The following is a 230,686-nucleotide window of genomic DNA, read 5'->3' on the forward strand; positions in this document are numbered from 1 at the left end:
AAGCGGTAATGAATCAGCACGGCTTTTCCCCCTCCCGCTCTGCGCGCGCCATGCGTGGTCAGAGTGACAAAGTGGTTGCCATTATGGTCACCCGCCTTGACTCGCTGTCCGAAAATCTTGCCGTTCAGACCATGCTGCCCGTGTTTTATGAACAGGGCTACGATCCCATTATGATGGAAAGCCAGTTCTCCACAGCGAAAGTAGAAGAACACCTCGGCATGCTGAAGCGCCGCAATATTGACGGCGTCGTGTTATTTGGCTTTACCGGCATTACCGACGCGATGATTGCGCCGTGGCAGGCTTCGCTGGTGCTGCTGGCGCGCGACGCACAGGGCTTTGCTTCCGTCTGTTATGACGACGAAGGGGCGATAAAAATGTTGATGCAGCGCCTGTACGATCAGGGTCACCGCAACATCAGTTTTCTCGGCGTCCCCCACAGCGACGTCACCACCGGTAAGCGCCGCCATGAGGCGTACCTGGCGTTTTGCAAACAGCGCAAGCTGCATCCCGTCGCCGCGCTGCCGGGTCTGGCAATGAAGCAAGGTTACGATCATGCCGCCAGCGTGATCACGCCTGAAACCACGGCGCTGGTCTGCGCCACTGACACCCTCGCCCTCGGGGCCAGCAAATATTTGCAGGAACAGCGGATCGACGCGCTGCAACTGGCGAGCGTTGGCAATACGCCGTTGATGAAATTCCTCCATCCCGAGATCGTCACCGTCGATCCGGGCTACGCCGAAGCCGGACGCCAGGCGGCTTCCCAACTGATCGATCAGATCACCGGGCGCGGCGAACTGCGCCAGATCGTCATTCCTTCCATGCTTTCCTGATCCGCAACTGACCGCTTTCTGTACGCGAATTTGTGATCTTCGCTGCGTTTCGGGAACGTTCCCATTTTTAAATATTCATCGCGGATATATTCTGTCGCCAGTCCAGCAACACCCATTTTCACAGTCATCGCCATGAGGCTTCATGATGAGTAAAATCAAACAAACGGATATCGACCAGCTTATTGCGCTGGTTGGCGGGCGGGAAAACATCGCGACGGTGAGCCACTGCCTGACACGTCTGCGCTTTGTACTGAATCAACCAGCCATTGCCCGTCCGAAAGAGATCGAACAACTGCCGATGGTCAAAGGCTGCTTTACCAACGCCGGACAATTTCAGGTAGTGATTGGCACCAATGTCGGTGATTACTATAAGGCGCTGCTGGCCACCACCGGCCAGGCCCACGCCGACAAAGAGCAGGCGAAAAAAGCCGCGCGCCAGAATATGAAATGGCATGAGCAGTTGATCTCCCATTTCGCCGAAATCTTCTTCCCGCTACTGCCGGCGCTGATCAGCGGCGGCTTAATCCTTGGCTTTCGCAACGTGATTGGCGATGTGCCGATGAGCAACGGCCAGACGCTGGCGCAGATGTATCCGGCACTGAAAACCGTCTATGACTTTTTATGGCTGATTGGCGAAGCGATTTTCTTCTACCTGCCGGTCGGGATCTGCTGGTCGGCGGTCAAAAAAATGGGCGGCACGCCGATCCTGGGTATTGTGTTGGGCGTCACGCTGGTTTCACCGCAGCTAATGAACGCGTATCTCCTCGGGCAACAACTGCCGGAAGTCTGGGACTTTGGCCTGTTCAGCATCGCTAAAGTTGGTTACCAGGCGCAGGTAATCCCGGCACTGCTGGCGGGTCTGACGCTCGGTTTTATTGAAACGCGCCTGAAGCGCATCGTGCCGGACTACCTGTACCTGGTGATCGTACCGGTTTGTTCGTTAATCCTCGCGGTCTTCCTCGCCCACGCGCTGATCGGTCCGTTTGGTCGGATGATCGGCGACGGCGTCGCGTTCGCGGTGCGCCATCTGATGACCGGCAGCTTCGCCCCCATTGGCGCCGCCCTGTTTGGCTTCCTGTACGCCCCGCTGGTGATCACCGGAGTACACCAGACAACGCTCGCCATCGATATGCAGATGATCCAGAGCATGAACGGCACGCCGGTCTGGCCGCTGATCGCGCTGTCTAACATCGCCCAGGCGTCCGCCGTGGTAGGAATTATTATTTCCAGCCGTAAACATAACGAACGCGAAATCTCCGTGCCCGCCGCCATTTCCGCCTACCTGGGCGTTACGGAACCGGCGATGTACGGCATCAACCTGAAATACCGCTTCCCGATGCTCTGCGCAATGATTGGCTCCGGGATTGCCGGCCTGCTGTGCGGCCTGAACGGCGTGATGGCAAACGGGATTGGCGTCGGCGGCCTGCCGGGCATTCTCTCGATTCAGCCCACCTACTGGCAGGTGTACGCCGCCGCTATGGCGATCGCGATTGTTATTCCGATGGTGCTGACTTCGTTTGTGTATCAGCGTAAACACCGTCAGGGCACCTTACAGATTGTCTGACTTCATTTGGGGCGCAGTTGCGCCCCCTCGCATAACCAGGAATTTGCTATGACTACCCTTCCCCATTGGTGGCAAAACGGCGTGATCTACCAGATCTATCCAAAGAGTTTTCAGGATACCACCGGAAGCGGCACCGGCGATTTGCGCGGCGTGACCCGACGTCTCGACTACCTGCAAAAGCTGGGCGTGGATGCCCTCTGGCTGACGCCGTTCTATATCTCCCCACAGGTAGATAATGGTTACGACGTTGCCAACTACACCGCCATCGATCCGGCCTATGGCACGCTTGACGATTTCGACGAACTGGTGGCCCAGGCCAAAGCGCGCGGCATCCGTATCATCCTTGATATGGTGTTTAACCATACTTCCACCCAGCACCCGTGGTTTAACGCCGCACAGGACAAAAACAGTCCGTATCGCGAATTTTATCTCTGGCGCGACGGCTCGCCTGACGCGCCTCCGAATAACTGGCGCTCCAAATTTGGCGGCAACGCCTGGCGCTGGCACGCGCAAAGTGAACAGTATTACCTGCACCTGTTCGCGCCGGAACAGGCGGACCTGAACTGGGAGAACCCGGCGGTGCGCGCCGAACTGAAAAAGGTGTGCGAGTTCTGGGCGGATCGCGGCGTAGACGGCCTGCGTCTGGACGTCGTTAACCTGATCTCCAAAGACCCGCGCTTTCCTGACGACCTGGACGGAGACGGTCGACGATTCTACACCGACGGTCCGCGCGCCCATGAATTTCTGCATGAGATGAACCGCGACGTGTTCACCCCGCGCGGTCTGATGACCGTCGGCGAGATGTCCTCCACCACCCTGGAACATTGCCAGCGCTACGCGTCACTCAGCGGCAGCGAACTGTCGATGACCTTTAACTTTCATCATCTGAAGGTGGATTATCCCGGCGGCGAAAAATGGACGCTGGCGAAGCCGGACATGGTGGCGCTAAAAGCCCTGTTCCGCCACTGGCAGCAGGGAATGCACAACGTGGCATGGAACGCGCTGTTCTGGTGTAACCACGATCAGCCGCGCATCGTTTCGCGTTTTGGCGATGAAGGCGAATACCGCGTTCCGGCGGCGAAAATGCTCGCGATGGTACTGCACGGTATGCAGGGCACGCCGTACATTTACCAGGGCGAGGAGATCGGCATGACCAATCCGCACTTCTCGCAGATCACCGACTACCGCGATGTGGAAAGTCACAATATGTTTGCAGCGCTGCGCGCGCAAGGGCGCGAAGCGGATGAGTTATTGGCTATCCTGGCGAGTAAATCCCGCGACAACAGCCGCACGCCGATGCAGTGGGACGATAGCCCAAATGCCGGGTTTACCACCGGCGAACCGTGGATTGCGCCCTGCGATAATTACGCCGACATCAACGTGGCGGCGGCAGTGGGCGATCCGAATTCTGTGTTCTACACCTACCAGCGGCTGATCGCGCTGCGTAAAGCAGAGCCAGTATTGACCTGGGGCGACTATCAGGATCTGCTGCCCGACAGCCCGCATCTCTGGTGCTATCGTCGTGAATGGCAGGGCCAGACGCTGTTGGCGATCGCTAACCTGAGCGCTGAATGCCAGCCCTGGCAGCCAGAACGCTGGCACGGTAAGTGGCAATGCCTGATGCATAACTACGAGGAAGTCTCGCCGCAGCCGACAACCATGACGCTACGCCCGTTTGAAGCAGTCTGGTGGTTGCGGAAGTAAATCCATACCTCTGTCCTGCCCGGCGAAAGGATTCCCGGGCTGAATGTGCCTCCCGCCTTACCTTCCTGTTTTCGTTGAATAATTAATCAGATTTTTCTCGCAATAATTTACAAACCGCGTAGTGCCCGTCATCTGTACGCTCTGGTTTTTACTTTGCGCTACATCAAGAAAAGTTCAAACACTTTTGATGCAAATCACTACATATAGAATTTAAAATGCACGCCGACCCAATATGTTGTATTAATCGACTACAATTGCTACAACGACAAAACACCGCCTGAGGGCAAAATTGTGGATAACATGGGTCTGGATTGCGGGAAGTCATTGGATAAAGAGATGAATAAGCCCAACACGGCTTCCCCAGCCTCTGTGGATAACCTGTTCTTATAAATATGGAGTGATCATGACACCGCATGTGATGAAACGAGATGGCTGTAAAGTGCCGTTTAAATCAGAGCGCATCAAAGAAGCCATTCTGCGTGCAGCTAAAGCAGCGGGAGTCGATGACGCAGATTACTGCGCCACCGTCGCAGAAGTCGTTAGCAGCCAGATGAATGGACGTAGCCAGGTCGATATCAATGAGATCCAGACTGCGGTTGAAAACCAGCTGATGTCCGGTCCGTATAAGCAGCTGGCGCGCGCCTACATTGAGTATCGCCACGATCGCGATATCCAGCGCGAGAAGCGCGGCCGCCTGAACCAGGAAATTCGCGGCCTGGTGGAGCAAACCAACTCCGCGCTGCTTAACGAAAACGCCAACAAAGACAGCAAAGTGATCCCGACTCAGCGCGATCTGCTGGCCGGTATCGTGGCGAAACACTACGCCCGTCAGCACCTGCTGCCGCGAGATGTCGTACAGGCGCACGAGCGGGGTGATATCCACTACCACGATCTGGACTACTCGCCGTTCTTCCCGATGTTCAACTGTATGCTGATCGACCTGAAAGGCATGCTGACTCAGGGCTTCAAAATGGGGAACGCGGAGATTGAACCGCCGAAGTCCATCTCCACCGCCACGGCGGTGACCGCGCAAATTATCGCTCAGGTCGCCAGCCATATTTACGGCGGCACGACCATTAACCGTATTGATGAAGTGCTGGCGCCGTTTGTCACCGCCAGCTTCAATAAGCACCGTAAAACTGCCGATGAGTGGCAGATTCCGGATGCCGACGGCTACGCGCATTCGCGTACCGAAAAAGAGTGCTACGACGCATTCCAGTCTCTGGAATACGAAGTAAACACGCTGCACACCGCTAACGGTCAGACGCCGTTCGTGACCTTTGGCTTTGGGCTGGGCACCAGTTGGGAGTCGCGACTGATTCAGCAGTCGATTCTGCGCAACCGCATCGCGGGTCTCGGCAAAAACCGCAAGACTGCCGTGTTCCCGAAACTGGTGTTTGCCATTCGCGACGGCCTGAACCACAAGTTTGGCGATCCGAACTACGACATTAAGCAGTTGGCGCTGGAGTGCGCGAGTAAGCGCATGTACCCGGATATCCTGAATTACGATCAGGTCGTGAAAGTGACCGGTTCGTTCAAAACGCCGATGGGCTGCCGCAGCTTCCTCGGCGTCTGGGAAAACGAGAACGGCGAACAGGTACACGATGGGCGCAACAACCTGGGCGTAATCAGCCTGAACCTGCCGCGCATCGCGCTGGAAGCGAAAGGCGACGAAGCGACGTTCTGGAAACTGCTGGATGACCGTCTGGTGCTGGCGCGTAAAGCGCTGATGACCCGTATCGCCCGTCTGGAAGGCGTGAAAGCGCGCGTGGCGCCCATTCTGTATATGGAAGGCGCCTGTGGTGTGCGTCTGAAAGCCGACGACGATGTCGCAGAGATCTTCAAAAATGGTCGCGCGTCGATTTCGCTGGGGTATATCGGTATTCATGAAACCATCAACGCCCTGTTCGGCAGCGAGCACATGTACGACAACGACACACTGCGCGCCAAAGGCATCGCGATTGTCGAACGTCTGCGCCAGGCGGTTGATCAGTGGAAAGACGAAACCGGCTACGGCTTTAGCCTGTACAGCACGCCGAGTGAAAACCTCTGCGACCGCTTCTGCCGTCTGGATACCGCCGAGTTTGGCGTGGTGCCGGGCGTAACCGATAAAGGCTATTACACCAACAGCTTCCACCTCGACGTGGAGAAGAAGGTGAACCCGTACGACAAGATCGACTTCGAAGCGCCTTACCCGCCGCTGGCGAGCGGTGGCTTCATTTGCTATGGCGAGTACCCGAACATTCAGCACAACCTGAAAGCGCTGGAAGACGTGTGGGATTACAGCTATCAGCACGTGCCGTACTACGGTACCAACACGCCGATCGACGAGTGCTATGAATGCGGCTTTACCGGTGAGTTCGAGTGTACCAGCAAAGGCTTTACCTGCCCGAAATGCGGTAACCACGACGCCGCCCGCGTCTCCGTCACCCGCCGCGTCTGCGGCTACCTGGGCAGTCCGGACGCACGTCCGTTTAACGCCGGTAAGCAGGAAGAAGTGAAGCGCCGCGTTAAGCATTTAGGTAACGGGCAGATCGGTTAAGCAGGCAGTATTATTGCCCGGCAGAGCGACGCTTTTCGCAAAGCAACTGGCGCCAGGACAAGGCGGAAAGTCAGTGAATCCCGGGGAGCTTACAGTTGTAAGTGACCCGGGTGAGCGAGCGCGGCCAACGCAGTAATGGCGTCAATTGAGAAGCGAAAATGAATTATCACCAGTACTACCCTGTCGACATCGTCAACGGCCCCGGTACCCGTTGCACATTGTTTGTTTCAGGTTGTGTGCACGAGTGCCCCGGCTGCTACAACAAAAGCACCTGGCGGCTGAATTCCGGTAAACCGTTTACCAAACAGATGGAAGACCAGATCGTTAACGATCTGAACGACACGCGTATTCGCCGTCAGGGAATTTCGCTTTCCGGCGGCGATCCGCTGCATCCTCAAAACGTACCGGATATCCTGAAACTGGTGCAGCGCATTCGTGCTGAATGTCCGGGAAAAGATATCTGGGTGTGGACCGGCTACAAGCTCGATGAGCTCAACGCCGCGCAAATGCAGGTAGTGGAACTGATCAACGTGCTGGTTGATGGCAAATTTGTGCAGGATCTGAAAGACCCGGCGCTTATCTGGCGCGGCAGCAGCAATCAGGTTGTGCATCACCTGCGTTAACAGGCTTGTTTATTTCTGCAACGTACTGAAACTGCGGACAAACACCTCTCAAAAACGGCTCACGCACTCCATCGCCACCGCTTTAAAGTCGGCGAAATTCTGGCAGGCGCACAGGCGCGTCATGGCGCGCTCGCGCAGGAAGGTCACGAAAATATCGTAGATCGCCATCGCTTCTTCGTATTCACTTTTGCTGATGGCGAGTAAAAAGATGACGTGCGCGGTTTCATCTCCCCAGGCAATACCCTGCGGCGCCAGCACCGTATAGACCACCGTTTTTTTCGCCAGCAATCCGAGGGCGTGGGGCAGCGCGATGCTGTCGCCGAGCATGGTACTGACAATGGCTTCACGCTCGACCACCGAATCAAGAAATTCGGCATCGACAAAGCCTTCACGGTGCAACTGATCGCACAGCGTTTTAAACAGCGTCTGCCTTTCCATCTCACCGTCAATAATGCGGAAATGGGCGGCGTCGAAGTATTTGTTCAACATCCACGGACGGGTACGGTCGACCAACACCAGCTTGCCGATCTGCTCCAGTTGATAGTCGGTGGGAAACGGCGCAATCTGCACGACCGGTTTGTCTTTTTCACCGACCCGCGCGGTGGCAATCACAAAATCCTCGGCGATGCTTTCGCGCTGCTCGTAGTCGCGCAGCGTCAGCGTACGGACAATTTCAATCTGCGGATATTTGCGTGCCAGTACCGCTTCAATCATCCGCACCATCGCGTTACCCGCATCGCAGACCAGCAGAACCTTCGGCTGCCGCTGGTAACCAATGTTGTAACTACGTTCAAGCCCTACGCCAATATGCAGCACCAAAAAACCGATCTCATTTTCGCTGATGCTATAGGGAGTGTATTTCCCCCAACTGGAGACGGCCGCCAACGTCATGTCCCACGCCATTGGATAATGCTGTTTGATGTTTTCCAGCAGCGGATTCGGCAGCATGATCTGGTAGCGCACCCGGGTGATCATCGTTTTGATATGGGTCAGCAGATCCGCATGTAATTGCTTGTCATTCAACAAGTTGTAGTTGTACTGGTTATTGATAAAACGCAGGATGTAATTCACCAGCGCTTCTTCGTCGTCGGCGTTGATCGCGCTCGGCGCAATCTCCTGAACCTGGCGGGCGGCAATATGCACCTTTAGCCAGTTTTCTTCCGACACCGAAAGCGGGTGATTCGCCAGATGCTGGATCACACCGGCAATCTCACGCGCCGCCAGGCAGACATTTTCTTCCACTTCTTCGGTGGCAAATTCCGACAGCGGATAGCCTTCGCTGATGCGGCGCACCGCCACCGCACAGTAAAGGCGTAAAAACAGCTCGCCTTCGTCGGTCAGGCGAATGTGAAAACGGTTAAAAATATCCTCAAGGACAGGCTGCAACTGCGACGGCACGCCTGCGTACAGCGCCTCTTCCATCACCAGCGGATTCGCCGGATCCTGCTGTACCAGCGTCCATAACAGATCGGTCAGACAGGCGCGGATCGCCATCTCGCTGCCAAACAGCTTCATGCCATGACGCGGGCGGGTTTCCAGCGTCAAATGGTAACGCTGCAGCCATTCGCGCACGTCCGCCATGTCGTTTTGCAAGGTCGCCCGACTGACAAACCATTCATCAGCTAAATCTTCCAGCTTGATGGAAAAGGCGGAAGTCAGAAAGCGCACCATCAGATGATACACGCGTTCCTGGCTGGTGCGCGGAATGCGTAGCGCGCTGGGCTGCTGCGCCTGTAAGGTCTGAAAACTGGCCGGGTCATCGATCCTGAGCTGATAACCGTTTCCCCGGCTGAGGATAAACTGCGCGCCGTGCTGGGTCAGCAGAGCGTTAAGCGCCGTGATATCGGCACGAACAGTACGCGTGGAGACCGACAACCGCTGCGCCAGCTCATCCTGCGGCAGCGTCTCGTTTTGCAACATCGCAAACAGTTGCGCTAAACGTTGGTTGGGGAATCGCACGTCACTCTCCTCGTTTTTTTAGCCTAAGCACGTCCGGGTGAGCGCCAGCAGCTGGCGCACATCGTCCGGACGGGTATTACCGCTCACCTTATCAATAATTGAACTATAAATGTGAGGAATGATTTTGCTCACACCCGCGTCCAGCGCAATCTGCAAAATCTCGGCATAGTTATCGAGATCAATGCCGCCCGTCGGCTCCAGCCAGAAGTCATAACGCGCACAGGCTTCGGCTACCGCTTTAAATTCATCGCGGCATTTCAGGCCACCCATCGGGAAGTATTTGATGGAACTGCCGCCCATATCCTTGAGCAGGGCAATGGCCGTTTCGACCGGAACTATGCCGTCTGCGGCGCGGCTGCTTAGCGGCCCGGTAGAAATCTTCACCTTTCCCGGCGTGCCGGTAGGCGACACCAGTCCATTCACCACCGTTTCGCCCTGCCCCAGCAGCGCACGGCTGGTCCCCACGCCGGTGAAAACCTGATTGACATGCTGCGGCTGCACCTGACGCGAGATCTCACTCACCATCGCCGACTGGTTCGGGTCGCCCGCGCCAAGCCCTACCGACAGCGCGTTATCGATCAGTTGGGCATACTCGCGCATATCAGCCACGGCGCTGTCGACATCCGGGTAATGTTTAGAGAGCACGCCGACCAGCACATGTCCTTCCGCCGCCGCGTAGATCTCACGGGCGTTATCCTTCGAGCCTGCCAACACGTTCAGGCAAACGCGATCGCGGTAAAAATTAGGGGTCAGTTTCATGCTGTTTTCTCCTGGTTAATCACCTCGCCAATACGGCGCGCCACAATCTCCAGTTGCGCGCGGTCTACGCTGCGCACATCTGCTTCAATAATCCCTTCGTTGGCTTTGTACCCGCGGAAATAAATGGCGTATTCGCCCTGTTTGAGCGCCTCTACCAGTTCGCCGGTCGCGATGCCGGTCACCGCTTCATCGAATTTAATCTCAGCGCGCGCGATGTCGCGTCCGGCGCTGTCCCACACCACGCGGGCGCTTACGCCGTTCAGGGTGTTCAGCGTGTCGATAAACGGCGTCATTTTTTCCACCATTTCCGCCCCGCTCTCTTTTTGCGCGTTCAGGTAAAGCTCAATGGCGCAGGTCAGGCCGAGGATGCCCTCTTTACCGACCTTCATCGCCCGGCCAATGCCCGCCGTCTGACGTTTCACCCATTCCACATACTGGGTTTTGCCTATCACCAGACCGCTGGTCGGACCCTCAATGGCCTTCGCGCCGCTATAGATCACCAGAGAAGCGCCGGCGCGGTAGTAGCACTGCAAATCTTCTTCCGCTGCGGCATCGACGATCAGCGGCAGATTGTGTTTGCGCGCCACCACCACCGCCTGCTCGACGCTGAGCATACTTTTCTGTACGCAGTGGTGAGACTTGATATAGAGGATAGCCGCAGTACGCGGCGTAATCGCCGCCGCCAGTTGGGCTGCGGAGCATTCGTTGGCGTAGCCAGCCTCCACCAGCTTACCGCCGCCGAGCGCCACCATTGTGCCGACCGGCGCGCCGAAATTGACGTTATGGCCTTTCGGCAACACGATTTCGTTCTTTTCTATGGGCGTAACGTGGAGGTTTTCCAGCAACCAGTCGCTGTCCTGCACCAGAACAGCAGCCACCGACTGGGCAATGCCCGCTGACGCGCAGGAGACCACCGTCGCGCCTTCCACCTCCAGCAGTTTCGCAATGTACTCGCCGGTTTTATTCACCAGATCCTTCATTTCAAAGTACTGATTCATCCCGGCCATCGCCGCGTCTACAACTTCCGGGCGCGGCGTGGAAACGCCCAGCGCCGTCATGCGACCCGAAGTATTAATGACTTGTTTTAGATTGTATTTCTCAAAAATTGAAGGCATGTTCCGCGCTCCCTTGTTCGGTCATATAGCCCTTGCCCGCGCGAATCGCGGCAAGCGGCACTAACAGCATTTCAGCCTGTAAGCTGTCGTTTTCAGCATCCACCAGCACGGTGGGCTGGCGTTGAAGCGTAAAGAGGGTGAGATCGGCGTCCAGGCCCGGCAGGAGGCGACCTTTATTTTTCAGACGCAGCCCTTCGGCGGCATTAACGGTCACACAGTCGATGACCTGCGGCAGCGACATGCCGATAGCAAGAAATTTCGACATCACGTTGGCAAGCGAATGCACCGGACCGCTGATGCGGTTGCGGCAATAAATGTCCGAACTGATGGTGTGCGGCAGAATGCCTAAGCTGATGGCGCGCTTCGCCACCGCAAAGCTCAGGCTGGCGGTACCGTGACCGACATCAAGCCGCACGCCGCGCTGAATCGCCCGGGTGACCGAGGCGCGCAACGCCCCTTCCGGCGTCAGAATGCGGTTAGGTTTGCCGTTGTAGCAATGGGTGATGATGTCGCCGGCACTCAGTAGCCCGGCAATGTCATCCAGATTCGGCGGGTTATTGCCGATATGCACCATCAGCGGCAGTTCGCCGTTCTCTTTCTGAATGGCTTTTGCGCGCGCCAGCGGGGTGATGCCGTTTTCACCGACCACACTGCTGCTCATGCGCGCTTTCAGGCCGACGATAAAGTCCGGGTGACGCTTCACCGCCTGCTTTACCGCGTCGGCGTCAATATTCGCCATGTTCGCCAGTTCATTTTGCGCAATCAGCCCGACGCGGGAGACATTAAGCAGCGCATACACCTCCGTCGCCGCGTCGCGGGTAAGGGTGTAGAAATCATCAATATCGTCAGCACCGGTACTGCCTGCATCCACGACGGTGGTCACGCCGGTTGCAATGCCGACGCTGTCTGGCTCGTCATAATAAATGGGGGATTTCGGATAGCAGTGAACGTGAGAGTCAATCCACCCGGCGCTGGCGTAGCATTCGCCGCGTAAGTCGACGGTTTTCACCGCCGGATCGTTTATCTCGCCCAGCGCGGCAATTTTGCCGTCCTTTATCGCGATATCGCATACCGTGTCGTCGACCAGACGTGCACGGCGCAGGAGTAAATCAAACATGTCACTCTCCTGTTTGCGCGGGCGATTCTACGCCCGCCGGGATGATGTGCCGGATAGCGGCGTCACTGCCTTATCCGGCCTGGAGGCGGTCATCAGCTGATCGCGATCGGGAAGATGGAGCCTAAAATCATGGCGCCGAGGATCGCGCCGCCGGTGATCGGTTTTTGCCAGATATAGAACAACAGCGCGCCCAGCAGCGACCCCACGCCAATCGGAATAGAGGCGGTCATCGCGCTCAGAATAATCAACGGTCCCAGGAAACGGCCAGAGGCGTTACCGGCCCCCATCATGACGTCCGCCCCGTAGGTCGAATCGCTCTGGTTGATGGTGAATTTACGCGCCAGAATGATGACGTAACCAATCGCCAGGCCAATCGCCAGACCGGTTACCAGAGAGGCGATAAAGTTCTCGACCGGGAAAATAATGCCAGCGCCGAGCAGCAGCGCCGGAACGCCCAGGCCAACGCCAGTCTGAATGGCCCCGCCGATATCCAGAATCCCTACCAGCGAACCTTCAATAATGCGGGCGAACAGGAAGCTGGCGCCAAACGCCGCAACCGCGCCGTAGGAGCCGGTATCCATCCCCGCCTTCAGCATCGCCACAAAAGCCACTTCGTTAAACGCGCCGATACCGTACAGGTAGTACATGTGCGTCCCGGCAAACACGCCGGAAGAGAGCAGGCCAACGAAGATCGGAAACGACCAGTCGGCAAACCAAAAACCTTTATTCTGTTCCATTGTGGCCTCCGTTATTTGCCGCTAAGCGAGTTGTGGATCAGTTCGAGCCAGTTCGGCACGGTCATATGGAAAGATTCGATCAGCTTCATATCGAAGCCGCGGAAGAAGCCGCTCAGGACAAACAGCAGCACAATGGCGGCCATCATGACTTTGGTGACGTGGTTCCAGCCGCTCTCTTCGACGCCCTTGCCGATCAGAATACCAAGCACCAGCCCCGGAACGGCGTTGCCCATAATCAGCTGCGCCGCGCCGCCGAAAACGGTCGCCCAGAAACCGGATTTCTTACCGGCGTCGATCGCCGCCAACCAGAAGATCACCGGCATCACGGTGTTGACCAGCAGGTTTGCCGCAGGCACCAGCACTTTCACAGCGGTGACCTGCAAGGCTTCCGGCACCGAGGAGGCGGTAAGGTTCAGGAAGGTCACCACGATCATGCCGATGATGCCGCAGGCAATCGCCATCTTTTTCGGATCGTGCAGCGTTTCACCCACGTTGCGGTTTTTGAGCATCAGCGCCGCCGCGCCCCAGTTCGGTATGATGCGGTGATCGACGTCCTGAGTGAACGCCCCCGCCGCCACGGAGGACGCCCAGGCGTTGAAGAAGAAGCCCAGGCCGAAGGAGAAGTGAGAAGCCGGATCCCCTTCGCAGGAGTTCAGTTCCCCCAACGTACGAAATGCGCCCATCCCCTGTGTGGTAGGCGCATGAAACATGCGTGCAGCCCCGGCACCCACACCTACGCCGACCAGGCCGCCGATGATGAGCGATTTTATTAAAATTATCAGGAACATAGTTATGCCTTTTTAACAAGAATCAGCGTTGCGAGACAAAATCCACCTTGTCCAGATTGATGGCTGTCACGTTGACGGTCACGTCCAGCTCCACGCTGTACGTCCGCCTTTCACGGCGCAAAAAGAAGAACAGAAACGCTTCTTTTCGTACCGATTCACGCGCCTGAACAACCTGCACATCCTGTGGCTCAATACGCAGTAAAATATGCGGCGATGCCTTCATGACCGCAGCCTGAACGTGGTTCAGGGCATCGGCAAAGGCGCGCGCTTTGGCTTCGCCTTTCCCGGAGACTCTCACCGTGGTGGTGAATTGTTCTTTCATACTCAGGCGCCGTACTTTTTCTGCCAGGCCTGCACCAGACGTTCGCCAAGCTCTTCTTTATCCATAAAGCCGAAACCCAGCACATTGCAGCCTTCGTTAATCGCCGTTACGCCTTCATCCACTGAGCGCATCCCGTATTTGGCTTTATAGCCATGTTTGTTTTGCGCGGTGATCGCACCTGCGCCGCCACTGCCGCAGAAAGAGATGCCGAAGGTGGCATTTTCCGCTTTCATAACGTCCCCCAGCTTCATATCCGCCGCCACGCCCGGCACCACTACCGCACGGCCGCCCGCTTTCTCGACGCCTGCCGCCACTTTCTGGCCTTTTCCCAGACGATCGCCAATCACAACGGTAATTTGTTCCATTATTTGCTCCTTAAAGATTGTCTTTCGCGACTTCGAAGTGGACCGACAGCAGCCAGGCTTCTTCCTCGGGAAGATTGCCAAACGCCGCCACCACGTCGCGGGCAAGCGCCATTGATTCGGCGGATATTTCATCAAATAAACTGGCTTCCACTTCCGGCAAAGGCTCACCGGTCACTGACCGGTGCGCCATGGCGCGAACATGAGACGTCAGCATTTGTTCCTGTACGGCGTTGGGAATGATGTGATGTTCACGCAGTAATGCGTACACCTGCGCCAGCATGCGATCGGCCAGTGCCGCCGTCTGCGCCACCTGTTCCCCCATGTCGTTCATTACTGCTCCGTTATTCACTCGTCTTACCCCGTTAATGGCTCTGGGTTAAAACTAACGGCGGAGGTAAAAAGTTTGTAGCGAGTTGTTTTCCACTTCGAAGTGGAAAGGTGAGTGGCGATAGTGATCTGTTCCACAGAAAAGGCGGTTTTGCTGATTTATCGCTGGAAAAGTGTGATTTGTATCGAGAAATGAAGCGGAAACGAAAGGAGGAAAACGAACAATGCTATTGATGGAATAAGTTGAGAAGTGTGATGGGTATTACGTTTACTTATGGGTGCGAAGCAATGCCGGATGACGCCGCAAAGCGTCTTATCCGGCCTGTCGCGCGTTTGCCGCCTGAGGCGGATTATTGTCCGGCAATCTTCATTTCCGGCAGCAGGACGGAGCCGCACTGAATATTGCTGCGGGTTTCGATATCGTTACCGACAGTCACGATATTGCGCCACATCTCTTTTAAATTCCCGGCGATGGTGATTTCACTTACCGGATACTGGATTTCGCCGTTCTCCACCCAGAAGCCGGCCGCGCCGCGCGAGTAATCACCGGTGATGCCGCTTACCCCCTGGCCCATCAGTTCTGTCACCACCAGCCCGGTGCCCATCTCTTTCAGCATCTGCTCAAAGCTCAGCCCTTGTCCGGCAATACGCCAGTTGTGAATGCCGCCCGCATGGCCGGTGCTTTTCAGTCCCAGCTTGCGCGCGGAATAGTTGGTCAACAGCCATTGGGTCAGAATGCCGTCTTTAACGATGTCACGGCGTTCCGTACGCACGCCTTCGCTGTCGAACGGTGACGACGCCAACCCTTTACGCAGGTGCGGATGTTCTTCAATTGTCAGCCAGTCGGGAAGAATTTGTTTACCCAGCGAATCCAACAGGAAGGTGGATTTACGGTACACCGAGCCGCCGGCAATCGCGCCAACCAGGTGGCCGAACAGTCCGGTCGCCACTTCATTAGCGAAAATCACCGGCGCTTTCATGGTCGAAAGTTTACGCGGCGCCAGGCGGGACAGCGTACGACGCGCGCACTCGGCCCCAACCCACTCCGGCGTTTGCAGGTCGCCCAACGCGCGGCCAATCGTGTAGGCGTAGTCACGCTCCATATCGCCGTTCTCTTCGGCGATCACGCAACTGGACAGCGAATGACGGGTAGAGCAATAGCCCTGCAGCATACCGTGGCTGTTCCCGAACACTTTAATGCCATAGTGGCTGTTAAAGCTGCCGCCCTCGGTGTTGGTGATGCGCTTGTCCGCCTGTAAGGACGCCTGCTCGGCGCGCGCCGCCATCTCAATAGCTTCGTCCGGGGACACGTCCGCCGGATGGAACAGATCGAGATCCGGCGCATCGAAGGCCAGCAGTTCTTTATCCGCCACGCCTGCGCACGGATCCGGCGAGGTGTAGCGCGCAATGTCCAGCGCCGCCTGTACGGTACGGGCAATCGCCTGCGGACTGAGGTCGGTGGATGACGCGCTGCCTTTACGGTTCTGGTGATAAACGGTAATCCCCAACGCGCCATCGCTGTTGAATTCAACATTCTCCACTTCACCGTAACGTGTGCTCACGCTAATGCCGGTGGTTTTGCTGACGGCGACTTCCGCGCCGTCGGATTTGCCTGACGCTAACGACAGCGCTGTCGAGACCGCTTCTTCCAGAATCTTACGCTGCGCTTCAACTTGTGAGATTACTTTCATCGCAAATGCCATACTGTAGAGAGAGTTTCTCTGAAGTCTAACAGAGAACCGTTTTTCAGTGCGCATCTTAACTGGTAATATTAGCCTCTTTTTTTAAGGAGCCTGAGATGACAAAGCAGCCCGAAGACTGGCTCGACGACGTTCCCGGTGATGACATCGAAGACGAAGACGATGAAATTATCTGGGTCAGCAAAAGTGAAATTAAACGCGATGCCGAGGAGTTAAAACGCCTGGGCGCAGAAATTGTGGATCTGGGGAAAAACGCGCTGGATAAGATCCCGCTGGATGCGGATCTGCGGGCCGCCATTGAGCTGGCTCAGCGTATCAAGATGGAAGGCCGTCGCCGCCAGTTGCAGTTGATTGGTAAAATGCTGCGAAGCCGTGACGTGGAGCCAATTCGTCAGGCGCTGGACAAGCTGAAAAACCGCCACAACCAGCAGGTGGTGCTGTTCCACAAGCTCGAAAACCTGCGCGATCGTTTGATCGTCGAAGGGGATGACGCGGTCGCGGAAGTCCTGAACCTGTGGCCCAATGCCGACCGTCAGCAATTACGATCGCTGATCCGTAACGCGAAGAAAGAGAAAGAAGGAAATAAACCGCCGAAATCCGCGCGCCAAATCTTCCAGTATCTGCGCGAACTGGCGGAAAACGACGCGTAATAGCGTATGGCAATCTGCCGGATAGCGGCGCGTGCGCCTTGTCCGGCTACCGAGATTGCGCATTGTCCAGGCCCGGTAGGCGCCAGCGCCACCGGGTACTGTTTTACTCTGCGGCTGCCGCTTTCTTCGCCAGCCCATCCAGCAACTTCTGGTGGATACCGCCAAACCCGCCGTTGCTCATCACCAGAATGTGATCGCCCGGCTGCGCGGTTTTCACGACCATCTCCGCCAGCGCGTCAACGTCTCCGCTCCAGTGCGCAGGCTGTACGCAGGCCTCCGCCACTTCAGCCACCTGCCACGGAATATGCGGCGGCTGTAGCAGATACACTTCATCGGCGCGGCCTAATGACGGTGCCAGATCGTCCTTACACAGTCCCATTTTCATGGTATTGGAACGCGGTTCCAGCACGGCGATAATGCGCGCGGTGCCGCCCACTTTGCCGCGCAGCGCGGCAAGGGTCGCCAGGATCGCGGTCGGGTGATGGGCAAAATCATCATAGACGGTCACGCCGTTCGCTTCGCCACGCAGTTCCAGACGACGGCGGGCGTTAATAAACGACCCCAGCGCCGTTGCGGCATCCGCAGGCTGAACGCCGACATGACGCGCAGCGGCAATCGCCATCAGGCCGTTGTGCATGTTGTGCTCGCCCACCAGCGACCACTTCACTTCGCCCACTTTTTCACCATCCAGCCACACTTCCCACTCAGAGGCATCGACGTTCAGCTTCTTCGCCTGCCAGTGGCCCTGCTCGCCCACCAGCTCCTGCTCGCTCCAGCAGCCCATCGCCAGCGTCTGCTTGAGGTTAATATCGTGTTCCGGCCAGATAATCCGTCCCTGGCCCGGTACGATGCGCACCAGGTGGTGGAACTGTTTCTGGATCGCTTTCAGATCGTCAAAAATATCCGCGTGATCGAACTCGAGGTTATTGAGGATTAGCGTGCGCGGGCAGTAATGAACAAACTTGGAGCGCTTGTCGAAAAAGGCGCAGTCGTATTCGTCGGCTTCAATCACGAAGAAATCGCTTTCGCCCAGACGCGCTGAAACCTCGAAGTTGCCCGGAACGCCGCCGATCACAAAGCCAGGCTTGTAGCCACAGGCTTCCAGGATCCAGGTCGCCATGCCAGCAGTGGTGGTTTTACCGTGGGTGCCCGCCACGGCCAGCACCCAGCGGTCACGCAGGACAAAATCATGCAGCCACTGCGGGCCGGACATGTACGGGATGTTTTTTTCCAGCACCGCTTCAACGCACGGGTTCCCACGCGTCATGGCGTTGCCAATGATCACCAGATCAGGCTGTGGGTCGAGCTGACTGGCGTCATAACCCTGAATCAGATCAATACCTTGATTTTCAAGTAACGTGCTCATCGGCGGATACACATTGGCGTCCGAACCTGTTACTTCATGACCGAGTGAGCGCGCCAGCATCGCCAGGCCGCCCATGAAGGTGCCACAAATTCCCAAAATATGAATGCGCATACGTCACTATCCTTTTTTAATCTGCGGGCCATTTTACGCATATGTCAGGCAAGTGAGAAACGCATTTCAGGATAATCCGTACTTTGCTGGCGCGATTCACCTGAGCGCAGCCCCTGAAATATTTGTTAAGATTGTTACGGTCGCTTTACTCCATATCAATTGCAGGGAAAGTGTTATGAAAACGTTAGGTGAATTTATTGTCGAAAAGCAGCACGAGTTCTCTCATGCTACCGGTGAGCTCACTGCTTTGCTGTCGGCAATAAAGCTGGGCGCCAAGATCATCCACCGCGATATCAACAAGGCCGGTCTGGTCGATATCCTGGGTGCCAGCGGTGCTGAGAACGTGCAGGGCGAGGTTCAGCAGAAACTCGATCTGTTCGCGAACGAGAAACTGAAAGCTGCACTCAAGGCGCGCGATATCGTCGCGGGCATCGCCTCTGAAGAAGAAGACGAAATCGTCGTTTTTGAAGGCTGTGAACACGCGAAGTATGTCGTACTGATGGACCCTCTGGATGGCTCGTCCAACATCGATGTTAACGTCTCTGTCGGAACCATTTTCTCTATTTATCGTCGCGTGACCCCGGTTGGTACACCGGTGACGGAAGAAGACTTCCTGCAGCCAGGCAACAAGCAGGTTGCCGCGGGCTACGTGGTGTACGGTTCTTCCACCATGCTGGTGTACACCACCGGCTGCGGCGTACATGCCTTTACTTACGATCCGTCGCTGGGCGTGTTCTGTCTGAGCCAGGAACGCATGCGCTTCCCGCAGAAAGGCAAAACCTACTCCATCAACGAAGGCAATTACATCAAGTTTCCGAATGGTGTTAAGAAGTACATCAAATTCTGTCAGGAAGAAGATAAGCCGACCAATCGTCCTTACACTTCGCGCTACATTGGCTCACTGGTGGCGGACTTCCACCGCAACCTGCTGAAAGGCGGGATCTACCTCTACCCAAGCACCGCCAGCCATCCGGAAGGGAAGTTGCGCCTGCTGTATGAGTGCAACCCGATGGCGTTCCTCGCCGAGCAGGCGGGCGGTAAAGCCAGCGACGGGAAAGAGCGTATTCTGGATATCATTCCGGAAAGCCTGCACCAGCGTCGTTCGTTCTTCGTCGGTAACGATCATATGGTTGACGACGTTGAGCGCTTTATTCGTGAGTACCCGGACGCATAAAGATGACAGACGGCATGCGCAGGCCGGATAAGGCGAAACCGCTATCCGACCTGCGTTTTGCCGTTACGCCGTCTGCAGTTTAAAGGTCGCCATCGCGTCGATTAAGGCATGAGACTGCGCTTCCAGCGAGCGGGTGGCCGCAGAGGACTGCTGCACCAACGCCGCGTTTTGTTGCGCGGTTTCATCCATCTGGCTAACCGCGATATTAACCTGCTCAATGCCGCGGCTCTGCTCCTGTGACGCGCTGGCGATTTCCCGCATTAGCGTCGTCATGCGCATCACTTCGCTGGCGATCTCATCCATCGTTTCGCCCGCCTGCATGGCCAGATCGCTGCCTTCGTTCACCTGCGCCTGAGAATCGCCGATAAGCATACGGATCTCTTTCGCCGCCTCGGCGCTGCGGCTCGCCAGGTTACGCACCTCGCCTGCCACCACGGCAAAACCGCGCCCCTGCTCCCCGGCCCGCGCCGCTTCCACGGAGGCGTTCAGCGCCAGGATATTGGTCTGGAAAGCAATGCCGTCGATCACGCCAAGAATATCGGCGATCCGGTGTGAACTGCCGGAAATATCGCGCATTTTCTCAATGACATAACAGACCATTTCGCTACCGCGGTCGGCGGTGTCAGAAACAGACTTTGCCAGCCGGTGCGCCTGGTCGGCGTTTTCCGCATTCTGCTTCACCGTCGCGGTAAGCTCTTCCATGCTGGCGGCAGTTTGCTCCAGCGATGTCGCCGTCGATTCAGTACGCGAAGCGAGATGCAGATTGCCGGCGGTCAGCTCACGACTGCCGGTGTCAATTTGCGCGCTGGCGTCACGGACGCGCCTGACGGATTCACTCAGCGCCACGCGCATCCCGGCAAGCGCCGACTGTAGACGATTGAACTCGGCGCTGGCATAACGACTTTCAACAGACGATAAATCCCCCGTTGCCAGACGCTCCAGTTGCTCAACCGCGTTATCAAGCGGCTTCAGGAGCTGGTTACGCAGCAGCAACCAAACCACCATCAGCAGCGCAATGGCAGTCAGCGTCGCGCCGGTCATGATCCCATAATAGAACCAGGAAGTGATGATGCGGGTGGAGGCGTACATCCCCATACTGCCCGTCAGCAGCAACAGCAGGGTAATCAGCGACAATAAAACCAGCAGGGAAAGTCGTAGGGAGAGGGATTTTGGCATCGTTATTTTCCGGTTGAAGTCTGTACAGAAACTATCGACAACAACCGGAAAAAGTTTAGGTGATTACGCGATGCCCGCGTTTCACTTTGGTAAGACCGAGGGGGATATTCTGCGTACCGGCGCGTTTTGCCGGTTCTCCCACAGCACCGTCAGGCCGCGCTGTAACGCGATGAAGATAAATAACAGGATCCCGATGGCGATTTTCGTCCACCACGAACTGAGCGTGCCGTCGAAATTAATATAGGTCTGAATCAGCCCCTGAATAGCCACGCCGAACAGCGTACCGAGCACTGTGCCGACGCCGCCGCTCAGCAGCGTGCCGCCAATGACCACCGAAGCGATCGCGTCCAGCTCCACGCCAACGCCCGCCAGCGCGTAACCGGCCTGGGTATAGACAGAAAAAACGATTCCGGCGAGCGTCGCCAACCCGGTGGACAGCATATAAATGCGAATAGTGGTGCTGCGCGTTGAAATGCCCATCAGGTTTGCCGAGGTCGCGTTGCCGCCAATGGCGTACACCTGATTCCCAAACCGCGTGCGGTGAGCCAGAAAAATGCCTGTCACCACCACCGCCAACATCAGCAGACCCATTGCGCTCAAACGCCCGCCGCCGGGGATCTTCCACGCCAGGCTGGAAAGGGTATCGTAAACAGGATGGTCAATCGGAATCGACTCTTCAGACACCAGATAGCTGACTCCGCGCAGAAAGAACATCCCGGCAAGGGTGATGATAAACGCCGGGATCTTCAGCGCGTCAATCAGTAATCCCATAAACGCGCCGAAGGCGCAGCCCATCGCCAGCACCAGTGGAAACGCCAGCAACGGCGACACGCCCCAATAACCAATGGCTTTCGCCAGAAATACGCCAGTGAAGGCGATCACCGAACCGACAGAAAGATCGATACCGCCGGAGAGGATCACAAAGGTCATCCCTACGGCGATGATGCCGAGAAAGGCGTTGTCAGTGAGAATATTGCAGATCACCCGCGTGGAGGCGAAGCCGGGAAACTGGGTCAGGCAGTACAAATAGCCCAGCACAAAAACCCCGAGGGTGATCATCAGCGGTAGGTTACGTTTTATCACGACCACGCACTCCTTTTAGCAAACTGATAAAGCGCTGCGACTGGACAATCAGCACGCACAGCACCACGACGGCTTTGACGACCTGATTCATTTCCGGCGGGAATCCGGACAGTAAAATGCCGGTGTTCATGCCCTGAATGATCAGCGCCCCCACCACCGACAAAAACAGGTTGAAGCGTCCGCCCATCAGCGAGCCGCCGCCGATAACCACCGCCAGAATGGCGTCCAGCTCCAGCCATAGCCCGGCGTTGTTGGCGTCGGCGCCGCGTATATCCGCCGCAACGATGATCCCGGCAATCGCCGCGCACAGCCCGCTGAGCACATAGGTGAGCATGACGATGATCCGTGTATTCACGCCGGCGTTTTTGGCCGCGCGAATGTTAATGCCTACCGCTTCAATAAACATACCAAGTGCGGTTTTACGGGTCAGCAACCAGAACAGCAGCAGAGTGATCAACGCCACGATCACCGGCGTCGGAAACAGCAGCAGGGATCCGCTGCCAAACCAGGAGAGCGCAGGCGAGCTAAAGGTGACGATCTGTCCGGAGGTGATCAACTGCGCGACGCCGCGCCCGGCCACCATCAGGATCAGGGTGGCGACAAACGGCTGGATTTTCAGGATCGCCACCAGAACACCGTTCCATAACCCGGCGAGGATCCCCGAGCCAAGCGCGGCGAGCAACACCACCGGCAGGCTGTGTCCGGCGACGGTCATGGCCGCGGTGGTGGCCCCCGCAATGGCCATCACCGCGCCGACAGAGAGATCGATGCCGCCGGTAGCGATCACCAGCGTCATACCGATCGCCAGCAGCGCCACAGGCGCGGCGCGATTGAGAATATCGACAGGGCTACCGAACAGACGGCCATCCTGCAGGACAATCTGGTAAAAATGCGGCGCAACCAGACTGTCCACTAGCAGCACCAGCAGGAGCGCTATCAGCTGCGGCGTCCCGGTCGGCCAGCGAAAGCGTCGCTTTGGCGAGGTGCTTTGCGGGAGAGATTGAGGCATCACAAAAGTCTCCTTACGCCGCGATGGCGTTCATGATCGCCGGAACAGAGAGTTCAGCCAGGGGGATCTCCGCCACCTGTTTTCGGTCGCGCATAATGATGACCCGATCCGCATAACCGACCAGTTCCTCCAGCTCCGAAGAAATCACCAGCAGCGCCAGACCGTCGGCGCAAAGGGTTTCGATCAGCCGGATGATCTCGGCATGCGCGCCGACGTCAATCCCGCGGGTGGGTTCGTCGAGGATCAGGAACTGCGGTTTGGTCAGCAGCCAGCGCGACAGCAGCACCTTCTGCTGATTGCCGCCGGAAAGAAACTCAATCGGCTGTTCCGCGCTGGGCGTGCGTATACCAAGCTGGCGAATAAAACGCGCCGCAATGTCGTTTTGCTCCTTGCGCGGGATCGGCCTCAGCCAGCCGCGCTGAGCCTGGAGCGCCAGAATGATATTTTCCCGTACCGATGCGGCGGCAATGATACCGTCGGTTTTCCGATCCTCCGGACAAAACCCGATCCCCAGGCAGGATGCCTGATGCGGCGATCGCAGAGCGTGCGGTTTGCCTTTGATCTGCGCGCTGCCGCTGTCTGCCGGCTTGATGCCAAAGATCACTTCCGCGGTTTCCGTCCGCCCGGAGCCTAACAGCCCCGCCAGACCGACGATCTCACCGGGGCGCACTTCCAGATCGAACGGGGCGATCGTCCCTTTCCTGCCATACCCTTTGAACGCAGCGATCGGTTTGTCTCTCAGCAAGGTGCGCCCCGCGCGCTGGAGCGCGTTGGTTTCCAGCTCGCGTCCCAGCATCATTTTCACCAGTTCGATCTGCGGCAGCTCGCGCGTTTCACGACAGCCAACAACGCTACCGTTACGTAAGACGGTGATCCTGTCGCTCACGTCGTAGACCTGATCGAGGAAATGGGTCACGAAGATCAGGCTGACGCCGTTGTCGCGCAAGCGGCGCATCAGACCAAACAACATCTCCACTTCCTGGGTGTCAAGGCTGGCGGTCGGCTCGTCGAGGATCAGCACTTTTGCAGAGAGATCGATAGCCCGGCAAATGGCGACGATCTGCTGCATTGCCACTGAAAAGCGGTTTAGCGGCTCGCGCACGTCGAGCGAGAAGCCGTAAGACGCCATTAGCGCCGAGGCGCGTGCTTCCATCTCCTTGCGCCGCAACAGGCCAAAACGCCGGGGCTCACGGCCAATAAACAGATTATCCGCCACCGACATGTTTGGCAGCAGGTTAACTTCCTGATACACCGTACCAATGCCCAATTGCTGTGCATGGGCGGTATTCCGGGGTGAGATCGCACGGCCTTCCAGAAATATCGTACCGCGATCGGCGTGATATACCCCGGTCAGCGCTTTGATCAGCGTCGATTTCCCCGCGCCGTTTTCCCCCAGCAGCGCCATGATTTCGCCGCGCCGTAGCGTGAAGTCGACGTTATCCAGCGCTTTGACGCCCGGGAAGAATTTACTCAAGCCCTCGGTACGGAGGATCGCCTGGTGTTGAGCAGTGGTCATGGTTCCTCCGGTACATTCTGAACCCGCTTTACCGTAGGCCGGGTCAGCGTCGCGCCACCCGGCCTTGTCAAACAATCAGTAGCCCATATTTTTCTTCTTCTCTAACTCTTCTTTCGCGGTGTCCGGCAGATAAAGCGTCGATTTGGTGATGGTCACTTTTTCCGGCATCGTGCCGTCTTTCTTGAACTTCTCGAGCGCGTCGAAAGCCGGACCCGCCATGTTTGGCGTCAGTTCAACGCTGGCGTTGGCATCACCGTCAATCATCGCTTTGAAGATGTCGGGCACGCCGTCGATGGAACCGGTGAGAATGTCTTTCCCTGGCTTCAGTCCCGCCTCTTTTATCGCCTGAATGGCGCCAATTGCCATATCATCGTTGTGGGCGTAAACCATGCAGATGTTCTTGCCGTTGTTTTCCGCTTTGATAAAGCTTTCCATCACCTCTTTACCTTTACTGCGGGTAAAGTCGCCAGACTGGGAACGGATAATTTTGATGTTTGGCGCATTGGCGATGGCTTCTGCAAAGCCTTTCTTACGGTCGATAGCCACGCTGGCGCCGACTGTTCCCTGCAACTCAACCACGTTACACGGCTTACCGTTCACCTCTTTGATCAGCCAGTCGCCTATCAGTTTGCCTTCAAGGACGTTGTCGGCGGTCACCGTCGTCATATAGAGAGATTTGTCTTTGACATCGATGGAGCGGTCGAGCAGAAAGACCGGAATTTCCGCATCCTTCGCTTCCTTCAGCACCGGTTCCCACCCTGTCGCAACCACCGGCGCAATGAAGATAGCGTCAACCCCTTGCGCCACGAACGAGCGCACTGCTTTAATCTGGTTTTCCTGCTTCTGCTGGCCGTCGGCGATCTTCAGCGTAATCCCCCGCTTTTCGGCCTCGCTTTTCGCCACGTTGGTCTCGGCGGCGCGCCAGCCGGACTCTGAGCCGACCTGCGAAAATCCTACGGTTAAGGGGGCGGCCATCGCCATAGACGACATGGCTGCCGAAACTGCTGTGACTAAAAGTAAGCGCTTCCACATAACTGTGTCCTCGTAGGGTGAGTTTTTGTTGGTTAAGAAACAGTCGCGAAAAAACTATAGACAATCGAATATGTAACGAATTGCGTTACATCACACTTCAAAAAAGTAAATAGAACGTTAATCACAAGTTTGTAATCGCTTTCATTTACCTATGAAAAAAGCGGCTGAAGATATGGATTTTCCTGTCATGCGAGCGCGCTAAAAAGGCCATGCGGGAGGGAGGTAAAAACAAAATCAGGCGAAGACATTCGGCGCGAGATAGCTATAATACTTGCCACTTGTTTACGACACAGTTAAAGGAAACAGACATGAGCTTACTCAACGTACCTGCGGGTAAAGAGCTGCCGGAAGATATCTATGTAGTGATTGAGATCCCGGCTAACGCAGATCCGATCAAATACGAAGTCGACAAAGAGAGCGGCGCGCTGTTCGTTGACCGCTTCATGTCCACCGCGATGTTCTATCCGTGCAACTACGGCTACATCAACCACACCCTGTCTCTGGACGGTGACCCGGTTGACGTACTGGTCCCAACGCCGTACCCGCTGCAGCCGGGCTCTGTGATCCGCTGCCGTCCGGTTGGCGTGCTGAAAATGACCGACGAATCCGGTGAAGATGCGAAACTGGTTGCCGTGCCGCACACCAAGCTGAGCAAAGAGTACGATCACATTAAAGACGTGAACGACCTGCCGGAACTGCTGAAAGCGCAGATCACTCACTTCTTCGAGCACTACAAAGACCTCGAAAAAGGCAAATGGGTGAAAGTTGACGGCTGGGACAACGCCGAAGCCGCTAAAGCGGAAATCGTTGCTTCCTTCGAGCGCGCCGCGAAGAAATAAGTTCGTTACGCGATAAAAACCCTGAACGTCAGGCATCGGCGGATCAGGGTTTTTTTATGCCTGACGAAACGCCTTAACCGGCCTAACTTCCCCTCTTTCACGATAGCCTGCGTCTTAATAACGCAACGTCGACCACCTCATCCCCAGCCATGCCTGTGCGACGGAGCTGTTTGGCGCAGAGAGCCCGCGTCCGTAAATGGTTGTTCAGTATCCTCCCTGGATTTCTCCCTCTGCACAGTGAAGCGGAACGGAGAGAAAAGAAATGGCGTGATGGGATGACAAATAATGATGCGTAGCGCCTCGCAAAAAACAACGCCACCCGAAGGTGGCGTGCTCAATTCAGTACTGGTCTCTGTCTAACCAGTTACCGCTTTCGATCAGCGTTAATCCCGTCACCGGACGTTGGTACACATACATCCATGCACTTCCGTACGGCGTCTGGATCAACTGGCGTGCGTATTCGCCGCCCCGGGTGCGCAGGGCATCCAGTTCGGCCAGCGTGGCGTTATCAATACGATAAACTTCACCCTGTACTGTTCCGTTCCCGGGAACTGCGCCTGGATAGTGGCCCAGGCTGTACAACTGGTAGTTATCAATACTGTATTCGCCCAGCAACTGGGCGTTGGTCATCCAGTGGCTGTTGCCTTGTTTGGTTCGTAAACTGCCGTAGACAAATATTCGCATTGCTAAAACTCAAACTGATAGAGCAAATCCAGTGCCTGATCTACGCCAGACACGGCTTCCAGATATAGCTTAGGCATCAGGCGATAACGTAGCGTGAGCGTGGCTAAAGAGTCAAATATGCCCACACCGTATTTCACCTGTAGACCAGGCAATACATATCCGCTGACCACCACCTGGGATGAGTCCCCTACCCCCTGGGTGTCCAGCGCCAAATTGCTTACGCCAAATGTCTCCCCGATTTTACCCACAACCTGACCACTTTGTGCAACCCCCAGGCCAATGAGCATGGAGGTCATCGCTGCGCTGTCGCTTTGATCGCTGTCCAGTCCCTGTCCGCGCAGCAGATAAGAGAGCGCCATTTGCTGTGACATGGCCGGATCAGAGAAGATCTCCGCCTTCGGTTCGTCCGCCGATCCGGTGACGCGAACGCCAGCGATCACATCATCTTCGGTCGCTTCCGGGTTACGAATCGCTTCGATATTGAGTAAAGGCTGATCCGGCGGGCCAGAGAAGAGCAGTTCGCCCTTACGCACTATCAGATCCTGCCCGTAGGCGTGGAAGCGGCCTTCCGGAATATTAATCTGTCCGTTAAGCCCCAGCCCCTGTTTATCCTGCGCCACTTTCAAATCGCCCGTCAGACGGGCTTTCAGGCCAAACGCGTCCATCCGCACGTTGTTGCCGACGTGAACGATCAGGTTGCTGTTGATCGGGATCCCGGCGGTCTGCGGTTCTTCAGGCTGTAACTGATCGTTGAGCATGACTTCGTCGCTGGAGACGCCCACTGCGCTTTCCGGCAGCTCATGCACCACAATGCGCGCCCACGGCACGTCGACACGACCGTCGAGGGTGAACAAGCTCGGCGTCGCTTCAAACACCACGTCCGGCGAGACGTCCAGCCGTACCATTGGCGGTACGGTAATGCGCACCCGGCTGCCTTTCGCCGCAACCCGCGCGCGCCAGTTGTCGATCTGGCTCCAGTCTGCGTCACCGCTGAGGTTTATCTGCCCCTGCTGAGTACGTACTTCCCCGGTCAGGGTCGAGCGCGTACCGTTAAAATTCATCGCCAGCTGACTTGGCTGCATGTCAAACGGCATAAAGTTGCCGTCGATATCCAGACCGCTTAGCTGGAGCTGACCAAACATCTGCGGCCCCTGGACATCGCCGCCGAGACGCAGGTTCGCGTTCAGCATCCCCGCCGCTTTTTCACCGCGGGCAAAGATCGGGTTCACCATCGCCAGATTGAGGTTGCGGATGTTCACATTGCCGCCGAGATTACGTCGCCCCTGCGGATCGGTCACCTGCACCTGACCGTCAAGCTGTCCGTTATTGGTCAGGCGAATCAGCCAGCCCAGTTCCGCGCGATTGTTATGCAGATCGGCGCTGACGTTCAGCGTGTCAAACGCCAGCGGCAGCGGCCCGTCGTTAACCGTCTGCGTCACCTTCACGTTACGTCCGGAAAGCGTCACGTTGCCCTGCGGCAGCCCCTCTTTGGTGGTGTCCCACGCCACGTCAGCCTTCCCGGTAAAAACGCCACTGGCCTGAGTGGTCTCTGGCATAAACGGCTTCAGCATCGCCAGATCGAAGCGGTTGAGATTCACCACCGCCCGGCCTTCCGCCCCGGCGTCAATGGTTTGCGGCACACACAGTTCAGCGTTCGGGTTCGTCCAGCAATGTGGCCCAATGCTGATTTTCTGCTCCTGGTTGCGGTAATCCAGTGCGATGGCGCGGGTCAGCGACCACGGCCCCACCGGCGTCTGGAAGCGGGTATTGCTGAGGGTACCTTTCCAGCGCATCTCTTTTCGGTCAAAGCTACCGGCCAGATCGAGCTGTCCGGAAACCGGCTCGCCCTGAACCCGCAGCTGCAACTGGTGCTGCTTCTCGCTGCCTTTCGCGTTCAGCGTGACAAGATTGATATTCACATCCGGCTGCGAGATTCGTTCAACCCTGACATCAAGCTGTCCGGCAATCTGGTCGGTGGATTTGATATCTCCTTCTACCCGCACCTGGGCCACGGAGAGTTCCTGCCAGCGCAGGCCGTGGGCGGTGATATCCGCCAGCAGTTGCGGCGCATCGACCGTGCCGCGCACCTTTAACAGGCCTTTCGCCGTACCGCCTAATCCCGGCAGTGCGTTATCCAGCCCCGGCGCGTCAATGGTGGCGTCCAGATTCAGCTCTTTGACGCCCAGCTCACCTTTCACATCCGCGCTGTTCGCCCCCAGTTCCAGATGCAGTCCTGGAATGATCCACTGCATGTAACTGTTGCCCTTCAGCGAGCCGTTAACGTTAACCTTGTTCTGCTTAACGTTGCCTGTCAGCTTCAGCTCCGGCACCTCCATCTGCCACGTGCCGCCATACAGGCTGCCGCGGGTTTTGACCAGACCATTGAGCCTCGAGGGCCAGTCCGGCACCTCTTTGGCGGTGTTAATGCCGTCCAGCGTCAGTTCACCGCGCCAGCTGATCGCCTGCTGCCAGTCCACCAGCGCTTTCAGCTCGGTTTTCCCTTCCAGCGCGGCGACGGTCAGCTTGTCGAGGTTAATCTGCTGTTCGTTGCCTTTCGCATCCAGGGTGATGGTCGCCGGGGGAATATCCTGACCTTTCACCGCCGTGCGCATCGACAGCGTGTAGTCGGTCATTTTGCCGGTGAGTTTGAGCCGGATATCATCGGCCTGGAACTGCTTATCGCCGGTAAACGGCCAGTAAACCTGCTTACTGACCACGTCCAGATTGAGCGGCAACCCGGCCTCCGCCAGCCGCGTCTGCGCCCGCAGATCCACATCCACCGGGCCGGAGAGATTCACGCCGACTTCCAGCTGTTCGCGCAGCGCGCCGCCCACCTTTAGCGTGATCTTCTCGCCCTTCAGCGGCTCCACGTTCAGCGTGCTGTTGAGGGTCATATCCACTGGCCAGTTATGGCTTAACTGTGCCGTACCAGTCGCATTTATCGTCCCCTGACTGGAATCGATATCCAGCGCGTCCAGCTTCATATTGCCGTCAATGCTACTGACCTTCAGCAGCAGGCTAAAGACCGTCAGATCGGTATCGCCCGTAAGACGCAACTGCTCGCCTTTAAACGCTTCAATATTAAGATTCAGCGGCAGGTGAACGTCGGTCATTTCCGGCAGCACCGGCCTGGAGAACAGATCCTTGAGCGTTTCGCCGAGCGGTTTTTCGTCCGGCTGCGGATTCTGGATCTTCGGTTCCACGACCTCTTCTTGCGCCACGTCCGCCACTTTCGGCAGCGCGATCAACAGCCCCTGTAATGAGGTGGGCTTCAGGGTCAGATTTTTTTCCTGCCAGTTCAGGCCTGAGGTGAAATCCATTACCGAAACGGTGGTGTCGTCAATTTTAATATTGACGTTTTCCAGCGCGACGCGAGAAAGGGTGATGGGATAGGGCGTGGAGAGATTCAGCGGGCCGCTGTCTTCCTCTGCCTCTACCTGTTCCGCGGGCGGCATCTTTTTGCTGTCAATGACGACGTTGATGTCCTTGAGCGACAGATCGTTGACGCACAGACTGCTGTTCCACAGGCAGTCCAGCCCCACGGCCAGATGCACTTCGCCGGCATTCACCGCCACGCCCGGCTGGTCGTAACGGATATTTTTCAATGACAGGTCACGCCAGCCGCCGGTCACCTGGCCGATTTCCAGCCCCGGTACCCAGCGGTTCGCCGCGTTGAACACCAGATGCAGACCGGTGGTGGTGCCCACCAGAAACCCGACGGTTGCCAGCAGCAGCAGGATAAAAATCAGTACGCCGAGGCTTATCTTCTTCCATAAACTCATAATTCAGGCCCCAGACCGATGTAAAACTGTAAACCATGCTCGTCTTTGTCGCCGATCGGCGCGGCGATATCGAGCTTGATCGGCCCGACCGGCGACTGCCAGCGCACGCCAACCCCGGCGCCGGTTTTGAAGTCGCTTCTGCGGATATCGCTGACCGCTTCGCCGCTGTCGACAAACATCGCGCCCCACCATTTTCCGCTGACGTTATACTGATATTCCAGCGAGCCGGTTGCCAGCTTCGACGCCCCTTTCAGGTCGCCATTGCTGTCTTTCGGCGAGATTGATTTATATTTGTAGCCGCGAATACTGCGGTCGCCCCCGGCGAAGAAGCGGAGATCCGGCGGCACTTTGTCAAAGTCGCCGGTCTCAATCCAGCCGAGATTGCCGCGCATCACGAAACGGTGGCGATCGTACAAGGTGCGGATCCAGACGTTTTGCGCCTGGATCACCGAAAAATCGACATCTGATCCCCAGGCGGTGTTGGAGTAGTCAATCGAATAGCGCTGCGAGTCGCCCCACGTCGGCATCAGGCCGCCGCGCGAGCGGGTACGGCTTATCATCACCCCCGGATACAGCAGCATGGTGGTATTGGTCACTTCGCCCTGGGTAAAGTGGTCGAGACTCCAGCGCAGGTTTATCGCCCGCTGCCAGCCGCTGGAAAGATCCCAGTAGCGCGAAAGCGCAAGCGTGGTGGAGTCCTGTTCGGTATCGTTGAGATCGGTACGCTTAAAGCCGCCCTGCACCAGGTAATACTGCTCCAGCGGATTCTTTAAGAGCGGGATTTTGTAGCTGAAATCCAGCACCTGTTCGGGGGCGGAGATGCTGGCGCTGGTGGTCAGGCTGTGCCCGTACGAGTTCATCCACGGTTTTTTCCACGTCGCCTTTACCCGCGGGCCGACGTCAGTGGAATAGCCCACCCCGGTTTCGATGGTGTTTTCGGTGCGCGGCGAAACCACGCCCTTTAGCGGCAGCACTTTGGTCTGGCGCGCTTTGTCGAATTCCGGCGCGACGACCACCGAGTTGAACCATCCGGTCGCCGAGAGACGACGGTTTAACTCGCCGAGATCTTTTGATTCATACTGGTCCCCCTCTTTAAACGGCACCAGATTTTGCAGATACTCATCGCGGATCTGCGAACCTTCGAAAGTGACATGACCAAAGCGGTAGCGCTCGCCGCTGTTGTAGTCGATATCCCAGAAAGCCTGATGGCGGTCAAGCGCGACGCCCAACTGGCTCTTATTAAATTCGCTGTCGAAATACCCTTTACGTAGCGCCACGCTGGTGAGGGACTTTTTAAAACTGTCGTAATCCCCGTGATTCAGCACCGTCCCGACTGCCGGACGCGTTTTCAGCAGCTCCAGATAATCTCTGTCGGTACGCGCGCCGCCGCGTAAAATGACTTCGGTCCCGCCAATGCGCACCGGTTCACCCGGCGTGACCCTGGCGATCAGCACCTGACGCCCCTTTGCCGGCGGCGGACGCAGGTCAAAGTCGATCGTCGGCTCGTAGTAACCGAGCGCCTTTAGCCCCTCACGGATAGCATCATCCACGCGCGCGCGAAAACGCCGGTCCGGCGTCACTTCGTCGCTTTGAATTGTGGAGAGCTGCGCACGGACGTTTTTCTCCAGTTCTCCTGATAGCCCCTCGACCTGTAATCGGACGTTCGCGGCCCAGGCGGAACTGCTTAAGCACAGCAGGCTCACCCAGCATAACTGACGGATATGTGGCACTTTTTCTCCTGAATATCCCTTATTTCCACCCCTGGAAAACAACCATAATGCCGATCCACGGCTTAACAAAAACCCAACAACTGGGATTGAAAAACAGACGACAACCCAAATATTTCTTATGTTTAAGATAGACGTATTCGTAATGGATATTGTGTGCAAATACGCGTCTTGTTACAACCTTAACCCCAATTACTGATTATCGGGAGAACGGCACCATGAGTTTATTCGACAAAAAGCATCTGATTTCACCGTCAGAGGCGCTACCTGGACGCAATACCCCGATGCCGGTGGCGACGCTTCACGCCGTCAATGAACATTCAATGACGAACGTGCCCGAGGGGATGGAAGTCGCCTTTTTCGCCATGGGCTGTTTCTGGGGCGTTGAGCGCCTGTTCTGGCAGCTCCCTGGCGTTTACAGCACCGCGGCGGGGTATACCGGCGGCTATACGCCTAACCCGACCTACCGGGAAGTGTGTTCCGGCGAGACCGGCCACGCCGAAGCGGTACGCGTGGTGTATGACCCGAACGTTATCAGCTACGAGCAGCTGTTACAGGTGTTCTGGGAAAACCACGATCCGGCGCAAGGTATGCGTCAGGGCAACGACCACGGCACCCAGTACCGTTCGGCCATTTATCCGCTGACGCCGGAGCAGGACGCCGCCGCGCGCGCCAGCCTTGCGCGTTTTCAGTCGGCGATGACCGCCTCCGGCGACGATCGCCACATCACAACGGAAATCAGCAACGCCACGCCGTTTTACTACGCCGAGGACGATCACCAGCAGTATCTGCACAAAAATCCGTACGGATACTGCGGCATCGGCGGGATTGGCATTTGTCTGCCGCCACAAGGGTAATCTATCGTGACACGGCCACGCGGGCGGCGTGGCGCGTGGCGCTAACCACCGTGCCCTTATCCAACACCTTGCCTTTCAGGCATAAATTGAATACCGGCGCGGATGGCCGGTTGAGCCGGTTTTGCAATAAATGCACGGCTTCCACCCCCAGCGCCCGACAGGGGATGGTGATGCAACTTACCGTTGCAATAACCTCCGCGTCCAGTCCCTCCACGCCGGTGGTCATGAGCGAGATCCCCTCCGGCATGCGAACGCCCGCTTTTTCCAGCACGCGCTGGATGCCCACCGACATCGGCGCACCCGCGCAAAAAATCACTTCCGGCCACGCCTCGCGCGGCGTAATGCGCAGCCAGTCGTCTATCGCCTGTTCCGCCTCCCCGGCGGTAAACCCTTCGGTGACCAGCAGATCCCGCTGTGAATCAAACGGGATCTGATACTGGCGATAGACCTCTTTAATGCCTTCCAGCCGCCAGTACATGGTTTCGCGCCGCAGGCTGGTGATGTGAAGTATGCGGCGGTGCCCCTGATCGAACAGATATTGCGCCGCAAGGTTGCCAATCGCCCGGTGATCCGGTGATACCGCGTCGAGTAGCCCCTCCCGATCCTGCGAATTCACCAGCACGCAGGGTTTATCCAGCGACTGCGCCAGTTTGTGGATGGTTGGATCGTCAATGCCGATCAGAATGATGGCGTTGATATTCTTATTGTTGGCTTTTTCCAGAAAGATTTTGATATCGGCGCGTTGCTCGTCAAGCCCACACCAGGTGAGATACACATCGTGCGGCGCAACCGCGTCAGCGATGCCCCGCGTCACCTCCAGGTAAAAAGCGTCGCCCTGGGCGGTGAATGTTCGCTGGGGGGCAAAAACCACGATCCCGTTAATCAGCAGGCGACCGCTGGCGAGGGAGTCGAGCACGCCCAACTGGCGCGCGCAGTTCACTATCGCTTCACGCGCCTTGTTGCTGGTGTAAGACTTTCCGCTGAGTACCCGGGAAACGGTACTGACCGAGAAGCCGGTCAAGGCCGCAATTTCGTCCATTTTTAGCTTGCCTGACATTCTGTGACCCCGCTCGCAATGTATCTTTGCAAATTTTTGCAGATGTACCCCATTGATTCTAAAACGCCTTTTTGCTTCGCGGGCTAACTTCTTTTGCATCCTGCAAGCCCTCTCACAAAATCCCGTTGTCGACGTTTCAGCCGTTTTCTATGTTCCGGTTATCCCCCCATCGCACTGAGTAAGGCCTGACATGAAAAAAGTACGTTTTGGCATTATTGGCGTCGGCAATATCGGCACCGTCCACGCCCGTTATCTGCTGGCAGGTAAGGTTGAAGAAGCCTGCCTGACCGCCGTTTGCGATAACAATCCCGACAAACATGCCGCCATCCGCCGTCTGACGGGCGAGTCGGTCGCTCTGTTCAGCGACGCGCGCGAGATGCTGGAAAGCGGTCTGATCGACGCGGTGATTGTCGCCACGCCGCATTACGATCATCCGGCGCTATCGATAATGGCAATGCGCCGGGGCATACACACCCTCTGCGAAAAGCCCGCTGGCGTCTACACCGCGCAGGTTGAGGAAATGAACGCCTGCGCTCGCGAATGCGACGTGGTGTTTAGCATGATGTATAACCAGCGTCCCAATCCGCTGTACCAGAAAGTGAAAGATCTCATCGACAGCGGCGAACTGGGCGAACTGCGCCGCTCCAACTGGATCATCACCAACTGGTATCGCTCGCAGAGCTATTACAACTCCGGCGGCTGGCGCGCCACCTGGAAAGGCGAAGGCGGCGGCGTGCTGCTCAACCAGGATCCTCATCAGCTCGATCTCTGGCAGTGGCTGGTGGGAATGCCGGTGCGGATGCGCGCCTTTTGCCAGTTTGGTAAGCATCGCCAGATTGAGGTCGAAAACGAGGTCACCGCGTATGCGGAATACGCCAACGGCGCAACGGGGGTGTTTATTACCACCACCGCAGAAGCGCCGGGGACCAACCGGCTGGAGATCGCAGGCGATCGCGGCAAAGTGGTGGTGGAAGAAGGCCGCCTGCGCTTCTGGCGTTTGCGCGAATCAGAAACCGAGTTCAATGCCCGCTGGCAAAACGGCTTCGGCGAGCCGGAGTGCTGGGAAGTGACGATTCCCACCGCGGCGGAATGCAGCGAGCATGATGTGATTACCCGTAATTTCACCGCCGCTATCCTGCACGGCGAGCCGCTGATCGCCCCCGGTCTGGAGGGGATTCGCGGTCTCACGCTTTCTAACGCCATGCACCTGTCCACCTGGATCGACGACTGGGTCGCGTTTCCCTTTGACGAACAGCGCTACTACCAGTTGTTGCAAGAACGCATTGCGTCATCGGTAGAAAAACATGTCGCCAGCCGCACGCTGGACGCTTCCGGCACCTGGTAACGACGAGGAGGAAGGATGCTGAACGTTGCGATTGTTGGAACGGGGAACATTTCCCATAACCATATTCAGGGCTATCTGGCCTTTCCTGAACGCTGCCGGATCGTCGCGCTGGTGGATATCTATCCGGAGAAAGCCGAAGAGAAGAAAACCCGCTACGGGCTGGCTGAAGCGCAGGTGTTCGCCACCCACGCCGCGCTGCTGGCGGCGGATCTGCATGTCGATCTGGTGGACGTCTGTACGCCGCCTTACGTCCACGCGGAAATCGCCATTGATGCGCTGAATAACGGAAAGCATGTGCTGTGCGAAAAACCAATGGCGGCGTCGCTGGAGGAGTGCGACGCGATGATCGCCGCCCAACGGGCCAGCGGGAAAACCCTGTCGGTGATTGCGCAAAACCGCTTTACTGACGCGTTCTGGCGCTTAAAGGCGGCGGTGGACTCCGGCCTGGCAGGCAATATTTGCCACGCGCAGGTGGACTCCTTCTGGTGGCGCGGGCACTGCTATTACGACCTCTGGTGGCGCGGCACCTGGGAAAAAGAGGGCGGCGGCTGCACGCTGAATCACGCGGTGCACCACATCGACGCCATCCAGTGGCTGCTCGGCTTTCCCAGCGAGGTGGTGGCGATGATGACCAACGTCGCCCACGATAACGCCGAAGTCGAAGACCTCAGCGCGGCGATTTTCAGATACCCCGGCGGCGCGCTGACGCAGTTGACCGCCTCGGTCGTTCATCACGGCGAAGATCAGAAGATTGTCATCCAGGGCGAAAAGGCGCGGATCTCCGCGCCGTGGAAAGTGTTCGCCAGTCAGTCCGCCGACAACGGCTTTCCGCAGCCGGAAAACAATCTTGCGCTGGAAGCGCGCCTGACCGCGCTGTTTCACGCCACACCCGCCCTCACATGGACCCTGCATACCGGGCAAATCGAAAACGTGTTAACCGCCATTGAACAACAAACCGCGCCGCTGGTGGACGGTGAGCAGGGGAAACGCTCACTGGAACTGATCGCCGCGATTTACAAATCGGCCATCACCCGTTCCGTGGTCACGCTGCCGGTTGCCCGCGACGATGCGTTTTATCGCACCGGCGGCCTGCTGGAGAAAGCCCCGCATTTTTATGAGAAATCCGCTTCCGTGAGCAATTTTGCCGAAGTGGGCGCAATCCCTCTGGGTAAAGACTTAGATTCAGGAGTAGAAGCATGAGCTTAAACGATGGAATGAACTATGCCCCCACCGGCAAACCGCAGCCGGTGGTCCAGCCTGGCGAGTTTATGATTGCCGCCGCCGCGCTCGATCACGGCCATATCTATGGCATGTGCAACGGGTTGATTGAGGCTGGCGCGACGCTGAAATGGGTATATGACCCCGATCCGCAGAAGGTGGCGGCGTTCGTGAAGCAGTACCCTCAGGCGCAGGTGGCTGACTCGCTGGACACGCTGCTCAATGACCCGGACATACAGCTGATCGCTGGCGCGGCGGTGCCCTCAGAGCGCTGTCCGCTGGGGCTGAAGGTGATGGCGGCCGGAAAAGATTACTTCACGGACAAAGCGCCGCTGACTACGCTCGGGCAACTGGAAGACGCCAAAGCGATGGTAGCCAAAACCGGACGAAAATACGCGGTGTACTACAGCGAACGCCTGCACGTCGAAAGCGCGGTCTTCGCCGGCGAGTTAGTGAAAAAAGGGGCGATAGGCCGGGTGGTGCAAACGCTCGGTACCGGCCCGCATCGCGAGGGCAGCGGGCGTCCGGACTGGTTCTACGACCGTCGCTATTTCGGCGGCATTCTCTGCGATATTGGCAGCCATCAGATCGAGCAGTTTCTGTTTTACACCGGCAACAGTAACGCTCAGGTTGTCGCCAGTCAGGTGCGTAACGTGAATCACCCACAGTATCCGTTGTTTGAAGATTTCGGCGACGCGATGCTGGCGGGCGATAACGGCGCCACAGGCTACTTTCGCTGCGACTGGTTCACCCCGGACGGCCTCTCTTCCTGGGGCGACGGACGCTTAACCCTGCTCGGTACTGAGGGCTATATCGAAATCCGTAAATATGTCGATATCACTCGCGGCGAGCAGGATGTGGTCTATCTGGTCAACAAAGAGGGCGAGTTCCGCTATCCCGTGGCGGGGAAAGTCGGCTTCCCCTACTTTGGCGAACTGATCCTCGACTGTCTGCATCGCAGCGAAAACGCCATGACCCAGGCGCATGCCTTTAAGGCCGCCGAGTTGTGCGTTAAAGCACAGATGCTGGCAAATGCGCGTGGATGACGGAGCGCCCATGAAAACACTGAACGCCGCCATCATTGGCTGTGGAGCCATCCACACCACCCACGTAGAGGCACTGCGTCAGTTGCCCGCCGTGACGCTACGGGCCATTGCGGAATGCAATATCAACCGGGGGCGACAACTGGCCGCAGAATATGACTGCCAGCTCTACCATGACTATCGTGAAATGCTGTGGGATGACGCCATCGACGTGGTGCATATTTGTACGCCGCATTATCTGCATAAGCCGATGATCCTCGCCGCGCTGGCGGCGGGGAAACAGGTCTTTTGCGAAAAGCCTGCGGTGATAAACGCGCTGGACGTGGCGGAAATCGACGCCGCCCTTCTGCACGCCAAAGGAACGCTGGGCATTTGTTATCAGAACCGGCTTAACCCCACCAGTATCGCTATTCAGCAGCAGCTGCAGGACGGGACAATCGGCAACATGCTCGCCATTAAAGCTGTGCTGACCTGGTCGCGCGGCGGCGGTTATTACACGGACAGTCCCTGGCGCGGGAAACATGCCACCGAAGGCGGCTGTCTGCTGATCAACCAGGCGATTCACACCCTTGATTTGATGCAATGGTTTGGCAAGGGCGTCACCCGCGTGAAAGGCGTGGTCGACAGCAGTTGGCTGGCTGACATTATTGACGGCGAGGATAGCGCGATGGCTACCTTCGCCTTTGCTAACGGCGCGCGCGGGCTGTTCTACGCCAGCAACTGTTACACCACCAACTCACCCCTGCAAATGGAAATTCACGGTGAACATGGCTTGCTGCAGCTTGAGGGCAGTGAGCTGTGGTTACTGCGTGACGGCGCGCGGCACAAGCTGGCGAGTGATTCCGCCCCGGAGGGCAACGGCAAAAGCTACTGGGGCGTCGGCCACCGGGAAGCGATTCGCCAGTTCTACAATGCGGTGCGCGATCCCGCCGCCGCAAAAGTGTGCGGCATTGATGAAGCCGCGAAATCCTTGCAGATCGTCGATGCCATTTATCGTTCGTCGCAATTACGGCACTGGATAACCCTGGAGAAATAAACCCGCAATGCGTTAAACCCAGGCCGGAGCTGGCGACGCCGCCCTCCGGCAATAAAAAGTCCCCTACAGGAATAATGATATGGCGAAACCTACTGAACGGAGAGTGGGTTACGGCGTAGCGATAGGCTATGGCGTAACCGATTTATTTGGAGGCGGTGCATTCGCGGTTATTGGCACCTGGCTTTTATTTTTTTATACCACCTATTGTGGATTATCGGTGCTGGAAGCGGGCTCGATATTTGCAATCGCCCGAATTATTGACGCCATTTTAAGCCCGGTGATGGGCTATATTACCGATAATTTCGGTAATACCTGGCTTGGCCGGAAATTTGGCCGACGACGTTTCTTTCTGTTAATCAGCGCCCCGCTCATGTTTCTCTACGCGCTGGTGTGGGTCACCGACATGAGCTACTGGTATTATCTGGGCACCTATCTGTCTATTGAGCTGCTGTCAGCGATGGTGCTGGTGCCATGGGAGACGCTGGCCGCAGAGATGACTAACCGCTTTAGCGAACGTACGCGTCTGGCTGGCGTCCGTATGATGTGCTCGTCGCTGGGCGGATTTTTAGCGGTGTCGGTGCCGGGTATTATCATGCAGTTCACCGGTAAAGATAATTCTTTTACCTATACGCTAACCGGGATTGTTTTTGCGATCATTTATTTTGTCGCGGTGTTTACCACCTGGGCGACAACGTGGGAAGCGAAAGACGTACGCGAAGAATATGAATTCACGCCGGAAACGCAGCGCAGCAGTGGGTTATTCAACCATCTTAAGTATCTGGTTATTGATCTCTTTTCATCCTTTAAAATACGTATTTTCCGTCAACATATTCTTATTTATATTTGCTCGTTTACCGCCATGGATGTGTTTGGCTCGGTATTTACCTATTACGTGGTTTACGGCTTAAAGCAGGATGCGGCGACGGTGTCTGGATTACTCAGTATCGCGGCGTTTGTTTCTATTCCGGGTACGTTTGGCTTTATGATGCTGATGAACAAGCTAAATATGACGCCATCCAGCGCGCTACGGCTTTCTTACGGCTGTATTTTTATCGTTCTCGCCAGCCTGCTGGCGATTTACGTCGTCGACGTACCGATCCCCGCCCTGCTCTTTTCCGCCCTTTTTGTGCTGTTCGGTCTGGCAAAAGCGGGGTTGTATTACATTCCGTGGAACATCTATAGCTTTATTCCGGATGTCGATGAGATTGTCACCCGCCAGCGTCGGGAAGGGATTTTTGCCGGGGTGATGGTATTAACCCGTAAAAGCACCGTCGCGCTGGCGATTATGCTAATAGGCGTGGTACTGGAAGAGAGCGGCTTTGTCAAAGGCGGCGGTGCGCAACCCATCAGCGCCCTGCACGCCATTATCGGTCTGATGATCTTCGCCACCGCGGCGTTGCTGGCCGTCAGCTTCTATACCACATTCAGGTTTACGTTGACCCAGAAGACGCACAAGATCCTGATTAAAGAGGTGGCGCGGCGCAAGCTGGGCGGCAACTGCGCCGACTGTGACGAAGAGACCCGCCAGGTCATTAAAGCCCTGACCGGCTATGAATATGACGAAGTCTGGGATGCGAAGCCTGGCGCGAAAAACCCTGCCGTTATTGCTGAAAATTAACCCTCTGGCGACTTTACAGTCGCTTACGCTATACTAGCCCCTGAACTTACCGGCTCACCGCTACGAGCCGGTTTTCAATTTCTGTATCGCACGAATTATAAACTTCCCTTCCGAGGATCTGACCTGAACGGTCGGATAAGATATGTTAAACAGTATTTTTATCATTCTTTGCCTGATCGCTGTGAGTGCGTTCTTCTCGATATCCGAGATCTCGCTTGCCGCCTCACGTAAAATCAAACTGAAGCTGCTGGCCGATGAAGGCAATCTTAATGCGCAGCGCGTTCTGAAGATGCAGGAAAATCCCGGCATGTTCTTTACCGTGGTGCAAATTGGCCTGAACGCAGTCGCCATTTTGGGCGGTATCGTCGGCGACGCCGCCTTTTCTCCGGCATTTCACTCGCTGTTTTCCCGGTACATGTCAGCGGAACTCTCCGAGCAGTTGAGCTTTATTCTCTCTTTCTCGCTGGTAACCGGCATGTTTATTCTCTTCGCGGACTTAACCCCGAAACGCATCGGTATGATTGCGCCAGAAGCTGTGGCTTTGCGTATCATCAACCCGATGCGCTTCTGTCTGTTTGTGTTCACCCCGCTGGTGTGGTTCTTCAACGGGCTGGCGAACGTGATCTTCCGCATCTTCAAACTGCCGATGGTGCGCAAAGATGACATCACCTCTGACGATATCTACGCCGTGGTGGAAGCCGGGGCGCTCGCGGGTGTGCTGCGTAAGCAGGAACATGAGCTGATTGAAAATGTCTTTGAGCTGGAGTCGCGTACCGTGCCGTCTTCCATGACCTCACGTGAAAACGTAATCTGGTTTGATCTGCACGAAGATGAGCAAAGCCTGAAAACCAAAGTCGCGGAGCATCCGCACTCTAAGTTTCTGGTATGTAATGAAGATATCGACCATATCATTGGCTACGTGGACTCAAAAGATCTGCTGAACCGGGTGCTGGCGAATCAAAGCATGGCGCTGAACAGCGGCGTGCAGATCCGCAATACGCTCATTGTTCCCGATACTCTGACCCTCTCCGAAGCGCTGGAAAGTTTCAAAACTGCCGGGGAAGACTTCGCGGTGATCATGAACGAATACGCGCTGGTGGTGGGTATTATCACTCTGAATGACGTGATGACCACGTTGATGGGCGATCTGGTCGGCCAGGGGCTGGAAGAGCAGATTGTGGCGCGCGACGAGAACTCATGGTTGATCGACGGCGGTACGCCAATCGACGACGTGATGCGCGTGCTGGATATTGACGAGTTCCCGCAGTCGGGCAACTACGAGACCATCGGCGGCTTTATGATGTTTATGCTGCGGAAGATCCCAAAACGTACCGATTCGGTGAAGTTTTCCGGCTACAAATTCGAAGTGGTGGATATCGACAACTACCGTATCGACCAGCTGCTGGTGACCCGTCTGGACAGCAAACCCAACGTCCTGACGCCGAAACTGCCCGATGCGAAGGACGAGACCCACGCCTCCTGATCCCACAAACATCAACGGCTCCCATCGGGAGCCGTTCATTTACTACGTAACACAACTGCATAGCACTTTGGTTAAGCCATCTCAGTTTGCAGACGCAGAACCTGACGGTTAACTTCGGACATCACAGAAAGATGCTGTTTGTCCTTCACTTTTGGGATAAGAATCTTACCCTTATCGAACTCAAAAGCGCCAACGTCCTTGATATATAACCGTCCGCGGAACAGGATCTTCACGTACTTCGCCACCTGCAGTGGGTTGTACCGTTGGAAAATTTTCATTGTTGTCTCCTGCGTAAGTCTTACGCCCTTGCGGTGCCACAATCGGCCCAACAGTTCTAAGGCGCAAATTTTAATGCCATTTGACTATAGACTATCTGTACGATGTTTCCAGCGTGTATAAGTTTATTTACCTTTTTATTACAGTTAATCAGAATCATCTTTGATTGCTGCCGATGCCTTCAGTATAAGACGTCGTTTTTCGCAGGATTTGTGCGCCCGTCCGCAAACTGACGCCGCGTTTACGGGAAAAAGCATCATTCGCACATATGATTAAACAGCGGCCCAAAGTGGTCGGATCACCTGCAAACAAGAAAAAGGAAACACCATGACCCTACGTAAGATTCTGGCGCTGGCATGCCTGTTAGCGCCGATGATGGCTTCCGCCCATAGCTTCGAAATCAACCAACGCGTACCGGCGGTGGGAATAGCCGATCGCGGCGAGCTGGTGCTGGAAAACGATACGTTCAGCTACAAAAAGTGGAACAGCGCGCAACTGCCGGGCAAAGTGCGCATCCTCCAGCACATCGCGGGACGCACCTCGGCTAAAGAGAAGAACGCCACGCTGATAGAAGCGATTAAATCGGCAAAACTGCCCCACGATACCTATCAGACCACCACTATCGTGAACACCGACGACGCCATTCCCGGCTCCGGCATGTTTGTGCGTAGCAGCCTGGAGAGCAATAAGAAGCTCTACCCGTGGTCGCAATTTATTGTCGACAGCAACGGCGTAGCGCGTAAGGCCTGGCAACTGGAGGAAGAAAGCTCCGCCATTGTGGTGCTGGATAAAGAGGGTCGTGTGCAGTGGGCCAAAGACGGTGCGTTAAGCCAACAAGATGTGCAGCAGGTGATCGCCCTGCTGCATAAATTACTCAGTAAATAGACACCCGGAAGCCGGGGTTGAGGAACGATTCACGCGGGGTGTAGTCCAGCGGTTTGCCCTGCCAGTCGTGAACGTGCGCCCCGGCGGCGGCGGCAACCGCATGGCCAGCGGCGGTATCCCAGATGCAGGTCGGTCCGAAGCGCGGGTACAACTGCGCCTGTCCTTCTGCCACCAGACAGAATTTTAACGACGAACCGATCGACGTGGTCTGGTGTTCGCCCAACTGCTGAAGATACTCTTTCAGTTCGTTATCCGTGTGCGAGCGACTAATGACTACCAGCGGCGGACGCGCATCGCGTACCTGGATCGGTTTGCGTACGCTGCATTCCTCTTTCCAGGCCTTGCCCTCAGCGGCGCTATACATCACCTTCATCACCGGCGCATAAACCACGCCCAGCACCGGTTTACCGTTATCGATCAGCGCGATGTTAACGGTGAATTCGCCATTGCGTTTGATAAACTCTTTGGTGCCGTCCAGCGGGTCCACCAGCCAGTAGCGCTGCCAGTGCTGACGCACTTCCCAGGCGGGGGGATCTTCTTCCGACAGAACCGGGATGTCCGGCGTTAACGTCTTTAACCCTTCAACGATGACGGCGTGCGCGGCGATGTCCGCTGCGGTGACGGGAGAATCGTCCTGCTTGCTAACGATCTCCATCGGTTTGATTCCATCATAAACCTGCATAATGGCATCGCCCGCGTTCCGTGCAAGCTGACAGACTTGTTCTAACATTCTCCACCTCGTTTTCGTACAGTGGTGTTAACTCGTTGTTTTACTTATACCCCATTGCAGGAGGATCCGCCAACTGTGATAGCGTCTGCGTTTTTGCCGCCGCTTTTCATGTCATGATTCACAGTTCTGTAAGAAAGAAAATTTATATACATTTTCTTTTGTGGCCTCGATCTAAAAAAGGATGCCCCTGATGATTAAGTTTAGTGTAACGCTTTTGGCCACGCTGATCGCGGCCAGCGTGAACGCCGCGACGGTCAATCTGCGGATAATGGAAACCACCGATCTGCATAGCAATATGATGGATTTCGATTATTACAAGGATACGCCGACCGAAAAATTCGGACTGGTACGCACCGCAAGCCTGATCAACGCAGCGCGTGGCGAAGTGCAAAACAGCGTACTGGTCGACAACGGCGATCTGATTCAGGGAAGTCCCTTAGGTGACTACATGGCGGCGAAAGGGCTAAAGGACGGCGATATTCACCCGGTCTATAAAGCGATGAACACGCTGGACTACGCGGTCGGTAATCTTGGCAACCACGAGTTTAACTACGGGCTGGATTACCTGCACAAGGCGCTGGCTGGCGCCACGTTCCCCTACGTCAACGCCAATATCATCGACGTGAAAACACAAAAGCCGCTGTTTACGCCGTATCTGATTAAAGAAACGGACGTGGTGGATAACGAAGGCCATACGCAAACCCTGAAAATTGGCTATATCGGCTTTGTGCCGCCGCAAATCATGACCTGGGATAAAGCCAACCTGAGCGGCAAAGTGACGGTGAATGATATTACCGAAACCGCGCGGAAATACGTGCCGGAAATGCGCGAGAAAGGGGCGGATATCGTCGTGGCGATTGCTCACTCCGGCCTTTCCGCCGACCCGTACCAGAGCATGGCGGAAAACTCCGTTTATTATCTCAGCGACGTGCCGGGCATTAACGCCATTATGTTTGGTCACGCGCACGCGGTCTTTCCGGGCAAAGACTTTGCCGGTATCAAAGGCGCAGATATCGCTAAGGGCACGCTAAACGGCATACCAGCGGTGATGCCGGGCATGTGGGGCGATCATCTTGGGGTTGTGGATCTGGTGCTTAACAATGACAGCGGAAAGTGGCAGGTAACCGGAGCGAAAGCTGAAGCGCGCCCGATTTACGACCCCGCGGCGAAAAAGTCGCTGGCCGCCGAAGATGAAAAGCTGGTGCGGATTCTGAAAAGCGATCATGACGCCACCCGCGATTTCGTCAGCAAACCGATCGGCAAATCCGCCGACAACATGTACAGCTTTCTGGCGCTGGTGCAGGACGATCCGACCGTACAAGTAGTGAACAACGCGCAGAAAGCCTATGTGGAACACTTTATTCAGGGCGATCCGGATCTGGCGAAACTGCCGGTATTGTCTGCCGCCGCGCCGTTTAAAGTGGGCGGACGTAAGAACGATCCGGCCAGCTTTGTCGAAGTCGAAAAAGGTCAGCTTACCTTCCGTAATGCCGCGGATCTGTACCTGTATCCGAACACCCTGGTGGTGGTGAAAGCCAGCGGTAAAGAGGTGAAAGAGTGGCTGGAGTGCGCCGCCGGGCAGTTTAATCAGATTGATATCAACAGCAGCAAACCGCAGTCGCTGATCAACTGGGACGGTTTCCGCACGTATAACTTCGACGTGATCGATGGCGTGAACTATCAGATTGACGTCTCCCAGCCCGCCCGTTACGACGGCGAATGCCAGACGGTAAATCCAAAAGCCGAGCGCATCAAAAACCTGACCTTTAACGGCAAGCCGATCGACCCGAATGCGCTTTTCCTGGTCGCCACCAATAACTATCGCGCATACGGCGGTAAGTTCGCCGGAACCGGCGACAGCCATATCGCGTTTGCCTCACCGGATGAAAACCATTCAGTGCTGGCGGCGTGGATCGGCGCGGAGTCGAAGCGTACAGGCGAGATCCACCCGGCAGCAGATAATAACTGGCGTCTGGCGCCGATTCACAGCGACCGCAAACTGGATATTCGCTTTGAAACCTCACCCACCGCGAAAGCGGCGGCATTTATTAAAGAGAAAGGGCAGTATCCGATGCAAAAAGTCGCCACCGATGACGTTGGGTTTGCGATTTATCAGGTGGATTTGAGCAAGTAAACGTTGTGCGGCGTGCCGGATTGCGCTGTTCATGCGCTTATCCGGCAAGACGTCACGCCGCACGCGCTTCCCGCAGCGCCAGCACCTGCGGTAAATTCAGCTCAATCCAGTCCGCCAGCGCGGCGACCTTTTCACTTACCTGCTCGCCAAGCGGCGTCAGGCTATACTCGACATGCGGCGGTACCACCGGATAGGACACCCGGTTGATAAACCCATCCCGTTCCAGCGCCTGCAATGACTGCGCCAGCATCTTTTCACTCACGCCCCCCATTTTGCGCCGCAGATCGCTAAACCGGTGCGTGCCGTCACGCAGCGCAACCAGAATTAACACGCCCCAACGGCTGGTGACATGCTTAAGCACGTCGCGGGAAGGGCACTGCTCGGCGAACAGGTTGCCGTCGCGAAGCTGCTGAGAAAGAGTGGATTTACGCATTACACTTACCTTTTTGTACGTACTTACTAAAAGTAAGTTTAGGTGATAGCGTAATGGAACACAACAGACACGTAAAGGAGTCACCCCATGATTGCCATCACCGGCGCTACCGGCCAACTCGGCCACCATGTTATCGAAAGCCTGCTAAAAACTGTTCCCGCCAGCCAGGTCGTGGCGATTGTGCGTCACCCGGCGAAGGCCGCGACGCTAAGCCAGCGGGGAATCACCGTCCGCCAGGCAGACTATAGCGATGAGGCCGCCTTCACCACCGCGCTACAGGGCGTCGAAAAGCTGTTGTTGATCTCGTCAAGCGAGGTCGGGCAGCGCGCTGTGCAACACCGTAATGTGATTAACGCGGCGAAAACGGCAGGCGTAAAATTTATCGCTTACACCAGTCTGCTTCATGCAGATCGTTCCCCGCTCGGCCTGCACCTTGAGCATGTCGAGACTGAGAAGATGCTGGCGGGATCCGGCATCCCGTATACGCTGCTGCGCAACGGCTGGTATAGCGAAAACTACCTGGCGAGCGCGCCCGCCGCGCTGGAGCACGGCGTGTTTATCGGCGCCGCTGGCGAGGGCAAAATCGCCTCTGCGACGCGTGCTGACTATGCCGCCGCCGCTGCGCGCGTCCTCAGCACCGACGGCCATGCCGGAAAAGTGTATGAACTGGCGGGGGACGACGCCTGGACGCTGAGCCAACTGGCTGACGAACTGAGTCAACAGAGCGGCAAACTCATTGTCTATCAGAACCTGAGTGAAGCGGACTTCGCCGCGGCGCTGCAGGGGGCAGGTCTGCCCGCTGGCCTGGCTGATATGCTGGCGGATTCGGATATTGGCGCTTCTGAAGGCGGTCTGTTCGATAACAGCCGTACATTGAGCCAACTGATTGGTCGTCCCACCACCACGCTTGCCGACAGCGTTCGCACCATGCTGCAAGTGTTAAAAATTAGTTAAATTAGGTGACATCCTCACGTATCCTCTTTGATAATGGCAGGATGATGCGTGGGGAGAGATGACATGCAAGGTGTACCTGAGCAATTCAACGATGAGAAAGACAGCGCCCGTTTTCGCCATCTGGCGGAAGTGCCGGGCGTGGAACTGTATCATGCGCATATTTCTCGCTACGCCTTCGAACCCCACACCCACGAAGCCTTCGGCATTGGGGCTATTGAGGCGGGAGCCGAGCGCTTTCGCTATCGCGGCACCCAGTATCTGGCGCCCGCCCATTCCGTTATCACCATGAATCCGGACGAACTGCACACCGGCGAAGCTGAAACCGCCGATGGCTGGCGCTACCGGATGATCTATCTTGACCCCACCCTGCTGGAAGAGATCACGGGGATCCGCCACTGGGGGTTTCGCGAAGTGACAAGACACGATCCCTTGCGTTCACGCCAGATTTGCTCGCTGATCCACGGTTTGTGGCACACCGACGATCCGCTGGCGCAGAAAGGACTGTTGCTGGATTTAATCGATACCTTCCGGCCGCTGGCGCAGCCGATGCGGGCGCCGCGTGAAGGCGCGCACCGCTTTGCGCGGGTGCGCGATTATCTCCACGACAACTACATGCGTCCGGTCACCTTAGACGAACTGGCCGCTGTCGCGGCGCTCAGTCCCTGGCATTTTCAGCGCCAGTTCAAAGCGCATTTTCACGTCACGCCGCATCAGATGCTGATGGCGATCCGCCTGTGGAGGGCGAAAGCCTTTCTCACTCTCGGGATGCCCGCCGCCGAAGTGGCCGCCGCCGCTGGCCTTACCGACCAGTCGCATCTGACTCGCGCCTTTACCCATCGCTACGGCATCACTCCCGTGCGCTACCAGAGACAGGTTTTCCTCCGCTAATGCGCAATCTCATACAATACGCCCGCGTTTTCCCTGCCTACACTCGGCGCTGGGTTAAAGCAAAGGGAGAAACATAATGATTAGCGGCGTGATATATGCCCTGCTGGCAGGGTTAATGTGGGGACTGATTTTTGTCGGGCCGTTGATCGTACCGGAATACCCGGCGATGCTGCAGTCGATGGGGCGTTACCTGGCGCTGGGCCTGATCGCTCTGCCGCTCGCCTGGCTTGGTCGCGCCCGTCTTCGCCAATTGACCTCAAAGGACTGGTTCACCGCGCTGGCGCTGACCATGATGGGCAACCTGATTTACTATCTCTGCCTCGCCAGCGCCATTCAGCGCACCGGCGCGCCGGTATCGACGATGATTATCGGCACGCTGCCGGTCGTCATTCCGGTATTTGCTAACCTGCTGTACAGTCATCGCGACGGCAGACTCGCCTGGCGACGCCTTGCCCCTTCACTGGCGTTGACAGGCATCGGTCTGCTGTGTGTGAATATCGCGGAGCTGGGTCAAGGGCTGCCGAATTTCAGCGGCTGGCGCTATGGCTCTGGCATCGCGCTGGCGGTGGTTTCGGTGGCCTGCTGGGCGTGGTATGCGCTGCGTAATGCGCGCTGGCTGCGCGAAAATCCGGACAAGCATCCAATGATGTGGGCGACAGCGCAGGCGCTGGTCACCCTGCCCGTCTCTTTCGCAGGCTACATCGCCGCCTGCTTGTGGCTACACAACCAAACCCCAGGCTTTGCGCTCCCCTTTGGTCCGCGACCTGCGGTCTTTATCGGCCTGATGGTGGCAATTGCGGTGCTGTGCTCGTGGGTAGGGGCTCTGTGCTGGAATATCGCCAGCCAACGGTTGCCGACGGTGATCCTTGGGCCATTAATTGTATTTGAGACGCTGGCGGGCCTGCTGTACACCTTTATTCTGCGTCAGGACATTCCCCCGCTGCTGACATTAAGCGGCATAGCGCTGCTCGTTGTCGGCGTGGTGCTCGCCGTGAAAGCCAAACCGGAAAAACCCGGCGTGGCGCCCGTCCCGGAGATGTAAATGGGCCGGACAGCGCTGCGCGTGTCCGGCCTGCAGTTAATGCTGCTGCTTATACTTTAAATACCGCTACCGTCTGATTCAGACGCGCAGCCTGTTCTTCCAGCGCGGCGGCGGCAGACGCTGACTCCTCCACCAGCGATGCGTTCTGCTGAGTCACGCGATCCATCTCCGCCACCGCCTGTCCCACCTGATCGATTCCCCGGCTTTGCTCATCCGACGCGGAGGCGATTTCGCCCATGATGTCGGTCACACGGGTGACCGCGCTGACAATCTCATTCATCGTTTCACCGGCTTCATGCACCAGCGCGGAACCGGCATTCACCCGATCGCCAGAGTCTTCAATCAGCGCCTTGATCTCTTTCGCGGCCTGGGCGCTGCGGCTCGCCAGCGTACGAACTTCACCAGCGACCACGGCGAATCCACGTCCCTGCTCGCCTGCGCGCGCCGCTTCCACCGCGGCGTTAAGCGCCAGGATGTTCGTCTGGAAGGCAATGCCGTCAATCACGCTAGTAATCTGGGCTATCTTGCTGGAACTGGCGGCGATCTCATCCATGGTGCGCACGACGCCTTCCACGACCTCGCCGCCCTTTTTCGCCGTACCCGAGGCGTTCTTCGCCAGTTGCGTCGCCTGGCGGGCGTTGTCCGCATTCTGCCGGACGGTGGCGGTCAACTGCTCCATGCTGGCTGCGGTTTCTTCCAGCGAAGCGGCCTGCTGTTCAGTACGTGAGGAGAGATCGTTACTGCCCGCCGTAATCTCACCGGCACCGGTGTAGATCGTATCGGCGCCATCGCGCACCACGCGGACGGTATTCGCCAGCGACTGCTGCATATCGCGTACGTTACGCGCCAGCAGCGCCATTTCGTTGTTGCCTTCCGCGTCAATGCTGTGCGTGAGATCGCCGGACGCGATATGGCGAATATGGGACATCACTTCATGCAGCGGCTTCAACAGCACGCGCTGCATCGCTATCCAACTGATCAGGATGACGACCACGACCGCCAGCAGAATAAAGGACAGAATCCACAGGATGCGCTGATAGTCGCTTTCGTTATCCTTGATCCCCGCGCTGGTGAGCTTCGCCTGCGCGGTGCGCCATTCGTGATAGACGCTCTGCATTGCCGTTTGTTTCTGTTCGGCGTTCTGCTTAAACATCTCTTCCAGTTTGCCTTGCGCCAGCAAGGCGTTCATTTTTGCCAGCGTCGCTGAGTAAATGCCGTACTGTTCTTCCAGCCTGTCCGCCAGGCGCTCGTCCATCCCTGGCGTTTCCGGTAGCGCATAATAGGTGTCGTAATGTTTTTTCGCGTTCGCCAGCAGAGCATCTGCGGTTTTCACCAGTTCGCTGAGCTGGCCGCCGTTGATCTGCCCTGCCATGCTGCTTTGCAAACGCAGCATCCCCCGGTTCAGCGTTACCCGCGCCTGATTGAGGCTGATCCACGCATCGGTAAATTCCGCCACGTTCTGGCTTGCAAGTTGCGACACCGTGAAATTTTGTTTGTCATTTTTCAGCGCGTTAATAAACACGCCAGCCGAAAGAAGCTGCATCGCCCCGAGCGCAAGTAGCACCACGATCAATAAAGTGATCACGTTGATTCGTTTAAACATCTTTTGCCTTTTATGTTGCAGGTGTTGTCTGAGGACTTGGTATCGGCAGCGATCGCGGGTTGTTTAATTCGCCAGGACTCCGTTTATGGGAGAATGGCGCGCTTTCTGATAAGTATCAGTACGTTAAAAACGAAAGAATTTTTCGTGACAGACATCACAAAATCCTCTGACCCGAAAGGGTTATAGCGCCCACATAAAGATGTATTTAAGATACATCTTATATTATTCAAAATGAGGTAACGGCTATGGCTTATCGCGATCAACCTTTAGGTGAACTGGCGCTTTCTATTCCTCGCGCGTCGGCGCTGTTTCGTAAGTATGATATGGACTACTGCTGCGGCGGTAAGCAGACGCTGGCGCGGGCGGCCGCTCGCAAAGAGCTGGACGTTGACGCCATTGAGGCGCAGCTTGCCCAACTGGCTGAACAGCCCATTGAAAAAGACTGGCGTACCGCGCCGTTAGCCGAAATCATCAACCACATCATCGTGCGCTACCACGACAGACACCGTGAGCAATTGCCGGAACTGATCCTGCAGGCGACCAAAGTTGAACGCGTACATGCTGATAAGCCAAACGTGCCGAAAGGTCTGGCGAAGTACCTGACTATGCTGCATCAGGAGCTGTCGAGCCACATGATGAAAGAAGAGCAGATCCTGTTTCCAATGATCAAACAGGGAATGGGCAGCCAGGCGATGGGGCCAATCAGCGTGATGGAAAGCGAGCATGATGAGGCGGGTGAACTGCTGGAAGTGATTAAGCATACCACGCAGAATGTGACCATTCCGCCGGAAGCCTGCACCACCTGGAAAGCGATGTACAACGGGATTAACGAGATGATTGATGACCTGATGGAGCACATCAGTCTGGAGAATAATGTCCTGTTCCCGCGTGCCTTAGCCGGGGAATAAGCGATTTGCCGGATGGCGGATACGCCTAATCCGGCCTACAACCTGTACCAGTAAGCGAGCCCGGTAAGCGTTGCCGCCACCGGGCGATACGATTTAACGCATTCCTGCCATACGTCTCTTACCGATAAACAGCCAGCCCAGTCCCAGGGCGATAAACCACAGCGGCGTGACGAGCAGCGCCTGACGGGTATCGTCTTCCAGGGTCAGCAGCACGATCACAAACACGAAGAACGCCATGCACACCCAGCACATCAGCTTGCCAAGCGGCATTTTATAGATCGATTTCTCATGCAGGTGCGGACGCTGTTTGCGATACACAAGGTATGAACACAGGATAATGGTCCACACGAACATAAACAGGATTGCCGACACCGTGGTGATCATGGTGAACGCGCCAATCACGCTCGGGTTGACGTACAACATCACCACGCCGCCCAGCAGACAGATGCAAGAGAAGGTCAGCCCTTTGGCTGGAACCGCGCGTTTAGACAGCTTCGCGAACGCTTTCGGCGCCACCCCTTCCTGCGCCAGGCCGAACAGCATGCGGCTAGTCGAGAACACACCGCTGTTTGCCGAAGAGGCCGCAGAGGTCAGCACCACGAAGTTGATCACGCTTGCCGCGGCAGGCAGACCAACCAGTACAAACAGCTCTACGAACGGGCTCTTATCCGGTACCACGGAGCTCCACGGCGTGACGGACATAATGACGATCAGCGCGAACACGTAGAACATAATGATACGAACAGGAATGGAGTTGATGGCGCGCGGCAGGGATTTCTCGGGATCTTTCGTTTCAGCCGCCGTTGTCCCTACCAGTTCGATACCAACAAACGCAAACACTGCAATCTGGAAGCCAGCAAAGAAGCCGCTGATGCCTTTCGGGAACCAGCCGCCATCATTCCACAGGTGCGCAAAAGACGCTTCGACGCCGGTCGGTGATGTAAAGTGCATGGCGATCATCACCAGCCCCACGATAATCAGCGCGACGATGGCGACGATTTTAATCATCGCGAACCAGAACTCCATCTCACCGAACATTTTCACAGTGGCGAGGTTAAGGCTCAGCAGCAAGACCACGACAGCCAGCGAGGCCACCCAGTCGGAAAGCCCCGGGAACCAGAACTGGGCATAAGCGGTAATCGCCACGACGTCCGCCATCCCGGTCACCACCCAGCAGAACCAGTAGGTCCAGCCGGTAAAATAGCCTGCCCACGGTCCCAGCAGATCCGAAGCAAAGTCACTAAAAGATTTATATTCCAGATTTGAGAGCAGCAGCTCGCCCATCGCCCGCATGACGAAGAAGAGCATAAAGCCGATGATCATATAAACAAAAATGATCGACGGTCCGGCGAGGCTGATGGTTTTGCCGGACCCCATAAACAGGCCCGTACCGATCGCCCCGCCAATGGCGATAAGCTGAATATGTCGGTTTGTGAGATTGCGCCGTAGCGACTGTTCAGCCGGTGCCTGTTCATCGGCGGCGACTTTTACCTGATCTACCATGTTTTATTCTTCCTGTACCTGTCTGTGTTGTGCAGGCTCTGCGGCCTTTAATGCGTCTGTTGTGCTTCTGTATGATACGACGATCCTGTTGTCAGGACTCATCGATATTAGGTAAGAATCGGCGGGATGAATACTAAGATTTAAATATTATGTTAACTATATGTTTAAAGTGAGTGTCATATCACTCTGATAACGCGAATTAGCTCACAAAAATACACGCAACGGAACCATTTGCAAGATAAAATGCCGATGTTCGGCGAATACGCGGTTTTATTGCATATTTTCTGTTCCCCTCTTTTCCGAAGGGAACAGAAGACTCTGCTTACAGGATTTCCAGCAGCTCGACGTCAAACACCAGCGTGCTGAACGGCGGAATGGAGGCACCCGCGCCGCGTTCACCGTAGGCGAGTTCATGAGGAATAGTCAGTTCCCACTTCGAGCCGACCGGCATTAAGGTCAGCGCTTCAATCCAGCCGGCGATCACTCCATTAACCGGGAATTCAGCCGGTTCGCCGCGCGCTACGGAGCTGTCGAATACGGTGCCGTCAATCAGCTTGCCGGTATAATGCACGCGAACGCGGTCAGTACGGGCCGGAATCGGACCTTCACCCTGGGTCAGTACGCGGAATTGCAGACCGGATTCGGTGCTGCTCACCCCCTCTTTCTCACGGTTTTCTTCCAGATACTTCACGCCTTCCGCGGCCATCGCCTGGAAACGTTCGCGACGTACGGCATCAGCACGCTCATGAATTTCACGCAGCGCGCGGTGTACCACGTCAACCGGAACAGCCGGTTGTTTACCTTCCAGCGCATCGGCAATACCTGCAACCAGCGCTTCAGGCAACAGCCCCTGCAGGCCGGATTCGCTCAGTTGCTGTCCTACCTGCAAACCAATGCCGTAGCTTGCTTGCGCTTCGATAGTGTCAAAAGTCGGGGTTGCCATCGTATTTCCTTTCATCGGATTTAAAGTAGCGGGCAGCATAACAGCCGCGCCCTCTGCGGTAAAATGTTGTCATGGGGTGGATGACAAATCCTGGGGAAAAAGAAACAATAGGGGTATCCCGTATGAATATATCAAAAGCGGGTAATATCACGAACATCATAGCGTTAGCTGTCTATACTCTATGATTGAGGAACGAGACGCGGAGCAGGAGGAAAGCCATGCCCGGGCGCTTTGAACTAAAACCTACCCTGGCGAAAATCTGGCATGCACCGGACAATTTTCGCCTTATGGACCCGCTTCCGCCGATGCACCGCCGCGGCATTATTATTGCGGCAGTGGTGCTGGTCATCGGTTTCCTGCTTCCCTCCGACGACAATAGCGTTGCGCCTACGGTAACCCGTGACGCGCAGCTGGATATTCAGTCACCGTCTCAGCCACCGACCGAAGCACAGCTGCAGGCGCAGCTCGTCACGCCGCAAAACGATCCCGGACAGGTCGCTCCGGTGGCGCCGGAACCCATTCAGGAAGGCCAGCCGGAAACGCAGCCGCAGACACAACAGTCGCAGCCGCAAACGCAGCCTTTCCAGCCGGACAGCGGGATCGATCAGCAATGGCGTTCTTACCGCGTTGGTTCTGGTAAAACGATGGCGCAGTTGTTCCGCGACCACGGGCTGCCGCCGACAGACGTGTATGCCATGGCAAAAGTGGAAGGCGCAGGCAAGCCGTTGAGCACCCTTAAAGAAGGGCAGTTAGTGCAGATTCGCCAGAATGCGAACGGCGTAGTGACAGGCTTAACCATCGATACCGGCAATGACCAGCAGGTACTGTTCACCCGTCAGCCGGACGGCAGTTTCCTGCGGGCGCGATAATCACCTATGCCCGGCGACAGTATGCCACCGGGCCTGATTTACGCTTTACGCACCTTATTGACCCACCAGATCCCCGAACACACCAGCACCAGCGCAATCGCGTATTTCCATTCAAGAATATTCTCGCCAAGAAACACTGCCGACAGCACCGCTCCGGAAACGGGAATCAAGAAGTTAAACGGTGCAATCATTCCCACCCGGTTGTATTTGAGCAAAATGCTCCACAGTGCAAACGCTACCGACGAGAGTAATGTCAGATAACCGAGAATCGCGACAGATGAAAACCCGTGGACGGTGAGCGTGCCGCCAAACGCGTAACCGCCAGCGATCAGCGCCAGGCCGCCAATCCCCAACTGGTAACCGGTCATTACCGTAGGGTCAACCGTCTGCGAGATGCGCTTGCCGTAAAGCGTGGCGGCGGAAAGGATAAACGCCGCCAGGACGACAGACCCGTCGCCCAGCAGGCTAAAACTGAAGTCCAGCCCGCTGCTGAAATTCACCACCATCACTCCCGCGAAGCCGAGGATACAACCCAGTGTTTTGTTATAGCTCAGCTTGTCATTCTGGTAGATGAAGTGCGCCAGCAGTACGCTAAAGAAGGTGCCTGTCGCATTCATGATCGAGCCTTTCACCCCAGTGGTGAAGGCCAGACCAATATAAAAGAAGATGTACTGTAAAGAGGTCTGCGTCAGCCCCAGTAACGTGAGCTGGCCGAACTGGCGAGAACGTAATCTGCCGATGGGCTTACGCTGCGCCATGGCCAGCAGCAGAAGCAGCAGACCGGCAAACAGGAAGCGGTAACCGGCAAAAACAATTTTTGAAGGAATATCATCGGTTGCGATCTGGAAGATCTCATAGCCGCTTTTAATCGCCGGGTAGGCGCTCCCCCATAACAGGCAGCAAAACGCGGCGCTCAGGTAGACAATATTTTTACGCGCAAACAGAGGTTGCGGGTGCGGGGTATCCATTCTTCACCACATTGAAATTATGTTTTATTTTTAATGATTATCCCGAAAAGGGCAAAGAATAGCCAGTGTGAAAAAGCGCAGAGGAAGAAAAGCAAAACGCCGACACAAGGTCGGCGTTTTTCACGAAGCTGTCAGAATAAAAACTTATTCTGCAACAACGTTAATGGTCAGCTTAGCGAAGACTTCGCTGTGAACCTGGAAGTTCACTTCGTGCTCACCAGTGGTACGCAGAACGCCGTTCGGCAGACGAACTTCGCTCTTAGCCACTTCAACGCCAGCTGCAGTAACAGCGTCAGCGATGTCGCGAGTACCGATGGAACCGAACAGTTTACCTTCGTCGCCTGCTTTAGACGCGATAGTAACGGTTTCCAGTGCGTTGATTTTCTCTGCGCGTGCATTTGCAGCAGCCAGAACGTCAGCCAGTTTAGCTTCCAGTTCAGCGCGACGTGCTTCGAAGTATTCAACGTTTTTCTTGGTAGCAGGAACAGCTTTACCCTGTGGTACCAGGAAGTTACGAGCGTAGCCCGCTTTAACGTTAACCTGATCACCCAGGCTACCCAGGTTTGCTACTTTATCAAGCAGAATAACTTGCATTACCTTATCCTCTCAAAGTCGTATTAATGGACCGTGACCGATTACTGATGGCGATCAGTGTACGGCAGCAGGGACAGGTAGCGAGCGCGTTTGATAGCGCGAGCCAGCTGACGCTGGTATTTTGCACGGGTACCGGTGATACGGCTTGGGACAATCTTACCGCTTTCGGTGATGTAGTTTTTCAGCGTAGCGATATCTTTATAGTCGATCTCTTGAACGCCTTCCGCGGTGAAACGGCAGAACTTGCGACGACGGAAATAACGTGCCATATGGCTAGTCTCCAGAATCTATCAATTCAATCTGCTCGGCATGCAGAACCATTTTGCTCAGGCCGTTCTTTGCTTTGTGGCAAGAGATAAATCCCTGAATGGTTATGCGACTACCGACCGTTATACTGTGAGTAATGGCCTGGTTTTCATGTCCGCTAACAATAACGGGCATTTGGCACCACGCCTGCCGGTGAAACCCGGCTTCCTCTTGCACAGAACGATGCTCAAGCACGAACTGGCAATGCGGAATTCCTGATGGACTGACCTTTCGAAGGGGAGCCCTGCACACGGTGCCGGACAACACCAGACGGTTGGTCATCAGAAATTACTCTTCAGAATCCCCAGCTTCAGCATCATCTGCGGTTTCGTTTGCGAAATCATCGCGACGCTCACGGCGCTCGTCTTTCGCTTTAACCATCGGAGATGCTTCGGTAACAGCGTGCTTGGTACGCATTACCATGCTACGGATAACGGCATCGTTGAAGCGGAAGGTAGTTTCCAGCTCATCGATCACTTCCTGCGGCGCTTCAACGTTCATCAGAACGTAGTGCGCTTTGTGCAGTTTGTTGATCGGGTAAGCCAGCTGACGGCGGCCCCAGTCTTCCAGACGGTGGATCTTGCCTTCTGCGCCAGTGATGGCAGCAGAGTAACGCTCGATCATGCCCGGAACCTGTTCGCTCTGGTCAGGATGGACCATAAAAACGATTTCGTAATGACGCATCGAATTGCTCCTTACGGATTATTCAGCCTCCTGTCTGGGTCAGCCGAGGCCCGGGGAGGCAAGGAACGTGTTAAAGGTCGGCTGAAAAATGACGCGTCATAATACTGGGGTCAGACGGGAAACTCAAGGCGATTTGCAAACAATCGCCTGCTCGCTGTCGCTGCTCATCCCCCGGCGAGAAGAGAGAAGTTCATCTTGTGGTTGTTATTAGATGGTTTTTGCCGGGATGACCACTTAGTATGCAGGGAGATAAAATGGAATATTTGACCTGGAGCAAAGGATGCTTAGCAAAAAATGTGGGCTGGCGTTTATTTTCACAGGCCTGATGGCCTGGTATGTCATTCAGACGGGCACAGAGAGCCCGCCGCACCCTGAAAGCTGTTTACCATCACCCTATGCTGACTATAATCCTGCGCCGGTTTTTACCCGGTGGCAGTGGGAATCGCCCGCAGAGCGGGGCCTGGCAAATTCGCCGAGAGCGTCCCTGGACGATACCAACATTCTGGTCTGGCTGGATGGCAAAAAACGTATTGAAGCGGATAAAATGACGCTGGCGATCGCCGCCGACTGGAATACGCTGGCGCCGAAGCTGTCGGACTTACTTAAACAAGAAAATTTTAGCCTTCAGTCAGCGTCAATGCCTGTCGCTTACCTGGAAGAGGACTGGGGGCAGACCCTGCTATCACACAGACCGGAAGTGGCCACCAGCCTGGCTGAAAAATTTATCACGCCGAAATTATGGCAAGCACAGCAGGCAGGCTATATCACGGCCAAAGAAGTTGAGCACAAAACAAATCTGGCGATTTCACAGCATTGGTTATGGCGGGCGCCGCAGGAATTAATTAAACAGCCTGAACTACAAGAAGAAATATCGTTTACAGAGGCACGAAAAACCTACTCTGTAGGTGACACTAAACGAACCACTTATCTGAAAATAATGGACGCCAGCGCTGTTTTTGGCGAGCCAAAAGTTGCGTTGATCCTAACAACATGTGTCGTATCGCCTAATCCTAATTATTCGTATCTAAAGGCAATAGCGAACAGAATCGACTACTGGAAAAACTTCACTCTCCTCGGGCCGGGCCTCAGGCCATTACAGAGCTATCTCTCTGACAAGCTCGTACTGGAAGAGAGTATCAAACCCATTACCACCTACCTGAAGAAAAATAATCTGCAAAGCGAACTGGCTTCAGAGGTCACGGCATGGGTTAAAAAAGTACCGTTAGCGGAAACTGCGCCTGAACGTCAGTCTGGTGAAACAACGTCATCCGACGCCATGAGCATGGTAACAATCACACTCAAAGATCTCCTTTCTGATACGGATGACTCCCGGGAAATTAAGGAATACAAGGAACTTCCTGACGGTAATTCATTATTCGCCACGAAACGCTACGATCGCCAACAGCAAAATTACGTTTCGGAACTCTATATCACCGAGCCCGGAAATCCGCAGCATGCCACCCAACTTTGGCAAGGGGAAAGTCTGTCCGGTTTAACGTTGGTTCATAAAGGACAGAAGGCCTGGTTCAAAACGTCTCCAGGCCAGTGGTTTGAACTGAATATCCCCACCAGAAAAATAGCTACGCTGGCTTTAAATGAAGAAACTGGCGTGACATCATGGTTCAGTGATGCGAACGGGAATCCCATTACCTTTTCGAGCGACTATAGCGACGAGGGGAAAGGATGTTTAATTTTTCGCCGTATCGATCCGCGTATGTCTCCGCCAGAAAATAGCCTGTTCAAAACTTGCCGTAACCATTTCGCCAGCGGAAACTCCATTCAACCGGTCCTGATTTCAACCCCTGGCTATTTTTGGCTTGAAGACAGCAATGGATTAGTCAAACTTAATTCAGAAACCGGAAGAGCTGAACTCTCGTATACGGTTCCTTTCCGATCGCCAGCCGATATCAGAAGCCGCCGCATCGATTTATCTGCCGATGACATTACCCGACATACGCCATATCCGCTGGGCTCCAGTGAGGCCCACTGGATAGCGCTGCATTATCAATATCAATCACCGCTTCAACATCACATGAATGCCTGGCGAATGGGGACCTATTTTATTGATAGTCTCAGCGGCAAATGGCGCTTTAGCGCAGAGCTTAAAAATGCTGACAGTATCACTGCAACCGCCCGTTCCGCTCATGGACGCTTTTTTGCTCAGGCAGGTTGTGAAAAACCGGCGGGTTCAGGAATAACCGCTGATATCTGGGATGTCGCCAGCGCGACAAAAATTGCATCATTGCACCGGCTTCGCTACTGCGGGTTAAAAAACATGGCTTTTAACTGGCAGGGAAATACGCTGATCCTGGTTTTTCATGACAGGTTGATACGCGTCAGACTGCCTGATAACAGACAAGATGCCGCCACTGCAGAGGCGATTCCCACTGAGTCGAAGAATTAATTCTGCTATACCTGATGCGGTAATTTTTTGAACAACTGCATCAGAAAAGGTCGCCATCGACATTGCGGGTAGCGATTAAAATAAGATCAACAGGGGTTACCCTAAAAACGGTCTCGCTCATCCGAGTTAGCAGTCGAGGAGGTTGGTATGCGAACCCGTATGATAGCCCTTCTGGCTGGGCTTTTGCTGGGCGCCAATGCGCTTGCCGCCATTGAGATTGATAACCAGCAGGCCAGAAATATGGATGATGTTCAGAGCTTAGGCGTCATTTACATCAACCATAACGTCGCCACGGAAAGCGACGCTAAAGATGCGCTGAACGACGAAGCCGATGCGCAAGGCGCGACGTATTACCATGTCATTTTGATCCGCGAACCCGGCAGCAATGGCAACATCCACCCCAGCGCAGAGATTTTTCGCTAGCACCAGGTAAACCAACGAAAAATAATGCCATACTCTGATTCGCCCCCTTTGCAGGGGGCTTTTTTTGCAAAAACCGCCAGAACCTGACCGATTACCTCCCCGCCAGGGAGTGAGTTCCGGCGCTATTTACTTCTTCACTTCTTGCAGCTTCACTTCTGCCCATAGTAAGCGTTCGGACCGTGTTTACGCATGAAGTGTTTGTTCATCAGATAATCGTCGATGGGGCTGAGGTCTGGGTTAATCCCCCGCGCAATCCATGCCATCCGCGCTACCTCCTCCATGACCACGGCATTATGCACCGCATCGTGAGCATCTTTGCCCCACGCAAATGGGCCGTGCTGATACACCACAACTCCCGGCGTATGCAGCGGTTCAATGTCGCTCAGCGTTTCGATGATTACCATGCCCGTATTGAGCTCGTACTCACCCTGCACTTCTGCTTCGCTCAGTGCCCGGGTACAAGGGATGTCGCCAAAAAAGTAATCTGCGTGGGTGGTGCCGAGCGCCGGTATCGCCAGCCCCGCCTGCGCCCAGGCGGTGGCGTGGGTGGAGTGGGTATGCACGACGCCCCCGAGTGACGGATAATGGCGGTACAGCGCAAGATGCGTAGCGGTATCGGATGAAGGACGATACCGCCCCTCCATGACATGACCGTCCATGTCGACCACCACCATGTCATTAACCGTCATGGTCTCGTAAGGGACCCCGCTCGGTTTTATCACGACCAGGCCGCGTTCCCGGTCGATGGCGCTGACGTTGCCCCAGGTAAAGGTCACCAGGCCATAGCGAGGAAGATCCATGTTGGCGTTAAACACCTGCTGCTTTAACATCTGCATCATGCTGCCTCCACCAGACCTGCGCTGACCATGCGCGCTTTCACCCAGTCGCGCGCTTTCGCCACCTCACGCGCCGGATCGTCCGCCGTTTCGCTCCACATCTCAATCAGGTATGGCCCGCAATACCCACTCTGCTTGAGCGTCGCAAAACAACGTTCAAAATCGACAACGCCTTCGCCAAACGGCACGTTCTTGAATACGCCCGGCTTCGTGTCTTTTACATGAACCGCCACGATATGACCTATCCCGGCCTGCAGCTCCATCTGAACATCGTTATCCCATGCCGACAGGTTGCCGATATCGGGATACAACTGGAACCACGGGTTATTCAGATAGTGCGCGTAGCCTAACGCCTTACTGATGGAGTTCATCAGAGGGTAATCCATGATCTCCATCGCCAGCGTCACCTGCGCCCGGCTAGCCATCTCTACGCTCTCTTTCAGACCGTCACGAAAACGACGGCGCGTCTCGTTATTGGCTTCCTGATAATAGACGTCGTAGCCGGCTAACTGGATCACGCGGATCCCGATATCCTGCGCCAACTGAATCGCCTTGCGCATGATCTCCAGGCCCTGCGCACGCACCGCGTCATCTTCGCTTCCTAACGGAAAACGACGATGGGCGCTCAGACACATGGATGGAATACGCACGCCAGTCTCCGCAATGGCGCTCACCAGCGTCAGCCGCTGTTCGCGGCTCCAGTCGAGTCGCGCAAGACGCGCATCGGTCTCATCCACCGACATTTCAACGAAGTCAAAACCCAGCGTGTTCGCCATCCGCAGGCGCTCCAGCCAGCACTCCCCGGCAGGGAGCGCTTTTTCATAGATGCCCAACGGGTTCTGTTTCGACAGCATATCCGCTCCTTATCCCCACAGTTGGGCGATGGAACGTTTAAACTGGCGCGCCGCTTCAACCGGAGAGTCGGCATCGCGAATGCTGCGCCCGGCAATAAAGACGTGAACAGGAATCCCTTTGAACAGCGGCAGATCTTCCAGCGCCAGGCCACCGGTCACGGTCACTTTAAAGCCCATATCGGCAAGGCGCTTGATGGCGCTGATATCCGCCTCGCCCCATGCAACGCCCGCCGCCTGCGCGTCACGGCTACGGTGATAAACCACCTGCTGGATGCCCGCATCACGCCACTGCTGCGCCTGCTCCCAGGTCCAGTATCCGGTCAGCTCAATCTGTACGTCGCCGTTAAACTCTTTCGCCACATCCAGCGCGCCTTTCGCAGTGTTGATATCTGCGCAACAGATGACGGTCACCCAGTCGGCGTTGGCTTCAAAGCACATCCGGGACAGGATCTTGCCCGCGTCGGCAATTTTGGCGTCCGCCAGTACGATTTTGTGTGGATAGAGCGCTTTCAGGTCACGCACCGCGCGTACCCCTTCCCCAACGCAGAGAATGGTGCCCACCTCAATAATGTCTACTTCTTCCGCAATCAGGCGGGTGGTCTCGTAGGCGTGAGACAGCGTTTGATTATCCAGCGCAACCTGTAACATGGGTAACTGAGACATATGAAATTCCTCTTAAACAGCCGCCGCGGTGGCGTTATCTATTAAATCAAGCACGTCCTGCTCGTTACGGCAGGCGCGTAAACGGTCAAAATTGGCCTCGTCTTCAAACAGATTCACGATCTGCATGATGCCCACTTCCTGATGGGTATTCGCATCAACGGCGGCCATGGTGATCAGGATATCGACCGGATCGTTATCTTCGTGGTTAAACGCCAGCGGCGTCTTCAGCGTTACCAACGAGAAACCGGTTTTCTTAACGCCCTCTTCCGGTCGGCCATGCGGCATCGCCAGCCCAGGGGCAATCACGAAGTACGGGCCAAACTGCGCTACGCCATCAAGAATGGCCTGGTAGTAGCGCGGCTCGACGACATCAGCGGCCACCAGCAGGTCAACGCCAATCTTCACTGCGTCTTGCCAGGTGCTGGCTTCAGCCTGCAAACGGACAGAATGGTTTTGCGCCAGCGAATCACGTAGTTTCATGACGCCCCCTTACTTCACATCCTGCGGAAAATGTTGTTTGATCACTTCCAGCAGCTTTGGGCCAAAGTCAGCGGGCGATAACATATTGCGAACGCCCACCACATACTTGTTACCTGTCACGCTAATCTCACCGGCGATATGGGTTGAGGCGATGATGATGTCGGCGCCGCCCAGCTCGCTTTTGTACTCGCCGACAGCACAGCTGTTTACCGTGTGGTCGATATTGGATTGGGTTAAAAACTGATCCACTTTCATTTTCATGATCATGGAACTCCCTTGCCCGTTGCCACATACAGCCAGAATACGTACGGTCATAATCCACACTCCTCATTAAGCAGAATGTTCTGCCAGTTGTTTTTCTGCGTCTTCTTCCGCACGTAGCGCGCGTCCGGCGAAGACCATATAAACCAATGCGATAATCAGAATGACGGCCATAAACGCGATGCCGAGGGAGAAGAAGCCCTGCATCATCGGCGGCGCCAGAATCGACCAGTCGGCCATCCCCATCCAGGCGCTCATACCCGTGAGTTTCACGGCCCAGACGCAACCAAAGATTTCGATCATCCCCATCACCAGACAGATCTTCAGCGCCGCGCGCCAGCCGCCAAAGTGGTTGGCAAAGACGCCAATGGTGGCGTTGGAAAAGAACATCGGGATGAAGCCCGGAATGATCAGAATGGACGAACCGCAACCCACCAGAATACCGACCGCGATCAGTTGGCCGATGGTGCCCCACATAAAGCCCCAGACCACCGCGTTAGGCGCAAAGCTGTAAATCGCGGCGCAGTCGATAGCCAGCACGGCGCCGGGAATCAGGCGTTGAGAAATACCGTTGAACGCTTCGGACAGTTCGGCGACGAACATACGCACGCCCTGGGTGATGATGAAAATCGCCACGGCAAATGAGAAGCCGGTTTGCAGGATATACACCGTCCAGTGTGTTTTACCCGCCATCGCCTGCACCGTGTCGATGCCGAAGGAAAGGAGGATCGCGCCAAAGAAAATCGTCATCACGATGGCCGTTGAAACGATGTTGTCGTGGAAGATATTCAGCCAGCCCGGAAGCTTGAGATCTTCAACGCTTTCTTCTTTTTTACCCAGATATGGCGCGACCTTATAAGCGATCCAGGAGGCGAACTGCTGCTGGTGACCGATGGAGAAACCGCAGCCGTCAGTCACTTCCTGAGTCGGCTTGTACATCATGTTGGACGTAATGCCCCAGTACAGGGAGACCAGGATGGCGGTGCAGATAATAGTGGTCCACATCGAATAGCCGAAGATGTAGAGCGACACCGCGATCAGCCCCGCCTGTTGGAACATGATGTGTCCGGTCAGCATGATGGTGCGGATGCCGGTAATACGTCGGAGCAGGACGTAACAAATATTCAGCGCCAGCGCCAGAAGCACGGCATACCCTACCCAACTGTATGCATCGCCCATCCGGTCAATGGTTGCCATCATGGAGGCGTAGGTATCGGAGATCGCGCCGTTGATGCCGTACACTTCAGACATTTTGGCAACAACCGGCTTAAAGGTGCTGGTCAAAATGCCAGACCCCGCCTGCAACAGCATAAAACCAATAATGGTTTTAATGGTGCCTTTAATAATCACGCTGACGCTTTTACGCAGCAGGATATAACCGAGGCACGTCACGATGCCGAGCAGAAGCGGCGCGTTTGTCATTACCTGATTAAAGAAAACGGTAAAGACGTCGTAGAGGATCTCCATAACTCTCTCCAGTAAAAAGGAACACGAGGGGTAATCCCGGTGTGGTTGGTGCCATCACTCTAGTAATCACAAATAATCACCACAAGATTAAATTTGATTATTTGTGACGCATCACGCAAATTATTTCCCCTCTTTTCATAATGGATTTCATGATATAACCAGAAAACAGAATTAATCTTTATTTTTCATGGAATTAATTAAATACACACGCTCAATTACCGGCGTAATCCGTTATTGACCGTGTGATCAATAAGGTAAAACCCCACGTTCCCCCCATTGCAAACCGCTCAAAATGGTGACAACATGAATCACATCAAATCATAAAATGATTACTTTTGATTGAACCCAGGAGTCAAACAATGAGTAAAGTGAATACCATCACCCGTGAATCATGGATCCTGAACACTTTTCCGGAATGGGGAAGCTGGCTGAACGAAGAGATTGAACAAGAACGCGTGGCGCCAGGCACATTTGCAATGTGGTGGCTGGGGTGTACCGGCATCTGGCTGAAATCCGAAGGCGGCACCAATGTGTGCGTGGATTTCTGGTGCGGTACCGGAAAACAAAGCCACGGTAACCCGCTGATGAAGACCGGCCACCAGATGCAGCGTATGGCGGGCGTAAAAAAATTGCAGCCAAACCTGCGCACCACGCCATTTGTGCTGGATCCTTTCGCGATTCGCCAGATCGACGCGGTGCTGGCAACACACGATCATAACGATCACATTGATGTCAATGTGGCGGCAGCGGTGATGCAAAACTGCGCGGACGATGTGCCGTTCATTGGGCCGCAGACCTGCGTGGACCTTTGGATAGGTTGGGGTGTGCCGAAATCGCGCTGTATCGTGGTAAAACCAGGCGATGTGGTTAAAGTAAAAGATATTGAAATACATGCCCTTGACGCGTTTGACCGCACCGCGCTGATCACCCTTCCGGCGGACCAGAAAGCCGCAGGCGTTCTGCCTGACGGCATGGATGCGCGCGCCGTAAACTATCTGTTCAAAACGCCGGGGGGGACGCTGTACCACAGCGGAGATTCCCACTACTCCAACTACTATGCGAAGCACGGCAACGAGCATCAGATCGACGTGGCGCTGGGCTCCTATGGCGAAAACCCACGCGGTATCACCGATAAAATGACCAGCGCAGACATTCTGCGCATGGCGGAATCCCTGAACACGAAAGTCGTGATCCCGTTCCACCATGATATCTGGTCAAATTTCCAGGCCGATCCGCAGGAGATCCGCGTCTTGTGGGAAATGAAAAAAGATCGCCTTAAATACGGTTTTAAGCCGTTCATCTGGCAGGTTGGCGGGAAATTCACCTGGCCTTTGGATAAGGATAACTTTGAATATCACTATCCGCGCGGCTTTGACGACTGCTTCACTATTGAGCCCGATCTGCCGTTTAAATCGTTCCTGTAATCGCGATAATGCCGGGTTTTCCCGGCATTTTTTTCACATTTACTTTAGTATTTTCAGGCTATTTCAAATATCATCTTTTAAAATCATTTTGTATCGGAATAGCTCATGACTGAAGCGCAAAGACATCAAATTTTGCTGGATATGCTGGCACAACTGGGCTTTGTCACCGTGGAAAATGTCGTTGAACGTTTGGGTATCTCCCCTGCAACGGCACGCCGGGATATCAATAAACTTGATGAGAGCGGCAAGCTAAAAAAAGTGCGAAACGGAGCCGAAGCCATCGCCCAGCAGCGCCCACGCTGGACGCCAATGAACCTGCATCAGGCCCAAAACCACGATGAAAAAGTTCGTATCGCGAAAGCCGCCTCCCAGTTGGTCAATCCGGGGGAAAGCGTTGTGATTAACTGCGGCTCCACTGCCTTTTTGTTGGGGCGCGAGATGTGTGGTAAACCTGTGCAGATCATCACCAACTATCTTCCGCTGGCCAATTACCTGATCGATCAGGAGCATGACAGCGTGATCATCATGGGCGGCCAGTACAATAAAACCCAGTCGATCACCCTGAGCCCCCAGGGCAGTGAAAACAGCCTCTATGCCGGACACTGGATGTTCACCAGCGGTAAAGGGCTGACCACGGATGGCCTGTACAAAACGGACATGCTCACCGCTATGGCCGAGCAAAAAATGCTGAGTGTGGTCGGCAAGCTGGTCGTATTGGTCGACAGCAGCAAAGTGGGCGAACGGGCGGGGATGCTGTTCAGTCGCGCAGATCAGATCGATATGCTTATCACCGGCAAACATGCTAACCCTGAAATCCTGAAACAGCTTGAGGCTCAGGGCGTAAGCATTATACGCGTTTAAAGGTGCTGACGAAAAAAAGAGACCGTCGCCGCCAGGGCTTCGGGCGTGATGCGATGGCGCACGCCCGTCTGCCACTCACAGGTCAGATTCCGGTCTCGACCAGCCTGCGCCAGCGCCCGCTGCAAGCGAAACGACTCTTCTGCTGGCACGACATCATCCTCCACTCCATGCCATAACAGCAGCGGCCTGTCGGACACGTGTTCCAGCTGTTGCGAGACATCCCACTTCGCCAGTGGCGCGATAACGCTGTCGAACGTCGCCTGCTGCGCTGGCGTATCCAACGCCGAAGGGGGAAACAGCGTTTTTGCCAGACGGGTGAAGTAACCCGAGCCCATCAGGCTGGCCACGCAGCTGACTTCAGGATGCTGCGTCATGATCCCGAGTGCGGTCATACCGCCCATTGACGCTCCCGCCACGGCAAGCCTGTCATCCTGCAGCCAGTTCTCCTGGAGAATAGCCGCACGTAACGCAGTAAATTCCTGCATGTTTTGCTGCAAAATCTGCCAGAAGCGCGTCATTCGCAACGGTGCGTTACCGCTGAAACGCGCGCCGTGTTCTGCGGCGTCTGGCATAATAACCCTAAAACCGGCCTGAGCCAGCGCGACGGCAAAGTAGCTGTAAACCAGCGCTGACGACGTGAACCCGTGATAGAAAATGATACTCGGTAAAGGTGTATTGATTTTACCGGTTGGGAAAGCGTGCAGCAGGTGATGCTCCGCCAACTGACATGTTTCTATTTCAATCATTTGCGGGTCCTTTTTTGTCCGGTACGCCACAGGGCGATCCATTAAGCAGTGTTAAGTGTTCAACAACGATTCATAATGTTGAGAACTGGATTACGCTTTCACGACATTTTCATTCGAAAATCGCGCGGAAGTTAACATTTCGGGAACATTCCCCCAAAGGGAAATTAAATAGGCACTACACTATGACTATCAGTAAACGAGATAGAGTTATGCGTCGGCTTGTCCCTTTGATGCTGGTTATGTTGTTAACGGGATGCAGCGTACTTGAAGGTAAGCCGCAGCCAGCGCCTCCCGTCGCCGATCATCCGCAGGAAATACGCCGCAATCAAACGCAAGGGTTGCAGCGAATGGGCACCGTCACCTCAATGGTGAGGGGGTCTCCGGATGACGCAATTGATGAGGTTAAAGCCAAAGCCGCCGCCGCGAAAGCCGATTATTACGTTATCGTCATGATCGATGAGACGATCGTGACGGGTCAGTGGTATTCACAGGCCATTTTATATCGTAAATAAAAGATGCTGAAATTTAAGTCAGTTTCACGTTGCTTTACGCCTCTATACGTTTATCTGTGCACAATAAACCGACAGCAGGAAGCTCGAGGTTTATTACGGCGATGGAATGCCCTGCGTCTTGCGGGGAAACGTAAAATGGAGCTGACGATGAACCAATCTCTTGCCTTATCCTCACTGCTGCTTACTGCCGGGCTGATAAGCACGACGGCGCAATCTGCCGAATTTGCCAGCGCGGACTGCGTGACGGGCCTCAATGAAATTGGCCTGATTTCAGTCAGTAATATTTCAGGAAATCCACAGGACGTGGAGCGTATCGTGGCGCTTAAAGCCGATGAACAAGGCGCTTCGTGGTATCGCATTGTGCAGATGTATGAAGAACAGCAGCCTGATAACTGGCGCGTCCAGGCCATCCTTTACGCCTGATTCTGCCCTTCCTGAGCCGGGTCAGCGTTGCGCCACCCGGCTAAGAGATTACCGTACTCCTCCCGTCGCCCTCAGCAGTACTTCATCCTGAACCTGTTCCGATAAGCGTCTTCCTCCACGCGTATCCAGCATCATCTGACACCATGCCTGCGCAACCGGCGGCGACGCGTATCGCAGCATTTGCGAACCGCAGCCGAGCAGATAAATCAGTTGGGTGATGTCACGCCCCTGCGCTTCCACAGGTTTACGTAGCCGCTGTTGCAGTTGGCGAACCGCACGATCAAAATGGCGGTCCTGCCCCCTCACATCAGAAAAGGTTTCGCTCAGTATTTCATCCGCGCCGGTTTGTTTACTGATGACCCGCAGAACGTCGAGACACATTACGTTTCCTGAACCTTCCCAGATGCTGTTAACCGGCATTTCGCGGTATAGCCGCGGCAGTTCGCTATCTTCGCAATACCCTACGCCACCGAGGACTTCCATCGCTTCGGCCACAAACGGGATACCGCTTTTACAAACCGCGAATTTAGCGGCAGGGGTAAACAGACGGGCCAGCAGTTGCTCTTTTGCTTCGCTCCGGCGTTCCCACGCGCGAGCCAGACGGAACAACAGCGCGGTTTGCCCCTCAAGCTGTAGCGCCATCCGGCTGAGTACCTGACGCATCATAGGCTGTTCAATCAGCGGCTTGCCAAAAACCTGACGCTGGTGCGCGTGGTAAATCGCCACTGAGAAAGCGCGGCGCATCAACCCATGGCTACCGAGCGCGCAATCAAAGCGCGTCATGCCGCCCATCTTCAGGATATGGCGAACGCCTTCGCCCTCTTCACCCAGCAGCCAGCCAAGGGCATCCTGAAACTCCACTTCGCAACTGGCATTGGAGCGATTACCCAGTTTGTCTTTGAGACGTTCGAGCCGCACAGCATTGCGCTTTCCGTCGGGCAAAAAACGCGGTACGAAGAAACAGGATAGCCCCCCAACCGTCTGGGCCAGCACCAGATGGGCATCGCTTTGCGGGACGGAGAAAAACCATTTGTGCCCCACCAGCCGGTACGATCCGTCTTCCAGTCGCTCCGCGCGGGTGGTATTGCTCAGCACATCGCTCCCGCCCTGTTTCTCCGTCATTCCCATACCAATGAGCAGGCCGCGTTTTTGCCCGCCAGGCAAAAGATGTGAGTCGTAGCGATCGCTCACTAACGGTGTCAACCAGTCAGAAAAGGGGGGCGGGAGCATCTGCTGTATAAGTGGCGTGGCGGCAAAGGTCATGGTTATCGGGCATAGCGTCCCGGCTTCCACCTGCGCATGCAGGACAAAGCGCGCAGCGCGGGCGACAAACGATCCGGCGCGCGCCTCCTCCTCCCAGGGCAGGTTGTGCACGCGGTTGGTACATAGCCCCTGCATCAGCAGATGCCAGGCGGGATGAAAACGCACATCGTCCAGACGCTGCCCCTGCGGGTCATAGCGCAATAATTCCGGCGGCCAGCTGTTCGCCAGCCGTCCCAGCTCCAGAGACTCGGCGGTGCCAAGCTGTTGTCCGATGCTGGCGAGCAGTTCACCGTCCCAGCCAGCCCCTTCCCGGACAACTGCTTCGCACAGCGCGCCGTCAGACAAGAAAAGATTGCTGTTATTCAACGGTATCGGTTGGTTAAAAACGGTATGCGTTTGCCAGTGCATTGTGTCTCCCTCCTTCAATGGCCGGACAATAAGTATGGTCGCTGCCGGTTGAATGACGACGGAGAGAGATCACAAAAGTGGGATCACCCCGAGATGTAGTGAGGTATGAATCGTGACGTATCTTTGGTGATCAGGGTGTTATCTTCACGGATCCCCATACCGCAGGCTTCATCATCTACGATCCAACTACCGACCAGCGTATAGCTGTCGCCGAAGCGTGGTAGCGGCTGAAACGCCTGATAGATCATGGGTTCGTCGGCATAATCACCATCGGCATGCTCCATTACCTGCTGATGGCCGTCAAAGATCGTCACGTTCCCCCCCTCACGGGAGAAAATCGGCTTGCGCACACAGCTTGCCCCCGCCTGGATACAGGGCTTTTCCCCGTCAAACCAGGCCGGAAGCAAATTGGGATGCTGCGGGAAGAGGCGCCACAGCAGTGGCATTAACCCCTTGTTGCTGAGGATACTTTTCCATAAAGGTTCAATCCATTGTTCTCGTCGCTTGCGTAACAACGGCCCGTTATCGTCCCGCATCATCCATTCCAGCGGATAGAGCTTAAAGGCGCGCTGAATCACGTTATCGTTGAGATCGGTTAACACGCCGCCAACACCAAGCCCCAGCTCTTCGAGATAAAGAAACCGCGTCTCCTGGCCCGCCTGCTCCGCACAGTCCTGTAAATAAAGCACCGTGGTGCGATCTTCATCGCTGTCTTCACAGCAGCAAAAATAAAATGGTTCCGGACGATAAAGCTCCGCAAACCGCGAAATCAAGCGCTCCTGTATCGCGTTGTACTGATCGGCATCACGGGGAATCGCGCCGCTTCGGCGGGCATCCTCCAGCCACAGCCACTGGAAATACGCCGCCTCGTATAATGACGTTGGCGTGTCTGCGTTGTATTCAAGCAGCTTAATCGGCGCATTACCGCACCAGACAAAATCCATACGTCCGTATAGCGTAGGATCCTTGCTGCGCCAGCTTTCAGCAATCGCATCCCAGTAAAGCGGCGGGATCGCCAGTTGCTCAAGAATATGCTCATCTTTTATCGCGCGATCGACGATTTCCAGGCACATCTGATGCAATTCTGCCGTCGGCTTTTCGATCTGTTCTTCAATTTGCCGAAGCGTGAAGCGGTAAGCCCGGCTTTCATCCCAGTAGATTTCGTCATCAATGATATGAAAATCGAAACCGTGATCGCAGGCGATCTGATTCAGATCCCGGCGAACCGGCACATCATGTCGCAGCATGGTTAGCCCCCCCAGCTGCCACGGGCGCTGGACGAGCGTCCGTAACCTCCACGAGACACCGTTGATACCTTTTTCGTGCTGTAGCTATGGCTGGTCGCAGAGTCTGTTTTTCGTGAGCCTGTACGCCAGGCGTAGTCGCCAGACGTCGTACGCCAGACGGGACGAGAAACGTAGGATGACCCATTGCTGCTATAAACATACGCCTCATCACGATCTTTACGGAGCGCACGGCTGAGCAAAAAGCCAGAAATGACAGGCACCCAGCTCTGGTCGATAATATCCTGATAACAGTTGCCGAACTGGGTTTCGCAGTCGCTCTTGCTCATCCTTTTTGGCAAGGTGTTATAAAATTCGGTTTTCGCGTTATTCCAGGCATCAACGCAAACGCTAATATTATTGCCATCATCAATGCAGTTCTGCACCGTTTCGTAAAAAACGCCGTCACCATCGTTGTCGACATCGTCACTGTCACTGCACCCTTTCAAGGCGAAAAAAGCCGCGCCGCCCATGATCGCCAGCGTCAGCACTTTGCCACTGTACCGGCTGCGTTTAGGCTCGAAAGTGTTTACCGGACGGTCGATCCGGGTAATCGCTGCATGACCTAAGCCTGTTTTACGTTTTTTGTTTCCTGTTTTTTTAGCCATGATCGTCCATTACCACGTCATGCAAGCCGCATTGAAAATACCGCCCGCCAGTGCGGAGGTGCCCATAAATAGTCCCGCCGCCGTATTATGCTGAATGATTTTCTCGCTCAGCGTCGGCATATACAGCCTGACGCTAGCGTAGATGATGAGCTGAATGACCAGCGCAATGCCTCCCCAGGCAAAATAATCCGGAATGCTAACGGCGTTTATTGCCGCGCTGGATAACGGAATAACATATCCCAGCAGCGTACCGCTGAAGGCCAGCGAGGCTGCGGTGTTATTAGTTTTTATCAATCGCCATTCATTGTGTGGCGTAATTTTGGAGTAGATAAAAAGGAAAAGGATAACCATCGCCGCGCCAATAAAAAAATAGGCGCAGAAGGCCAATAATGAATCCAGAATGTGCATCACATGCTTCCCTGTAATTAACCAATAATATTCAATGAAGTCAGGGGAATATCAACGCCCAGCGCGCGTGAAAAGACCCACTCGGGCTCTCCGCGCTCGTCAAATGTCTCCTCCCCGTTCAGCAGCAAGTATTCCCAGGTGTCGTCAGTGATCTGACGCTGGTAGCCCATCGAGAAATTGTGGATATCCCATTTTGCCTGCTGTTGATTCTCCACTTTTTCCAGCATAAAGATCGGCGCGATGTTTCCCGGCTCCTCGCGGTTAAAAAATCGCTGCCAGCGCTGCGCCTGCCAGGTCAACGTCGGCGTACCAATGGCCACTGGACTGATGGCCGCACGCCAGTGCGCTTCCTGGCTTATGCCGTCACAGGTCTGGTAAACGAACAGTTTGATGTCGTCGATATCCTCGACGCCCGTGCCTCCGGTGGTGTTTATCTGTAAGAATTCATCTCCGGAGGTGTAATAACGGAAAATTTGACTGCCTCCCCCCAGATCGATATGGCTGACAGCCGCAACGGTATATTCTTCACCGGGCAGTTCCACCAAGAGCGACGCCTCCAGTAGGCGGAACGCCAGCGTATCCAGCGTAAACCCGGCATTGAGGTGCAGTCCTAACGGTCCACGAACCGGCGCCTGTGGGGCAGACCTTCTCCACAGCCGTTGAAAGAACGACGTCATCTCGCTTCTCCTATCTCTTGCCAGGCGACATCGTCCGCCAGGATGCGGCTGTTGCCGACCAGGTGTAACCACATGCCACCGCGGACTTCGGTTGAAATCACCGGGTTTAGCTCCATGCCGCGACCGTTCTTGCAATGGCTGATACCGAGCACCGTCGCGTCATGATGAAGTTTCATATAGCGCATCAGCGCGCCATAGCGGAAAGGCGTAACCGCTTGCGGCACAGGCAGGGCAAAGCCGGTGTCGCCGAGCATGGGATTCATAATGGAAGCCACCGACTGTGAGGAACCAGGATCCTGGATCGAACGGGACAGCTGCTCCGCGGAGAGATTGCGCACAATTTCTATTTGCGGACAGTGTGTTTCAAGCAGTCCGGCGTAACGTTCATCTTCCAGATACACCACGATATGGCTGTGCGGCGGAACAAAGCCCGCCAGCGATAGCGCAGCGGTAAAGGTCTGCTCGTCTGTTCTGGCATAAATGATTACGCTCTGGCAGTGGCTCAGCCCCATCCGCTGATGTTCCTGTGGGTCGTTAATATTACTGACGCGCAGAAAATCCACCCAGCGGTTGCCTGACAGCGGGTGTTGCATCTCGTCCCACTCGCACAGCAAAACCCGTTCAAAGGCGCGTCGGGTATCGTAAAGCAGAAGCGAGATCATCTTCTCCGTCTGATGGCCCCGCCAACCAATCACCAGCATATGTTTACGCAGATGTCGAAAATCGCCCATCCCGGTTAATCCTTTCGCTAACGTTCCTTGTACCTGCGCAATGACCTTTCCCATCAGCGCACCAAATAAGCCAACGCTTACCGGGATTTGCCAGAGGCCGGTAAACAAACGTCCTCCGGCGGTCTGCGGGCTTAAGTCACCAAAACCCAGCGTAGACCCCACCACCGAACAGTAGTAGATGAAGTCGCTCAGGCGACCGACCAGCGCCGTTTCACCCAGCAGGGTCAGAACCAGATAACAAATCAGGTACTGACTGATAAACAAACCCAATAACGCAGGCCAGGTCACCCGGGAAAGGTGCCGCTGGCAGGCCCTGACAAGCCAGGTGAACAGCATTACTCACCTTTTTGCTGTTGCAGGCGCGCTAACACATCCTGAGCTGAACTTTTATTGCTGCCGCCGATGCCCACTTCAGCCAGCCGCTCGTCCAGATCGCGCCCATCCGCCACTTTTTCCAACTGCGCCGCCGCGTCCAGCCGTGCCTGACGTTCTGCCTGGCGCGTCTGGATGCGCTTGAGTGATTCTGCCGCTGTAGAGACGTTGGAGGAGGCGCCTACAGTAGAGGTGGTGACCGCCTGCTGCGCGCGCTGCATCGCCTCCGTCGCCTTTACGACTTCCAACTGCTGCTCAAATTGTGAAATGCGCTGACCGGTGGCTGTTACGGCTCTCTCTACGCCGTCCCGCGACGCTTCAAGGTTAGCAAGTACTTGCTCTTCTGCCGTAATGAGGTTTTCCAGGCGCGCTATTTCTTCTGCGACCTCATTGATTAACGCGGCGTCGACCTTTTTATTCAGCGCTTCCAGCGCCCGCTTCTCGAGGCTGGCTTTACGCTCGCGCAAATCATAAAGTTTGTCGTTGCTGAGTTTCACCCGGGCGAGCAGTTCGACACGCGACTGATTCGCTTTATTAAGTTCAGTTTTAGCGTCGCGAATATGCTGCTCCAGCATTCTTACGCCCTGCGCTTCTTCAATTGAAGCTTCCGCCTGGGAGATCATTGATTTACCCAGCGTAAATAAACTTTTTAAAATACCCATCATTTTCTCCCTGATGATTACTGCGCGTACTCTTCCGTGACTTCTGCGAGATCTAACGCATTTTCGACCAGCGTGGTAATTTCAAGAACAACATCGCTCAACGAGGAATATAGCGATAGCGCGCCAAACACCACGTAGTACTCTTCATTTTGAATGCCCGAAATGCCAACCGATGAGAGCGGCAACATTTTCTGGTGACGGAGCAGGAAAAGATTAAATTCAGGCTGATTATGAATCGCCGTCACCGGACACACACGTGTTTCAATAATTATCTGCCGTGAGGTAAATAATACCGAGAGCAGCAGGTCGCCATAATCATTCATTTTAATGATTAAGGCATTTTCATTATTTGTGATTTCTATATTTAAAGCGGCATTATTCTGTAGCGCATCAGCAAGCGCCAGCGGAGTCCATGGCATATAACATTTCCCATTGAGTCATAATCCATTTTAGTCGGTTATAGTAATCGCAATAAATAAAAAAAAGCCATCCGAAAACGGATGGCTTTTACTTAAAAAGAGATTTAGCTGCGCTGACGCACAGCTTCGAAAAGGCAAATCCCAGTCGCCACGGAGACGTTCAGCGATGACACGCTGCCTGCCATTGGAATGCTGATAAGTTCGTCGCAGTGCTCACGGGTCAGACGGCGCATACCTTCACCTTCCGCGCCCATCACCAACGCCATGCGGCCGGTCATTTTGCTCTGGTAAAGCGTATGGTCGGCCTCACCTGCCGTTCCCACAATCCAGATGTTCTCTTCCTGCAGCATACGCATGGTACGCGCCAGGTTAGTGACGCGGATTAACGGAACGCTTTCGGCAGCGCCACAGGCGACTTTTTTCGCCGTCGCGTTCAGTTGCGCCGAGCGATCCTTCGGCACAATCACCGCATGTACGCCAGCGGCGTCTGCGCTACGCAGACAGGCGCCGAGGTTGTGCGGATCGGTGACGCCGTCAAGGATCAGCAGGAACGGTTGATCGTGTGAAGCGATCAAATCCGGCAGATCGTTCTCCTGATACTGACGCCCCGGCTTCACCCGGGCGATGATCCCCTGATGTACCGCACCCTCGCTTTTTTCATCCAGAAACTGGCGGTTCGCCACCTGGATGACCACGCCCTGCGCTTCCAGCGCGTGGATCAGCGGCAACAGACGCTTATCTTCACGACCTTTAAGAATAAAGACATCCTGAAAACGCTCAGGAGCACGCTCAAGCAGGGCCTGCACCGCATGGATGCCGTAAATCATTTCACTCATGAAAGTACTCATTAAGGTTGTTTTCGCCGGGTCAGGTTAGCGGCCCGGCGGCAGTTTTTCGCAATTATTCGGCGGCGTTTTTCTTCGCCGCGCGTTTAGCTTTAGTAGCGGCGGCGATTTTCAGCGTTTTTGCCGAAGGCTTTTTCGCTTTTTTATCGCCTTTTTTCGCCGTTGACGGCCTGGCCTTCGTCTTCTTCTCACCGCGGAATGCGCTGTCTGGCTCAAAGTTCACTTTTTTGCCGACCTGCCGACGACGGCTGGTTTTTTTCCCGGCATCGCCTTTCTTCGCTTTCTCACGCGCTGTCTTGCCAACGTTGCGCGGCGCGCGTTCGCTGGAGATCAGGCTAAAGTCGATCTTACGCTCATCCATATTGACCGCTTCGACGCGCACTTCCACGCGATCGCCCAGACGGTAAGTCTGGCCGCTGGATTCGCCGGTCAGACGCTGCCCGACCTGATCGTAACGATAGTAGTCGTTTTCAAGCGAGGAGACGTGTACCAGACCATCAATAAACAGTTCATCCAGACGCACAAAGAAGCCAAAGCCGGTGACGCTGGCAATCACGCCTTTAAAGACGTTACCCACCTGATCGAGCATAAAGTCGCATTTCAGCCAGTCGGCCACGTCGCGCGTCGCTTCGTCGGCGCGGCGTTCAGCCATCGAACAATGCTGGCCCAACTGGAGCATCTCTTCCATCGAATAATGGTAGCCGCCGGTTTCGGTGGTGTTACCTTTATGCCCCTGCTCTTTCGCCAACAGATATTTAATGGCGCGGTGCAGCGAGAGATCCGGATAACGGCGGATCGGCGAGGTAAAGTGGGCATAAGATTGCAGCGCCAGACCAAAGTGACCACGGTTTTCCGGATCGTAGATCGCCTGTTTCATTGAACGCAGCAGCATGGTTTGCAGCATTTCCGCGTCCGGACGATCGGCAACGGATTCCAGCAGTTCCGCATAGTCGCGCGGTTCAGGTTTGTTTCCGCCCGGCAGTTCGAGTCCCAACTCCGCCAACACGGAACGGAAAGAGGTGATCGCCTCTGTGGTTGGCTTGTCGTGGATGCGGAACAGCGCAGGCTCTTTGGCTTTCTCAACGAACCGCGCCGCAGAGATGTTCGCCAGAATCATGCACTCTTCAATCAGCTTATGGGCGTCGTTACGCTGGGTTTGCTCGATTCGTTCAATACGACGTTCAGCGTTAAAAATAAACTTCGCTTCTTCGCTTTCAAACGAGATACCGCCACGTTCTTCACGCGCTTTCTCCAACACCTTGTACAGATTGTGCAGTTCTTCGATATGCTTCACCAACGGTGCGTACTGCTCGCGAAGGTCCTGATCGCCTTGCAGCATATGCCAGACCTTGGTGTAGGTCAGACGCGCATGAGAGCTCATCACCGCTTCGTAGAATTTGTAACCGGTCAGACGGCCTTTATTCGAGATGGTCATTTCGCAGACCATGCACAGGCGGTCCACCTGCGGGTTCAAAGAACACAGGCCGTTGGAAAGCACTTCCGGCAGCATTGGCACAACCTGCGACGGGAAGTAAACGGAGGTGCCGCGGTTGCGCGCTTCCTGGTCGAGCGGCGTTGGCGGACGCACGTAATAGCTCACGTCGGCAATCGCCACCCACAAACGCCAGCCGCCGCCGCGCTTCTTCTCGCAATAAACCGCATCATCAAAATCGCGGGCATCTTCGCCATCAATGGTCACCAGCGGCAGAGAACGCAGGTCAACGCGCCCTGCTTTCGCCGCTTCCGGAACCTCTTCTTTCAGCCCGGCAACCTGCTTTTCGACTGCCTGTGGCCAGATATAGGGGATTTCATGGGTGCGCAGCGCCATATCAACCGCCATGCCGGTGCCCATGTTGTCGCCCAGCACTTCGACGATTTTACCCACCGCTTTGGTGCGACGCGTCGGACGCTGAGTGAGTTCAACCACCACCACAAAGCCCATGCGCGCGCCCATGATCTCTTCCGGCGGAATAAGGATGTCAAAACTCAGGCGGCTGTCGTCAGGGACGACAAAACCCACGCCCGCTTCGGTAAAGTAGCGGCCCACAATTTGGCTGGTTTTCGGCACCAGCACGCGCACGATACGCGCTTCACGGCGGCCTTTACGATCCGCGCCCAGCGGCTGCGCCAGCACCTGATCGCCATGAATGCAGGTTTTCATCTGCTCGCTGGAGAGGTACAGATCGTCTTTACGCCCTTCGACGCGCAGAAAGCCGTAACCATCACGGTGGCCGATAACGGTACCTTTCAACAGGTCAAGACGTTCCGGCAGCGCATAGCACTGGCGGCGGGTGAAGACCAACTGGCCGTCACGCTCCATTGCGCGAAGGCGACGACGCAGGGCTTCCTGCTGCTCTTCGCCTTCAATATTCAGTTCTGCGGCCAGCTCGTCACGGTTGGCCGGTTTTTCACGTTTTGTTAAGTGTTCGAGGATAAATTCCCGGCTCGGGATAGGGTTCGCGTACTTTTCAGCTTCGCGTTCCTGGAAAGGATCTTGTGACATTGAGGTTCCTCCATTGTCAGCTCCGGTGGAGATTTTCGTCACTCCACCAGCAATAATTTATAAAGCGGTTGATTTTCTTCAACCAAATCGGCAAGCGTGTAGTTGTCCAGTTCCGTCAGAAAACATTGCACGGCCTTAGAAAGCGCCTGTTTGAGTCGACAGGCAGGGGTGATATGGCAAAACTCGCTGCTACAGTTCACCAGCGACAACGGTTCGAGTTCACGCACGACGTCGCCGATACGGATAGTATTCGCGGCTTTGCCCAGGCGTATCCCGCCGTTTTTTCCCCGGATAGCAGTAATGAAGCCCGCCCGGCTAAGTTGATTGATTATTTTGACCATATGATTACGGGACACGCCGTAGACTTCTGTCACCTCAGAAATACTGGTCATGCGTCCTTCCGGTAGCGACGCCATATAGATTAGCGCACGTAATCCGTAATCGGTGAAACTCGTTAACTGCACATCAACCTCAAGGAAAAGGGGAAAACGGGATACAACTCATTTATTGATGATAAACCAGCCACTCGCCAGGTCGCTAATTTATTTCAGTTTGGGAAGGAAAAAAGCGAGGATATTGCAATGTACATAGCCGGATGGCGGCGAAAATGCCTTATCCGGCTTACAAGGCCCGGTCAGCAAAGCGCTACCGGGCATTATACCTTAATTATGCGTCGTACGGGTCACGCAGAATCATGGTCTCAGTACGGTCCGGGCCGGTAGAGATGATATCAATCGGCACACCGGTCAGTTCTTCAATACGCTTAATGTAATTGAGCGCCGCCTGCGGCAGACCGCTACGTTCTTTCACGCCAAAGGTGGATTCAGACCAACCCGGCATGGTTTCGTAGATCGGCTCGATACCTTCCCAGTCGTCAGCCGCCAGCGGCGTCGTCGTCACTTCACGGCCATCCGGCATACGGTAAGCAACGCAGATTTTCACTTCTTTCAAACCGTCCAGTACGTCCAGTTTGGTCAGGCAGAAGCCGGACAGTGAGTTGATCTGCACCGCACGGCGCACGGCGACGGAGTCCAGCCAGCCGGTACGACGGCGACGTCCGGTGGTGGCGCCATATTCGTTACCCTGCTTGCAGAGGAACTCGCCGGTTTCATCAAACAGCTCAGTCGGGAACGGACCCGCCCCCACGCGCGTGGAGTAAGCTTTGATGATACCCAGAACGTAATCCACATAACGTGGGCCCAGGCCAGAGCCGGTCGCCACGCCACCCGCGGTGGTGTTAGAGGACGTTACGTACGGATAAGTACCGTGGTCGATATCCAGCAGCGTACCCTGCGCGCCTTCGAACATGACGAAATCGCCACGCTTGCGCGCCTGGTCCAGCAGATCGGAAACATCGACAACCATAGAGGTCAGGATGTCGGCAATCGCCATCACATCATCCAGCACTTTCTGGTAGTCAACGGCTTCGACTTTGTAGAAGTTCACCAGCTGGAAGTTGTGATATTCCATCACTTCTTTCAGTTTTTCAGCGAAGGTAGCTTTGTCGAACAGGTCGCCGACGCGCAGACCGCGACGAGCCACTTTGTCTTCATAAGCCGGTCCGATACCACGACCGGTCGTCCCGATCGCTTTCGCGCCACGCGCTTTCTCACGCGCAATATCCAGCGCTACGTGGTAATCGAGGATCAGCGGACACGCTTCAGACAGGAGCAGACGCTCACGGACAGGGATGCCACGGTCTTCCAGACCTTTCATCTCTTTCATCAGCGCAGCAGGAGACAGAACAACACCGTTACCGATGATGCTGGTTACGTTCTCACGAAGAATGCCTGATGGAATAAGATGGAGGACGGTTTTTTCACCGTTGATTACGAGAGTATGGCCTGCGTTGTGTCCACCCTGGTAGCGCACAACATATTTAGCCCGTTCAGTCAGAAGATCGACGATCTTTCCTTTACCTTCGTCACCCCATTGGGTGCCCAGTACGACGACGTTGTTACCCATTTTTCAAAATCACCGTTTGCTTAAAAATGGATTCTACCATCGCTTTTTCAGATATACAGCACTTTTTGCATGCAAAAATCAGCTAAATTCGCCGCTTTTTTGATCAGCCAATCGTTTTCCTCAACATGTAGTAGACCACAACGCCCGCAACCACAAGTCCGCCGCCAAAACGACGTAACGTATTTTCCGGCAGTTGCGTCATTGCGGAAATCATCTTCTTCCACGCGCGCGGATAGAGCATCGGGCCTAAACCTTCCAGCACCAACACCAGGGCAAGCGCCAGCCAGATTGTTTCGTTCATTTCTGCTCCTTATAAAAGAAAACCACCGCTTCCGGAGAGAGCGGTGGTTTGAAAACTCAAACGCGTTGAGTTTATCGCGTTGCGGTATTCGGTGTCTTCATGTAGCGGAAGAAATCGCTGTCCGGGCTCATGACCATGACGTCCTGATTTCCTTCGAAGCTCTTCTCGTAAGCGCGCAGGCTACGAATAAAGGCATAGAAGTCAGGATCCTGGCTGAACGCGTCGGCAAACAATTTCGCCGCTTCGGCGTCGCCTTCACCGCGCAGGATACGCCCCTGACGCTCAGCTTCCGCCAGCGTTTTGGTCACTTCGTAGTCGGCAGCCGCGCGCAATTTTTCCGCTTCTTCCTGACCCTGTGAACGATGACGACGGGCGACCGCTTCACGCTCAGCGCGCATACGGTTGTAGATCGCTTCGGACACTTCGGTCGGCAGGTTGATCTGCTTGATACGCACGTCCACCACTTCGATACCTAACGCAGCCATACTGTTCGGGTTGATCACCGGCACATTGCCGTTGGTTTCAGCCTGAACGCGCTCTGCGGCTTCAGCAATGGCGTTATCCGCCGCTGGCGTCGCCACTTCGTCTTCCGTTCCCGCAGAACCGGAGTTCAGCGCGTCACGGACTTCCAGAGTCAGACGACCACGGGAATCGGTCACGATGTCTTTCACATCCAGACGACCAATCTCAGAACGCAGACGGTCAGAGAACTTACGTTTCAACAGCACTTCCGCCTGCGACACATCGCCGCCGCCCGTTGCCAGGAAGTAACGGCTGAAGTCGCTGATACGCCATTTGATGTATGAGTCGACGATCAGGTCTTTTTTCTCTTTCGTGACGAAACGATCGGCCTGGTTATCCATCGTCTGGATACGCGCATCCAGCATTTTCACCGACTGAATAAACGGCACCTTGAAGTGCAGCCCCGGTTCATAGATCAACGGTTTCTTATCGTCATCACGCACGACGCTGCTGAACTGGAACTTAATGCCACGCTCGCCTTCTTTCACTACAAAGACTGAGGTATAGAGCACTACCAGCACGATGATGACAATCGCAATAACTGACTTACGCATCGTTATTCCCCCTGACGCTGGTAGTCGTTACGCTGCGCGTTAGCGCGGCGTTGGTCCATAATATCGCCCTGACTGGTGGACGAGGTGTTGCTTGCTCCGCTACTGCTGGAAGATGACGTAGTCGGCAAGCGCAGCAGGTCGGAACCGCTGTCGCGTTTTGTTGCCGGCGCGTTGCCGCCTTTCAGCATCTGATCCAACGGCAGTACCATCAGGTTACCGCCCTTGTCGTTGACCAGCACTTTACGGGTATGGCTCAACACTTTTTCCATCGTCTCGATATACAGACGCTCGCGAGTGATCTCAGGGGCGGCTTTATATTCCGGCAGGATTTTCGCGAAGCGCGCCACTTCACCCTGGGCTTCCAGAATGGTTTGCGTTTTGTAAGCGCGCGCTTCTTCAAGAATACGCTGTGCCTGACCGTTCGCACGCGGCTGAACTTCGTTGGTGTACGCTTCCGCTTCACGGATGTATTGCTGTTCGTTTTCACGTGCGGCAATGGCGTCATCAAACGCGGCTTTCACCTCTTCCGGCGGACGAGCAGCCTGGAAGTTGACGTCCAGCAGGGTAATCCCCATGTTGTACGGACGGATCGTCTCTTCCAGTTCACGCTGGGTGTCGCTACGAATAACGGTACGCCCTTCGGTCAGAATACGGTCCATGGTGTATTTACCGATAACGCCGCGCAGGGCGCTGTCGGTCGCCTGACGCAGACTGTCGTCGGCGCTGGTCACGCTAAACAGGTATTTTTGCGGATCGGTGATGCGGTACTGAACGTTCATCTCGACGCGCACGACGTTTTCGTCAGAGGTCAGCATCACACCGGACGCCGCCAGTTCGCGAACCGCTTCCACGTTCACCGGCGTCACCTCATCGATAAACGTCGGTTTCCAGTTCAGACCCGGCTCAACCAGATGACTGAATTTACCGAAGCGCGTAACAACGCCGCGTTCAGCTTCTTTAATGGTGTAGAAACCGCTTGCCGCCCAGATAATGACGATAGCTGCCGCCGCGATGGTGACGACACGTCCGCCCAGATGCGGGCGCGGGCCTTGCGATGAGCTTCCGCCGCCGGAGCCGGTACCTTTACCGCCACCCAGTCCACCGAGCTTTTTGCTCAGCTTACGGAAGATATCATCAAGATCAGGTGGCCCCTGCTCGCGACCACCTTTGTTTCCATTTCCCTCAGAGTTGCCGCCTGGTTTGCTGCTTCCCCACGGGTCGCGGTCTTGTCCGTTATTACCGGGCTGATTCCACGCCATGTTTGTGCTCCATATTTGTTATGCGGTGATATACCCACTGTGTTCCAGGTGATGACAACGTCGCACCAGGTGGCTTGTCGTATAACCCGAAATGCTCAGAGTATTGGGCAAAAATCCTCAGGCCCTTTCCTCCCGGTCAGACAACGTAGTCGGCCAGGGAAGGTTCTTGTTTACAGAGGCGACGCCAGTCCACGATCGGCAGGCGAACCTGCAAGCTCATGCTGCCGTCATCCTCCATCCACTCTTTTTCTATTGCCTGAAGCTGATAAAAACGACTTCTCAGACGCCCTTCCTGCGGCGGCAAACGCAGCGTATGTTGCGCTACCTCGCCGGAAAGCCGTTCCGTCAAAGCCTGAAAAAGCTGTGGTATTCCGATCCCTGTCTGCGCGGAAAGCCAGACACGAATCGGTTTGTTCTCTTCGTCCCTGTCGATACGCGGCTCGAAGTCGTCCAGCATATCGATTTTATTCATCACCATCAGGGTTGGGATCTCGTGAGCATCGATCTCCTCGAGAACCGTATCCACTGCGTCGATGTTCTCCTGCACACGCACATCAGCAGCATCTACAACGTGCAGCAACAGCGTGGCCTGACGCGTTTCCTGGAGGGTGGCTTTGAACGCCGCCACCAGGTCATGCGGAAGATGGCGGATAAACCCTACGGTATCCGCCAGCACGGTTTCACCTACGTCCGCGACGTCAATACGGCGCAACGTGGGGTCCAGGGTTGCGAACAGTTGGTCTGCCGCATAGACCCGGGCTTCTGTAATTTGGTTGAAAAGGGTGGATTTTCCGGCGTTGGTATATCCCACCAGCGAGACGGTCGGGACATCCGCTTTAATGCGCGACTGTCGCCCCTGCTCACGTTGCTTTTCAACTTTTTCCAGGCGCGACTGGATCTGCAAAATACGATTACGCAATAAACGGCGGTCGGTTTCGAGCTGGGTTTCACCCGGACCGCGCAAACCAATCCCGCCTTTCTGTCTTTCAAGGTGGGTCCAGCCACGGACAAGGCGCGTAGCCAGATGGCGCAGCTGCGCCAGCTCAACCTGCAGTTTCCCCTCATGGGTACGCGCACGTTGAGCAAAAATATCCAAGATAAGACCGGTACGGTCGATAACACGACACTCGCACAAACGTTCCAGGTTACGCTCCTGGGCCGGGCTTAATGCATGGTCAAATAGCACGACGGCAGCGCCAGTCGCTTTTACGGCTTCCGCAATCTCAACAGCCTTACCTTCACCTACAAAGTACTTCGGGTGCGGTGCTTTACGGCTACCGGTAATCACCTGCATTGCTTCGACACCGGCGGAAGACACCAGAGATTCAAACTCCTGGAGGTCTTCCATATCTTTGTCTTGCGAAAAATAGATGTGTACCAGTACCGCCTGCTCACCGGCGTCATAACGGTCAAACAAGCGTCAACCCCTCGATATAAATCAGCGGGGAACGCAGATAACCTGGCTCCCCGTGTGTAAAACAGCCAGAAACGTTATTCAGTTTCTTCGCTGTCCTGCGGCGCAGAAGAACCCTGCGCGTTGCTACCGTGATGATAGTTGCTGCTGGTACCGCCACCGGTATTGTTGCTGTGATGAGAAACCGGACGAGACGGGACAACAGTAGAAATCGCGTGCTTATAAACCATCTGGCTGACCGTGTTTTTCAACAGGATCACGAATTGATCAAAAGACTCGATTTGACCTTGCAGTTTAATACCATTCACCAAATAAATAGAAACTGGAACACGTTCCCGACGCAGTGCGTTCAGGAACGGATCTTGTAAAGATTGCCCCTTAGCCATTCTCTCTTTTCCTTATATGCTTTGTACTTTGAACCTTTTGGTTCTGAAAAATTGCGCACGATACGTCTCAATTGTACACATTCAGTTCGCGATAGCACCAACAACCTGTAATACTTCGTTGAGCGCCTGTTCAGGTTTTTCACTGTCAAGCCAGCGCACCCCATCCCAGCCGCGCAACCAGGTCATTTGACGCTTCGCCAACTGTCTCGTGGCGCAAACACCTCTATAAACCATTTCATCGTATGAAATTTCGCCTTCAAGGTACGACCACATCTGGCGATATCCCACACAACGAATGGAAGGCAAATCCGTATGCAAATCTCCACGGGCAAATAGCGCCCGGACTTCTGCTTCAAAACCTGAAGCCAACATCTGATGAAAACGCTGCTCGATGCGTTGATGCAGCAATTCACGACTCGCCGGGGCGATGGCGAACTGATACACCTGGTACGGTAAAGCATCACCTGACGTTTGCGTCAGTTCCGTTAAAGTTTTACCCGAAATGAAAAAAACTTCCAGTGCCCGGGAAAGCCTTTGCGGATCATTCGGATGAATACGCGCAGCGGCGACAGGATCAATCGCCTGAAGCTGCTGATGCATCGCATCCCATCCCTGCTCTACCGCCTGCTGCTCTATTCTGGCCCTGACCTCCGGGTCCGCCGACGGCAGCGGCGAAAGCCCTTCCAGCAACGCCTTGAAATACAGCATTGTTCCGCCCACCAGCAGCGGAATTCGTCCGGCTGCGGTGATATCTGCCATCTCCGCCAGCGCATCGCGGCGGAAATCTGCGGCTGAATATGCCTGCAACGGATCGAGAATGTCTAACAATCGGTGCGGCGCCGCCTGTAACTCTTTCGCGTCCGGCTTCGCCGTACCGATATCCATCCCCTTGTAGATAAGGGCGGAGTCAACGCTAATCAACTCTATTGGCAAAACTTTACGCAGTTCAATCGCTAACGCCGTTTTGCCCGAGGCCGTCGGCCCCATCAAAAAAATTGCCTTTGGCAGGCTCGCCTTAGGGGTATCACTCATGTTTCAGGGCATTCATCGCCGTATGTAAATCAACAGGTTGTAACAGACCACCCGGCGGCGCCTTCACAAGCTGCGGACAAAGCCGCTCCACGTCAGCCAGCAGCGTAATGGCCTGGGCCATGGTCCACTGCGCGTGTTCGCTCATTAAATTGCGTGCAATCCACTGCGCCATATTGTCAGGTTCGAGCGCTGACTGCTGCGTCAGGTAGCCTATCAGTTCAGGAATCAAGATTTGTAAATTTTGTTGGCGTAAGGGTAAAGGCACCGCCCGAACGGTCACATGCTGGGCATCTGACTGAAATTCGATCCCCAATTTCGCCAGCGCGTTTTGCGCGTTTGTCAGCGCCGCTTTTTCTTCAGCGGTCACCTTCAGGCGCAGCGGGATGAGCAGCGGTTGCGCGCAAACCTCTCCCTCGCCCGGCGTCAGCTGCGCCTGACGTAGCCAACGCTCCGCCACCGGCAGCGCCAGCAGGTGAATTTGCCCATCACGCTCAAGCAACGCGCAGTCGTGACCAACGATTGTCAACACGCGTCCAAAGCTCTGGCTGTGTCCGGATAACGCGGAAACCGCCGTTTCCGGCGCGCGCGTTTTGCCTGCGGGAACCGGTTCAGGCGTCTTTAGGAGCTGGCGATAGACCTCTCCTTGTTGCTTCTGGTAGCCCGGCTGAGCATGGGGCCAACCGGCCTGCGTCGGACGCGCGCCGCCGCTCGCAGGCGAAACAGGAGAAAAATAACGCGGCGCTGTCGTTTCGCGCGCCTGCGGAGGCTCGGCAAAATGGTTACGCCCTGCCGCCACGCGGTTTTCCGGCACGTGTCTTGGCGCAGGAGCATCATCCCCCTCCAGCGGCAGCGGCGACTCAAGCTGCTGTTGCAGCACGCTCAGCACGCCCTGGTAGATAAAATCATGTACCAGGCGCGACTGATGAAAACGGACTTCATGCTTGGCTGGATGCACGTTCACATCGACCTGGTGCGGGTCTATTTCCAGATAAAGCACGAAAGCCGGCTGCTGATCGGCGCCAAGCTTATCTTCACAAGCCTGACGAATAGCGTGATTTATCAGCCGGTCGCGCATCATACGACCATTCACGTAACAGTACTGAATTTCTGCCAGCGCCGTGGTGGTGTGATGGGGATCGGCAACCCAGCCGCGCAGGGTGAGATCGCCATGCTGCCACTCGATAGTCAACGCCTGTTCAAGGAATGGCGCGCCGCAAATCGCGCCAAGACGGCGCTCTTGCGGCCCGTCTTTCGCCACCGCGCGATACTGGCGCACCATTTTACCGTTGTGCGACAAATTGATGGTTACGTCAAAACGCGCCAACGCAATACGGCGAATGATCTCATCAATATGATTAAACTCGGTTTTTTCGGTGCGCATAAACTTGCGACGGGCGGGCGTGTTATAGAACAGGTCCAGCACTTCCAGCGTGGTGCCTACGGGATGCGCGGCGGGTTTAACCGTCACATCCATATCACGCCCTTCAGCATAGGCTTGCCAGGCTTCCTGCTGATCGGCGGTGCGGGAGGTCAGCGTCAGGCGGGAGACTGAGCTGATGCTGGCCAGCGCTTCGCCACGAAAACCAAGGCTGATAATCGCTTCCAGATCGTCGAGCGAGGCGATTTTACTGGTGGCGTGACGGGCCAGCGCCAGCGCCAGCTCGTCTTTCCTGATGCCGCAGCCGTTGTCGCGAATACGGATAAGCTTCGCGCCGCCGCGTTCGATATCAATATCGATACGCGTTGCGCCCGCGTCAAGGCTGTTTTCCACCAGTTCTTTGACCACCGACGCAGGTCTTTCCACCACCTCGCCTGCGGCAATCTGGTTCGCCAGTTGTGGCGGTAGCACCTGAATCGGCATGACAATTCCTTAGTTAATCAACGACTCGCCAGGCGTAACGGCGCTCGCGGTTTGTGTCCCTTGTGGACCTGACTGCAGGGGATGCGCCTGGAAGTAGCTCCGCAGTCCTTTGTAAATCGCTTCGGCCAGTTGCTGTTGGTACGCATCGCTGGCGAGCAGCCGTTCTTCGCTGTGGTTACTGATAAATCCGGTTTCAACCAGCACCGACGGAATATCAGGCGATCGTAGCACCCCCAGGCTGGCATGCTCCGGACGCCGCTTATGCAATGACCCGATACGTTCGAGCTGGCCTAACATATTGGTTGCCACATCATACCCTACGCGCTGGGAATGGCCGAACTGCAAATCCAGAACCGCCTGGCTTAAGTAAGGGTCGGACTGACTGTTCGCCAGTACGTCGCCCGCGCCGCCGAGCAGCTCGGATTGTTTTTCATGCTCTTCCAGCCAGTTCGCCATTTCGCTATTGGCGCGACGGTTAGACAGCACCCACACCGACGCGCCGGTGGCGTTACGGTTTGGCGCGGCATCGGCGTGAATCGACACCAGGAAATTGGCGTTCTGCTTACGCGCCACATCGGAGCGGCCCATTACCGAGATGAAATAGTCGCCGTCGCGGGTGAGAACGCCTTTAAACATAGGATCGTTATTCAGTAGCGTGCGCAGCTTGCGGGCCACCGCGATGGTCACGTTTTTCTCCCGCGTGCCGCCGGGGCCAATCGCCCCTGGATCCTGCCCACCGTGCCCGGCGTCGATGGCAATGACCACCTTGTCGCCGTTACTGGTCGTCGTACGCGCGGCGGGGCGCGTGATGGTATGACTGCTGGTGACGGCCGTAGTACGCTCATTGCTGGATTTAAACGGGTTTCGCGCCGGTTCGCTCGGACGTGGCGTCACCACGGGCGGTTCAACCCGCTTTGCGACCACTGGCGGAGGCGGCGGCGCATCGGCGTTGATCGTAAAGACGACGGTGTAATTGCCGCCATTCTGCCGTTTTACCGCTTCAGTCTTGCCGTTTTCCGTGAGATCGACCACCAGCCGCAGCGACTGCGGATCCTGCGGCGTGCCGGAACGTATCGTTTTCACCAGGTTATTGCCGCTAAACTGCAGCGGCAGCCCTTGAATCACGCCGGTTTGCTTAATATCCAGCGCAACGGTACGTTTACCCTGCTGCGAAAAGGCGTAATCCGGATCGCCGATAAAGCTCAGCGTAATCCGCGCCTGCTGTTCACCGTTTGAAACCTGAATATCGGACAAACTGGCCGCGCCAGCCTGCGCGCACAGTAACACCAGCGTTGCCGCCAGCCACTTTCTGATGCGATACATCATCCCGCCACCTTTAAGGTTAACCGGCTAAACGCGCAATCAGCGCTTCCCCGGAGGAGGAAACGGCGCTGATTCGCGCCTCACGGCCTTGCGCCTTATACTCTAAATGGATTTCAATATCCGGGTCCGGCAATACACCTTTCCCCTGCTGCGGCCACTCCACCAGACAAATGGCGTCGTTGGCAAAATAATCCCGGATCCCCATAAATTCCAGTTCTTCCGGATCGGCGAGGCGATACAGATCGAAGTGATAAACCATCAGGTTATCGAGCGCATAGGGTTCGACCAGCGTATACGTTGGGCTTTTTACATTACCGGCATGGCCTAACGCCTGCAGGAACCCGCGGCTAAAGGTGGTTTTACCCGCGCCTAAATCCCCGAACAAATAGATAACGGTCGCGCCGTCGCAGGCGTGGGCGACCCGCAGCCCCAGGTCTAACGTGGCCTGTTCGTCAGGTAGCGGAATTACTCGATTCATCATGATAAACGTCAATCACATCTGGGTTAACAATACGCTGTAGCGTGGAAAAAAGATCGGTTGCCAGCATGCCGCGCATGCCAAAACGTGCTGCCAGAACATCTGCCGCCGCGCCGTGGGCAACACAGCCCGCACAGGCTGCATCATACGGGGTAAGCTTCTGTCCAAGCAATGCGGCAATGATCCCGGAGAGCACATCCCCCATACCGCCGCTGGCCATTCCTGCATTTCCGGCATCAATTATTCCCAACGCATTCGGCTCCGCGGCAACCACCGTTCCCGCGCCTTTCAACACCGCAACGCCTCCATAACGTTTTACCAGACGCTGTGCAGAAAGTAAGCGATCGCTTTCAATTTCTGCGACAGAACAACCCAGTAACCGCGCGGCTTCTCCCGGATGCGGCGTGATGACGCGATTGTGACGTTTATCGGGGTTGATTGCCAGCAGGTTCAGCGCATCGGCATCCCAGAGCATTGGTTTGCGAAAATTCTCGACCTTCTGCAGCGCTTTTTTGCCCCATTCCGCCTGACCGAGCCCAGGGCCAATCACCACGACATCCGCCCATTCGAGGCTCTCATCCAGCGTCTGCGGCGTGAGCTCATAAACCATTAATTCCGGGCGAGCCGTCAACAACGGCGCGATATTCTCCCTGCGGGTCAGCACCCGCACTAGACCAGCGCCGGTACGCAACGCCGCTTCTCCGGCCATGCGAATGGCGCCCGCAGTGCCATGATCGCCGCCAACGATCGCCAGGCGACCATGATCGCCCTTATGAGAGGTAGGACGACGCGGCGCCAGCCATTGCGCGAGCAGCGAAGCGTCAACGCGCCGGATCGGCGACGCCTGACCTGCTAACCACTCTTCCAGACCCAGCGCGTTAAAATGCAGTTCGCCCACCACATCGCGGGCCTTTCCGGTCAACAAGCCCGGCTTCAGCGCGATAAAGGTGACGGTGCGATCGGCATCGATTACCGCGCCCGGCGTTGCGCCCGTTTGCGCCAGCAGCCCGGACGGGATATCAACCGCCAAAACCGGCGCGGGATGGGCGTTGGCCTGTGCAATGAGTGCGGCGATCGGTTCACGGGGCGCCTGGGTTAACCCGGTGCCGAGCAAAGCATCAACAATGAGGTCCACTTTTTCCGGCCAGATAATCTCCGGCGCATGAATAATTCCCCCCGCGTTCAGCCAGGCTTCCCGTGCCTGTTCGGCCTCTTCCGGCAGCGGCTTTTCGCTCTCCTGAGCCAGCAACGTGACGTTAATGCCCGCCGCTTTCGCCAGCCTCGCCACCACATACCCGTCGCCGCCGTTATTCCCGTGACCGCACAGCACCAACCAGTGGCGGGCATAAGGCCAGCTTTCACGCGCGACGTCAAACGCCGCTTCTCCGGCACGCAACATCAGTTCAAACAACGTCAACCCAAGCGTATCAGCAGCCTCTTGCTCCAGTCCTTTGATGTCGTCGGCGGGCCAGAGGGAGTGTGGTATACTTACGGGGTTTTTCTTTATGGTATGGTCCGTCATGTCAGAGCCCCTCGATCTCAATCAGTTAGCGCAAAAAATTAAGCAGTGGGGGCTGGAACTGGGCTTTCAGCAGGTAGGTATTACCGATACTGACCTCAGCGAAGCCGAACCCAAACTGCAGGCATGGCTGGACAAACAGTACCACGGCGAGATGGACTGGATGGCGCGCCACGGCATGATGCGCGCGCGCCCTCATGAGCTGTTGCCTGGTACGCTGCGCGTTATTAGCGTGCGTATGAACTATCTTCCCGCCAGGGCTGCGTTTGCCAGCACGCTGAAAAATCCTGACCTGGGTTACGTTAGCCGCTACGCGCTGGGGCGCGACTACCATAAGCTATTGCGTAACCGACTAAAAAAACTGGGTGAGAGGATTCAGCAGCATTGTGTCTCGCTGAATTTTAGACCTTTTGTCGACTCTGCGCCCATTCTGGAGCGACCGTTGGCGGAAAAAGCGGGTCTGGGGTGGACAGGTAAGCACTCACTTATCCTCAACCGGGAAGCGGGGTCGTTTTTCTTTCTGGGTGAATTGTTAATCGATCTCCCGCTGCCCGTGGACCACGCCGTTGAAGACGGATGCGGAAAGTGCGTCGCCTGCATGACAACCTGCCCAACTGGCGCGATTGTCGCCCCTTATACGGTAGATGCCCGCCGCTGTATTTCTTACCTTACAATTGAACTCGAAGGCGCCATTCCCGAAGACTTGCGTCCCTTAATGGGCAACCGGATTTACGGCTGCGACGACTGTCAGCTCATCTGTCCGTGGAACCGATATTCACACTTAACGGACGAAGCGGATTTCAGCCCACGCCAACAACTGCACGCGCCGGCGCTAATTGAACTCTTCAGTTGGGACGAAGCTCGCTTTTTGAAAATCACCGAAGGTTCAGCTATCCGGCGCATTGGTCACCTGCGCTGGTTACGGAATATCGCGGTCGCCCTTGGCAACGCGCCCTGGCGTGAAGACGTGCTCTGTGCGCTGGAAAACCGCCGGGGTGAGCACCCACTTCTCGATGAACACATCCAGTGGGCGATCGCGCAGCAAATCGCAAAGCGAAATGCCAGTGCAGTCGAGGTGCAACTCCCGCAGCAGAAACGTCTGGTCAGAGCCATTGAAAAAGGGCTTCCACGGGACGCATAAGTCGTCCACAGCCTGTGCATAAAATTAAAAACACATTGCTATTCAAGCACGAAAAAATCGTCAAGCGATCCGCTTAACAATTTAAGATGTTATTTATTTCTTATATTTCAGCGGGATATAAAAATATCATTCACTCTGCGAAGCGTTTTAAACGCAGAAGACAAATACGCAGTCTGTGGATAACTCTGTTTACAAGAATATATCAGGAACGAAAAGAGACGCACCACGAGCAGCCGTTCACTGTGGATAGGTGTAGAGATAAGAATTTGGAGCGGGAAACGAGACTCGAACTCGCGACCCCGACCTTGGCAAGGTCGTGCTCTACCAACTGAGCTATTCCCGCTTGGGTGGTCTGTGCGTTGAGGCACTTTCAAATTTTGGAGCGGGAAACGAGACTCGAACTCGCGACCCCGACCTTGGCAAGGTCGTGCTCTACCAACTGAGCTATTCCCGCTTGGGTGGTCTGTGCGTTAAGGCACTTTCAAATTTTGGAGCGGGAAACGAGACTCGAACTCGCGACCCCGACCTTGGCAAGGTCGTGCTCTACCAACTGAGCTATTCCCGCTTAATCTTCGTCTTCCGAAAAATCGAAATCCTGCGATTAATTTACTGCCGTTTGTTGCTGTCGTAATTCGCATTTCTGCGTCGTTACGGGAGGCGCATTATACGAGAAATCCTTTCTCCTGCAACCCCTTCAAACGCAATTTTTTATGAAATTCGTTTGAGTGCTGATTTTATCAGCAAAGCGTATAATTTAGCGGCAATCATCCCCCTGTGCAAGTGAGACGACCAGCGATCAGGCCGGGCACGGCGTCGCCACACCCGGCACAGCAGGCGGTTAAAGCTGAATAAAATGCTCGCGATAGTAAGCCAGTTCCGCCACCGACTCGCGGATATCGTCCATCGCCTGATGCGTGCCCTGCTTGGTAAAACCCTCAAGAATTTCCGGCTTCCAGCGACGCGCCAGCTCTTTAAGCGTGCTCACGTCTAGATAACGGTAGTGGAAATACGCTTCCAGCTCCGGCATATACTTAAACAAAAACCGGCGGTCTTGTCCGATACTGTTCCCGCAGATTGGCGATTTGCCCTGTGGAACCCACTCTTTCAGAAATTCAAGGGTCGCCAGTTCCGCTTCGCGATCGCCCATCGTGCTCGCCTTCACCCGCTCCACCAACCCGCTGGCGGTATGTGTGCGCACGTTCCAGTCGTCCATCAGCGCCAGTTGTTCATCAGACTGATGCACCGCGATGGTCGGCCCTTCGGCCAGAATCGTAAGATTTGCGTCGGTGACCAGCGTGGCGATTTCTATTATGCGATCGCGCTCGGGATCCAGACCGGTCATCTCAAGATCAATCCAAATCAGGTTGTTTTCATTGGCACTCATGCTATTTTCCACCCTTCAGTGGTCACGTTTTCGTGTGACTATATTCATTTAGAATTGCGTGTATCATAAATGTTTTGCCCATCATGGGCGACCAGGAGTCAGTACGATTGAGTAAAAATAAACTCTCCAAAGGCCAGCAGCGCCGTGTGAACGCTAATCACCAGCGTCGTCTCAAAACGTCTAAGGAGAAGCCAGACTACGATGACAACCTGTTCGGCGAGACCGCTGAAGGTATTGTCATTAGCCGCTTCGGCATGCATGCCGACGTCGAATCCGCCGACGGTGAAATTCACCGCTGCAATATTCGCCGTACAATCCGCTCGCTGGTCACTGGCGACCGCGTGGTCTGGCGTCCGGGTAAAGCCGCCGCCGAAGGCGTCAATGTGAAAGGTATCGTGGAAGCGGTACATGAACGCACCTCGGTGCTCACGCGCCCGGATTTTTACGATGGCGTCAAACCGATTGCCGCCAACATTGACCAAATCGTCATTGTTTCTGCCATATTACCGGAGCTGTCGCTGAATATTATCGACCGTTATCTCGTGGCGTGCGAGACGCTTCAGGTTGAACCCATTATCGTGCTCAATAAGATCGATCTGCTGGATGACGACGGCATGGCGTTTGTGAACGAGCAGATGGATATCTATCGCAACATCGGTTATCGCGTACTGATGGTTTCCAGTCATACTCAGGATGGCCTGAAGCCGTTGGAGGATGCGCTGACCGGGCGAGTTAGTATATTTGCCGGGCAGTCCGGCGTCGGTAAATCCAGTCTGCTGAATGCGCTGCTGGGCCTGCAGGAAGAGATCCTTACAAACGATGTTTCCGACAACTCGGGGCTTGGGCAGCACACCACCACGGCGGCGCGCCTGTATCACTTCCCACACGGCGGCGATGTCATTGACTCCCCTGGCGTACGGGAATTTGGTTTGTGGCACCTGGAGCCGGAACAAATTTTCAACGGTTTTGTCGAATTTCACGACTTCCTGGGATTATGCAAATACCGCGACTGTAAGCATGATAGCGACCCCGGTTGCGCCATCCGTGAAGCAGTAGAGGACGGTAAGATTGCGGAAACCCGTTTCGAGAACTATCACCGCATTCTTGAAAGCATGGCGCAGGTAAAAACGCGTAAAAACTTTTCTGATACGGACGACTGACAGATACCCTAAGCGTCGTTAGAATCGTCCCCTTTTTTCAGGATACTGGCGTGAATGCCGGTTCAGGTAAAACAATAGCCTGGAGGCTACCTTGCTAAACTCATTTAAACTTTCGCTACAATACATTCTGCCGAAACTATGGCTCACTCGCCTGGCGGGCTGGGGCGCGAGCAAACGAGCGGGATGGCTGACGAAGCTGGCTATCGATCTGTTCGTAAAGGTCTACAAGGTCGATATGAAAGAGGCGCAGAAGCCGGATACCGCAAGCTATCGCACCTTTAATGATTTCTTCGTGCGTCCGCTGCGGGACGAGGTGCGTCCGCTGAATACTGACCCGAACGTGCTGGTCATGCCAGCAGACGGGGTGATCAGCCAGTTAGGCAAGATTGAAGAAGATAAAATCCTGCAGGCCAAAGGCCATAACTACAGCCTGGAAGCCTTACTGGCGGGCAACTATCTGATGGCGGATCTGTTCCGCAACGGTTCGTTTGTCACCACCTACCTGTCGCCGCGCGATTACCACCGTGTGCACATGCCCTGTAACGGGATCCTGCGCGAGATGATCTACGTGCCGGGCGATCTGTTCTCGGTAAACCACCTGACCGCGCAAAACGTGCCGAATCTGTTCGCCCGAAATGAACGTGTTATCTGCCTGTTCGACACCGAATTTGGTCCAATGGCGCAAATTCTGGTGGGGGCTACGATCGTCGGCAGCATCGAAACCGTCTGGGCCGGAACGATCACTCCGCCGCGTGAAGGCGTGATTAAACGCTGGACCTGGCCTGCCGGAGAGAGCGAAGGTTCCGTGGCATTGCTGAAAGGCCAGGAGATGGGCCGCTTCAAGCTCGGCTCCACCGTCATCAACCTGTTTGCGCCAGGTAAAGTGAATCTGGTTGAATCGCTGGAAAGCCTGTCAGTGACTAAAATTGGTCAGCCGCTGGCGATCTCAACCGAGACGTTCGTGGCGCCCGTGGATGCTGAACCTGCCCCACTGCCGGAAGAAGAAATCAAAGCCGAACATGATGCCAGCCCGCTGGTAGACGACAAAAAAGACGAAACCTGAAACAGACACCCCATCATTCAGGAGCATTGACGCAACCTGAATGATGGCGTGGAGAGGAAACGCTGCTGTGCGCCTGATAATCACATTTCTGATGGCCTGGTGCCTCAGCCTGGGGGCATACGCCGCGACAGCCCCCGACGCCAAACACATTGCCCAGGAACTGGAGCAGGCGAAAGCGGCAAAACCCGCCCAACCGGAAGCCGTTGAGGCGCTGCAGGCGGCGTTGAATGCGCTTGAGGAGCGTAAAGGCTCCCTCGAGCGCGCTCAGCAGTATCAACAAGTCATTGATAATTTCCCCAAAATGTCCGCCTCGCTGCGGGCACAACTCACCAACCTGCGCGATGAACCCCGCACCGTTCCGCCTGGCTTGTCCACCGATGCGCTAAACCAGGAGATCCTCCAGGTCAGCAGCCAGTTGCTGGAGAAAAGCCGCCAGGCCCAGCAGGAACAGGAACGCGCGCGCGAAATCGCTGACTCATTGAGCCAGCTTCCGCAGCAGCAAACCGATGCCCGCCGCCAGCTTAACGAGATCGAACGCCGCATTGGCACAGCAACGGGTAATACGCCCGTCAGCCAGGCGCAAAATTACAGTATGCAGGCCGACTCAGCGCGGCTGAAGGCGCTGGTCGACGAACTGGAGCTGGCGCAGCTTTCCGCCAATAATCGTCAGGAGCTGGCGCGGTTGCGCGCGGAACTGGCGCAAAAGCAGAGCCAGCAGCTTGATGCTTATCTGCAGGCATTACGAAATCAACTTAACAGCCAGCGCCAGCGTGAAGCAGAACGCGCGCTGGAGAGCACCGAACTGCTGGCGGAAAACAGCGCGGATCTGCCGCCGGATATCGTTGCGCAATTTAAGGTGAACCGTGAGCTGTCTGCGGCGCTGAACCAGCAGGCGCAGCGGATGGATCTGGTCGCCTCTCAGCAGCGTCAGGCCGCCAGTCAGACCCAACAGGTTCGCCAGGCGTTGACGACGCTACGGGAACAGTCGCAGTGGCTCGGCTCTTCCAACCTGCTGGGCGAAGCCCTGCGCGCGCAGGTGGCGCGGCTGCCGGAGATGCCAAAGCCGCAGCAGTTGGATACCGAAATGGCGCAGCTGCGCGTTCAGCGTCTGCGCTACGAAGATCAGCTCAATAAACAGCCCCAGCTTCGCCAACTGCATCAGGCAGACGGACAGCCGCTTACCGCCGAACAAAATCGCATTCTGGAAGCCCAACTGCGAACCCAGCGCGAGCTGCTGAATTCGCTGCTCCAGGGCGGCGACACGCTGATACTCGAACTGACTAAGCTGAAGGTGTCCAATAGCCAGCTTGAAGACGCCCTGAAAGAGGTCAACGAGGCGACCCACCGCTATCTTTTCTGGACCTCCGACGTGCGCCCTCTGTCGTTCTCCTGGCCAATCGATATTGTCCAGGATCTGCGCCGTCTGATATCGCTCGACACCGTCAGCCAACTGGGCAAAGCCAGCCTGATGATGTTAACCAGTCGGGAAACGCTGTTACCGCTGTTCGGCGCGCTGATTCTGGTGGGCTTTAGCATTTATTCGCGTCGCCACTTTACCCGTTTTCTCGAACGTTCCGCCGCCAAAGTCGGCAAAGTGACCCAGGACCACTTCTGGCTGACGCTGCGCACCGTGTTCTGGTCGATCCTGGTGGCCTCGCCGTTGCCGGTGCTGTGGATGACGCTAGGCTACGGTCTGCGCGAAGCCTGGCCGTATCCGCTGGCGGTCGCGATAGGCGACGGCGTCACGGCGACTGTGCCGCTGCTGTGGGTCGTGATGATCTGCGCGACCTTTGCCCGCCCGAATGGTCTGTTTATCGCCCACTTTGGCTGGCCACGCCAGCGCGTCACGCGGGCGATGCGGTATTACCTGATGAGTATCGGTCTGATTGTGCCGCTGATTATGGCGCTGATCATGTTTGATAACCTGAATGACCGGGAATTTTCCGGCTCGTTGGGGCGCCTGTGCTTTATATTGATTTGCGGCGCGCTGGCGCTGGTGACGTTGAGTCTGAAAAAGGCCGGGATCCCGCTTTATCTCGATAAAGAAGGCAACGGCGACAATATGGTCAACAGTATGCTGTGGAACATGATGATCGGCGCGCCGCTGCTGGCGATTCTGGCGGCGGCGGTGGGCTATCTCGCCACCGCACAGGCGCTGCTGGCGCGGCTGGAAACCTCCGTCGCTATCTGGTTCCTGCTGCTGGTGATTTATCACGTCATTCGCCGCTGGATGCTGATCCAGCGGCGGAGGCTGGCCTTTGACCGCGCGAAGCACCGTCGGGCGGAAATGCTGGCGCAGCGTGCCCGTGGCGAAGAAGAACCGGCCCATTCCACCAGCCTTGAAGGCACCGTTGACATCGATGAAAGCGAAGTCGATCTCGATGCCATCAGTACCCAGTCATTACGTCTGGTGCGTTCTATCCTGATGCTGATCGCCCTGCTGTCGGTGATTGTATTGTGGTCGGAGATCCATTCCGCGTTCGGCTTCCTGGAAAATATCTCACTCTGGGATGTTACCTCCACGGTGCAGGGCGTCGAAAGCCTCGAGCCAATCACGCTGGGCGCGGTGCTGATTGCGATTCTGGTATTTATCATCACCACGCAGTTGGTGCGTAATCTTCCCGCACTGCTGGAGCTGGCGCTGTTACAGCATCTCGATCTGACGCCAGGCACCGGCTACGCCATTACCACCATAACCAAATACCTGCTGATGCTGATCGGCGGGCTGGTCGGCTTCTCGATGATTGGTATCGAATGGTCAAAACTGCAATGGCTGGTCGCGGCGCTCGGTGTGGGTCTTGGCTTTGGTTTGCAGGAGATCTTCGCAAACTTTATCTCGGGTCTGATTATCCTGTTTGAAAAGCCGATTCGTATTGGCGATACGGTGACGATCCGCGATCTGACCGGCAGCGTAACGAAGATTAACACCCGCGCGACCACCATCAGCGACTGGGATCGTAAAGAGATAATCGTGCCGAACAAAGCGTTTATTACTGAGCAGTTTATCAACTGGTCGCTGTCCGACTCGGTAACCCGCGTGGTGCTCACCGTTCCGGCCCCTTCTGACGCTAACAGCGAAGAGGTCACCCAGATCCTCTACACGGCGGCGGAGCGTTGTTCGCTGGTGATTGATAACCCGCCGCCGGAAGTCTTTCTGGTCGACCTGCAACAGGGGATTCAGATCTTTGAATTGCGCATCTATGCTGCGGAAATGGGCCACCGAATGCCGCTACGCCATGAAATCCACCAGTTGATTCTGGCGGGCTTCCAGGAGCACGGTATAGATATGCCGTTCCCACCGTTCCAGATGCGTCTGGAAAGTCTTAACGGCAAGAAAACGGCCAGAACGTTAACCTCAGCCGGACGCGGTAGCCGCCCGGCAGGAAGTTTGTAAAGCAGGTGTAGGCCTGATAAGGCGAAGCCGCCATCAGGTCTACAGCCGTTCTGTTTATTCCAACGCCCACTGCGGCTGATTTGCCATCCGGCGGCTATAGTTCTGATAAATCGTTATTGCCAGCAGTGAAAAGAATACCGGGCCGCCGGTCATCCACAGCGCGCTGTTCCAGTCTCCGGCCTCGATCACTGGCTGGACGATCGTGAAAACGTTGGCAAACGTCACCACCAGCACTACCACACCCGTCGCGGCCAGCGTCGATGCTCTGGTTTTGAAAATCACAAACGGTCTTTCCAGCTCAGTTCGCGCCTTAAAGAACGGGAACGCCAGCGCGAGGAACAGGTACGGCAGGGTCATTGAGACATTCGCCATTAGCGTCAGCTTGTTATAAAACGCCGAGGCGGTGTCGCCGCCAAACGAGACCAACAGAATAAACAGGCACACCAGCAGACACTGCATCCACATCGCCGTTGCCGGCATCCCGACGGCGTTGAGTCTTGTCATTGGCGCAGGCCATAACGCTTTCGGCGTTCCCTGGATGATCGCTTTCAGCGGTGAATAACTCAGCGTGAAGAACGCGCCGGTGTAGGCGAGGAACATCGACAGACCGGTAATGCGCGCAAACCAGACGCCCAGGGTTATCGCTGCTTCCGGCGACAGATGTAACGCATTGCCCAGCGTCATCCCAAGGCTTTTCATCAGGATATAGGTAATATTTCCGAGGTTCACGGCGCTATTACTGAGTACCTGCTGCCAGTTGGTGCTAACACCCCATAAAAATATCGCCAGCGAATAGCCGACGGAAATAACCATCGCCGCAAATACGATGCCTTTCGCAAAGTTCTTTTCCGGTTTTTCGGTTTTATCCACCAGCCCGCCGACCGCTTCAATACCGCCATAGGCAAATATCGCGAACACCACAAATGACAGCATTGCCAGGCCAGACTGATAGCCCGTGTTCGGCGAGGCGGTGAAATTAATCCCCTCGGCGAAATGTCCGCCGTTTAATAACAGAATGGCGATGCTCACCAGCAGCAGAACCGCATTCAGGCACATCACCGCAATGCCGCCAACCGCCGTAACGCGAGCAATTTTATTAATCCCCCGCGCGGCCACGCCGGTGACCATAATCATCCACGCCACGGCAAGCAGCCCTACGACCTGCGTGGGTTCAAGCCCGCCGATGCGCCAGTGTTGGGTCATATCCGCGCCAAACACAAAGGTGGAAAATGGCACCCACACCTTCGCCGCAGTACTCACCATCCAGATGACGTAAGATGAAAACCACATGAACGTGCCAATAAAAGCATAGCGTGGGCCAACGCTGTTATTCATCCAGGAATAGATTCCGCCCTCCTCTTTTCGGTAAGCGGAACCCATTTCAGCCATCATTAATGCAAATGGAATAAAGAATAATAATGCAGAAAATATATACCATGGGATTGCGCTATAACCCATTAAGTAAAAAGCGGAAGGGCTATTTGCAAATCCAAAAACGGAAGTAAAAATCATCAGGATGAGACCTGTCAGGCTCATCTTTTTTATTGTCTGGCTCATGAAACCATCCCTCACTCTGAGCGCGTTGAGTAAACCGCGCTCACTGAATCGCACCGCTCTCTATTGCGGAGAGCGGCAAGTGAAATCAACACAGGATTGATACCTGAATGGTAACAAATGACCAGCATTTAAATGTGGCTTTTAGAGGGAAATTGAAAATTTGTGCTACAAAATGGCGCGCATAACACCATTTTGTAGGGAAAACGAGAACACTATGCGCGGTCGACGGTAAAGGCAATCACTTCTGCAAGGCTTTCTGCCCCCAGCGCCAGCATCACCAGGCGATCCACGCCCAACGCGACGCCGGAACAGTCCGGCATCCCAACTTTGAGCGCGTCGAGCAGGTTATTGTCGATCGGCTGCTGTGGTAAGCCACGGGCGGCACGCTTACGGTTATCCTGTTCAAAACGCTGCTGCTGTTCGCGCGCGTCCGTCAGTTCGTGGAAACCATTCGCCAGTTCAATACCTTTGTAGTAGACCTCAAAGCGTTCCGCCACGCGGTGATCTTCCGTGCTGATTTGCGCCAGCGATGCCTGGCTTGCCGGAAAATGGTACACAAACGTCGGCTTTTCCTTACCGATGTGCGGCTCGACGCCCATTGTGAACAACAGTTGCAACAGCGTATCGCGATCCTCTTCGGTATCGGCAATATTGCTCAGGTCCAGCTTCGCTGCGACTTCTCGCAGTTGCGTCTTATCCGCGGAGAGCGGATCGATCTCCAGATGACGCAGGAATGCCTGCTGATAAGAAAGGCTCTCCGCCGCCGGGCATTCCAGCACCTGTTGCAGCAGATCGTCCACTTCGTTCATCAGCCGGTACATGTCGTAATGGGGACGGTACCACTCCAGCATGGTGAATTCCGGGTTGTGATGGCGCCCCATCTCTTCATTACGGAAGCTACGACAAAGCTGGAAGACCGGACCACAGCCTGCCACCAGCAGACGTTTCATGTGGTATTCCGGACTGGTCATTAAATAGAGGTTCATCCCCTGGGAGTGACCGGGGCCGACGAAACGCGTCTCGAACGGGAACAGATGAATGTCTGTGACCGTCGCCTGGCTCATGCAGGGCGTCTCTACCTCCAGCACGCCGCGATCGGCGAAAAAACGACGAATTTCCGTCATAATTGCCGCGCGTTTTAACAGGTTAGGTATGGACGCGCTCGGCTGCCAGGTTGCCGTTTCGCTCATGGTTCTTTCTCCAGTTTAAGACAAGGGCACGAAGTCTACTCGTAACGCGCCAATGAAACAAATTTTGCGCAGGAATAATAAAGCGGGGCTACCGGGTTAAAAAAGCGTACAACGATGGTTTAGTAATTAAATTAATCAAATTCAATGATAATTCCCCCCTCTGACGCGCTAAAAAAATCGAACACGTCAAATTTCGTGCACATCGCAATGACTATACTGTTGTACCTATAAAGGAGCAGTGGAAACGCATTCACGTCCCGTATGATTCAGGGTCTTTATCTGAAAATACGAGGTCGTGAAATTACAACAATCTGGAGGAATGTCGTGCAAACCTTTCAAGCCGATCTTGCCATTATAGGCGCCGGTGGCGCGGGATTACGTGCTGCAATTGCTGCCGCGCAGGCAAATCCTAACGCAAAAATCGCACTGATCTCAAAAGTGTACCCCATGCGCAGCCACACCGTTGCTGCCGAAGGGGGCTCAGCCGCAGTCGCCCAGGATCATGACAGCTTCGACTATCATTTTCATGATACCGTAGCGGGCGGAGACTGGCTGTGTGAACAGGATGTCGTGGACTACTTTGTCCATCACTGTCCGACCGAAATGACCCAACTGGAGCAATGGGGCTGCCCATGGAGCCGTCGTCCGGACGGTAGCGTCAACGTCCGTCGCTTCGGCGGGATGAAAATCGAGCGTACCTGGTTTGCCGCGGATAAAACCGGCTTCCATATGCTGCACACCCTGTTCCAGACCTCCCTGCAGTTCCCACAAATCCAACGTTTTGACGAACATTTTGTTCTGGATATCCTGGTTGATGAGGGACACGCTCGCGGCCTGGTCGCGATGAACATGATGGAAGGCACATTAGTGCAGATCCGCGCGAACGCGGTGGTGATGGCGACCGGCGGCGCAGGCCGTGTGTATCGTTACAACACCAACGGCGGCATCGTGACCGGCGACGGCATGGGCATGGCGCTGAGCCACGGCGTTCCGCTGCGTGATATGGAATTCGTTCAGTATCACCCGACCGGTCTGCCAGGTTCCGGTATTCTGATGACCGAAGGTTGCCGTGGTGAAGGCGGTATCCTGGTCAACAAAAACGGCTACCGCTATCTGCAGGACTACGGTATGGGTCCGGAAACCCCGCTGGGCGAGCCGAAAAACAAATACATGGAACTGGGCCCGCGCGACAAAGTTTCTCAGGCCTTCTGGCACGAATGGCGTAAAGGCAACACCATTTCAACCCCGCGCGGCGATGTGGTTCACCTCGACCTGCGTCATCTGGGCGAGAAGAAACTGCTCGAACGTCTGCCGTTTATCTGCGAACTGGCGAAAGCCTACGTGGGCGTCGATCCAGTGAAAGAGCCGATTCCGGTTCGTCCAACCGCGCACTACACCATGGGCGGTATCGAAACCGATCAGAACTGCGAAACCCGCATTAAAGGTCTGTTTGCCGTCGGCGAATGTTCTTCCGTTGGTCTGCACGGCGCTAACCGCCTGGGCTCTAACTCGCTGGCCGAGCTGGTGGTCTTTGGTCGTCTGGCGGGCGAGCAGGCGATGGAGCGCGCGTCGACCGCAGACACCGCTAATGACGCCGCGCTGAACGCACAGGTTGCGGACGTTGAAAAGCGCCTGAAAGACCTGGTTAACCAGGAAGGCAATGAAAACTGGGCGAAGATCCGCGACGAAATGGGTCTGTCTATGGAAGAAGGTTGCGGCATCTACCGTACGCCGGAACTGATGCAGAAAACCGTGGACAAGCTGGCCGAGTTGCAGGAACGCTTTAAACGCGTGCGCATTAACGACAACTCCAGCGTGTTCAACACCGACCTGCTTTACACGATCGAACTGGGTCACGGTCTGAACGTGGCAGAATGTATGGCGCACTCCGCGCTGGCACGTAAGGAATCACGCGGCGCGCACCAGCGTCTGGATGAAGGCTGCACCGAGCGTGACGACGTCAACTTCCTCAAACATACTCTCGCCTTCCGCGATGCTGATGGCACGACTCGCCTTGATTATAGCGACGTGAAAATCACCACGCTGCCGCCTGCGAAACGCGTTTACGGTGCGGAAGCGGAAGCAGCCGATAAGAAGGAGAAGGCGTAATGGCTGAGATGAAAAACCTGAAAGTTGAGGTGGTGCGCTACAACCCTGAAACCGACACCGCGCCGCACAGTGCTTTCTACGAAGTGCCCTATGATGAAACCACCTCACTGCTGGATGCGCTGGGCTATATCAAAGATAACCTGGCGCCGGACCTGAGCTACCGCTGGTCCTGCCGTATGGCGATCTGCGGTTCCTGCGGCATGATGGTGAACAACGTACCGAAACTGGCGTGCAAAACCTTCCTGCGTGATTATACCAACGGCATCAAGGTGGAAGCGCTGGGCAACTTCCCGATCGAACGCGATCTGGTCGTCGACATGACGCACTTTATTGAAAGTCTGGAGGCGATCAAGCCGTACATCATCGGCAATCCGCGCACCACGGATCAAGGACCGAACGTCCAGACCCCGGCACAGATGGCGAAGTATCACCAGTTCTCTGGTTGCATCAACTGTGGTCTGTGCTATGCCGCCTGCCCGCAGTTCGGCCTGAACCCTGAGTTCATCGGTCCGGCGGCGATTACGCTGGCGCATCGTTACAACGAAGACAGCCGCGACCACGGTAAGAAGGAGCGTATGGCGCAGTTGAACAGTCAGAATGGCGTATGGAGCTGTACTTTTGTGGGCTATTGCTCTGAAGTCTGCCCGAAACACGTCGATCCGGCTGCGGCCATTCAGCAGGGTAAAGTGGAAAGCTCGAAAGACTTTCTTATCGCCACCCTGAAACCACGCTAAGGAGTGCAACATGACGACTAAACGCAAACCCTATGTGCGGCCGATGACGTCCACCTGGTGGAAAAAACTGCCGTTTTATCGCTTTTACATGCTGCGCGAAGGCACCGCCGTTCCGGCAGTGTGGTTCAGTATTGAGCTGATTTTCGGTCTGTTCGCGCTCAAGCATGGCGTGGAATCCTGGGCAGGCTTCGTAGGCTTCCTGCAAAACCCGGTGGTGGTGATCCTCAACCTGATCGCCCTGGCGGCAGCGCTGCTGCACACCAAAACCTGGTTTGAGCTGGCGCCGAAAGCCGCCAACATTATCGTAAAAGATGAAAAAATGGGGCCAGAGCCGATCATTAAAGGTCTCTGGGTGGTTACTGCGGTCGTGACCGTAGTCATACTGTTTGTTGCCCTGTTCTGGTAAGGAGTCCGGGATGATTAATCCAAACCCAAAACGTTCTGACGAACCGGTATTCTGGGGTCTGTTTGGCGCAGGCGGTATGTGGAGCGCGATCATCGCGCCGGTAATGGTTCTGCTGGTGGGTATTTTGCTGCCGCTGGGTCTGTTCCCGGGCGATGCCCTGAGCTTTGAGCGCGTACTGGCGTTTGCCCAGAGCTTCATTGGTCGTGCGTTTCTGTTCCTGATGATCGTCCTGCCGCTGTGGTGTGGTTTACACCGCATGCACCATGCAATGCATGATCTGAAAATCCACGTGCCGGCTGGCAAGTGGGTCTTCTACGGTCTGGCGGCTATTCTGACGGTTGTCACCGCTATCGGGATTGTCAGCATCTAAATCCTCTGCCCTCTTGTCAGCCTGATAAGAGGGCAATTTTTTCTCCCTTCTGCCGCTATTTTCCCGCCAGGTTCTACACTTAAGTAAAAACCGCTTAAGGAAGACCTATGCGCCTGCTCCCCGTCGTTGCCGCTGTCACCGCGGCTTTCCTGGTCGTCTCCTGCAGTAATCCAACACCACCACGCGGCGTCACGGTGGTCACAAACTTCGACGCGAAACGTTACCTCGGCAGTTGGTATGAGATAGCTCGTTTCGATCACCGCTTTGAACGTGGTTTGGAAAAAGTGACGGCAACCTACAGTCAGCGCGACGACGGCGGTCTTAACGTCGTCAATAAAGGCTATAACCCGGACAGAGGCCGATGGCAGCAGACGGAAGGAAAAGCCAATTTTACTGGCGATCCCAGCCGCGCGGCGCTGAAAGTCTCTTTCTTCGGACCGTTCTACGGCGGATATAACGTTATCGCGCTCGACAGAGAGTATCGCCACGCGCTGGTTTGCGGTCCGGATCGCGACTACCTGTGGATACTCTCACGCACCCCGACCATTTCCGATGAAATGAAGCAGCAGATGCTGGCCGTCGCGACCCGGCAAGGTTTTGATGTCAGTAAATTAATTTGGGTGAAGCAACCCGGCGCTTAATGGGTGCTCAGCTTCAGGCCAATAATCCCAACGACTATCAGCGCCAGGCTGGCGAGACGCATCGGGTTGGCTGACTCTCCCAGCAGCACAATACCGGTAATGGCGGCCCCGACGGCGCCGATTCCGGTCCACACGGCATAGGCGGTACCGACGGGCAGCGTTTTCATCGCCCAGGCGAGAAGCGCCATACTGACAATCATCGCGGCGATAGTGATGACGCTCGGCGTCAGGCGACTGAATCCGTGAGTGTATTTCAGGCCAACCGCCCAAACCACTTCAAGCAGACCCGCAATTAACAAGATTATCCAGGACATATCAGGCTCCGTAGAAATGGGGCCGTCCCCGATGAAAGACGCGCTTGCAGGTCGTCCTGCAACGCGATGAGTAGAAAAATAATTCTGCCTGAGCGGGGATAAATTTCAACTTTTTTCTCTTTTGCCCGCTAAAGCGTCGAATTAGGCGCATTTCGAAGCGCATTTTACGCATTCAGCACTGATCGGACTTCTCTATGATGGGACGCTTTCTGAAGTCAGGAAGCCACTAGCCTTACTTCTGAATGCGAAAACGTTATGTTGAAAATACTCGTGATTGACCGTTGCCACTTTACCCGTTCCGGGATCGAGGCGTGGCTTAATCGTTCTGAACTCTTTAATCATTCATTTCTGGTCTCCGGGCTTAACAACCTGCTGTTGGTGAAGGAGCATATCCAGCAGTGGAAACCGCACCTGGTGATCGCCGATCTTTATGGCTTTCTGAATGATGCGCGTTCTGTCCAGTACATTGCGCCGTTTGTTCTCGCCTGCGGTAGCAGCCCACTCATTTTGCTGGAGTCTGGCGGTCTGGCGGAAACCCAGCGCTATCCGGTTTATGCCGCGTTGTCGAAGCAGGTTGCTCTGCCGGAACTGGCGGAAAATATTCACAATGCGTTGCTCAGCGGTTCCGTCGCAGAAGCGCCTGGCAATGCTTCGCCCTTGCTGACGCCGCAGGAAGAAAAGGTACTGACGATGTGGATGGAAGGGGCAAGTAATAACGCCATCGCCTGTGCGCTCAGCATTCACGCAAAGACGGTCTATACCTATAAGCGCAATATCCGTATGAAGCTACACATGGACAATCGCTTTTCACCTTTTCTGGCGCTTTCCGAAATGAAAAGTTAACGGCACGACAGGGTTGCCGTACCGTTTACGCTGTTACTGCTGAGCTCTTGTCGCCGCGCCGGAAATAGCATCGCCGCCGTCAGAAATATCCTGACCAACGCCTCGCGTGGTATTACAGGCAGTCAACACGGAGGAAAGCACTAACACTGAAAAGATCGCTGCAATTGTTTTCTTAAACATAACGTCTTCCTTTTCTAGCCAATGTTATTTGAGTATTGCTACTTAATCATAGACAAGATCCGGAAAAATGACGGAACAGAGACAATTTTTAGGAAGACGAGAAAAAATTAGCTGGCGGCGTTCGAAATGGAGTTGCCGAGATGTTTCATGTCCTCACCAAAGCCCCGTGCGGTATTGCAGCCCGCCAGCAACGATGTGGTGAGAAGAAACAGTGTTACAAGACCGAGAAGACGTTTCATCATTCCTGCCCTGGAAAAACAGTGGTGCAGCGAAAGGGCTGCACCAAATTTATGCTGATCCACTCCATCCTTCAGGATGAGATGGATTATTTAACGCGGGAAACGTATTCGCCTGAACGCGTATCCACTTTGATCACTTCGCCAATCTGAACGAACAGCGGAACTTTAACCACTGCGCCAGTGGACAGCGTTGCCGGCTTGCCGCCAGTCCCTGCGGTATCGCCTTTCAGACCCGGGTCGGTATCAACGATTTCCAGCTCAACGAAGTTCGGCGGCGTGACGGAGATCGGCTGGCCGTTCCACAGGGTTACGATGCACTCAGCCTGGTCCAGCAGCCATTTCGCGTTGTCGCCGATCGCTTTCGCATCAGCAGACAGTTGCTCAAAGGTTTCGTTGTTCATGAAGTGCCAGAACTCACCGTCGGTGTACAGGTAAGTCAGGTTCATATCGACTACGTCAGCGCCTTCTGCGGAGTCAGTAGATTTGAAGGTTTTCTCTACGCGAGTACCGGTCAGCAGGCGGCGCAGCTTAACGCGAGCAAAAGCCTGACCTTTACCTGGTTTAACGAATTCGCTGGCTTCAACCGCATAAGGTTCGCCGTCCAACATGATTTTAAGACCAGCGCGAAAATCGTTGCTATAGTACGTTGCCATAAGGCCCTCTGAAAATTGTTAACTGGTAGCTAAGCCACAAAATGGCGCATATTGTAACCCTAAATACCCCATCCAGAGAAGATTGGTTATCGCAACTTGCCGATGTTGTGACCGATCCCGATGAGCTCCTGCGTCTTTTAAACATAGAGGCAGACGAAAACCTGTTAGCCGGGCGTGACGCCAGACGTCTGTTCGCCCTGCGCGTGCCACGGGCGTTTATCGCGCGCATGGAGAAAGGTAACCCTGACGATCCGCTTTTACGTCAGGTACTTACTTCGCAAGAGGAGTTTATCGCCGCGCCCGGTTTTTCCACCGATCCGCTCGATGAGCAGCACAGCGTGGTGCCCGGACTGCTGCATAAATACCACAACCGGGCGCTGCTTTTAGTGAAAGGCGGCTGCGCGGTAAATTGTCGTTATTGCTTCCGCCGTCACTTTCCTTATGCGGAAAATCAGGGCAATAAACGCAACTGGCAGGCCGCGCTGGACTATATCAGCGCCCATCCGGAGCTGGATGAGATCATTTTTTCCGGCGGCGATCCGCTGATGGCAAAAGACCACGAGCTGGACTGGCTGCTCACCCAACTGGAGGCCATCCGACACGTAAAGCGTCTGCGCATACACAGTCGCTTGCCGATTGTTATTCCAGCGCGCATCACGGAGGGATTGGTGGCCCGCTTCGCGCACTCTTCTCTCCAGATCTTGCTGGTGAACCATATCAACCACGCCAATGAAATCGACGCCAGTTTTCGGGACGCTATGGCGAAATTGCGCACGGCTGGCGTCACGCTGCTTAACCAGAGCGTCCTGCTGCGCGGCGTAAATGACAACGCCCGGACGCTTGCCGCTCTCAGCAACGCCCTGTTCGACGCGGGCGTGATGCCCTATTACCTGCACGTACTGGATAAAGTGCAGGGCGCAGCGCATTTCATGGTCACCGATGACGAAGCGCGCCAGATTATGCGCGAACTGTTAACGCTGGTGTCGGGTTATCTGGTGCCTAAACTGGCGCGGGAAATTGGCGGCGAGCCCAGTAAAACGCCCCTCGACTTACAGCTACGTCAGCAATAAGCCACAAAAGGTGTCCGGTTCCGGACACCTCCATTTAAATTACCCGCTTTCCCGCTCTACATTATGTTACTTTAACGATAACTGTCGCATTATATATTTAAAAAACATATATATAGCTCGTAACTAATGATTTAATTAATAATTGGTTAGGGAGAACCTTGATGGCTATGAGTATCAAAGGCATTAATACAGGTGTTATTCGCAAATCGAATGAATTTATGGCGCTGGCGCTGAAAATAAAAGAGCCAAGAAATAAAGAATCACTGTTCTTTTTGACTGCGCTGGAGTTAAGGGATCTGCTGATCGCGCTGGAAAGCCGCCTCCATGAAAAGCAGCAATTAAATGCGGAACAGCGGCAGTACTATGAGAAAGCGCGCGATAAGGTCAGTAAAAAGCTGTTGGATAACACCCCGTCCATGGTGGAAGACGAACTTAAACACGCCGATGTCAACCGGCGCATTGTTTCTGTCACCTTATCCGAGGCAAATAGCGAGGACTTACTGTTCGTCTGCCAACTTCACGACGGCAGCCGCTGTGAATTGATAATTAACGAGCTGCAGATTGAAATGCTGGTCCAGGCGATAGTTCGGGCGTTGAGTAATGCCGGCATGCGTGAACTGGCGCTGCGGATTTCTTCTCTTCTCGACTTCCTGCCGTTATATGACGCCGACTGCAAGAGCAATGATAATCTGGAATATGACGCCTACGCGCAACCGGACTGGAAACACGCGCTTTTCAGCCACTATGTCGCGGTGCTTTACCGTTATACCGATGAAACAGGAAAAGAGCAGCACAGCGGCGTTGTGGTAAAAACCCGCTCGCCTTCCGGTAATAAAGAGGTGGAGTCGATTTCACGTCGGCTGCTCGAATTTAGTCCGAGACTGAAAAAGCTGGCAGGAAAGCCTTGTCAGGTATTCGCCAGAACGCTGGCCGCAGGGAAAACGCAGAAGCTCACTCAGGAACAATGCCTGCGCGCGTTGCACCACTTACGCGTTCAGTCGGATAAGGCCCCGCGGAATGCCTGATGGCGCTGCGTTTATCAGGCCTACAGGAGCCGTAGGCCGGATAAGTCGCGTCACGTCGCCATCCGGCAAGGAGAGTGCGATTAATTAGGGCACTTATAAACTTGTCCCGTCATTTCACTGGCGGTCGGGACAAAACTGGATAACATCCCCTGTGATGGGCTGCTTACGCCGTAAAGCACATTGCCGCCCATTGCCGCAGCCTGGTTACGCAGATCGTTTGCCGCGCCGCGCATAGAACCGCCTTCCTCGCCATGCTGACCAGAAAGCCAGTTGCTTTGCTTACCGGTTGCCGTACCAATCAGTTGGCACTCCGCGCCTGGCTTTTCCTCCATGAAGCGAACGCTTTGACCGGCAGCGCTCAGTTCGTTGCTGGAGCTACAACCCGCCATCAGTAGCGCGGCACCGACGATCCCTGCTAAATATTTCACGTGCATGTTATTCCCCATAATCAATGAGCTGGACTCGTTGTCCGTAGTTGAATCTTATACTAAAAAGATGACTAAAAGAAAAACCCCCGGACATTTCTGCCCGGGGGTTTCTCATTTTTCGCAATATGTTCGTTATGTGTATTTAATCGATATTTCACGTTGCAGGCAGGTGGCAAGTTCTTTTATCTCCAGGAGCTTACATCAGTAAGCTCCTGGGCAGAGAAACGCTGCCAACGTACCTGCGGCGGGGGGTATGAGGATTAAATTACATCATGCCGCCCATACCACCCATGCCGCCCATGCCGCCAGCAGCACCTAAGTCAGGCGCATCGCTTTTCGGCAGGTCAGTCACCATGCACTCGGTGGTGATCATCAGGCCAGCCACAGAAGCCGCGTACTGCAGTGCAGAACGGGTTACTTTGGTCGGATCCAGGATACCCATGTCGATCATGTTGCCGTATTCTTCAGTTGCCGCGTTGTAACCGTAGTTGCCGTCGCCGCTCTTCACGGTGTTAGCCACAACAGACGGTTCTTCGCCGCAGTTCAGCACGATCTGACGCAGAGGCGCTTCCATTGCGCGCAGCGCAACTTTAATACCGACGTTCTGATCTTCGTTCTGACCTTTCAGCTCGGCGATTTTGCTTGCCACGCGAATCAGCGCAACGCCACCACCGGCAACCACGCCTTCTTCTACCGCAGCACGGGTCGCGTGCAGGGCATCTTCAACGCGCGCTTTTTTCTCTTTCATTTCAACTTCGGTCGCCGCGCCAACTTTGATCACTGCCACGCCGCCTGCCAGTTTCGCTACGCGCTCCTGCAGTTTTTCACGATCGTAGTCAGAAGTGGCTTCTTCGATCTGCTGACGAATCTGCGTCACACGACCCTGGATTGCCGCTTCTTCACCCACGCCATCGATGATGGTGGTGGTGTCTTTATTGATCACAACGCGTTTTGCCTGGCCCAGGTCTTCCAGGGTGGCTTTTTCCAGTTCCATACCGATCTCTTCAGAGATAACGGTACCGCCGGTCAGGGTTGCGATATCCTGCAGCATCGCTTTACGACGGTCGCCGAAGCCAGGCGCTTTAACCGCAGCCACTTTCACGATGCCGCGCATGGTGTTAACCACCAGGGTCGCCAGCGCTTCGCCTTCCACATCTTCTGCAATGATCAGCAGCGGTTTGCCTGCTTTCGCAACGGCTTCCAGAACCGGCAGCATTTCACGGATGTTGGAGATTTTCTTATCAGCAAGCAGGATGAACGGGCTTTCCAGTTCTACTGCGCCAGTTTCCGGCTTGTTGATGAAATATGGAGACAGGTAGCCACGGTCGAACTGCATACCTTCAACCACGTCCAGTTCGTCCTGCAGACCGGTACCGTCTTCAACGGTGATCACGCCTTCTTTGCCGACTTTGTCCATCGCTTCCGCGATCAGTTTACCCACGGTTTCGTCGGAGTTCGCGGAGATGGTCCCTACCTGAGCAATCGCTTTGGAGTCAGAGCACGGTACGGACAGCGCTTTCAGTTCTTCAACCGCCGCAGCGACAGCTTTGTCGATACCACGTTTCAGATCCATCGGGTTCATGCCCGCAGCAACAGCTTTCAGACCTTCAGTAATGATGGACTGAGCCAGTACGGTTGCAGTGGTCGTACCGTCGCCCGCAGCGTCGTTCGCTTTAGAGGCCACTTCTTTTACCATCTGCGCGCCCATGTTTTCGAACTTGTCTTCCAGTTCGATTTCACGTGCTACGGATACGCCATCTTTAGTGATGGTCGGGGCACCGAAGGATTTGTCCAGGACAACGTTGCGGCCTTTCGGTCCGAGGGTCACTTTCACTGCGTCTGCCAGTACGTTTACGCCGCGCAGCATTTTCACACGAGCGTCGTTACCGAATTTTACGTCTTTAGCTGCCATGTTCTTATTTCCTCAAATTCGTACAGTTTCGTGCGTTAATTACGCTTCAACAATTGCCAGAATGTCGCTTTCAGACATGATCAACACTTCTTCATTGTCGATCTTCTCAGACTTCACACCGTAACCATCGTTGAAAATCACGATGTCGCCGACTTTCACGTCCAGCGGTTGCACGGTACCGTTATCCAGGATGCGGCCCTTACCGACAGCGATGATCTCGCCACGTGTTGATTTACCCGCTGCAGAACCGGTAAGTACGATGCCGCCAGCTGATTTGGATTCAACTTCTTTACGCTTGACGATCACACGATCATGTAACGGACGAATACTCATTGATAGCTCTCCTTTGAGAAGGTCTTTATCAGTTATGGGTGACGCCGGCCCGTAAAGGTTCCCCGGCTAGTGACCAGAGAGATGGGGATGGGGTTTTACCCCTTCAAGGGGTAACGCAAAAAAAAATTATCTTCAGCGAAAAATCCTGTAAAAACACGGCTTACCTCACATTTCTCGTCTATTTAATCGCCTGCGTCATAAGCAAATCCGATTGTGATACCATCGAAAATCTGCGCAGTTGCCTGACACCAGGCGCAACCGGATAACTTCTCATGAGTGGACTGAAACAAGAGCTGGGACTGGCTCAGGGCATCGGCCTGTTGTCGACATCGTTATTAGGCACCGGCGTCTTCGCCGTTCCGGCGCTGGCGGCGCTGGTTGCAGGCAACAATAGCCTGTGGGCCTGGCCAATTTTGATCGTTTTAGTGTTTCCCATCGCGATTGTCTTTGCACTGTTGGGCCGCCACTACCCCAGCGCGGGCGGCGTCGCTCATTTCGTCGGCATGGCGTTTGGTCCACATCTGGAACGCGTCACCGGTTGGCTGTTTTTATCCGTGATCCCCGTGGGGCTCCCCGCCGCCCTGCATATCGCCGCCGGATTTGGCCAGGCGATGTTTGGCTGGCACGGCTGGCAGCTTTTGCTCGCGGAACTGGGCACGCTGGCGCTGGTGTGGTACATCGGTTCGCGCGGCGCCAGCTCCAGCGCCAATCTGCAATCGGTAATTGCCGGGCTTATCGTCGCGCTGATTGTTGCTATCTGGTGGGCAGGCGACCTGAAACCGGCGGAAATCCCCTTCCCTGCCCCTGGCGAAATAGAGATGTCAGGATTGTTTTCCGCGCTGTCGGTGATGTTCTGGTGTTTTGTGGGTCTGGAAGCGTTCGCTCATCTCGCCTCTGAATTTAAAAAACCGGAACGCGATTTCCCCCGCGCGCTGATGATTGGCCTGCTGCTGGCGGGCTCCGTCTACTGGGGCTGCACCGTTGTGGTACTGCATTTTGGCGCCTATGGCGAGACGATGGCGGCCGCAGCATCGCTGCCTGACATCGTGGTGCGGCTGTTTGGCGTGCAGGCGCTGTGGGTGGCTTGCGTCATTGGATATCTGGCCTGCTTTGCCAGCCTCAATATTTATATCCAGAGCTTTGCCCGCCTGGTGTGGTCCCAGGCGCAATATAAGCCCGATCATTATCTGGCCCGCCTCTCGCCACGCCATATTCCGCGTAATGCATTGAATGCCGTGTTGGGTTGTTGTGTAGTCAGCACACTGTGTATTTACGCGCTGGAGATCAATCTTGATGCGCTGATCGTCTACGCCAACGGCATCTTTATCATGATTTATCTGCTGTGCATGCTGGCCGGATGCCGCCTGCTGAAAGGTCGCTACCGCGCGCTGGCGGTGGTTGGCGGGGCATTATGTTTGCTGTTGCTGGCGATGGTGGGCTGGAAAAGCCTGTACGCGCTGGTGATGCTGGCCGGATTATGGCTGTTTTTGCCGAAACGGAAAAAAGTGGAAAGTCGGTTGTAGTTCGAGTGGCCCGGCCGACGCACAGCGTTCCGGGCCTGCACGGTCACAAAGCAATCAATCGCGGCGATCGTCTTTATGTTCGATCCGGTCACGCTCTTCATCTTTACGCTGAAACTCGCCGTCAAACGTCTCGCCGCCGCCCGTTCCGGCGCTAAATCCACCGCCCGGCATTCGGGAAAAACGCAAATGCGGCAGCAGCTTCATCGTCAGATGCTTTTGCACTGGGGGTAATAAAAGAAGCAGGCCGAGGAAGTCGGTAAAAAAGCCAGGCAACAACAGCAGCAGACCGGCAATGATCAGCGACACGCTCTTGATCATCTCCGCCGCCGGGCTCTCACCCGCCGCCATTTTCTGCTGCATCAGCATAAAATTCTTAAATCCCTGGTTACGCACCAGCGACATCCCAATCACCGACGTGAAGATGACGAGGATCAGGGTCATCAGCACGCCCAACACATGGGCGACCTGAATAAAGATAGAAATCTCAATATAAACATAGAGAAAGACAGCAAGTAACGGTATCCAGCGCAAGGGGTTCTCCTGTGGCAGACCGCCGTTTCACCCACGTCGGCCTGAAATTGGTTGCGATTCGCATTAGTCAGTTGTTGGGGTAGTTCGCAAAATTTCAAGCTGTTTGTACACTTATTTTTGGAGTTAATCCTGAAGCGGTGACATATTTCACAAAATAATAATTAAGGGGTAATTAGTACCACTTAAAGTGATCCAGATTACGGCACAATTCCTGCAGCAGCATATGATCTCGTATACCAGACTGACGGAGGGGATAATCGTCGGTCAAGAAACAATCGAAACCACATATGTTCTGTGTGTTTAGTGCATTCATTGGCAGCTTTAAAAAAGAAGGTTCACATGTTAAACAACATTCGTATCGAAGAAGATCTGTTGGGTACCAGGGAAGTTCCAGCTGAAGCCTACTATGGTGTTCACACTCTGAGAGCGATTGAAAACTTCTACATTAGCAACAGCAAAATCAGCGATATCCCTGAGTTTGTGCGCGGAATGGTAATGGTGAAGAAGGCCGCGGCTCTGGCGAACAAAGAGCTGCAAACCATTCCTAAGAGTGTGGCGAATGCAATCATCGCCGCATGTGATGAAGTCCTGAATAACGGCAAATGCATGGACCAGTTCCCGGTAGATGTCTACCAGGGCGGCGCGGGCACTTCCGTTAACATGAACACCAACGAAGTGCTGGCCAATATCGGGCTGGAGCTGATGGGTCACCAGAAAGGTGAATATCAGTACCTGAATCCGAACGACCACGTGAACAAATGTCAGTCTACTAACGACGCCTACCCAACCGGTTTCCGCATCGCGGTTTACGCCTCTATCGTTAAACTGATCGACGCCATTAACCAGCTGCGTGAAGGCTTTGAACGTAAAGCTGTCGAATTCCAGGACATCCTGAAAATGGGTCGTACCCAGTTGCAGGATGCGGTGCCAATGACGCTGGGTCAGGAATTCCGCGCGTTCAGCGTCCTGCTGAAAGAAGAAGTGAAAAACATCGAGCGTACCGCCGAGCTGCTGCTGGAAGTTAACCTTGGCGCAACGGCTATCGGTACCGGTCTAAATACCCCGAAAGAATACTCCCCGCTGGCTGTCCAGAAACTGGCGGAAGTAACAGGTTTCGCCTGCGTACCGGCTGAAGACCTGATCGAAGCGACCTCTGACTGCGGCGCTTATGTCATGGTGCACAGCGCGCTGAAACGCCTTGCCGTGAAGATGTCCAAAATCTGTAACGACCTGCGTCTACTCTCCTCTGGCCCACGTGCCGGCCTGAACGAGATCAACCTGCCGGAACTGCAAGCGGGCTCTTCCATCATGCCAGCCAAAGTGAACCCGGTTGTGCCAGAAGTCGTAAACCAGGTGTGCTTCAAAGTTATTGGTAACGACACCACTGTTACCATGGCGTCTGAAGCGGGTCAGTTGCAGCTGAACGTGATGGAGCCCGTTATTGGTCAGGCGATGTTCGAATCTATCCACATTCTGAGCAACGCTTGCTATAACCTGCTGGAAAAATGCGTTAACGGTATCACCGCTAACAAAGACGTGTGCGAAGGGTACGTCTTCAACTCTATCGGTATCGTCACCTACCTCAACCCGTTCATCGGCCACCACAACGGCGACATCGTTGGTAAGATTTGCGCCGAAACCGGTAAGAGCGTCCGTGAAGTGGTGCTGGAGCGTGGTCTGTTGACTGAAGCAGAGCTAGACGATATTTTCTCCGCACAAAACCTGATGCACCCTGCTTACAAAGCAAAACGCTATACTGATGAAAGCGAACAGTAATCATACAGGGTAGTACCAAAGAGGGCACGTCAGATGACGTGCCCTTTTTCATATAAGAAGTTACCAAATAACAACAATTTAATATCAACTTGTTAAACAACAAGGAAGGCTAATATGATAGTTGTCGAACTTATCATTGTTTTGCTGGCAATCTTTTTGGGCGCCAGACTAGGGGGCATCGGTATTGGATTTGCAGGTGGGCTGGGTGTTCTGGTTCTTGCCGCTATCGGCGTGAAACCCGGTAATATCCCGTTCGATGTCATTTCCATCATCATGGCGGTTATCGCTGCCATCTCCGCAATGCAGGTCGCGGGCGGTCTTGACTATCTGGTTAACCAGACGGAAAAGCTGCTGCGCCGTAATCCAAAATACATCACGATCCTCGCACCGATCGTCACTTACTTTTTGACTATTTTCGCAGGCACCGGGAACATCTCTCTGGCAACGCTGCCGGTTATCGCTGAAGTGGCGAAGGAACAAGGCATCAAGCCTTGCCGTCCTCTGTCCACCGCAGTGGTTTCCGCACAGATTGCGATTACCGCATCGCCCATCTCCGCAGCGGTGGTGTATATGTCTTCTGTGATGGAAGGTCATGGCATTAGCTACATCCACCTGCTGTCCGTGGTCATTCCGTCCACGCTGCTGGCGGTTCTGGTGATGTCCTTCCTGGTCACCATGCTGTTCAACTCAAAACTCTCTGACGATCCGGTATACCGTAAACGTCTGGAAGAAGGTCTGATTGAACTGCGCGGTGAGAAGCAGATTGACATCAAACCAATGGCGAAAAGCTCCGTCTGGCTGTTCCTGCTGGGCGTGGTGTGCGTGGTGGTTTACGCGATTATCAACAGCCCAAGCCTCGGTCTGGTTGAGAAGCCGCTGATGAACACCACTAATGCTATCCTGATCATCATGCTGAGCGTCGCGACGCTGACCACCATTCTGTGCAAAGTGGAAACCGACGCTATTCTCAACTCCAGTACTTTCAAAGCCGGTATGAGCGCGTGTATTTGTATCCTGGGCGTGGCATGGCTGGGTGACACTTTCGTGTCTCACAACATCGACTGGATCAAAGATACTGCGGGTGAAGTGATTCAGGGCCATCCGTGGCTGCTGGCGGTGATCTTCTTCTTTGCTTCTGCGCTGCTTTACTCTCAGGCGGCAACCGCAAAAGCACTGATGCCGATGGCGCTGGCGCTGAACGTTTCTCCGCTGACGGCGGTCGCATCGTTTGCGGCGGTTTCTGGTCTGTTCATTCTGCCGACCTATCCGACGCTGGTCGCGGCGGTACAAATGGACGACACCGGCACCACGCGTATCGGTAAGTTTGTCTTCAACCACCCGTTCTTCATCCCTGGTACGCTGGGTGTGGTTCTGGCGGTCTGCTTCGGCTTCCTGCTGGGCAGCTTCATGCTGTAAGTATGACCCACGGGGCGTATTCACGCCCCGTTTTTCCCCTCCCTTTGTCTAACATCCTTCCGCCGTCCATTGTATAGTGACCCCTTCGTTGCAGGTCTTTCTCTCATTCGAGGTGTTTATGCTTGATGTTAGCCGTCAGGACGAGTCCATCCCCGATGCCGTTGTCGTGCTTTGCACCGCACCGGATGAAGCCACTGCTCAGGATCTGGCCGCTAAAGCGCTGGCTGAAAAGCTGGCCGCCTGCGCCACGCTGATCCCCGGCGCGACCTCTCTGTACTACTGGGAAGGGAAGCTGGAGCAGGAATATGAGGTGCAAATGATCCTGAAAACATCGGTGACGCGCCAGCAAGCCTTACTCGATTGCCTGAAGTCGCATCATCCTTATCAAACGCCCGAACTTCTGGTTTTACCCGTTACTCACGGAGACAGTGATTACCTCTCATGGCTCAACGCATCCTTACGCTGATCCTGCTACTTTGCAGCACATCGTCTTTCGCGGGACTGTTCGACGCGCCGGGACGCTCGAATTTTGTTCCTGCTGACCAGGCCTTTGCCTTTGACTTTCAGCAAAACCAGCACGACCTGAACCTCACCTGGCAGGTGAAAGACGGTTATTATCTGTACCGCAAGCAGATTAACATCACGCCTGCTCAGGCGAAGATTGCCGACGTCACGCTCCCGGCGGGGGCCTGGCATGAAGATGAGTTCTACGGTAAAAGTGAAATCTACCGCAAGCGACTGACTGTTCCGGTCAATGTTCAACAGGCTGCGGCTGGCGCGACGCTGACGGTCATCTACCAGGGGTGCGCTGATGCTGGTTTCTGCTATCCGCCGGAAACAAAAACCGTCCCTCTAAGCGAAGTGGTTGCCAGCACAGCGCCCCAGCCAGCCGCGACGCCAGCCCCGCCGCAATCTGCTCAACCGCCAGAACCGCCGCCTGCGCAGCTTCCCTTCACGGCGCTGTGGGCGTTGCTGATTGGCATTGGCATCGCCTTTACGCCCTGCGTACTGCCGATGTATCCACTCATTTCCGGGATTGTGCTGGGCGGTAAACAACGTCTCTCTACCGGACGGGCGCTGCTGCTGACCTTTATCTACGTGCAGGGGATGGCGCTGACTTATACCGCGCTGGGCCTGGTGGTCGCTGCGGCAGGTTTGCAGTTCCAGGCCGCGCTTCAGCATCCCTACGTATTGATGGGTCTCGCGATAGTCTTCACCCTTCTTGCGTTGTCGATGTTCGGTTTGTTTACGCTGCAATTACCGTCGTCACTGCAAACTCGCCTGACGCTGATGAGCAACCGCCAGCAGGGCGGCTCTGCGGGTGGTGTATTTGCAATGGGCGCTATCGCCGGGCTGATTTGCTCGCCATGTACCACCGCGCCGCTCAGCGCCATTCTGCTGTATATCGCGCAAAGCGGAAATATGTGGCTTGGCGGCGGCACGCTTTACCTGTACGCGCTCGGGATGGGGCTACCGCTGATGCTGGTCACCGTCTTCGGCAATCGCCTGCTGCCAAAAAGCGGACCGTGGATGGAGCAGGTCAAAACCGCGTTTGGCTTTGTGATCCTCGCGCTACCGGTCTTTTTGCTGGAGCGGATCGTTGGCGATACGTGGGGCTTACGCCTGTGGTCGCTGCTGGGCGTCGCCTTCTTTGGCTGGGCGTTTATCACCAGTCTGCAGGCAACGCGCAGTTGGATACGTCTCGTCCAGATAATGTTGCTGGCGGCCGCGCTGGTCAGCGTGCGTCCGTTACAGGACTGGGCGTTTGGCGCGTCCCCTGTGCAGACGCAATCGCATCTGAGCTTTAAACAGGTATCCAATATCGACGAACTTAATCAGGCGCTGGCGCAGGCCAAAGGCAAACCGGTGATGCTCGACCTGTACGCCGACTGGTGTGTCGCCTGTAAAGAGTTCGAGAAATACACCTTCAGCGCGCCGCAGGTGAAACAGGCGTTGGGCGACACGGTGCTGTTACAGGCTGACGTCACGGGCAATAACGCCCAGGACGTGGCGCTGTTGAAGCATTTACAGGTACTTGGGCTGCCGACCATTCTGTTCTTTGACGCAGAAGGTCAGGAGCACCCGCAGGCGCGAGTAACAGGCTTTATGGACGCCGCAACGTTTAGCGCGCATTTGCGCGATCGCCAACCGTGAGCGACACTTGCAACAGCAAAGTGGGAGGAATATACCGTGCAACGTGAAGATGTTCTGGCAGAAGCCCTAAAGTTATTAGAGATCCATGGGATTGCCAATACCACGCTGGAGATGGTGGCCGAGCGCGTTGATTATCCGCTCGAAGAGATGCTGCGTTTCTGGCCCGACGACGAGGCCCTGCTGTATGACGCCCTGCGTTATCTGAGTCAGCAGGTAGACATCTGGCGCCGCCAACTGATGCTGGACGACACTCAAACCGCTGAACAAAAGCTACTGGCGCGCTACGCGGCGCTAACCGAATGTGTCAGCAATAACCGTTATCCCGGCTGCCTGTTTATCGCCGCCTGCACCTTTTACCCCGATCCCGCGCATCCCATTCATCAACTTGCGGATCAACAAAAACGCGCAGCGCATGACTTTACCCACGAACTGCTCACCACGCTGGAAGTTGACGACCCGGCAATGGTTGCAAAACAGATGGAACTGGTGCTGGAAGGCTGCCTGAGTCGCATGCTGGTTAACCGCAGTCAGGCCGACGTGGAGACGGCGCACCGTCTGGCGGAGGACATTCTGCGCTTCGCCCAGTGCCGTCAGGGTGGCGCGCTGACCTGATTCTCATTTCGTTACCTCGTTGAATCGCATATAATTTCGCCAGCACCGCCCCAATAAAAGGAATTATATGCGTCTCTTGTCCTGCGCCCTTCTGACGGGCCTTCTCTCTTCGTCCCTCTTCGCCGCACCGCTAAACGGCGTTTCATTTGCTCATAAAGACCGGGAAGTCGCCTGTGATAACACGAGCGCCTGCCGGGCGGTCGGGTATAGCGATAATGTCGCCCTGAAAACACTTCATCAGGCCTTAATTGATCAACAAAAAACCGATCCTGAACTCGATCTCAGCAACATCGCCAAACGGTTCCCGCTGACGGGCCAGCTCACCAGATTCACCCTTTCATACACGGAAGATTCATCGCAGCCGACGACAAAACCTTCACCGGAAATCAGTGACGATGAATGGCGGGCATTTTTGCATTCCAACATTCGCGCTTATGCAGAAAATGGTCAGGTGAATTTTACGCTGGTTGATCTGGACGGCGATGGCAAGCGCGATCTCATTATCGACAGTTATATTGGCGGGACGGGCCTCTTCAGCTATACCGGCGTGCTTAAACGGGGTGAGAGCGCATTCTTTACCGTGAATGAAAACGCTAACGACGATGACTTTGGGGTACCCGGCGCGTTATTTTCGGAAAATGGCCGCGGTGCTAACCAGTGGAGCCAGTGGGTACGTATCAACGGCCAGGTGTACGCGCTTTGGTTCAACGGCGTCTTTGGCGAAGATAACATTTATCTGCTGCGTCCGTTCAGCACAGACAATAAGGTGCCGGTAGTAACCCTCCGCTATCGCTATACGCTCAATGTCATCGACTCAGCAGAAGAAGGCCGCCCTTTGACCCCTGCGCTGAGCGACAAGGACAAGGCGGGGCTAGTCAGGACGCTGGATATCATGCAGGACCATCTGCTTAAAGACCTCCCGTCAGACCAGCCTGACACCGCTATCTGCCCGGTTCCTGAAGGCATCTCAGCAGAAGACGCGGAATGGTACAGCAGCGGCGTAGCAGGCCATTACACCATAGAAACCGTCGCCCTGATTCCCGTGTGGCTAAACGAGAAATGTTATATCGGCACCGTCTTCAGCCATCACGGATTTTATAAACATGGTGTGGATGCCGAGGTTGTCCTTAGCTCGCCCGCTGGGAAAGGTGATATTGTGGGCGGCTATGCGATCTCCGGCCTGCGCCAGGCAACGTCGATAAAAAGCGACTGGCAGTTTCGGGAAGGCGATAACGGCGCACTATGATGGTGGGCTAACATCGCTGAATTGTACCCGAATCGCCGCAAAGTTAAGCAGTTGAACTGCTTTTAAGGAAATTTGGTTGACTGGCGGGCGTGATTACGGTTTAATGCGCCCCGTTGCCCGGATAGCTCAGTCGGTAGAGCAGGGGATTGAAAATCCCCGTGTCCTTGGTTCGATTCCGAGTCCGGGCACCAAATTCATATCAACGGACCTCCACGGAGGTCCGTTTTTGCATTCTAAGCCCGCCAAAACCAACATTCCTACAATCCCTTAACTCCACCCAACTCAATCAACTTCAACCCGCATCAAGTCCCTTGCGAGGGTACAACTGAGGGTATAGTCTGATTCGATAAAATTTATACCCCTTTTTACTATCAGGAGATACCGCCAATGGCGCTCACTGACGCTAAAATCCGTGCCGCTAAACCGGATGAAAAACCTTATAAACTTGCCGACAGCGGCAACATGTTCTTGCTCGTTCACCCTAACGGCTCTCGCTACTGGCGGCTCCGCTATCGGTTTCTGGGCAAAGAGAAAACGCTCGCTCTGGGGGTCTATCCTGAAGTCTCGTTATCAGAAGCAAGGGAAAAACGCGATACGGCGAGAAAGCTGATAGCTGAGGGAACTGACCCATGCGAACAGAAAAGGATCAAAAAGTCGGTACCCGAAACAGCTCAGACATTTGAAGGCATCGCAAGACAGTGGCATAAGAGCAACAAAAAATGGTCAGCCTCACACAATGAGAGGATACTGAAAAGCCTCGAAACTCATGTTTTCCCCTTTATTGGTTCACGTGACATTACCACCCTCAGGACTCCCGATTTACTTGTTCCCGTTAAAGCAGCCGAAGCAAAGGAGATATATGAAATCGCAGCGCGCCTTCAGCAGCGTATCACTGCAATCATGCGCTATGCTGCCCAGTCAGGCATTATCACCTATAACCCTGCCTTGGATATGGCTGGCGCGTTAACCACAGTGAAACGCCAGCACCGCCCTGCCCTCGCCTTAAATCGCATTTCAGAGCTTCTTGAACGACTGGATGCCTACAGAGGACAACCTCTCACCCGGCAGGCAACTAAACTCACCCTGCTTATCTTCATCCGTTCCAGCGAACTACGCTTTGCCAGGTGGTCTGAGATCGACTTCAAGAAAGCCATGTGGACCATTCCTCCTGAGCGGAAACCTATTGAAGGGGTCAAGTATTCCCATCGTGGCTCAAAAATGCGAACAGAGCATCTTGTGCCACTATCTACTCAGGCGGTGAATATACTGAAGCAGATCCACACTATCAGCGGAGAACATGAACTGATTTTCACCGGCGATCACAATCCATGGAAACCCATGAGTGAGAACACTGTAAATAACGCACTGCGTCTGATGGGCTATGATACAAAGGTCGATGTCTGTGGTCACGGCTTCCGGGCAATGGCCTGTAGTTCGTTGATTGAGTCAGGTCTTTGGTCCAGAGATGCGGTCGAACGTCAGATGAGCCATATGGAACGTAACACAGTGCGGGCTGCGTATATCCATAAAGCGGAACATCTGGATGAGCGAAAGCTGATGTTGCAGTGGTGGGCTGATTTTCTGGATGCTAACAGGGAACAGAGTGTCAGCCCTTTTGACTATGCAAAAATTAATAATCCTTTGAGAAGGTGACAGAACTCCATACACACACATGCTCTTCCCTCACAGGGGAAGAGCACTCATTGATAAAATACTGGCGTACAACCCCGAAGATAATCAGGGAGCACGCTGATTGATAGGACCGGAATTGTTACGCTCATGGCGACCATGAGGGGCAGTCCATGTACTGATGGTGCATGTAGTTGAATTTTCACCTTACTGGTATGAACTTAGTCTTCTGTATTTTCTGAATGGAGAATACATTAAAGGTGCGATAGCTTTTCGCCACGGTTTTACCACAAAATCTTAGGAAGGTGCGAATAAGCGGGGAAATTCTTCTCGGCTGACTCAGTCATTTCATTTCTTCATGTTTGAGCCGATTTTTTCTCCCGTAAATGCCTTGAATCAGCCTATTTAGACCGTTTCTTCGCCATTTAAGGCGTTATCCCCAGTTTTTAGTGAGATCTCTCCCACTGACGTATCATTTGGTCCGCCCGAAACAGGTTGGCCAGCGTGAATAACATCGCCAGTTAATTATCGTTTTTCAGCAACCCCTTGTATCTGGCTTTCACGAAGCCGAACTGTCGCTTGATGATGCGAAATGGGTGCTCCACCTTGGCCCGGATGCTGGCTTTCATGTATTCGATGTTGATGGCCGTTTTGTTCTTGCGTGGATGCTGTTTCAAGGTTCTTACCTTGCCGGGGCGCTCGGCGATCAGCCAGTCCACATCCACCTCGGCCAGCTCCTCGCGCTGTGGCGCCCCTTGGTAGCCGGCATCGGCTGAGACAAATTGCTCCTCTCCATGCAGCAGATTACCCAGCTGATTGAGGTCATGCTCGTTGGCCGCGGTGGTGACTAGGCTGTGGGTCAGGCCACTCTTGGCATCGACACCAATGTGGGCCTTCATGCCAAAGTGCCACTGATTGCCTTTCTTGGTCTGATGCATCTCCGGATCGCGTTGCTGCTCTTTGTTCTTGGTCGAGCTGGGTGCCTCAATGATGGTGGCATCGACCAAGGTGCCTTGAGTCATCATGACGCCTGCTTCGGCCAGCCAGCGATTGATGGTCTTGAACAATTGGCGGGCCAGTTGATGCTGCTCCAGCAGGTGGCGGAAATTCATGATGGTGGTGCGGTCCGGCAAGGCGCTATCCAGGGATAACCGGGCAAACAGACGCATGGAGGCGATTTCGTACAGAGCATCTTCCATCGCGCCATCGCTCAGGTTGTACCAATGCTGCATGCAGTGAATGCGTAGCATGGTTTCCAGCGGATAAGGTCGCCGGCCATTACCAGCCTTGGGGTAAAACGGCTCGATGACTTCCACCATGTTTTGCCATGGCAGAATCTGCTCCATGCGGGACAAGAAAATCTCTTTTCTGGTCTGACGGCGCTTACTGCTGAATTCACTGTCGGCGAAGGTAAGTTGATGACTCATAATGAACCCTGTTCCATGGCTCCAGATGACAAACATGATCTCATATCAGGGACTTGTTCGCACCTTCCTTAAGGAAACAGATAAGTAAACAAATCAACATTCCCAGAACCACCCTGCAGAGTCTGTTCCGGCGCTTTGCCCGTTCAGGTCTGAACTGGCCCGTTCCCGAACATATATCACCTGAGCAACTTGAACAGCTTCTCTACCCCGGGAAAAGCCAACAATACGAACCGGTTCCCACCAGAGAAATACCCGAAAAACGCCGGCGACCTAATTTCTCCACGGAGTTCAAACTCCACCTTGTGGAGCTGTCGATGCAACCTGATACCAACGTGGCTCGTCTTGCCCGTGAACACGGTATTAATGACAACCTGCTGTTTAACTGGCGTCACCAGTATAAACAGGGAAAACTGAATCGCAGGGATAACCTGCCTGTCAAACTGCTACCGGTAAGTATCGCGCCTCCCCCAGTCGTTCCAGCCCCTCTGACGGCACCATCGCCTGCTGATGTACCCTGCTGCGAAGTAGAGCTACCAGGTGGAACGATAAAACTACACGGAACTATGACACCGGCTCTGCTGCGAGTATTACTTGGCGAGTTGAAAGGGGAGCTCCGATGATAACTCTGCCGACTGGTACCAGAATCTGGATCATCGCTGGCGTCACCGACATGCGCTGTGGCTTCAATGGCCTGGCCTCAAAGGTCCAGAACACGCTGAAAGATGATCCCTTCTCCGGGCATATCTTCGTTTTCCGTGGCCGCAGCGGCAAAATGGTAAAAATCCTGTGGGCAGACCGTGACGGGTTATGCCTGTTCGCCAAGCGTCTTGAGCGGGGACGCTTCGTCTGGCCGGTGACCCGGGAAGGGAAAGTTCATCTGACGCCTGCACAGTTGTCCATGCTGCTGGAAGGTATCGCATGGCAACATCCAAAACGGACGGAACAGCCTGGTATACGGATATAACCCGTGATAAAACAGGTGGATGAACAGTGAACTCCCGGATGACATCGAGCAACTGAAGGCCCTGCTGGTCGCGCAGCAGGCAGTTATCGTTCGTCTGTCCGGTGAAATAACCGGCTACGCCTGCGAAATCGACTCGCTCAGGGCACTGGTCGCTAAACTGCAGAGAATGCTGTTCGGCCGCAGCAGCGAGAAAAACCGGGAGAAAATAGAAAAGAAGATCGCGCAGGCTGAAAAGCGGATAACCGAGCTTCAGAACAGGCTTGGCGAAGCGCAGTCGCAACTCACCTCAATGGCCGGAGATGCAGTACCAAAAACATCAGACTCTCCCACCCGCAAAGCGCTTCCGGCAACACTCCCCCGTGACAGGCAGGTTATCGCCCCGGCAGAAACCGAATGCCCTGTCTGCAGTGGCAAACTGAAACCGCTGGGAGAGAGCATCTCTGAACAACTGGATATCATCAACACCGCCTTCAGGGTAATCGAAACGGTTCGTCCGAAGCTGGCCTGCAGCCGGTGCGACTGTATCGTGCAGGCACCGCTGCCGCCGAAACCCATCGAATGCAGCTACGCCAGCCCGGGGCTGCTGGCCCGTATCATTATGGCGAAGTTCGCTGAACACTTACCACTGTACCGCCAGGCTGAAATCTACGCGCCGGCAGGGCGTGGAGCTGAGCCGCAATACGATGGGGCGCTGGGTGGATATCATGGGAGAGCAACTTCGCCCGCTGTACGATGAAATGAACCACTATGTGCTGATGTCGGGTAAAGTGCATGCAGACGACACGCCGGTGAATGTCCTGGAGCCCGGACAGGGTAAAACCCGTACCGGGCGGTTGTGGACGTATGTTCGTGATGACTGCAACGCCGGGTCAGCGCTGGCACCGGCGGTGTGGTTCGCCTACAGCCCCGACAGAAAAGGCATCCATCCGCAGACCCATCTTGCGGGGTTCAGCGGTGTGCTACAGGCGGATGCGTACGCCGGGTTCAACGAGCTGTACCGCGATGGCCGGATAACGGAAGCCGCCTGCTGGGCTCACGCCCGCCGTAAAATCCACGATGTGCACGTTCGCACGCCGTCAGCCCTGACGGAGGAAGCCCTGAAGCGTATCGGCGAACTGTATGCCGTGGAGGCGGAAATAAGAGGAATGCTGGCGGAACAACGGCTTGCTGAACGTCAGCGGAAAACGAAACCGCTGCTTAGTACCCTGGAAAGCTGGTTGCGTGAAAAAATGAAAACGCTGTCGCGACACTCGGAGCTGGCAAAGGCGTTCACGTACACCCTGAACCAGTGGCCGGCCCTGACGTACTATGCAGAAAACGGCTGGGCCGAAGCCGATAATAACATCGCTGAAAATGCGCTGCGGATGGTCAGTCTGGGTCGTAAAAACTGGTTGTTCTTCGGCTCAGACCACGGTGGTGAGCGGGGAGCGTTGCTGTACAGTCTGATCGGGACGTGCAAACTGAACGGCGTGGATCCAGAAAGCTACCTTCGCCATGTCCTTGACGTCATAGCTGACTGGCCGGTCAACCGGGTCAGCGAGCTGCTACCCTGGCGCATCACACTGCCAACTGAATAACACATCCCCGTCAATACGGTTCTCGCTGTACGCTTACCAACGTGAAGGTTTTCAGCCGTTCTTTGCCTGCCAGACACGCGTCCGTGACCAGAGCCGCCGGGAGCACACGAAACATATGCTGCGCCTGCGCCGTGCCGGGCAAATCACTGGTCAGCAGGTTCCGGAAATTATTCAGCTCAACTCGCATGACGGCTCCAGCAGCTACCAGATGCTGCCGGGCCTGTTCCGTAGTGTCTGCTGTAATGGCCTGAGCCATGCAGTAATACCCCACCACTTACATCCCTTCAGCATTACGGAATAACCGATATGAAAACATCACCCGATTCACTATCATGGGCGGCATTGTCACATCTGTCCCCCGTCGAAATCTGGCGCCTCCTGCTGGGATATCTGCTCAGCCAGCACTACGGACTGACTCTTAACGACACGCCGTTTGGCAGCGATGGCGTGATTCAGGAGCACATTGAGGCCGGTATACCGCTGGCGGATGCCCTGAATGATGTTGTTGAAAAATATGACCTAGTACGTACAGGCCAGAGCAGCTTCCGTTTCACGGTGCGGTCTTCACTTATCACCCCCACGGATGTCCTGCGGGCACGGAAAGCCACAGGGCTTCTGAAGCGGGGCTATTACAGGCGGGTGACGGATATCACGCAAGGTCTGCCGATTGACGGGACACTTCCGGCAGGCACCTTCACCCGCAGACAGGCTGAGGCCACTGCCGCCCTGTATATCAACGTTGGCATTGAGGATGACCAGCACACCCACTTCCGGCTGGTCATTCGCGATGCGGACGGCCAGCTCATCTGGCGGGCATGGAACTTTGAGCCCGGTGCTGGTCATGACCTGAACACCCACCTGCAGCGCTACGGTGTGAAAAAACGCTGACAGCACGCCGCTGGCCCGTCTGGGGCAGGGCTGGCGGATCTCAACCTGAACAACTGACTGTCCTTTGTTGGTGGAAAGTCCGACCCATGCTTCTTTATCCAAGCGTATCCAGGCATTAAAAAATAGGTCATCGGAGTACTGTTTGTAGACAATGTTGCCGACGATATTCTGTGGGTGTCACACCTGTTTGCTTCTTAAATGCAGTATTAAATACCGATTTAGAATTAAAACCCGAAGCATACATAATATCAAGAATGGTCCGCTTATCTCCCGGCGTGGCCAGTAACTTTTTGGCATACTCTATGCGGTACTCGCTGATAAAGGTAAAAAAGTTCTGCTGAAATCCATTGTTGATAATGGCGGAGAGATCGTGCGGTGAAAGTTTTATCTGGCGCGCAAGCTGGCTTAAGGAGAGGGTGGAATCCAGAAACGGCTGATTCCGACGCATAAAATCCACCACGTTATCTACCTGTTTTGACTCCGGTAACAACAGTGTTTTAACCGGCTGAATATCCACCAGCAGGGTTTCATCTTCCTGCGTTAGCCCCATAAACGCAGCGGGCTGTCGCAGTGCGCAGATCAGCAATGTATTAATGAACGCAAACCCCGCCATACTGACAACAGGCAGTATCCAGGTGGTTTGATCGGTTAGCCTGAACAGATAGAAAAACAGGCAGCAAATGATACTGACGATCCACAGCCCCGCGTAACCCGACAGCAGGAAGCGGAGCCAGAGTATTTGCTGGCGGGCGATATCAGAATAAAGACGCTGGATATCCGAATTAAATGACTGCAAGCGGCCGAGCGAATAGCCCAACCAACCGAGAAATACCCCGTGATAGACCAACGCAAGGGGCAGAGGTTCCGGCATTCCTGGTAAATCCTGTTGTTGTAATATTGTTATTTTTTCCGACTCAGGTAGCGGAACATATAGTGTGAAAAACACAATCAGGCCAGCCGCGAACGGGATTAAGTGTACGGCATGAATGAGCCGAATTTGAAAACGGCAATACATCAGCGATCGGGTATACAGATAGATAGCTGGCGGCTGAAGCAGAGAGATGAGCGTACCGATATAAGCGTAGTTTGGGTGTGAAAAACTTACACCGCTTCCGTAAAGTAAAAGCTCGCCAAAACCGGCGGCGACGGTCAGCAGGACGACCACCAATAGCCGGTTGCTGGTTTGTACAATGTTGGACGGCAAAAGTAGAAAAACAGAAAGCAATACAGCCTGCATTATTCCTGCTGCCAGAAGAAAAACGGATAGCTCAATCAGCATGTATTACCGCCACCAATCATTCAAAACGAGACATAAAGAACGGGTTCCGCTCTGCCTCTTGTTAGCGGAACGTTCGACTTTGCGCTTTGTAGGTTCGACTTTACCAATTCGAACGACGCCCTGATTTCACGCCAGTACTCTGATGTCAAATCGGCAGAGGGTCTGAAATCCTACGTCGATTAACATCCCCAAAAAGCAGATGAACAGGTCGAAAAAGACCCGGGAGCATTATTGTGAAAAAGCAGAAAAACATCAGAACTACCCTGTGCGCGAGCATCGTGATCCTTGCGGGAATGACGATAAGCACAACGGCGTTCGCCCACTGCGACGGCATGGATGGACCGGTGATTACCGAGGCTAAAAGCGCGCTCCAGGCGCATGATGTTACCCCGTTATTAAAATGGGTGCCAGAAAACCGTGAAGATACCGTCAGGAAGGCGTTTGACGAGGCAATAAGCAAACAAGGTGGCAGTCAGGCCGCTCAGGAGAAGGCCGATCAGCAGCTCTTCACCACTCTGGTACGTGTTCACCGTGAGGCGGAAGGCGCGCCCTTTACCGGTGTAAAACCGGCAGGCCATATTCCCGTGGTTGTACAAGAGGCAGATGCCGCACTCAACGCCGGCAATGTTGATAGCCTGGTGGCGAAGGTGACTGCCAATGTTGAGCATGCTCTCCGGGAAAAATTTGCTAAAGCTGAACAAAGTAAGCAACAAGTGAATCAATCGGTTAAACAGGGACGTGGATATGTGAATGACTACGTTCACTACATACATTTTGTCGAAGAAGTGAACGGAATGGCGGCAGGAGGATCGCCTGAGATGGAACATCAGCACTAATTATCATGTCCGCCAGAGATGCCCTTGCGGCATCTCTGAATCACCACGATAACGCCCAGCGGGATTTGGAGGATTGTAATTAAAATTATGTAATTACCTGTTTTTGATATGTTCATTCCGACAACGGATGTAAGTAAATTTATGGACGAAAAAACTCAGAGCTCTGCGGTTGAACGGGCTAAAGGTCCGCAAACTTAATGAGTACATCAGAGAATTTCGACGTGCATACGCCAATGATGCTGAATCGTCACGGATAGAGGCTGCTACAGGCAAGAATACCGTGAACTAAATAGCTGCGCTTAATACCGCTACACTTTTGCCACCCCATGTTGTCCCCCCGGGAATGGGCTGACGGTTTCCATATAATGATGGACCTTTTTCAACAACTGTCACATTGAACGGCACTGATGATTGCGGGTTATCGTGTCGTGCAGCGCCTGCCACAACCGCTCTACGTGGTTCACCCACGGCGAGTAAACTGGCTGGTAAATCACCCGAACTTCGGGTTTGCTTTCAGCCAGCCCTGAGTTTTACGGCTTTTATGGATGATGTAGTTATCCACGATGAGCGTGATTGTTTTCGCTCGCCGGTATGTCGCTTTCAGATGTTTTAACAGACTGATAAATAAAGATGAACTTTTGCGGCACTGTTGCAAATAGTCGGTGGTGATAAACTTATCATCCCCTTTTGCTGATGGAGCTGCACATGAACCCATTCAAAGGCCGGCATTTTCAGCGTGACATCATTCTGTGGGCCGTACGCTGGTACTGCAAATACGGCATCAGTTACCGTGAGCTGCAGGAGATGCTGGCTGAACGCGGAGTGAATGTCGATCACTCCACGATTTACCGCTGGGTTCAGCGTTATGCGCCTGAAATGGAAAAACGGCTGCGCTGGTACTGGCGTAACCCTTCCGATCTTTGCCCGTGGCACATGGATGAAACCTACGTGAAGGTCAATGGCCGCTGGGCGTATCTGTACCGGGCCGTCGACAGCCGGGGCCGCACTGTCGATTTTTATCTCTCCTCCCGTCGTAACAGCAAAGCTGCATACCGGTTTCTGGGTAAAATCCTCAACAACGTGAAGAAGTGGCAGATCCCGCGATTCATCAACACGGATAAAGCGCCCGCCTATGGTCGCGCGCTTGCTCTGCTCAAACGCGAAGGCCGGTGCCCGTCTGACGTTGAACACCGACAGATTAAGTACCGGAACAACGTGATTGAATGCGATCATGGCAAACTGAAACGGATAATCGGCGCCACGCTGGGATTTAAATCCATGAAGACGGCTTACGCCACCATCAAAGGTATTGAGGTGATGCGTGCACTACGCAAAGGCCAAGCCTCAGCATTTTATTATGGTGATCCCCTGGGCGAAATGCGCCTGGTAAGCAGAGTTTTTGAAATGTAAGGCCTTTGAATAAGACAAAAGGCTGCCTCATCGCTAACTTTGCAACAGTGCCCTTTCCTGCACGTGGGCGAATGATTGGATCACCGCCTTGCCGTCGCTGCTCACAGCAGCCAGCTTCATGGCCAGCGCCGCCTCGTGAGTCTGCGCGTCAAAGTTTCTGAACTTGGTCGCATCAGCGCCGAGGTAAGCAAGGATGCGCATTTTTTCAGTAAGCGGTGGCTCGGGGTGTGCAGCAACTTTTGGGGCGAGCTGAACGACCTGAACCCATTCCTCCTGCGAAATCGCACCGGTAATAGCCTGCATGTTGCGCCCGAGTTCCTGCATGATCTTGCGTAGCGCCAGTGGCTCAACCTGGGTAGCGTCACCAGCCCAAGCTGGCAACTGAAAACCCCATAAAAGCAGGCAGGCCGTAACGGTCAGGGTGATAGTTCCAAATGCGTGGCTGTGTTTGCGGTGGGTCATGAAATTCTCCTGTAATTCAATCGTTCTCTCATTCGAACTCCCGCCCTTCGCCAGCTTCCTCATGGGTCACGCCGTCGCGGATGTGGTAGATGCGCTTGAATGTGGGGATGATCTTTTCGTCATGGGTGACGACGATGATGGCGGTCTCGAACTTCCGGGCCATGTCGTTGAGGATGCGGATTACAGCCATGGCGCGCTCGGAATCCAGCGGCGCAGTGGGTTCATCGGCCAGGATCACCGGCGGACGATTGACCAGTCCGCGCGCGATGGCGACCCGTTGCTGCTCGCCACCGGAGAGTTGCGAGGGCATTGCGCGAGCTCGGTGTTGCACATCAAGCGCTGTGAGCAATTCCAGTGCCTTCGCGCGCGACTCTCCATTCGCGACGCCTGCAAGCATCGGCAGCAGCGCCACGTTGTCGGTGACATCGAGAAACGGAATCAGGTACGGCGCCTGGAAAACGAAACCGATCTTGTCACGCCGTAAGGCGCGCAGGTCGCGGACTTTCCAGCCATCGGCGTAGATCACTTCATCGCCCAGTGTCATGCGACCGGCGGTCGGTTCGATCACCGCACCCAGACACTTGAGCAGCGTGCTCTTGCCGGACCCGGAAGGGCCGATCAGTCCCACCACTTCACCAGGCGCAACATGCATATTCACGTCTCTCAAGGCAAAGACAGCGGTGTCACCATCGCCATACCGCTTGCTTAAACTTTCGATGTGTATCCCTTTGCCACTCATCTCAACCTCCAATGGCTTCGGCCGGATCGACCTTGAGTGCTATGCGAATGGCGACGAGGCTAGCTAGAACGCAGATCACGAGCACGGCAAAAAAACCGGCGACAGAATCCATTGGCGTGAGCAGGACATATTTTGGAAAAGCCGGTGCTGAAAAGGTGGCTGTGATCTTGCCGACCACGAAGCCAATCACGCCCAGGGCGAGCGCCTGCTGCATGATCATCGCGGCGATGGTTCGGTTGCGTGTGCCGATGAGCTTCAACACCGCGATCTCACGGATTTTGTCCATCGTCAGCGAATAGATGATGAAGGCAACGATGGCCGCGCTAACGATGGCCAGAATCACAAGGAACATGCCGATCTGCTTGGCCGAGGTGGCGATCAGCTTGCCGACGAGGATGTCTTCCATCTGTGCCCGGGTGTAGACCGTCAAACGCTTCCAGCGCTGGATGGATTCGGCAACCTCGTCCGGCGCATGACCAGGTTTCAGAGTGACCAGCACGGCATTGACGAACGCGTTGCTGCTCTGTGAAGCAATCACGGCATCCAGCAAACCTGGATCACCGGGTCGATTGAAGACCGGGTTGGCTTCGGTGCGACGCCGGCTTTGCCAGATGGCATCGTTGTCCTTGAGGAACTGGGCCTCCTGGGCATCTTTGAGCGGAATGAATACCATCGGGTCGCCGCTGGACGACACCATGCGCCGTGTCAGCCCCACGACGGTGTAATGATTGCGGCGAATGGCAAGACGATCTCCCAGTTTGAAGCCGGTGGCGATGTCGGCCACAGACTCGTAGTGACCGCGCGTGATCTGGCGTCCAGCGACGAGATAAGGAGGCCATCCGGGTGTAGCCCCCAACGCACCGGGCGCGATGCCGACCACCATGGTGCGTACATCACTCTCGCCCTTGCGTACCTGCATGGTCAGGTAGGTCGCGTTCGCTGCCTGTGAGACTCCCGGCATGGCGAGAATGGCGCGATACACGTCATCGTTGAGGCTGGACGACTCCGCATAAGGACCCAGAGTATCCTTTTGCACCACCCAAAGGTCAGCGCCACTGTTGTCGAGCAACGCCTTGCCGTCGTCCACCATGCCTCGGTACACCCCAGCCATGACTAGGGTGACGCCGATCAGCAGACCCAGACCGATGCCGGTGAAGACGAATTTCCCCCAGGCATGGAGAATGTCGCGGCCGGCCAGGCTGATCATCGTGAAACTCCCGGGATATGCTCGACCACATGGATGCGGCTGCGCGCCGTCAGTGCCTTTTCGCTATAGGTCACAACCTGGTCCCCATTCTTGAGCCCTTCGCGCACCTGCACGTAACCATTGAGGTCGGAAGTGCCGAGCTTGACCGGGGAGAAATGCAGATCACCATCCACGATTTGCCAGACACCAACTTTATCGCCTTCACGCTGGACGGCAGCGTTGGGGATCAGTGGAGCGGCCGGGAGCGCCGGCAAGTCAACCGTGACTTCGGCCAGTTCACCCACTGGTGGCAAAGGTTCTGGTTTGTTATCGAATGTCACCTTGGCAAGCGTTTCCTCGGTTACCGCGTCGGCCTTGGGTTCCACCCGCAGCACGCGACCTTTCAAGGTCTGGCCACCACGCGAACGCAGGACGATATGAGCCGGCAGCCCCCCAGCCAGCCCCGATGCGCTGATCTGGTCGAAGCGCACATTGATCCACAAACTCTTGGGGTCGATCACTTCCACCACGGCCTGGCCCGCGACGATGGTCGTGCCGGGATCGGCATCGCGCACGGCGACTACACCGTCGACCGGCGCGATCAGGCGCAGATTGCTCCGCTGCGCGACGAGTGCTTCGCGGTCGGAGCGTGCCCGGGCAATATCTTCCCGAGCGGCGGATAGGGCGGCATCGGCGATCTGCAGTTCCTGCCGCTTGGTGGTGACGATTTCCTCGCTGGTCGAGCGCACCGCAAACAATTGCTCATAGCGGCGCGCCTGGGTTTGCGCGTAGGCTTGCCGGGCTTCTGCCTCGCGCAAAGCCGCTTCCGCCCGCTTGAATACAGACTCCTGTGAGCGCACCCGATCATCAAGGTCGACCGGCTCCATCTCGCCGAGCACCTGTCCGGCCTTGACCTGGTCGCCTACATGCACCTCCAGGCGTTTGACGCGCCCGGCAAACGTCGGTCCGATCTTGTAGGTGTAGCGCGCCTCCACCGTGCCGATGCCGAACAGCGCCGGTGTGATAGCCTGTGATTCCACGCTTGCCACCGTCACAGCGACCGGGGCGAGCGGCCCTGATCGCAGACCGACATAAATAAAAAGCACCAGCAGAGGAATGATGACGGCAAGCAGTGCCAGGGTGCGGCCTTGCAAGGGTAACTTTTTCATTGCGCACTCCTTATGCCACGCCGATAAATTGCAAAGACGCGCGGCGCATCGCGGTGCATACGTCCCACATCACCCGCCAACAGCGATTGCATGACCAAGCCCTGGATCGTGCCAATGAACAGCGTTGCCGCCGCCTCGTTGTCAAGCGAGGGAGACAACTCGCCGCTGGCCTTGCCTTTCTCGATGAGACGATGCAAACGTTCGCCGTAGCGCTGAATCAAGGTTTGCACCATGCGCTTGGCCGGTGTCGATTCGGCACGCTGAAGCTCACCAAACATCATTCTTGGCACGCCTGGGTGCTCAGCTACGAATTCGATATGACTCATGAACATCGCCTCCATGGCTGCCAAGGGCGACTCGATTCCTTGTGCGGATCGATCGATTCTGGCTAATAGGCGCTCTGCTACCCACTCCATGACCGCCTGCCAAATGGCTTCCTTGTTCGGGAAGTGCCGAAACAGCGCACCCTGGGTCAAGTTCATGTGTTTAGCGATAGCCGCAGTGGTTATCTCGCTTGGGTTTTGTGAACCGGCAAGCGCCACGACGGACTCGACAGTTACGGCACGACGTTCATCGGCCGGCAGATGCTTTGGATGGGTGTCCACGAGCACTCCTTGTAAGATAGTAATCAATTACTATCTTACCACAAGAGGCAACTCAAACAAGAGAAAACCCGACGTACTCGTCAATATCTAGAGTCTGCAATGGGCTTAACGTGCTTTATTTTCCGTTTTCTGAGACGTCCCCAGTATGGCAACCACGATCAGTTGTGTAGAGACATTAAAGTTGTATCCTTTAACCTGAAAAAGACTTTAAAGTTGTAAACTTTTAAAAAAAACACATACAAAACATGATACTAAGTGTGTATCACACGCTGTTCCAACATTATGCCTTGATGTTCTTGCAGGAACTGCAATTTACAGGAGGAAAAAGGTGTTTTTGTAGTTATCTGGCGTTACGTGACAGTGTTGGTCAGATACTTCCACCTCTTCAGAGTTAAAGTTTGATATATGGGAAAAAAACGCTCCCGGACGGGAGCGTAAGCCAGTGACTTCGGCGTCAAATGAGGGTCTAACAAGTGGAGCTGCGGGTTAATTCTGGGTGATCTGGCTGCGATGCTTTTCAGCCTGCTGCTGATGAATAACGGAAGATTGACCATTATTCGCCTTCTCATGCACAACAGCGGCTTTCTCATGCTCGTTCATTTCGGAAAATGATTTTGCTGTTTCGTTAGAAGCTGCTGGCTTGGATTTCATCATTTTTTTATGCATTTCAGCCATGTCCTGATGGGCAGCAGAATTGCCGTTTTGCATCATTTCATGGGACATTGCGGCCTGATCGTGACCGCTCATATCCATCATTTTCATGCTCTCCCCCTGAACTGCACTTTTTTCAGCGGATGATTGCATCTGATGGGCAGGCGCCTGGGCATTATTTACCTGGTCATGCATGTTCATTGTCTCTGCAGCCCAGGCAGATGAAGCGACAGCCATCATGGCAATAAAGGATACAAGGATCTTTTTCATGGTTGGGTCTCCGGTGTTTTCATACCCGAACAATCAATGCTTATAACAGAGAAAGCATTTGATCTCAGGGCTGGTTGATCATCACGCCAGGAACCGGGCGATTGAATTATCACGCTGTCCTGATTTATGGCTGATTATAAAAAACCGCCTCTGTTTATCGCGTGACTGAACGATGACATTTTTGTCACCTTCCGGGTTTCTCCTGAATAACGGTATTAATCCATTAACAGACGCACACTGAACACAATTTCCCGCCCCTGCTGTTCTGCTGACAGCTCGCCGCCGTGAGCATGAATGATCGACCTTGTAATTGATAATCCCAGCCCCGCGCCTTCCGTGTTGTAGAACCTTGATGAGTCTGCGCGATAGAACCGGTCAAACAAACGTTCCAGATTAGCGGGAACCTGGCCGGACATCGTATTCGTAATCATCACGTTCACACAGTCACTGTCACGCTCAAGGTGTATCGCTGTACAGGTGTTATCGGGAGAATACTTGATTGCATTGGAAAGCAGGTTACTGAAAGCACGTCGGAGCATATCGCTGTCTCCGGCAACAACGCCCTCTCCTTCAACCGTGATTGTCTTTCCTGTTTCGTCTGCCAGGGGCTCGAACAACTCACGTAATTCATTCAGTTCGGCTGCCAGATCCACATCATGTTTATCCAGCCGCAGCAGACCATGCTCTGAACGTGCCAGAAAAAGCATGTCACTGGTCATTCGTGACAACCTTTTCAGTTCTTCCAGGTTAGCGAATAAAATTTCGCGGTAATGCGAAACATCCCTTTCCTTAGCCAGTGCAAACTGCGTCTGCATCATCAGATTACTGACTGGTGTGCGCAGCTCATGCGCGATGTCAGACGAGAAATCTGACAGTTTCCGGAATGCCCCCTCCAGGCGATCAAACATATTATTGAACTCCTGCATGGTCTCAGAGATTTCCGGCGGAGCCAGATCGGGATTTAGACGCTGATCCAGGCTGTGTACAGTCATGGAGGAAGCCAGACTGGTCATTTCCCGTAACGGTTTCAGACCAATACGTGTGGTCAGCCAGCCCAGAAAAACAGAAATAAAGACCAGACCGATATTGAACCAGAACAGCCAGGTACTGAGTTTGTCCATCAACAGGGTGTGATACCCAGTATCCGTGGCAACCGTAATGATGACATGTTTGCTTTTACCCTGTTCCGGCGTCACGGCAACCCGCCGCGAGATACTGCGGTACACGGTGTTATTTTCTTCCGTCTGGATCATATAGTCGAGAATATCACCCGACTTATTAAGCAGGACCGCTGGAACAACAGAATTTTTGGCATAGAGTTCAACAATTTTTTCATTTTCCATGTTTTTTATAGAAATGAATAAACCATTGTGCCCTACCATCGCATCGTTTATTTTTTCTGATAATGACTTAATATCCGTTTTGTTCCGGAACGTCTCTGTTTTAAGAAACTCTTCGGTGAGCTGAAGTTTACCTGTCAGAAAATCGCGGTCCTGATTATCGAAATAGCCATTAAGGGTGCTAATCAGGATAAAACTTGATAACCACCATACCGTAAGCATCACCGCAGAAAAAATCAGGCTCAGGCGTGTGGTCAGGGAAATTTTGAACCTCACTCTTCTCTGATCTCCAGGACATATCCGGCACCGCGAACGGTATGGATCAGTTTTGGCTCAAAGTCATCATCAATTTTACTTCTCAGACGTCTCACGGCGACATCAATCACATTCGTATCACTGTCAAAATTCATGTTCCAGACCAGGGACGAGATAAGACTCCTGGGTAACACTTCTCCGGTGCGTTGCAGCAGCAACTCAAGCAGAACGTATTCTTTACCGGTGAGATGGATCTTCTTCCCCGAACGGATCACGGTCCGGCGCACCATATCAACGGTCATATCGGCGATGGTGCAGACTGTTGCGGCCTGCGAGCGTGCCCGGCGCAGTAGGGTTCTTACACGTGCAACCAGCTCCGTAAAATCAAAGGGCTTAATCAGGTAGTCATCTGCGCCAAGCTCCAGTCCTTTCACTTTGTCCCGCACGTTGTCCTTTGCGGTTAAAAACAGGACCGGTTCTTCGTGCCCGGACTCCCTCAGTGCGCTGATGATTTGCCACCCGTCGAGGAAAGGCAGCATCACGTCCAGTATTATCAAATCATACTGTCCCTTCGACGCGGCCCCGAGACCATCGCGGCCATTATTAAAGAGATCGGCCTGATAGCCTTCCTCAACCAGTCCCTGCTGCAGGTAACGACCTGTTTTTTGTTCGTCTTCAACGATTAAAATACGCTGCATGGTCAACTCGCTGATATGAAAGTAAAAATCTCACGCATGAGCTTTGGCTGTCCCCTAGCTGACCTGAGACGGAGCAAGCATTCCGAGCCACGCTACGGCGCCCAGAATGATAATCGCAACAACGAATTCTGTCAGGATGCTGTTTCGCATCAGGGCAACGCTGCGATCATAATTCCCTTCCCTGACCATAACTTCAAGCCGGGGACCCAGGTGAAACCGGTTTGCTGCAGCCAGAAGAAGCATCAGAACAAACAGAGCCGTCTTGGCAAGCAATATCCTCCCCCAGGAACTGTTGAATAAGGGAGTTAAGTTACCCTCAGCAATATACAGATAGTTGACCAGCGCACTCAGGATCAGGGCTACAACAATCACCGTTCCTGCCGTGGCAAATTTTGCCAGGGAGTCAGATATCACAATGACGCTCTGTGCATTATGCTCGTTTCTGCGCATCAGCAGGATAGCAAATGCAACCAGAGCACCTGTCCAGGCACCTGCAGCGCCGAGATGGGTCAGATCGCTCAGTAAATGGAGATAGTAATGCAGACCGTCATGCATAACGGCGTGTCCTCCCCAGGCAAGTGTAGCCAGCGCCACGCCCCCACTCATCGTCATCAGCAGGCAGGACAATACTCTCTTATTAGTGTAAAGGAACAAAGCACCGAGTGTGGTAAACAGGGCACAGAGCCTGACAATCCAGCTAATACCCACATCAGTTTCTTCTATCACCATCTCGATAACATGGATGGATAATTCTCTGAGGTCAGTTACTCCACTCATGGCATTAGATACCAGGAGCATATTAATGCCAGTAAGAATGATGCCTGTAACAACAGCAAAGGTTATAAACGACCTGAAATTAGTCAGGTTATAGGTTTCATGTCTGACACCACTTATTCCATATATCTGAAAAAATGGCAATCCAAATATTACCATCAAATCCAGATAAAGAAGAAAACGAATAACAATCATAATCAGGTCGTTCATAATATTACTTCACTGTAAAGGTGTAATTACCGGTAATAGGGTGCGTATCTGAAGAAACCGCGCGCCAGTCAACACGATAAGTGCCAGCGGGTAAAGGCTCTCGCGGAATAATGACCATCGATTTAGGGTCAGCGCCTGGCGCCACTTTTGCCGCGACCGGCATCGGAGAATGTGATGACATGCCTTTCATACCCGTCATCGTTAATTTTGCACCTGAGAATTTCACGGTCAGATTTTCCGAGAAATTAAGCTGAATCTTTTCCGGGGCCGCTACGGCTGAATCAGCCTGTGGCACAGAGCTTTTTAATTCCGGATGGGCCATAGCAGAGAAAGCAACGCCCATAACGAGGCCACCTGTAAGAATGGCTTTATTTAAAATCGACATTTTATTTACCTGTTTAGTTGAGTGTTTTATATCAGTGCGTTAAAACCAGATTCTGGCTCCCGCCAGGAATACTACCTGATGGTCTTTCTCACCTTCTCTTTTCGCCATATCGGATGTTTTCCCGTAAAGTTGATTCCAGGAAACGCCTATATAGGGTGCAAACTCACGGCGTATTTCATAGCGCAGCCGGAGCCCCAGCTCTGTGTCAGTCAGTCCCCTGCCGCGACCCCGCGATTCATCATCCTGACTGTAGAAATTCACCTCATAGGATGGCTGGAGTATGAGCCGGTTAGTCAGTAAAACGTCGTATTCTCCTCCCAGACGAAGGGCTGCTTTTCCGCCATTACTGACAAAACCCGTAATTTCAGACTCAAAATTATAGAGTGCCAGCCCCTGAAAACCGACAGCAGCCCAGGTCCGGGCAGAAGCAGGTCTGAAATCCTGCCTGACACCCGCAACCAAATCCCACCATGGGCCAACCGCATGTCCCCAGAGTAACTGCGCTTCAGCCGCCTCCGTTTCCCCATTGCTTCGTTCACCTTCACTCTTTAGCCAAATCCGATCTGTGTCGCCTCCAATCCAGCTGTTAACACTCCAGCTGAAATTGTTGGTGTTATCCGACCGTTGCCATTCCAGTTGATCCAGCAGAACCAGATAATTAATCGCACTGTCGTGAATCGCATGCCCCTGTAAATTGCCGAATGCAGCCTTCCGGTCGGCATCGGTAACAGGCGGAATTGGCGTTCTGCTCTCAGTTACAATGGGCTCCATTGACGTCATCTCAGTGAAATTCTCATCTGCTGGCATCTGCATGGCAGACATGTCGTGCCCGGCGTGGGGATCTGCAGAGACGGAGCCCGCCGCAATAGAAAGCTGTGAGGTAAACAAACCGGCGACCAGAACAGGTATGGCCTTCAAATTTCTCTTCATTCGCATCATTCCTCCACCCGGACTTCACGAAACATTCCCATTTCCATGTGATAGAGCAAATGGCAGTGATACGCCCAGCGGCCAAGCGCATCTGCTGTCACTCTGTAACTGCGTTTTGTACCAGGGGGAACATCTATTGTGTGTTTACGAACCATGAAATTACCGTTTTCATCTTCCAGATCGCTCCACATACCATGCAGGTGAATGGGGTGAGTCATCATGGTATCGTTGATCAGCGTGATCCTGAGCCGCTCACCGTATTTCAGCAGCACCGGTGCGGCATCTGAAAACTTGATTCCGTTAAATGACCAGGCAAACTTTTCCATGTGGCCGGTTAAATGCAGTTCTATGGTACGGCCAGGTTCACGTCCGTCAGGATCCTCAAAGCGGCTTTTCAAATCCGCGTACGTGAGAACCTTTCTTCCGTTATTTCGAAGACCAATACCCGGATCATTTAATTTCGGAGAGACGCTCATCGCCTGCATATCAACCAGTGGGTTATCCGTTTCTGACGCAGGATGACTTTGCATACCCGGCATTCCGGCCATCCGGGAATGATCCATACCGGCCATGCTGCTGTGATCCATGGGCGCGGAGGATGTCCCGCTATCCGGAAGGTCAGCACCGTCCATAGACATCATCTCTCCGCTGTTATCCATGCCTCCCATCTGGCTGTGGTCCATTCCTGCCATATCATGTCCCATTCCCCCCATACCCATATCTTCCATGGTCAACAGAGGACGGGGATCGAGGGGGGGAACGGCAGCACTTAACCCCTCTCTCGTGGCCAGTGTCCCTCGAGCGTAACCGGTCCTGTCCATGGATTGTGCGAAGATGGTATAGGCCTCACCCTGAGGCTCCACAATGACATCATAGGTTTCGGCAACGGCAATCCTGAATTCGTCAACGGTAACCGGGTTTACATACTGGCCATCTGCAGCCACGACCGTCATTTTCAGCCCGGGGATACGGATATCGAAATAGGTCATTGCCGAGCCGTTGATAAACCGTAAGCGTATCTTTTCACCGGGACGGAACAGTCCGGTCCAGTTTTTCAGCGGGGCCTGCCCGTTCATGAGATAGGTGTAGGTGTAGCCACTGACATCCGCGAGGTCAGTCGGATTCATTTTCATTTCAGCCCACATTTTCCGATCGGCAATGGTGGCTGACAGCCCCCTGGTATTCACGTCGCGGAAAAAAGAGCCAACGGTTGGTTTATTGAAATTGTAGTAATCCGACTGTTTTTTTAATTTTTTCAGCAGGCTGTGAGGATTTTCATCGGTCCAGTCAGACAACATGACCACATGCTCACGATCGTAAGCAAACGGTTCTGGCTCCCTGGCATCGATGATAATGGCACCGTATACCCCCTCCTGTTCCTGCAGACCGGAATGGCTGTGGTACCAGTAAGTCCCGTTCTGCTTAACCTTAAAGGTGTAAACGTAGGTATCATCAGGCTCTATGCCCATAAAACTCAGCCCCGGAACACCATCCATATTGGCCGGAAGAATAATGCCGTGCCAGTGAATGGACGTCTGTTCATTAAGACGGTTTTTGACCTTCAGGGTAATGGTGTCACCTTCTTTCCAGCGAAGAACGGGCCCCGGCAGGCCTCCATTGATTGTTTTGGCCTGACGCTCACTGCCCGTGATATTGACGGCCGTTTCACCAATGGTCAGGTCAAACTGAGTACCCTGCAGGGATGCGGCAACTGGCAGGCTCAGACTGGAACGCGCATTGAAACTCCATACGCCAAGACTTCCGGCTACGCCAGAGAGGGTTAACCCCTTCAGGAAAGTTCGTCGAGACGTTTTCAACAGCATGCGCATTCCCTTATTTAAAGTATGGTTACTGACAGAATTCGAGAACCGATTTAAATTAAATTACTGGTTCATCCACTTACAATGAAATGAATCTAGCACACCTTAAGAAACAAATTCATTACAATCGTGTAATGTACATAGCTGTATTACATTTACGTCATCTTCCCCACAGGTTGATTATTTTTATATATGATCATAAGGACATCTTTTATGTACCTCAGAAGGTAATTACACATGAATATATTAATCACGACCACTGCGTTTACAGCTTTATTTTGTGGGGCAGCTTTTGCTCAGTCCAGTGATATTGCCCATGAAGCACATCGATTTGTTAATAATGCCTCAGCCGTCAGTCATGTGAATTCCTCGACGCATGAAAATTTACCGGACAGGGTTAATAAAAACAACACGCCCTCATTCTCTGAAATGAATGAACATGAAAGGGCCATTGTTGCTCATTCATTTATGAACAACAGCGCGTCCTATGCGCATCAGAAAATGATTGAGGAACATAAAAAAATGCTGTCCGGCAGTGATGCAAATTCAAAGACCTCGTCTTCTTCTTTTAACGAACTGAATGCCGGAGAAAAAGCCGCTCTCGTGCATGAGCAGGTCAATAATGCCGGTGCGGAAGCACATCAGACGCAGGCAAGAAAGCTTCGCGGGCTGTATTCGACCAGGTAACTGCAGGCGGGTTAGTGCTTAGCGTCAGGTGCGCAGCAGGGCTTTACTGACGGGTTACGTAGCAGGACATGAGCCCCATATTGCTCTGCCGTAACCTGTTTCAGTCCCGTTAATCATCACCGTCGGGCTGGTCATACAGTTCCCAGAGCTTCAGGAGCAAACGGGAAACAAGATATGTTACAAAAATGACGACCATCAACGGTGCTCCCGATTAACTGACAGATGACACGCCTCCTGAAAACCCCTAGCATACGCCGCAGTGTTCATGCTAACGGCGAATTCCAGTAAATGTATTCTACCGATGTCGTAAAAGAAAATGCCTACCTTTCAGCCACCCGCTCGGGGCTGGAATCGAACGAGATCGCTACTCTTCAGCGCTCCTTGCCTTCCCGGTTTAATCTGCGGCATTTGAAAAAAAATGAATCATTAAAACTCGTACTGCAAAAGAAAGCGGGAAAATCACGTGTCGTGGCCTATAAATTTACGTCCGGTTCATTTAATTACACGGCGTATCGTATATCAGATAAAAAGTTCTATAACCTTTCCGATACTTCCGGGAAAGGCAGTCTCGATTATCCGTTACCGGCCACAGCAAGACTCAGTTCGCCTTTCAATCCTGCAAGACTTAACCCGGTATCGGGAAAAGTGAGTCCCCATAATGGCATTGATTATTCCATGCCCATGAACACGAAAATAGTCAGCGTCATCGACGGAAAAATCACCCGGGCCGAATACAACAGTACCATGGGATATTTTGTTGAAGTAACGGGAAAAGCCGGTGTTAAAACTCGCTATCTCCACCTCAATAAAATACTCGTTACTAAAGGGGCCAGGGTTACCCGGGGAGACGCTATTGCGTTATCCGGTAACAGCGGACGTTCATCCGGTCCTCATCTGCATTACGAGCTGGTCATCAATAACAATCCTGTTAACTCACTGGCGTTCCGGACGGCGGCACCCGCTGATAACAAACTCGAACAGCATGCCTTTGCGCATGCCAGAGACTACGAACGATACCTGGACTGATAACGGGACCGCGACGCGGTCCCGTCTGCCGGATTAATTTTTTTTATCGTTTTCACTTCCGTGATGTTGATGATCTCCATGCCCCCCGTGACCGTGGAAAAGATGCATGAGCGGACAAAGCAGCAGTAACAGATATGGCCAGTAGCCTGCCACATGTGACCAGTGTTCGCGCAGGAGAGCAAATGCCGCAATCGCGGCGACAGCAATAAGCGCATAGGTGGTACTTTTCATACCGGACTCCTTCTGTTCGTAACTGACCCTTCACTCAGGGTTATTTCCCGAGCCTGACACTTTTCAGACGCAACGCATTCACAATGACGCTGACGGAGGAAAGAGCCATGGCCGCCGCCGCAATAACTGGCGACAGCAGTATTCCATACACAGGATAAAGCAGACCTGCAGCCACAGGCACGCCAAGTGCGTTGTAGATAAATGCAAAAAACAGATTCTGTCGGATATTTTTCATGGTGATTTCTGACAGATGACGGGCCCTGTTCAGTATCATCAAGTCGCCTTTGAGAAGGGTGACTCCGGCACTTTCAATTGCCACATCTGTACCCGTTCCCATGGCTATACCCACGTCAGCCGCTGCCAGCGCCGGGGCATCATTCACACCGTCTCCGGCCATCGCAACCACATGGCCAGACGCTTTCAGTCGGGTTATCACTGCTTTTTTGCCATCCGGCAGAATTCCGGCTTCAACCTCATCTATTCCCAGTTTCCGTGCGACTGCTTCAGCAGTAAGCTGGTTATCCCCGGTGAGCATAACAATGCGGATCCCCGCCTGACGCAAAGCTTTAAGCGCATCCGGCGTGGTTGTTTTCACGGGATCCGAGATAGCTATCAGGCCTGCAAGGTCCCCGTCTGTGGCCACATAGATAACGGTAGCGCCTTCCATCCGCAACGTATCCGCAACGGCCTTTTGATTATCAATAACGATACTGTTTTCCTGCATAGCCAGTTCATTACCAATAACAACCCGTTGACCTTCGACATCGCCTGAGACACCTTTACCCGACGGTGCATCGAAATGAGTGACTGCGGGTATTGCGATCCCCTTTTCCTGTGCTGCTTTAACTACTGCCATACCCAGCGGATGCTGCGAGCCTTTTTCCACTGCGGCTGTTACACGCAAAAGAGATGTTTCCCCACCCGGATTGAGACTGATAATCCCTGTCACCGTAGGCGAACCTTCCGTGAGCGTGCCTGTTTTGTCGACAACCAGCGTGTCCACTTTTTCAAGACGCTCAAGGGCTTCGGCATTCCTGATTAACACCCCGGCCTGGGCTCCTTTGCCCACCCCCACCATTATCGACATCGGCGTGGCCAGCCCCAGCGCGCAGGGACAGGCAATAATCAGGACCGACACAGCCGCAATGAGACCGTGAGCCATCCTGGGCTCGGGCCCCCAGACAGACCAGATCACGAAAGCAACAACCGCGATAAGTATCACCAGAGGAACAAACCAGCCTGAAACGCTGTCAGCCATTCTCTGGATGGGGGCACGCGAACGCTGTGCATCAGCGACCATCTGAACAATTCGTGAGAGCATTGTTTCATCACCGACTTTCTCTGCACGGATGATGAGACTCCCTGTCTGATTAATGGTCCCCCCGATGACAGGGTCACCCTCCGTTTTGGTAACCGGCATAGATTCCCCGGTCACCATCGATTCATCAACGGTTGTTTTGCCTTCGATCACAATACCGTCGACCGGAATACTCTCTCCTGGTCTGATGCGGAGCTTATCGCCAGGCAGAACATCTTCCGCATTAATATCCGTTTCATGACCGTCATGATCCAGCCGCCTGGCGGTTTTGGGGGCAAGATTCAGTAGTGCAGTAATGGCACCTGAGGTTTGTTCCCGTGCCCGCAGCTCAAGAACCTGTCCCAGCAGAACAAGCACCGTAATAACTGCTGCGGCTTCAAAATAAACGGCCACCAGGCCATCCATGTTTCTGAACGATGCAGGAAACCAGGAGGGGAAGACGGTTGCAATGACGCTGTACACCCAGGCTACGCCGGTGCCCATTGCAACAAGGGTAAACATATTCAGGGAGCGGTTACGTAACGACATTCCGGCCCGGGCGAAGAATGGCCAGCCACACCACAACACGACAGGAGAGGCCAGAAGCAGCTGCAGCCATGTGTTGTACTGTGGCGGTACTGTATTCCTCAAGGCGGGAAACAGATGAGATCCCATTTCGAGTACCAGAACCGGAAACGCCAGCAACAACCCCAGCCAGAAGCGTCTTGTCATGTCGCGAAGTTCATCACTTGGCCCCGTGGATGCCGTAGCTACGAGCGGCTCCAGTGCCATTCCACAGACAGGACAGCTTCCGGGACCACTGCGGCGTATCTCCGGGTGCATCGGACATGTCCACACACCTTCAGAATTCTCTTTCTCCGCCTGGTGGTGAGGCTGTTTTATCTGATCAGGGCTGACTTCGTGATGATCGTGGTGATGGTGATGGGAATGTTCACTGGCATCTTCGGTAAGATAACGATCGGGATGGGCTTTAAATTTACTCTCACAGCTGGCGGAGCAGAAATAAAGTTGATGGTCCTGGTATCGAATGCTGCTGTGCGCCCTGTCGGGCAGGATGGCCATCCCGCACACGGGATCTCTCACCTTATGCAATACGTGGCCCTCGTCCGGGGATAATGTCTGCTCAGAAGCAGTCTGGTTGTTGTGTTGCACTGCATTGTCATTTTTCACAGTAACTCTCCTTATGCATACCGAAGCATCTTCTGTCTTCAGGGTATGTCATGGATGCGATTACCACGAATATCGCCGGCACAGGAGTGCCTGCTACCGGCGTCCCGTTATCAGCCGTTCCGCTGACTATTCGATTCGCTGGAAGACTTTTTTACTTCCATCCGGTGAGAATGCGATAACATCGTAAGCCTCTTTTCGGGCTCCCATCTCCATTCCAGGACTTCCTGCTGGCATACCGGGGGTGGCGAGACCGTATATACCCGAACCAGACTGCATTGCCTTATGTATCGTTGTCGCAGGCACATGGCCTTCAATGATCAAATTACCGGCAACCGCGGTATGACAACTTCGTAGTCCTGCAGGAATAGCATGCTTTTCTTTCAGGGCTGACAGCGCCTGATCATTCATGACGTGAGTTCGTACTTCAAACCCGTCTTTTTCCATCGCCTTGCCCCACAGGGAACAACAGCCACAGTTTTCAGATTTGTACATATCAATCACTTTTTCACTCGCCATTGCGGGCAGTGAAAGGCCGAGAGCCAGGGCCACCAGGACCACTTTTTTCATACTCACCTCTGTATATTATCGATATAACCCCTGACGTCAGGATGAATCAGTACAGAAGGGCACCCACAGAGGATGCCCTTACAGGGTTATGACACGCTTTTTTTATGTCTGCGCAGCCAGATTAATTTGTAGGCGGCAGGAATTATGAACAGGGACAGCAGCGGAGCCGTGATCATCCCACCAATCATGGGTGCCGCGATACGGCTCATGACTTCTGAACCTGCACCGGTTCCCCAGAGTATTGGCAGCAGACCCGCAATGATCACCGCCACGGTCATGGCTTTCGGCCGGACACGCAGCACGGCACCATGATAGAGGGCTTCATCAAGACCTTCCGGTGTGAACGTCTCTTTACGGGACAATTCCGGGTGCGCTTCAATGGCATGACGCAGATACATCAGCATGACCACGCCAAACTCTGCTGCCACCCCGGCCAGAGCGATAAACCCCGTTCCGGTTGCGACAGACATATGGAAGCCCTGCCAGTACAGGAACCATATCCCGCCAACCAGGGCGAACGGCAGGCTCATCAGGATCAGCAGGGCTTCATCAACCCGGCGGAATGCCAGATACAACAGGATGAAGATGATCATCACCGTCATCGGCACCATCAGCTTCAGTTTCTTGTTGGCATGCTCAAGCAGTTCAAACTGTCCGGAGAATGACACGCTGGTACCCGGTCTCAGTTTCACTTTCTGACTGATCGCCGTTTTAATGTCATTAACCACCGACACCATATCCCTGCCGCGCGCGTCAATGTAAATCCAGCTGGCTGGACGGGCATTTTCCGTTTTCAGCATAGTCGGCCCGGAAACGACCTTAATATCCGCAACATCGCCCAGCGTGATCTGCTGCTTCATCGGGGTCAGGATCGGCATCTGTTTCAGGGCCTGCGGGCTGTTCCGGTAATCCTGCGGATAGCGGATATTAATCGGGTACCGGGCCACGCCTTCAACCGTTTCCCCTACCGTCGCGCCGCCGATGGCTGATGAGATGAACAGCTGCACATCGCCCACCGTCATTCCGTAGCGGGAGGCTTTTTCCCGGTTGATATCCACATCAATGTAGCGCCCGCCTTCCAGTCGCTCTGCGAGAGCAGACACTACGCCGGGTACGGTTTTGGCGACCGCTTCGATACTCTGCGCCGTTGCATCGATATCGGACAGAACCGTTCCGGACACCTTGATACCTATCGGGCTTTTGATCCCGGTTGAGAGCATATCAATACGGTTACGGATTGGCGGCACCCAGAGGTTTGCCAGCCCCGGTAAACGGACGGTCCTGTCGAGTTCTTCAATAATCTTGTCAATCGTCATGCCTGGACGCCACTGATCCTCTGGTTTGAGCTGGATCGTGGTTTCAACCATTTCGAGCGGTGCGGAATCCGTGGCGGTCTCTGCTTTACCGGTCTTGCCAAATACAGAGGCCACTTCAGGAACGCTTTTGATTAACTTGTCCGTCGTCTGCAGGAGCGCTGCAGCTTCAGCCGGAGAGACACCCGGCAGGGTCGACGGCATATACAACAGGTCGCCCTCGTTAATCTTCGGCAGAAACTCACCGCCCACCTGGCTCAGCGGCCAGATAACGGTGAAAATGGACAAGGCCGCAACCAGCAGGGTTGTTTTTGGCCAGTGGAGAACCCGCAACAGCAATGGATGATACGCTTTGATCAGTACCCGGTTCAGGGGGTTACTGGTCTCTGCAGGAATTTTCCCCCGGATCCAGAATCCCATCAGAATCGGAATGACGATGATGGCCAGCGCGGCCGCGCCCGCCATGGAGTACGTTTTCGTGAATGCCAGCGGGCCAAACAGACGTCCTTCCTGACCTTCCAGGGTAAAGATAGGAATAAAGGACAGGGTGATGATCAGCAGGCTGATAAACAGTGCGGGTCCCACTTCAACGGAGGCATCGGTAATCACCTTCCAGCGGGTGGCGTTGTCAATCTGCTCACCCGGATGCTGATGATCCCACTCCTCAAGCCGCTTATGCGCATTCTCAATCATCACAATGGCGGCATCCACCATCGCACCGACGGCAATCGCTATCCCTCCCAGCGACATGATATTGGCGTTCAGTCCCTGGAAGTGCATGACGATAAAGGCGATACACAGACCAAGCGGCAGAGAGATAATCGCCACCAGGGCAGAACGTACGTGCCACAGGAACAGGGCACAGACGATGGCCACCACGATAAACTCTTCCAGAAGTTTGGAACTGAGGTTATCAATCGCCCGGTCGATGAGCTGGCTGCGATCGTAGGTGGTCACGATTTCAACGCCTTCCGGCAGGCTGGCCTTCAGCGTCTCAAGTTTATCCCTCACTGCCGTGATAACGTCGCGTGCATTTTTACCCGACCGCAGGATCACCACGCCGCCAGCGACTTCGCCCTGGCCGTTCAGCTCGGCAATACCACGCCGCATTTCAGGCCCGGTCTGCACGCGGGCAACATCCCGCAGATAAACCGGCACGCCGTTCTCGCCTGTTTTCAGGACGATGTTATTAAAATCATCAATGCTCTGAAGATAACCGCTGGCACGGACCATATACTCAGCTTCGGCCATTTCAACGGATGAGCCACCGGCCTCCTGGTTAGACGATTCAAGGGCCTGTTTCACTTCGGGCAGGCTGATACCATACTGAGACAGTTTTACCGGATTGACCTGAATCTGGTACTGTTTCACCACGCCGCCAACCGAAGCGACCTCAGCCACGTTCGGGATGGTTTTCAGCTCAAATTTCAGGAACCAGTCCTGCAGAGAACGCAGTTCTGAAAGGTCGTGTTTTCCGCTGCGATCGACAAGGGCATATTCAAATATCCAGCCCACCCCCGTGGCGTCCGGACCGATTTCAGAACTCACACCGGCGGGCAGTTTTCCCTGTACCTGGTTCAGGTACTCCAGCACGCGGGAACGGGCCCAGTACAGATCGGTGCCGTCTTCAAAAATGACATACACATACGAATCACCGAACTGTGAAAAACCACGCACGGTTTTTGCGCCAGGCACGGACAGCATGGTGGTGGTAAGTGGATAGGTGACCTGGTTTTCTACAATCTGCGGGGCCTGGCCGGGATAGCTGGTTTTGATAATGACCTGCACATCTGACAGGTCAGGCAAGGCATCGACAGGCGTGTTAATAATCGTCCATGTGCCCCAGATGCTGAGAAACAGGGCCCCCATCATGACCAGGAAACGGTTGGCGACAGAGCGCCGGATAATCCATTCAATCATCGTCGTCTCCTCAGTGCCCTGAATGCATATTTACAGGCTGGTCAGACATTGCTGGCATACTGCTTTCTGTTTTTTCAGGGTGGCGCATACGTTCCAGTGCGCCCGTAATATTGGCTTCAGAGTCAATGAGGAACAGGCCACTGACCACCACGGTATCGCCTTCATTCAGGCCGGAGCCGATGCCGGACTGTTGCTGTGACTCATGCAGAACGTGGATCTGTTTCGGCACAAACTTGCCTTCATCATCAACAGTAATCACGCGCTGTTCTTTGCCGGTATCGATAACGGCCTGGCTTGGTATCAGCAGCATCTCCTGGCTTCTGGTATTCAGTTTCAGATAGGCATTCATGCCCGGCTTGAGAAACTCATCCTTATTAGAAACCTGGAGACGGACCTGAAGCGTACGGGTTGTCTGATCCACGCTGGGAAGAATATTCCATTTTTCGACATGGAATGTTTTATCCGGATAAGCCGGTACCGAAATTTCAAACTGCGACGTATCTTTCAGCAGATAGGCGATAGATTCTGGCACTGCAGCGCTGATCCAGACCGGGTCCATTCCCTGAATCTGAGCCACCACCTTATCTTTCGAAATATTCATGCCGGTGCGCAGGTCAAATGCAGTAATGACACCATCAATAGGTGCTTTAATGGTAAAACGGGTCTGAATGCTCCGGGTAGAACGCAGTCTCTGAATATCCTCTTCCGGCATACCTGCCAGGCGAAGCCGTTCCAGAACGCCTTTAATTTGCGTGGAAGTACCACCGGTGCTGGATAACAGAAGGAATTCACTCTGTGCTTCCACCCAGTCCGGAATGGTAATATCGATAAGTGGCGTCCCCTTCTTCACATGATCGCCAATCGTCATGGGGTAGACTTTTTCGACAAACCCGTCAGAACGCGCCTGCACAATAACAAACTGATACTCGTTATAGCTGACATTAGCCGGGATTGTCTGAGAATAATTCAGCATTCCTCGCGTGACTTTTTGCGTTTTTAATCCCAGATTCTGAACCTGGGTTGGGTCGATACGGATCCCGCCACTGCTTTTATCGCCACTGTCATCAGCATATTTTGGCACCAGGTCCATATCCATAAAGGGCGATTTTCCGGGTTTATCAAATTTGGTATCCGGTTTCATTGGGTCATACCAGAAAAGCACCTTTCGTTCCGGTGCCTTTTGTTCTGTTTTTTCTGTCTTTTGTGCTGAGTTTACATACTGCCAGGCAGTAACCGATATCAGCCCCCCTGCTATGAGGCTGCTGATAATTATTGCAGCATATTTTATCTTTAAAGAAGCCATACAATTTTCCGCTAAAAAATCAAAACACCTGGCATATGCGCCTGACGGTTAACTCACACATATACCTATGTGAATGTACAGGCGCACAGGATGTAATCGCTCCGGACAGCCAATCAGGACTGCGTCACGTTAATGCTTTTAAGTAAAGAAATATTACCCTGCTGAATAAACGAGAAATCGACATGGTTGCCGGTTTTCAGGGCATTGATAGCGTCGTCTGCATTAACAAAAGTGAAGCGCATGGTCATTGCAGGCCAGCCCACCGCAGGGATTGCTTCGTGCGAAATGGTGATCTTTTTACTATTTATATCAATTTCTTTAACGACACCGGTGCCCTTGATAACCTGCTGTACCGAAGCATCACTGGCAGTATTCATATCGCCATGCTGATGTGTTTCAGCATGAAGACCGGCAGAAAACATGACAGAGAAGGCACCAAATAAAACGGCTTTAAGTGAATTACGCATTTTAAATTTCCTGATTAATGAAATAAATTTACTCTACCCAACCGCCACCCAGTGCGGTAAACAGATTAATTTCGTTAACCTGCCGGGAATAGGTAAGATCGAGAATGGTTTGCTGCGTAGCGAAGAGAGAACGCTCTGCATCCAGCACTTCAATGTAACTGACAGCACCACTGGAATATAATCCTCTGGCACGCTGGAGAGTTATCTGAAGTGAATCAAGATAACGCTGCTGTGACTCAAGTTGCTGGCTAAGGCTGTCGCGCAGCGCAAGCGTGTCGGAAACATCCTTAAAGGCTGACTGAATTTTTTGTTCGTAATTAACCACCGACTGTTGCTGGCGAATTTCAGCCAGCTTCAGATTGGCTTTATTCCTGCCAGCATTAAATATAGGAATTTCAATTTTAGGGATAAAATTCCACATTCCACTTCCTGACGTAAACAGGCTGGACAGCTCCGTACTGCTTGCGGAAAGACCACTGGTCAGGGTAATTGAGGGGAAAAAGGCCGCTCGCGCTGCGCCAATATTGGCATCAGCCGCTTTCAGCTGATATTCCGCTTCCATAATATCCGGTCGCTGCAGCAAAATTTGTGAAGACAGATTTGGTGGCAATTTTACTGGGGCTATCTCCCCGCCTTTCATCCCTTTTTCTGACGGAAGTGCGCGGTACGTTCCCAGCACCAGTTGCAGGGCATTGTTTGCCTGAGCCAGATCGCCTTCTCGTTTGGCTATTTCGGCGCGGGTACTTTCGATTTGTCCTCGCGCCTGTTCAAGTGCCAGAACGTTCGTACTCCCGGTCACGAGCTGCTGCTCAACGAAAGCATAGGACTGTTGATAATTTTTCAGCGTTTCCCGCGCAATACGAAGTTGTTCGTACGCCAGTTGCTGGCTGAAATAGCTTTGTGAAACGTTGGATACCAGCAGGATGTGTACGGCCCGACGGGCTTCTTCGCTGGCAAAGTAGTTCTGGCGATCAGCATCACTCATGTTCTTAAGTTTGCCGAAAAAATCGAGCTCATAACTGAACTCCAGACCTGCGCCGTACTCCTGTGTGGTCGGCTTGTCACCTTTCAGACCACCGCTGTATGTGATCCCGGATGAGGCATTCAGCTGGGGATAACGATCTGCATCCGTGACGTTGAACTGGGCCCGGGCCTCTTCAACCTTCAGTGCAGCCATTCTCAAATCACGGTTATTAGTCAGGGCTTCAGTAATCAGCCGGGTGACCTGGGGATCGACAAAAAAGTTACGCCAGCCCGTATCCTGATAGCCATTCACCGCTGGCGTCAGGCTGTTACGGGACAGTGAAAACTGCTGGGGTACCGGTGCTGCCGGACGCTGATATTCAGGCGCCAGAGAGACACAACCAGCCAGAATGAAGATTGTGCTGATGCTGAGTAGTTTTAATTTGAACATATTGCTTCTCGTCCAGGCAGACCTGGTAAATGGTTCAAATGAAGTTCAGAGTATTACCAGGGTTACTTTACAGAATGCACTCTGTTTGTCGGGTGACAGAATAATGACAATGTTGTCATTTTTACGGTAATTCGTTGATTACGATCGTGTGCGCAATAGAATGACATTAGCAGCCAGACGGGGAGCAAGATGAAAATATTGATCGTCGAAGACGAAATTAAAACAGGTGAATATCTCAGCAAAGGGCTTACAGAGGCAGGGTTCGTAGTGGATCACGCTGATAATGGTCTTACCGGATATCATCTCGCCATGACAGCCGAGTATGATTTAGTCATTCTGGACATCATGCTGCCTGATGTGAACGGCTGGGATATCATCCGCATGCTGCGCACTGCCGGAAAGGGTATGCCGGTCTTACTACTGACGGCCCTCGGCACGATCGAACACAGGGTCAAAGGACTGGAACTGGGTGCGGACGATTATCTGGTTAAACCCTTTGCGTTTGCCGAACTGCTGGCCCGGGTGAGAACCCTTCTGAGGCGGGGAAACGCGATGATCACGGAAAGCCAGTTTAGGGTGGCTGATCTCTCGATGGATCTCGTATCCAGAAAAGTCAGTCGCGCCGGAAACCGCATTGTGCTCACCAGTAAAGAGTTCAGCCTGCTGGAATTTTTCATTCGCCATCAGGGCGAGGTTCTTCCCCGTTCCCTGATTGCCTCTCAGGTCTGGGACATGAATTTTGACAGCGACACTAACGCGATTGATGTCGCCGTAAAGCGACTCCGCGCTAAAATAGACAACGATTACGGGACAAAGCTGATCCAGACTGTCCGGGGCGTGGGCTATATGCTGGAGGCCCCGGATGCATAGCAAACCTTCCAGGCGCCCTTTCTCACTCGCCCTGCGGCTGACCTTTTTTATCAGCCTGTCCACGATACTGGCTTTTATCGCCTTCACCTGGTTTATGCTGCATTCTGTTGAAAATCATTTTGCCGAGCAGGATGTCAGCGATCTTCAACAAATCAGCACTACCCTGAACCGTATACTGCAGTCCCCGGTGGATCCGGATGAAAAAAAAGTAAGCAAAATAAAGGAGTCGATTGCCAGCTACCGCAACGTTGCCCTTTTGCTCCTCAATCCCAGGGGGGAAGTGCTCTTTAGTTCAGCGCAGGGGGCGGCACTACACCCGGCCGTGAATTCCGCAGATTTTAGCGAGCACAGCCGCGCACGGGATGTCTTTCTCTGGACGGTGGAGGATCCTGCGAGACCGATGGATACCGGGTCTGAAATGAAGATGGAAACATACCGGATTATCGCCTCCTCTGGCCAGGCGATATTTCAGGGCAAACAGCAGAATTATGTCATGCTGACTGGCCTCTCCATTAATTTCCATCTCCATTACCTCGATGCGCTGAAAAAAAATCTGATTGCGATCGCCGTCGTGATAAGCCTGCTGATTGTTCTGATCATTCGCATCGCTGTCCGTCAGGGGCACCTGCCCCTTCGTAATGTCAGCAATGCCATTAAAAACATCACCTCCGAGAATCTTGATGCGCGGCTGGAACCGACACGCGTTCCCATTGAGCTGGAGCAACTGGTTATCTCGTTCAATCATATGATTGGAAAGATTGAGGACGTCTTTACCCGCCAGGCCAATTTCTCTGCCGATATCGCGCATGAGATCAGAACGCCCATCACCAATCTGGTGACGCAGACTGAAATCGCACTGAGTCAGGATCGAACCCAGAAGGAACTTGAGGATGTCCTCTACTCCAGTCTTGAAGAGTATAACCGGATGACCAAAATGGTCAGCGACATGCTGTTTCTGGCACAGGCGGACAATAACCAGCTTATACCTGACAGGGTCCGTTTTGACCTCAGAGCAGAAGTCATGAAAGTCTTCGAGTTTTTCGAAGCCTGGGCCGAAGAACGCAATATCACGCTCAAATTTAACGGGATGCCCTGCCTGGTTGAGGGAGATCCACAAATGTTCAGAAGAGCGATCAATAATCTGTTATCCAATGCCCTGCGTTATACCCCGGAGGGACAGGCCATCACAGTCTCAATAAGAAAGCAGGAGAGCTTTTTTGACCTTGTGATTGAAAATCCAGGGAAACCGATCCCTGAAGAACATTTATCAAGGCTGTTTGACCGTTTTTATCGGGTGGATCCATCCAGACAACGAAAAGGAGAAGGCAGCGGCATCGGCCTTGCGATTGTGAAGTCAATCGTGGAAGCACATCACGGAAGAGTGCAGGTGGAATCAGACGTACGCTCCACGCGTTTTATCTTATCCGTGCCCAGACTGGAGAAAATGATCCCGGAAACCCAATGCTGAAAATAAAGATGTAAATGACAAAGATGTCATTAGCCTGTCATGCAGCAAACAGAAGCCATTCGATATAATTAGTGCAACTTATCAGGAAGGCTGGATTGCTTCATCAATACCCGGCGTCAGAGTACGCCAGGAAATGAATATCCAGCCCTCTTCCGGAGAAATAAACGCTGCCGAACTTGTTTCAGTTATGGAACTGAAAACACCGGTTGTACTTCCCCGGACATCACTAATTCAGAAATGGAGAGTTATCATGAAAAATATCGTATTAGCATCTTTGCTGGGCTTTGGTTTAATTTCATCGGTCTGGGCCACTGAAACCGTGAATATCCATGATCGCGTCAACAATGCACAGGCTCCTGCTCACCAGATGCAGTCTGCTGCGGCTCCTGTCGGGATCCAGGGGACTGCTCCTCGTATGACCGGTATGGACCAGCATGAACAGGCCATTATTGCTCATGAAACCATGACGAACGGCTCGGCGGATGCGCACCAGAAAATGGTGGAAAGTCATCAGAAGATGATGGGAAATAACACGGTATCCACGACCGTCCCGTCAACGTCTTACGCGGCGATGAATGAGCATGAAAGAGCAGCGGTTGCCCATGAATTCATGAATAACGGGCAATCCGGCCCACATCAGGCCATGGCCGAAGCGCACCGCCGCATGATCAATGCAGGCTGAATGCGACGGTAGTATCCGTGCTGTTACCTTTTCCCTGATAGATTTTCCTGAAACAACGTTGCTACATTTTTGCCCCCCGTCAGGGGGCTTTTTTGTCTGACTCAGCTACACTTAACCGGTACCTGTCTGAAAGGAATTATTATATGAAAATCAAAAACACCCTTTTTGTAATATTAATGTTATCCCTGCCTGAATCGCCACGGGTTTAACAGACACCTCAGAGTCATTTAAGATGGCTTAAAGAGAGGTGCCCATGAGCGGTAAGCGTTATCCCGAAGAGTTTAAAATTGAAGCAGTCAAACAGGTTGTTGATCGCGGTTATTCTGTTGCCAGCGTTGCAACACGTCTCGATATCACCACCCACAGCCTTTACGCCTGGATAAAGAAGTACGGTCCAGATTCTTCCACTAATAAAGAAGAGTCAGATGCTCAGGCCGAGATCCGCCGTCTCCAGAAAGAGCTGAAGCGGGTTACCGACGAACGGGACATATTAAAAAAAGCCGCGGCGTACTTCGCAAAGCTGTCCGACTGAGGTACGCCTTTATCCGTGACAACACCTGTTGCTGGCCTGTTCGCCTGCTCTGTCGGGTGCTGGATGTTCATCCCAGTGGTTTTTACGCCTGGCTTCAGCAGCCGCATTCACAACGCCATCAGGCAGACCTGAGGCTGACAGGGCAGATTAAACAGTTCTGGCTGGAATCGGGATGCGTCTATGGTTATCGCAAAATCCATTTGGATCTGCGGGACAGCGGGCAACAGTGCGGAGTGAACAGAGTCTGGCGACTGATGAAACGTGTCGGGATAAAGGCTCAGGTCGGATACCGGAGCCCGCGGGCACGTAAAGGCGAGGCCAGTATCGTGTCGCCCAACAGGCTCCAGCGACAGTTCAATCCGGATGCTCCGGATGAGAGTTGGGTAACGGACATAACCTACATCAGGACCCACGAAGGCTGGCTGTATCTTGCCGTGGTTGTTGATCTGTTCTCACGCAAAATTATCGGCTGGTCCATACAATCCCGGATGACAAAGGACATTGTCCTGAACGCACTGCTGATGGCTGTATGGCGGCGTAATCCCCAAAAACAGGTGCTGGTTCATTCGGATCAGGGCAGTCAGTACACAAGCCATGAGTGGCAGTCGTTCCTGAAATCACACGGCCTGGAGGGCAGCATGAGCCGTCGCGGTAACTGCCATGATAATGCGGTTGCAGAAAGCTTTTTCCAGTTGTTGAAACGTGAACGGATAAAGAAAAAAATCTACGGAACGCGGGAAGAAGCCCGCAGCGATATTTTTGATTACATCGAAATGTTTTATAACAGTAAGCGTCGGCATGGTTCTAGCGAACAGATGTCACCGACAGAATATGAAAACCAGTATTATCAACGGCTCGGAAGTGTCTAGATTATCCGTGGCGATTCAGTTGGCTATCTACAAATCAGAAATGCTCGCAAAGGCATCATGAGAGATATTTACAGAATTTAGGGAGAATTTGAGGCTGGCACATTTAAAGGTCCGGCTATCACTGCCTCTGGTCTTATTCACACCGACCAGGTTCGATATCAGTTCATGAATAATATTCAGGCCTTTTCAGAAGCTCAATTCGAATGTATCAATGGTGGAGGTAAAACAGAAGATAAAAATCTAGCACTGCACTACTTAAGAATGGAACAAGAATATCCAGAAAAACAAATAATCTGGTTGCTATCCAAGCAGGCACAGCCAGCAGCATCTGTCGAAATAAATTTCATAAAGGGCATGATATCCTATATTGTTAAAAACATTGGGCTAATTGGTGAAATAGCTCAGGTTGCATCCGGAGTAACTCTTCTTTTTGCCGGTTCACCAACGATGGTAGGTACTGTTGTGGGAGGTTTGCTTATCTTACACGGTGTTAACAATATATAAGAGAATGCTCTGAGTTTATTTTATGGTAATTATAATGCTGAGGGGCCTGCAACTTAATTGCATAGAGATGCAACTGAGTATCTAGGATATGACCGGTTTTATAGGAGGTTAGTATTTGCAGGTATTGATCTAGCTTTATCAGCAACAACTCTATTTGAGGCTGGGTTAGCAGAAGTCCGAATCGGGACTGAGTTAGTGACCGCCCCTTCAGATTATTTCGTAATATATCCGCAGATTATGAAACAAAATTTAGAACGATGAGTGTATTTGCTTTATATTTAGAAATATTTACTGACACAGCGATTTTATATTCAGGCACTCAGATTTACATTTTTTACCAGCAACCAGGTCTGATGAACTCCCATAAGCTCTCTTTTTATTCAATAACCATTAATAGAAAAAGTATATTAATCTAATGTAGGATTTTCACAACCACATGTTCCCTTCCTTATAATAGGAATCAACAATGAATAACGATGAACTAATAATAATGATGCGTAGGAATATTTTTCTGAAAAACAGATTAATAACCTAAATAAGTTACCAGAAAAATAATCAACACCATTATATGATACGGTTGCTGAACCAGCAAGACGCATCCACCATTCTTTATTTTCTAATATTTTTCCTTATTATAATTTATCAGTACGCTAATGATATCAAACAAGAATATTATACTTCACCACTGATTTTTCTTTATATTGGTACATCGCACCTTGTATATTCAAAACTTCATATATTTGCGCCATTACTCCAGTGATATAAGGCAAGAAAAGTCATAAAAGAAACGCAGAGAAAAGTAAAATCTTAGCAGGGTGCAGACATTAGACTTTATTTAAAAAAAATTTAATGGCTAGTGTTATGAGTTTATATTGCGTAGTAACCGACACATTTCTCAGCTTCCCGGATATATATACAACAAGGTAAATGAAAAATATACAAGCCAACGATAAAAATAAAAAATCAAGTCTTCTGACCAATACTTCTGTAACAATAAACGGGATATGGAAAAATAGCATGCCGAAAAATATCATCAAGGCATCCCGAAGCGCCCTCTTTGCTGAAACATAAATTTCCCTATAAACATCATTTACACAAACTTTAGAATGAGGGTTTTCAGCCTTTACTCTCTTTTTGAACATACAGAGCTCTTTCGAAGAAAACGCAACCTCTTTTATTTTATCTTTTAGCTTAAACTTTTTAAGTTCCATTTATTATTTCAACCTCTGGCAATAGTGACTTATTTTACTAATAATGTTCAGAGATGATAGCACACATGATTTCATATTTTGAAAGTAGATTTGACCCAGACCACATAAATTGCGAATATAAGTCAGTATATCCTCATAAAAGTCCTCAGTTCTGTTCAGCTATGGTTTTCATCATAAAACCCACGAATATAAAAAACTCTACAATTGATACAAGTTATAATTTATTAGCAAACCTTATAACTACAACAGGAGTAAAAAAAATCTTAGGTAATAAATAAATTACAAACCACAAACGTAAGAGTTAATTACACTGACCGCTGACTATTTTATGAGTTTAACCGCACTTAAACACAGCCTGCCATTTCAGAATTTCTTTATTCCAACACTGGATAATGAAAATCCCCGGAAGACAGAAGATTGGTATGTGGTTAGATATTGATACATTAATCGGCATTAAAGATGCAGAACTGAAAAAACTTTTTTTGGAAAAGCTTTCCTACCGTGATATTGAGCTTGTACAGCACACTGAAAGATGAATGATCTGCCTAACAAGATAGAGTCACAGACACTAGCATCAGTCTACCGTCACGTCGTATCTCTGATAAGCAGAGCAGCAACAGGTACTCGACTCAACGGAATTTTAATAATCTCTCCTGCCCCTTCTGACTATCGTTCCCTTCCAAATTTATACACCCCAACATTCCTTAAAAAATCTCTGCGTAAATTGTAGTCGATAATATCTTTACTCACACGATCGCCACCTCAAAATTACGTGAGGTTTATTTTTATGCGTAATAAAAATGAATTTTCAAACGTAAAAAGTGTGATGTTAATCAACAAAGCAGGCTCTGAGCGCAGTAACAAAATTAAATATCAACAGATTTGTTATTTAATGTTAAATTTGTTAAACACCCATAGTAACATGACGAAATAAATTTAGATGTGATAATCACTGAATGCTGGACGTTATGGCTAAAACCAGGTCAATTAGACAATCACGCGAGAACAATCATTTTTTATTGGGAATATTCCGAATGCCTCGCGAGATGTTATTAATGCCTGACGGGCAATTAAAGGCTAACTTGTTGATTTAACCTTCTTTGTTGCAAACGATATCCCCCCTTGCTAGAATCTTCGATAACTTCTGTAGATTCTTTTGATAAAAACCATTGATGGTGCTTTTGCATTTTATCTCGTATAACTTGACCATATTTTTCCAGCGGAAGAAGTAAGTGTCTAACTTTATAAATTGAAATGCCGCAAAGATCGGCAATTTCCCGTGTAGACAGACCTTCAGCACTATGATCTTTTAATAGTTCAAGAATAAAAACTTGCTCGGGAACCCTGACCGTAGCAAAGCTGCTTATTCCCATTTCCGCCGCTATCATCTGCAGAGTGTTACACGGTGCGCTATACCGTACGGGTAACGCACCTGAAGGGTAAGAACTCAGCGAGAGTTTCATGGCACAGCCTCCTGGGTTACAAAGGAGTGCCCAGTATGCATTCACACCCGTTTAACTAGCAACATTAGCTGCAAATGATCATGAAAAAAGGTTTTTTATCTAACATTCACGTTGTTTTATTTTAAAAAACCTGCATGTTAGAGAAAAGCAGGGCTTAGCGCGGAGAGGAACATGAGGTTCGACATAGAGGGATTTATCACTTTTGATACCGAGGATGCGTCTCTCGTTAACCTGTTGACCGGTGATTGTATTGAATTATCTCAAACATCGACACGGCTTCTGGCGGAGTTGCTTAATCATCGCGGCGATATCCTCTCGCGTAATGAAATTTTCCAGTCTGTTTTCGATAAATATGGCGCCCGGGCGTCCAACAGCAATCTGAATCAGTATATTTCAACACTGCGCAGAAACCTGAACGATTTAGGCGTTGAAAAGGAAATCATCGTCACGGTGCCGCGTATAGGTTTTAAAATAGCGGAAGATGCAATCATCAATAACGATCGCGAGTATCGAACGCCCTTTCTTGAAGAAAAAGAACCTGAACCAGAACTGACTGAAGTACACCACTCGTTCCATCAGATGATTACCCGCGTTATCGCGCTGGCGATGGCCCTTTTGCTGCTGATCATAAAACCTGGCGCATACAAATCTGAACCCGACTTACATAAAATGGTTAAAGGTCAGTGTGTTATTTTTACGTCTACGTCCTTGTCGTTGATGGATGTTAAAAACAGCTTTGACTTAACGCCGCAAGTCCTCGATTGTTCGAAGGCCAAAGAATTGTACGTTTATAAACAGCAGGTAACAGGCACCCTGGGTAATATTATGCAACTACTCCTCATTAAGTGTGACAACCGTGGTTGCGTAAGTTTTTATTACAGAGAAAAAAATAATGCCTAAGCGAATTATTTTACTTTTTATCAGTATCGTTGTGTTGTTTATCGGCGCAGTTTACGGTTTCACCCGCCCCCCGGCCTTTTCATGCAAGTCACAATTTTCGATTGTACAAAACATCAACAATGATACCATCCGTAGTGAAGGATTGATTTTTGCCAATCTCACAGATGACACGTTTCTGGTCAGCATTGACGGTTTGTTGGCCCATAATAAACAAAAGTATTTAATCTCGCGCACGCTCAAAATGAAATACCAGCCGTACAACGCCAGTGCGCATTTGTACAAAATAACCCGTGTGCAAATAGTTCGCGACAACACTGACAATGTTGATGATGAGATAGCTAATAGTTTACTGTTTGGCAAAGGGCCGGACGAAAAAATTATTTTTCTTAAAAAGCTCAATAACAATGTAATATTATTTGGTAACCACGCATTTCCGCAGTATGGTTGCAAACGAGATTAATTTGTGTGGTTTTCTTTCACGAAGCACAGCATATGTTAACTTTCTCATATCATGAATATAAACTTAATAGAATCTCTGGCTTGTATTTCAAAAATAATAGACATGATCAATCCCAGACTCAACCTGCATCATGTCAGAACGGCCTACATCGCCTGGCATTTAGCCAGGGAGTCGCAGTTTACCCCCGCGCAGTGTCGTAAGACCCTGCTGGCGGCGCTACTGCACGATATTGGCGGTCTGAATGAAGAGTCGCGCCTTCAACCGCTTAGCTACTATGACAATGAGCTCAATAACCATGCCGCGGTGGGCGCCGAACTGCTGGCCAGCGTGCCGTTATTGAACCCGTTAAGCCCTATTGTGCGCTACCATCACACCCGCTGGGATAATGGCCAGGGAGCCATGGTCAACGGGTCTAAAGTCCCAAAGGAAAGCCATGTGATCTACCTGGCGGATCGGATAGACGTTTTAATCGCGCGCTACCGCGCTAACGATATAATATCGGTCAAAGACGAAATTATTAATATTATTGCGGGCGGCGACAATCTTTTATATAAACCTGAATATATCTGCGCCTTCAGAAAAATAGCAAATTGTGAGCATTTTTGGTTAAAAATCAAATCGACAGACTTTGACGATTATATTAAAGATATTCCCCGGATTCATAACGACTCCGTCTCCTTGCATAATTTTCGTGACATCGCTGGCATGCTGGCTTTTATTATTGATGGGTTTAGCCAGCATGGCGTTCAGCATTCGCTGGTCGTGGGACGCATATCGGGTTATCTCGCCAAAGAGATGGGGATTACGCCAGTACAATGCCTGAAGATTGAAATTGGCGGTTTGCTGCACAATCTGACGTCCCTGACGTGCGGCTCAGCGCCAGCGCATACCGGTGATGAAAATGTGGTCTGGGATGAGCTTTACCCCATTGAAGCGATCAGAGATATCGCGGGCTGGTGCCACACGTATAAGACGGTAACGGCAAGATCCGCCGCGCCGCCAGAAGCCATGATTCTGCGGGCCAGCATCTGGCTGGCGTCATTGCTTCAGGGCGTAACCCTGTCGAGTGAATTCAAAGCACGCGTAGGAGAAACGGCGGAAATCGCCCCGGAACTGGCAGGGATCGTGCAACAGCACAGTACGGTGTTGTTGCAAATCTTTCAGGAGTCGGTCAAAGAAAGGCGCGCATTAGTGCAAAGAATCAACCAGTTAAGTCTAACGTAAACCGCGAGAAGCCTCACTTCTCGCGGTTTTCGATCATCAGGCAGACAAACCGCCGTCCAGTATCAGCGTCTGCCCGGTGAGATAACTGCTTCCCTCCCCCGCCAGAAACGCCACTGCACGCGCAACGTCCTGCGTACGCCCGAGACGGCGCAGCGGAATATTCTGCTGCATCGTTTTCAGATGCGCCGCAGGAATAGCCTGTACCATCTCACCTTCAATCAAGCCCGGCGCCAGACAGTTAACCCGAATACCAAAGCGCCCCACTTCCCGCGCCAGCGAATGCGTCAACCCGATCATCGCCGCTTTACTGGCCGCGTAAGCCGTCTGCCCGCTATTGCCCTTTACCGCCGATACCGACGACATAAACACAATCGCACCGCTGCCCTGGGTCATCATGGCGGGCAACAGGATCCGGTTCCAGTTCACGACGGAAACAAGATTGTTATTCAGCACCTCCTGCCAGTCCTGCGCGTTCTGGTGAATGTGCAGACCATCACGGGTCATTCCGGCGTTATGGATGATAGCGGCTGGCGCGCCGCATTTTTCCAGCAGCGACGTTGCCAGTTGCGAAACACGTTCTTCATCGCTGCCGTCGCAGCAGTGCCCCTGCACCCATGTGGCGGTGCGCAGACGCTGCGCGGCCTCCAGCGTCTGCGCGATCCTGGCCTCGTTGCGTCCGGTAAAGACAATATTCCAGTCCGGCAGCAGGTGGCTCACCAGCGCCTGACCAATCCCCCGGCTACCGCCGGTGATCAGCATCCATTTTTCCGCCATGTCAGTCCGCCATCGCCTTTTCAATACGCTGGCTCAGCTCGCGCAGCGTCATAAAGGGATTCTTCATGAACATTTCCGGATTCACCGTCACATTAAATTCACGTTTCGCCAGCACCATCAGCTCAACGTAGTCCAGGCTATCCAGCTCCAGTTCCGGCAGCGTCGTCTCCGGGGTCAACGCGTCTGGCGTCATATCTTTTGCGTCGCAGATCATTTCGCTGATTTTTTTATAGATCGTTTCTTGTTGGCTCATTTTATTTTCCTTTTGTCAGCGCGCCGACCTTCAGGGTAACGGCGCTGCAAATGAAACGTTGTTGATAACAGGTTCGCGCCGCGATCCGCACCACCGCGCCCGTAGCGAGGTCGCCGACGACCAGCGCAGGGAGCGTGTCGATCACCAGCCGCGGCGGTAACGTATTCGCCCGCCACGGCTCAAGAAGCAGACTGTCGAAAATGACCTCCTGATGGGTCTGCATGACCGGGAAACGGTTAAAAAGCGCCTCCAGAGAAGGGCAGTCCGGCAACATCGCGGCGACAGAGGGTTGATGTAGCAGCGCATCGTCCTGTAGCAGATGGCGGAACAGCAGCGCGTCCAGGAAATGCCACTGCTGGGCGTCGGGCAGCAGCGGCTGAAATGACTGATGCAGCCCGGCAAGCGTGGCGGAGTCCAGCACTCGCTGGCTCAGGCCGTCGTCGCGCGGAAAGCCCTGTTCCGGCGTAAGCTGACAGGACAGACAGGTTTCTCCCCCCGCGCGCTCTTTCACCGACACCACGACGCGCTCGCTCGCTTCACGCATCAGAGAGTACGCCGTATCCCGCCACAGTGGTCTGCGCAGACGTACGGTGCATTTCAAAAACGGCGCGCTGTCGGCGGGCGGGCTGATAAAACGCTTCACATCGAGTAACGCGCGCATCCCGTGAACACTAAGCGCGTGTCCCCCGCGTGCTTTCACCCACGCTTCGTCAAAATGCACCGGGTTGTAATCACCGGAAAACGCCGCCCAGCGGCTGGCGTCCTGATGACCATAATGCAGGGGCATCATGCGTGTTTCTCCAGGATCAGCGCCGCATTCGCTCCGCCAAAGCCAAAGCTCAGATTCAGCGTGCGGCGAATGTCGCCCGCGCGGTGACCCTCGATCACATAATCCAGATCGCAGCGTTCATCAGCCTGTTGGAAGTTGGCCGTCGCGGGCATCACGCCGTGGGCGATAGCCTGTAAGCAGACGATACTTTCGAATGTCCCTGCTGCGGAGATTAAGTGTCCGGAATAGGATTTGGTGCTGGAGACCGGGATAGCGTAAGCCGCGTCGCCCAACGCCATTTTGAGCGACTGGGTTTCGTTAATGTCGTTCAGCGGCGTTGAGGTCCCATGCGCATTAATGTAGTCCAGTTGTTCAGGCTCCAGCCCGGCCTGCTGCAGGGCATGGGTGATGGTTTGCACGCGGGCCAGACAGTCTTCCGCCGGCGAGGTGAAATCCCAGGCGTCCGAGAAGTTGGCGTAGCCGGTGATTTCGCCGAGGATCGTCGCCCCACGCGCCAGCGCCCCTTCGCGTTCCTCCAGACACAGCACCGCCGCCCCTTCAGAAAGCACAAACCCGCTGCGATGGGCGCTGAAAGGACAGCTTGCCCGCTGCGGGTCCGACGGCTCCTTGCTGAGCGCCCCCAGCACGTCAATGTTCCACACCGCACAGTGACTGGTGAGCGACTCGCCCGCGCCAGCCAGCATCATCTGCGCCCTGCCGCTGCGAATCACCTCATACGCGTCGCCAATAGCAATCGTACCCGTCGCGCAGGCGGCAATCACCGTATTCTGATAGCCGTTCAGCCCCCAGAACTGACTGCATGCGGCAGTCGTCACGCTTGGCATAGCGTAAAAACAGTTGAACGGCGAGGCGACGCCCGTCGCGGCAAATTCGCTCTGCGCCTCGTAACTTTCATCCAGCCCTGCCCAGCCGGTGCCCATAATCACGCCGCAGTCCAGCGGGTTATAGAATTCCTGGGGCGGCTTATCGCCGAAGGCCATTCCCATCGCCTGACGCGCCGCGCCAACGGTCAGGCGGGCAAACCGCGGCAGCCGACGCCGGATGGCGGCAGGCACCCCCATCAGACTCGGCTCGTTATCCACCAGCCCGAGAAAATGGGTGTTGATATTCAAGGCGGTTTTGTCGACGTAGCGATAGCCATGTCGTTTGTCCATGATTGCCTGCCAGCTTTCCTCTGCCGTTGCGCCAAGCGGGGTCACGGCGCCATACCCGGTAACGACAACCCGCTTAAAGTCATTATTCAGCTTCATGTTCCATCATCCTGTATTGCGTTTCGCCACCCCCTTGCGCCAGCCAGAGCTGCAGCGTGGCGTAGAGGTAGTCGTATTGGGTTTGTGCAAGGGCGTTCTCTAACGTCAAGATGTCGTCCTGCGCATTGAGCAGCGTCTGAAAGTCCACGGCCCCTGCGCGATAACGGCTTTCCGTCAGCGTTAAGCGCTGCTGGCTCAACGCCAGCGACTGATGCAGCCTTGCGCGCTGCTCGCTCGCGCTCAGCCGGTTTTCCATTGCCTCATCCACCTCGGCGAGCGCGGCATAGGCGGTGGAGCGAAAGGTAATCGCCGCCTGTTTAACCGCTAAATCCGCCTGCCGCACGGTAAGGCGCTGGGTGTTCCACTGGATAAACGGCAGGGCCAACGCGCCGCCCACGGTGCGAATCGGATCGCTGAACCACTGGTTAAATACCTGACTGCCGGCATTCAACGAGGCGTCAAGGGAGAGCGAAGGGTAAAAACGCAGCCGCGAGGCGTCGTATCCGGCAAGCGCCGCACGCAGACGGGACTCCGCCGCCTGAATATCCGGACGCTGAGCGATAACATACAGCGGCGTTTTTTGCGCAACCGGCACCTGTTGATTGACATCCAACGCAGGCGACTCGTCAGCGTGCTGTTCCGCCGGTCTGTTAAGCAGCAGCGCCAGCGCATTACGCACGCTGCTGCGCTGTTGCTCCAGCGTACGCAGTTGGTTTCGCCGCTCCAGCAGCGCCTGCTGCGCTTGCAGGACGTCAAGCTGTCCCACTTTCCCGGCCTGAAACCACGACGTCACCTGCTGTAAGGTCTGCTGAGAAATGGTCAATGCTGCGCGCTGGTTGCGGATCTGCTGGTTATACAGCGCGATACGCCAATAAAGCTGGGCGGCCGTCCCTTGGGTGGAAAGCATCGTCGCGTGATAATCCTGTTCGCTTGCCACCGCCTCCCATTCGCTCTGTTCACGGATACGGGCCAGCTTTCCCCATAAATCCACCTCATAGCCAATAGTGATCCCGCTGCTGTAACTCTCCTGCGACGCGCTACCGCGCCGCACATTTTTGCTGTTGCTGGCGGAACCGCTCACCGTGACGTCTGGGGTAAGGTTGGTATTGGTCAACCCTGCAGCCACGCGCGCCTGCTGGAGGGCGATCGCGGCAGCCGCAAGATCGTTATTGCTGATGAGTACCTGCCCGATAACCCGCGTCAGGCGCGGGTCGCCAAAACGCTGCCAGTCAAAAACCGCTACTGTATCCGGCGCCACTTGCCATTGCCGGGGCAGTGAGAGCAGCGGACGCTGGTAGTCGCTGCGGGTCAGTTGCCCACAGCCGGAAAGCAGTAGCGCTGTCAGAAAAACCGCGCCCCAGCGCAATTTTTTGCCGGATGGCGACGTACTACGTGGCGGTAATATCTTCATCGTCATTCGCGTGCCAGCGCCTCTGTCGGGTTAAGGCGAGCCGCTCTGCGCGCCGGGAAATAGCCAAACGTCAGGCCTATAAGCGCGGAAAACCCACACGCCATCAGCACCGGAAAGGCGGTAAAGACCATCGTGAAGGCGTCGGTGGCGACAGCGAAGATATGCCCTGCCACCCACGAGCCCATTACCCCGAGCAGGCCGCCGAGAGCGCAGATCATCACCGCCTCGATCAGAAACTGATTCATAATGTCTGACGGCCTTGCGCCCACGGACAGGCGAATACCGATCTCATGGGTACGCTCGGTCACCGAAACCAACATGATGTTCATCACCCCCACGCCGCCCACCAACAGCGAAATAGCGGCGATTGCGGTGATCAACAGCGACATAGAGTCGGAGGTTTTTTGCAGGGCGTTTGCCAGCTGATCGTCGGTCTGGATAAAGAAGTCTTTTCTGCCATGCTCACGCAGCAGATGCCGTTCCGCGCGCTGCGCCGCGTCATGCGGTTCCAGCGTCGGCTGAAAACGCGCGATCAACGACTCCAGCGGTTTCTCGCCGGTTAGTCGCTGCTGTAAGGCCGTATGCGGCGCCCAGGCCGCCATAAAGCCGCCAACCACTTTCGGACCAGGGCGCGTGGCAACACCAATGACCCGCCACGGCGCACCGGCAATTTGCACGATCTCGCCGAGGGCGTTTTCACCGCCGGGAAACAGCGTATCGCGTCCGGTTTCATCAAGGATGAGCACCGGTTCGCCTTCGGCGACGTCACGCGCGGTAAAGCCATTTCCCTCGACGAAGCGCAATCCCTGCAGCGAGAAGAAGTCCTGCGACACGCCGGAAAGCATCAGCGAAGAATCCAGCCCCTTGCGGACCGCGAGCGTGGTGCTGCTCACCACTGGCGAGACGCCCATAATCCACGGCAGCGCTTGTAAACTCCGCACATCGTCCAGCGACAGCGCGCGTTCCATATCCGGGCGTTTGCTGCCCCATCCCGTTCCAGGACGGATCTCCAGCGTGGTGCTTCCCAGCTTGCCGATTTCGCTCATGATCGCCTGACGCGCCCCTTCGCCAACGGCCATCGACGACACGACTGACGCAATACCGATGATAATCCCGAGCATTGAGAGAAAGGCCCGCATCCGGTGCCCAAGCAACGATCGCCACGCCATGCGTACCGACTCATGCAGGCTGCGCCCTAACGACGCGCGTCCGTTGTCCTGATCCGGTAACGCCGAAGCCTGCCTGACAGCGACATGCTGTTCATCGCTGATGATCCGCCCGTCGCTGATTTCAATAATGCGCTGCGCCTGACGGGCCACGTCGCGGTCATGGGTCACGATAATCACCGTGTGCCCGGCGGTATGCAGCTGATGCAGTACATCCATCAACGCCTTACCGCTCACGCTGTCGAGGGCGCCAGTCGGCTCATCGGCCAGAATGATATGGGCGCCGTTAATCAGCGCCCTGCAGACGCTCACACGCTGCTGCTGACCGCCGGAAAGCTGAGCAGGCCGATGTTGCAGGCGGTTCTCCAGACCGAGCTGGCGCGCCAGTCGCTGTATACGGGCTTTACGCTCTGGCTCCGGCATGGCGGTATAAAGCGCAGGAATCGCGATGTTCTCTTCTGCGGTCAGATACGGCATCAGGTGGTAGCGTTGAAAAATAAAACCCAGATAGCGGCTGCGAAGGTCTGCCAGGCGCAGTTCGTCGGCCTCATGCACCGGCGTGCCGTTAATCAGCACTTCACCGGACGTGGGTTTGTCGAGGCAGCCAATAATGTTCATTAGCGTGGATTTCCCCGACCCGGACGCCCCGACAATCGCCACCATCTCGCCGGCGTGAAGGGTCAGTGAAATATCGCTAAGAACCGGAAGCACCTGCGTTCCGGCGTTAAACGCGCGGCAAACCTGACGTAAAACGATAATCGGCTCCATCCGCTATTCCCGCCCTGCATCCTGCGCCAGCACCACCTGTTCACCCGCCGTTAACCCCTCCAGCACTTCAGCATACTGCCTGTCATTAATGCCGATACGGATGATGCGGGTGCGCGTTTTGCCATTCTCATAAGTGGTAATGGCGTAACGCTCGGTGTCCTGTGCCTGTCCCAGCGCGGCGACCGGTACGCGCAGAACGTTTTTGGCTTTCGCAATCTGGATAAACACCTGCGCCGTCATTGACGTTTTGAGCTCGCGCTCCGCGTTAGGCACTTCAAACGTTCCGGTGTAGTAGACCGCCATCGCCTGCTGATTGCCGCCCATTCTGTTTTCCCCGGACGCCTCCAGCGCCTCCTGCGGCGCGGGCTGAACAAAGCCCATCGTGCTGCTATAGCGTTTTTCCGGGTTGGCAATGACGTAGAAACGCAGCGGCTGACCGGGGCGGATCTTCTGCACGTCCGCCTCTGAAATCCGCGTTTGCACCTGCATGGTGTCGAGATTCGCCAGCACCAGGATGGTCGGCGCGGTTTGCGAGGAGACGATGGTCTGCCCTTCCCGGGTCACAATCCCCAATACTTCGCCGTCGATCGGGGCGACGATGCGGGTATAGCTCAGGTTAGCCTGCGCGGATTTCACCGCCATCTCCGCCTGTACAATCTGCGCATCGCTCACAGCGATCTGCTGCACCTGCGCGTCGTACTGCGCCTGCGCCTGCTCAAATTCACTGCGCACGCCAGAGCCGTCGCGCATCATCATCCGCTGACGGTTAAGCTCCTGGCGATAACGTAACAGGGTCGCCTGCGCCGACAGCTTCTGCGCTTTAGCGCTGGCAAGCTGCGCATGGGCGTTGTTAAGGTCAGACTCCTGAATGGTCGGGTCGATCTCCGCCAGCAGTTGCCCTTTTTTTACCTTGTCGCCCTGACGCACGTACAGCTTACGAAGCTGTCCGTTGACCTGCGCCCCAACGTTGACCTGCACCGCCGGTTTCAGGACGCCGGTGACCAGCACGACTTTTTCGATATCCCCTGTACCAATGGTTTCCAGCGCCAGGTGTTCATCGGGAGAGTCAGAGGCCAGCGTCGTCCACGCCACGCTGCTGGCGACGACAAACACCAGTCCGAAAGCAGCCAACATCCAGCGGGTTTTACGCGTCATACATCGGCCTCCAGAGGGCGCAACTGGCCTGCAATAAGCTGATAAACGCGCGGGAAATGCGACAGTACCTGTTCGCTGTGGGTTACAACAATCAATGATTTACCGGTTTCGTGACAGTGACGGCGGAGCGTCTCCATCACGGTCGCCGCCGTGTCGTCGTCAAGATTCGCGGTCGGTTCGTCGAGCAGCAACACCGGACGCGTACTGTACAGCGCCCGCGCCAGCAACAAGCGCTGACGTTGCCCAAGAGAAAGCGCCGCGTGGCTTTCCCGAATCAGGGCGTCAACACCGCCTGGCAGCCCGCGCACCACGTCACCCAGCGCGAGGGAATCAAGCAGCGCCTCAATGCGTCCGCGGTCGCGTTCACGGTACTGTGCGTCAAACAAAGTGATGTTTTCCCGCACCGAGGCATTAAACAGGATGTCCTCCTGGCTTTGCAGACAGACAAGCCGCGTGAGCAATTCCGGAGACAGGCGCGTTTCGCCGGCATAACAGCCGCCCGCCTGAGGTGCCAGCAGTCCGGCGATCAGCCGCAACAGGGTACTCTTTCCGGCCCCGGACTCGCCGACGATCGCCATCTGCTCTCCGGCGTTCAGGGTGAACGATACTCCGTTCAGAATCGGCCTCGCCGGATCGTAATCGTAGCGCAGGGCATCAAAGTGAAGCGTGGGCACCGCGCCTGACGGCAGCGCCGGGGTCAACGGCACGGGCTCGGCTTCGTCTCTGCGGGCAAACAGGCTATGGGCGCGGGTATCAATAACGTTGAGCTGGGTTTTTTGAATAATGCCGTAGAAAATCCGCGTCACGTAAGAGGTGAAGATCTGGCGCAGAAAGCTGTAGGCAAAAAAGTCGCCCAGCGAGATGAGTTTGCTGTGTACCATCGGCAGCACCACCAGCATAAACACCACCATTTCCAGACTGCCGGTCAGCTGATACAACCCCTCTTTAACCTGCTGATAGACTTTCTGGCGCTGCAGGCAGGAAAAAAGATCGCGGCTGAATGCTGCAAACTGCCCTTGCCGCTGGCCTTCCAGCCCGGCGGTTTTGACGGTCAAAATGCCCTGGATAGTCTCCATAAAGAAGTCGTTCAGGGTGGCGCTTTTAAGCTGCAACTGCTGCGTGAACCAGCGGTCGCGGATCACCGCCCAGACGCTGATGATCCCCATCACCGTCACCCCCACCGCCGAGATCGCCGCCAGTACCGGGGCGATCCAGAACATCACCGCCAGCGCAATAACGCAAATCACCCAGTCGGAACGCAGACCGTTATCCAGTTCAATCTTTTGCAGCAGACCCACCTGCCAGGCGGTGAAGCGGCTGAAGATCTCCCCCGGCGCGCGTTTTTCAAAGAAGCGCAGCGGATTGCTGAGCAGACGGGAAAATCCAACCCCGCTGTGGATCAACACAAAGCGTTTAATGAAACGCTCGCTAATCACCCGTACGCCCAGCGCCATCAGCGAGGAAACCATAAACGCCAGGATAAACCAGCCGTAGGGAAAATCGCTGTTCCCGACGCTGGAAAACGCCTGATTAATGGCGTTGCTGACCATTGTCGGCATCAGGAACAGCGTGAGGGAGACCAGGAAGGTCAATAACATCAGCCGGTAAATCCCCGGCACCGCCGCGGTTTCCTGCATACTCATGGCGCGTGGCGCAGTCTGCGTCTCATCCGGTAACGACAGGTCAGGATCGGCCTCCAGCGGTCGATCCGGTTCGACAATCAACGCATAGCCGCTGATCTCCTGCTTCAGCGCGGAAAACGGCAACCACTGCTCGCCAATCGCCGGGTTCATCACGCACACTTGATTCCCCTTACGCCAGGCCAGCAGAACGTAATGGCTGGCGCCGTAGTGCAGAATAGCCGGCAGCGGCAGGTCATTCAGTTCGTGATGCTCAAACAGGACCGGCGTGGTGGCAATGCCCAGCCGCGCCAGAATTGTCATCAGCGTATCCAGCGACGTGCCGTGATCGGAGGCCGGAAAAATGTCGCGCAACGTCTCCAGCGAAACGGTTTTCCCCTGCGTCTGCGCCAGCATCGCCACGCACGCCAGGCCGCATTCGTTGGTTTCTTCCTGAAAGATCTGATTCGGGATGGTGGTTTTCATTTTTATAATTAGTGATTAATAAAATAGAGGGAATGGCTGTGCCAGAGCAGCCACTCCTGCGGATAGTCGCGCAGGGTGGACTCAATAATTCCCGGCAGCGTCTGCGCGACGTCGCGGCTGGCGACCGGAGGATGAATGTGGATACGCAGGCCGTTGTCGTAACTCAGGTGGTAAAACACCACCTGGGCCTTGATCACCGCGGAAAGACGAACCACGCCGTTGTGCAGCTTCGCGCTGCGGTCAAATAAACGGCACGGCAATTTCGCCGCCAGCGCACCTTCGGCCTGCAAGGTATAGTCGGGCGAGATATCGGGAAATATGATCATGTTTTGCCGACCGCAGGCGACATCCGTAATGAGCGTCATCAGATCGCCTGCCAGTGCTTTGTTTTCCTGGTGAATTGAGCAGTACGAAAGCGCGACGCCCCCCAGCGCGCGGGTCTGGGCGTTATAGAGTTCCGCGCTTGCAGAGACCACCACACTGGCGCTTCCCGGCGTGACGCAGGCGCCAACCATCGCCGCCAGCACGTCCGAGACCGTATGCAGCGGCGCCAGAATATAAGGTGTGTTTTGTTGATGCAGCGGCGCGACCACGGCGTCGAGCTGCGCCGCGCAGGCGCGAATCTGTCGCAGCAGCGCCGGACTCTGCCCCCAGGTAGCGGCTTCTTCCAGCAAACGACGGCGGACAGCTATCCATACGGCGTCCACGCGCCCCGAATACCCTGTCAGACAGCGTGCGTTTTCATTGGCCACCGCGTGTTGACAGCGAAACGAGCGTCCCGCCAGACGCAGGGCGCAAAGCCCTCTCGCCACTGCCAGCACCGCGGGGAGGTATCCGTAGCGCAGAATTTTCCGCAGCGCAAACATCGCCGCCCGGGACAGTTCCCGGCGCAGGCGGCGCACTTGTCCCAGACGGTTGCGGATGCTAAAGACGCTCCAGATAATAAAAAACCTGACCACGGAGACTATTTATCCTCTTTAAGCAACTGCTGCATCCGCTGGGCAAATTGCGGAAACTCCCGATCCTGCGCCACCACATAACGTTTATTGATAATAAATATTGGCGTGGCGTTAATCGCATAATGTTCGGTAATTGCCGCCATTTCGCTGAGGCGTTTTTTTACAGCCTCGCTCTGACGGACTGTATTGAATTTCGTCGTATCGATATTATTTTTTACCAGCCAGACTTGCAGCGCATTGTTATCCGCCAGATCGACACCACGCGTTATCACCGCATTATAAGCGCTGTCGCGCACCTGCTTTTCAATACCCATAACTTCCAGCGTGGCAAATAACGGCGCGTACGCCGCCAGACCGTTATTATCACCGGCGATGTGAATAGAGGTAAATGTGCTGCCGGGCGGTAACGACCGGCTAAATTCAGCGAGGTTATCTTCGTTTGCCGCACAGTAATGGCAACCGTAGGACATAACTTCAATAATACTGCGCTCTTCTTTTATCGGGCTGTTCGCTACCTGCTCAACGCTGACTTCACGAAACGCCTGCGTTTGAGAATCATCCGCTGAAAATGTATTGAAAACAAAAATATGATAACAAAGCACCGTCATCAGCGAAGAGATCACGATGAGAAACAGTGAATAACCAATAAGGGTAATACGTTTAAAATGCGTCGCCATAACATTCTCGCCACGGAAAAGAAAAGCCTGGGGGCATTTCCTCCCCCAGGCTGAGCCCGATTAGAAACGGTTCGGGATACCGCCACATTTGCTGGAGTCAGCATCTTTCATGGTCGTGGTGCTGCCGTGTTTGTCGGTGCAGGTCGTCAGTTCCTTACAGGAGGTTACGCCACCGATAGTCACGTTCTGATAGGTTGTTTCGCAGGTTTTGCAGGTTCCGCCCACAACCATTGCAGCTTCGATCGCAGTTAATGTTTTCATTTCTGTTTTCCTTCATTAAGGTTTAATAAGGTGCATTCATTTGCACCGGGAATTCGGCGAAAGCGTTCGCCAAAAATTTTCCACACGCTCAGGGCATAATTCCCTTAAACGCCGCGAACAGGGCAATATTGTTGCGGATATTCAGCCGCTTCATTAAATGGCGCTTGATATAACTCAGGCGACGCACGTCCACGTTCACTTCATCGGAAATCTGCGACAACGATTTCCCTTTGAATATTTCTTCCATTAGCCACCACTCATTACCGGAAATGGTGTAATCTTCTTCCCTGTTGTGCAGTTTTTGCCGTGTGTAGTTCACCAGCGAGTGGCTAAAGCAGCATCCCCGATGGCCTTTATCAAACAGATCCTGAAAAAAGGGACCGATATTGTCGATATTTTCACTTTTCAATAACCAGTGCGCACTCGGCAATATGGTATAGAGCGCAAAAAACAGCGGCAAATTATGCTCGCTCAATAAAATCACCAGACTTTTATCTTCCTGCTGATAAAAATCTTTCATCAGTTGCAGCGCGCGAAAACGCTCTTGCGGCAAACTGTCAAGATCGCAAAGAATCAGCAGTCGATGATGATCATCGACTTTTGTCTGGAGCACAGAAATCAGCTGGGCGTAATCATCGGTTAAGGAATATTGCGTCTCAGCCTGCTCGCCGACTAAACGGGCAATTACCGTTTTTAAGCCTTGCGAATAAAAGAAATTCTTATCATAAAGAAAACACTGATACACCATGCCTCAAATCCCTGTTGACGCGCTACTGATAGCTCAATGTGTAATTCGCCGTCGCGGTAAATGGCCCGGTGGTAAGGGTTCCGTTTGCTAAGGCATCTGGCTCCGCTTCAACGAACGCCTGAAAGTTCAGCCGTAAAATCGTGTCGTTAATGGCCACCGGAGTCGTGGCGGCGTTCAGCTGTACCGGGGTGTCGTCGGCCTCCAGCAGACCAATACCCACGCCGCTTGCGTTACCTGGCGCGGTGGCGCTGATCGCCAACCGATCCGCGAGATTAGGGTTAGCCGTCCCGCTGAACGTCACCGTTACGCTGTTAAAAACGCTCGGGGTACAGCCCTGAAGCTTGATGGTGAAGGGCACGGGGACCGTTTTGCCGTTAATGTACAAAGACTTGGTTGATATGTTGCCAAAGTCGACCGGCACCCGCTCTGACTCAGGCGCGATGCTGCACGGATAGGCCATCACCACACCCTTAAAGCTCAAATCGCCACCGATCAGCTGCCCCAGCGCCCATGCGGAGGGGGTGATAAGCGTCGTCACGAAACAGGCGAGGATCATCATAATGCGCTGCATATTCCCTCCTTACTGGAATTCAGCCACGACCGTGGCCGACGCGTGAAATTCGCCTTCCGGAACTGTCGACGTCGCGCTTTGGGCGATCGGTGCGGCAACCAGATTCCAGTCGCCCTCGTTATTCGCAAATCCGGGCACGTTATAAAAGGTGTTCGGCTTAATGAGATTGCGCTGAGCGTCGCGCAGCGCAATACCCAGCATCGAACGATCGACGCCGCCGGTGCCCTGCGTGCTCAGGTACGAGCCGTCCGTGAAGGCCGGGTTAGGCTGCTGGATACCAAGCTTGATATTCAGCGCCCCCTGGGAAAAGCTGCCGCCTTCGCACTTCACGTGAATCGGCACGTGTTGGCTGAAATTATTGCCGTCCAGCGCGCTGCCGGTGCCCGGAATAGTGCCGAAATCAACGACAATCGGCGTCCCCTGGTTCACCACGCACTTATCCGGTACGGTGATCACCCCGGAGGCGATGGTAATGCGCGATAACGGCGTGCCGCCGATGGCCCCTGGCCCGAGACGCCCAAACAGCTTAGCGATTTCGGACCCCTGTAAGTTCACGCCGTTGATAATGGGTTTGGTGATCATAAAGGTCACCCTTCCCTTAGCCCCGGAAGCAAACTCGTTATCCAGAATCGTACTCGGCACGTTGCAATAGTTTTGCTCAATCCCGTTGGACAGACCCGTAAACGGAACCACTTTATAGTCCCGCACCGTTCCGCCGATATAGATCTCAATTTTGACGTCCATATAGTCATTGAGCTTCAGATAATCCGGGTTGCTCCCCTGCTGGGTTAACGTCGCCTGCGCCGTGTAGTACACCGCCTGATTCGTCATCGGCACAGAACAGTAAGCGCGGCCCTGGAACATCCCGGCCAGGTCAAACGTATCCGTATAGGTTGACCCTGGCTGATTATTGGTAATGTTCGTATTGTTAATGTTGACCATATAGTCATAAGTGCCGCCGACCGGTTCAATTTCGCCATCCACCGCCGACCATGCGGCTCCCGGCATCCCGAGTGCGCAAGCCACCAGTACAGCCGACGCTTTGCGGCGCAACAGGCCTGATACATTCATTACAGATACTCCATCTTCAGGCGCACCAGGCTACTAAACTCACCGGCGCTGACGTGGGTGCCGGTAGACTCCAGCGCCGCCATAAAGCTCAGCTCGCTGTCGCCGTTTTTAATCAGCCAGGGGGCATGGGTCTGCCCGACGTCCAGCGCATTGCCGCTTTTATCCAGCAGGCGAACACCCGCGCCGCGGGTGGTACCGGTCGTGCGCAGCAGTTGCGTATTATTCACATCCGCCTCGCCGACAAACGTCATTTGCACGGCCTGCTCGCCAGTGCTATACGCGCGCCAGTCTTCGCCGGTGGTACGGGAAGCCAGGCTTCCCCGCGCCTGCGACGCCCCTTTCAGGCAATCTTTCAGATACAGCTTGAAGCGCACCGGCTGGCTGCGATCGCCCGCCTGATGAAAACGCTGGGCGCTAATGTCACCCAGTTCGACGTCCTGGATACGTCCCTGTGTCATAAACACGCAGGGAGAGGCATACACCGAGCCGTGAAACCGGACAATGCCGCTATCTTCGCCGACCTGCTCCAGCGCATTGTGCTGCGGCTGTACCGGTACGTCCGCCGAACTGGAAAACGTCACGCCCATCGCCAGGAGGGCAATACATGGAAAAGGATTTTGCATTGTCAGGTTCCTTCTTGATTAACCCTGTTGAGCAGGCGGCAACGCTTTACAGGTGTTGCCATCGCAACGGAATTTCAGTTCCGGGTGACCGCCATAGTCATTCACAAACATCATTGAGAACTGATTGACGCTTGCGTCTGTCACATCAAACTGCTTGCTTGATTTCGGCGCGACCATGATCCCCGGGAATTTGGTAATCTTCTGTCCGGCGCCTTTCGACAAGCCAAGAATGGTGATGTAGTAAGGCGTCGGGTTCTCTGCCGTCATCTTGCTGCCGTTCTTATGGAACACCACCTGATCCTGCCAGACTTCGCTTTTTGACTTCGGGATCACCGCCGCCGGGCGGTAAAACAGCTTGATGCGCGACTGCATCGCCAGCTGTAGCGTGTTCGGTTTGTCCGGCTTCGGCGGGATCTCCCGGACGTTGAGATAGAACAGGCTCTCTCTGTCCTTCGGCAGCTTTTCGATACCGTCGGTTTTGGTCACGCGCGCGATCCCTTTCTGCCCGCCGTTGATCCGCTGTAGCGGAGGTAACACCAGCAGCGGCGACGTGATCTTGTTCCCCTTCTCATCTTCCACCCATGACTGGGCGAGGAACGGAACATCCGGGCTGGTGTTGCTCAGATTGGCGCTCGACGACACATCTTTCTCCGTAATAATCACGCGGGTCCGATCCAGCGAGACGCCTGCCTGCGCATAGCCACCCACCGCGCTCAGCGCTAACGCCGCCAGCAGGTATCCGTTATGTCTTTTTTTGCTCATTTTTGGCCTTTTATTACAATGAGATAACTCGTTCTACCCGGGATTAACGACACGGCAGCAGCGTATCCGCGCGTCCATTTGTCGCGCCTGGTGGGATGGTGATCTTGCACTGCTGTTTTCCGCCCCACATCACGTTCAGCGTCTCGTCAGGGTTGACGCCCGCAAGCCAGGCTTTACCGTCTTCCAGCACCATCGCGACGCTGATACCGTCGGCGTTGTAGACTTCCGCGCCGAACGGCGGAACGCTGTTATCAGCGAGGCGCAGCGTGCCCATCATCTTCATCCCTTTCGCCATGCCGAAGGCCTGATAACCAATCGCCCCTTCGGTAAGCGTTGTGGTGCTGATGGCTTTAGACGGTTCGATGTCGCCGTCCATCGCGTCTACATCCACGCGGGTGTCAAAGCTGTTGTAGCTCACGACATCCGGCACCACGGCAATGCCGAAGCGGTTGGTCCGCGACTTCTCGCCGTTGAGCGGTACGCCGCCAATACCGTTGGTATCCACCATGACGCGAGCGGTGTTCAGCGTCGCGCCGCTGTTGTGAATGGCTGCGCCGTGTCGGGTCGCCGTAAAGCCGCCACGTAACGTGGTGCTCAGCGCCATGTATTCATTCTGGCGATAGCTGGCGTTGGTATTAATTTCCGCCACCTGCGAGCGATGGTTGTAATAACCGTCAACGCTGACGTTGCCTTGCTGGCTGGCGCCAGCGCGAACGCGCCACAGGTTGTTGTAATCGCTGTTGTCGGTATAGGACGCCATCGGGCTGGTTTTGCCGTTGTTGGTCTGGACATCCAGCCCCGCCCATCTGTTGTCGCCCACCGGCACTGACAGGGAGAAGGAAATCGAGTCGTCTTTACTTCCTTTATAGTCAGTACGATAAGCAGAGAGGTTGGCGGTAATACCGTTAATGTCTCCGATACGGAAAGAGCGTCCTACCGACATGCCGTAGCGGTCCTGGCTGCGCTTATCCCAGTAGTTCTGATGCGTCCAGGTCAGGAAGACCGTGGTCGCTTTGCCCGGTTCGTCAGCCCAGAACGTTTTATTCCCGGTAATGGTATAAAGCTCTTTTTCGCGGCCCAGGTGGTCATAGCCTTCGTAGCGCTCATCGAGGTATTGCGCCATTGAGCGGAAATCTTCCTGCGAGAAGCGGTAGCCCGCGAAGGTGATGGAGCTGTGGTACTCATCAAACGTTTTCGCGTAGCTCAATTTGTAAGAGGTGCCTTTCTTGCGATCGCCTTCCCGCGTGCGGCTCCACGACTCGGTGGCGTCAACCGATATGGCGCCCAGCAGGTTAAGATCGCGGCCAATACCCAGCGAGGCGGCGGTGTACTCTTCACCAGCTGACTGCAGGCCGCCGTACAGCGACCACGCGTTGCTGACCCCCCAGGAGAAATCGCCGGAGAGGAACGTCGGTCCCTGCATTTTATGGTTGTAGCGCGACGGCGTACCGCCCGAAATGTTGTAGCGCACATAGCCCGGACGCGTCAGATACGGAATGTTGGCGGTGTTCACCTGGAAGGTCGACACCGACCCGTCCTGCTCTTCGACCCGCACATCAAGCGTACCGCGCACCGAACTGCGTAAATCCTGAAGGTTGAAAGGACCGGCGGGTACGGTAGTTTCATAGATAACGCGCCCGTTCTGGCTGACGGTCACTTTGGCGTTGGTACGGGCGATACCGTGGACTTCAGGAGCATAGCCCTGCAACGCTGGCGGCAGCATGCGCTCATCGCTGGCGAGGTTGATCCCGGTGAAGCGCACCGTATCGAACACCTGCGAATTCAGGTAGATCTCACCGAGCGTCAGCTTCGCCGCCATCATCGGCAGCGGACGGTAGGCGTAGATTTGGTTCCAGTCGAAATCAAACTGATGGTTCTGGCTGTAGTAGCTGGTCTGATACTCGCCACGCACACGCCAGCCGCCAATGTTGGCGCCCGCCTGCCCATAACCTGACAGCGAACTGTAGTTTTTATCATCGGTGAACTGACGGGTAATCTGCCCGTTGAGGCTGTAGTCAAAAATCAGCCCGGCCACCCCGTCGTCCCAGCGCTCAGGCGGCGTCCAGTCGGGGTCGTTATATTTCATCCACGCCTGCGGTACGCTGATGTCCAGCACGCCGGCGTAGTTGGTTAATTTGCTTCCCGGAAGGCTCTGCAATACATAGCAGTTCTGATACAGCTGAGTGACCTGCTGCCGCGCGTCTTCTTTCAGCGCCAGCTTGTCGAGCAGGTCGCCAGTGATGCAGGGGATGGTGCGTTTGCCTTCAGGCGCTTCGATGTAACGAATCTTCTCCTGCCCCACCGGCTGGCCATTGATACGAATATCTAACAGGTAGTCGCCAGGGGTAACGTAGTTGTCCGTCGCAAAGCGCGACAGATCGATACGCGTACGATCTGCAGCATCCAGGACATCGGTATTAAATTCAACGCTTTCCTCAGCCCAGACCGGAGCAGCATAACAGCAGCTCATTACATGAAGGGCTATTATCGTTATCTTTGTTTTTAATTTTACCGACATGATTTTCATCCCGAATAAATCCGTAAAAAACGTCCTGCTTCCCGCTACGTTATTGTTATTTTGTTAGTTGTAATCCATAAAAAATTGCGCAACGGCTGTAAATTCACCCGCCTTTATATATTTCTCTACCGGCACCAGTGATGCGGTAAATTTCAAAACATTATCGCTCTCGCTCAGTTCATAACCGGGAGAGGGTTCGCCGAGCGTTAATATCGCGCCCTGACTGTCGCGTAAGCGAATGCCAAAGCCATCGGCCTTGCCGTTAACTAATAACGTGGTGGGATCGGAAGCTGCCGCGCTGCCAATAAAGGTGACTAAGGCATAAGGATAAAGTGAACCGTCATTGCCTCTTTTTACGATTGAGCAACCTGTGAGGCGAACCAGAAAAGGTCGCGTAATATTCCCTTCATCGTTGCGATTAATCTGACTGGCAGAAACTTCGCCAAATTCCACTTCAACATCACGACCTGACGGGTCAAGGCTGCATGCGGCTTCAATTAATTCGCCGCTCATGGCTAATTTGCCAGGCGTTATGGTAGAGCCTGAAGCAGAACCCGTCGCCACCAGGGCACACAAATAAAGCGACAATAAGCCTGCGTTGCCTGATTTCATGCTGTCCCTCCCTGGTACGAATGAATAATTTAAATGAGTGCGGGAAGCCCCGCACTCAGCACTTCAGTCCGATTACTGGTAAGCAATCTCGAAGTTAACCGTTGACTGGAAAGAACCGGCAGTCACAGTCGCGCCTGCGCTTTCTTCTTTCAGATAAGCAACAAACGGGATGGTGTTGGTGCCGTTAACCAGCTGTACTGCAGTCGTTGCCTGGCCCCATACTACGTCCTGGCTGGCGCTGTCGCGCAGGCCGATACCCGCGCCGGAAGCGGTGCCGGAGGTGAAGGCAGCCAGAGTGGCGTCAGTCGGGTTAACGCTGGTCGGGTTATAAGTGACTACGGCAGTGGTCGCCACGGTGGTGTCGCAATGCTGCAGTTCGATGTTCTTATGTACGTTTCCTGCATGATTACCGCCCGCCAGTGCTGAAACCGGAACCTGGCCGAAATCAACAATAACCGGGCTTGAATTCGGCGCCAGGCCGCAAGCGGTATTCACCAGTTCACCCTGGAATTCGATTTTGCCAGTTGTTGTATCAGCAGCTAATACAGACATAGAGCTCAGAGCAGCAGTGAAAGCAACAGCCATAGCAACTTTATTCATTTTCATAACAATATCCTGTTTGTACCAAATCCTGAGAAATAATAAAGAGTCTTCACGTCGCGATCGGTATTTCGCTACTTTTGTAAACAACTCTTGGTTTTGTTCCGGAAATGTTCTGGTAATAATTAAAGTTGAAATTATTCAATCTTAATTACCGCCATTCCTTCGAACTGTGCAAAATGCTATCAAATCAAAATTTCACTACAAAGCACTACATTTGCTATGGAAAAGATACGCATTGATAACTCGCAAAAACAAAAAACAGGATGTTATATCTCGCGAAACTGTGTGATTAATCCTAAACACATGAGGAATTGAGGCGGGAATATTCCTAAGACATAAAAAAAAGACTTAGGATAATTCATATAAACGGCAGAAATAATTTTTCTAACAACACTCGTGAATAAGCGGAAACGCGATGAATAACGTTTAATTCAGGAACATCCTCGCTTATTTCAACCCCTACCGCTCCAGCCTAACGGCATCGTAACCGCACTGCACACGGCATTCTCCGCAGCCGTTACAGCGTTCGGCATCCACCGTGGGGACACCGCTGGCGCTGATAGCGCAGGCCTGTTCCGGGCACGCCTCCACACACTGATTACAGGCGCGGGCCGGGTTTACGCAGGCGTCGTGAAACACGGGACGCAAACCAGTGTCCGGACGCATTTGTGGACGCAGCGCGCCGGAGGCGCAGGCGGCGATGCACAACCCGCAGCCGTCGCAGCTGGCGTAGTCAATTGCCAGCTGTGGGAAGCCATCGTCGTGCGGCGACAGAATGCCCATCGGGCAGGCATCAATACAGTGATGACAGCGGGTACATTGCACGCTAAAAAGCGCGTCTGGCAACGCGCCCGGCGGCAGAGGGTGGGAAAGGTGAAAAGAGGCATCTTCGGGCGCGGTATGTTTTGCCGCGCTGACGAAGGCGCGAAACAGTCCCCGGCGGCTCACGTGCCGGTGAGTCATCAGTTCCTGATAATATTTCTCCGATTTATTCATCCGAAATAAAGCCGTTTCGCAGGCGGTTGCAACGCCTGCTGCTGTTCAACGTCCCGCAGATAACATTCCGCCACCGCAGCAAGACGGGAATAGAACGGACTGATCGTGTTGGCATGCAGCAGCGCGAGATAGCGATACCCCCACGGCAGTAAATGTGTTTCCAGCAGCGTATTCGCGGCGGCGTCATTCCCTTGCTCAAGCAGCGCGCTGTAGGCAAGCAGCATCAGTCCGAACTGATCTTCCGGTTCGGTATGGCGGGCGTCAAAGGCCATACCGTGAGACTGTAAAAACGCACGGTATTCTGCGGTTGTTTCGCCCATCAGCAGGTTATCCCGCTCCAGCCAGACCGCTCCCCAGGGCGGTACAGGCATGTCGCCCTGCCCTTCAAACAGGACCGAAAACTGCCAGGCCAGCGCGTCCGCGTCGGGCTGCGGCCAGTCGGCGCATAAACGTGAGATCGGCGTCAGATCGCGCCACGGATACAGCTCCGGCAGCGTCGGCAGACAGTCGATAAGCGCCTTGACGTCTGGCTTTTCCGGCGACCAGTAAAACAGTGCGCCGAGGATACGCGGTAATACGGCACGGGTTGGCATAGTAAAGCTCCTGAAAAATGCCTGAGTATTGCCTGTTGGCGCTACGCTTGTCAGGCCCACAGGTTAGCGCCGCAGGCCTGACAGGTAGGGTTACATCGGCAGCGTCCAGAGATTGTAGAACGCGATACGGCCAACTAACTCCGCGGCGATCACCACCAGCGCCGTCGCCGCGAGAACCGCTACGTTCGTTTTCAGTCGCGACCAGACAACCACGCCCACGATACCCGCCGCCAGCAGCACCGCCTGCGCGGTGAACCAACTGGCTTGCGCCGCGGTCAGGGCGCCGTCAGCGCTCATAAGCGTCGACATATAGCCAGGACGCAGACAGAAGCTGACGAGGATCGCCAGCACGCTGATCAACAGTCCCAGGCGCAAACCAAACAGCCCGGCGAGAATACCGCCGCCAATGAGCGGCGTCAGCACCATCATCACGGTGGTATAAGAGGAACGCCACGTCACTACCGTTGGCAACTGGTAGATCTGCGGAATCGCCAGAATAAAGACCACGCCGACGATCGCCGCCAGCCACACCAGCCCCTTACACAACGCGGCGCCACGGTTGAGCAGCAGCCCGAGGGCCCCCAACCCGCCCAGCGTAGCAAACACCGCCGACAGCACGATTTCATTGCTCATTGGCGAATGCCCGACACGCAGCAGCATATTCAGCGCGCGCAGCGGCTGGCCGACATGGAAGATCCCCAGCAGGACGCCAACACCAAACAGACACATGACGGAAAACAGCCCCACCGCCATTCGTCGGGCGTCAATCTGCCCGAGCGTGCCGCCGATCAGCAGCAGAATAAACGCCCCAACCGCGCTTTGGGTAAAGACGGTAAAAAAGACCAGCGGTAACTCATGCATGGCGCACCTCCCCCATGTTCACAATTGCCCCTTCCTTGTCCCCCGACGCGCGCGCCTTCGGGTGCGGCTTAATAATCAGGTTAGGATGGGTAAACGACGCGGACGGCAGCGGCGCGATTTCGTTTTCACTGCCATATTTCGCGCGCAGCTCGTCGATCGGACCAAAATCCAGCGCACGCTGCGGGCAGGACTCCACACAGATCGGGCGCAGATTACGCTCCAGGCGGTCGAGACAGCCGTCGCACTTGCGCATGACTTTCGCCTGCGCATCGAACTGCGGCGCGCCGTACGGGCAACGCATTTCGCAATATCGGCAGCCCACGCAGACGCTATCATCCACCAGCACCAGACCGTCCTCTTCACGCTTGTGCATCGCCCCGGTCGGACAACCAGAGACGCACACCGGCTCGTCGCAATGGTTGCAGGCAATAGAGAGATAATAGGTAAAGGTGTCGTTGTGCCAGCTCTCGCCCTCTTTCACCCAACTGCCGCCGCCGTATTCATACACGCGACGGAATTTCGGGCCGACGTCCAGATCTTTGTTATCCTTGCAGCTGACCTGGCAGGTTTTACAGCCGGAGCAGCGCGAGGAGTCAACGTAAAAGCCATACTGTTTCATTGTGGTTCACTCCTTAAGCGCGTTTGATATCGACCAGGTTGGTATGCTGTGGATTCCCTTTCGCCAGCGGCGACGGCAAATGGCTGGTCAGAGTGTTGATGCACCCGCCAACGTCCACGCCATTGCTGTCCAGCCGGGTCCACGCGCCCTGCGGCATCGCCACTACGCCCGGCAGAATGCGCTGCGTTACCTTGCAAGGGATCGCCACGGTCCCGCGATCGTTAAACACATGCACCAGGTCGCCGGACTTAAGCTGGCGCGCGTTAGCGTCGATCGGGTTGATCCACACTTCGTCCGGAACCGCTTCATGCAGCATCAGCACGTTGGTATAGGTAGAGTGGGTATGGCCTTTGGTATGGAAGCCGCTCAACTGGAGCGGGTATTTTGCCGTCAACGCCTTGTTCAGGTGCGACTCTTTTACCACGCAGAACTCCGGAATCGCCGGAATACGATCGCCTTCCGGTAGTGTCCAGGCTTTCTCCAGATCCGCCAGCGCCTGAGAATAAATCTCGATCTTCCCGGATGGCGTGGTCAGCGGGTTCGCCTCGGCATCGGCGCGGAAGTCGGCAAACGCCAGGCTTTGTTTTTCTGTCGCGACGCGCTGATCGATCACGCCCATCTCTTTCGCCACCGACCACTCCGGCAGATACGGACGCTTTTCGCGGATCTGCTGATAATGCATTTCCGCCCACTGCGCCTGGGTTCGCCCTTCGGTATATTCCTCGCGCAGCCCCAGGTGTCCGGCAATATCGGCGCAGATGTCATAGGTGCTGCGCACTTCCCACATCGGGGTCACCGTTTTTTGGAGGGCGATCATATAGTTGTGCGACCCTGCCGCGTAAGAACTGTCAACCAGATCTTCCGCTTCCAGATAGCTGGTTTCCGGGAGCAGGATATCGGCGTACTTCGCGCTCGGCGTCATATGGTTTTCAATGACGATAATGGTTTCGCACAGCGTTTCGTCAGCGAGGATTTTACGCGTACGGTTGGTTTCACCGTGCTGATTCAGCAGGGTATTACCGGCCTGATTAAAGAATAATTTGATACCGGTTTTTAGCCGCTCGGCGTTTTTCACCCCCATCGTGGTGGCGGTCATTTTCTCCGGGCTTTGAATGGCGTCGGTCCACAGATAACAGGGAATGGAGGTTTTTACCGGGTTGGTCAGAATCGGCAACAGCGGTACGCCGTACGGTGTACCGTATGGCCAGTTACCATTATTGGTGCCCGGCAGGCCGAAATGGCCGGTTAACGCGGGCAGCGTCTGGATCGCGCGCACGGTCTGTTCGCCATTGGCGTGACGCTGCGGCCCCCAACCCTGGCAAATGTAGCAGGCGCGCGCCGAGGCGATATCCCGCGCCAGTTGGCGGATGCGCGCCGCCGGAATACCGGTGATATCCGCCGCCCACTCTGGCGTTTTCGCTATCCCGTCATCGCCAGTGCCCAGCACGTAATCTTTATAGCTGGCATTCGGCGCCGCGCCTTCCGGTAGCGTACTGCTGTCGTAGCCGACGCAGTATTTATTGACCTGTGCTTCGTCAATAAGCTGCTCGCTAATCAGCGTATGGGCGATACCGGCCACCAGCGCGGCATCGGTGGTCGGGCGAATCGGCAGCCATTCCGCATGTTCCGTCACCACTGAGTCGGTATAGCGAGGATCGATAATGACTACTCGCGCTTTAGAGGTCTCCAGCGCGCGACGCAGTTCTTCCACCTGCCCGCCGCCGGACATACGCGTTTCAGACAGGTTAAGGCCAAACAGCACCACCAGATCGGAATGGGCTATTTGGGTGAAGTGGCTGCCCACGTAGGTGCCGTGGGTGTAAGGCGTCGCAGTGGCGATTTGCGCGGTGGAGTAGGTGTTGTGATAGTTCAGATAGCCGCCGGTAAGGTTAAGCAAACGCTTCCAGGCTGGCGATCCCTGGGTGTGATAGTACGCGCCGGACTGATAGTTATAGTAAATCGCTTCGCGGCCATATTTCTCCGTCACGCGCTTCATTTCCGCAGCGATAAAGGCGGTCGCTTCGTCCCAGGAAATGCGTTTGAATTTTCCTTCGCCACGTTTACCCACGCGCTTCATCGGATACTTAATGCGATCCGGGCTGTAGACGCGCCAGCGGCTGGAACGGCCGCGCAGACAGGGACGTATCTGGTGCTCGCCAAAGACCGCGTCGTCTTTCGCATCTTCCGGTTCGATACGTACGATACGATCGTCTTTAACGATCACCTTTAGCGGGCAGCGGCTGCCGCAGTTAACGAGGCAAGCGCTATGGCGGACGGTTTCGCCATTTGCGGCGGGTGTCGCATCGGAAGGGGTGTCGGCGTGGGCAGAGGTCGAAAAGGGAAGGATTATCGCGTTACTCAGGGCAACAGCGGCCCCCACTTTCGCCGTGCCGGTGACGGCATCTCGTCGGGACAATTTGGCGTTGAGCCACTCTTTTATTTCCATGTTTTATTTCCCACATTGCATCCATAGTTATTATTAATAAGTAATCAATTCTCATCATAAAGGAGTATGCTTGTCAGACGATTGACTATGATCAAGCGAAAAATCCCAGACGAAATAATCTTCCCCTCAGATTCCGCGCGGCTTAGCGAGAAATTTCCCTTTAGCGAATAGCAGCAGTTATACTTTTTACGTATTCATCACCGGGTTTAATTATGTCCCTGTTACAACGCCCCCCCTCGCGACGTCTGACGCTGGCCGGGCTCCTGACCCTGACGCTGTTGATCATGGGCTATACCCTGCATCTACACTGGGGGGCGTTTATTCAGTGGTGTCTGGCCGCGCAAATCACGCTGCACCGTTATCTGGTGATGTACCTGCTCCAGTTAAATAATCATCAGTACAGCGGCGGGTTCTGGCTGCTGATCGGCGCGTTTATCTATGGCGTGCTGCATGCGGTGGGCCCGGGGCATGGGAAATTCATCGTCACCACGTATCTGAGCACCAATAAAGAGAGTTTGCTGGCCGCGCGGGTTGTGCCGTTTATGGGCAGCCTGATGCAGGGGGTGAGCGCGATTCTGTTCGTGTTTATTCTGGCGATAGGCTTTAACTTCGCCTCCGGCGATCTCAGTACCAGCCGCTGGTATGTCGAAAAAATCAGCGCCGTGTTAATCGCCGGTTTTGGCGGATTTCTGATTTATCAGGCATTTCTGTCCCTGCGTCCCGTCACCTTTACACGTTTTACGCGCGTAACGCCCCAGCATCTCCATAATGAGAAGTGCGGATGTGGTCATCACGGAGTGGGACGCGACCTGACGGACAGCAACTGGAAAACCCGTCTGGGCGTAATTCTCGCCATCGGCGCCCGCCCCTGCAGCGGCGCCATCATGATCCTGCTTTTTTCCAATGCCCTTGGCATTATCAGTTGGGGGATCGCCGCGGTCATGACCATGTCCTTTGGCACCGCGCTGTCGATCATGGGATTGTCGCTGGCGGTACGCTATGCGCGTAGTCAGACATTGGCCTGGTTTGGTACAGGCCATCCCGTGGCGAAATGGCTCGCGCCCGCGGTAAAAATCATCGGCGGCGTGCTGCTGATCCTCTTTGCCGCCGTGTTGTTTTTAACGGTGATCCCGATTAGCGCGAACGGTGACTATATCGCCGCCGGTTGTTAACCTGCAGGGCGCAGAAAATATCTGATAGTGACTCCAGACCCTGCGCTTTTTCCCCACCACCTTTGAATTACGCGTCTCAATAGGGATAATAACCCCACGAATTGTGAATCCGGGACCACCATGAGATACCCCCTGCCCTACCGCAAGCTGCGTAAACGGCCGATGAAACTCGGTACGACGGTGATTTTGATGGTCAGCGCCGTCCTGTTTTCCGTGCTGCTGGTGGTACACCTGATTTACTTCTCGCAAATCAGCCACATGACGCGGGAAGCATTGGCTGATAAAGCGCTGGCGGTGGCGCGAACGCTGGCCGATTCTCCGGAAATTCGTCAGGGGTTGATGAAAAAACCCGAGGAGAGCGGGATTCAGGCCATCGCCGAAGCGGTGCGCAAGCGAAACGACATGCTGTTTATCGTCGTGACCGACATGCAAAGCCTGCGCTATTCCCATCCCGAGGCCCAGCGTATAGGGCAGCCGTTTAAGGGCGACGATATTTTGCTGGCGCTGGATGGCAAAGAGAATGTCGCCATCAATCGTGGCTTTCTCGCCAAAGCGCTGCGCGTTTTTACTCCCATTTATGACGAGCAACACCGGCAGATTGGCGTGGTGGCGATAGGCCTTGAGCTGAGCCGGGTGACTGAGCAAATCAATGACAGTCGCGGCAGCATTATCTGGTCGATACTCTTTGGCGTGCTGGTTGGCCTGCTGGGGACGTGGGTGCTGGTGAAGGTGCTTAAGCGCATCCTTTTTGGCCTTGAGCCGTATGAAATCTCTACCCTCTTCGAGCAACGCCAGGCGATGTTGCAATCCATAAAAGAAGGGGTAATTGCCGTAGACGCCAGCGGCGAAGTCACACTGATCAACGCGGCCGCGCAGGAACTGCTCAGCTACCGCAAATCACAAGATGACGCGCAGTTGTCCACGCTCAGCCATGCCTGGTCGCAGGTGGTGGATTTAACGGAAGTGCTGCGCGACGGTACGCCCCATCGCGACGAGGAAATCAACATTAAAGATCGGCTGCTGCTGATCAACACCGTACCGGTGCGCAGCAACGGGAAAATTATCGGCGCGATCTCCACCTTCAGGGACAAAACCGAGGTCCGCCAGCTTATGCAGCGGCTCGACGGTATGGTTAACTATGCCGACTCACTCCGTGAACGCTCCCACGAATTTATGAATAAATTGCATGTGATTCTGGGTTTGTTACATCTGAAGCGTTATAAGCAACTTGAAGACTATATTATAAAGACTGCGAATAACTATCAGGAAGAAATCGGCTCGCTACTGGGTAAAATAAAATCACCGGTGATCGCCGGATTTTTACTCAGTAAGATTAATCGCACCTCCGATGCGGGGCACAAACTGCTGATTAGCCACGACAGCCAATTGCCGGACAGTGGTAATGAAAATCAGGTTGCGGTATTGATCACCGTGCTCGGAAATTTAATTGAAAACGCGCTCGACGCTTTAGCGGAACAGCCAGGAGGCGAAATCAGCGTCTCCTTATACTATCGCAATGGCTGGCTACATTGTGAGGTCAACGACGACGGTCCGGGCATTACGCCGGAGCGTATTGACTCGATTTTCGAAAAAGGCGTCTCGTCTAAAGGAACTGGACGCGGCGTAGGTTTAGCGCTTGTTAAACAACAGGTTGAAAGTCTTGGCGGCAATATTTTCGTGGAATCCGAACCCGGCGTTTTCACACAATTTTTCGTACAAATACCCTGGGATGGGGAGAGGGCCAGCACATGATCAATGTCTTTATTATCGATGACGATGCGATGGTTGCGGAGTTAAACCGCCGTTATGTCGCACAGATCCCCGGCTTTCAGTGCTGTGGCACCGCCCCGACGCTGGCGAAAGCCAAAGAGGTTATTTTTGACAGTGACACCCACATCGATCTGATTTTGCTGGATATCTACCTGCAAAAAGAGAACGGGCTGGATCTGCTCCCTCTCCTGCATGCCGCCGGATGTAAAAGCGACGTCATCGTCATCTCCTCCGCCGCCGATGCCGCCACCATTAAGGATTCGCTGCACTACGGGGTGGTGGATTATTTGATCAAACCCTTCCAGGCATCGCGCTTTGAAGAAGCGCTGACCGGCTGGCTGCAAAAGAAACGGGACATGGATAAGCACCAGTACTTCGAGCAGTCGGAACTGGACCAGTTGATCCACGGCAGCGCGTCAAACGAGCAGGACACCCGTCGCCTGCCGAAAGGGCTGACGCCGCAAACCCTGCGCACGCTCTGCCAGTGGATAGACGCCCATCAGGATTATGAGTTTTCCACCGACGAACTGGCCAACGCGGTGAATATTTCGCGTGTCTCCTGCCGTAAATACCTTATCTGGCTGGTTAATTGTCATATTCTGTTCACCAGCATCCATTACGGCGTGACCGGCCGTCCGGTATACCGTTACCGTATTCAGGCAGAACATTATTCTTTACTTAAGCAATATTGCCAGTAGAAGATAAATTCACCGTCGGCCATTATTACGTTATCTATTGGTAACAATTATTGCAATAATGAAAAATCGGCAACGTAAAAGTAAAAAGAAGAAAGAGAATACATTGTGCCAGATCAAAATGAATTTGCTGGCCGTATTTCTTTCGAGCCGAAATTATTGCCAGAGGTCACATTGTTTTTAATTTCAAAAACGCTAACAAAAGTTAATAAAGTATTAACTCACCAGTGGAGTGTGTATTTTTAACCACAAAGGAGTAGTCTGGAAATATAACCGGACGAATAAAAAAAGATAAACAGTGGCAATGGAATCGATGCTGCAGCTTAAGGATAAGCGCATTTCGTGAGCAGAGTAGATGTTCATAAATTTCATAACGATACAACAAGAAGCACACGCCTTGCCTCTGCTCTCCTTTTCAAACCTGCCCATCGCCGGGAAGCGCTGCTTCCTGAGTATCATAAAAGCCGATTCGCATCGTCCGCATAAACATGACGAATGCTTATCGAATGTTTAGAAATTAATCACGTTTCAGACGCAACGCATATTCGCCAGGCTCTGCGCCCAATTCACAAAAAACAGAACATGGCTGTGATCGATTTATCAAAATTGATGAGTTTTATCGCGAGGGTAAATAAATGCTATTTAGTATACAACTTCTAATAATATTAATATGTTTGTTTTATGGCGCCAGAAAGGGCGGTATCGCGCTGGGTTTGTTAGGCGGTATTGGCCTGGTCATTCTGGTGTTCGTTTTCCATCTCCAGCCGGGTAAACCGCCTGTCGATGTCATGCTGGTTATCATCGCCGTGGTCGCCGCCTCGGCAACGCTACAGGCTTCCGGCGGCCTGGACGTCATGTTGCAGATTGCTGAAAAGCTGCTGCGCCGCAACCCAAAATATGTCTCTATTGTCGCGCCGTTTGTGACCTGTACGCTGACCATTCTTTGCGGTACCGGTCACGTGGTGTACACCATTTTGCCGATCATCTACGACGTGGCGATCAAGAATAACATCCGCCCGGAACGCCCTATGGCCGCCAGCTCCATCGGCGCGCAGATGGGTATCATCGCCAGTCCGGTATCCGTAGCGGTGGTTTCGCTGGTCGCTATGCTGGGTAACTTCACCTTTAACGGTAAGCACCTGGAGTTCCTCGACCTGCTCTCCATCACCATTCCGTCCACCCTGCTGGGCATTCTGGCGATCGGGATTTTCAGCTGGTTCCGCGGTAAAGATCTGGACAAAGACGAAGATTTCCAGAAGTTCATCTCCGTACCCGAAAACCATCATTACGTGTATGGCGACACTGCCACGCTGCTGGACAAAAAACTGCCGAAAAGCAACTGGCTGGCGATGTGGATCTTCCTGGCGGCTATTGCTGTCGTCGCGCTGTTGGGCGCCTTCTCTGAGCTGCGTCCGGCGTTTAACGGAAAACCGCTGTCAATGGTGCTGGTCATTCAGATGTTCATGCTGCTGACCGGCGCGCTGATTATTATCCTGACGAAAACCAATCCCGCTTCAATCTCTAAAAACGAAGTCTTCCGCTCGGGTATGATCGCCATTGTGGCGGTGTACGGGATCGCGTGGATGGCGGAAACCATGTTCGGCGCGCACATGACCGAAATCGAAAGCGTGCTCGGTGAAATGGTGAAAGAGTATCCGTGGGCCTACGCCATTGTCCTGCTGCTGGTTTCCAAGTTTGTTAACTCGCAGGCGGCGGCGCTGGCGGCTATCGTTCCTCTGGCGCTGGCTATCGGCGTTGACCCGGCGTATATCGTAGCGTCTGCGCCGGCGTGCTACGGTTACTACATTCTGCCGACCTATCCAAGCGATCTGGCGGCGATTCAGTTCGACCGTTCCGGTACGACGCGCATTGGTCGCTTCGTCATTAACCACAGCTTTATTTTGCCAGGTTTGATTGGCGTCAGCGTTTCCTGCGTGTTTGGCTGGATCTTCGCCGCCATGTACGGATTCCTGTAAAGGTTCCCCCGTGCCGCTCCTTTTCGGGCGGCACGGGATTAATAATATTCAGAAAAATCAACAGGCTGGAAGCACATGTCAAACAAAGAATTCTTTTATCAGGCGCCTTTCCCGATGGGGGAAGACAAAACAGAGTACTATCTGCTCACTTCCGACTACGTCAGCGTGAGCGAATTTGAAGGAGAATCTATCCTGAAGGTGGAACCGCAAGCCCTGACGCTGCTGGCGCAACAAGCCTTCCACGACGCCTCTTTCCTGCTCCGCCCTGAACACCAGCAACAAGTCGCCTCCATTCTTCACGACCCCGACGCCAGCGAAAACGATAAATACGTGGCGCTGCAATTCCTGAGAAACTCCGAAATCGCCGCTAAAGGCGTTCTGCCGACCTGCCAGGATACCGGCACCGCAATTATCGTCGGTAAAAAAGGCCAGCGCGTCTGGACCGGCGGCGGTGATGAAGCGGCGCTTTCCAAAGGCGTTTACAACACCTACATCGAAGACAACCTGCGCTATTCCCAGAACGCGGCGCTGGATATGTACAAAGAGGTGAACACCGGCACCAACCTGCCTGCGCAGATCGACCTGTATACCGTCGACGGCGACGAGTACAAATTCCTTTGCGTGGCTAAAGGCGGCGGTTCGGCCAACAAGACCTACCTTTACCAGGAAACCAAAGCGCTACTCACTCCGGGCAAGCTGAAAAACTTCCTTGTTGAGAAAATGCGCACGCTCGGCACTGCGGCCTGCCCGCCGTACCATATCGCTTTCGTCATTGGCGGTACCTCCGCTGAGAGCACGCTGAAAACCGTGAAGCTCGCCAGCACGCATTATTACGACGGTCTGCCGACCGAAGGCAATGAGCACGGCCAGGCGTTCCGCGACACGCAGCTGGAGCAGGAACTGCTGGAAGAAGCGCAAAAACTCGGCCTCGGCGCGCAGTTTGGCGGGAAGTATTTCGCGCATGACATTCGCGTGATCCGCCTGCCGCGTCACGGCGCTTCCTGCCCGGTGGGAATGGGCGTCTCCTGTTCCGCTGACCGTAACATCAAAGCGAAAATCAACCGCGAAGGGATCTGGATTGAAAAACTGGAGCACAATCCGGGCCAGTACATTCCCGATGCCCTGCGCCAGGCGGGTGAAGGCGACGTGGTGAAAGTTGACCTTAACCGCCCAATGAAAGAGATCCTCGCCCAGCTTTCGCAGTACCCGGTCTCCACACGCCTGTCGCTGACCGGCACGATTATCGTGGGACGCGACATTGCCCACGCGAAGCTGAAAGAGCGCATTGAGTCCGGCGAAGGGCTGCCGCAATACATTAAAGATCATCCGATCTACTACGCGGGTCCGGCGAAAACCCCAACGGGCTACCCGTCCGGTTCATTAGGCCCAACCACCGCAGGCCGTATGGACTCCTATGTCGATCTGCTGCAGTCACACGGCGGTAGCATGATCATGCTGGCGAAAGGCAACCGCAGCCAGCAGGTGACGGACGCGTGCCATAAACACGGCGGCTTCTATCTGGGCAGCATCGGCGGCCCGGCGGCAGTGCTGGCGCAGCAGAGCATCAAACATCTGGAGTGCGTTGAATACCCGGAACTGGGTATGGAAGCAATCTGGAAGATCGACGTGGAAGACTTCCCGGCGTTTATCCTGGTGGATGACAAAGGCAACGATTTCTTCCAGCAGATCGTCAGCAAACAGTGCGCTAACTGCGCGAAGTAATCACAGCACCACGCCGGATGGCGGCTGCGTCTTATCCCTCCTGGACTCCCCTCCCCAGGCTGGATAAGCGCAGCGTCATCCGGCTTTCACTTTCCCATGCCGGCTGCGACAACGCATCCGGCAACATTACGTGCAGAACTCCCCATTATCCCCGGCGAAACGTCATAACCAGAATCGGCAGCGCGAATACCAGCGTCAGGAGATTCGCCATGCTGACGGCCATGTCGTCTATTAAGGGCCTCATTTGGGAAACGGAAAATAGTGTATGTGTAAAGATGATATTTTGTACTGATTCATCTCAACTGGCCGTAAAGGACGATACTTCGCTTCAGCCCGCGACTTATTTTTTCGCCAGTTATCCTTTCTCATCATACTAATGTACAGTCTCTCCCGGATATACCGCACTCAGGCACTATACCGGCAACCAGAAACGGGTGATTTGGGTTAAGAAGGGATTGTTGTATGATGCCGATGGGAATAACCACTTAAACATTGAGGGATTAATGATGGCAAGGGCGCTAGCCTGTCTTGGCGATAAAACGCGTTACGGAAAAATTATTTCAGCTACTGCATCCTGGTTTGAAGGAAGTAAAGCAATAGCCCGGACCGGCGACAAAGCATCATGCAGCAGATGCAACGGTTTTTTTGAAATTCTTGCTTCCGCACAGGACTGGGCAGAAGAAGGCAAAGCGTATGCGGCCACAGGTGACAGAGTGCTGTGCCGTTGCCCCGATCATTATATTTACGGTTCAGCCACACAATATACCAGCACAGGCACAGGCACTCCGACCTCCCGAAATACCAGTCATTCGCCTGTACCGGCGCAGCAGTCAATGGATTCCAGCGCCCGGAACTGTATTCGCTTTCAGTGTACCGGTGATGATGGCCAGCTAATGACAGGCTGTCGCTACACTCTGATGTTTCCGGACGGACGTTCTGAAGCTGGCGTTACCGATGAGTATGGTGTGACTGGATGGCATTATGCAAAATCCGCTGAAAATATTAATTTGCATATATTAATGGATTAATTATGGCGGTTTATCATCTCAGTACCCGTATTAACACTAATGTTCCTCCTGATTACTTATTGTATGACCTGTGCATTTATCGCATGGACACCAAAAGGACTAAACACTTCCTGATAGATGTGAAGCAACAGCCGTTTAAGGAAAATTATGAAACACAGAGCCACCTGACCAAAAATATAAACGAGTCACTCTCGACAATTTATATTATGGAAATGAAACTTTACCGAAAAACCATGTTGCATATGCTTTGTGTAACACCTCTTCCGTTCACTAAAATGTACACTCTTGAAGAATTTGCGTCAGGTAAAGCCTGGTCTCCGGTGAAACGAGAGAATCCCTGCTATTTTGAGTCAAAAGGAACAATGAAACCTGAAAGTCAGGGGGGCGAAACCATGCCGATTAAGATCACCATCCCTGAACGTCCATTTATAGCGAAAAAATATCCAATAGGTTCACCTCAAGATCCGTTCGAAAAAAATAAAGTTGAATCTGAGATAAATGACCGATTTTATCATTACTCTTATCCTTATCAGGATAGGGCCAGTGTATGTGGTCCTGCTGCATTTTTTTACTGTATTCAAATGGACCGCCCTGATGTATATGCACAGGCGGCCCGGGAACTATGGCGTTATGGAAAGACCAAAATAGGCAAATTGACCATTTCCCCAGGTGAAGGATGTAAACATCCTTCGGGTATGTTTTATACGAGTGGAGGGAAACCAAGTATATCAGGACTTGACTGGATGACTCTGGCTGGGCTTAGAGACTCAGAGAACACAGTATTCAGTTTTGATGCTCTTGATTCTCCTGTGGCAGGTATCACAATGTGGCAAACTCTGTCGGAATGGTTTGAGAAAGCCGGTTATGAAATGGTCTTTAGTAACGTGGGAATCACTCAGGCAGATATTCAGGGAATAAGAGATTTAAATAAATATGTTGTGCAAGGCTATAAAGTCATCACATTAATAAATGATGGACTTCTTGATGGCAGTGAGAGTAATACAACATTACCTACGCATTGGATTGTATGGGATGGCTGTGTCACACAAGATAGTAATGGATATATCAATTTGAAATTATTTTCCTGGGGGCAAACAGCTTATTGGATTAAACAAAGAAAAGACTTACAGTTTTTTGTCAACAGATTTTTTGGAGGGATGGTTTTCAAACCATTAATATAGCCATGAAAATAATTCGCATTGTTTTTATTCCATTTTTATTATCAGCGTGTGTTTTACATGCCAATATCACCCCTGATGATAATGTTCTCAGTAACGCAATTGTCGGGACGCCCTATGCCAGCGAGATAAATATAAATGGTGGGGCGGTAACTTCTTTAGATTCTAATGGGAAAGAAAGATTTGTGGGTGAAATAACCCCATCCGATACAGGATTATTTTTAACGTATTGTAATGACTCACCTGCTCACAATTGCGTCAGGATTCAGGGGATGCCTGTAAAGCCCGGAGTTGTCTATGTTCGAGTATCAGGCGGACTGTTTGGTACAAATGTAGCCACAGGTGGTGAGTTTGATAAAACCTACACTATTACGATTAAGGATGCAGAAGGGCCTCCTTAAGATTATTTGAGAGGCAGTCTCAGCATTACTCATTAAGATACGTCGGCATGTCGCCGCAGCAGTATCGCAAACTGAGCCAACAGCGCCGCCAGACAGCAACCGGGTGAGGGGGCGCAAAAGACCGCCCGGTAATATCACTATCAGCCCCAAAAATAATCGACCTGTCGATAAAAACGCGCCAATAAACAGGATATTTTACACATAACCTGTTGATTAGTAATTTATTTATCGTAACACCCCTGCCCTTGACGCCCTCTTTACTCTCTGTTTTGCCGGGACAATACTTGCCCGCGTCACACATTCCTTCACTACCGGGTAAAGATGATGAAAGTATTAATTGTTGAAAGTGAATTTCTGCATCAGGACACCTGGGTGGGCAGCGCCGTAGAACGTCTGGCTGACGCCTTAAGTCGGCAAAATGTTACCGTCATTAAGTCCACGTCTTTCGACGACGGCTACGCCATCCTTTCTGCCAACGAAGCCATTGATTGCCTGATGTTCAGCTATCAGATGGAACACGCGGATGAACATCTCAACGTCAGGCAACTGATCGGTAAGCTTCATGAGCGCCAGCAAAACGTGCCCGTCTTTCTGTTGGGCGACAGAGAGAAAGCCACCGCATCGCTGGACCGCGACCTGCTGGAGCTTGTCGATGAGTTCGCCTGGATCCTTGAAGATACCGCCGACTTTATTGCCGGGCGCGCCGTGGCGGCGATGACCCGCTATCGTCAGCAACTGTTGCCGCCGCTGTTCAGCGCGCTGATGAAGTACAGCGACATTCATGAATACTCGTGGGCCGCCCCGGGCCACCAGGGCGGCGTGGGCTTTACCAAAACGCCTGCCGGTCGTTTCTATCATGACTTCTACGGCGAAAACCTGTTCCGCAGCGATATGGGCATTGAGCGTACCACGCTCGGTTCGCTGCTCGACCACACTGGCGCATTTGGCGAAAGCGAAAAATATGCCGCCCGCGTCTTTGGCGCAGACCGGTCATGGTCAGTGGTGGTCGGGACGTCCGGCTCCAATCGCACAATCATGCAGGCCTGTATGACCGACAATGATGTAGTGGTGATTGACCGTAACTGCCATAAATCCATCGAACAGGGGCTGATCCTGACCGGGGCGAAACCGGTTTATATGGTGCCAAGCCGCAACCGCTATGGCATTATCGGGCCAATTTATCCGCAGGAGATGCAGCCGGAAACGTTGCGGAAAAAAATCGACGCCAGTCCGCTGACCCGCGAAAAAACCGGGCGACAGCCCACCTACAGCGTAGTGACCAACTGTACCTATGACGGCGTTTGCTATAACGCGAAAGCGGCGCAGGATCTGCTGGCGCAAACCACCGACCGCATCCATTTCGACGAAGCCTGGTACGGCTATGCCCGCTTTAACCCAATTTACGCCGATCATTTCGCCATGCGCGGCGAGCCGGGCGATCACAGCGGTCCTACCGTTTTCGCCACCCACTCCACTCACAAACTGCTGAACGCGCTTTCGCAGGCGTCGTATATACATGTGCGTGAAGGGCGCGGCGCGGTAAATTTCTCCCGCTTTAACCAGGCGTACATGATGCATGCCACCACCTCGCCGCTATACGCTATTTGCGCATCCAACGACGTGGCGGTTTCAATGATGGATGGCAACAGCGGCCTGTCGCTGACGCAGGAAGTGATCGATGAAGCGATAGATTTCCGTCAGGCGATGGCACGCCTGTACAAAGAGTACCGTGCCGACGGCGACTGGTTCTTCAAACCGTGGAATAAAGAGCAGGTTACCGATCCGCAAAGCGGGGAAACGTATGATTTTGCTGACGCGCCGGCGTCTTTACTGGCCACCGACCAGAACTGCTGGATAATGCGTCCGGGTGAAAGCTGGCATGGATTTACGGATTTACCGGATAACTGGAGCATGCTCGACCCGATCAAAGTCAGTATTCTCGCACCGGGTATGGGTGACGATGGCGAACTGGAAGAGACCGGGGTGCCTGCCGCGCTGGTTACCGCATGGCTGGGACGTCACGGCATCGTGCCGACCCGCACCACCGACTTCCAGATTATGTTTCTGTTCTCGATGGGGATCACCCGCGGGAAATGGGGCACGCTAATCAACACGCTGTGCTCGTTTAAACAGCATTATGACGCCAACACACCGCTGGCGCAGGTAATGCCGGAACAGGTGGAAGCGCATCCTGACGCTTATGCGAATATCGGGCTGCACGATCTGGGCGATCGGATGTTCGCCTGGCTGAAAGAGAATAACCCTGGTGCGCGCCTGAACGCGGCCTATTCCAGCCTGCCTGTTGCAGAAATGACGCCGCGTGACGCCTATAACGCCATTGTTAATGATGCAGTCGAAAGGGTGGCAATTGAGAATTTACCGGGGCGTATTGCCGCTAACTCGGTTATCCCTTACCCGCCAGGCATTCCCATGCTGCTTTCCGGGGAAAACTTTGGCGATGACAACAGTCCGCAGGTGGGGTATCTGCGCGCGCTACAGTCGTGGGATCGTCACTTCCCGGGCTTTGAACATGAAACGGAGGGGACGGAAATTATTGACGGCGTGTATCACGTCATGTGCGTGAAAGCCTGACGTCAGTTCCGACGACTGCGTCATGGCCCGGCCAGCGTGACGCAGCCAGATTTTGGCCAGAGGATGTGACAGCCTTTTCCTGAGTATTGTTGCAACATGAGCATTGTCATACCTTTTTGCGCGGGTCCCCCCGCGCTTTTTTTTTATCTCTCATTCCGGTTTCCACCCTCGTAAAAAATTCTGTACATAAGAATCATCTGCTGACGCTTGAAATAGAAAATAAAAAGATTATTTTAATGCAGGATTTGATTCATCATACAAATTTTACGGCTTCCGTTATCTCTCTCCATTGGCGGGATCGGGTATTTTATGTTCATATTTCAGGAGTTGGGGTATGAGACTTTGCAGCACAGAACCCTGCATCGTGGTGTTAACAGAAAAAGATGTTTGGCTGAGGGTAAATGGCAAAGAGGCGATAAATTTAAAAGCACATCATATGGCGCTTATCGCCTGCGAAAATAACATCATTGATATCTCATCGCTTAATAATGCACTTGTCGCGCATATAAGTCGCGATATCATTAAAGAATATCTGCGTTTTTTGAATAAAGATTTATCTCACGTCCCCCTCTGGCAGCGAAGCTCATCGCCAGTGTTAACCGCATTATGCGTAACGCCAGACGTTTTTCGGGTCGCGGCGGAACACAGCGTCCAGCATACCAACAGCCCCGGCGAAAACGAGCGCACCCGCTCCCTGCTGTTCACCGTACTGTCGCGCTTTCTCGACAGCAAAAAGTTTATGTCGCTGTTAATGTTTATGCTGCGTGACCGAATCAGCGACAGCGTTTACCATATTATTGAAAGTGATATACATAAAGCGTGGAACCTCAGCCAGGTTGCCAGCTGTTTATGCCTGAGCCCCAGCCTGCTGAAGAAAAAATTAAAAAACGAAAATACCAGCTACAGCCAAATCATCACTACCTGCCGTATGCGCTATGCCGTTAATCAATTATTAATGGACGGTAAAAATATCTCTCAGGTTTCTGAACTGTGCGGATATAACAGCACATCCTATTTTATCTCGGTATTTAAAGAGTATTACGGCATGACGCCGTTGCATTATGTCAGCCAGTTTAAGAATCGCCCTGCGCCCTGACGCATTCCTGTTTTGTAATAAGCCACGATAATATCAGCATTAGCGATAAGCCTGTTCCGACATCATTCAGCGGCGCACTCCGGGCGTATTATACGACCTGATTTCACAGTCCTTTTCAGGAGTTGAATAATGTCTTCAGATGCTGATGCCCACAAAGTGGGCTTAATCCCCGTCACCCTTATGGTGTCGGGGAATATTATGGGATCAGGGGTTTTCCTGCTGCCAGCTAACCTCGCCGCCACCGGCGGGATTGCCATCTACGGATGGTTAGTGACCATTATCGGCGCGCTGGCGCTGTCGATGGTTTACGCCAAAATGTCGGCATTAGACCCCAGTCCTGGCGGCTCTTACGCTTACGCACGACGCTGCTTCGGCCCTTTCCTCGGGTATCAGACCAACGTGCTGTACTGGCTGGCCTGCTGGATCGGCAATATTGCCATGGTAGTCATTGGCGTTGGTTATCTCAGCTACTTCTTCCCGATCCTGAAAGATCCGTTGGTGCTCACTCTGACCTGCGTGGCGGTGCTGTGGATTTTCGTTCTGCTGAATATCGTCGGGCCGAAAATGATCACCCGCGTACAGGCCGTCGCCACCGTGCTGGCGCTGGTGCCGATTGTTGGCATCGCCGTGTTCGGCTGGTTCTGGTTTCGCGGTGAAACCTATATGGCGGCGTGGAACGTTAGCGGCATGAACACCTTTGGCGCGATTCAAAGTACCCTGAACGTCACGCTGTGGTCGTTTATTGGGGTAGAAAGCGCCTCGGTAGCGGCGGGGGTAGTTAAAAACCCGCAACGCAACGTGCCGATCGCCACCATTGGCGGAGTGCTGATAGCCGCCGTCTGCTACGTGCTCTCAACCACCGCGATCATGGGGATGATCCCGAACGCCGTGCTGCGCGTTTCCGCCTCGCCGTTTGGCGACGCCGCCCGCATGGCGCTGGGGAATACCGCAGGCGCGATTGTTTCCTTCTGCGCCGCGGCAGGCTGTTTAGGTTCGCTCGGCGGCTGGACGCTGCTGGCCGGTCAGACGGCGAAAGCCGCCGCCGACGACGGCCTGTTCCCGCCCATTTTCGCCCGCGTCAACAAAGCCGGTACCCCGGTCGCCGGGCTGATCATCGTCGGGATCTTAATGACCCTGTTTCAGTTCAGTAGCATGTCGCCAAACGCCGCCAAAGAGTTTGGTCTGGTGTCCTCTGTCTCGGTGATCTTTACCCTGGTGCCGTATCTGTATACCTGCGCCGCACTGCTGCTGCTCGGTCACGGACACTTCGGCAAGGCGCGGCCAATCTACCTGCTCGTCACCTTCGTGGCATTTGTTTACTGCATCTGGGCGGTGGTTGGCTCCGGCGCGAAAGAGGTGATGTGGTCGTTTGTCACCTTAATGATCATAACTGCACTGTATGCCCTGAACTACAACCGCATCCATAAAAACCCGTATCCGCTGGATGCGCCAGTGAGCAAAAATTAGTTCGCCTGCCGGGAAACGCCCAAGGGCGCGGCTTTTCAAAACAGCCAACCTTAATTTCTTAAGGTTGGCTTAATTTTACTCTGCGAAGATTGGCGCCACTTCGTTGATGGACCTCACCCCATGTTAAAGCGCATATTCAAAAGACCGTCTATCAGCCTGCTCACCTGGCTGCTGCTGGTTTCGTTTTATCTTTCCGTTTGCCTGAATCTCGCCTTTTATAAGCAGGTCATACAGGCTCTACCGCTGGACTCCGCGCGTAACGTGCTGGTCTTTCTGTCGATGCCGGTGGTGGCGTTCAGCGTGATCAACATCGTCCTGACGCTGGCCTCGTTTCTCTGGCTGAACCGCCCGCTGGCCTGCCTGTTTATTTTGATGGGCGCGGCGGCGCAATATTTCATCCTCACCTACGGCATCATCATCGACCGTTCGATGATCGCCAACATGATGGATACCACGCCCGCCGAAACATTCGCCCTGATGACGCCGCAGATGGTGCTTACCCTCGGTCTGAGCGGCATTGTAGCGGCCCTGATCGCCTGCGGGATCAGAATCAGCCCCTCTACGCCGCGTTTGCGCAGCGTACTGGCGCGTGGGATCAGCATTATGATCTCCGTCCTGCTGATCGTCCTAGTCGCCAGCTTTTTTTATAAAGATTACGCCTCGCTGTTTCGCAACAATAAGCAGTTGGTGAAAGCGCTCAGTCCCTCGAACAGTCTGGTGGCCTCCTGGTCCTGGTACGCGCACGAACGGCTGGCTAACCTGCCGCTGGTGCGCATTGGCGAAGATGCCCATCGCACTCCGCAGAGCGTGGACGGCGAACGTAAAAACCTGACCATTTTGATCGTCGGGGAAACCTCGCGGGCGGCAAACTTTTCGCTGGGCGGCTATCCGCGTGAAACCAATCCGCTGCTGACAAAAGATAACGTGGTCTACTTCCCGCGCACCACCTCATGCGGGACTTCTACCGCGGTCTCCGTGCCGTGTATGTTCTCCGGGATGCCGCGCAAGCACTATGACGCAGAGCTGGCGCACCATCAGGAAGGGTTGCTGGATATCATTCAACGCGCGGGTATCAGCGTGCTGTGGAACGATAATGACGGCGGCTGCAAAGGCGCCTGCGACCGCGTACCGCATCAGAATGTCACTACCCTCAACCTGAAAGGCCAGTGCATTGACGGCGAATGTTATGACGACGTGCTGTTTAACGGCCTGGAGTCGTACATCAACCAGTTACAAGGCGATGGGGTCATTGTGTTGCATACCATTGGCAGTCACGGCCCGACGTATTACCACCGCTACCCGCCGCAGTTCAGGAAATTTACCCCAACCTGCGACACCAATGAAATTCAAACCTGCTCACAGCAGCAGCTCATCAATACCTACGATAATACCGTTCTGTATGTCGACTATATTGTTGATAAAACGATTAATATCCTGAAGTCGCATCAGGATAAATTTACCACCAGCCTGGTGTATCTTTCCGACCACGGCGAATCGCTGGGGGAAGATGGCGTGTATTTGCACGGTCTGCCTTACGCCATTGCGCCAGAAACGCAAAAGCATGTGCCGATGCTGCTGTGGCTGTCGCCGGATTATCAGCAACGCTACGGCGTAGACAATGATTGCCTGCAAAAACAGGCGCGGGAACAGGATTACTCGCAGGACAACCTTTTTTCGACCATGCTGGGACTGACCGGCGTGCAGACAACGCAATACCGGCCCGCGGATGACATTCTGCGGACCTGCAGGAGAACCGCTGAATGAAAATACTGATTGTGGAAGACGATACGCTGCTCTTACAGGGGTTGATCCTGGCGGCGCAAACCGAGGGATACGCCTGCGACGGCGTCTCCACCGCACGCGCGGCGGAGCAGTGTCTGGAAAGTGGTCATTACAGCCTGTTGGTGCTGGATCTCGGCCTGCCGGACGAGGACGGCCTGCATTTTCTGGCGCGTATCCGGCAGAAAAAATACACCCTGCCCGTGTTGATCCTGACCGCCCGCGATACGCTCAGCGACAAGATCGCCGGGCTGGACGTGGGCGCCGACGACTATCTGGTGAAACCCTTTGCGCTGGAAGAACTTCATGCCCGCATCCGCGCGCTGCTTCGCCGCCACAATAACCAGGGCGAAAGCGAACTGGTGGTCGGCGGTCTGACTCTCAATATGGGGCGTCGCCAGGTCTGGAAAGCCGGCGAGGAGCTGGTGCTGACGCCAAAAGAGTACGCCCTGCTTTCCAGGCTAATGCTGAAAGCCGGCAGCCCGGTGCACCGGGAAATTCTTTATAACGACATTTATAACTGGGACAACGAGCCTTCCACCAACACGCTGGAAGTCCATATCCACAACCTGCGCGACAAGGTCGGTAAGTCGCGCATTCGCACCGTGCGTGGCTTTGGCTACATGCTGGTGGCGACCGCGACCGAGGAAGGCTAAGTGAACCTGACGCGTTTTCTGCGCCGGCCCATGACCCTGCGCCAGCGCCTGATGTTGACCATCGGCGTTATCCTGCTGGTTTTCCAGTTGATCAGCGCCTTCTGGCTCTGGCATGAAAGCACTGAGCAGATTGAGCTGTTTGAGCAGGCGCTACGGGATAACCGCAATAATGACCGCCACATCATGCATGAAATTCGCGAAGCGGTCGCCAGCCTGATCGTCCCCGGCGTGTTGATGGTCAGCCTGACGCTGCTGATCTGTTACCAGGCGGTGCGGCGTATCACCCGGCCGCTCGTCAGCCTGCAAAAAGAGCTGGAGAGCCGCACCGCGGATAACCTGACGCCGATCGACCTTCGCAGTTCAACGCTGGAAATTGAAGCGGTGGTTTCCGCGCTGAACCAACTGGTGAACCGGCTGACCGCGACGCTTGAGAACGAGCGCCTGTTTACCGCCGACGTGGCGCACGAACTGCGAACGCCGCTGGCCGGGGTACGTCTGCACCTCGAACTGCTGTCAAAAGCGCATAATATAGACGTCGCCCCGCTCGTTGCGCGGCTGGATCAGATGATGGACAGCGTCTCGCAGCTGTTGCAGTTAGCCCGCGTCGGACAGTCGTTCTCGTCGGGTAATTATCAGCAGGTCCGGCTGCTGGAAGACGTCATCCTGCCGTCCTGGGATGAGCTTAGCACCATGCTGGAACAGCGCGATCAGGCCTTGCTGCTGCCCGAGAGGCGCGACGACGTGACGGTAAAAGGCGACGCCACGCTGCTGCGCATGCTGTTGCGTAACCTGGTGGAAAACGCCCATCGTTACAGTCCCAAAGGGACGACGATCGCGATCACGCTGAACACGGATAAACAGGCCGTCATGGCGGTTGAAGATGAAGGGCCGGGGATCGATGAAAGTCAATGCGGCGAGCTAAGTAAAGCGTTCGTGCGTATGGACAGCCGTTTCGGCGGCGTCGGGCTGGGGCTGAGTATCGTCAGCCGCATCACGCAGTTGCATCGCGGCGAATTTTATTTGCAAAACCGGGTGGATGCGACGGGAACCCGCGCGTCGGTGAGGCTGGAGAAGATCTAATAAGTGGTGACCCAGACGTACAAAAAACTGCTGACAATCAGCACGCTAAAGACAGTGGCGACACGTTCATAAAGACGCTTTTTCATCATACTCTCCTCCAGATTATGAAGGAGAGTATGCCCGTCAGAGATTAAGCAAACCTTAAGACGCCTTTACTCGTCGATACGTGGATGCTGCTGAACCAGACGAGTCCGTTTCTCCTGGAGTTCAGCAATTTCCTGATCGATATCTTCGATTTTCTGCTCGATGTTATCGTAGTGCTCGCCGAGGATTTCTTTCGCTTCCTGAATGTCAGACGCGGCAGGCGTCGCCCCTTTCAGTGGACGGTTGGCGGTCTCTTTCATGGTCATACCGGTAATGAAACCAATCACCGCAATCACCATCAGGTAATAGGCTGGCATCATCAGGTCCCGGGAGCTTTCCACCAGCCAGGCGGCCAGCGTTGGCGTCAGACCGGCAATCAGCACCGAGATATTAAATGCCGCCGCCAGCGCGCTGTAGCGAATGTGCGTCGGGAACATCGCCGGGAGCGAGGAGGCCATCACGCCGGTGAAGCAGTTCAGGATCACCGCCAGCATCAGCAGACCCGCAAAAATCAGCCCGATCACGTTACTGTTAATCAGGATAAATGCCGGAATCGCCAGCGCAAACAGCGCGATACTGCCCAGAATCACAAACGGGCGGCGACCAAAACGGTCACTCAGCAGCCCCATCACCGGCTGCACAAACAGCATCCCGATCATAATGGCGATAATAATCAGCACGCCGTGATCTTCCGAATAGTGCAGGTTATGCGACAGGTAACTCGGCATATAGGTCAGCAGCATGTAATAGGTTACGTTGGTGGCAATCACCAGACCGATACACGCCAGCAGGCTGCGCCAGTGTTTGGTCGCAATCTCTTTAAACGAAACTTTTGGACCTTCCTGCAAGCCTTCGCGGTCGCCCTGCTCCAGTTTTTCGACGTGCTGCTGGAACGCCGGGGTCTCTTCCAGCGCATGGCGCAGGTAAAGCCCGATAATCCCCAGCGGCAGCGCGATAAAGAACGGAATACGCCAGCCCCAATCAAGGAAGTTTGCTTCCCCCACCACGGTGGAGATCAGCACCACGACACCCGCGCCCAGCACGAATCCGGCAATCGAGCCAAAATCCAGCCAACTGCCCATAAAGCCGCGTTTACGGTCCGGGGAATATTCCGCGACAAAGATCGACGCGCCGGTGTATTCGCCGCCGACCGAGAAGCCCTGCGCCATCTTGCACAGCAGCAGCAGGATAGGCGCCCAGATACCAATAGAAGCGTAGGACGGTATCAGGCCGATACAGAACGTACTGATCGACATAATGACGATGGTGATAGCCAGGATCTTCTGACGCCCATATTTATCGCCGAGCATACCGAAGAACAAACCGCCAAGTGGACGAATCAGGAAGGGAACAGAGAAAGTCGCGAGCGCGGCAATCATTTGCACGCTGGGGTCAGCCCCCGGGAAGAATACTTTACCTAACGCGTAGGCAACGAAGCCATAAACACCAAAATCAAACCATTCCATCGCATTGCCGAGCGAGGCCGCGGTGATCGCTTTACGCAGTTTACCGTCATCAATAATGGTTACGTCGCGAAGCGTTATCGGTTTTACTTTTTTCCTTTTCAGCATAGCTGTCCTCATAGACTAAGCCCTGTCTCGCTGCATACCGCTTCATTGGCGCAAGCTGCGCGAACGTCACCGTCGAGCGTTGGAATCACGCAGGCGCAATTCCTTTACCAAGCGTAGCAGGTTTACTTACACTGACCGGTTAAGGACTGTACAACCGAACCTGTTGACGCCTGAAGTGGGCGGTTAATGACCTCTTTACCCTACCAGTGTTTAAATTTGTGATCAACTTCACATATATGTTTGTGTTTCGTCAAAGAACGTAAATAAGGTGATCCTCACTCTCTTTTTTGACGTGGCAACGTTGCGATTCTTTTTTGCTTTCGTTGCGATGACATTCATCGTCACGACCAAACATTTCCCGGCGACACTATTAATCTGCTATGCAAATTCCCCTGGCTTTTTTACACCTTGTTTACGTTTATTTTAAATAATCCAAAAGCCGCCGAATGTTTACATTAATTATGTGACAAAGATAACTAAAACACTGTTTCGTTTTCATTGAATCAATATTCCAATGAATGCAAGATAAGAGACGAGGCAACACCACCGGGGAGCGAAAGAGGCCGCCAGCAGGCGCAATCGCTACGTACAACGTAAAGGGAACGCAGTATTTTCTGCGCTTCGCTTCGATATAACAAACTGAATTCAATACCTTTTGCCACCTTGTCCGTTTGTTTCGCGGGTAAGAAGTGAGGACGTTTATGAAAATTAAAGCCACCATAGAACGCATCCCTGGTGGGATGATGTTGATTCCATTACTGCTCGGCGCCGTTTTAAATACCCTGGCGCCAGACACGGGCGCGTATTTCGGTTCATTTACTAAAGGAATGATAAGCGGCACGGTGCCCATTCTGGCGGTATGGTTCTTTTGTATTGGCGCTTCTATCGATCTGCGCGCAACCGGTACGGTATTACGTAAATCCGGTACGTTGGTAATCACGAAAATTGCCGTTGCGTGGGTGGTGGCGATGATCGCCGCCTCGTTTATTCCGGACACCGGCATTCAAACCGGTTTCTTCGCGGGTCTGTCTGTACTGGCGATTGTTTCCGCAATGGACATGACCAACGGCGGCCTGTACGCCAGCCTGATGAACCAGTACGGCACCAAAGAAGAGTCCGGCGCGTTCGTGCTGATGTCACTGGAGTCCGGTCCGTTGATGACCATGGTGATTCTTGGTTCCGCTGGCCTCGCTTCTTTCGAGCCGCATCACTTTATCGGCGCCGTATTACCGTTCCTGATCGGCTTTGCCCTCGGTAACCTCGACCACGATCTGCGTGCGTTCTTCAGCAAGGCAACGCCAGTCCTGATTCCGTTCTTCGGCTTTGCGCTGGGTAACACCATTAACCTGAGCGTGATTGTTGATACAGGTCTGCTGGGCATCATGCTGGGCGTGGCGGTCATCATTATCACCGGTATTCCGTTGATTATTGCCGACCGCGTGATCGGCGGCGGTAACGGTACAGCGGGTGTGGCGGCGTCTTCTGCGGCGGGCGCTGCGGTGGCGAACCCGGTCATTATCGCCCAGATCAACCCGGCGTTTGAGCCCGTCGCGGCTTCCGCGACGGCGCTGGTTGCCGCCAGCGTGATTGTCACCGCCATCCTGGTGCCGATCATCACTGCGCTGTACGCCAAACGCTTCGGCAACGTTCAGCCTCCGGTCAATGCGGAAGAAAAAACCGCTGAATCCATGAATCACTAACCTTCAGTCGCCCTCCCGCTCTGCGCGGGAGGGCGACGTCTAACGACTGCGTCCGCTTCTCTTCGCGCCTTTCACCTCGCTTTCTTCCAGCCTCCCTTTCTTAAAACGCGAGTAGTCCCGACAACGTTGGGGATTTTGTGTATAATTGCCGCCTTTTTCGGCAATCTGCCATGCTTTTGGGGCGCGTTTGCCCCTGCTGACTTTTGAGGAACTCACCATGTCATTACCTAACTGCCCACAATGCAACTCCGAATACACCTACGAAGACAACGGCATGTATATCTGCCCGGAATGCGCCCACGAATGGAACGATGCCGAACCGGCGCAGGACAGCGATGAGCTGATTGTGAAAGACGCTAACGGCAACCTGCTGGCCGACGGCGACAGCGTGACCGTGATTAAAGATCTGAAGGTGAAAGGCAGTTCTTCGATGCTGAAGATCGGCACCAAAGTGAAAAACATCCGACTGGTGGAAGGCGATCACAACATTGACTGCAAAATCGACGGTTTCGGCCCGATGAAGCTGAAATCGGAGTTTGTGAAAAAGAACTGATTGTTATCCTGCCTGCCTGATATTGCCCGGTGGCGCTTCGCTTACCGGGCTGGGGGTAACTACACTTAATGGGCTTCCCTTATCAGAGGTCCAGATCATGTCGTTAAGTCCCTATCTCTCTTTTGCTGGCAACTGTGCCGACGCCATTGCGTTTTATCAGCAAACGCTCGGCGCAGAACTGCTCTATAAAATCAGCTTCGGCGAAATGCCCCCGTCGGCACAGGACAGTCAGGACGGCTGCCCGTCCGCAATGACCTTCCCCGATACTGCCATCGCCCATGCCAATGTGCGCATTGCGGGGAGCGACATTATGATGAGTGACGCCCTACCGTCAGGCACGGCGCACTATTCCGGCTTTACGCTGGTTCTTGACACGCAGGATGTCAACGAAGGAAAACGCTGGTTCGACCGCCTCGCTGCCGAAGGAAAAATTGAAATGGACTGGCAGGAAACCTTTTGGGCGCACGGCTTTGGCAAGGTCAGCGATCGTTACGGCGTCCCGTGGATGATCAACGTCGTTAAGCAGCAGGCAAACGGTTAACCTCGCGGGAGGCCCTGCCTCCCGCCCTGTCATCTGATTCCACTCAATTCTTCATCATCAGGTCATCACAACTTAACCCAAACGTCACATTAATCCGCCACGATGGGGCCACTTTTTTCAGAGAGGCCGCATCATGCAAACGATTATTCGCGTCGAAAAACTCTCCAAAACGTTCAATCAGCAGCAGGCGCTGCACGCCGTCGATCTGAACATCGTTTCCGGTGAGATGGTGGCTCTGCTTGGGCCGTCGGGTTCCGGCAAATCCACCCTTTTACGTCACTTAAGCGGGCTGATCACCGGTGACAAAGCGCCGGGTAGCCACGTCGAGCTGCTTGGTCGCACCGTCCAGCGCGAAGGCCGTCTGGCGCGCGATATCCGCAAAAGCCGCGCCCATACCGGCTATATCTTCCAGCAGTTCAACCTGGTCAATCGCCTGACAGTGCTTGAGAACGTCCTGATTGGCGCGCTCGGCAGCACGCCGTTCTGGCGCACCTGCTTTAGCTGGTTCACCCAGGAACAGAAGCAGCGCGCGTTACAGGCGCTGACCCGCGTCGGCATGGCGCACTTCGCGCACCAGCGCGTTTCTACCCTTTCCGGCGGCCAGCAGCAGCGCGTGGCCATCGCCCGCGCCCTGATGCAGCGGGCGAAAGTGATTCTGGCCGACGAGCCGATTGCCTCGCTGGACCCGGAATCCGCGCGCATCGTGATGGATACCCTGCGCGACATCAACCAGACCGACGGCATCACCGTCGTCGTCACGCTGCATCAGGTGGATTACGCCCTGCGCTACTGCGAACGCATTGTGGCGCTGCGTCAGGGGCATGTGTTCTACGACGGCAGCAGCCAACACTTCGATAACGATCGCTTTGACCATCTGTACCGCAGCATGAACCGCGTCGAACAGAACGCGCAGGCTGCTTAATTCAAAAAGACCAGGCAAGTGAAATAGCCTGGAACAATGCGAGGATAATATGAATTACAAAACGGTTGCCGCGTTGGCGTTTACCAGCATGTTCAGCGTCAGCACCCTGCTCACCCCGGCACATGCCGAAGAACAGGAAAAAGCGCTGAACTTTGGCATTATTTCGACCGAGTCACAGCAAAACCTGAAACCGCAGTGGGACCCGTTCCTGAAGGATATGGAAAAGAAACTGGGGGTCAAGGTCAATGCCTTCTTCGCCCCGGACTACGCCGGGATCATCCAGGGGATGCGCTTTAACAAAGTGGATCTCGCCTGGTACGGCAATCTTTCCGCGATGGAAGCGGTAGATCGCGCCAACGGCCAGGTCTTCGCCCAGACTGTCGCCGCTGACGGATCGCCCGGCTACTGGAGCGTACTGATCGTCAACAAGGACAGTCCGATCAACACTCTCGACGATCTGATCGCCCAGCGCAAAGATCTTACCTTCGGCAACGGCGATCCTAACTCCACCTCTGGCTATCTGGTTCCCGGGTATTACGTCTTCGCAAAAAACAATATCTCCGCCAGCGACTTCAAACGCACCGTTAACGCCGGTCATGAAACCAACGCACTGGCGGTAGCGAACAAGCAGGTCGACGTCGCCACCAACAACACCGAAAACCTCGACAAGCTGAAAACCTCCGCGCCGGACAAGCTCAAAGAGCTGAAGGTGATCTGGAAGTCGCCGCTGATCCCGGGTGATCCCATCGTCTGGCGGAAAAATCTTTCTGAAACCACCAAGGACAAGGTGTACGACTTCTTTATGAATTACGGCAAAACGCCGGAAGAAAAAAGCGTGCTGGAACGTCTGGGCTGGGCGCCGTTCCGTGCCTCCAGCGACCTGCAACTGGTGCCGATTCGCCAGCTCGCCTTGTTTAAAGAGATGCAGGGCGTGAAGGACAACAAAGGACTGAGCGACGAAGAGAAAGCCAGCAAAACCTCGGCGATTAAAGGGCAACTGGACGATCTCGACCGTCTGACTGCCGCGCTCGGCGCCATGACTAGCGTGAACAAAGCGGTGCAATAACCCCTGGCTATAGGCCGGATGACGCTGTGCTTATCCGGCCTATACCCGCGTCAAATCGTCGTCACTTATGGAGCAACTATGCAAACCATTACCGTCCCCCCGCCGAAGCGAAGCTGGTTCTCGCTCTTGAGCTGGGCCATTCTGCTGGCTGTACTGGTCGTGTCGTGGAAAGGCGCCGAAATGGCCCCGCTGACGCTGATTCAGGACTCCGGCAACATGGCGACTTTCGCCGCCGACTTCTTCCCGCCGGACTTCAGCCAGTGGCGGGACTACCTCGGCGAAATGGCCGTCACCCTGCAAATCGCCGTCTGGGGCACCGCGCTGGCGGTCATCCTGTCCATTCCTTTTGGTCTGATGTGCGCCGACAACCTCGTACCGTGGTGGATTTACCAGCCCATGCGCCGTCTGATGGACGCCTGCCGCGCCATCAACGAAATGGTGTTTGCGATGCTGTTCGTGGTCGCCGTCGGTCTCGGTCCGTTTGCGGGCGTGATGGCGCTATTTATCCACACCACCGGCGTGCTGTCGAAACTGCTTTCCGAAGCGGTCGAAGCTATCGAACCCGGCCCGGTAGAAGGTATCCGCGCCACCGGCGCCAATAAGCTCGAAGAAATTCTCTACGGCGTACTGCCGCAGGTCATGCCGCTGCTCATCTCCTATTCGCTGTACCGCTTTGAGTCCAACGTCCGCTCCGCCACGGTGGTCGGCATGGTGGGCGCAGGCGGCATCGGCGTCACCTTGTGGGAGGCGATACGCGGTTTCCAGTTCCAGCAAACCTGCGCGTTGATGGTGCTCATCATCATCACCGTCAGCCTGCTGGACTTCCTCTCCCAGCGTTTACGTAAGCACTTTATCTGATTCGCGAGGCATTGATGGCTATGCACTTGTCTACACATCCGACCAGTTACCCGACGCGTTATCAGGAGATTGCCGCGAGACTTGAGCAGGAGCTTCGTCAACATTACCGCTGCGGCGACTATCTTCCGGCGGAGCATCAGCTTGCCGCCCGTTATGAGGTGAACCGCCATACCCTGCGCCGGGCCATCGATCAGTTAGTTGAACGCGGCTGGGTGCAGCGTCGTCAGGGTGTCGGCGTGCTGGCGCTGATGCCTGCTCTGGACTACCCGCTGAACGCCCAGGCGCGCTTTAGCCAGAATCTGTTGGATCAGGGCAGCCATCCCACCAGCGAAAAGCTGCTGGCGGTACTGCGACCGGCTTCCCGCCACGTTGCTGATGCCCTCAGCGTGCAGGAAGGCGACAACGTCATTCACCTGCGAACGCTACGCCGGGTCAACGGTATCGCCCTGTGCCTGATCGATCACTACTTTTCCGACCTCAGCCTCTGGCCGCTGTTGCAGGGCTTCCATAGCGGCTCGCTGCATGACTATCTGCGCGAACAGTCCGGGCTGACGCTGATGCGTACCCAGACGCGCATCAGCGCCCGCCGCGCGCAGGCGAAAGAGAGCAAGGTACTGGAAATCCCGAACATGGCGCCGCTGCTCTGCGTGCGCACCCTGAACCATCGTGAAGGTGAGGAGCAGGCAGCGGAATACTCCGTCAGCCTGACCCGCGCCGACATGATCGAATTCACTATGGAGCACTGAATGCATATCGATACCGCCACCCGCCAGCGCTGGATGCGCGCGTTGTCCTGGAGCAACGCCGAAACGCTGAACGCACTGATGCAGGCGCTGAAGCTGGCGCCGGAATACACGCTTATCCGCGCGCCGGAAACCGGTCTGATGCAGATCCAGGCGCGCATGGGCGGCACCGGCAACCGTTTCTTTGCCGGCGATACCACGCTCACCCGCGCGGTGGTGCGCCTGAACAGCGGCACGCTCGGCTACAGCTACCTGCTGGGACGCAATAAACAGCACGCCGAACGGTGCGCCGTCGTCGACGCGCTGTTACAGGAGCAGGCCCATTTTCAGACGCTCATGGAAACCTTAATCGCCCCGCTGGAGGCCGAACGCGAGGCGCAAATCGCTGCCCGCCGCGCTGAAGTGAACGCCAGCCGGGTCGACTTCTTTACGCTGGTACGCGGAGATAACGAATGACACGATCCACGGAACTACAAACCGCCTTTACCCTGCCCGTTCAGGACGCGCAACAGAGCTTTCGCCGCCTGCTGAAAGCAATGAGCGAACCGGGCGTGATTGTCGCCCTGCATCAGCTTAAGCACGGCTGGCAACCGTTGAACCTTGCCACCACCAGCGTCCTGCTGACCCTGGTCGATGGCGACACGCCGGTATGGCTGTCACCTGCGGTGAACAACGACATCGCCAGCCAGAACCTGCGTTTTCATACTCAGGCGCCATTGGTCGAGCAACCGCAGTTGGCAGCGTTTGCCGTCACCGACGAGCGCATCAGCCGCGAGCAGCTTAACGCCCTTTCCGCGGGTTCCGCCGTGGCGCCGGAAACCAGCGCCACGCTGATCGTCCAGGTCACCAGCCTCAGCGGCGGGCGGATGCTGCGCCTGACCGGGGCGGGGATCGCCGAAGAACGGATGATCGCGCCGCAGTTACCGGACTGTCTGATCCACGAACTGACCGAACGCCCGCACCCCTTCCCGCTGGGCGTCGATTTGATACTTACCTGCGGCGAGCGCCTGCTGGCCATCCCTCGCACTACCCACGTGGAGGTGTGCTAATGTACGTCGCCGTTAAAGGGGGCGAGAAGGCGATAGCCAACGCCCATGCGCTCCAGGAGAACCGCCGTCGGGGCGATGCCGCCATCGGTGAACTGAGCGTGGCGCAGATTGAACAGCAGATGAACCTGGCGGTTGACCGGGTGATGACCGAAGGCGGTATCGCCGACCGCGAACTGGCGGCGCTGGCGCTGAAACAGGCCAGCGGAGACAACGTCGAAGCCATCTTCCTGCTGCGCGCCTACCGCACCACGCTGGCGAAGCTGGCGGTGAGCGAACCGCTGAACAGCGCGGAGATGCGCCTGGAGCGGCGTATTTCCGCCGTCTATAAAGACATTCCCGGCGGGCAGCTTTTAGGCCCGACTTACGACTACACCCATCGCCTGCTCGATTTCACCCTGTTGGCGAACGGCGAAACGCCGCCTCTGCGCACCGCCGATCACCCAACGGAACCCGCGCCGCACGTCTTTTCCCTGCTGGCGAAGCAGGGGCTGGCAAAGCGCGAAGAGGATACCGGCGCACAGCCGGACGATATCACCCGCACACCGCCGGTCTACCCCTGCTCGCGCGCCTCACGCCTGCAACAGCTCATGCGCGGCGACGAAGGCTACCTGCTGGCGCTGGCCTATTCCACCCAGCGCGGTTATGGCCGCAACCACCCGTTCGCGGCGGAGATCCGCAGCGGCTACGTTGAGCTGGAAACGGTGCCGGAAGAGCTGGGATTCGCGGTAAACGTTGGCGAACTGCTGGTGACCGAATGCGAGATGGTCAACGGATTCGTCGCCCCGGACAATGATGCGCCTCACTTCACCCGCGGCTACGGGCTGGTGTTCGGCATGAGCGAACGCAAAGCCATGGCGATGGCGCTGGTGGATCGCGCGCTACAGGCACCAGACTACGATGAAACGGTCACAGGACCGGCGCAGGACGAGGAGTTCGTGCTGGCGCATGCGGATAACGTCGAGGCGGCGGGTTTTGTTTCGCACCTCAAGCTCCCTCATTACGTCGATTTCCAGGCCGAGCTGGAACTGCTTAAACGCCTGCAACAGGAGGCCGACCGTGACGACTAACCTCTCCGGCTACAACTTTGCGTACCTTGATGAACAAACCAAACGCATGATCCGCCGCGCTATCCTGAAGGCGGTGGCGATCCCTGGCTATCAGGTGCCGTTCGGCGGCCGCGAAATGCCGATGCCCTACGGCTGGGGCACCGGCGGCATTCAGATCACCGCCAGCGTGATCGGCGAACCGGACGTGCTGAAAGTGATCGACCAGGGTGCCGACGACACCACCAACGCGGTGTCGATCCGCAACTTTTTTAAGCGCGTCACCGGCGTAAACACCACCGAACGTACGGAAGACGCGACGCTGATCCAGACCCGCCATCGGATCCCGGAAACGCCGCTGACCGAAGATCAGATCCTGATCTTCCAGGTGCCGATCCCAGAGCCGCTGCGCTTTATCGAACCGCGCGAAACCGAAACCCGCACCATGCATGCGCTGGAAGAGTACGGCGTAATGCAGGTGAAACTGTACGAAGATATCGCCCGCTTCGGCCACATCGCCACCACCTACGCCTATCCGGTGAAGGTGAACGGGCGCTACGTGATGGACCCGTCGCCGATCCCCAAATTCGATAACCCGAAAATGGACAGGATGCCCGCTCTGCAACTGTTTGGCGCCGGGCGCGAAAAGCGCATCTACGCCGTACCGCCGTACACCCGCGTGGAGAGTCTCGATTTCGACGATCATCCGTTCAGCGTCCAGACCTGGAATGAGCCGTGCGCCATTTGCGGGTCAACCCATAGCTATCTCGACGAAGTGGTGCTCGACGACAGCGGCAAACGGATGTTTGTCTGCTCCGACACCGACTACTGCCGCCAACAGAGTGAGGCCCAACGCCAATGACGCAGCCGCTGCTTTCAGTGAATAACCTGACCCACCTTTACGCGCCGGGCAAAGGCTTCAGCGATGTCTCGTTTGACCTGTGGCCGGGCGAAGTGCTGGGCATTGTCGGGGAGTCCGGTTCCGGTAAAACCACCCTGCTGAAGTCAATCTCTTCGCGCCTGACGCCGCAGTCCGGCGAGATCCAGTATCAGAACCGTTCGCTGTATGCGATGAGCGAGGCCGACCGTCGCCGCCTGCTGCGCACCGAATGGGGCGTGGTGCATCAGCATCCGCTGGACGGCCTGCGACGCCAGGTCTCAGCGGGAGGCAACATCGGCGAACGGCTGATGGCGACCGGCGCGCGCCACTACGGCGAAATCCGCGCTACCGCTCAAAAATGGCTCGAGGAAGTGGAAATTCCGGCCTCGCGCATTGATGACCTGCCGACCACCTTCTCCGGCGGAATGCAGCAGCGTTTGCAAATCGCCCGCAATCTGGTCACCCATCCAAAGCTGGTGTTTATGGATGAACCGACCGGCGGGCTGGACGTCTCGGTGCAGGCCAAACTGCTGGACCTGCTGCGCGGGCTGGTGGTGGAGCTGGATCTGGCGGTGGTGATTGTCACCCACGATTTGGGCGTTGCGCGCCTGCTGGCGGACCGTCTGCTGGTGATGAAGCAGGGCCAGGTGGTGGAAAGTGGATTAACCGACCGCGTGCTCGACGATCCGCATCATCCGTACACGCAGTTGCTGGTGTCGTCGGTATTACAGAATTAAGAGGCCAACATGATTCGCGTTGAAAACGTCAGTAAAACCTTTGTTCTCCACCAGCAAAACGGCGTGCGTCTGCCGGTACTGCAAAACGCCTCGCTGACGGTAGCGCGCGGCGAATGCGTGGTGCTGCACGGTCACTCCGGCAGCGGAAAATCGACGCTGCTGCGCTCGCTGTACGCTAACTATCTGCCCGACGAAGGGCAGATCCGGATTCGTCACGGCGACGAGTGGGTGGATCTGGTGCAGGCGCCAGCGCGCAAGGTACTGGAAGTACGTCGTTCTACCATCGGCTGGGTCAGCCAGTTTCTGCGGGTGATCCCCCGCGTGTGCGCGCTGGACGTGGTAATGCAGCCGCTGCTGGACCTCGGCGCGCCGCGAGAAGCATGCGCCGCCAAAGCCGCGAGTCTTCTGACCCGCCTCAACGTACCCGAGCGCCTGTGGCATCTCGCCCCCTCGACCTTTTCCGGCGGCGAGCAGCAGCGGGTCAACATCGCCCGCGGCTTTATTGTCGATTATCCCATCCTGCTCCTCGACGAGCCCACCGCCTCGCTGGATGCCAAAAACAGCGCCGCCGTGGTGGCATTGATTACCGAAGCGAAAGCGCGCGGCGCGGCGATTGTCGGCATTTTTCACGATGAATCCGTGCGCGACCGGGTGGCGGATCGTTTGCATCTTATGGGAACAACACCATGATTATCAACAATGTAAAGCTGGTGCTGGAAGACGAGGTAGTGCAGGGATCGCTGGAAATGCACAACGGGATGATCCACGCTTTTGCCGAAACCCAGAGCCGTCTGCCGGAGGCGCTGGACGGCGAAGGCGGCTGGCTGCTGCCGGGACTGATTGAACTGCATACTGATAATCTGGATAAATTTTTCACCCCGCGCCCAAAGGTGGACTGGCCCGCCCATTCAGCGATGAGCAGCCACGACGCGCTGATGGTCGCCAGCGGTATCACCACCGTTCTGGACGCGGTGGCGATTGGCGACGTGCGTGACGGCGGCGACAGGCTGGAAAATCTGGAAAAGATGATTAACGCGGTGGAAGAGACGCAAAAGCGCGGCGTCAACCGCGCCGAGCATCGCCTGCATCTGCGCTGCGAGCTGCCGCATCACACCACCCTGCCGTTGTTTGAAAAGCTGGTCGGCCGCGAGCCGGTCACGCTGGTTTCCCTGATGGATCACTCGCCGGGCCAGCGCCAGTTCGCCAACCGCGAGAAGTATCGCGAATATTATCAGGGCAAATATTCCCTCACCGACGAGCAGATGGCCCGCTATGAAGAAGAACAGTTGGCGCTCGCCGCCCGCTGGTCGCAACCTAACCGCAGCGCTATCGCCCGGCTTTGCCGCGAGCGCAACATCGCGCTGGCAAGCCATGACGACGCGACGCCCGACCACGTGCGCGAGTCACATCAGCTTGGCAGCGTGATCGCCGAATTTCCCACCACCTTCGCCGCGGCGCAAGCATCGCGCGAGCATGGCATGAATGTGCTGATGGGCGCGCCGAACATCGTGCGCGGCGGTTCACACTCCGGTAACGTCGCCGCGCATGCGCTGGCCGAGCTGGGGCTGCTGGATATTCTTTCGTCCGATTATTACCCCGCCAGCCTGCTCGACGCCGCCTTTCGCGTCGCCGACGACGATGCCAACCGCTTTACCCTGCCGCAGGCCATTCGTCTGGTAACCCGCAACCCGGCGCGGGCGCTGAATCTGAACGATCGCGGCGTTATCGCCGAGGGCAAACGCGCCGACCTGGTACTGGCGCATCGCAAAGGCGACCACGTGCATATCGATCACGTCTGGCGTCAAGGAAAAAGGGTGTTCTGACTATGGGAAAACTGATCTGGCTGATGGGGCCGTCCGGCTCCGGTAAAGACAGTTTGCTGGCGGCGCTGCGCCAGCAGGAACATGCGCAACTCCTGGTCGCGCACCGCTACATTACCCGCGCGGCCAACGCCGGAAATGAAAACCATATCGCCCTGAGCGAACAGGAATTTTTCACCCGTGCGGGACATAACCTGCTGGCGCTAAGCTGGCACGCCAATGGTTTATACTACGGCGTCGGGGTGGAGATCGACCTGTGGCTGAACGGCGGATTCGACGTGGTGGTTAATGGCTCCCGCGCCCATCTGCCCCAGGCGCAGGCGCGTTACGGCACAGCGCTGATGCCGGTCTGTTTGCAGGTCTCCCCCGCCATTCTGCGCCAGCGGTTACAGGCGCGCGGACGCGAAAGCGAAGCGGAGATTGCCGCCCGTCTCGAACGCGCCGCCCGCTACGCGCCGTTTGACTGCCATACGCTGAACAATGACGGCAGTCTGCTACAGTCAGTCGATACGCTGTTAATGCTGATCGGACGAAAGGAGAAAAGCCATGCCTGCCTGTGAACTGCGTCGCGCCACGGCGGACGACACCCACGCCGTCTATGCCCTCATTTGCGAACTAAAGCAAGCCGAGTTCGATCATCAGGCGTTCAGAACCGGCTTTGCGGCGAACCTGCGGGATAGCAATCTGCGCTATCAGCTTGCGCTGCTCGACGGCGAGGTGGTGGGCATGATTGGTCTGCATATGCAATTTCATCTCCATCACGCCAACTGGATCGGCGAGATTCAGGAACTGGTGGTAATGCCCCAGGCGCGCGGCCTGAAAATCGGCAGCCAACTGCTGGCCTGGGCAGAGGACGAAGCCAGACGCGCGGGGGCGGAGATGACCGAGCTTTCCACCAACGTGAAGCGTCTTGACGCCCACCGCTTTTACCTGCGCGAAGGTTACACCCAGAGCCATTTTCGCTTCACCAAAGCGCTGTGAGGCAACCGATGAGCCTGACCCTCACCTTAACCGGAACCGGCGGCGCACGAGGCGTTCCAGCGTATGGCTGCGACTGCGCGGCCTGCCGCCGGGCGCGCCAGCATGAAGCGTATCGTCGTCGCCCGTGTAGCGGCGTGATTAAATTTAATCATGCGGTAACATTGCTGGACGCGGGCTTGCACGATCTTGCGGATCGCTGGCCTGCCGGATCTTTTGAGCAATTTTTACTCACCCATTATCATATGGATCACGTGCAGGGGCTGTTTCCGCTGCGCTGGGGCGTGGGCGCGACAATCCCGGTGTACGGGCCGCCTGACGAACAGGGCTGCGACGATCTGTTTAAGCATCCCGGCATTCTCGACTTCAGCCATACCGTCGAGCCGTTTGTGGTGTTTGATTTGCAGGGATTGCAGGTGACGCCGCTGCCGCTGAATCACTCAAAGCTGACCTTTGGCTATCTGTTGGAGTCTGCCCACAGCCGGGTGGCGTGGCTTTCGGATACCGCCGGGCTGCCGGATAAGACGCTGAAATCTTTGCTCAACAACCGCCCGCAGGCGATAGTGATCGACTGTAGCCATGAACCGCGACCAGACGCGCCGCGCAACCATTGCGATTTAAACACCGTGATTGCGCTGAATGAGGTGATTGGCTGCCCACGGGTGATCCTGACGCATATCAGCCATCAGTTTGACGTGTGGATGATGGATAACCCGCTGCCGGACGGCATCGAAGCGGGGTATGACGGGATGGTACTGGTGCTGGACTAAGCGTTTTCCCTCCTCCGCGGGAGAGGGCAACAGACTGCCCTTACCACCGTTCGTAACCTTCTTCCAGCCTGCGTTCGTCCTCTTCTAATCGACGTCGGTCGTCATCCAGCTGGCGCTGGCGTTCGTCTAAACGGCGGCGCCTGTCTTCGAGCTGTCGGCGGCGATCGTCGTACTGTCGACTGTCGGTTTGACGGCTGCGATCGTAACGATCGTCATCATCGTCATTACGGCTGCTGCCGGGATTATAGGCGTCGTTGATCGCCTGCTGAATATTGCCAATGGCGTCATCAATCACATCGGCCTGCGCCGAAACGGTGCTCAGCGACAGTAAGCTGAATAAAAAGAGCGTGGAGTAGCGTTTCATAGCGTTAGCCTCAACGGTGGACTGGCTCTACGGTAATCATCGGTCATTCTCGCGAGTAGCGGAGGAATCTCAAATCCAGCCTGCCGGGCTGAATGAGCGCCCATCGCCGCCTTCGTCACGTCAAAACTGTCGACAGCCTGTTTTTCGTCAGGGTTTTGTCCAAAATTTGCCCGTAATATCAGGGAAAGTCCCCAATTAAAATGTGGCATAAAAGATGCATACTCAGGGCGACAAGCGTGTATGCGCGATTTGATTAACTGGAGCGAGACCGATGAAAAAAGTCGTCACGGTTTGCCCGTATTGCGCATCAGGTTGCAAAATCAACCTGGTGGTCGATAACGGCAAAATCGTCCGGGCTGAGGCAGCGCAGGGGAAAACCAACCAGGGGACCCTGTGTCTGAAGGGCTACTACGGCTGGGATTTTATTAACGATACCCAGATCCTGACCCCGCGCCTGAAAACCCCTATGATTCGTCGCCAGCGCGGCGGCAAACTGGAATCCGTTTCCTGGGATGAAGCGCTGAATTATGTCGCTGAACGCCTGAGCGCCATCAAGGCGAAATACGGACCCGACGCCATTCAGACGACCGGTTCGTCGCGTGGCACCGGGAATGAAACCAACTACATCATGCAAAAATTTGCGCGCGCCGTTATTGGTACCAATAACGTTGACTGCTGCGCTCGCGTCTGACACGGCCCATCGGTTGCAGGTCTGCACCAGTCGGTCGGTAACGGCGCAATGAGTAACGCAATTAACGAAATTGATAATACCGATCTCGTGTTTATCTTCGGGTATAACCCGGCGGATTCCCACCCCATCGTGGCGAATCACGTGATTAACGCGAAACGTAACGGCGCGAAAATCATCGTCTGCGATCCGCGCAAAATTGAAACCGCGCGCATTGCTGATATGCACATCGCGTTGAAAAACGGCTCGAATATCGCGCTGTTGAACGCCATGGGCCACGTCATTATTGAAGAAAACCTGTACGACCAGGCGTTTGTCGCTTCGCGTACGGAAGGCTTTGAAGAGTACCGTAAGATTGTCGACGGTTATACGCCGGAATCTGTTGAGGATATCACCGGCGTCAGCGCCCACGACATTCGTCAGGCGGCGCGGATGTACGCCGGGGCGAAAAGCGCATCGATCCTGTGGGGCATGGGCGTCACCCAGTTCTATCAGGGTGTAGAAACCGTTCGTTCGCTGACCAGCCTCGCGATGTTGACCGGTAACCTCGGTAAGCCGAGCGTCGGCGTCAACCCGGTGCGTGGCCAGAACAACGTACAGGGCGCCTGCGACATGGGCGCGCTGCCGGACACCTATCCGGGCTATCAGTACGTGAAGTTCCCGGAAAACCGTGAGAAGTTCGCCAAAGCCTGGGGTGTCGACAGCCTGCCGGAACATACCGGCTATCGCATCAGCGAGCTGCCGCACCGGGCGGCGCATGGCGAAGTGCGCGCGGCGTACATCATGGGCGAAGATCCGCTACAGACTGATGCCGAGTTGTCAGCCGTGCGTAAAGCGTTTGAGGACCTGGAACTGGTTATCGTGCAGGACATCTTTATGACCAAAACCGCGTCGGCGGCGGATGTGATTTTACCGTCTACGTCGTGGGGCGAGCATGAAGGGGTCTTTACCGCCGCTGACCGTGGTTTCCAGCGCTTCTTTAAAGCGGTCGAACCGAAGTGGGATCTGAAAACGGACTGGCAAATTATCAGTGAAATCGCCACCCGGATGGGCTACCCGATGCACTATAACAACACCCAGGAGATCTGGGACGAGTTGCGTCATCTGTGCCCGGATTTCTACGGCGCCACGTACGAGAAAATGGGCGAACTGGGCTATATCCAGTGGCCGTGTCGCGACACGTCCGACGCCGATCAGGGCACCTCGTATCTCTTTAAAGAGAAATTTGATACCCCGAACGGTCTCGCGCAGTTCTTTACCTGCGACTGGGTTGCGCCGATCGACAAGCTGACCGAAGAGTACCCGATGGTGCTGTCGACGGTTCGTGAAGTTGGCCACTACTCCTGCCGCTCAATGACCGGTAACTGCGCGGCGCTGGCTGCGCTGGCGGACGAGCCGGGCTATGCGCAAATCAACGCCGCCGACGCCGCGCGTCTGGGCATTGAAGATGAAGCGCTGGTCTGGGTTCATTCGCGTAAAGGCAAAATCATCACCCGCGCGCAGGTCAGCGAACGCCCGAACAAAGGGGCGATTTACATGACCTACCAGTGGTGGATTGGCGCCTGTAACGAGCTGGTCACCGAGAACTTAAGCCCGATTACCAAAACGCCGGAGTACAAATACTGCGCCGTACGCGTTGAGCCGATCGCCGACCAGCGCGCCGCCGAGCAGTATGTGATTGACGAATACAACAAGCTGAAAACCCGTCTGCGCGAAAGCGCAATGGGTTGATTCTGACATGCCTTACCTGGCATGTTTAACGACAGCAGCCTCCTCCGTGGAGGCTGTTTTTTTATCCAGACGATCTCTTTATACTGTCTTTTCCGTACCCTAACTAAAACGCAAAATGAAACCACTTCTTGCATTGATGTTATTCATGACATTCTTTGCCCATGCTGCCGCCCCGGAACCGGGAAGCCAGTATTTGCAGGCCGCAGAGGCAGGAGACAGACGCGCACAGTATTACCTCGCTGACAGTTGGTTTAGCTTTGGCGACTTAAGCAAAGCCGAATACTGGGCGCAGAAATCCGCCAGTAATGGCGATGCCGACGCCTGTGCGCTACTGGCGCAAATCAAAATCACCAACCCGGTCAGCCTCGATTACCGTGAAGCGAAAACGCTGGCCGAAAGGGCGGCGCAAGCGGGCAGTAAAGCGGGCGAGATCACCCTCGCGCGGATTCTGTTGAACACCCAGGCCGGGAAGCCCGACTACCCGAAAGCGATTTCCCTGCTGCAAAACGCCTCGCAAAATCTCGAGAGCGACGTGGCGGTTGATGCGCAAATGCTGCTTGGACTGATTTACGCCAACGGCGTCGGCATTCCGGCAGACGATGACAAAGCGACCTGGTATTTCAAACGCAGTTCCGCCATTTCCCGTACCGGCTATTCCGAATACTGGGCGGGAATGATGTTTCTGAACGGTGAACAGGGCTTTATTGAGAAGAACAAACAGAAGGCGCTGCACTGGTTGAATCTGAGCTGCACCGAAGGATTCGATACCGGCTGCGAGGAGTTTGAGAAGTTAACGAACGGGTGATGCAGGTTGCCGGATAACGCGATGCTTATCCGGCAACCTGTTAACCGTTACTGGGCGGTTTTATCAAATTTGCCCAGCACCTCGCGCTCGTAAGCCAGCGCTTTCTTGCGGTCAAACTTGTGTTCCCACTTGGAAATGACCAGCACCGCCAGCGCATTCCCCACCACGTTCAGCGCGGTACGCGCCATGTCGAGGATACGGTCGACACCAGCGATGAACGCCAGACCTTCCAGCGGAATGCCCACGCTGCCTAATGTAGCCAGTAGCACCACAAACGACACGCCCGGCACGCCGGCAATCCCTTTCGACGTGACCATCAGCGTCAGCACCAGTACGATCTCCTGCCACAACGACAGGTCGATCCCGTACAGCTGCGCAATAAAGATGGCGGCAATACTCTGGTACAGGGTGGAACCGTCAAGGTTAAAGGAGTACCCCGTTGGCACGACGAAGCTGGTAATCGACGCTGGCGCGCCGTAGGCTTCCATCTTTTCGATGATACGCGGCAGCACGCTCTCGGAGCTGGCGGTGGAGTAAGCCAGGATCAGCTCGTCTTTCAGAATGCGAATCAGGATCCAGACGCTCAGTCCACACAGGCGCGCGACAATCCCCAACACCACCAGCGCGAAGAACAGAATCGCGAAGTGAACCAGCAGCACCAGTTTCGCCAGCGGCCACAGGGAGGCAAAACCGAAGTTAGCGACGGTCACGGCAATCAGTGCGAACACCCCGACCGGCGCATAACGCATGACCATGTGGGTGACTTTAAACATGGTTTCGGAGATGGAGCGGAACACCGTCACCAGCGGTTCACGGTGTGTGGCAGGCAGCGAAGAAAGCCCCAGGCCAAACAGTACCGAGAAGAAGATGATCGGCAGCATATCGCCTTTCGCCATCGATGCCACGATGTTGGTTGGCACCAGCGAGAGTATGGTGCCCATCAGGCCATGCGCATGGCTCTGCACCTCCGCTGTCGTGTTCTGGTATTTCGAAATATCCACGGTCGCCAGTTGCGACATATCAATGCCGGAACCGGGTTGAAACACATTCGCCAGCGTGATACCCAGAATGATGGCGATGGTCGTGATCACTTCGAAATAGATAATGGTTTTGGCGCCGATACGCCCAAGCTGTTTGGCATCACCCACCCCGGCAATACCGACAATCAGCGTCGAAATCACGATAGGGACGACGATCATTTTGATCAGATGGATAAAGATATCCCCTGCCGGTGACAGCAGGTTAGCAATCAGCCATTCACGGCTGTCGCTGTGATAGTGCAGGTAACTCCCCAGTAGAATGCCCAGCACCATGGCAATCAAAATCTGCCAGGCCAGGCTGAGTTTAAAACTTTTCATAACAGCGGACTTCCTCAATGGAGCGCCAGTCCCCTCGTCAAAGCGGGAATGGATACATACTGAAAGGGTATGAATTGTGTTGCGTTGGGTTATAGAGTTTTTTAACGCGCATAATCAGTACCATTTGCAAGGCATCTTGCGCAACCCTTTCAGAACAGCGCATTTAGCTGAAATAATGCATAATAACGCGAGTTTATGGCGTTTATTATGAATAACTATTTGTTATGGAAAGATTTTTAAATGTGCGTTTTTGAATTATAACTTTCAGGAATTATTTTGCGTACGATGTTCATTTGCCTGTTTTTTAAACAGCAAAAACGACATAAATCACAAAAAAACAAAATCATTTCTGACGATTCTGCAACAACTTCGCCATATTTATTGCGTCAATCACCTGTGCGCGGTTTACCCGCGGTGAATTGAGATCGAGGGCTTTTTGCCACTGGATAATCGCCTCGCGGTAATCAGCCTGCATAAACGCATCCGAGGCCAGGAGCATCAGCGCGGTCACCTCACTGGCGTCCAGCGCTAATGCTTTATCAATCATCTCGCGGGCCAGCGGCGTCATATGCTGTCCCGCCTGATAGTA

General features: G+C 54.5%; 216 protein-coding genes, 4 tRNA genes and 8 pseudogenes (2 of these 228 running past the window's edge). 101 read left to right on the forward strand and 127 right to left on the reverse strand.

Going from position 1 to position 230,686, the window contains the following annotated elements:
* The 5 genes from treR to nrdG all read left to right on the forward strand — a co-directional run.
* Positions 1-830, forward strand: the 3' portion of a protein-coding gene (gene treR / locus HVX72_RS19120; protein WP_042289426.1) for a trehalose operon repressor TreR. Its footprint begins 118 nt before the window's first position; 830 of the gene's 948 nt are visible here — the last part of the coding sequence; its start codon lies off the left edge, out of view; it ends in the stop codon at positions 828-830.
* 145 nt (positions 831-975) lie between these two features.
* Positions 976-2,394, forward strand: a complete 1,419-nt coding sequence (gene treB, locus HVX72_RS19125; RefSeq protein ID WP_181823295.1) for a PTS trehalose transporter subunit IIBC — start codon at positions 976-978, stop codon at positions 2,392-2,394.
* 48 nt (positions 2,395-2,442) lie between these two features.
* Complete coding sequence (gene treC / locus HVX72_RS19130; protein ID WP_181822105.1) at positions 2,443-4,098, forward strand: alpha,alpha-phosphotrehalase; 1,656 nt, start codon at positions 2,443-2,445, stop codon at positions 4,096-4,098.
* 403 nt (positions 4,099-4,501) lie between these two features.
* Positions 4,502-6,640, forward strand: a complete 2,139-nt coding sequence (gene nrdD, locus HVX72_RS19135; protein WP_042289430.1) for an anaerobic ribonucleoside-triphosphate reductase — start codon at positions 4,502-4,504, stop codon at positions 6,638-6,640.
* Positions 6,641-6,798: 158 nt separating this feature from the next.
* Positions 6,799-7,263, forward strand: coding sequence for an anaerobic ribonucleoside-triphosphate reductase-activating protein (gene nrdG / locus HVX72_RS19140; RefSeq protein WP_181822106.1), 465 nt, complete (start codon positions 6,799-6,801; stop codon positions 7,261-7,263).
* Positions 7,264-7,311: 48 nt separating this feature from the next.
* On the opposite strand, the gene HVX72_RS19145 is transcribed toward nrdG, so the two are convergent.
* From HVX72_RS19145 to pmbA, 10 genes are all read right to left on the reverse strand, one after another.
* Complete coding sequence (locus HVX72_RS19145; protein WP_042289435.1) at positions 7,312-9,222, reverse strand: BglG family transcription antiterminator; 1,911 nt, start codon at positions 9,220-9,222, stop codon at positions 7,312-7,314.
* An 18-nt stretch (positions 9,223-9,240) separates the two neighbouring features.
* The gene (locus tag HVX72_RS19150; protein ID WP_042289437.1) at positions 9,241-9,981 is read right to left on the reverse strand and encodes a KDGP aldolase family protein; all 741 of its coding nucleotides are present in this window, start codon (positions 9,979-9,981) and stop codon (positions 9,241-9,243) included.
* The gene (locus HVX72_RS19155) at positions 9,978-11,096 is read right to left on the reverse strand and encodes a DgaE family pyridoxal phosphate-dependent ammonia lyase (RefSeq protein ID WP_042289439.1); all 1,119 of its coding nucleotides are present in this window, start codon (positions 11,094-11,096) and stop codon (positions 9,978-9,980) included. The genes HVX72_RS19150 and HVX72_RS19155 overlap by 4 nt, the downstream gene beginning before the upstream one ends.
* Positions 11,080-12,213: an amidohydrolase/deacetylase family metallohydrolase gene (locus HVX72_RS19160; protein WP_181822107.1), complete on the reverse strand. Its 1,134-nt coding sequence runs from the start codon at positions 12,211-12,213 to the stop codon at positions 11,080-11,082. The genes HVX72_RS19155 and HVX72_RS19160 overlap by 17 nt, the downstream gene beginning before the upstream one ends.
* Before the next feature lie 92 nt (positions 12,214-12,305).
* Positions 12,306-12,950 carry a DUF4310 family protein gene (locus HVX72_RS19165; RefSeq protein ID WP_042289444.1) on the reverse strand — a complete coding sequence of 215 codons (645 nt, stop codon included), beginning with the start codon at positions 12,948-12,950 and terminating at the stop codon, positions 12,306-12,308.
* Between the two features lie 11 nt (positions 12,951-12,961).
* Positions 12,962-13,738 carry a DUF4311 domain-containing protein gene (locus HVX72_RS19170; RefSeq protein ID WP_042289446.1) on the reverse strand — a complete coding sequence of 259 codons (777 nt, stop codon included), beginning with the start codon at positions 13,736-13,738 and terminating at the stop codon, positions 12,962-12,964.
* A gap of 22 nt (positions 13,739-13,760) precedes the next feature.
* Complete coding sequence (locus HVX72_RS19175; protein ID WP_042289449.1) at positions 13,761-14,060, reverse strand: DUF4312 family protein; 300 nt, start codon at positions 14,058-14,060, stop codon at positions 13,761-13,763.
* A gap of 2 nt (positions 14,061-14,062) precedes the next feature.
* A complete protein-coding gene (locus tag HVX72_RS19180; protein WP_000435389.1) occupies positions 14,063-14,425 on the reverse strand; it encodes an SFCGS family glycine-rich protein in 363 nt (120 codons plus the stop codon).
* 10 nt (positions 14,426-14,435) lie between these two features.
* Positions 14,436-14,774 (reverse strand): glycine dehydrogenase, encoded by a 339-nt coding sequence (locus tag HVX72_RS19185; RefSeq protein WP_060570912.1) that lies wholly within the window; start codon positions 14,772-14,774, stop codon positions 14,436-14,438.
* A gap of 328 nt (positions 14,775-15,102) precedes the next feature.
* A complete protein-coding gene (gene pmbA, locus HVX72_RS19190) occupies positions 15,103-16,455 on the reverse strand; it encodes a metalloprotease PmbA (RefSeq protein ID WP_042289456.1) in 1,353 nt (450 codons plus the stop codon).
* 95 nt (positions 16,456-16,550) lie between these two features.
* On the opposite strand from pmbA, the gene yjgA reads away from it, so the two are divergent.
* Positions 16,551-17,102, forward strand: coding sequence for a ribosome biogenesis factor YjgA (gene yjgA, locus HVX72_RS19195; RefSeq protein ID WP_060570913.1), 552 nt, complete (start codon positions 16,551-16,553; stop codon positions 17,100-17,102).
* Between the two features lie 103 nt (positions 17,103-17,205).
* On the opposite strand, the gene mpl is transcribed toward yjgA, so the two are convergent.
* A complete protein-coding gene (gene mpl, locus HVX72_RS19200) occupies positions 17,206-18,579 on the reverse strand; it encodes a UDP-N-acetylmuramate:L-alanyl-gamma-D-glutamyl-meso-diaminopimelate ligase (RefSeq protein ID WP_060570914.1) in 1,374 nt (457 codons plus the stop codon).
* A 175-nt stretch (positions 18,580-18,754) separates the two neighbouring features.
* Between mpl and fbp the strand changes: the two genes are divergently transcribed.
* A complete protein-coding gene (gene fbp, locus HVX72_RS19205; RefSeq protein ID WP_042289463.1) occupies positions 18,755-19,753 on the forward strand; it encodes a class 1 fructose-bisphosphatase in 999 nt (332 codons plus the stop codon).
* Positions 19,754-19,816: 63 nt separating this feature from the next.
* Here fbp and HVX72_RS19210 read toward each other — a convergent pair whose 3' ends face one another.
* From HVX72_RS19210 to ytfQ, 5 genes are all read right to left on the reverse strand, one after another.
* Entirely contained in the window at positions 19,817-20,929 is a 1,113-nt protein-coding gene (locus HVX72_RS19210) for a methyl-accepting chemotaxis protein (RefSeq protein ID WP_072197150.1), read from the reverse strand.
* A gap of 81 nt (positions 20,930-21,010) precedes the next feature.
* A complete protein-coding gene (gene yjfF / locus HVX72_RS19215; RefSeq protein ID WP_042289465.1) occupies positions 21,011-22,012 on the reverse strand; it encodes a galactofuranose ABC transporter, permease protein YjfF in 1,002 nt (333 codons plus the stop codon).
* The gene (ytfT, locus tag HVX72_RS19220; protein ID WP_042289468.1) at positions 21,999-23,021 is read right to left on the reverse strand and encodes a galactofuranose ABC transporter, ATP-binding protein YtfT; all 1,023 of its coding nucleotides are present in this window, start codon (positions 23,019-23,021) and stop codon (positions 21,999-22,001) included. Before ytfT ends, yjfF begins: the two co-directional genes overlap by 14 nt.
* A 13-nt stretch (positions 23,022-23,034) precedes the next feature.
* Complete coding sequence (gene ytfR / locus HVX72_RS19225; protein WP_181822108.1) at positions 23,035-24,537, reverse strand: galactofuranose ABC transporter, ATP-binding protein YtfR; 1,503 nt, start codon at positions 24,535-24,537, stop codon at positions 23,035-23,037.
* Between the two features lie 75 nt (positions 24,538-24,612).
* On the reverse strand, positions 24,613-25,569 hold the full coding sequence (gene ytfQ / locus HVX72_RS19230; RefSeq protein WP_042289469.1) for a galactofuranose ABC transporter substrate-binding protein YtfQ: 957 nt from the start codon (positions 25,567-25,569) through the stop codon (positions 24,613-24,615).
* Between the two features lie 308 nt (positions 25,570-25,877).
* Here ytfQ and ppa point away from each other — a divergent pair, with 308 nt between their 5' ends.
* Complete coding sequence (gene ppa / locus HVX72_RS19235; RefSeq protein WP_042289473.1) at positions 25,878-26,408, forward strand: inorganic diphosphatase; 531 nt, start codon at positions 25,878-25,880, stop codon at positions 26,406-26,408.
* Between the two features lie 339 nt (positions 26,409-26,747).
* Here the strand turns inward: ppa and HVX72_RS19240 are convergent, their stop codons facing one another.
* Genes HVX72_RS19240 through tamA form a run of 3 tightly spaced genes read right to left on the reverse strand, consistent with a single transcriptional unit; the run spans position 26,748 to position 32,604 of the window.
* Positions 26,748-27,092, reverse strand: a complete 345-nt coding sequence (locus tag HVX72_RS19240) for a gamma-glutamylcyclotransferase (protein ID WP_042289476.1) — start codon at positions 27,090-27,092, stop codon at positions 26,748-26,750.
* Between the two features lie 2 nt (positions 27,093-27,094).
* Complete coding sequence (gene tamB / locus HVX72_RS19245; RefSeq protein ID WP_181822109.1) at positions 27,095-30,874, reverse strand: autotransporter assembly complex protein TamB; 3,780 nt, start codon at positions 30,872-30,874, stop codon at positions 27,095-27,097.
* Positions 30,871-32,604: an autotransporter assembly complex protein TamA gene (tamA, locus tag HVX72_RS19250; protein ID WP_181822110.1), complete on the reverse strand. Its 1,734-nt coding sequence runs from the start codon at positions 32,602-32,604 to the stop codon at positions 30,871-30,873. The genes tamB and tamA overlap by 4 nt, the downstream gene beginning before the upstream one ends.
* Before the next feature lie 215 nt (positions 32,605-32,819).
* On the opposite strand from tamA, the gene msrA reads away from it, so the two are divergent.
* Positions 32,820-33,458 carry a peptide-methionine (S)-S-oxide reductase MsrA gene (gene msrA / locus HVX72_RS19255; RefSeq protein WP_181822111.1) on the forward strand — a complete coding sequence of 213 codons (639 nt, stop codon included), beginning with the start codon at positions 32,820-32,822 and terminating at the stop codon, positions 33,456-33,458.
* 1 nt (position 33,459) lies between these two features.
* Here msrA and HVX72_RS19260 read toward each other — a convergent pair whose 3' ends face one another.
* Positions 33,460-34,515, reverse strand: a complete 1,056-nt coding sequence (locus HVX72_RS19260) for a LacI family DNA-binding transcriptional regulator (protein ID WP_181822112.1) — start codon at positions 34,513-34,515, stop codon at positions 33,460-33,462.
* Between the two features lie 190 nt (positions 34,516-34,705).
* On the opposite strand from HVX72_RS19260, the gene HVX72_RS19265 reads away from it, so the two are divergent.
* The 6 genes from HVX72_RS19265 to HVX72_RS19290 all read left to right on the forward strand — a co-directional run bounded on the left by HVX72_RS19265 (position 34,706) and on the right by HVX72_RS19290 (position 42,258).
* Positions 34,706-35,860 (forward strand): Gfo/Idh/MocA family oxidoreductase, encoded by a 1,155-nt coding sequence (locus HVX72_RS19265; RefSeq protein WP_060570919.1) that lies wholly within the window; start codon positions 34,706-34,708, stop codon positions 35,858-35,860.
* A 15-nt stretch (positions 35,861-35,875) separates the two neighbouring features.
* On the forward strand, positions 35,876-37,060 hold the full coding sequence (locus tag HVX72_RS19270; protein WP_181822113.1) for a Gfo/Idh/MocA family oxidoreductase: 1,185 nt from the start codon (positions 35,876-35,878) through the stop codon (positions 37,058-37,060).
* A complete protein-coding gene (locus HVX72_RS19275) occupies positions 37,057-38,124 on the forward strand; it encodes a Gfo/Idh/MocA family oxidoreductase (RefSeq protein ID WP_042289492.1) in 1,068 nt (355 codons plus the stop codon). Before HVX72_RS19270 ends, HVX72_RS19275 begins: the two co-directional genes overlap by 4 nt.
* A gap of 10 nt (positions 38,125-38,134) precedes the next feature.
* Positions 38,135-39,157 (forward strand): Gfo/Idh/MocA family oxidoreductase, encoded by a 1,023-nt coding sequence (locus HVX72_RS19280; RefSeq protein ID WP_181822114.1) that lies wholly within the window; start codon positions 38,135-38,137, stop codon positions 39,155-39,157.
* Positions 39,158-39,236: 79 nt separating this feature from the next.
* Positions 39,237-40,775 carry an MFS transporter gene (locus tag HVX72_RS19285; protein ID WP_042289494.1) on the forward strand — a complete coding sequence of 513 codons (1,539 nt, stop codon included), beginning with the start codon at positions 39,237-39,239 and terminating at the stop codon, positions 40,773-40,775.
* 142 nt (positions 40,776-40,917) lie between these two features.
* Positions 40,918-42,258, forward strand: coding sequence for a hemolysin family protein (locus HVX72_RS19290; protein ID WP_042289497.1), 1,341 nt, complete (start codon positions 40,918-40,920; stop codon positions 42,256-42,258).
* Between the two features lie 71 nt (positions 42,259-42,329).
* On the opposite strand, the gene HVX72_RS19295 is transcribed toward HVX72_RS19290, so the two are convergent.
* Complete coding sequence (locus HVX72_RS19295; RefSeq protein WP_004857160.1) at positions 42,330-42,536, reverse strand: DUF1107 domain-containing protein; 207 nt, start codon at positions 42,534-42,536, stop codon at positions 42,330-42,332.
* A 325-nt stretch (positions 42,537-42,861) separates the two neighbouring features.
* On the opposite strand from HVX72_RS19295, the gene HVX72_RS19300 reads away from it, so the two are divergent.
* On the forward strand, positions 42,862-43,419 hold the full coding sequence (locus HVX72_RS19300) for a YtfJ family protein (protein WP_181822115.1): 558 nt from the start codon (positions 42,862-42,864) through the stop codon (positions 43,417-43,419).
* On the opposite strand, the gene cysQ is transcribed toward HVX72_RS19300, so the two are convergent.
* Entirely contained in the window at positions 43,409-44,149 is a 741-nt protein-coding gene (gene cysQ / locus HVX72_RS19305) for a 3'(2'),5'-bisphosphate nucleotidase CysQ (RefSeq protein ID WP_042289503.1), read from the reverse strand. The genes HVX72_RS19300 and cysQ overlap by 11 nt on opposite strands.
* 190 nt (positions 44,150-44,339) lie before the next feature.
* Between cysQ and HVX72_RS19310 the strand changes: the two genes are divergently transcribed.
* A complete protein-coding gene (locus HVX72_RS19310; protein ID WP_181822116.1) occupies positions 44,340-46,283 on the forward strand; it encodes a bifunctional 2',3'-cyclic-nucleotide 2'-phosphodiesterase/3'-nucleotidase in 1,944 nt (647 codons plus the stop codon).
* A 52-nt stretch (positions 46,284-46,335) separates the two neighbouring features.
* On the opposite strand, the gene HVX72_RS19315 is transcribed toward HVX72_RS19310, so the two are convergent.
* The gene (locus HVX72_RS19315; protein WP_181822117.1) at positions 46,336-46,716 is read right to left on the reverse strand and encodes a helix-turn-helix domain-containing protein; all 381 of its coding nucleotides are present in this window, start codon (positions 46,714-46,716) and stop codon (positions 46,336-46,338) included.
* An 87-nt stretch (positions 46,717-46,803) separates the two neighbouring features.
* Here HVX72_RS19315 and HVX72_RS19320 point away from each other — a divergent pair, with 87 nt between their 5' ends.
* From HVX72_RS19320 to HVX72_RS19330, 3 genes are all read left to right on the forward strand, one after another.
* A complete protein-coding gene (locus tag HVX72_RS19320) occupies positions 46,804-47,670 on the forward strand; it encodes an SDR family oxidoreductase (protein ID WP_181822118.1) in 867 nt (288 codons plus the stop codon).
* A 63-nt stretch (positions 47,671-47,733) separates the two neighbouring features.
* Entirely contained in the window at positions 47,734-48,558 is an 825-nt protein-coding gene (locus HVX72_RS19325) for an AraC family transcriptional regulator (RefSeq protein WP_181822119.1), read from the forward strand.
* 76 nt (positions 48,559-48,634) lie between these two features.
* On the forward strand, positions 48,635-49,600 hold the full coding sequence (locus HVX72_RS19330; RefSeq protein WP_181822120.1) for a DMT family transporter: 966 nt from the start codon (positions 48,635-48,637) through the stop codon (positions 49,598-49,600).
* A gap of 49 nt (positions 49,601-49,649) precedes the next feature.
* Here HVX72_RS19330 and HVX72_RS19335 read toward each other — a convergent pair whose 3' ends face one another.
* A complete protein-coding gene (locus HVX72_RS19335) occupies positions 49,650-51,203 on the reverse strand; it encodes a methyl-accepting chemotaxis protein (protein WP_181822121.1) in 1,554 nt (517 codons plus the stop codon).
* Positions 51,204-51,448: 245 nt separating this feature from the next.
* On the opposite strand from HVX72_RS19335, the gene ytfE reads away from it, so the two are divergent.
* Entirely contained in the window at positions 51,449-52,111 is a 663-nt protein-coding gene (gene ytfE, locus HVX72_RS19340; protein ID WP_042289519.1) for an iron-sulfur cluster repair protein YtfE, read from the forward strand.
* Between the two features lie 93 nt (positions 52,112-52,204).
* On the opposite strand, the gene cycA is transcribed toward ytfE, so the two are convergent.
* On the reverse strand, positions 52,205-53,614 hold the full coding sequence (gene cycA, locus HVX72_RS19345; RefSeq protein WP_042289521.1) for a D-serine/D-alanine/glycine transporter: 1,410 nt from the start codon (positions 53,612-53,614) through the stop codon (positions 52,205-52,207).
* A 322-nt stretch (positions 53,615-53,936) separates the two neighbouring features.
* A complete protein-coding gene (gene fklB, locus HVX72_RS19350) occupies positions 53,937-54,557 on the reverse strand; it encodes an FKBP-type peptidyl-prolyl cis-trans isomerase (RefSeq protein WP_042289524.1) in 621 nt (206 codons plus the stop codon).
* Positions 54,558-54,775: 218 nt separating this feature from the next.
* On the opposite strand from fklB, the gene HVX72_RS19355 reads away from it, so the two are divergent.
* The gene (locus HVX72_RS19355) at positions 54,776-55,426 is read left to right on the forward strand and encodes an OapA family protein (RefSeq protein WP_181822122.1); all 651 of its coding nucleotides are present in this window, start codon (positions 54,776-54,778) and stop codon (positions 55,424-55,426) included.
* A 38-nt stretch (positions 55,427-55,464) separates the two neighbouring features.
* Here the strand turns inward: HVX72_RS19355 and HVX72_RS19360 are convergent, their stop codons facing one another.
* From HVX72_RS19360 to rpsF, 5 genes are all read right to left on the reverse strand, one after another.
* Positions 55,465-56,394 carry a DMT family transporter gene (locus HVX72_RS19360; protein ID WP_042289528.1) on the reverse strand — a complete coding sequence of 310 codons (930 nt, stop codon included), beginning with the start codon at positions 56,392-56,394 and terminating at the stop codon, positions 55,465-55,467.
* Positions 56,395-56,538: 144 nt separating this feature from the next.
* On the reverse strand, positions 56,539-56,988 hold the full coding sequence (rplI, locus tag HVX72_RS19365) for a 50S ribosomal protein L9 (RefSeq protein ID WP_012907347.1): 450 nt from the start codon (positions 56,986-56,988) through the stop codon (positions 56,539-56,541).
* A 41-nt stretch (positions 56,989-57,029) separates the two neighbouring features.
* Positions 57,030-57,257, reverse strand: coding sequence for a 30S ribosomal protein S18 (rpsR, locus tag HVX72_RS19370; protein WP_000135199.1), 228 nt, complete (start codon positions 57,255-57,257; stop codon positions 57,030-57,032).
* A 4-nt stretch (positions 57,258-57,261) separates the two neighbouring features.
* Positions 57,262-57,576, reverse strand: coding sequence for a primosomal replication protein N (gene priB, locus HVX72_RS19375; protein WP_042289531.1), 315 nt, complete (start codon positions 57,574-57,576; stop codon positions 57,262-57,264).
* 6 nt (positions 57,577-57,582) lie between these two features.
* The gene (gene rpsF / locus HVX72_RS19380; RefSeq protein ID WP_001216673.1) at positions 57,583-57,978 is read right to left on the reverse strand and encodes a 30S ribosomal protein S6; all 396 of its coding nucleotides are present in this window, start codon (positions 57,976-57,978) and stop codon (positions 57,583-57,585) included.
* 280 nt (positions 57,979-58,258) lie between these two features.
* On the opposite strand from rpsF, the gene HVX72_RS19385 reads away from it, so the two are divergent.
* Both HVX72_RS19385 and yjfY read left to right on the forward strand, forming a co-directional pair.
* Positions 58,259-60,382, forward strand: coding sequence for a hypothetical protein (locus HVX72_RS19385; protein ID WP_233459136.1), 2,124 nt, complete (start codon positions 58,259-58,261; stop codon positions 60,380-60,382).
* 147 nt (positions 60,383-60,529) lie between these two features.
* Complete coding sequence (gene yjfY / locus HVX72_RS19390) at positions 60,530-60,805, forward strand: DUF1471 family protein YjfY (RefSeq protein WP_042289537.1); 276 nt, start codon at positions 60,530-60,532, stop codon at positions 60,803-60,805.
* Positions 60,806-60,954: 149 nt separating this feature from the next.
* On the opposite strand, the gene HVX72_RS19395 is transcribed toward yjfY, so the two are convergent.
* The 6 genes from HVX72_RS19395 to ulaA are packed head-to-tail and all read right to left on the reverse strand — an operon-like array spanning position 60,955 to position 65,366.
* Positions 60,955-61,641, reverse strand: coding sequence for an L-ribulose-5-phosphate 4-epimerase (locus HVX72_RS19395; RefSeq protein ID WP_181823297.1), 687 nt, complete (start codon positions 61,639-61,641; stop codon positions 60,955-60,957).
* On the reverse strand, positions 61,641-62,495 hold the full coding sequence (locus tag HVX72_RS19400; protein ID WP_181822123.1) for an L-ribulose-5-phosphate 3-epimerase: 855 nt from the start codon (positions 62,493-62,495) through the stop codon (positions 61,641-61,643). The genes HVX72_RS19395 and HVX72_RS19400 overlap by 1 nt, the downstream gene beginning before the upstream one ends.
* Before the next feature lie 9 nt (positions 62,496-62,504).
* Positions 62,505-63,158 carry a 3-keto-L-gulonate-6-phosphate decarboxylase UlaD gene (ulaD, locus tag HVX72_RS19405; RefSeq protein ID WP_120714914.1) on the reverse strand — a complete coding sequence of 218 codons (654 nt, stop codon included), beginning with the start codon at positions 63,156-63,158 and terminating at the stop codon, positions 62,505-62,507.
* Between the two features lie 12 nt (positions 63,159-63,170).
* On the reverse strand, positions 63,171-63,638 hold the full coding sequence (ulaC, locus tag HVX72_RS19410) for a PTS ascorbate transporter subunit IIA (RefSeq protein WP_181822124.1): 468 nt from the start codon (positions 63,636-63,638) through the stop codon (positions 63,171-63,173).
* 9 nt (positions 63,639-63,647) lie between these two features.
* Positions 63,648-63,953, reverse strand: a complete 306-nt coding sequence (gene ulaB, locus HVX72_RS19415) for a PTS ascorbate transporter subunit IIB (protein ID WP_042289546.1) — start codon at positions 63,951-63,953, stop codon at positions 63,648-63,650.
* Between the two features lie 15 nt (positions 63,954-63,968).
* On the reverse strand, positions 63,969-65,366 hold the full coding sequence (gene ulaA / locus HVX72_RS19420) for a PTS ascorbate transporter subunit IIC (RefSeq protein WP_060570933.1): 1,398 nt from the start codon (positions 65,364-65,366) through the stop codon (positions 63,969-63,971).
* Between the two features lie 359 nt (positions 65,367-65,725).
* Here ulaA and ulaG point away from each other — a divergent pair, with 359 nt between their 5' ends.
* Positions 65,726-66,790, forward strand: coding sequence for an L-ascorbate 6-phosphate lactonase (gene ulaG / locus HVX72_RS19425; protein ID WP_181822125.1), 1,065 nt, complete (start codon positions 65,726-65,728; stop codon positions 66,788-66,790).
* A gap of 105 nt (positions 66,791-66,895) precedes the next feature.
* On the forward strand, positions 66,896-67,651 hold the full coding sequence (gene ulaR, locus HVX72_RS19430; protein ID WP_042289553.1) for an HTH-type transcriptional regulator UlaR: 756 nt from the start codon (positions 66,896-66,898) through the stop codon (positions 67,649-67,651).
* Here ulaR and yjfP read toward each other — a convergent pair.
* On the reverse strand, positions 67,648-68,397 hold the full coding sequence (yjfP, locus tag HVX72_RS19435; protein ID WP_181822126.1) for an esterase: 750 nt from the start codon (positions 68,395-68,397) through the stop codon (positions 67,648-67,650). The two genes, ulaR and yjfP, sit on opposite strands and share 4 nt — an antisense overlap.
* Positions 68,398-68,579: 182 nt before the next feature.
* Between yjfP and bsmA the strand changes: the two genes are divergently transcribed.
* Together bsmA and yjfN are read left to right on the forward strand one after the other, a co-directional pair.
* The gene (gene bsmA, locus HVX72_RS19440; RefSeq protein WP_181822127.1) at positions 68,580-68,909 is read left to right on the forward strand and encodes a biofilm peroxide resistance protein BsmA; all 330 of its coding nucleotides are present in this window, start codon (positions 68,580-68,582) and stop codon (positions 68,907-68,909) included.
* A gap of 147 nt (positions 68,910-69,056) precedes the next feature.
* Complete coding sequence (yjfN, locus tag HVX72_RS19445; RefSeq protein WP_072197155.1) at positions 69,057-69,332, forward strand: DUF1471 family protease activator YjfN; 276 nt, start codon at positions 69,057-69,059, stop codon at positions 69,330-69,332.
* A 48-nt stretch (positions 69,333-69,380) separates the two neighbouring features.
* Here the strand turns inward: yjfN and HVX72_RS19450 are convergent, their stop codons facing one another.
* The 22 genes from HVX72_RS19450 to nnr all read right to left on the reverse strand — a co-directional run bounded on the left by HVX72_RS19450 (position 69,381) and on the right by nnr (position 92,128).
* Positions 69,381-71,003 (reverse strand): isovaleryl-CoA dehydrogenase, encoded by a 1,623-nt coding sequence (locus HVX72_RS19450; RefSeq protein WP_181822128.1) that lies wholly within the window; start codon positions 71,001-71,003, stop codon positions 69,381-69,383.
* Positions 71,004-71,086: 83 nt separating this feature from the next.
* Positions 71,087-72,250, reverse strand: a complete 1,164-nt coding sequence (locus HVX72_RS19455) for a glutathionylspermidine synthase family protein (protein ID WP_181822129.1) — start codon at positions 72,248-72,250, stop codon at positions 71,087-71,089.
* Positions 72,251-72,252: 2 nt separating this feature from the next.
* The gene (locus HVX72_RS19460; RefSeq protein WP_181822130.1) at positions 72,253-72,894 is read right to left on the reverse strand and encodes a DUF1190 domain-containing protein; all 642 of its coding nucleotides are present in this window, start codon (positions 72,892-72,894) and stop codon (positions 72,253-72,255) included.
* Positions 72,895-72,903: 9 nt separating this feature from the next.
* Positions 72,904-73,302, reverse strand: a complete 399-nt coding sequence (locus HVX72_RS19465) for a DUF350 domain-containing protein (RefSeq protein ID WP_042289568.1) — start codon at positions 73,300-73,302, stop codon at positions 72,904-72,906.
* Positions 73,303-73,319: 17 nt separating this feature from the next.
* Positions 73,320-74,003: a YjfK family protein gene (locus HVX72_RS19470; RefSeq protein WP_181823299.1), complete on the reverse strand. Its 684-nt coding sequence runs from the start codon at positions 74,001-74,003 to the stop codon at positions 73,320-73,322.
* Entirely contained in the window at positions 73,976-75,046 is a 1,071-nt protein-coding gene (locus tag HVX72_RS19475; RefSeq protein WP_042289572.1) for a potassium channel family protein, read from the reverse strand. Before HVX72_RS19475 ends, HVX72_RS19470 begins: the two co-directional genes overlap by 28 nt.
* A complete protein-coding gene (locus tag HVX72_RS19480) occupies positions 75,046-75,744 on the reverse strand; it encodes a PspA/IM30 family protein (protein ID WP_181823298.1) in 699 nt (232 codons plus the stop codon). Before HVX72_RS19480 ends, HVX72_RS19475 begins: the two co-directional genes overlap by 1 nt.
* Before the next feature lie 17 nt (positions 75,745-75,761).
* Complete coding sequence (locus HVX72_RS19485; protein WP_181822131.1) at positions 75,762-76,163, reverse strand: DUF2170 family protein; 402 nt, start codon at positions 76,161-76,163, stop codon at positions 75,762-75,764.
* A 104-nt stretch (positions 76,164-76,267) separates the two neighbouring features.
* Complete coding sequence (gene rlmB, locus HVX72_RS19490; protein WP_042289578.1) at positions 76,268-76,999, reverse strand: 23S rRNA (guanosine(2251)-2'-O)-methyltransferase RlmB; 732 nt, start codon at positions 76,997-76,999, stop codon at positions 76,268-76,270.
* A gap of 64 nt (positions 77,000-77,063) precedes the next feature.
* Positions 77,064-79,511: a ribonuclease R gene (rnr, locus tag HVX72_RS19495; protein ID WP_042289581.1), complete on the reverse strand. Its 2,448-nt coding sequence runs from the start codon at positions 79,509-79,511 to the stop codon at positions 77,064-77,066.
* A gap of 38 nt (positions 79,512-79,549) precedes the next feature.
* Positions 79,550-79,975 (reverse strand): nitric oxide-sensing transcriptional repressor NsrR, encoded by a 426-nt coding sequence (gene nsrR / locus HVX72_RS19500; RefSeq protein ID WP_042289582.1) that lies wholly within the window; start codon positions 79,973-79,975, stop codon positions 79,550-79,552.
* A 202-nt stretch (positions 79,976-80,177) separates the two neighbouring features.
* Positions 80,178-81,476 carry an adenylosuccinate synthase gene (gene purA / locus HVX72_RS19505; RefSeq protein ID WP_181822132.1) on the reverse strand — a complete coding sequence of 433 codons (1,299 nt, stop codon included), beginning with the start codon at positions 81,474-81,476 and terminating at the stop codon, positions 80,178-80,180.
* 103 nt (positions 81,477-81,579) lie between these two features.
* Positions 81,580-81,777: a DUF2065 domain-containing protein gene (locus HVX72_RS19510; protein ID WP_042289588.1), complete on the reverse strand. Its 198-nt coding sequence runs from the start codon at positions 81,775-81,777 to the stop codon at positions 81,580-81,582.
* A gap of 71 nt (positions 81,778-81,848) precedes the next feature.
* Positions 81,849-82,853 (reverse strand): protease modulator HflC, encoded by a 1,005-nt coding sequence (gene hflC, locus HVX72_RS19515; protein WP_042289590.1) that lies wholly within the window; start codon positions 82,851-82,853, stop codon positions 81,849-81,851.
* 2 nt (positions 82,854-82,855) lie between these two features.
* Entirely contained in the window at positions 82,856-84,112 is a 1,257-nt protein-coding gene (hflK, locus tag HVX72_RS19520) for an FtsH protease activity modulator HflK (protein WP_042289593.1), read from the reverse strand.
* A 136-nt stretch (positions 84,113-84,248) separates the two neighbouring features.
* Positions 84,249-85,529, reverse strand: a complete 1,281-nt coding sequence (gene hflX / locus HVX72_RS19525) for a ribosome rescue GTPase HflX (protein ID WP_042289596.1) — start codon at positions 85,527-85,529, stop codon at positions 84,249-84,251.
* A gap of 74 nt (positions 85,530-85,603) precedes the next feature.
* On the reverse strand, positions 85,604-85,912 hold the full coding sequence (hfq, locus tag HVX72_RS19530) for an RNA chaperone Hfq (protein ID WP_042289598.1): 309 nt from the start codon (positions 85,910-85,912) through the stop codon (positions 85,604-85,606).
* Positions 85,913-85,993: 81 nt separating this feature from the next.
* Positions 85,994-86,944 (reverse strand): tRNA (adenosine(37)-N6)-dimethylallyltransferase MiaA, encoded by a 951-nt coding sequence (gene miaA, locus HVX72_RS19535; protein ID WP_181822133.1) that lies wholly within the window; start codon positions 86,942-86,944, stop codon positions 85,994-85,996.
* A complete protein-coding gene (gene mutL / locus HVX72_RS19540; protein WP_181822134.1) occupies positions 86,937-88,805 on the reverse strand; it encodes a DNA mismatch repair endonuclease MutL in 1,869 nt (622 codons plus the stop codon). The genes miaA and mutL overlap by 8 nt, the downstream gene beginning before the upstream one ends.
* A gap of 9 nt (positions 88,806-88,814) precedes the next feature.
* The gene (amiB, locus tag HVX72_RS19545) at positions 88,815-90,131 is read right to left on the reverse strand and encodes an N-acetylmuramoyl-L-alanine amidase AmiB (protein WP_042289605.1); all 1,317 of its coding nucleotides are present in this window, start codon (positions 90,129-90,131) and stop codon (positions 88,815-88,817) included.
* A gap of 16 nt (positions 90,132-90,147) precedes the next feature.
* Positions 90,148-90,609 (reverse strand): tRNA (adenosine(37)-N6)-threonylcarbamoyltransferase complex ATPase subunit type 1 TsaE, encoded by a 462-nt coding sequence (gene tsaE, locus HVX72_RS19550; RefSeq protein WP_042289607.1) that lies wholly within the window; start codon positions 90,607-90,609, stop codon positions 90,148-90,150.
* The gene (gene nnr, locus HVX72_RS19555) at positions 90,581-92,128 is read right to left on the reverse strand and encodes a bifunctional ADP-dependent NAD(P)H-hydrate dehydratase/NAD(P)H-hydrate epimerase (protein ID WP_181822135.1); all 1,548 of its coding nucleotides are present in this window, start codon (positions 92,126-92,128) and stop codon (positions 90,581-90,583) included. Before nnr ends, tsaE begins: the two co-directional genes overlap by 29 nt.
* Here nnr and queG point away from each other — a divergent pair.
* On the forward strand, positions 92,127-93,266 hold the full coding sequence (gene queG / locus HVX72_RS19560) for a tRNA epoxyqueuosine(34) reductase QueG (protein ID WP_181822136.1): 1,140 nt from the start codon (positions 92,127-92,129) through the stop codon (positions 93,264-93,266). The genes nnr and queG overlap by 2 nt on opposite strands.
* Positions 93,267-93,533: 267 nt before the next feature.
* On the opposite strand, the gene HVX72_RS19565 is transcribed toward queG, so the two are convergent.
* The 4 genes from HVX72_RS19565 to orn all read right to left on the reverse strand — a co-directional run bounded on the left by HVX72_RS19565 (position 93,534) and on the right by orn (position 94,650).
* Positions 93,534-93,609 (reverse strand) — tRNA-Gly (locus HVX72_RS19565).
* A 35-nt stretch (positions 93,610-93,644) separates the two neighbouring features.
* Positions 93,645-93,720: transfer RNA gene (locus tag HVX72_RS19570), tRNA-Gly, on the reverse strand.
* A 35-nt stretch (positions 93,721-93,755) separates the two neighbouring features.
* A tRNA-Gly gene (locus tag HVX72_RS19575) sits at positions 93,756-93,831 on the reverse strand.
* Positions 93,832-94,104: 273 nt separating this feature from the next.
* On the reverse strand, positions 94,105-94,650 hold the full coding sequence (gene orn / locus HVX72_RS19580; protein WP_042289614.1) for an oligoribonuclease: 546 nt from the start codon (positions 94,648-94,650) through the stop codon (positions 94,105-94,107).
* A 107-nt stretch (positions 94,651-94,757) separates the two neighbouring features.
* Between orn and rsgA the strand changes: the two genes are divergently transcribed.
* The 3 genes from rsgA to mscM all read left to right on the forward strand — a co-directional run bounded on the left by rsgA (position 94,758) and on the right by mscM (position 100,267).
* Positions 94,758-95,810, forward strand: a complete 1,053-nt coding sequence (gene rsgA / locus HVX72_RS19585; RefSeq protein ID WP_174435351.1) for a small ribosomal subunit biogenesis GTPase RsgA — start codon at positions 94,758-94,760, stop codon at positions 95,808-95,810.
* Positions 95,811-95,901: 91 nt separating this feature from the next.
* Positions 95,902-96,873: an archaetidylserine decarboxylase gene (gene asd, locus HVX72_RS19590; protein ID WP_042289619.1), complete on the forward strand. Its 972-nt coding sequence runs from the start codon at positions 95,902-95,904 to the stop codon at positions 96,871-96,873.
* Positions 96,874-96,940: 67 nt separating this feature from the next.
* Positions 96,941-100,267 (forward strand): miniconductance mechanosensitive channel MscM, encoded by a 3,327-nt coding sequence (gene mscM, locus HVX72_RS19595; RefSeq protein WP_181822137.1) that lies wholly within the window; start codon positions 96,941-96,943, stop codon positions 100,265-100,267.
* A 54-nt stretch (positions 100,268-100,321) separates the two neighbouring features.
* Here mscM and yjeM read toward each other — a convergent pair whose 3' ends face one another.
* Positions 100,322-101,824 (reverse strand): glutamate/gamma-aminobutyrate family transporter YjeM, encoded by a 1,503-nt coding sequence (yjeM, locus tag HVX72_RS19600; protein ID WP_181822138.1) that lies wholly within the window; start codon positions 101,822-101,824, stop codon positions 100,322-100,324.
* Between the two features lie 212 nt (positions 101,825-102,036).
* Entirely contained in the window at positions 102,037-103,014 is a 978-nt protein-coding gene (gene epmA / locus HVX72_RS19605; protein WP_042289625.1) for an elongation factor P--(R)-beta-lysine ligase, read from the reverse strand.
* A 324-nt stretch (positions 103,015-103,338) separates the two neighbouring features.
* Between epmA and frdA the strand changes: the two genes are divergently transcribed.
* The 5 genes from frdA to HVX72_RS19630 all read left to right on the forward strand — a co-directional run bounded on the left by frdA (position 103,339) and on the right by HVX72_RS19630 (position 107,274).
* Positions 103,339-105,123 carry a fumarate reductase (quinol) flavoprotein subunit gene (gene frdA, locus HVX72_RS19610; RefSeq protein ID WP_181822139.1) on the forward strand — a complete coding sequence of 595 codons (1,785 nt, stop codon included), beginning with the start codon at positions 103,339-103,341 and terminating at the stop codon, positions 105,121-105,123.
* Entirely contained in the window at positions 105,123-105,857 is a 735-nt protein-coding gene (gene frdB, locus HVX72_RS19615) for a fumarate reductase iron-sulfur protein (RefSeq protein WP_042289627.1), read from the forward strand. The genes frdA and frdB overlap by 1 nt, the downstream gene beginning before the upstream one ends.
* Positions 105,858-105,867: 10 nt before the next feature.
* Positions 105,868-106,263: a fumarate reductase subunit FrdC gene (gene frdC / locus HVX72_RS19620; RefSeq protein WP_042289631.1), complete on the forward strand. Its 396-nt coding sequence runs from the start codon at positions 105,868-105,870 to the stop codon at positions 106,261-106,263.
* A gap of 10 nt (positions 106,264-106,273) precedes the next feature.
* A complete protein-coding gene (gene frdD, locus HVX72_RS19625) occupies positions 106,274-106,633 on the forward strand; it encodes a fumarate reductase subunit FrdD (RefSeq protein WP_042289633.1) in 360 nt (119 codons plus the stop codon).
* Between the two features lie 107 nt (positions 106,634-106,740).
* A complete protein-coding gene (locus HVX72_RS19630) occupies positions 106,741-107,274 on the forward strand; it encodes a lipocalin family protein (protein ID WP_181822140.1) in 534 nt (177 codons plus the stop codon).
* On the opposite strand, the gene sugE is transcribed toward HVX72_RS19630, so the two are convergent.
* On the reverse strand, positions 107,271-107,588 hold the full coding sequence (gene sugE, locus HVX72_RS19635; protein ID WP_042289637.1) for a quaternary ammonium compound efflux SMR transporter SugE: 318 nt from the start codon (positions 107,586-107,588) through the stop codon (positions 107,271-107,273). The genes HVX72_RS19630 and sugE overlap by 4 nt on opposite strands.
* A gap of 255 nt (positions 107,589-107,843) precedes the next feature.
* On the opposite strand from sugE, the gene HVX72_RS19640 reads away from it, so the two are divergent.
* On the forward strand, positions 107,844-108,431 hold the full coding sequence (locus HVX72_RS19640) for a LuxR C-terminal-related transcriptional regulator (protein ID WP_181822141.1): 588 nt from the start codon (positions 107,844-107,846) through the stop codon (positions 108,429-108,431).
* Between the two features lie 33 nt (positions 108,432-108,464).
* Here HVX72_RS19640 and ecnB read toward each other — a convergent pair whose 3' ends face one another.
* From ecnB to efp, 3 genes are all read right to left on the reverse strand, one after another.
* A complete protein-coding gene (gene ecnB, locus HVX72_RS19645) occupies positions 108,465-108,611 on the reverse strand; it encodes a lipoprotein toxin entericidin B (protein ID WP_181822142.1) in 147 nt (48 codons plus the stop codon).
* A 107-nt stretch (positions 108,612-108,718) separates the two neighbouring features.
* Positions 108,719-108,853 (reverse strand): entericidin A/B family lipoprotein, encoded by a 135-nt coding sequence (locus HVX72_RS19650; RefSeq protein WP_181823300.1) that lies wholly within the window; start codon positions 108,851-108,853, stop codon positions 108,719-108,721.
* Between the two features lie 83 nt (positions 108,854-108,936).
* On the reverse strand, positions 108,937-109,503 hold the full coding sequence (gene efp / locus HVX72_RS19655; protein ID WP_042289645.1) for an elongation factor P: 567 nt from the start codon (positions 109,501-109,503) through the stop codon (positions 108,937-108,939).
* A gap of 41 nt (positions 109,504-109,544) precedes the next feature.
* Here efp and epmB point away from each other — a divergent pair, with 41 nt between their 5' ends.
* Both epmB and yjeJ read left to right on the forward strand, forming a co-directional pair.
* Positions 109,545-110,573, forward strand: a complete 1,029-nt coding sequence (epmB, locus tag HVX72_RS19660; RefSeq protein WP_042289648.1) for an EF-P beta-lysylation protein EpmB — start codon at positions 109,545-109,547, stop codon at positions 110,571-110,573.
* 161 nt (positions 110,574-110,734) lie between these two features.
* Positions 110,735-111,598, forward strand: coding sequence for a YjeJ family protein (gene yjeJ / locus HVX72_RS19665; protein ID WP_181822143.1), 864 nt, complete (start codon positions 110,735-110,737; stop codon positions 111,596-111,598).
* A gap of 80 nt (positions 111,599-111,678) precedes the next feature.
* Here the strand turns inward: yjeJ and HVX72_RS19670 are convergent, their stop codons facing one another.
* From HVX72_RS19670 to HVX72_RS19680, 3 genes are all read right to left on the reverse strand, one after another.
* Complete coding sequence (locus HVX72_RS19670) at positions 111,679-112,032, reverse strand: DUF4156 domain-containing protein (protein ID WP_042289653.1); 354 nt, start codon at positions 112,030-112,032, stop codon at positions 111,679-111,681.
* Positions 112,033-112,291: 259 nt separating this feature from the next.
* Positions 112,292-113,938 (reverse strand): chaperonin GroEL, encoded by a 1,647-nt coding sequence (gene groL / locus HVX72_RS19675; protein ID WP_042289655.1) that lies wholly within the window; start codon positions 113,936-113,938, stop codon positions 112,292-112,294.
* Between the two features lie 39 nt (positions 113,939-113,977).
* Positions 113,978-114,271 carry a co-chaperone GroES gene (locus HVX72_RS19680; RefSeq protein WP_000027827.1) on the reverse strand — a complete coding sequence of 98 codons (294 nt, stop codon included), beginning with the start codon at positions 114,269-114,271 and terminating at the stop codon, positions 113,978-113,980.
* Between the two features lie 272 nt (positions 114,272-114,543).
* Here HVX72_RS19680 and yjeH point away from each other — a divergent pair, with 272 nt between their 5' ends.
* On the forward strand, positions 114,544-115,794 hold the full coding sequence (yjeH, locus tag HVX72_RS19685) for an L-methionine/branched-chain amino acid transporter (protein WP_181822144.1): 1,251 nt from the start codon (positions 114,544-114,546) through the stop codon (positions 115,792-115,794).
* A 54-nt stretch (positions 115,795-115,848) separates the two neighbouring features.
* On the opposite strand, the gene HVX72_RS19690 is transcribed toward yjeH, so the two are convergent.
* Positions 115,849-116,325, reverse strand: coding sequence for an FxsA family protein (locus HVX72_RS19690; RefSeq protein WP_042289660.1), 477 nt, complete (start codon positions 116,323-116,325; stop codon positions 115,849-115,851).
* A 339-nt stretch (positions 116,326-116,664) separates the two neighbouring features.
* Here HVX72_RS19690 and aspA point away from each other — a divergent pair, with 339 nt between their 5' ends.
* The 9 genes and pseudogenes from aspA to HVX72_RS22265 form a co-directional block, all read left to right on the forward strand.
* A complete protein-coding gene (gene aspA / locus HVX72_RS19695) occupies positions 116,665-118,101 on the forward strand; it encodes an aspartate ammonia-lyase (RefSeq protein ID WP_042289667.1) in 1,437 nt (478 codons plus the stop codon).
* 114 nt (positions 118,102-118,215) lie between these two features.
* Positions 118,216-119,517, forward strand: a complete 1,302-nt coding sequence (gene dcuA / locus HVX72_RS19700; RefSeq protein WP_042289670.1) for an anaerobic C4-dicarboxylate transporter DcuA — start codon at positions 118,216-118,218, stop codon at positions 119,515-119,517.
* Positions 119,518-119,635: 118 nt separating this feature from the next.
* Positions 119,636-119,983, forward strand: coding sequence for a divalent cation tolerance protein CutA (gene cutA / locus HVX72_RS19705; protein ID WP_060570353.1), 348 nt, complete (start codon positions 119,636-119,638; stop codon positions 119,981-119,983).
* Positions 119,959-121,671 (forward strand): protein-disulfide reductase DsbD, encoded by a 1,713-nt coding sequence (locus HVX72_RS19710; RefSeq protein ID WP_181822145.1) that lies wholly within the window; start codon positions 119,959-119,961, stop codon positions 121,669-121,671. The genes cutA and HVX72_RS19710 overlap by 25 nt, the downstream gene beginning before the upstream one ends.
* 36 nt (positions 121,672-121,707) lie before the next feature.
* The gene (locus HVX72_RS19715) at positions 121,708-122,283 is read left to right on the forward strand and encodes a transcriptional regulator (protein WP_042289679.1); all 576 of its coding nucleotides are present in this window, start codon (positions 121,708-121,710) and stop codon (positions 122,281-122,283) included.
* A 208-nt stretch (positions 122,284-122,491) separates the two neighbouring features.
* Positions 122,492-123,529: pseudogene (locus HVX72_RS19720) on the forward strand (DUF1176 domain-containing protein); the annotation flags it as partial.
* A gap of 115 nt (positions 123,530-123,644) precedes the next feature.
* Positions 123,645-123,720, forward strand: a tRNA-Phe gene (locus HVX72_RS19725).
* A 196-nt stretch (positions 123,721-123,916) separates the two neighbouring features.
* A complete protein-coding gene (locus HVX72_RS19730) occupies positions 123,917-125,182 on the forward strand; it encodes an integrase arm-type DNA-binding domain-containing protein (RefSeq protein ID WP_032170149.1) in 1,266 nt (421 codons plus the stop codon).
* Between the two features lie 46 nt (positions 125,183-125,228).
* Positions 125,229-125,444 (forward strand): annotated as a pseudogene (locus HVX72_RS22265) (tetratricopeptide repeat protein); the annotation flags it as partial.
* A 238-nt stretch (positions 125,445-125,682) separates the two neighbouring features.
* On the opposite strand, the pseudogene HVX72_RS19735 reads toward HVX72_RS22265, so the two are convergent.
* Positions 125,683-126,585: pseudogene (locus tag HVX72_RS19735) on the reverse strand (IS5-like element IS5 family transposase); the annotation flags it as partial.
* A gap of 616 nt (positions 126,586-127,201) precedes the next feature.
* On the opposite strand from HVX72_RS19735, the gene tnpB reads away from it, so the two are divergent.
* The 5 genes and pseudogenes from tnpB (at position 127,202) to HVX72_RS22275 (ending at position 130,014) form a co-directional block, all read left to right on the forward strand.
* Complete coding sequence (gene tnpB, locus HVX72_RS19745; protein ID WP_038633649.1) at positions 127,202-127,549, forward strand: IS66 family insertion sequence element accessory protein TnpB; 348 nt, start codon at positions 127,202-127,204, stop codon at positions 127,547-127,549.
* Between the two features lie 19 nt (positions 127,550-127,568).
* Positions 127,569-129,126 (forward strand): annotated as a pseudogene (locus HVX72_RS19750) (IS66 family transposase).
* 37 nt (positions 129,127-129,163) lie between these two features.
* Positions 129,164-129,376, forward strand: a pseudogene (locus HVX72_RS19755) (DUF932 domain-containing protein); the annotation flags it as partial.
* Positions 129,377-129,432: 56 nt separating this feature from the next.
* Positions 129,433-129,786: pseudogene (locus HVX72_RS22270) on the forward strand (TA system toxin CbtA family protein); the annotation flags it as partial.
* Positions 129,766-130,014 (forward strand): DUF905 family protein, encoded by a 249-nt coding sequence (locus HVX72_RS22275; protein WP_223307989.1) that lies wholly within the window; start codon positions 129,766-129,768, stop codon positions 130,012-130,014. The pseudogene HVX72_RS22270 and the gene HVX72_RS22275, both read left to right, overlap by 21 nt.
* A gap of 127 nt (positions 130,015-130,141) precedes the next feature.
* Here HVX72_RS22275 and HVX72_RS19765 read toward each other — a convergent pair whose 3' ends face one another.
* Positions 130,142-131,293: an AraC family transcriptional regulator gene (locus HVX72_RS19765; protein WP_032180275.1), complete on the reverse strand. Its 1,152-nt coding sequence runs from the start codon at positions 131,291-131,293 to the stop codon at positions 130,142-130,144.
* Positions 131,294-131,526: 233 nt separating this feature from the next.
* On the opposite strand from HVX72_RS19765, the gene HVX72_RS19770 reads away from it, so the two are divergent.
* Positions 131,527-132,129: a DUF6448 family protein gene (locus HVX72_RS19770; RefSeq protein WP_050489007.1), complete on the forward strand. Its 603-nt coding sequence runs from the start codon at positions 131,527-131,529 to the stop codon at positions 132,127-132,129.
* A gap of 308 nt (positions 132,130-132,437) precedes the next feature.
* Here the strand turns inward: HVX72_RS19770 and HVX72_RS19775 are convergent.
* A pseudogene (locus tag HVX72_RS19775) lies at positions 132,438-132,769 on the reverse strand (transposase); the annotation flags it as partial.
* A 65-nt stretch (positions 132,770-132,834) separates the two neighbouring features.
* Between HVX72_RS19775 and HVX72_RS19780 the strand changes: the two are divergent.
* Positions 132,835-133,539: an IS6-like element IS26 family transposase gene (locus tag HVX72_RS19780; RefSeq protein WP_001067855.1), complete on the forward strand. Its 705-nt coding sequence runs from the start codon at positions 132,835-132,837 to the stop codon at positions 133,537-133,539.
* A gap of 33 nt (positions 133,540-133,572) precedes the next feature.
* Here HVX72_RS19780 and HVX72_RS19785 read toward each other — a convergent pair whose 3' ends face one another.
* The 12 genes from HVX72_RS19785 to pcoA form a co-directional block, all read right to left on the reverse strand.
* Positions 133,573-134,001 (reverse strand): hypothetical protein, encoded by a 429-nt coding sequence (locus HVX72_RS19785; protein WP_051594483.1) that lies wholly within the window; start codon positions 133,999-134,001, stop codon positions 133,573-133,575.
* Between the two features lie 28 nt (positions 134,002-134,029).
* Entirely contained in the window at positions 134,030-134,740 is a 711-nt protein-coding gene (locus HVX72_RS19790) for an ABC transporter ATP-binding protein (RefSeq protein ID WP_004393997.1), read from the reverse strand.
* Between the two features lies 1 nt (position 134,741).
* A complete protein-coding gene (locus HVX72_RS19795) occupies positions 134,742-135,947 on the reverse strand; it encodes an ABC transporter permease (protein WP_038633672.1) in 1,206 nt (401 codons plus the stop codon).
* The gene (locus tag HVX72_RS19800) at positions 135,944-137,095 is read right to left on the reverse strand and encodes an efflux RND transporter periplasmic adaptor subunit (RefSeq protein WP_022652304.1); all 1,152 of its coding nucleotides are present in this window, start codon (positions 137,093-137,095) and stop codon (positions 135,944-135,946) included. The genes HVX72_RS19795 and HVX72_RS19800 overlap by 4 nt, the downstream gene beginning before the upstream one ends.
* Complete coding sequence (locus HVX72_RS19805; protein ID WP_004393990.1) at positions 137,092-137,700, reverse strand: TetR/AcrR family transcriptional regulator; 609 nt, start codon at positions 137,698-137,700, stop codon at positions 137,092-137,094. The genes HVX72_RS19800 and HVX72_RS19805 overlap by 4 nt, the downstream gene beginning before the upstream one ends.
* Before the next feature lie 486 nt (positions 137,701-138,186).
* Complete coding sequence (gene pcoE / locus HVX72_RS19810; protein WP_004388336.1) at positions 138,187-138,621, reverse strand: copper resistance system metallochaperone PcoE; 435 nt, start codon at positions 138,619-138,621, stop codon at positions 138,187-138,189.
* Positions 138,622-138,836: 215 nt separating this feature from the next.
* On the reverse strand, positions 138,837-140,237 hold the full coding sequence (pcoS, locus tag HVX72_RS19815; RefSeq protein ID WP_049042647.1) for a copper resistance membrane spanning protein PcoS: 1,401 nt from the start codon (positions 140,235-140,237) through the stop codon (positions 138,837-138,839).
* Positions 140,234-140,914: a copper response regulator transcription factor PcoR gene (gene pcoR / locus HVX72_RS19820; protein WP_001188930.1), complete on the reverse strand. Its 681-nt coding sequence runs from the start codon at positions 140,912-140,914 to the stop codon at positions 140,234-140,236. The genes pcoS and pcoR overlap by 4 nt, the downstream gene beginning before the upstream one ends.
* Positions 140,915-140,968: 54 nt before the next feature.
* Complete coding sequence (gene pcoD, locus HVX72_RS19825; RefSeq protein ID WP_229692861.1) at positions 140,969-141,847, reverse strand: copper resistance inner membrane protein PcoD; 879 nt, start codon at positions 141,845-141,847, stop codon at positions 140,969-140,971.
* Positions 141,848-141,902: 55 nt separating this feature from the next.
* Complete coding sequence (gene pcoC / locus HVX72_RS19830) at positions 141,903-142,283, reverse strand: copper resistance system metallochaperone PcoC (RefSeq protein ID WP_000025662.1); 381 nt, start codon at positions 142,281-142,283, stop codon at positions 141,903-141,905.
* Positions 142,284-142,322: 39 nt separating this feature from the next.
* On the reverse strand, positions 142,323-143,213 hold the full coding sequence (gene pcoB / locus HVX72_RS19835) for a copper resistance outer membrane transporter PcoB (protein ID WP_001378118.1): 891 nt from the start codon (positions 143,211-143,213) through the stop codon (positions 142,323-142,325).
* A 5-nt stretch (positions 143,214-143,218) separates the two neighbouring features.
* Positions 143,219-145,036, reverse strand: coding sequence for a multicopper oxidase PcoA (gene pcoA, locus HVX72_RS19840; RefSeq protein WP_000925242.1), 1,818 nt, complete (start codon positions 145,034-145,036; stop codon positions 143,219-143,221).
* Positions 145,037-145,270: 234 nt separating this feature from the next.
* On the opposite strand from pcoA, the gene HVX72_RS19845 reads away from it, so the two are divergent.
* Entirely contained in the window at positions 145,271-145,720 is a 450-nt protein-coding gene (locus HVX72_RS19845) for a copper resistance protein (RefSeq protein WP_001023257.1), read from the forward strand.
* 288 nt (positions 145,721-146,008) lie between these two features.
* A complete protein-coding gene (locus tag HVX72_RS19850) occupies positions 146,009-146,746 on the forward strand; it encodes a peptidoglycan DD-metalloendopeptidase family protein (RefSeq protein WP_004388332.1) in 738 nt (245 codons plus the stop codon).
* 33 nt (positions 146,747-146,779) lie between these two features.
* On the opposite strand, the gene HVX72_RS19855 is transcribed toward HVX72_RS19850, so the two are convergent.
* The 7 genes from HVX72_RS19855 to silC form a co-directional block, all read right to left on the reverse strand.
* On the reverse strand, positions 146,780-146,977 hold the full coding sequence (locus tag HVX72_RS19855) for a DUF2933 domain-containing protein (protein WP_004388331.1): 198 nt from the start codon (positions 146,975-146,977) through the stop codon (positions 146,780-146,782).
* A gap of 40 nt (positions 146,978-147,017) precedes the next feature.
* Positions 147,018-149,465, reverse strand: a complete 2,448-nt coding sequence (gene silP / locus HVX72_RS19860; RefSeq protein ID WP_049042645.1) for an Ag(+)-translocating P-type ATPase SilP — start codon at positions 149,463-149,465, stop codon at positions 147,018-147,020.
* A 126-nt stretch (positions 149,466-149,591) separates the two neighbouring features.
* Positions 149,592-150,032 (reverse strand): DUF411 domain-containing protein, encoded by a 441-nt coding sequence (locus HVX72_RS19865; protein WP_009654300.1) that lies wholly within the window; start codon positions 150,030-150,032, stop codon positions 149,592-149,594.
* Between the two features lie 86 nt (positions 150,033-150,118).
* Positions 150,119-153,265, reverse strand: a complete 3,147-nt coding sequence (gene silA, locus HVX72_RS19870; protein ID WP_000574029.1) for a Cu(+)/Ag(+) efflux RND transporter permease subunit SilA — start codon at positions 153,263-153,265, stop codon at positions 150,119-150,121.
* A 10-nt stretch (positions 153,266-153,275) separates the two neighbouring features.
* Positions 153,276-154,568, reverse strand: coding sequence for a Cu(+)/Ag(+) efflux RND transporter periplasmic adaptor subunit SilB (gene silB, locus HVX72_RS19875; protein ID WP_000157620.1), 1,293 nt, complete (start codon positions 154,566-154,568; stop codon positions 153,276-153,278).
* Positions 154,569-154,681: 113 nt separating this feature from the next.
* Positions 154,682-155,035 (reverse strand): cation efflux system protein CusF, encoded by a 354-nt coding sequence (cusF, locus tag HVX72_RS19880; protein ID WP_008786772.1) that lies wholly within the window; start codon positions 155,033-155,035, stop codon positions 154,682-154,684.
* Between the two features lie 28 nt (positions 155,036-155,063).
* Positions 155,064-156,449, reverse strand: coding sequence for a Cu(+)/Ag(+) efflux RND transporter outer membrane channel SilC (silC, locus tag HVX72_RS19885; RefSeq protein WP_126957227.1), 1,386 nt, complete (start codon positions 156,447-156,449; stop codon positions 155,064-155,066).
* Positions 156,450-156,638: 189 nt separating this feature from the next.
* Between silC and silR the strand changes: the two genes are divergently transcribed.
* The 5 genes from silR (at position 156,639) to HVX72_RS19910 (ending at position 161,374) form a co-directional block, all read left to right on the forward strand.
* On the forward strand, positions 156,639-157,319 hold the full coding sequence (gene silR / locus HVX72_RS19890) for a copper/silver response regulator transcription factor SilR (protein ID WP_038633715.1): 681 nt from the start codon (positions 156,639-156,641) through the stop codon (positions 157,317-157,319).
* Positions 157,312-158,787: a copper/silver sensor histidine kinase SilS gene (gene silS, locus HVX72_RS19895; protein ID WP_032433718.1), complete on the forward strand. Its 1,476-nt coding sequence runs from the start codon at positions 157,312-157,314 to the stop codon at positions 158,785-158,787. Before silR ends, silS begins: the two co-directional genes overlap by 8 nt.
* 250 nt (positions 158,788-159,037) lie before the next feature.
* Positions 159,038-159,469 (forward strand): silver-binding protein SilE, encoded by a 432-nt coding sequence (gene silE, locus HVX72_RS19900; RefSeq protein WP_038633721.1) that lies wholly within the window; start codon positions 159,038-159,040, stop codon positions 159,467-159,469.
* 253 nt (positions 159,470-159,722) lie between these two features.
* Positions 159,723-160,870, forward strand: a protein-coding gene (locus HVX72_RS19905; protein WP_096755719.1) for an IS3 family transposase whose coding sequence is annotated in 2 segments (ribosomal slippage) — positions 159,723-159,960 and positions 159,960-160,870 — 1,149 coding nt in all. Because the reading frame shifts where the segments join, the coding sequence is not laid out codon by codon here.
* Positions 160,871-161,035: 165 nt separating this feature from the next.
* Positions 161,036-161,374, forward strand: coding sequence for a DUF4225 domain-containing protein (locus HVX72_RS19910; RefSeq protein WP_181822147.1), 339 nt, complete (start codon positions 161,036-161,038; stop codon positions 161,372-161,374).
* 824 nt (positions 161,375-162,198) lie between these two features.
* Here the strand turns inward: HVX72_RS19910 and HVX72_RS19915 are convergent.
* Both HVX72_RS19915 and HVX72_RS19920 read right to left on the reverse strand, forming a co-directional pair.
* Positions 162,199-162,585 carry a hypothetical protein gene (locus HVX72_RS19915; protein ID WP_181822148.1) on the reverse strand — a complete coding sequence of 129 codons (387 nt, stop codon included), beginning with the start codon at positions 162,583-162,585 and terminating at the stop codon, positions 162,199-162,201.
* Positions 162,586-163,655: 1,070 nt separating this feature from the next.
* Complete coding sequence (locus HVX72_RS19920; protein WP_042290968.1) at positions 163,656-164,048, reverse strand: FaeA/PapI family transcriptional regulator; 393 nt, start codon at positions 164,046-164,048, stop codon at positions 163,656-163,658.
* 171 nt (positions 164,049-164,219) lie between these two features.
* Between HVX72_RS19920 and HVX72_RS19925 the strand changes: the two genes are divergently transcribed.
* From HVX72_RS19925 to HVX72_RS19935, 3 genes are read left to right on the forward strand one after another with little or no spacing between them, the layout of a single operon-like run.
* Entirely contained in the window at positions 164,220-164,948 is a 729-nt protein-coding gene (locus HVX72_RS19925; RefSeq protein ID WP_181822149.1) for a helix-turn-helix domain-containing protein, read from the forward strand.
* Complete coding sequence (locus tag HVX72_RS19930) at positions 164,941-165,408, forward strand: FidL-like protein (RefSeq protein ID WP_181822150.1); 468 nt, start codon at positions 164,941-164,943, stop codon at positions 165,406-165,408. The genes HVX72_RS19925 and HVX72_RS19930 overlap by 8 nt, the downstream gene beginning before the upstream one ends.
* 51 nt (positions 165,409-165,459) lie before the next feature.
* Positions 165,460-166,632 (forward strand): HD domain-containing protein, encoded by a 1,173-nt coding sequence (locus HVX72_RS19935; protein WP_181822151.1) that lies wholly within the window; start codon positions 165,460-165,462, stop codon positions 166,630-166,632.
* Positions 166,633-166,668: 36 nt separating this feature from the next.
* Here HVX72_RS19935 and HVX72_RS19940 read toward each other — a convergent pair whose 3' ends face one another.
* The 24 genes from HVX72_RS19940 to HVX72_RS20055 all read right to left on the reverse strand — a co-directional run bounded on the left by HVX72_RS19940 (position 166,669) and on the right by HVX72_RS20055 (position 191,224).
* A complete protein-coding gene (locus tag HVX72_RS19940) occupies positions 166,669-167,406 on the reverse strand; it encodes an SDR family oxidoreductase (protein ID WP_042290974.1) in 738 nt (245 codons plus the stop codon).
* Position 167,407: 1 nt separating this feature from the next.
* On the reverse strand, positions 167,408-167,659 hold the full coding sequence (locus HVX72_RS19945; RefSeq protein ID WP_042290976.1) for an acyl carrier protein: 252 nt from the start codon (positions 167,657-167,659) through the stop codon (positions 167,408-167,410).
* 1 nt (position 167,660) lies between these two features.
* On the reverse strand, positions 167,661-168,449 hold the full coding sequence (locus tag HVX72_RS19950; RefSeq protein ID WP_042290978.1) for a MaoC-like protein: 789 nt from the start codon (positions 168,447-168,449) through the stop codon (positions 167,661-167,663).
* The gene (locus HVX72_RS19955) at positions 168,446-169,699 is read right to left on the reverse strand and encodes a beta-ketoacyl-[acyl-carrier-protein] synthase family protein (protein WP_042290979.1); all 1,254 of its coding nucleotides are present in this window, start codon (positions 169,697-169,699) and stop codon (positions 168,446-168,448) included. The genes HVX72_RS19950 and HVX72_RS19955 overlap by 4 nt, the downstream gene beginning before the upstream one ends.
* A complete protein-coding gene (locus HVX72_RS19960; protein ID WP_320338572.1) occupies positions 169,686-171,110 on the reverse strand; it encodes a TolC family protein in 1,425 nt (474 codons plus the stop codon). The genes HVX72_RS19955 and HVX72_RS19960 overlap by 14 nt, the downstream gene beginning before the upstream one ends.
* Positions 171,111-171,112: 2 nt before the next feature.
* On the reverse strand, positions 171,113-173,044 hold the full coding sequence (locus HVX72_RS19965) for a MacB family efflux pump subunit (RefSeq protein ID WP_042290981.1): 1,932 nt from the start codon (positions 173,042-173,044) through the stop codon (positions 171,113-171,115).
* 3 nt (positions 173,045-173,047) lie between these two features.
* Positions 173,048-174,199, reverse strand: a complete 1,152-nt coding sequence (locus tag HVX72_RS19970) for an efflux RND transporter periplasmic adaptor subunit (protein WP_181822153.1) — start codon at positions 174,197-174,199, stop codon at positions 173,048-173,050.
* Positions 174,196-176,304 (reverse strand): ATP-binding cassette domain-containing protein, encoded by a 2,109-nt coding sequence (locus tag HVX72_RS19975; protein ID WP_181822154.1) that lies wholly within the window; start codon positions 176,302-176,304, stop codon positions 174,196-174,198. The genes HVX72_RS19970 and HVX72_RS19975 overlap by 4 nt, the downstream gene beginning before the upstream one ends.
* A gap of 8 nt (positions 176,305-176,312) precedes the next feature.
* A complete protein-coding gene (locus HVX72_RS19980) occupies positions 176,313-177,263 on the reverse strand; it encodes a hypothetical protein (RefSeq protein ID WP_060570360.1) in 951 nt (316 codons plus the stop codon).
* A 5-nt stretch (positions 177,264-177,268) separates the two neighbouring features.
* The gene (locus tag HVX72_RS19985) at positions 177,269-177,940 is read right to left on the reverse strand and encodes a DsbA family protein (RefSeq protein WP_181822155.1); all 672 of its coding nucleotides are present in this window, start codon (positions 177,938-177,940) and stop codon (positions 177,269-177,271) included.
* 60 nt (positions 177,941-178,000) lie between these two features.
* Entirely contained in the window at positions 178,001-178,201 is a 201-nt protein-coding gene (locus HVX72_RS19990; protein ID WP_060570362.1) for a DUF4762 family protein, read from the reverse strand.
* A gap of 88 nt (positions 178,202-178,289) precedes the next feature.
* The gene (locus HVX72_RS19995; RefSeq protein ID WP_060570363.1) at positions 178,290-178,949 is read right to left on the reverse strand and encodes a transcriptional regulator; all 660 of its coding nucleotides are present in this window, start codon (positions 178,947-178,949) and stop codon (positions 178,290-178,292) included.
* 22 nt (positions 178,950-178,971) lie between these two features.
* Positions 178,972-179,520 (reverse strand): fimbrial protein, encoded by a 549-nt coding sequence (locus HVX72_RS20000; protein WP_060570364.1) that lies wholly within the window; start codon positions 179,518-179,520, stop codon positions 178,972-178,974.
* A 9-nt stretch (positions 179,521-179,529) separates the two neighbouring features.
* Entirely contained in the window at positions 179,530-180,528 is a 999-nt protein-coding gene (locus HVX72_RS20005; RefSeq protein ID WP_229264118.1) for a fimbrial protein, read from the reverse strand.
* 62 nt (positions 180,529-180,590) lie between these two features.
* Positions 180,591-181,214 (reverse strand): fimbrial protein, encoded by a 624-nt coding sequence (locus HVX72_RS20010; RefSeq protein WP_052406306.1) that lies wholly within the window; start codon positions 181,212-181,214, stop codon positions 180,591-180,593.
* Positions 181,215-181,232: 18 nt separating this feature from the next.
* The gene (locus tag HVX72_RS20015) at positions 181,233-181,976 is read right to left on the reverse strand and encodes a molecular chaperone (RefSeq protein WP_042291001.1); all 744 of its coding nucleotides are present in this window, start codon (positions 181,974-181,976) and stop codon (positions 181,233-181,235) included.
* Between the two features lie 43 nt (positions 181,977-182,019).
* Positions 182,020-184,494, reverse strand: a complete 2,475-nt coding sequence (locus tag HVX72_RS20020; protein ID WP_181822156.1) for a fimbria/pilus outer membrane usher protein — start codon at positions 184,492-184,494, stop codon at positions 182,020-182,022.
* Positions 184,495-184,557: 63 nt separating this feature from the next.
* The gene (locus tag HVX72_RS20025) at positions 184,558-185,106 is read right to left on the reverse strand and encodes a fimbrial protein (RefSeq protein WP_181822157.1); all 549 of its coding nucleotides are present in this window, start codon (positions 185,104-185,106) and stop codon (positions 184,558-184,560) included.
* A 72-nt stretch (positions 185,107-185,178) separates the two neighbouring features.
* Entirely contained in the window at positions 185,179-185,712 is a 534-nt protein-coding gene (locus HVX72_RS20030) for a fimbrial protein (RefSeq protein WP_042291004.1), read from the reverse strand.
* A 456-nt stretch (positions 185,713-186,168) separates the two neighbouring features.
* Positions 186,169-186,672, reverse strand: a complete 504-nt coding sequence (gene napF, locus HVX72_RS20035; RefSeq protein ID WP_233422711.1) for a ferredoxin-type protein NapF — start codon at positions 186,670-186,672, stop codon at positions 186,169-186,171.
* Positions 186,673-186,701: 29 nt separating this feature from the next.
* The gene (locus HVX72_RS20040) at positions 186,702-187,298 is read right to left on the reverse strand and encodes a molecular chaperone (RefSeq protein WP_181822158.1); all 597 of its coding nucleotides are present in this window, start codon (positions 187,296-187,298) and stop codon (positions 186,702-186,704) included.
* Positions 187,299-187,388: 90 nt separating this feature from the next.
* Positions 187,389-188,159 (reverse strand): DmsC/YnfH family molybdoenzyme membrane anchor subunit, encoded by a 771-nt coding sequence (locus HVX72_RS20045; RefSeq protein ID WP_181822159.1) that lies wholly within the window; start codon positions 188,157-188,159, stop codon positions 187,389-187,391.
* Positions 188,152-188,778: a DMSO/selenate family reductase complex B subunit gene (locus HVX72_RS20050; RefSeq protein ID WP_042291014.1), complete on the reverse strand. Its 627-nt coding sequence runs from the start codon at positions 188,776-188,778 to the stop codon at positions 188,152-188,154. Before HVX72_RS20050 ends, HVX72_RS20045 begins: the two co-directional genes overlap by 8 nt.
* Positions 188,779-188,791: 13 nt before the next feature.
* Positions 188,792-191,224: a DMSO/selenate family reductase complex A subunit gene (locus HVX72_RS20055; protein ID WP_181822160.1), complete on the reverse strand. Its 2,433-nt coding sequence runs from the start codon at positions 191,222-191,224 to the stop codon at positions 188,792-188,794.
* Positions 191,225-191,508: 284 nt separating this feature from the next.
* On the opposite strand from HVX72_RS20055, the gene HVX72_RS20060 reads away from it, so the two are divergent.
* The 15 genes and pseudogenes from HVX72_RS20060 to pmrB all read left to right on the forward strand — a co-directional run bounded on the left by HVX72_RS20060 (position 191,509) and on the right by pmrB (position 209,836).
* Positions 191,509-192,396 (forward strand): nickel/cobalt transporter, encoded by an 888-nt coding sequence (locus HVX72_RS20060; RefSeq protein WP_233459370.1) that lies wholly within the window; start codon positions 191,509-191,511, stop codon positions 192,394-192,396.
* Between the two features lie 120 nt (positions 192,397-192,516).
* A complete protein-coding gene (locus tag HVX72_RS20065) occupies positions 192,517-194,148 on the forward strand; it encodes a sensor histidine kinase (protein ID WP_042291020.1) in 1,632 nt (543 codons plus the stop codon).
* Positions 194,145-194,864, forward strand: coding sequence for a two-component system response regulator DcuR (gene dcuR, locus HVX72_RS20070; RefSeq protein WP_042291022.1), 720 nt, complete (start codon positions 194,145-194,147; stop codon positions 194,862-194,864). Before HVX72_RS20065 ends, dcuR begins: the two co-directional genes overlap by 4 nt.
* A 632-nt stretch (positions 194,865-195,496) precedes the next feature.
* Positions 195,497-196,837, forward strand: a complete 1,341-nt coding sequence (gene dcuB / locus HVX72_RS20075; RefSeq protein ID WP_042291024.1) for an anaerobic C4-dicarboxylate transporter DcuB — start codon at positions 195,497-195,499, stop codon at positions 196,835-196,837.
* Positions 196,838-196,912: 75 nt separating this feature from the next.
* Positions 196,913-198,559 (forward strand): class I fumarate hydratase FumA, encoded by a 1,647-nt coding sequence (gene fumA / locus HVX72_RS20080; protein ID WP_042291025.1) that lies wholly within the window; start codon positions 196,913-196,915, stop codon positions 198,557-198,559.
* Between the two features lie 458 nt (positions 198,560-199,017).
* Complete coding sequence (locus HVX72_RS20085) at positions 199,018-199,587, forward strand: PAAR domain-containing protein (RefSeq protein ID WP_233459367.1); 570 nt, start codon at positions 199,018-199,020, stop codon at positions 199,585-199,587.
* Between the two features lie 2 nt (positions 199,588-199,589).
* Positions 199,590-200,768: a hypothetical protein gene (locus HVX72_RS20090; protein ID WP_181822162.1), complete on the forward strand. Its 1,179-nt coding sequence runs from the start codon at positions 199,590-199,592 to the stop codon at positions 200,766-200,768.
* A 2-nt stretch (positions 200,769-200,770) separates the two neighbouring features.
* Positions 200,771-201,166, forward strand: a complete 396-nt coding sequence (locus HVX72_RS20095; RefSeq protein WP_181822163.1) for a hypothetical protein — start codon at positions 200,771-200,773, stop codon at positions 201,164-201,166.
* Positions 201,167-201,201: 35 nt separating this feature from the next.
* Positions 201,202-201,273, forward strand: a pseudogene (locus HVX72_RS22280) (hypothetical protein); the annotation flags it as partial.
* Positions 201,274-201,490: 217 nt separating this feature from the next.
* Positions 201,491-203,758: an arginine decarboxylase gene (gene adiA / locus HVX72_RS20100; RefSeq protein ID WP_181823302.1), complete on the forward strand. Its 2,268-nt coding sequence runs from the start codon at positions 201,491-201,493 to the stop codon at positions 203,756-203,758.
* A gap of 334 nt (positions 203,759-204,092) precedes the next feature.
* On the forward strand, positions 204,093-204,854 hold the full coding sequence (locus HVX72_RS20105; protein WP_042291041.1) for an AraC family transcriptional regulator: 762 nt from the start codon (positions 204,093-204,095) through the stop codon (positions 204,852-204,854).
* 129 nt (positions 204,855-204,983) lie between these two features.
* A complete protein-coding gene (gene adiC, locus HVX72_RS20110; RefSeq protein WP_181822164.1) occupies positions 204,984-206,321 on the forward strand; it encodes an arginine/agmatine antiporter in 1,338 nt (445 codons plus the stop codon).
* A 120-nt stretch (positions 206,322-206,441) separates the two neighbouring features.
* The gene (gene eptA / locus HVX72_RS20115; protein WP_181822165.1) at positions 206,442-208,085 is read left to right on the forward strand and encodes a phosphoethanolamine transferase EptA; all 1,644 of its coding nucleotides are present in this window, start codon (positions 206,442-206,444) and stop codon (positions 208,083-208,085) included.
* Entirely contained in the window at positions 208,082-208,756 is a 675-nt protein-coding gene (gene basR / locus HVX72_RS20120; protein WP_042291047.1) for a two-component system response regulator BasR, read from the forward strand. Before eptA ends, basR begins: the two co-directional genes overlap by 4 nt.
* Positions 208,757-209,836 carry a two-component system sensor histidine kinase PmrB gene (pmrB, locus tag HVX72_RS20125; protein ID WP_181822166.1) on the forward strand — a complete coding sequence of 360 codons (1,080 nt, stop codon included), beginning with the start codon at positions 208,757-208,759 and terminating at the stop codon, positions 209,834-209,836.
* On the opposite strand, the gene pmrR is transcribed toward pmrB, so the two are convergent.
* Entirely contained in the window at positions 209,833-209,925 is a 93-nt protein-coding gene (pmrR, locus tag HVX72_RS20130) for an LpxT activity modulator PmrR (protein ID WP_060570378.1), read from the reverse strand. The two genes, pmrB and pmrR, sit on opposite strands and share 4 nt — an antisense overlap.
* Positions 209,926-209,988: 63 nt before the next feature.
* On the reverse strand, positions 209,989-211,491 hold the full coding sequence (gene proP / locus HVX72_RS20135) for a glycine betaine/L-proline transporter ProP (RefSeq protein WP_042291054.1): 1,503 nt from the start codon (positions 211,489-211,491) through the stop codon (positions 209,989-209,991).
* A gap of 701 nt (positions 211,492-212,192) precedes the next feature.
* On the opposite strand from proP, the gene kdgT reads away from it, so the two are divergent.
* From kdgT to phnP, 17 genes are all read left to right on the forward strand, one after another.
* Complete coding sequence (gene kdgT, locus HVX72_RS20140) at positions 212,193-213,191, forward strand: 2-keto-3-deoxygluconate transporter (protein WP_042291058.1); 999 nt, start codon at positions 212,193-212,195, stop codon at positions 213,189-213,191.
* Positions 213,192-213,408: 217 nt separating this feature from the next.
* The gene (locus tag HVX72_RS20145) at positions 213,409-213,744 is read left to right on the forward strand and encodes a zinc ribbon domain-containing protein YjdM (RefSeq protein ID WP_042291061.1); all 336 of its coding nucleotides are present in this window, start codon (positions 213,409-213,411) and stop codon (positions 213,742-213,744) included.
* Positions 213,745-213,841: 97 nt separating this feature from the next.
* Positions 213,842-214,285: a VOC family metalloprotein YjdN gene (gene yjdN, locus HVX72_RS20150; protein WP_181822167.1), complete on the forward strand. Its 444-nt coding sequence runs from the start codon at positions 213,842-213,844 to the stop codon at positions 214,283-214,285.
* Between the two features lie 133 nt (positions 214,286-214,418).
* Positions 214,419-215,207, forward strand: coding sequence for a phosphonate ABC transporter ATP-binding protein (gene phnC, locus HVX72_RS20155; RefSeq protein ID WP_042291065.1), 789 nt, complete (start codon positions 214,419-214,421; stop codon positions 215,205-215,207).
* Between the two features lie 49 nt (positions 215,208-215,256).
* A complete protein-coding gene (gene phnD / locus HVX72_RS20160; protein ID WP_060570379.1) occupies positions 215,257-216,273 on the forward strand; it encodes a phosphonate ABC transporter substrate-binding protein in 1,017 nt (338 codons plus the stop codon).
* Between the two features lie 78 nt (positions 216,274-216,351).
* Positions 216,352-217,131: a phosphonate ABC transporter, permease protein PhnE gene (gene phnE, locus HVX72_RS20165; RefSeq protein ID WP_042291069.1), complete on the forward strand. Its 780-nt coding sequence runs from the start codon at positions 216,352-216,354 to the stop codon at positions 217,129-217,131.
* 20 nt (positions 217,132-217,151) lie between these two features.
* Entirely contained in the window at positions 217,152-217,877 is a 726-nt protein-coding gene (gene phnF / locus HVX72_RS20170) for a phosphonate metabolism transcriptional regulator PhnF (protein ID WP_181826345.1), read from the forward strand.
* Positions 217,878-218,330: a phosphonate C-P lyase system protein PhnG gene (gene phnG / locus HVX72_RS20175; RefSeq protein ID WP_042291074.1), complete on the forward strand. Its 453-nt coding sequence runs from the start codon at positions 217,878-217,880 to the stop codon at positions 218,328-218,330.
* Positions 218,327-218,923, forward strand: coding sequence for a phosphonate C-P lyase system protein PhnH (phnH, locus tag HVX72_RS20180; RefSeq protein WP_042291077.1), 597 nt, complete (start codon positions 218,327-218,329; stop codon positions 218,921-218,923). Before phnG ends, phnH begins: the two co-directional genes overlap by 4 nt.
* A complete protein-coding gene (locus tag HVX72_RS20185; RefSeq protein WP_042291079.1) occupies positions 218,923-219,990 on the forward strand; it encodes a carbon-phosphorus lyase complex subunit PhnI in 1,068 nt (355 codons plus the stop codon). The genes phnH and HVX72_RS20185 overlap by 1 nt, the downstream gene beginning before the upstream one ends.
* A 46-nt stretch (positions 219,991-220,036) precedes the next feature.
* The gene (phnJ, locus tag HVX72_RS20190; protein ID WP_060570450.1) at positions 220,037-220,828 is read left to right on the forward strand and encodes an alpha-D-ribose 1-methylphosphonate 5-phosphate C-P-lyase PhnJ; all 792 of its coding nucleotides are present in this window, start codon (positions 220,037-220,039) and stop codon (positions 220,826-220,828) included.
* Entirely contained in the window at positions 220,825-221,583 is a 759-nt protein-coding gene (phnK, locus tag HVX72_RS20195; protein ID WP_181822168.1) for a phosphonate C-P lyase system protein PhnK, read from the forward strand. Before phnJ ends, phnK begins: the two co-directional genes overlap by 4 nt.
* Positions 221,584-221,592: 9 nt before the next feature.
* Positions 221,593-222,273 (forward strand): phosphonate C-P lyase system protein PhnL, encoded by a 681-nt coding sequence (phnL, locus tag HVX72_RS20200; RefSeq protein WP_042291083.1) that lies wholly within the window; start codon positions 221,593-221,595, stop codon positions 222,271-222,273.
* Positions 222,270-223,406: an alpha-D-ribose 1-methylphosphonate 5-triphosphate diphosphatase gene (gene phnM / locus HVX72_RS20205; protein WP_181822169.1), complete on the forward strand. Its 1,137-nt coding sequence runs from the start codon at positions 222,270-222,272 to the stop codon at positions 223,404-223,406. Before phnL ends, phnM begins: the two co-directional genes overlap by 4 nt.
* Positions 223,407-223,408: 2 nt before the next feature.
* Positions 223,409-223,963, forward strand: a complete 555-nt coding sequence (gene phnN, locus HVX72_RS20210; RefSeq protein WP_042291088.1) for a ribose 1,5-bisphosphokinase — start codon at positions 223,409-223,411, stop codon at positions 223,961-223,963.
* Positions 223,950-224,384: an aminoalkylphosphonate N-acetyltransferase gene (gene phnO, locus HVX72_RS20215; protein WP_181822170.1), complete on the forward strand. Its 435-nt coding sequence runs from the start codon at positions 223,950-223,952 to the stop codon at positions 224,382-224,384. The genes phnN and phnO overlap by 14 nt, the downstream gene beginning before the upstream one ends.
* 8 nt (positions 224,385-224,392) lie before the next feature.
* Positions 224,393-225,151 carry a phosphonate metabolism protein PhnP gene (phnP, locus tag HVX72_RS20220; RefSeq protein WP_181822171.1) on the forward strand — a complete coding sequence of 253 codons (759 nt, stop codon included), beginning with the start codon at positions 224,393-224,395 and terminating at the stop codon, positions 225,149-225,151.
* 40 nt (positions 225,152-225,191) lie between these two features.
* On the opposite strand, the gene yjdP is transcribed toward phnP, so the two are convergent.
* On the reverse strand, positions 225,192-225,515 hold the full coding sequence (gene yjdP, locus HVX72_RS20225; protein ID WP_181822172.1) for a DDRRRQL repeat protein YjdP: 324 nt from the start codon (positions 225,513-225,515) through the stop codon (positions 225,192-225,194).
* Between the two features lie 271 nt (positions 225,516-225,786).
* On the opposite strand from yjdP, the gene fdhF reads away from it, so the two are divergent.
* A complete protein-coding gene (fdhF, locus tag HVX72_RS20230) occupies positions 225,787-227,934 on the forward strand; it encodes a formate dehydrogenase subunit alpha (protein WP_084589031.1) in 2,148 nt (715 codons plus the stop codon).
* Positions 227,935-228,049: 115 nt separating this feature from the next.
* The gene (gene yjcO, locus HVX72_RS20235) at positions 228,050-228,739 is read left to right on the forward strand and encodes a Sel1 family TPR-like repeat protein YjcO (RefSeq protein ID WP_042291118.1); all 690 of its coding nucleotides are present in this window, start codon (positions 228,050-228,052) and stop codon (positions 228,737-228,739) included.
* A gap of 47 nt (positions 228,740-228,786) precedes the next feature.
* On the opposite strand, the gene gltP is transcribed toward yjcO, so the two are convergent.
* Together gltP and nrfG are read right to left on the reverse strand one after the other, a co-directional pair.
* Positions 228,787-230,097 carry a glutamate/aspartate:proton symporter GltP gene (gltP, locus tag HVX72_RS20240; protein WP_042291121.1) on the reverse strand — a complete coding sequence of 437 codons (1,311 nt, stop codon included), beginning with the start codon at positions 230,095-230,097 and terminating at the stop codon, positions 228,787-228,789.
* Positions 230,098-230,440: 343 nt separating this feature from the next.
* A protein-coding gene (gene nrfG / locus HVX72_RS20245) for a heme lyase NrfEFG subunit NrfG (RefSeq protein WP_042291123.1) crosses the window boundary here: on the reverse strand, positions 230,441-230,686 show its end. 363 nt of this gene lie beyond the right edge of the window; only the last 246 of its 609 coding nucleotides appear in the window; its start codon lies off the right edge, out of view; it ends in the stop codon at positions 230,441-230,443.

This window comes from Citrobacter sp. RHB21-C05 (genome assembly GCF_013889015.1).
In the GTDB taxonomy this organism is placed as follows: domain Bacteria; phylum Pseudomonadota; class Gammaproteobacteria; order Enterobacterales; family Enterobacteriaceae; genus Citrobacter_A; species Citrobacter_A sedlakii.

Coding starts and splice junctions, on each gene's coding strand:
- treB (WP_181823295.1), top strand. CDS start 976: ATGAGTAAAATCAAACAAACGGATATCGACCAGCTTATTGCGCTGGTT.
- treC (WP_181822105.1), top strand. CDS start 2,443: ATGACTACCCTTCCCCATTGGTGGCAAAACGGCGTGATCTACCAGATC.
- nrdD (WP_042289430.1), top strand. CDS start 4,502: ATGACACCGCATGTGATGAAACGAGATGGCTGTAAAGTGCCGTTTAAA.
- nrdG (WP_181822106.1), top strand. CDS start 6,799: ATGAATTATCACCAGTACTACCCTGTCGACATCGTCAACGGCCCCGGT.
- HVX72_RS19150 (WP_042289437.1), bottom strand. CDS start 9,981: ATGAAACTGACCCCTAATTTTTACCGCGATCGCGTTTGCCTGAACGTG.
- HVX72_RS19155 (WP_042289439.1), bottom strand. CDS start 11,096: ATGCCTTCAATTTTTGAGAAATACAATCTAAAACAAGTCATTAATACT.
- HVX72_RS19160 (WP_181822107.1), bottom strand. CDS start 12,213: ATGTTTGATTTACTCCTGCGCCGTGCACGTCTGGTCGACGACACGGTA.
- HVX72_RS19165 (WP_042289444.1), bottom strand. CDS start 12,950: ATGGAACAGAATAAAGGTTTTTGGTTTGCCGACTGGTCGTTTCCGATC.
- HVX72_RS19170 (WP_042289446.1), bottom strand. CDS start 13,738: ATGTTCCTGATAATTTTAATAAAATCGCTCATCATCGGCGGCCTGGTC.
- HVX72_RS19175 (WP_042289449.1), bottom strand. CDS start 14,060: ATGAAAGAACAATTCACCACCACGGTGAGAGTCTCCGGGAAAGGCGAA.
- HVX72_RS19180 (WP_000435389.1), bottom strand. CDS start 14,425: ATGGAACAAATTACCGTTGTGATTGGCGATCGTCTGGGAAAAGGCCAG.
- pmbA (WP_042289456.1), bottom strand. CDS start 16,455: ATGGCATTTGCGATGAAAGTAATCTCACAAGTTGAAGCGCAGCGTAAG.
- yjgA (WP_060570913.1), top strand. CDS start 16,551: ATGACAAAGCAGCCCGAAGACTGGCTCGACGACGTTCCCGGTGATGAC.
- mpl (WP_060570914.1), bottom strand. CDS start 18,579: ATGCGCATTCATATTTTGGGAATTTGTGGCACCTTCATGGGCGGCCTG.
- fbp (WP_042289463.1), top strand. CDS start 18,755: ATGAAAACGTTAGGTGAATTTATTGTCGAAAAGCAGCACGAGTTCTCT.
- HVX72_RS19210 (WP_072197150.1), bottom strand. CDS start 20,929: ATGCCAAAATCCCTCTCCCTACGACTTTCCCTGCTGGTTTTATTGTCG.
- ytfT (WP_042289468.1), bottom strand. CDS start 23,021: ATGCCTCAATCTCTCCCGCAAAGCACCTCGCCAAAGCGACGCTTTCGC.
- ytfR (WP_181822108.1), bottom strand. CDS start 24,537: ATGACCACTGCTCAACACCAGGCGATCCTCCGTACCGAGGGCTTGAGT.
- ytfQ (WP_042289469.1), bottom strand. CDS start 25,569: ATGTGGAAGCGCTTACTTTTAGTCACAGCAGTTTCGGCAGCCATGTCG.
- ppa (WP_042289473.1), top strand. CDS start 25,878: ATGAGCTTACTCAACGTACCTGCGGGTAAAGAGCTGCCGGAAGATATC.
- HVX72_RS19240 (WP_042289476.1), bottom strand. CDS start 27,092: ATGCGAATATTTGTCTACGGCAGTTTACGAACCAAACAAGGCAACAGC.
- tamB (WP_181822109.1), bottom strand. CDS start 30,874: ATGAGTTTATGGAAGAAGATAAGCCTCGGCGTACTGATTTTTATCCTG.
- msrA (WP_181822111.1), top strand. CDS start 32,820: ATGAGTTTATTCGACAAAAAGCATCTGATTTCACCGTCAGAGGCGCTA.
- HVX72_RS19260 (WP_181822112.1), bottom strand. CDS start 34,515: ATGTCAGGCAAGCTAAAAATGGACGAAATTGCGGCCTTGACCGGCTTC.
- HVX72_RS19265 (WP_060570919.1), top strand. CDS start 34,706: ATGAAAAAAGTACGTTTTGGCATTATTGGCGTCGGCAATATCGGCACC.
- HVX72_RS19270 (WP_181822113.1), top strand. CDS start 35,876: ATGCTGAACGTTGCGATTGTTGGAACGGGGAACATTTCCCATAACCAT.
- HVX72_RS19275 (WP_042289492.1), top strand. CDS start 37,057: ATGAGCTTAAACGATGGAATGAACTATGCCCCCACCGGCAAACCGCAG.
- HVX72_RS19280 (WP_181822114.1), top strand. CDS start 38,135: ATGAAAACACTGAACGCCGCCATCATTGGCTGTGGAGCCATCCACACC.
- HVX72_RS19285 (WP_042289494.1), top strand. CDS start 39,237: ATGGCGAAACCTACTGAACGGAGAGTGGGTTACGGCGTAGCGATAGGC.
- HVX72_RS19290 (WP_042289497.1), top strand. CDS start 40,918: ATGTTAAACAGTATTTTTATCATTCTTTGCCTGATCGCTGTGAGTGCG.
- HVX72_RS19295 (WP_004857160.1), bottom strand. CDS start 42,536: ATGAAAATTTTCCAACGGTACAACCCACTGCAGGTGGCGAAGTACGTG.
- HVX72_RS19300 (WP_181822115.1), top strand. CDS start 42,862: ATGACCCTACGTAAGATTCTGGCGCTGGCATGCCTGTTAGCGCCGATG.
- cysQ (WP_042289503.1), bottom strand. CDS start 44,149: ATGTTAGAACAAGTCTGTCAGCTTGCACGGAACGCGGGCGATGCCATT.
- HVX72_RS19310 (WP_181822116.1), top strand. CDS start 44,340: ATGATTAAGTTTAGTGTAACGCTTTTGGCCACGCTGATCGCGGCCAGC.
- HVX72_RS19315 (WP_181822117.1), bottom strand. CDS start 46,716: ATGCGTAAATCCACTCTTTCTCAGCAGCTTCGCGACGGCAACCTGTTC.
- HVX72_RS19320 (WP_181822118.1), top strand. CDS start 46,804: ATGATTGCCATCACCGGCGCTACCGGCCAACTCGGCCACCATGTTATC.
- HVX72_RS19325 (WP_181822119.1), top strand. CDS start 47,734: ATGCAAGGTGTACCTGAGCAATTCAACGATGAGAAAGACAGCGCCCGT.
- HVX72_RS19330 (WP_181822120.1), top strand. CDS start 48,635: ATGATTAGCGGCGTGATATATGCCCTGCTGGCAGGGTTAATGTGGGGA.
- HVX72_RS19335 (WP_181822121.1), bottom strand. CDS start 51,203: ATGTTTAAACGAATCAACGTGATCACTTTATTGATCGTGGTGCTACTT.
- ytfE (WP_042289519.1), top strand. CDS start 51,449: ATGGCTTATCGCGATCAACCTTTAGGTGAACTGGCGCTTTCTATTCCT.
- cycA (WP_042289521.1), bottom strand. CDS start 53,614: ATGGTAGATCAGGTAAAAGTCGCCGCCGATGAACAGGCACCGGCTGAA.
- fklB (WP_042289524.1), bottom strand. CDS start 54,557: ATGGCAACCCCGACTTTTGACACTATCGAAGCGCAAGCAAGCTACGGC.
- HVX72_RS19355 (WP_181822122.1), top strand. CDS start 54,776: ATGCCCGGGCGCTTTGAACTAAAACCTACCCTGGCGAAAATCTGGCAT.
- HVX72_RS19360 (WP_042289528.1), bottom strand. CDS start 56,394: ATGGATACCCCGCACCCGCAACCTCTGTTTGCGCGTAAAAATATTGTC.
- rplI (WP_012907347.1), bottom strand. CDS start 56,988: ATGCAAGTTATTCTGCTTGATAAAGTAGCAAACCTGGGTAGCCTGGGT.
- rpsR (WP_000135199.1), bottom strand. CDS start 57,257: ATGGCACGTTATTTCCGTCGTCGCAAGTTCTGCCGTTTCACCGCGGAA.
- priB (WP_042289531.1), bottom strand. CDS start 57,576: ATGACCAACCGTCTGGTGTTGTCCGGCACCGTGTGCAGGGCTCCCCTT.
- rpsF (WP_001216673.1), bottom strand. CDS start 57,978: ATGCGTCATTACGAAATCGTTTTTATGGTCCATCCTGACCAGAGCGAA.
- HVX72_RS19385 (WP_233459136.1), top strand. CDS start 58,259: ATGCTTAGCAAAAAATGTGGGCTGGCGTTTATTTTCACAGGCCTGATG.
- yjfY (WP_042289537.1), top strand. CDS start 60,530: ATGCGAACCCGTATGATAGCCCTTCTGGCTGGGCTTTTGCTGGGCGCC.
- HVX72_RS19395 (WP_181823297.1), bottom strand. CDS start 61,641: ATGCAGATGTTAAAGCAGCAGGTGTTTAACGCCAACATGGATCTTCCT.
- HVX72_RS19400 (WP_181822123.1), bottom strand. CDS start 62,495: ATGCTGTCGAAACAGAACCCGTTGGGCATCTATGAAAAAGCGCTCCCT.
- ulaD (WP_120714914.1), bottom strand. CDS start 63,158: ATGTCTCAGTTACCCATGTTACAGGTTGCGCTGGATAATCAAACGCTG.
- ulaC (WP_181822124.1), bottom strand. CDS start 63,638: ATGAAACTACGTGATTCGCTGGCGCAAAACCATTCTGTCCGTTTGCAG.
- ulaB (WP_042289546.1), bottom strand. CDS start 63,953: ATGACCGTACGTATTCTGGCTGTATGTGGCAACGGGCAAGGGAGTTCC.
- ulaA (WP_060570933.1), bottom strand. CDS start 65,366: ATGGAGATCCTCTACGACGTCTTTACCGTTTTCTTTAATCAGGTAATG.
- ulaG (WP_181822125.1), top strand. CDS start 65,726: ATGAGTAAAGTGAATACCATCACCCGTGAATCATGGATCCTGAACACT.
- ulaR (WP_042289553.1), top strand. CDS start 66,896: ATGACTGAAGCGCAAAGACATCAAATTTTGCTGGATATGCTGGCACAA.
- yjfP (WP_181822126.1), bottom strand. CDS start 68,397: ATGATTGAAATAGAAACATGTCAGTTGGCGGAGCATCACCTGCTGCAC.
- bsmA (WP_181822127.1), top strand. CDS start 68,580: ATGACTATCAGTAAACGAGATAGAGTTATGCGTCGGCTTGTCCCTTTG.
- yjfN (WP_072197155.1), top strand. CDS start 69,057: ATGAACCAATCTCTTGCCTTATCCTCACTGCTGCTTACTGCCGGGCTG.
- HVX72_RS19450 (WP_181822128.1), bottom strand. CDS start 71,003: ATGCACTGGCAAACGCATACCGTTTTTAACCAACCGATACCGTTGAAT.
- HVX72_RS19455 (WP_181822129.1), bottom strand. CDS start 72,250: ATGCTGCGACATGATGTGCCGGTTCGCCGGGATCTGAATCAGATCGCC.
- HVX72_RS19460 (WP_181822130.1), bottom strand. CDS start 72,894: ATGGCTAAAAAAACAGGAAACAAAAAACGTAAAACAGGCTTAGGTCAT.
- HVX72_RS19465 (WP_042289568.1), bottom strand. CDS start 73,302: ATGCACATTCTGGATTCATTATTGGCCTTCTGCGCCTATTTTTTTATT.
- HVX72_RS19475 (WP_042289572.1), bottom strand. CDS start 75,046: ATGCTGTTCACCTGGCTTGTCAGGGCCTGCCAGCGGCACCTTTCCCGG.
- HVX72_RS19480 (WP_181823298.1), bottom strand. CDS start 75,744: ATGGGTATTTTAAAAAGTTTATTTACGCTGGGTAAATCAATGATCTCC.
- HVX72_RS19485 (WP_181822131.1), bottom strand. CDS start 76,163: ATGCCATGGACTCCGCTGGCGCTTGCTGATGCGCTACAGAATAATGCC.
- rlmB (WP_042289578.1), bottom strand. CDS start 76,999: ATGAGTGAAATGATTTACGGCATCCATGCGGTGCAGGCCCTGCTTGAG.
- rnr (WP_042289581.1), bottom strand. CDS start 79,511: ATGTCACAAGATCCTTTCCAGGAACGCGAAGCTGAAAAGTACGCGAAC.
- purA (WP_181822132.1), bottom strand. CDS start 81,476: ATGGGTAACAACGTCGTCGTACTGGGCACCCAATGGGGTGACGAAGGT.
- HVX72_RS19510 (WP_042289588.1), bottom strand. CDS start 81,777: ATGAACGAAACAATCTGGCTGGCGCTTGCCCTGGTGTTGGTGCTGGAA.
- hflC (WP_042289590.1), bottom strand. CDS start 82,853: ATGCGTAAGTCAGTTATTGCGATTGTCATCATCGTGCTGGTAGTGCTC.
- hflK (WP_042289593.1), bottom strand. CDS start 84,112: ATGGCGTGGAATCAGCCCGGTAATAACGGACAAGACCGCGACCCGTGG.
- hfq (WP_042289598.1), bottom strand. CDS start 85,912: ATGGCTAAGGGGCAATCTTTACAAGATCCGTTCCTGAACGCACTGCGT.
- miaA (WP_181822133.1), bottom strand. CDS start 86,944: ATGAGTGATACCCCTAAGGCGAGCCTGCCAAAGGCAATTTTTTTGATG.
- mutL (WP_181822134.1), bottom strand. CDS start 88,805: ATGCCGATTCAGGTGCTACCGCCACAACTGGCGAACCAGATTGCCGCA.
- amiB (WP_042289605.1), bottom strand. CDS start 90,131: ATGATGTATCGCATCAGAAAGTGGCTGGCGGCAACGCTGGTGTTACTG.
- tsaE (WP_042289607.1), bottom strand. CDS start 90,609: ATGATGAATCGAGTAATTCCGCTACCTGACGAACAGGCCACGTTAGAC.
- queG (WP_181822136.1), top strand. CDS start 92,127: ATGTCAGAGCCCCTCGATCTCAATCAGTTAGCGCAAAAAATTAAGCAG.
- nnr (WP_181822135.1), bottom strand. CDS start 92,128: ATGACGGACCATACCATAAAGAAAAACCCCGTAAGTATACCACACTCC.
- orn (WP_042289614.1), bottom strand. CDS start 94,650: ATGAGTGCCAATGAAAACAACCTGATTTGGATTGATCTTGAGATGACC.
- yjeM (WP_181822138.1), bottom strand. CDS start 101,824: ATGAGCCAGACAATAAAAAAGATGAGCCTGACAGGTCTCATCCTGATG.
- epmA (WP_042289625.1), bottom strand. CDS start 103,014: ATGAGCGAAACGGCAACCTGGCAGCCGAGCGCGTCCATACCTAACCTG.
- frdB (WP_042289627.1), top strand. CDS start 105,123: ATGGCTGAGATGAAAAACCTGAAAGTTGAGGTGGTGCGCTACAACCCT.
- frdC (WP_042289631.1), top strand. CDS start 105,868: ATGACGACTAAACGCAAACCCTATGTGCGGCCGATGACGTCCACCTGG.
- frdD (WP_042289633.1), top strand. CDS start 106,274: ATGATTAATCCAAACCCAAAACGTTCTGACGAACCGGTATTCTGGGGT.
- HVX72_RS19630 (WP_181822140.1), top strand. CDS start 106,741: ATGCGCCTGCTCCCCGTCGTTGCCGCTGTCACCGCGGCTTTCCTGGTC.
- sugE (WP_042289637.1), bottom strand. CDS start 107,588: ATGTCCTGGATAATCTTGTTAATTGCGGGTCTGCTTGAAGTGGTTTGG.
- HVX72_RS19640 (WP_181822141.1), top strand. CDS start 107,844: ATGTTGAAAATACTCGTGATTGACCGTTGCCACTTTACCCGTTCCGGG.
- ecnB (WP_181822142.1), bottom strand. CDS start 108,611: ATGTTTAAGAAAACAATTGCAGCGATCTTTTCAGTGTTAGTGCTTTCC.
- HVX72_RS19650 (WP_181823300.1), bottom strand. CDS start 108,853: ATGATGAAACGTCTTCTCGGTCTTGTAACACTGTTTCTTCTCACCACA.
- efp (WP_042289645.1), bottom strand. CDS start 109,503: ATGGCAACGTACTATAGCAACGATTTTCGCGCTGGTCTTAAAATCATG.
- epmB (WP_042289648.1), top strand. CDS start 109,545: ATGGCGCATATTGTAACCCTAAATACCCCATCCAGAGAAGATTGGTTA.
- yjeJ (WP_181822143.1), top strand. CDS start 110,735: ATGGCTATGAGTATCAAAGGCATTAATACAGGTGTTATTCGCAAATCG.
- HVX72_RS19670 (WP_042289653.1), bottom strand. CDS start 112,032: ATGCACGTGAAATATTTAGCAGGGATCGTCGGTGCCGCGCTACTGATG.
- groL (WP_042289655.1), bottom strand. CDS start 113,938: ATGGCAGCTAAAGACGTAAAATTCGGTAACGACGCTCGTGTGAAAATG.
- HVX72_RS19680 (WP_000027827.1), bottom strand. CDS start 114,271: ATGAGTATTCGTCCGTTACATGATCGTGTGATCGTCAAGCGTAAAGAA.
- yjeH (WP_181822144.1), top strand. CDS start 114,544: ATGAGTGGACTGAAACAAGAGCTGGGACTGGCTCAGGGCATCGGCCTG.
- aspA (WP_042289667.1), top strand. CDS start 116,665: ATGTTAAACAACATTCGTATCGAAGAAGATCTGTTGGGTACCAGGGAA.
- dcuA (WP_042289670.1), top strand. CDS start 118,216: ATGATAGTTGTCGAACTTATCATTGTTTTGCTGGCAATCTTTTTGGGC.
- cutA (WP_060570353.1), top strand. CDS start 119,636: ATGCTTGATGTTAGCCGTCAGGACGAGTCCATCCCCGATGCCGTTGTC.
- HVX72_RS19710 (WP_181822145.1), top strand. CDS start 119,959: ATGGCTCAACGCATCCTTACGCTGATCCTGCTACTTTGCAGCACATCG.
- HVX72_RS19730 (WP_032170149.1), top strand. CDS start 123,917: ATGGCGCTCACTGACGCTAAAATCCGTGCCGCTAAACCGGATGAAAAA.
- tnpB (WP_038633649.1), top strand. CDS start 127,202: ATGATAACTCTGCCGACTGGTACCAGAATCTGGATCATCGCTGGCGTC.
- HVX72_RS19765 (WP_032180275.1), bottom strand. CDS start 131,293: ATGCTGATTGAGCTATCCGTTTTTCTTCTGGCAGCAGGAATAATGCAG.
- HVX72_RS19780 (WP_001067855.1), top strand. CDS start 132,835: ATGAACCCATTCAAAGGCCGGCATTTTCAGCGTGACATCATTCTGTGG.
- HVX72_RS19785 (WP_051594483.1), bottom strand. CDS start 134,001: ATGACCCACCGCAAACACAGCCACGCATTTGGAACTATCACCCTGACC.
- HVX72_RS19790 (WP_004393997.1), bottom strand. CDS start 134,740: ATGAGTGGCAAAGGGATACACATCGAAAGTTTAAGCAAGCGGTATGGC.
- HVX72_RS19795 (WP_038633672.1), bottom strand. CDS start 135,947: ATGATCAGCCTGGCCGGCCGCGACATTCTCCATGCCTGGGGGAAATTC.
- HVX72_RS19800 (WP_022652304.1), bottom strand. CDS start 137,095: ATGAAAAAGTTACCCTTGCAAGGCCGCACCCTGGCACTGCTTGCCGTC.
- pcoE (WP_004388336.1), bottom strand. CDS start 138,621: ATGAAAAAGATCCTTGTATCCTTTATTGCCATGATGGCTGTCGCTTCA.
- pcoR (WP_001188930.1), bottom strand. CDS start 140,914: ATGCAGCGTATTTTAATCGTTGAAGACGAACAAAAAACAGGTCGTTAC.
- pcoD (WP_229692861.1), bottom strand. CDS start 141,847: ATGGTAATATTTGGATTGCCATTTTTTCAGATATATGGAATAAGTGGT.
- pcoC (WP_000025662.1), bottom strand. CDS start 142,283: ATGTCGATTTTAAATAAAGCCATTCTTACAGGTGGCCTCGTTATGGGC.
- pcoB (WP_001378118.1), bottom strand. CDS start 143,213: ATGAAGAGAAATTTGAAGGCCATACCTGTTCTGGTCGCCGGTTTGTTT.
- pcoA (WP_000925242.1), bottom strand. CDS start 145,036: ATGCTGTTGAAAACGTCTCGACGAACTTTCCTGAAGGGGTTAACCCTC.
- HVX72_RS19845 (WP_001023257.1), top strand. CDS start 145,271: ATGAATATATTAATCACGACCACTGCGTTTACAGCTTTATTTTGTGGG.
- HVX72_RS19850 (WP_004388332.1), top strand. CDS start 146,009: ATGTATTCTACCGATGTCGTAAAAGAAAATGCCTACCTTTCAGCCACC.
- HVX72_RS19855 (WP_004388331.1), bottom strand. CDS start 146,977: ATGAAAAGTACCACCTATGCGCTTATTGCTGTCGCCGCGATTGCGGCA.
- HVX72_RS19865 (WP_009654300.1), bottom strand. CDS start 150,032: ATGAAAAAAGTGGTCCTGGTGGCCCTGGCTCTCGGCCTTTCACTGCCC.
- silA (WP_000574029.1), bottom strand. CDS start 153,265: ATGATTGAATGGATTATCCGGCGCTCTGTCGCCAACCGTTTCCTGGTC.
- silB (WP_000157620.1), bottom strand. CDS start 154,568: ATGGCTTCTTTAAAGATAAAATATGCTGCAATAATTATCAGCAGCCTC.
- cusF (WP_008786772.1), bottom strand. CDS start 155,035: ATGCGTAATTCACTTAAAGCCGTTTTATTTGGTGCCTTCTCTGTCATG.
- silC (WP_126957227.1), bottom strand. CDS start 156,449: ATGTTCAAATTAAAACTACTCAGCATCAGCACAATCTTCATTCTGGCT.
- silR (WP_038633715.1), top strand. CDS start 156,639: ATGAAAATATTGATCGTCGAAGACGAAATTAAAACAGGTGAATATCTC.
- silS (WP_032433718.1), top strand. CDS start 157,312: ATGCATAGCAAACCTTCCAGGCGCCCTTTCTCACTCGCCCTGCGGCTG.
- silE (WP_038633721.1), top strand. CDS start 159,038: ATGAAAAATATCGTATTAGCATCTTTGCTGGGCTTTGGTTTAATTTCA.
- HVX72_RS19910 (WP_181822147.1), top strand. CDS start 161,036: ATGAATAATATTCAGGCCTTTTCAGAAGCTCAATTCGAATGTATCAAT.
- HVX72_RS19915 (WP_181822148.1), bottom strand. CDS start 162,585: ATGGAACTTAAAAAGTTTAAGCTAAAAGATAAAATAAAAGAGGTTGCG.
- HVX72_RS19920 (WP_042290968.1), bottom strand. CDS start 164,048: ATGAAACTCTCGCTGAGTTCTTACCCTTCAGGTGCGTTACCCGTACGG.
- HVX72_RS19925 (WP_181822149.1), top strand. CDS start 164,220: ATGAGGTTCGACATAGAGGGATTTATCACTTTTGATACCGAGGATGCG.
- HVX72_RS19930 (WP_181822150.1), top strand. CDS start 164,941: ATGCCTAAGCGAATTATTTTACTTTTTATCAGTATCGTTGTGTTGTTT.
- HVX72_RS19935 (WP_181822151.1), top strand. CDS start 165,460: ATGAATATAAACTTAATAGAATCTCTGGCTTGTATTTCAAAAATAATA.
- HVX72_RS19940 (WP_042290974.1), bottom strand. CDS start 167,406: ATGGCGGAAAAATGGATGCTGATCACCGGCGGTAGCCGGGGGATTGGT.
- HVX72_RS19945 (WP_042290976.1), bottom strand. CDS start 167,659: ATGAGCCAACAAGAAACGATCTATAAAAAAATCAGCGAAATGATCTGC.
- HVX72_RS19950 (WP_042290978.1), bottom strand. CDS start 168,449: ATGATGCCCCTGCATTATGGTCATCAGGACGCCAGCCGCTGGGCGGCG.
- HVX72_RS19955 (WP_042290979.1), bottom strand. CDS start 169,699: ATGAAGCTGAATAATGACTTTAAGCGGGTTGTCGTTACCGGGTATGGC.
- HVX72_RS19960 (WP_320338572.1), bottom strand. CDS start 171,110: ATGAAGATATTACCGCCACGTAGTACGTCGCCATCCGGCAAAAAATTG.
- HVX72_RS19965 (WP_042290981.1), bottom strand. CDS start 173,044: ATGGAGCCGATTATCGTTTTACGTCAGGTTTGCCGCGCGTTTAACGCC.
- HVX72_RS19970 (WP_181822153.1), bottom strand. CDS start 174,199: ATGACGCGTAAAACCCGCTGGATGTTGGCTGCTTTCGGACTGGTGTTT.
- HVX72_RS19975 (WP_181822154.1), bottom strand. CDS start 176,304: ATGAAAACCACCATCCCGAATCAGATCTTTCAGGAAGAAACCAACGAA.
- HVX72_RS19985 (WP_181822155.1), bottom strand. CDS start 177,940: ATGGCGACGCATTTTAAACGTATTACCCTTATTGGTTATTCACTGTTT.
- HVX72_RS19990 (WP_060570362.1), bottom strand. CDS start 178,201: ATGAAAACATTAACTGCGATCGAAGCTGCAATGGTTGTGGGCGGAACC.
- HVX72_RS19995 (WP_060570363.1), bottom strand. CDS start 178,949: ATGGTGTATCAGTGTTTTCTTTATGATAAGAATTTCTTTTATTCGCAA.
- HVX72_RS20000 (WP_060570364.1), bottom strand. CDS start 179,520: ATGCAGCGCATTATGATGATCCTCGCCTGTTTCGTGACGACGCTTATC.
- HVX72_RS20005 (WP_229264118.1), bottom strand. CDS start 180,528: ATGCCGGGAGCCGCATGGTCGGCGGTGGATGGCGAAATTGAACCGGTC.
- HVX72_RS20010 (WP_052406306.1), bottom strand. CDS start 181,214: ATGCAAAATCCTTTTCCATGTATTGCCCTCCTGGCGATGGGCGTGACG.
- HVX72_RS20015 (WP_042291001.1), bottom strand. CDS start 181,976: ATGAGCAAAAAAAGACATAACGGATACCTGCTGGCGGCGTTAGCGCTG.
- HVX72_RS20020 (WP_181822156.1), bottom strand. CDS start 184,494: ATGTCGGTAAAATTAAAAACAAAGATAACGATAATAGCCCTTCATGTA.
- HVX72_RS20025 (WP_181822157.1), bottom strand. CDS start 185,106: ATGAAATCAGGCAACGCAGGCTTATTGTCGCTTTATTTGTGTGCCCTG.
- HVX72_RS20030 (WP_042291004.1), bottom strand. CDS start 185,712: ATGAAAATGAATAAAGTTGCTATGGCTGTTGCTTTCACTGCTGCTCTG.
- napF (WP_233422711.1), bottom strand. CDS start 186,672: ATGACTCACCGGCACGTGAGCCGCCGGGGACTGTTTCGCGCCTTCGTC.
- HVX72_RS20040 (WP_181822158.1), bottom strand. CDS start 187,298: ATGCCAACCCGTGCCGTATTACCGCGTATCCTCGGCGCACTGTTTTAC.
- HVX72_RS20045 (WP_181822159.1), bottom strand. CDS start 188,159: ATGCATGAGTTACCGCTGGTCTTTTTTACCGTCTTTACCCAAAGCGCG.
- HVX72_RS20050 (WP_042291014.1), bottom strand. CDS start 188,778: ATGAAACAGTATGGCTTTTACGTTGACTCCTCGCGCTGCTCCGGCTGT.
- HVX72_RS20055 (WP_181822160.1), bottom strand. CDS start 191,224: ATGGAAATAAAAGAGTGGCTCAACGCCAAATTGTCCCGACGAGATGCC.
- HVX72_RS20060 (WP_233459370.1), top strand. CDS start 191,509: ATGGGCTATACCCTGCATCTACACTGGGGGGCGTTTATTCAGTGGTGT.
- HVX72_RS20065 (WP_042291020.1), top strand. CDS start 192,517: ATGAGATACCCCCTGCCCTACCGCAAGCTGCGTAAACGGCCGATGAAA.
- dcuR (WP_042291022.1), top strand. CDS start 194,145: ATGATCAATGTCTTTATTATCGATGACGATGCGATGGTTGCGGAGTTA.
- dcuB (WP_042291024.1), top strand. CDS start 195,497: ATGCTATTTAGTATACAACTTCTAATAATATTAATATGTTTGTTTTAT.
- fumA (WP_042291025.1), top strand. CDS start 196,913: ATGTCAAACAAAGAATTCTTTTATCAGGCGCCTTTCCCGATGGGGGAA.
- HVX72_RS20090 (WP_181822162.1), top strand. CDS start 199,590: ATGGCGGTTTATCATCTCAGTACCCGTATTAACACTAATGTTCCTCCT.
- HVX72_RS20095 (WP_181822163.1), top strand. CDS start 200,771: ATGAAAATAATTCGCATTGTTTTTATTCCATTTTTATTATCAGCGTGT.
- adiA (WP_181823302.1), top strand. CDS start 201,491: ATGAAAGTATTAATTGTTGAAAGTGAATTTCTGCATCAGGACACCTGG.
- HVX72_RS20105 (WP_042291041.1), top strand. CDS start 204,093: ATGAGACTTTGCAGCACAGAACCCTGCATCGTGGTGTTAACAGAAAAA.
- adiC (WP_181822164.1), top strand. CDS start 204,984: ATGTCTTCAGATGCTGATGCCCACAAAGTGGGCTTAATCCCCGTCACC.
- eptA (WP_181822165.1), top strand. CDS start 206,442: ATGTTAAAGCGCATATTCAAAAGACCGTCTATCAGCCTGCTCACCTGG.
- basR (WP_042291047.1), top strand. CDS start 208,082: ATGAAAATACTGATTGTGGAAGACGATACGCTGCTCTTACAGGGGTTG.
- pmrR (WP_060570378.1), bottom strand. CDS start 209,925: ATGATGAAAAAGCGTCTTTATGAACGTGTCGCCACTGTCTTTAGCGTG.
- proP (WP_042291054.1), bottom strand. CDS start 211,491: ATGCTGAAAAGGAAAAAAGTAAAACCGATAACGCTTCGCGACGTAACC.
- kdgT (WP_042291058.1), top strand. CDS start 212,193: ATGAAAATTAAAGCCACCATAGAACGCATCCCTGGTGGGATGATGTTG.
- HVX72_RS20145 (WP_042291061.1), top strand. CDS start 213,409: ATGTCATTACCTAACTGCCCACAATGCAACTCCGAATACACCTACGAA.
- yjdN (WP_181822167.1), top strand. CDS start 213,842: ATGTCGTTAAGTCCCTATCTCTCTTTTGCTGGCAACTGTGCCGACGCC.
- phnC (WP_042291065.1), top strand. CDS start 214,419: ATGCAAACGATTATTCGCGTCGAAAAACTCTCCAAAACGTTCAATCAG.
- phnD (WP_060570379.1), top strand. CDS start 215,257: ATGAATTACAAAACGGTTGCCGCGTTGGCGTTTACCAGCATGTTCAGC.
- phnE (WP_042291069.1), top strand. CDS start 216,352: ATGCAAACCATTACCGTCCCCCCGCCGAAGCGAAGCTGGTTCTCGCTC.
- phnF (WP_181826345.1), top strand. CDS start 217,152: ATGCACTTGTCTACACATCCGACCAGTTACCCGACGCGTTATCAGGAG.
- phnG (WP_042291074.1), top strand. CDS start 217,878: ATGCATATCGATACCGCCACCCGCCAGCGCTGGATGCGCGCGTTGTCC.
- phnH (WP_042291077.1), top strand. CDS start 218,327: ATGACACGATCCACGGAACTACAAACCGCCTTTACCCTGCCCGTTCAG.
- HVX72_RS20185 (WP_042291079.1), top strand. CDS start 218,923: ATGTACGTCGCCGTTAAAGGGGGCGAGAAGGCGATAGCCAACGCCCAT.
- phnJ (WP_060570450.1), top strand. CDS start 220,037: ATGATCCGCCGCGCTATCCTGAAGGCGGTGGCGATCCCTGGCTATCAG.
- phnK (WP_181822168.1), top strand. CDS start 220,825: ATGACGCAGCCGCTGCTTTCAGTGAATAACCTGACCCACCTTTACGCG.
- phnL (WP_042291083.1), top strand. CDS start 221,593: ATGATTCGCGTTGAAAACGTCAGTAAAACCTTTGTTCTCCACCAGCAA.
- phnM (WP_181822169.1), top strand. CDS start 222,270: ATGATTATCAACAATGTAAAGCTGGTGCTGGAAGACGAGGTAGTGCAG.
- phnN (WP_042291088.1), top strand. CDS start 223,409: ATGGGAAAACTGATCTGGCTGATGGGGCCGTCCGGCTCCGGTAAAGAC.
- phnO (WP_181822170.1), top strand. CDS start 223,950: ATGCCTGCCTGTGAACTGCGTCGCGCCACGGCGGACGACACCCACGCC.
- phnP (WP_181822171.1), top strand. CDS start 224,393: ATGAGCCTGACCCTCACCTTAACCGGAACCGGCGGCGCACGAGGCGTT.
- yjdP (WP_181822172.1), bottom strand. CDS start 225,515: ATGAAACGCTACTCCACGCTCTTTTTATTCAGCTTACTGTCGCTGAGC.
- yjcO (WP_042291118.1), top strand. CDS start 228,050: ATGAAACCACTTCTTGCATTGATGTTATTCATGACATTCTTTGCCCAT.
- gltP (WP_042291121.1), bottom strand. CDS start 230,097: ATGAAAAGTTTTAAACTCAGCCTGGCCTGGCAGATTTTGATTGCCATG.